The sequence below is a fragment of the Salipiger bermudensis HTCC2601 genome (genome assembly GCF_000153725.1).
Classification (GTDB): domain Bacteria; phylum Pseudomonadota; class Alphaproteobacteria; order Rhodobacterales; family Rhodobacteraceae; genus Salipiger; species Salipiger bermudensis.
This window is the reverse complement of record NZ_DS022278.1, coordinates 39,798-218,565: the sequence shown is the minus strand read 5'-3', so window position 1 is coordinate 218,565 and position 178,768 is coordinate 39,798. Positions and strand designations below refer to the sequence as shown.

Annotated in this window: 179 protein-coding genes and 9 pseudogenes; 92 read left to right on the top strand and 96 right to left on the bottom strand. The window is 61.1% G+C overall.

What is annotated here, in order from left to right; all coding sequences use genetic code 11:
- From tnpB (R2601_RS23685) to R2601_RS23675, 3 genes are all read left to right on the top strand, one after another.
- Positions 1-383 (top strand): IS66 family insertion sequence element accessory protein TnpB (tnpB, locus tag R2601_RS23685; protein WP_217626411.1); only part of this gene is annotated, 383 nt, incomplete at its 5' end.
- Between the two features lie 54 nt (positions 384-437).
- Complete coding sequence (gene tnpC / locus R2601_RS23680; protein ID WP_007803484.1) at positions 438-1,988, top strand: IS66 family transposase; 1,551 nt, start codon at positions 438-440, stop codon at positions 1,986-1,988.
- Between the two features lie 187 nt (positions 1,989-2,175).
- Positions 2,176-3,378: an IS256-like element ISPebe1 family transposase gene (locus R2601_RS23675; RefSeq protein ID WP_007792467.1), complete on the top strand. Its 1,203-nt coding sequence runs from the start codon at positions 2,176-2,178 to the stop codon at positions 3,376-3,378.
- A gap of 64 nt (positions 3,379-3,442) precedes the next feature.
- Here the strand turns inward: R2601_RS23675 and R2601_RS23670 are convergent.
- Positions 3,443-3,703 (bottom strand): annotated as a pseudogene (locus tag R2601_RS23670) (transposase); the annotation flags it as partial.
- A 161-nt stretch (positions 3,704-3,864) separates the two neighbouring features.
- Here R2601_RS23670 and R2601_RS23665 point away from each other — a divergent pair.
- Positions 3,865-4,707, top strand: a complete 843-nt coding sequence (locus R2601_RS23665; RefSeq protein WP_007803482.1) for a hypothetical protein — start codon at positions 3,865-3,867, stop codon at positions 4,705-4,707.
- Positions 4,708-5,037: 330 nt separating this feature from the next.
- On the opposite strand, the gene R2601_RS23660 is transcribed toward R2601_RS23665, so the two are convergent.
- From R2601_RS23660 to R2601_RS23640, 5 genes are all read right to left on the bottom strand, one after another.
- Positions 5,038-5,349, bottom strand: a complete 312-nt coding sequence (locus tag R2601_RS23660) for a SpoIIAA family protein (RefSeq protein ID WP_007803481.1) — start codon at positions 5,347-5,349, stop codon at positions 5,038-5,040.
- Positions 5,321-6,286: a cation diffusion facilitator family transporter gene (locus tag R2601_RS23655; RefSeq protein WP_007803480.1), complete on the bottom strand. Its 966-nt coding sequence runs from the start codon at positions 6,284-6,286 to the stop codon at positions 5,321-5,323. Before R2601_RS23655 ends, R2601_RS23660 begins: the two co-directional genes overlap by 29 nt.
- Positions 6,276-6,839 carry a transglutaminase-like domain-containing protein gene (locus R2601_RS23650; RefSeq protein WP_007803479.1) on the bottom strand — a complete coding sequence of 188 codons (564 nt, stop codon included), beginning with the start codon at positions 6,837-6,839 and terminating at the stop codon, positions 6,276-6,278. Before R2601_RS23650 ends, R2601_RS23655 begins: the two co-directional genes overlap by 11 nt.
- A 69-nt stretch (positions 6,840-6,908) precedes the next feature.
- Positions 6,909-7,529 carry a cation efflux transmembrane domain-containing protein gene (locus tag R2601_RS23645; RefSeq protein ID WP_008327361.1) on the bottom strand — a complete coding sequence of 207 codons (621 nt, stop codon included), beginning with the start codon at positions 7,527-7,529 and terminating at the stop codon, positions 6,909-6,911.
- Positions 7,530-7,611: 82 nt separating this feature from the next.
- A complete protein-coding gene (locus tag R2601_RS23640) occupies positions 7,612-8,040 on the bottom strand; it encodes a MerR family transcriptional regulator (protein WP_007803476.1) in 429 nt (142 codons plus the stop codon).
- 213 nt (positions 8,041-8,253) lie between these two features.
- On the opposite strand from R2601_RS23640, the gene R2601_RS23635 reads away from it, so the two are divergent.
- Genes R2601_RS23635 through lnt form a run of 10 tightly spaced genes read left to right on the top strand, consistent with a single transcriptional unit; the run spans position 8,254 to position 15,706 of the window.
- Positions 8,254-8,820, top strand: coding sequence for an SCO family protein (locus tag R2601_RS23635; RefSeq protein WP_007803475.1), 567 nt, complete (start codon positions 8,254-8,256; stop codon positions 8,818-8,820).
- Positions 8,821-8,825: 5 nt separating this feature from the next.
- Positions 8,826-9,248: a disulfide bond formation protein B gene (locus tag R2601_RS23630; protein ID WP_007803474.1), complete on the top strand. Its 423-nt coding sequence runs from the start codon at positions 8,826-8,828 to the stop codon at positions 9,246-9,248.
- On the top strand, positions 9,245-9,904 hold the full coding sequence (locus R2601_RS23625; RefSeq protein WP_007803472.1) for a DsbA family protein: 660 nt from the start codon (positions 9,245-9,247) through the stop codon (positions 9,902-9,904). Before R2601_RS23630 ends, R2601_RS23625 begins: the two co-directional genes overlap by 4 nt.
- Before the next feature lie 22 nt (positions 9,905-9,926).
- The gene (locus R2601_RS23620) at positions 9,927-10,397 is read left to right on the top strand and encodes a copper chaperone PCu(A)C (RefSeq protein WP_008327335.1); all 471 of its coding nucleotides are present in this window, start codon (positions 9,927-9,929) and stop codon (positions 10,395-10,397) included.
- A complete protein-coding gene (locus R2601_RS23615) occupies positions 10,397-11,023 on the top strand; it encodes an SCO family protein (protein WP_007803468.1) in 627 nt (208 codons plus the stop codon). The genes R2601_RS23620 and R2601_RS23615 overlap by 1 nt, the downstream gene beginning before the upstream one ends.
- On the top strand, positions 11,020-12,393 hold the full coding sequence (locus tag R2601_RS23610) for a M23 family metallopeptidase (RefSeq protein WP_007803467.1): 1,374 nt from the start codon (positions 11,020-11,022) through the stop codon (positions 12,391-12,393). Before R2601_RS23615 ends, R2601_RS23610 begins: the two co-directional genes overlap by 4 nt.
- 3 nt (positions 12,394-12,396) lie before the next feature.
- Positions 12,397-12,855, top strand: coding sequence for a DUF411 domain-containing protein (locus R2601_RS23605; RefSeq protein WP_007803465.1), 459 nt, complete (start codon positions 12,397-12,399; stop codon positions 12,853-12,855).
- 22 nt (positions 12,856-12,877) lie between these two features.
- Positions 12,878-13,660, top strand: a complete 783-nt coding sequence (locus R2601_RS23600; RefSeq protein WP_007803463.1) for a ZIP family metal transporter — start codon at positions 12,878-12,880, stop codon at positions 13,658-13,660.
- Positions 13,661-13,664: 4 nt separating this feature from the next.
- Positions 13,665-14,138, top strand: coding sequence for a signal peptidase II (lspA, locus tag R2601_RS23595; protein WP_007803461.1), 474 nt, complete (start codon positions 13,665-13,667; stop codon positions 14,136-14,138).
- On the top strand, positions 14,135-15,706 hold the full coding sequence (gene lnt, locus R2601_RS23590) for an apolipoprotein N-acyltransferase (RefSeq protein ID WP_007803458.1): 1,572 nt from the start codon (positions 14,135-14,137) through the stop codon (positions 15,704-15,706). Before lspA ends, lnt begins: the two co-directional genes overlap by 4 nt.
- Positions 15,707-15,967: 261 nt before the next feature.
- Here lnt and mntR read toward each other — a convergent pair whose 3' ends face one another.
- Complete coding sequence (gene mntR, locus R2601_RS23580; RefSeq protein WP_008327326.1) at positions 15,968-16,426, bottom strand: manganese-binding transcriptional regulator MntR; 459 nt, start codon at positions 16,424-16,426, stop codon at positions 15,968-15,970.
- A gap of 97 nt (positions 16,427-16,523) precedes the next feature.
- Between mntR and R2601_RS23575 the strand changes: the two genes are divergently transcribed.
- Positions 16,524-16,799, top strand: a complete 276-nt coding sequence (locus R2601_RS23575; RefSeq protein WP_012187175.1) for a hypothetical protein — start codon at positions 16,524-16,526, stop codon at positions 16,797-16,799.
- Here R2601_RS23575 and R2601_RS23570 read toward each other — a convergent pair.
- On the bottom strand, positions 16,793-19,147 hold the full coding sequence (locus R2601_RS23570) for a heavy metal translocating P-type ATPase (RefSeq protein WP_207287124.1): 2,355 nt from the start codon (positions 19,145-19,147) through the stop codon (positions 16,793-16,795). The two genes, R2601_RS23575 and R2601_RS23570, sit on opposite strands and share 7 nt — an antisense overlap.
- 177 nt (positions 19,148-19,324) lie before the next feature.
- On the opposite strand from R2601_RS23570, the gene R2601_RS26325 reads away from it, so the two are divergent.
- Complete coding sequence (locus R2601_RS26325; RefSeq protein ID WP_369817429.1) at positions 19,325-19,612, top strand: hypothetical protein; 288 nt, start codon at positions 19,325-19,327, stop codon at positions 19,610-19,612.
- 47 nt (positions 19,613-19,659) lie between these two features.
- Here R2601_RS26325 and R2601_RS23565 read toward each other — a convergent pair whose 3' ends face one another.
- From R2601_RS23565 to R2601_RS26560, 3 genes and pseudogenes are all read right to left on the bottom strand, one after another.
- Positions 19,660-20,325, bottom strand: a complete 666-nt coding sequence (locus tag R2601_RS23565) for a L,D-transpeptidase (RefSeq protein WP_007803448.1) — start codon at positions 20,323-20,325, stop codon at positions 19,660-19,662.
- A 193-nt stretch (positions 20,326-20,518) separates the two neighbouring features.
- Positions 20,519-21,241, bottom strand: a complete 723-nt coding sequence (locus R2601_RS23560) for a cytochrome c biogenesis CcdA family protein (RefSeq protein ID WP_007803446.1) — start codon at positions 21,239-21,241, stop codon at positions 20,519-20,521.
- Positions 21,229-21,348, bottom strand: a pseudogene (locus R2601_RS26560) (IS5/IS1182 family transposase); the annotation flags it as partial. The gene R2601_RS23560 and the pseudogene R2601_RS26560, both read right to left, overlap by 13 nt.
- A 109-nt stretch (positions 21,349-21,457) precedes the next feature.
- On the opposite strand from R2601_RS26560, the gene R2601_RS23555 reads away from it, so the two are divergent.
- Complete coding sequence (locus R2601_RS23555; RefSeq protein WP_007803445.1) at positions 21,458-22,102, top strand: hypothetical protein; 645 nt, start codon at positions 21,458-21,460, stop codon at positions 22,100-22,102.
- A 7-nt stretch (positions 22,103-22,109) separates the two neighbouring features.
- Here R2601_RS23555 and R2601_RS23550 read toward each other — a convergent pair whose 3' ends face one another.
- The 5 genes from R2601_RS23550 to R2601_RS23530 all read right to left on the bottom strand — a co-directional run bounded on the left by R2601_RS23550 (position 22,110) and on the right by R2601_RS23530 (position 28,081).
- Complete coding sequence (locus tag R2601_RS23550; protein WP_007803442.1) at positions 22,110-23,447, bottom strand: APC family permease; 1,338 nt, start codon at positions 23,445-23,447, stop codon at positions 22,110-22,112.
- Positions 23,448-23,495: 48 nt separating this feature from the next.
- Complete coding sequence (locus R2601_RS23545; protein ID WP_012187177.1) at positions 23,496-25,841, bottom strand: copper-transporting P-type ATPase; 2,346 nt, start codon at positions 25,839-25,841, stop codon at positions 23,496-23,498.
- Positions 25,842-25,919: 78 nt separating this feature from the next.
- Positions 25,920-26,840 carry a prolipoprotein diacylglyceryl transferase gene (lgt, locus tag R2601_RS23540; RefSeq protein ID WP_007803438.1) on the bottom strand — a complete coding sequence of 307 codons (921 nt, stop codon included), beginning with the start codon at positions 26,838-26,840 and terminating at the stop codon, positions 25,920-25,922.
- 105 nt (positions 26,841-26,945) lie between these two features.
- The gene (locus tag R2601_RS23535; RefSeq protein ID WP_007803435.1) at positions 26,946-27,332 is read right to left on the bottom strand and encodes a DUF302 domain-containing protein; all 387 of its coding nucleotides are present in this window, start codon (positions 27,330-27,332) and stop codon (positions 26,946-26,948) included.
- A 140-nt stretch (positions 27,333-27,472) separates the two neighbouring features.
- Positions 27,473-28,081 carry an EF-hand domain-containing protein gene (locus R2601_RS23530; RefSeq protein WP_012187178.1) on the bottom strand — a complete coding sequence of 203 codons (609 nt, stop codon included), beginning with the start codon at positions 28,079-28,081 and terminating at the stop codon, positions 27,473-27,475.
- A 397-nt stretch (positions 28,082-28,478) separates the two neighbouring features.
- Between R2601_RS23530 and R2601_RS27745 the strand changes: the two genes are divergently transcribed.
- Entirely contained in the window at positions 28,479-29,036 is a 558-nt protein-coding gene (locus tag R2601_RS27745; protein WP_012187179.1) for a hypothetical protein, read from the top strand.
- 76 nt (positions 29,037-29,112) lie between these two features.
- On the opposite strand, the gene R2601_RS23520 is transcribed toward R2601_RS27745, so the two are convergent.
- The 4 genes from R2601_RS23520 to R2601_RS27625 all read right to left on the bottom strand — a co-directional run bounded on the left by R2601_RS23520 (position 29,113) and on the right by R2601_RS27625 (position 32,416).
- Entirely contained in the window at positions 29,113-29,778 is a 666-nt protein-coding gene (locus R2601_RS23520; protein WP_012187180.1) for a L,D-transpeptidase, read from the bottom strand.
- A gap of 42 nt (positions 29,779-29,820) precedes the next feature.
- Positions 29,821-30,333: a disulfide bond formation protein B gene (locus tag R2601_RS23515; RefSeq protein ID WP_012187181.1), complete on the bottom strand. Its 513-nt coding sequence runs from the start codon at positions 30,331-30,333 to the stop codon at positions 29,821-29,823.
- 113 nt (positions 30,334-30,446) lie between these two features.
- On the bottom strand, positions 30,447-31,709 hold the full coding sequence (locus R2601_RS23510) for a multicopper oxidase family protein (RefSeq protein ID WP_007803424.1): 1,263 nt from the start codon (positions 31,707-31,709) through the stop codon (positions 30,447-30,449).
- 125 nt (positions 31,710-31,834) lie between these two features.
- The gene (locus tag R2601_RS27625) at positions 31,835-32,416 is read right to left on the bottom strand and encodes a L,D-transpeptidase (RefSeq protein WP_012187183.1); all 582 of its coding nucleotides are present in this window, start codon (positions 32,414-32,416) and stop codon (positions 31,835-31,837) included.
- 179 nt (positions 32,417-32,595) lie between these two features.
- Here R2601_RS27625 and R2601_RS23500 point away from each other — a divergent pair, with 179 nt between their 5' ends.
- Both R2601_RS23500 and R2601_RS23495 read left to right on the top strand, forming a co-directional pair.
- The gene (locus R2601_RS23500) at positions 32,596-33,432 is read left to right on the top strand and encodes a DUF305 domain-containing protein (RefSeq protein ID WP_012187184.1); all 837 of its coding nucleotides are present in this window, start codon (positions 32,596-32,598) and stop codon (positions 33,430-33,432) included.
- A 12-nt stretch (positions 33,433-33,444) separates the two neighbouring features.
- Positions 33,445-34,209: a MauE/DoxX family redox-associated membrane protein gene (locus tag R2601_RS23495; RefSeq protein WP_012187037.1), complete on the top strand. Its 765-nt coding sequence runs from the start codon at positions 33,445-33,447 to the stop codon at positions 34,207-34,209.
- A 21-nt stretch (positions 34,210-34,230) separates the two neighbouring features.
- Here R2601_RS23495 and cueR read toward each other — a convergent pair whose 3' ends face one another.
- Both cueR and R2601_RS23485 read right to left on the bottom strand, forming a co-directional pair.
- Positions 34,231-34,629, bottom strand: a complete 399-nt coding sequence (cueR, locus tag R2601_RS23490; protein WP_007803416.1) for a Cu(I)-responsive transcriptional regulator — start codon at positions 34,627-34,629, stop codon at positions 34,231-34,233.
- Positions 34,630-34,641: 12 nt separating this feature from the next.
- Complete coding sequence (locus R2601_RS23485) at positions 34,642-37,152, bottom strand: heavy metal translocating P-type ATPase (RefSeq protein ID WP_007803414.1); 2,511 nt, start codon at positions 37,150-37,152, stop codon at positions 34,642-34,644.
- Between the two features lie 152 nt (positions 37,153-37,304).
- On the opposite strand from R2601_RS23485, the gene R2601_RS26320 reads away from it, so the two are divergent.
- On the top strand, positions 37,305-37,505 hold the full coding sequence (locus R2601_RS26320) for a heavy-metal-associated domain-containing protein (protein ID WP_007803412.1): 201 nt from the start codon (positions 37,305-37,307) through the stop codon (positions 37,503-37,505).
- A 42-nt stretch (positions 37,506-37,547) separates the two neighbouring features.
- Here R2601_RS26320 and R2601_RS23480 read toward each other — a convergent pair whose 3' ends face one another.
- From R2601_RS23480 to R2601_RS23450, 7 genes are all read right to left on the bottom strand, one after another.
- Positions 37,548-38,279 carry a DsbA family protein gene (locus tag R2601_RS23480; protein WP_009807488.1) on the bottom strand — a complete coding sequence of 244 codons (732 nt, stop codon included), beginning with the start codon at positions 38,277-38,279 and terminating at the stop codon, positions 37,548-37,550.
- 1 nt (position 38,280) lies between these two features.
- Positions 38,281-38,763, bottom strand: a complete 483-nt coding sequence (locus tag R2601_RS23475; RefSeq protein WP_007803408.1) for a c-type cytochrome — start codon at positions 38,761-38,763, stop codon at positions 38,281-38,283.
- A complete protein-coding gene (locus tag R2601_RS23470) occupies positions 38,760-40,154 on the bottom strand; it encodes a multicopper oxidase family protein (protein ID WP_007803406.1) in 1,395 nt (464 codons plus the stop codon). The genes R2601_RS23475 and R2601_RS23470 overlap by 4 nt, the downstream gene beginning before the upstream one ends.
- A gap of 43 nt (positions 40,155-40,197) precedes the next feature.
- On the bottom strand, positions 40,198-41,115 hold the full coding sequence (locus R2601_RS23465) for a c-type cytochrome (protein WP_007803405.1): 918 nt from the start codon (positions 41,113-41,115) through the stop codon (positions 40,198-40,200).
- A 2-nt stretch (positions 41,116-41,117) separates the two neighbouring features.
- The gene (locus R2601_RS23460) at positions 41,118-41,711 is read right to left on the bottom strand and encodes a c-type cytochrome (RefSeq protein ID WP_007803403.1); all 594 of its coding nucleotides are present in this window, start codon (positions 41,709-41,711) and stop codon (positions 41,118-41,120) included.
- Positions 41,712-42,080: 369 nt separating this feature from the next.
- Positions 42,081-42,539: a c-type cytochrome gene (locus R2601_RS23455; RefSeq protein ID WP_007803401.1), complete on the bottom strand. Its 459-nt coding sequence runs from the start codon at positions 42,537-42,539 to the stop codon at positions 42,081-42,083.
- Between the two features lie 28 nt (positions 42,540-42,567).
- Positions 42,568-43,089: a L,D-transpeptidase gene (locus tag R2601_RS23450; RefSeq protein WP_229673415.1), complete on the bottom strand. Its 522-nt coding sequence runs from the start codon at positions 43,087-43,089 to the stop codon at positions 42,568-42,570.
- A 194-nt stretch (positions 43,090-43,283) separates the two neighbouring features.
- On the opposite strand from R2601_RS23450, the gene R2601_RS23445 reads away from it, so the two are divergent.
- A complete protein-coding gene (locus R2601_RS23445) occupies positions 43,284-43,586 on the top strand; it encodes a DUF2933 domain-containing protein (RefSeq protein ID WP_007803398.1) in 303 nt (100 codons plus the stop codon).
- Between the two features lie 283 nt (positions 43,587-43,869).
- The gene (locus tag R2601_RS23440; RefSeq protein ID WP_007803395.1) at positions 43,870-45,999 is read left to right on the top strand and encodes a protein-disulfide reductase DsbD family protein; all 2,130 of its coding nucleotides are present in this window, start codon (positions 43,870-43,872) and stop codon (positions 45,997-45,999) included.
- 28 nt (positions 46,000-46,027) lie between these two features.
- Here the strand turns inward: R2601_RS23440 and ccmI are convergent, their stop codons facing one another.
- From ccmI to R2601_RS23405, 7 genes are all read right to left on the bottom strand, one after another.
- Positions 46,028-47,179, bottom strand: coding sequence for a c-type cytochrome biogenesis protein CcmI (ccmI, locus tag R2601_RS23435; RefSeq protein ID WP_007803393.1), 1,152 nt, complete (start codon positions 47,177-47,179; stop codon positions 46,028-46,030).
- Complete coding sequence (locus R2601_RS23430; protein ID WP_007803391.1) at positions 47,176-47,649, bottom strand: cytochrome c-type biogenesis protein; 474 nt, start codon at positions 47,647-47,649, stop codon at positions 47,176-47,178. The genes ccmI and R2601_RS23430 overlap by 4 nt, the downstream gene beginning before the upstream one ends.
- Positions 47,646-48,212 (bottom strand): DsbE family thiol:disulfide interchange protein, encoded by a 567-nt coding sequence (locus tag R2601_RS23425; protein ID WP_007803389.1) that lies wholly within the window; start codon positions 48,210-48,212, stop codon positions 47,646-47,648. Before R2601_RS23425 ends, R2601_RS23430 begins: the two co-directional genes overlap by 4 nt.
- An 8-nt stretch (positions 48,213-48,220) precedes the next feature.
- Entirely contained in the window at positions 48,221-50,221 is a 2,001-nt protein-coding gene (locus R2601_RS23420) for a heme lyase CcmF/NrfE family subunit (RefSeq protein WP_007803387.1), read from the bottom strand.
- 65 nt (positions 50,222-50,286) lie between these two features.
- Positions 50,287-50,592 carry an SHOCT domain-containing protein gene (locus tag R2601_RS27495; protein ID WP_224888728.1) on the bottom strand — a complete coding sequence of 102 codons (306 nt, stop codon included), beginning with the start codon at positions 50,590-50,592 and terminating at the stop codon, positions 50,287-50,289.
- A complete protein-coding gene (locus tag R2601_RS23410; protein WP_007803383.1) occupies positions 50,528-51,994 on the bottom strand; it encodes an ATP-binding protein in 1,467 nt (488 codons plus the stop codon). The genes R2601_RS27495 and R2601_RS23410 overlap by 65 nt, the downstream gene beginning before the upstream one ends.
- Positions 51,994-52,716 carry a response regulator gene (locus R2601_RS23405; RefSeq protein ID WP_007803380.1) on the bottom strand — a complete coding sequence of 241 codons (723 nt, stop codon included), beginning with the start codon at positions 52,714-52,716 and terminating at the stop codon, positions 51,994-51,996. The genes R2601_RS23410 and R2601_RS23405 overlap by 1 nt, the downstream gene beginning before the upstream one ends.
- Before the next feature lie 326 nt (positions 52,717-53,042).
- On the opposite strand from R2601_RS23405, the gene tnpA reads away from it, so the two are divergent.
- The 9 genes and pseudogenes from tnpA to R2601_RS23370 all read left to right on the top strand — a co-directional run bounded on the left by tnpA (position 53,043) and on the right by R2601_RS23370 (position 59,252).
- Complete coding sequence (tnpA, locus tag R2601_RS23400; protein ID WP_007803373.1) at positions 53,043-53,411, top strand: IS66-like element accessory protein TnpA; 369 nt, start codon at positions 53,043-53,045, stop codon at positions 53,409-53,411.
- A complete protein-coding gene (gene tnpB, locus R2601_RS23395) occupies positions 53,408-53,755 on the top strand; it encodes an IS66 family insertion sequence element accessory protein TnpB (protein WP_040545958.1) in 348 nt (115 codons plus the stop codon). The genes tnpA and tnpB (R2601_RS23395) overlap by 4 nt, the downstream gene beginning before the upstream one ends.
- A 60-nt stretch (positions 53,756-53,815) precedes the next feature.
- Positions 53,816-55,442: pseudogene (tnpC, locus tag R2601_RS23390) on the top strand (IS66 family transposase).
- A 130-nt stretch (positions 55,443-55,572) separates the two neighbouring features.
- Entirely contained in the window at positions 55,573-56,328 is a 756-nt protein-coding gene (locus R2601_RS27200) for an IS4/Tn5 family transposase DNA-binding protein (RefSeq protein WP_007803365.1), read from the top strand.
- Positions 56,261-56,983: an IS4 family transposase gene (locus R2601_RS27195; protein ID WP_254656111.1), complete on the top strand. Its 723-nt coding sequence runs from the start codon at positions 56,261-56,263 to the stop codon at positions 56,981-56,983. Before R2601_RS27200 ends, R2601_RS27195 begins: the two co-directional genes overlap by 68 nt.
- A gap of 37 nt (positions 56,984-57,020) precedes the next feature.
- Positions 57,021-57,449 (top strand): rhodanese-like domain-containing protein, encoded by a 429-nt coding sequence (locus tag R2601_RS26315; RefSeq protein ID WP_083794021.1) that lies wholly within the window; start codon positions 57,021-57,023, stop codon positions 57,447-57,449.
- 88 nt (positions 57,450-57,537) lie between these two features.
- On the top strand, positions 57,538-57,975 hold the full coding sequence (locus R2601_RS23380) for an ion channel (RefSeq protein WP_012187040.1): 438 nt from the start codon (positions 57,538-57,540) through the stop codon (positions 57,973-57,975).
- Positions 57,976-58,136: 161 nt separating this feature from the next.
- Positions 58,137-58,586: a DUF6010 family protein gene (locus R2601_RS23375; protein WP_007803357.1), complete on the top strand. Its 450-nt coding sequence runs from the start codon at positions 58,137-58,139 to the stop codon at positions 58,584-58,586.
- Positions 58,587-58,589: 3 nt separating this feature from the next.
- A complete protein-coding gene (locus tag R2601_RS23370) occupies positions 58,590-59,252 on the top strand; it encodes a TVP38/TMEM64 family protein (protein ID WP_007803355.1) in 663 nt (220 codons plus the stop codon).
- Between the two features lie 135 nt (positions 59,253-59,387).
- Here R2601_RS23370 and istB read toward each other — a convergent pair whose 3' ends face one another.
- The 4 genes from istB to R2601_RS27125 all read right to left on the bottom strand — a co-directional run bounded on the left by istB (position 59,388) and on the right by R2601_RS27125 (position 63,651).
- Positions 59,388-60,116 carry an IS21-like element ISPkr1 family helper ATPase IstB gene (gene istB, locus R2601_RS23365; protein WP_040545955.1) on the bottom strand — a complete coding sequence of 243 codons (729 nt, stop codon included), beginning with the start codon at positions 60,114-60,116 and terminating at the stop codon, positions 59,388-59,390.
- Positions 60,046-61,614, bottom strand: a complete 1,569-nt coding sequence (istA, locus tag R2601_RS23360) for an IS21 family transposase (RefSeq protein ID WP_007803351.1) — start codon at positions 61,612-61,614, stop codon at positions 60,046-60,048. Before istA ends, istB begins: the two co-directional genes overlap by 71 nt.
- 339 nt (positions 61,615-61,953) lie before the next feature.
- The gene (locus tag R2601_RS23355; protein ID WP_007803349.1) at positions 61,954-62,655 is read right to left on the bottom strand and encodes an IS6 family transposase; all 702 of its coding nucleotides are present in this window, start codon (positions 62,653-62,655) and stop codon (positions 61,954-61,956) included.
- A gap of 813 nt (positions 62,656-63,468) precedes the next feature.
- Positions 63,469-63,651, bottom strand: coding sequence for a hypothetical protein (locus R2601_RS27125; protein ID WP_007803348.1), 183 nt, complete (start codon positions 63,649-63,651; stop codon positions 63,469-63,471).
- Positions 63,652-64,015: 364 nt separating this feature from the next.
- On the opposite strand from R2601_RS27125, the gene repA (R2601_RS23345) reads away from it, so the two are divergent.
- The 7 genes and pseudogenes from repA (R2601_RS23345) (at position 64,016) to tnpC (R2601_RS23310) (ending at position 71,366) form a co-directional block, all read left to right on the top strand.
- Positions 64,016-65,224, top strand: coding sequence for a plasmid partitioning protein RepA (gene repA, locus R2601_RS23345; RefSeq protein WP_007803347.1), 1,209 nt, complete (start codon positions 64,016-64,018; stop codon positions 65,222-65,224).
- The gene (gene repB, locus R2601_RS23340) at positions 65,221-66,207 is read left to right on the top strand and encodes a plasmid partitioning protein RepB (RefSeq protein ID WP_040545954.1); all 987 of its coding nucleotides are present in this window, start codon (positions 65,221-65,223) and stop codon (positions 66,205-66,207) included. Before repA (R2601_RS23345) ends, repB begins: the two co-directional genes overlap by 4 nt.
- A gap of 182 nt (positions 66,208-66,389) precedes the next feature.
- Positions 66,390-67,604, top strand: a complete 1,215-nt coding sequence (repC, locus tag R2601_RS23335; RefSeq protein WP_007803345.1) for a plasmid replication protein RepC — start codon at positions 66,390-66,392, stop codon at positions 67,602-67,604.
- A 1,114-nt stretch (positions 67,605-68,718) separates the two neighbouring features.
- A pseudogene (repC, locus tag R2601_RS26305) lies at positions 68,719-68,922 on the top strand (replication initiation protein RepC); the annotation flags it as partial.
- A gap of 81 nt (positions 68,923-69,003) precedes the next feature.
- The gene (locus tag R2601_RS23320; protein ID WP_007803342.1) at positions 69,004-69,414 is read left to right on the top strand and encodes a transposase; all 411 of its coding nucleotides are present in this window, start codon (positions 69,004-69,006) and stop codon (positions 69,412-69,414) included.
- Positions 69,408-69,761, top strand: a complete 354-nt coding sequence (gene tnpB / locus R2601_RS23315; RefSeq protein ID WP_007803341.1) for an IS66 family insertion sequence element accessory protein TnpB — start codon at positions 69,408-69,410, stop codon at positions 69,759-69,761. The genes R2601_RS23320 and tnpB (R2601_RS23315) overlap by 7 nt, the downstream gene beginning before the upstream one ends.
- A gap of 54 nt (positions 69,762-69,815) precedes the next feature.
- Positions 69,816-71,366 (top strand): IS66 family transposase, encoded by a 1,551-nt coding sequence (tnpC, locus tag R2601_RS23310; protein ID WP_007803340.1) that lies wholly within the window; start codon positions 69,816-69,818, stop codon positions 71,364-71,366.
- A gap of 113 nt (positions 71,367-71,479) precedes the next feature.
- Here the strand turns inward: tnpC (R2601_RS23310) and R2601_RS23305 are convergent, their stop codons facing one another.
- On the bottom strand, positions 71,480-72,595 hold the full coding sequence (locus tag R2601_RS23305) for a tyrosine-type recombinase/integrase (protein WP_040545952.1): 1,116 nt from the start codon (positions 72,593-72,595) through the stop codon (positions 71,480-71,482).
- Between the two features lie 156 nt (positions 72,596-72,751).
- Here R2601_RS23305 and R2601_RS23300 point away from each other — a divergent pair, with 156 nt between their 5' ends.
- Both R2601_RS23300 and scpB read left to right on the top strand, forming a co-directional pair.
- Positions 72,752-73,636 (top strand): DUF1403 family protein, encoded by an 885-nt coding sequence (locus R2601_RS23300; protein ID WP_040545950.1) that lies wholly within the window; start codon positions 72,752-72,754, stop codon positions 73,634-73,636.
- A gap of 3 nt (positions 73,637-73,639) precedes the next feature.
- Positions 73,640-74,236 (top strand): SMC-Scp complex subunit ScpB, encoded by a 597-nt coding sequence (scpB, locus tag R2601_RS23295; protein WP_007803336.1) that lies wholly within the window; start codon positions 73,640-73,642, stop codon positions 74,234-74,236.
- A gap of 79 nt (positions 74,237-74,315) precedes the next feature.
- On the opposite strand, the gene R2601_RS23290 is transcribed toward scpB, so the two are convergent.
- The 4 genes from R2601_RS23290 to R2601_RS23275 form a co-directional block, all read right to left on the bottom strand.
- Entirely contained in the window at positions 74,316-75,233 is a 918-nt protein-coding gene (locus R2601_RS23290) for a nucleotidyl transferase AbiEii/AbiGii toxin family protein (protein WP_007803334.1), read from the bottom strand.
- Positions 75,223-76,053: a type IV toxin-antitoxin system AbiEi family antitoxin domain-containing protein gene (locus R2601_RS23285; protein WP_040546007.1), complete on the bottom strand. Its 831-nt coding sequence runs from the start codon at positions 76,051-76,053 to the stop codon at positions 75,223-75,225. Before R2601_RS23285 ends, R2601_RS23290 begins: the two co-directional genes overlap by 11 nt.
- A gap of 126 nt (positions 76,054-76,179) precedes the next feature.
- Entirely contained in the window at positions 76,180-76,371 is a 192-nt protein-coding gene (locus R2601_RS26725; protein ID WP_144266944.1) for a hypothetical protein, read from the bottom strand.
- A gap of 833 nt (positions 76,372-77,204) precedes the next feature.
- A complete protein-coding gene (locus R2601_RS23275) occupies positions 77,205-77,555 on the bottom strand; it encodes an ArsR/SmtB family transcription factor (protein WP_007803330.1) in 351 nt (116 codons plus the stop codon).
- A gap of 63 nt (positions 77,556-77,618) precedes the next feature.
- Here R2601_RS23275 and R2601_RS23270 point away from each other — a divergent pair, with 63 nt between their 5' ends.
- Complete coding sequence (locus R2601_RS23270; RefSeq protein ID WP_007803328.1) at positions 77,619-78,470, top strand: cation diffusion facilitator family transporter; 852 nt, start codon at positions 77,619-77,621, stop codon at positions 78,468-78,470.
- Between the two features lie 120 nt (positions 78,471-78,590).
- Here R2601_RS23270 and R2601_RS23265 read toward each other — a convergent pair whose 3' ends face one another.
- Genes R2601_RS23265 through mobC form a run of 3 tightly spaced genes read right to left on the bottom strand, consistent with a single transcriptional unit; the run spans position 78,591 to position 83,461 of the window.
- On the bottom strand, positions 78,591-80,546 hold the full coding sequence (locus R2601_RS23265) for a type IV secretory system conjugative DNA transfer family protein (protein ID WP_040545947.1): 1,956 nt from the start codon (positions 80,544-80,546) through the stop codon (positions 78,591-78,593).
- Positions 80,539-82,887: a relaxase/mobilization nuclease domain-containing protein gene (locus R2601_RS23260; protein ID WP_007803321.1), complete on the bottom strand. Its 2,349-nt coding sequence runs from the start codon at positions 82,885-82,887 to the stop codon at positions 80,539-80,541. Before R2601_RS23260 ends, R2601_RS23265 begins: the two co-directional genes overlap by 8 nt.
- Entirely contained in the window at positions 82,874-83,461 is a 588-nt protein-coding gene (gene mobC / locus R2601_RS23255) for a plasmid mobilization relaxosome protein MobC (RefSeq protein WP_028095094.1), read from the bottom strand. Before mobC ends, R2601_RS23260 begins: the two co-directional genes overlap by 14 nt.
- A gap of 552 nt (positions 83,462-84,013) precedes the next feature.
- Between mobC and R2601_RS23250 the strand changes: the two genes are divergently transcribed.
- The 9 genes from R2601_RS23250 (at position 84,014) to R2601_RS23215 (ending at position 91,799) form a co-directional block, all read left to right on the top strand.
- A complete protein-coding gene (locus tag R2601_RS23250) occupies positions 84,014-84,733 on the top strand; it encodes a ParA family protein (RefSeq protein WP_007803318.1) in 720 nt (239 codons plus the stop codon).
- A 10-nt stretch (positions 84,734-84,743) separates the two neighbouring features.
- Positions 84,744-85,385 carry a hypothetical protein gene (locus R2601_RS23245; protein WP_040545943.1) on the top strand — a complete coding sequence of 214 codons (642 nt, stop codon included), beginning with the start codon at positions 84,744-84,746 and terminating at the stop codon, positions 85,383-85,385.
- A 379-nt stretch (positions 85,386-85,764) separates the two neighbouring features.
- Positions 85,765-86,784, top strand: a complete 1,020-nt coding sequence (locus R2601_RS23240) for an IS110 family RNA-guided transposase (RefSeq protein WP_007794398.1) — start codon at positions 85,765-85,767, stop codon at positions 86,782-86,784.
- Between the two features lie 468 nt (positions 86,785-87,252).
- Positions 87,253-88,365, top strand: coding sequence for a Fic family protein (locus tag R2601_RS23235; protein ID WP_007803314.1), 1,113 nt, complete (start codon positions 87,253-87,255; stop codon positions 88,363-88,365).
- Positions 88,366-88,652: 287 nt separating this feature from the next.
- A complete protein-coding gene (locus R2601_RS23230) occupies positions 88,653-88,979 on the top strand; it encodes a hypothetical protein (protein WP_007803312.1) in 327 nt (108 codons plus the stop codon).
- Positions 88,976-89,350: a helix-turn-helix domain-containing protein gene (locus R2601_RS23225; protein ID WP_007803310.1), complete on the top strand. Its 375-nt coding sequence runs from the start codon at positions 88,976-88,978 to the stop codon at positions 89,348-89,350. The genes R2601_RS23230 and R2601_RS23225 overlap by 4 nt, the downstream gene beginning before the upstream one ends.
- A 3-nt stretch (positions 89,351-89,353) precedes the next feature.
- Positions 89,354-90,367 carry an ImmA/IrrE family metallo-endopeptidase gene (locus tag R2601_RS23220; RefSeq protein WP_195903889.1) on the top strand — a complete coding sequence of 338 codons (1,014 nt, stop codon included), beginning with the start codon at positions 89,354-89,356 and terminating at the stop codon, positions 90,365-90,367.
- A complete protein-coding gene (locus tag R2601_RS26295) occupies positions 90,368-91,051 on the top strand; it encodes a C1 family peptidase (RefSeq protein WP_217626410.1) in 684 nt (227 codons plus the stop codon).
- A complete protein-coding gene (locus tag R2601_RS23215) occupies positions 91,023-91,799 on the top strand; it encodes a hypothetical protein (RefSeq protein ID WP_234168053.1) in 777 nt (258 codons plus the stop codon). The genes R2601_RS26295 and R2601_RS23215 overlap by 29 nt, the downstream gene beginning before the upstream one ends.
- Here the strand turns inward: R2601_RS23215 and R2601_RS26290 are convergent.
- The 11 genes and pseudogenes from R2601_RS26290 to R2601_RS23170 all read right to left on the bottom strand — a co-directional run.
- On the bottom strand, positions 91,796-92,482 hold the full coding sequence (locus R2601_RS26290; protein WP_072704026.1) for a uracil-DNA glycosylase: 687 nt from the start codon (positions 92,480-92,482) through the stop codon (positions 91,796-91,798). The genes R2601_RS23215 and R2601_RS26290 overlap by 4 nt on opposite strands.
- Complete coding sequence (locus tag R2601_RS23210; protein WP_007803306.1) at positions 92,479-93,654, bottom strand: nucleoside triphosphate pyrophosphohydrolase family protein; 1,176 nt, start codon at positions 93,652-93,654, stop codon at positions 92,479-92,481. The genes R2601_RS26290 and R2601_RS23210 overlap by 4 nt, the downstream gene beginning before the upstream one ends.
- A gap of 187 nt (positions 93,655-93,841) precedes the next feature.
- Positions 93,842-94,114, bottom strand: a complete 273-nt coding sequence (locus R2601_RS23205; protein WP_007803304.1) for a WGR domain-containing protein — start codon at positions 94,112-94,114, stop codon at positions 93,842-93,844.
- An 84-nt stretch (positions 94,115-94,198) separates the two neighbouring features.
- Positions 94,199-95,131 carry a DUF2493 domain-containing protein gene (locus tag R2601_RS23200; protein ID WP_007803302.1) on the bottom strand — a complete coding sequence of 311 codons (933 nt, stop codon included), beginning with the start codon at positions 95,129-95,131 and terminating at the stop codon, positions 94,199-94,201.
- Positions 95,132-95,497: 366 nt separating this feature from the next.
- Positions 95,498-96,529: a DUF7146 domain-containing protein gene (locus tag R2601_RS23195; RefSeq protein WP_007803300.1), complete on the bottom strand. Its 1,032-nt coding sequence runs from the start codon at positions 96,527-96,529 to the stop codon at positions 95,498-95,500.
- Positions 96,530-96,532: 3 nt separating this feature from the next.
- Positions 96,533-98,653 (bottom strand): annotated as a pseudogene (locus tag R2601_RS23190) (strawberry notch C-terminal domain-containing protein); the annotation flags it as partial.
- Positions 98,654-98,753: 100 nt separating this feature from the next.
- Positions 98,754-99,758 carry a tyrosine-type recombinase/integrase gene (locus R2601_RS23185; protein WP_007803296.1) on the bottom strand — a complete coding sequence of 335 codons (1,005 nt, stop codon included), beginning with the start codon at positions 99,756-99,758 and terminating at the stop codon, positions 98,754-98,756.
- Positions 99,755-101,110: a tyrosine-type recombinase/integrase gene (locus R2601_RS23180; protein ID WP_007803294.1), complete on the bottom strand. Its 1,356-nt coding sequence runs from the start codon at positions 101,108-101,110 to the stop codon at positions 99,755-99,757. The genes R2601_RS23185 and R2601_RS23180 overlap by 4 nt, the downstream gene beginning before the upstream one ends.
- A complete protein-coding gene (locus tag R2601_RS27490; protein ID WP_254656107.1) occupies positions 101,107-101,706 on the bottom strand; it encodes a site-specific integrase in 600 nt (199 codons plus the stop codon). The genes R2601_RS23180 and R2601_RS27490 overlap by 4 nt, the downstream gene beginning before the upstream one ends.
- Complete coding sequence (locus R2601_RS27485; RefSeq protein WP_007803290.1) at positions 101,643-102,335, bottom strand: site-specific integrase; 693 nt, start codon at positions 102,333-102,335, stop codon at positions 101,643-101,645. Before R2601_RS27485 ends, R2601_RS27490 begins: the two co-directional genes overlap by 64 nt.
- Positions 102,336-102,498: 163 nt before the next feature.
- A pseudogene (locus R2601_RS23170) lies at positions 102,499-104,781 on the bottom strand (strawberry notch-like NTP hydrolase domain-containing protein); the annotation flags it as partial.
- 178 nt (positions 104,782-104,959) lie between these two features.
- On the opposite strand from R2601_RS23170, the gene R2601_RS23165 reads away from it, so the two are divergent.
- The 3 genes from R2601_RS23165 to R2601_RS23155 all read left to right on the top strand — a co-directional run bounded on the left by R2601_RS23165 (position 104,960) and on the right by R2601_RS23155 (position 107,341).
- Complete coding sequence (locus tag R2601_RS23165) at positions 104,960-105,256, top strand: hypothetical protein (RefSeq protein ID WP_007803287.1); 297 nt, start codon at positions 104,960-104,962, stop codon at positions 105,254-105,256.
- 365 nt (positions 105,257-105,621) lie between these two features.
- A complete protein-coding gene (locus tag R2601_RS23160) occupies positions 105,622-106,434 on the top strand; it encodes a type IV toxin-antitoxin system AbiEi family antitoxin domain-containing protein (RefSeq protein ID WP_007803286.1) in 813 nt (270 codons plus the stop codon).
- The gene (locus R2601_RS23155; RefSeq protein ID WP_007803284.1) at positions 106,424-107,341 is read left to right on the top strand and encodes a nucleotidyl transferase AbiEii/AbiGii toxin family protein; all 918 of its coding nucleotides are present in this window, start codon (positions 106,424-106,426) and stop codon (positions 107,339-107,341) included. The genes R2601_RS23160 and R2601_RS23155 overlap by 11 nt, the downstream gene beginning before the upstream one ends.
- 82 nt (positions 107,342-107,423) lie before the next feature.
- Here R2601_RS23155 and R2601_RS26555 read toward each other — a convergent pair whose 3' ends face one another.
- The 12 genes from R2601_RS26555 to R2601_RS23105 form a co-directional block, all read right to left on the bottom strand.
- Positions 107,424-107,600, bottom strand: coding sequence for a DUF1778 domain-containing protein (locus tag R2601_RS26555; RefSeq protein ID WP_110740141.1), 177 nt, complete (start codon positions 107,598-107,600; stop codon positions 107,424-107,426).
- Positions 107,601-107,636: 36 nt separating this feature from the next.
- Complete coding sequence (locus R2601_RS23150; protein WP_007803282.1) at positions 107,637-108,338, bottom strand: RES family NAD+ phosphorylase; 702 nt, start codon at positions 108,336-108,338, stop codon at positions 107,637-107,639.
- Entirely contained in the window at positions 108,335-108,736 is a 402-nt protein-coding gene (locus R2601_RS23145; protein ID WP_007803280.1) for an MbcA/ParS/Xre antitoxin family protein, read from the bottom strand. The genes R2601_RS23150 and R2601_RS23145 overlap by 4 nt, the downstream gene beginning before the upstream one ends.
- A gap of 65 nt (positions 108,737-108,801) precedes the next feature.
- A complete protein-coding gene (locus R2601_RS23140; RefSeq protein WP_007803278.1) occupies positions 108,802-109,446 on the bottom strand; it encodes a DUF8835 domain-containing pootine in 645 nt (214 codons plus the stop codon).
- A complete protein-coding gene (locus R2601_RS23135) occupies positions 109,439-109,858 on the bottom strand; it encodes a hypothetical protein (RefSeq protein WP_007803276.1) in 420 nt (139 codons plus the stop codon). Before R2601_RS23135 ends, R2601_RS23140 begins: the two co-directional genes overlap by 8 nt.
- A 75-nt stretch (positions 109,859-109,933) precedes the next feature.
- Positions 109,934-110,131 (bottom strand): hypothetical protein, encoded by a 198-nt coding sequence (locus R2601_RS26285; RefSeq protein WP_083794017.1) that lies wholly within the window; start codon positions 110,129-110,131, stop codon positions 109,934-109,936.
- A gap of 1 nt (position 110,132) precedes the next feature.
- Positions 110,133-110,510, bottom strand: a complete 378-nt coding sequence (locus R2601_RS23130) for a DUF6915 family protein (RefSeq protein ID WP_007803274.1) — start codon at positions 110,508-110,510, stop codon at positions 110,133-110,135.
- A 10-nt stretch (positions 110,511-110,520) separates the two neighbouring features.
- Complete coding sequence (locus R2601_RS23125; protein WP_007803272.1) at positions 110,521-111,012, bottom strand: DUF6878 family protein; 492 nt, start codon at positions 111,010-111,012, stop codon at positions 110,521-110,523.
- A 95-nt stretch (positions 111,013-111,107) separates the two neighbouring features.
- Positions 111,108-111,626 carry a hypothetical protein gene (locus R2601_RS23120; protein ID WP_040546002.1) on the bottom strand — a complete coding sequence of 173 codons (519 nt, stop codon included), beginning with the start codon at positions 111,624-111,626 and terminating at the stop codon, positions 111,108-111,110.
- A gap of 96 nt (positions 111,627-111,722) precedes the next feature.
- Entirely contained in the window at positions 111,723-112,223 is a 501-nt protein-coding gene (locus tag R2601_RS23115) for a hypothetical protein (RefSeq protein WP_007803268.1), read from the bottom strand.
- Between the two features lie 93 nt (positions 112,224-112,316).
- Positions 112,317-113,516 carry a hypothetical protein gene (locus tag R2601_RS23110; RefSeq protein WP_040545939.1) on the bottom strand — a complete coding sequence of 400 codons (1,200 nt, stop codon included), beginning with the start codon at positions 113,514-113,516 and terminating at the stop codon, positions 112,317-112,319.
- Positions 113,517-113,653: 137 nt separating this feature from the next.
- Positions 113,654-114,559 carry a hypothetical protein gene (locus tag R2601_RS23105; protein ID WP_007803263.1) on the bottom strand — a complete coding sequence of 302 codons (906 nt, stop codon included), beginning with the start codon at positions 114,557-114,559 and terminating at the stop codon, positions 113,654-113,656.
- 39 nt (positions 114,560-114,598) lie between these two features.
- Here R2601_RS23105 and R2601_RS23100 point away from each other — a divergent pair, with 39 nt between their 5' ends.
- Complete coding sequence (locus R2601_RS23100; RefSeq protein ID WP_007803261.1) at positions 114,599-115,195, top strand: hypothetical protein; 597 nt, start codon at positions 114,599-114,601, stop codon at positions 115,193-115,195.
- Positions 115,196-115,252: 57 nt separating this feature from the next.
- Here the strand turns inward: R2601_RS23100 and R2601_RS23095 are convergent, their stop codons facing one another.
- The 9 genes from R2601_RS23095 to R2601_RS23055 all read right to left on the bottom strand — a co-directional run bounded on the left by R2601_RS23095 (position 115,253) and on the right by R2601_RS23055 (position 124,736).
- Positions 115,253-115,657 carry a single-stranded DNA-binding protein gene (locus tag R2601_RS23095; RefSeq protein ID WP_007803259.1) on the bottom strand — a complete coding sequence of 135 codons (405 nt, stop codon included), beginning with the start codon at positions 115,655-115,657 and terminating at the stop codon, positions 115,253-115,255.
- A 576-nt stretch (positions 115,658-116,233) separates the two neighbouring features.
- Positions 116,234-116,935, bottom strand: coding sequence for a VIT1/CCC1 transporter family protein (locus R2601_RS23090; RefSeq protein ID WP_007803257.1), 702 nt, complete (start codon positions 116,933-116,935; stop codon positions 116,234-116,236).
- Positions 116,932-118,839: a heavy metal translocating P-type ATPase gene (locus tag R2601_RS23085; RefSeq protein ID WP_007803255.1), complete on the bottom strand. Its 1,908-nt coding sequence runs from the start codon at positions 118,837-118,839 to the stop codon at positions 116,932-116,934. Before R2601_RS23085 ends, R2601_RS23090 begins: the two co-directional genes overlap by 4 nt.
- A gap of 5 nt (positions 118,840-118,844) precedes the next feature.
- On the bottom strand, positions 118,845-119,825 hold the full coding sequence (locus R2601_RS23080) for an FAD:protein FMN transferase (protein WP_007803253.1): 981 nt from the start codon (positions 119,823-119,825) through the stop codon (positions 118,845-118,847).
- Positions 119,806-122,013, bottom strand: a complete 2,208-nt coding sequence (locus R2601_RS23075) for a PepSY domain-containing protein (protein ID WP_007803252.1) — start codon at positions 122,011-122,013, stop codon at positions 119,806-119,808. Before R2601_RS23075 ends, R2601_RS23080 begins: the two co-directional genes overlap by 20 nt.
- 11 nt (positions 122,014-122,024) lie before the next feature.
- Positions 122,025-122,495, bottom strand: a complete 471-nt coding sequence (locus R2601_RS23070; protein ID WP_007803251.1) for a DUF2271 domain-containing protein — start codon at positions 122,493-122,495, stop codon at positions 122,025-122,027.
- A 35-nt stretch (positions 122,496-122,530) separates the two neighbouring features.
- Positions 122,531-122,893, bottom strand: a complete 363-nt coding sequence (locus R2601_RS23065; protein WP_007803249.1) for a hypothetical protein — start codon at positions 122,891-122,893, stop codon at positions 122,531-122,533.
- A gap of 183 nt (positions 122,894-123,076) precedes the next feature.
- Complete coding sequence (locus R2601_RS23060) at positions 123,077-124,462, bottom strand: ferredoxin reductase family protein (protein WP_007803247.1); 1,386 nt, start codon at positions 124,460-124,462, stop codon at positions 123,077-123,079.
- Positions 124,419-124,736, bottom strand: coding sequence for a PepSY domain-containing protein (locus R2601_RS23055; protein WP_007803245.1), 318 nt, complete (start codon positions 124,734-124,736; stop codon positions 124,419-124,421). The genes R2601_RS23060 and R2601_RS23055 overlap by 44 nt, the downstream gene beginning before the upstream one ends.
- Positions 124,737-124,881: 145 nt before the next feature.
- On the opposite strand from R2601_RS23055, the gene R2601_RS23050 reads away from it, so the two are divergent.
- Complete coding sequence (locus R2601_RS23050) at positions 124,882-125,541, top strand: response regulator transcription factor (protein ID WP_007803243.1); 660 nt, start codon at positions 124,882-124,884, stop codon at positions 125,539-125,541.
- Complete coding sequence (locus tag R2601_RS23045; protein WP_007803242.1) at positions 125,538-126,875, top strand: ATP-binding protein; 1,338 nt, start codon at positions 125,538-125,540, stop codon at positions 126,873-126,875. Before R2601_RS23050 ends, R2601_RS23045 begins: the two co-directional genes overlap by 4 nt.
- A 356-nt stretch (positions 126,876-127,231) precedes the next feature.
- On the opposite strand, the gene R2601_RS27120 is transcribed toward R2601_RS23045, so the two are convergent.
- The 7 genes from R2601_RS27120 to R2601_RS23015 form a co-directional block, all read right to left on the bottom strand.
- Positions 127,232-127,396, bottom strand: a complete 165-nt coding sequence (locus tag R2601_RS27120) for a hypothetical protein (RefSeq protein ID WP_007803240.1) — start codon at positions 127,394-127,396, stop codon at positions 127,232-127,234.
- Between the two features lie 389 nt (positions 127,397-127,785).
- Positions 127,786-128,259 carry a UCP036055 family protein gene (locus tag R2601_RS23040; protein WP_007803238.1) on the bottom strand — a complete coding sequence of 158 codons (474 nt, stop codon included), beginning with the start codon at positions 128,257-128,259 and terminating at the stop codon, positions 127,786-127,788.
- Between the two features lie 99 nt (positions 128,260-128,358).
- Positions 128,359-130,530, bottom strand: coding sequence for a ParB/RepB/Spo0J family partition protein (locus tag R2601_RS23035; RefSeq protein WP_007803235.1), 2,172 nt, complete (start codon positions 130,528-130,530; stop codon positions 128,359-128,361).
- 127 nt (positions 130,531-130,657) lie between these two features.
- Positions 130,658-131,770, bottom strand: coding sequence for a helix-turn-helix domain-containing protein (locus R2601_RS26275; protein WP_040545938.1), 1,113 nt, complete (start codon positions 131,768-131,770; stop codon positions 130,658-130,660).
- Positions 131,771-131,973: 203 nt separating this feature from the next.
- The gene (locus R2601_RS25700; RefSeq protein WP_007803229.1) at positions 131,974-132,903 is read right to left on the bottom strand and encodes a ParB/RepB/Spo0J family partition protein; all 930 of its coding nucleotides are present in this window, start codon (positions 132,901-132,903) and stop codon (positions 131,974-131,976) included.
- Positions 132,893-134,038, bottom strand: a complete 1,146-nt coding sequence (repA, locus tag R2601_RS23020; RefSeq protein WP_007803227.1) for a plasmid partitioning protein RepA — start codon at positions 134,036-134,038, stop codon at positions 132,893-132,895. The genes R2601_RS25700 and repA (R2601_RS23020) overlap by 11 nt, the downstream gene beginning before the upstream one ends.
- Before the next feature lie 292 nt (positions 134,039-134,330).
- Entirely contained in the window at positions 134,331-135,215 is an 885-nt protein-coding gene (locus tag R2601_RS23015; RefSeq protein ID WP_007803225.1) for a recombinase family protein, read from the bottom strand.
- A gap of 226 nt (positions 135,216-135,441) precedes the next feature.
- Between R2601_RS23015 and R2601_RS23010 the strand changes: the two genes are divergently transcribed.
- The 3 genes from R2601_RS23010 (at position 135,442) to R2601_RS23000 (ending at position 137,689) form a co-directional block, all read left to right on the top strand.
- Positions 135,442-136,509 (top strand): helix-turn-helix domain-containing protein, encoded by a 1,068-nt coding sequence (locus R2601_RS23010; RefSeq protein ID WP_007803223.1) that lies wholly within the window; start codon positions 135,442-135,444, stop codon positions 136,507-136,509.
- 149 nt (positions 136,510-136,658) lie between these two features.
- Positions 136,659-137,123, top strand: coding sequence for an excisionase family DNA-binding protein (locus R2601_RS23005; RefSeq protein WP_007803221.1), 465 nt, complete (start codon positions 136,659-136,661; stop codon positions 137,121-137,123).
- The gene (locus R2601_RS23000; protein ID WP_007803220.1) at positions 137,120-137,689 is read left to right on the top strand and encodes a PIN domain-containing protein; all 570 of its coding nucleotides are present in this window, start codon (positions 137,120-137,122) and stop codon (positions 137,687-137,689) included. Before R2601_RS23005 ends, R2601_RS23000 begins: the two co-directional genes overlap by 4 nt.
- 58 nt (positions 137,690-137,747) lie before the next feature.
- On the opposite strand, the gene R2601_RS22995 is transcribed toward R2601_RS23000, so the two are convergent.
- Positions 137,748-138,590 carry a hypothetical protein gene (locus tag R2601_RS22995; RefSeq protein WP_007803218.1) on the bottom strand — a complete coding sequence of 281 codons (843 nt, stop codon included), beginning with the start codon at positions 138,588-138,590 and terminating at the stop codon, positions 137,748-137,750.
- 251 nt (positions 138,591-138,841) lie between these two features.
- Between R2601_RS22995 and R2601_RS22990 the strand changes: the two genes are divergently transcribed.
- The 4 genes and pseudogenes from R2601_RS22990 to R2601_RS22975 form a co-directional block, all read left to right on the top strand.
- Positions 138,842-139,774, top strand: a complete 933-nt coding sequence (locus R2601_RS22990; RefSeq protein ID WP_007803217.1) for an IS5-like element ISRhba5 family transposase — start codon at positions 138,842-138,844, stop codon at positions 139,772-139,774.
- A 90-nt stretch (positions 139,775-139,864) separates the two neighbouring features.
- The gene (locus R2601_RS22985) at positions 139,865-140,743 is read left to right on the top strand and encodes a TniB family NTP-binding protein (RefSeq protein ID WP_007803215.1); all 879 of its coding nucleotides are present in this window, start codon (positions 139,865-139,867) and stop codon (positions 140,741-140,743) included.
- Positions 140,680-141,531 (top strand): TniQ family protein, encoded by an 852-nt coding sequence (locus tag R2601_RS22980; RefSeq protein ID WP_081731462.1) that lies wholly within the window; start codon positions 140,680-140,682, stop codon positions 141,529-141,531. The genes R2601_RS22985 and R2601_RS22980 overlap by 64 nt, the downstream gene beginning before the upstream one ends.
- A 59-nt stretch (positions 141,532-141,590) precedes the next feature.
- Positions 141,591-142,115 (top strand): annotated as a pseudogene (locus R2601_RS22975) (IS110 family RNA-guided transposase); the annotation flags it as partial.
- A gap of 346 nt (positions 142,116-142,461) precedes the next feature.
- Here the strand turns inward: R2601_RS22975 and R2601_RS22970 are convergent.
- The 3 genes and pseudogenes from R2601_RS22970 to R2601_RS26550 form a co-directional block, all read right to left on the bottom strand.
- A complete protein-coding gene (locus tag R2601_RS22970; RefSeq protein WP_024099412.1) occupies positions 142,462-143,901 on the bottom strand; it encodes a hypothetical protein in 1,440 nt (479 codons plus the stop codon).
- A gap of 149 nt (positions 143,902-144,050) precedes the next feature.
- Positions 144,051-144,982: pseudogene (locus R2601_RS26270) on the bottom strand (IS5 family transposase).
- A gap of 312 nt (positions 144,983-145,294) precedes the next feature.
- Positions 145,295-145,459 (bottom strand): annotated as a pseudogene (locus R2601_RS26550) (IS110 family transposase); the annotation flags it as partial.
- A 145-nt stretch (positions 145,460-145,604) separates the two neighbouring features.
- Between R2601_RS26550 and R2601_RS22955 the strand changes: the two are divergent.
- The 6 genes from R2601_RS22955 to R2601_RS22930 all read left to right on the top strand — a co-directional run bounded on the left by R2601_RS22955 (position 145,605) and on the right by R2601_RS22930 (position 150,822).
- Positions 145,605-147,239 carry a TnsB C-terminal domain-containing protein gene (locus tag R2601_RS22955; RefSeq protein WP_024099411.1) on the top strand — a complete coding sequence of 545 codons (1,635 nt, stop codon included), beginning with the start codon at positions 145,605-145,607 and terminating at the stop codon, positions 147,237-147,239.
- A 1-nt stretch (position 147,240) separates the two neighbouring features.
- Complete coding sequence (locus tag R2601_RS22950; protein WP_024099410.1) at positions 147,241-148,122, top strand: TniB family NTP-binding protein; 882 nt, start codon at positions 147,241-147,243, stop codon at positions 148,120-148,122.
- The gene (locus R2601_RS22945; RefSeq protein WP_008335465.1) at positions 148,119-148,910 is read left to right on the top strand and encodes a TniQ family protein; all 792 of its coding nucleotides are present in this window, start codon (positions 148,119-148,121) and stop codon (positions 148,908-148,910) included. Before R2601_RS22950 ends, R2601_RS22945 begins: the two co-directional genes overlap by 4 nt.
- A 106-nt stretch (positions 148,911-149,016) precedes the next feature.
- On the top strand, positions 149,017-149,541 hold the full coding sequence (locus R2601_RS22940; RefSeq protein ID WP_007803198.1) for a TniB family NTP-binding protein: 525 nt from the start codon (positions 149,017-149,019) through the stop codon (positions 149,539-149,541).
- A complete protein-coding gene (locus R2601_RS22935) occupies positions 149,538-150,329 on the top strand; it encodes a TniQ family protein (protein WP_007803196.1) in 792 nt (263 codons plus the stop codon). Before R2601_RS22940 ends, R2601_RS22935 begins: the two co-directional genes overlap by 4 nt.
- Entirely contained in the window at positions 150,322-150,822 is a 501-nt protein-coding gene (locus R2601_RS22930) for a LysR substrate-binding domain-containing protein (RefSeq protein ID WP_311135730.1), read from the top strand. Before R2601_RS22935 ends, R2601_RS22930 begins: the two co-directional genes overlap by 8 nt.
- Positions 150,823-150,827: 5 nt before the next feature.
- Here the strand turns inward: R2601_RS22930 and pcaF are convergent, their stop codons facing one another.
- From pcaF to R2601_RS22915, 3 genes are read right to left on the bottom strand one after another with little or no spacing between them, the layout of a single operon-like run.
- Complete coding sequence (pcaF, locus tag R2601_RS22925) at positions 150,828-152,027, bottom strand: 3-oxoadipyl-CoA thiolase (protein ID WP_007803192.1); 1,200 nt, start codon at positions 152,025-152,027, stop codon at positions 150,828-150,830.
- Positions 152,024-152,701, bottom strand: a complete 678-nt coding sequence (locus R2601_RS22920) for a 3-oxoacid CoA-transferase subunit B (RefSeq protein ID WP_008335453.1) — start codon at positions 152,699-152,701, stop codon at positions 152,024-152,026. Before R2601_RS22920 ends, pcaF begins: the two co-directional genes overlap by 4 nt.
- A gap of 17 nt (positions 152,702-152,718) precedes the next feature.
- Positions 152,719-153,438 (bottom strand): 3-oxoacid CoA-transferase subunit A, encoded by a 720-nt coding sequence (locus R2601_RS22915; RefSeq protein WP_007803187.1) that lies wholly within the window; start codon positions 153,436-153,438, stop codon positions 152,719-152,721.
- Positions 153,439-153,543: 105 nt separating this feature from the next.
- Between R2601_RS22915 and R2601_RS22910 the strand changes: the two genes are divergently transcribed.
- From R2601_RS22910 to R2601_RS22835, 16 genes are all read left to right on the top strand, one after another.
- On the top strand, positions 153,544-154,302 hold the full coding sequence (locus R2601_RS22910; RefSeq protein WP_008335451.1) for an IclR family transcriptional regulator domain-containing protein: 759 nt from the start codon (positions 153,544-153,546) through the stop codon (positions 154,300-154,302).
- Positions 154,303-154,358: 56 nt separating this feature from the next.
- Positions 154,359-155,837 (top strand): aldehyde dehydrogenase family protein, encoded by a 1,479-nt coding sequence (locus tag R2601_RS22905; protein ID WP_007803185.1) that lies wholly within the window; start codon positions 154,359-154,361, stop codon positions 155,835-155,837.
- A 126-nt stretch (positions 155,838-155,963) separates the two neighbouring features.
- Positions 155,964-156,815 carry a carboxylating nicotinate-nucleotide diphosphorylase gene (gene nadC / locus R2601_RS22900; RefSeq protein WP_007803184.1) on the top strand — a complete coding sequence of 284 codons (852 nt, stop codon included), beginning with the start codon at positions 155,964-155,966 and terminating at the stop codon, positions 156,813-156,815.
- A gap of 132 nt (positions 156,816-156,947) precedes the next feature.
- Entirely contained in the window at positions 156,948-158,717 is a 1,770-nt protein-coding gene (locus tag R2601_RS22895) for a thiamine pyrophosphate-binding protein (RefSeq protein WP_040545931.1), read from the top strand.
- Positions 158,717-159,751 (top strand): 2-hydroxyacid dehydrogenase, encoded by a 1,035-nt coding sequence (locus tag R2601_RS22890; protein ID WP_007803182.1) that lies wholly within the window; start codon positions 158,717-158,719, stop codon positions 159,749-159,751. Before R2601_RS22895 ends, R2601_RS22890 begins: the two co-directional genes overlap by 1 nt.
- Positions 159,752-160,137: 386 nt before the next feature.
- On the top strand, positions 160,138-160,665 hold the full coding sequence (locus R2601_RS26265) for a MarR family winged helix-turn-helix transcriptional regulator (RefSeq protein ID WP_229678654.1): 528 nt from the start codon (positions 160,138-160,140) through the stop codon (positions 160,663-160,665).
- 310 nt (positions 160,666-160,975) lie between these two features.
- A complete protein-coding gene (locus R2601_RS22880; RefSeq protein ID WP_040545928.1) occupies positions 160,976-161,965 on the top strand; it encodes a TAXI family TRAP transporter solute-binding subunit in 990 nt (329 codons plus the stop codon).
- Positions 161,966-162,185: 220 nt separating this feature from the next.
- Positions 162,186-164,036 (top strand): TRAP transporter permease, encoded by a 1,851-nt coding sequence (locus R2601_RS22875; RefSeq protein ID WP_007803178.1) that lies wholly within the window; start codon positions 162,186-162,188, stop codon positions 164,034-164,036.
- 200 nt (positions 164,037-164,236) lie between these two features.
- Positions 164,237-164,812 (top strand): putative antibiotic biosynthesis monooxygenase, encoded by a 576-nt coding sequence (locus tag R2601_RS22870; RefSeq protein WP_040545926.1) that lies wholly within the window; start codon positions 164,237-164,239, stop codon positions 164,810-164,812.
- A gap of 311 nt (positions 164,813-165,123) precedes the next feature.
- Complete coding sequence (locus R2601_RS22865) at positions 165,124-166,404, top strand: Rieske 2Fe-2S domain-containing protein (protein ID WP_040545925.1); 1,281 nt, start codon at positions 165,124-165,126, stop codon at positions 166,402-166,404.
- 127 nt (positions 166,405-166,531) lie between these two features.
- Positions 166,532-167,674 carry an alpha-hydroxy acid oxidase gene (locus R2601_RS22860; RefSeq protein WP_007803174.1) on the top strand — a complete coding sequence of 381 codons (1,143 nt, stop codon included), beginning with the start codon at positions 166,532-166,534 and terminating at the stop codon, positions 167,672-167,674.
- 129 nt (positions 167,675-167,803) lie between these two features.
- Positions 167,804-168,742, top strand: coding sequence for a PDR/VanB family oxidoreductase (locus R2601_RS22855; RefSeq protein ID WP_007803173.1), 939 nt, complete (start codon positions 167,804-167,806; stop codon positions 168,740-168,742).
- Positions 168,699-169,919, top strand: a complete 1,221-nt coding sequence (locus R2601_RS22850; protein ID WP_256359826.1) for a Gfo/Idh/MocA family protein — start codon at positions 168,699-168,701, stop codon at positions 169,917-169,919. The genes R2601_RS22855 and R2601_RS22850 overlap by 44 nt, the downstream gene beginning before the upstream one ends.
- Positions 169,916-170,908, top strand: a complete 993-nt coding sequence (locus tag R2601_RS22845) for an ABC transporter substrate-binding protein (RefSeq protein ID WP_179949503.1) — start codon at positions 169,916-169,918, stop codon at positions 170,906-170,908. Before R2601_RS22850 ends, R2601_RS22845 begins: the two co-directional genes overlap by 4 nt.
- 13 nt (positions 170,909-170,921) lie before the next feature.
- Entirely contained in the window at positions 170,922-171,365 is a 444-nt protein-coding gene (locus R2601_RS22840) for a hypothetical protein (RefSeq protein ID WP_007803168.1), read from the top strand.
- A gap of 27 nt (positions 171,366-171,392) precedes the next feature.
- On the top strand, positions 171,393-172,328 hold the full coding sequence (locus R2601_RS22835) for an EamA family transporter (RefSeq protein WP_007803166.1): 936 nt from the start codon (positions 171,393-171,395) through the stop codon (positions 172,326-172,328).
- On the opposite strand, the gene R2601_RS22830 is transcribed toward R2601_RS22835, so the two are convergent.
- On the bottom strand, positions 172,325-172,777 hold the full coding sequence (locus R2601_RS22830) for a MarR family winged helix-turn-helix transcriptional regulator (protein WP_229678653.1): 453 nt from the start codon (positions 172,775-172,777) through the stop codon (positions 172,325-172,327). The genes R2601_RS22835 and R2601_RS22830 overlap by 4 nt on opposite strands.
- Before the next feature lie 115 nt (positions 172,778-172,892).
- On the opposite strand from R2601_RS22830, the gene R2601_RS22825 reads away from it, so the two are divergent.
- The 4 genes from R2601_RS22825 to R2601_RS27475 all read left to right on the top strand — a co-directional run bounded on the left by R2601_RS22825 (position 172,893) and on the right by R2601_RS27475 (position 175,843).
- On the top strand, positions 172,893-173,258 hold the full coding sequence (locus tag R2601_RS22825; protein WP_076626060.1) for a Rieske (2Fe-2S) protein: 366 nt from the start codon (positions 172,893-172,895) through the stop codon (positions 173,256-173,258).
- Positions 173,245-173,544, top strand: a complete 300-nt coding sequence (locus tag R2601_RS22820) for a hypothetical protein (protein ID WP_007803160.1) — start codon at positions 173,245-173,247, stop codon at positions 173,542-173,544. The genes R2601_RS22825 and R2601_RS22820 overlap by 14 nt, the downstream gene beginning before the upstream one ends.
- 20 nt (positions 173,545-173,564) lie before the next feature.
- Entirely contained in the window at positions 173,565-174,803 is a 1,239-nt protein-coding gene (locus R2601_RS22815; RefSeq protein ID WP_007803158.1) for an amidohydrolase family protein, read from the top strand.
- Between the two features lie 215 nt (positions 174,804-175,018).
- Entirely contained in the window at positions 175,019-175,843 is an 825-nt protein-coding gene (locus tag R2601_RS27475; protein WP_229678652.1) for a universal stress protein, read from the top strand.
- Between the two features lie 79 nt (positions 175,844-175,922).
- Here R2601_RS27475 and R2601_RS22805 read toward each other — a convergent pair whose 3' ends face one another.
- A complete protein-coding gene (locus R2601_RS22805) occupies positions 175,923-176,912 on the bottom strand; it encodes a LysR family transcriptional regulator (RefSeq protein ID WP_008335700.1) in 990 nt (329 codons plus the stop codon).
- 277 nt (positions 176,913-177,189) lie between these two features.
- On the opposite strand from R2601_RS22805, the gene R2601_RS22800 reads away from it, so the two are divergent.
- Positions 177,190-177,852, top strand: a complete 663-nt coding sequence (locus R2601_RS22800; RefSeq protein ID WP_007803148.1) for a 3-hydroxyacyl-CoA dehydrogenase family protein — start codon at positions 177,190-177,192, stop codon at positions 177,850-177,852.
- Positions 177,853-177,981: 129 nt separating this feature from the next.
- Positions 177,982-178,743 (top strand): TnsB C-terminal domain-containing protein, encoded by a 762-nt coding sequence (locus R2601_RS26720; RefSeq protein WP_254656105.1) that lies wholly within the window; start codon positions 177,982-177,984, stop codon positions 178,741-178,743.
- Positions 178,744-178,768: the final 25 nt, after the last annotated feature.

The window sequence follows — 178,768 nt, the reverse complement described above, 5'->3', positions numbered from 1 at the left end:
TTCCGCTTCCCCCAAAATCACCACCTGCGATGTCGCGCTGTTTCACCAGCGGTGTCGCTGCACAGGCGACGAAGCCGGTCGACTTCCGCAAGGGACATGATGGCCTCGCGGCGCTGGTGCAGTCGATGTTGGCCGAGGACCCGTTCACTGGCACGGTCTTTGTCTTCCGTTCGAAGCGCGCCGACCGCTTGAAGATCCTGTTCTGGGACGGCAGTGGTTTGGTCATGGCCTACAAGCGGCTTGAGGAAAGCACTTTCACCTGGCCTGCGATCAGGGATGGGGCCATGACGCTGAACCGGGCACAGTTCGAGGCCCTGTTTGCCGGCCTGGACTGGCGCCGTGTGCGATCTCTGGAGGTGCGCAGACCAGCTGTGGCAGAGTGACTCGCCCCAGGGAATGATAGGGCATCGACGCATTTGGCGCGGTATAATCTGCGCATGTCCAACGCCCCGCCCATCGACCTGTCCGCGATCCCCGAGAGCCAGCGCGCCGCCGTTCTTGCGCTGCTGCAGGAGAATGGTGCGCTGAAGGACGCAAACCGGCGCCTCGAGCATCTCGTCGCCGAGTTGAACCATGTCGTGCATGGCAAACGGTCCGAGAAGCTGAGCGAAGACGACCGGCAGCTGGCCTTCGAAGACCTGGAAACCGCCGTCGCCGAGGTCGAGACCCGCAAGGAGCAGGCTGCGCCATCCACCACGACGCCGCGCCGGAGACGGCAGCGCAATCTCGGCCATCTGCCCGCTGATCTGCCGCGCATCGAACGTGTCATCGAACCGGCGAGCCTTGAGTGCCCGTGTGGGTGCGGCCGCATGCACCGGATCGGCGAGGATCGGACCGAGCGGCTGGACATCGTGCCCGCGCAGCTTCGGGTGCTGGTCGACATCCGGCCGAAGTATGCCTGCGGCATCTGCTCGGATGGGGTCATTCAGGCTGTCGCCGCACCCCGGCTGATCGAAGGTGGGCTGCCGACCGAAGGGGCCATCGCACATGTCCTGGTGTCCAAGTTTGCGGACCACCTGCCGTTTTACAGACAGAGCCAGACCCTTGCCCGCTCCGGCATCCAGATCGATCGCAGCACCTTGGCGGACTGGGCCGGCACTGCGGCTTTCCACCTCGGCCCCGTGGTCGACAGGCTGACCGAGCACCTCAAGTCCTCCGGCAAGCTGTTCATGGACGAGACGACCGCCCCGGTGTTGGACCCGGGCCGTGGCCGAACCAAGACCGGCTACCTCTGGGCGCTTGCCCGGGATGATCGTGGATGGGGCGGCGATGACCCGCCCGGCGTGGTCTTCACCTATCGCCCAAGCCGTGCTGGCGCCCATGCCGAGCAGATCCTGCAGGGCTTCGACGGCATCCTGCAACTGGATGGCTATACCGGTTACGATCGACTGACGCGCCCCTCCCGCAAGGGCGGCGCGCCGATCACGGTGGCCCACTGCTGGGCGCATGCGCGGCGCAAGCTGAAGGAGGTCTTCGATCGCGACGGCTCGGAAATCGCCGCCGAGGGCCTGCGCCGGATCGCTGAGCTCTACCGTATCGAGGTCGAGATCCGGGGCATGGGCCCGGGCCAACGTCTGTCGGCCCGTCAGGCCCGCAGCGCGCCCCTCGTGGCCGAGTTCGGCGACTGGCTGCAGGCACAGCGTCTGCGTATCTCGGTTAAGTCACGCCTCGGCGAGAAGCTGACCTACATCCACCGCCAGTGGGGCGGCCTGCAGACCTTCCTCCACGACGGCCGCGTCGAGATGGACTCCAACGCCGTCGAAAACCTGATCCGCCCGATCGCCCTGACAAGAAAGAACGCACTCTTCGCCGGCCACGACGAGGGCGGCCGCACCTGGGCCCGCATCGCCTCCCTGATCGCCACCGCGAAGATCAACGGCGTGGAGCCCTTCGCCTACCTCAAGGCGACCCTCGAAGCGATCGCCGCCGGTCACCCGGCCAGCAGGATCGACGAGCTTCTGCCCTGGAGCTTCACCACGTCAAGCTGATCCCGCGTGGGGCGTAGACAGCGCTTACCGCGAACCACAGTGCTGTCGATCATTTGCAAGGCGTGTGGCAGCGCGCCGCTTTCGTTCAGGGGGTGAGGTCCCAGGTCGTGGTGTAGCTTTCGGTGGCCATCGGGTTTCTCGGTAGGGTCGGGTTGCTGACACCAACCTGAACCGAGGGATGCCCCCGATGACCAAACCCATGATGGACCTGCGTGCGCTGGTAGAGAAGAGCGCCGATGCCGACCTGCTTCGCGAGATGATCGGCTTTGCTGCCGAACGGCTGATGGAGTTGGAGGTCGGCGCCAAGACCGGTGCTGACTATGGTGAGAAGACCAGCGAGCGCCTGGCGCAGCGCAACGGGTATCGCGATCGGGACTGGCAGACCCGGGCCGGCAGCGTCGAACTGCGCATCCCGCGCCTGCGCACCGGCTCCTATTTCCCCTCGTTCCTCGAGCCGCGGCGCTCTGTTGAGAAGGCCCTGACGGCCGTGATCCAGGAGGCCTATGTCCACGGCGTCTCAACGCGATCGATGGACGACCTGGTGCAGGCCATGGGTGGCACCGGGGTGTCGAAGAGCCAGGTCAGCCGACTGTGCGAGGAGATCGACGAGCGCGTGGATGCCTTTCTGACACGGCCGATCGAGGGCGAATGGCCCTACCTCTGGATCGATGCCACCTATCTCAAGGTGCGCCAGGGCGGCCGGATCGTATCGGTTGCGGTCACGCTCGCGGTGGGCGTCAACACCGACGGCAGGCGCGAAGTGCTGGGCATGGCGATCGGGGCCTCCGAGGCCGAACCCTTTTGGACCGAGTTCCTGCGTGATCTCGTCCGCCGTGGCCTCAGCGGCGTGAAGCTTGTGATCAGCGATGCGCATGAGGGCATCAAGGCCGCCACCGCCCGGGTCCTGTCCACGACCTGGCAGCGCTGCCGCGTCCACTTCCAGCGCAATGCGCTCGCCCATGCCGGCAAGAACAGCCGCCGGGTGGTCTCGGCATTCATCGCCACGGCCTTTGCCCAGCCCGACCACGCGGCGGCGAAGGCCCAGTGGCGTCTCGTGGCGGACCAGATGCGCGGCAAGCTCCCCAAGCTGGCCACGCTCATGGACACGGCCGAGGAGGACGTCCTGGCCTATATGACCTTCCCGGCCCAGCATCGCACCAAGCTGCACAGCACCAATCCGATCGAGCGGCTGAACGGCGAGATCAAGCGACGCACGGACGTCGTCGGCATCTTTCCGAACGAGGCTTCGATCCGGCGCCTCGTCGGCGCGATCCTCATGGAGCAGACCGAGGAATGGACAGTCCAGCGCGCCAGATACATGACGCTGGAAACGCTCGCGCCCGTCTGCGATGATCTCGGTGTCAGTCTGCCTGCAGCGCAGAGCGACTGACCAGCTCGGCCCGCTCGAAAGCGCGAGGCCCATGAGGAGCTACACCACTTCCCGGGACATCATCGTTCAGGGCGTCCATGATCTGCTCCCAGAGCCCCGCCAGTGTCCAACGCCGAAACTGCCGATAGACGCTCGACCATTTTCCAAACTCCTCAGGCAGGTCGCGCCAAGGCGCGCCGGTCCGAGCGATCCAGAAAATCCCATCAAGAACAAGGCGGTGATTGGTAGGTTTACGCCCGTTCGGGGCGCGGATTGCAAGGATGAACCGCTCAAAGAACGCCCATTCCTCGTCCGACATCAGGTCTCGTGCCAAGCTGGTCTCCATCGCAGATACCAGCTTGAATCATGCCTAACGGCAACTGTGAATCCCTTTTGTCAACACGGCCTAGCGCACCGCCAAAACACCTGCAACCAGCAAAGTTGTTTTGCTGGCAAGAATGTTGTTGTCTCACGACATGGCGTCGGATCTCCAAGGAGACCTCGACCATGGAACCTACGACCGGCCTGATCCTGCGACGGATCACGCAGACAAATCTCTCTGTTGCAGCGCACAAGCTTGCCACCCTCATCCTCGATGCCATCGCCTGGAAGGATGGCTACAACGGTTTGTCGCGCGGAACGGCAGCCTTCACCCTCTCTGCCCTGGCAGAGAGGATGGGTGTCTCACGACAATATCTTTCGGTTCTTTTGAGCGAACTTGAGACGTCGGAGTTGCAGCTCGAGCGGGCGAAGCCGAATGGCAAGTTCGCGCCCTGGATCTTTCGGTTTTCCGCCTTCGACGAGGAGAGTGAAACCCATGATCTCGTGTCAGGTGAAGGTGACACATCACTATCTAGAGATAATAATAACAAAACTATCTTCGCAGGACTGATCGACATCACAGCGAGTTCGAATGTTTTTCAGACCAGTTGGGCAGAGCTCATCAAAGCAGCGAAGGCCACGTTGCCCTGCTGGAACGTCGACACCCAGGTCATTTGGGACCGCTTCCTCGCCTTCAATCGGTCCCGAGGCAACGGCAGGGTGCCGGCCGGCTTCCTGCTTGGCTTCATGCGCCGATGGCGGAATTCGTCGGGGACTCGGCCTCGTCCCGAGGTGAAACCATCGCAGAAGCGGGTAGCAGACCCCAAAGAGCGCGAATTGCTGAGACAGATGCAAGCCGCCCCGACTGCGAACCGCCAGTTCCACGCGTCCGACCTGTGTCGTTTGATCGGTCACGCTGCCTACGAAGCGCGCGTACTGGATGTAATCCGCAAGTTTGGGTGCCAGAGGTTTTCAGCAACCTTGGCGGTGCACGGACGAGCGGTGTTAGCAGGGGAAATTTCCAGGTAGGTTCGCTTGCCAAGCTTTGGAGCCGAGAAACACGGCGCGATTCAATATCCGATAGTGAAGTTTATGTTAACCAACTGGCGCCCTGAGCCGCTAAAACATTACGATTTGATAATGCCCCGGCAAGGGCAGTGCCACCGTACCAAAGTTACTCCTTTGCGAAAGGAGCGACCATGTTCAGAACTTTCGGATTGCTCTTGGGTCTCGCAACTGCTGTAGTTCTTTTGTTTATGGTTTCGAACAGATGCTGTCTTCTGCGAAGGCATCTGATTGAAAGCTACTCTACCTTTCACTTGCCCAGGCGATTGCCGCCTTCATTTCCGCCGGGTCGAACTAACGGAGTTCTGCCGTGGTCAGCACGTCGGCGAACCTGGTTCCCCACTCCAACAAAGCCCCTTCGCCCACCACAGCGACGCGGCGGAAGTCATTCCTATGGGCTGTGTCGATTTTCAGATCTTCGAGCAGAGCGGACGGCCCATCGTAGCCTTCGAACCTCGTGAGATCGAGAACCAGGCCGGGCTTACTTGTCTCTTGCAGGCGCTCATGAAGCAGGGCGTGCATCCGTTTCAGGTCGCTTTCGCTGAGCTTGCCCTCGCAGGCGAGGCCAATCGTGTCGTCATGAGCTGTCAGTGTCTCGGTGAACATGGTTTTCCTCCTCTTTTTCCGGTTTGCCGTGACCGTAAAGGTCAGCGTTTTCGTGTGCGCGGTCTTCGTGCTCAAATTCCAGACTCGAATGACCGATGCTGAAATCGTCCTTCAGCCGGTCCTTGATCGCGGCCTTGATCTTTTCGATTTGACCCCAGCCGTCCGCTGTCAGCACGACGTGGCAGTCCAGAGCCGCCTCGTGCTCCTGCATCTGCCACAGATGCACGTGATGAACGTCCGCGACACCATCCACACCCCGCATCGCCTGAACGACGGTTTCATTATCGATGTCCGGTGGACTGCCGAGCATCAGCGTCCGAATCGGACCGCCGATCTCGGTAAATGCGAGGTAGAGGATGTAGAGAGCGATGCCGATGGTGATCGCCGGGTCGACCCACCGCATGTTGTAGAGGAGGATGAGCGAGCCGCCGATGATGACCGCCACGGAGGCCAAAGCGTCCGATAGGTTGTGCAGGAAGAGCGCACGGATGTTCACGCTGCCTTTCTGCATCGAATAGGTGAGCAGCGCCGTCAACGTGTCGACGACCAGTGCCACACCGCCCAGGATCACCACCGTCCAGCCCTGTACCTCTGGTGGGTCGATCATGCGCATGCCACCCTCGTAGATCAGGTAGAAGCCGATCAGGATAAGTGTCGTGTAGTTGATGAGCGCTGCGACGATTTCTACCCGCCCATAGCCGAAGGTCATGCGCTTGTCCGCCGGGCGGCGAGCGATCTTACGCGCGAAGAAGGCGATCACCAGCGACGCCATGTCCGAGAAATTGTGGAGGGCATCCGCGATCAGCGCGAGGCTGCCGGAAAGGATCCCGCCGACGATCTGCGCGACCGTCAGGAGGCCGTTGGCCCAGATGGCGATGGAGACGCGACGATCACCGGATTGAGGATCGATGTGGGCGTGGCCGTGATCATGCGGCACGGTTCGTCTCCTCATGGCGGTGGTTCGGCCGATCGAATCCGGGGACCGGCGGCAAGATTCCGCGGCGGATGCGGCGAACCCTGGCATTCATCCAGTGACGGATGACGTGGCGATAGAGCAAGTCGCGCACAAATCCGAAGTTCTGGCGGTGATTGACCCATCCGTCGCCCAAGTCCACCTCTACCCAGGAGTGGAGGATTTCGGACGGCGCGAGGGGATAGACGAGTTCCGGAACGACGCCTCTCTGAAGCGCCTTGTGGATTGTGAACCCGTGCAGTCGGCAGCGAACTCCCACGCCACGCAGCAGGGCCATGAGGAGCGTGCCCTTGGTGTTGCACTGCCCGTGGCCATCTGCGAGGACCTCGGACGCCGGAATGTCGTCGGCGCGGTTGTAGCCGAAGGTAATCTCGTTCCTGACGAAATCGTAGATGGCCCCAATTCGGTCGTCGCTGGGAAGGTCTGCCCAGCCGCGCTCCTCGATCAGTTTTGCAATTGAGGTCGCGTCAAAATCCAGCAGCCGGGTTTTGGCCAAATGAGGGTCGGCGGGGTTCACGGGATACCTCCTCGAATCGTTCACGAGAATATGTAGTTGCTACAGTCACTGTAGCTTCAAGCCCCGATTTCAGGCCGAGTCCTTGGTTACCTGATCGTCATTGTGCACCGCCTTGTGGTGTTCACCATGCGCGTCTCTCAGGATTCCGACGCCACCCCAGGCCGCGATGCCGGCGACAATCACGCCCACGACAAGGTCCGGCCAATTCGTTCCGAGCCAGGCTACGAGCCCGCCTGCGACGACGATTCCGAGATTGGCCGCGAAGTCGTTCCAGCTGAACGTATTCGCCGCTCGGATGTTTACGTCTGGATCGCGAAGCCGTGCCAGCAGCCAGACGCAAAGTGCGTTGATGGCCGCCGCTACCAGCGCCATGACAATCATGATCGTGCCAAGAGGATCCGATCCGCCGACGTAGCGGCGCCACGCGTCATACAGGATTCCAAGGGCGAAGAGGATCAGCAGGCCGCCCGAAACGTTCGCCGCTCCGCGCTTCCACTTGGCGGAGCGGGACAGCGCGAAGAGGCTGATCGCGTAGACGAAACTGTCCGACAGATTGTCGAGGCCATTGGCGATAAGCGCGCTTGACTCGCCGAATGCGCCCGAGGCGAAGAAAGCGACTGCCAGCCCGATGTTGAGACCCAGCACGATCCAGAGTGTGCGTCTTTCCGTTGCGTTTCTCTGCTCCGCCATGCCGGGTATCCAAATTAGTGAATTGCCAATGAGTAACTAACACCGGGCTTTTTGCGTTCCGATCAAAGGTCGTCGAAATTGCTCAGGCGCCGATCTCTTCATGGTCGGTCAGGCATTCGGAATGGTCGCGCAGTACCTCGAGCACACGGCAATCAGAAGTCTGTCCGCCGCTGCACTCATGCACCATCCGCTTCAATTCCGTCCGCAGCGCCTCGAGCCGCGCCAATCGTTGCTCGACCTGTTTGAGTTGCCGACGGGCTATTGCATCCGCCTCAGCGCAGGACTTTCCCGGATGATCGCTGAGATCGAGGAGCTCACGGATCGCGTCCAACGAGAACCCCAGTTGCCGTGCGTGCCGGACGAATGACAAGCGGTCGAGTTCGGCGTCGCCATAGCGTCGTTGGCCCCCCTCGGTCCTGCCGGGCTCAGGCATAAGTCCGATCTGCTCGTAATACCGGATGGTCTGCACCTTTGTTCCGGTCTTCTTCGCCAGCGTCCCAATCGTCAGCATTTCCGCTCCCCACATTACCTACAGTGGGTGTAGCTTTATGCGGTGCGCATCACAAGCTTCACCCGAGTTTCACAGATCGGTGATTGTTGGCCGATCGATGACAATCACGCTTGAACCTACAGTAGCTAGAGGATGTAAACGCACACAAAATATAGAATCAGGTTCGGGCGGAGCGGCGTGAGGCTTTCAGGTCTTCAGAAGGTATTGTGGGTGTTGGCGGGCGCGGCGGCGTTCGTTTTCATCTGGCTGTTGCTATGGTCCGACTACCGTGCCGATCTTGCCCGCACCGAGAGTGAACCACCGTTTCTTGCTGATTTCGAACTGACCGATCATCGCGGCATGGTCCAAACGGACGAAGATTTCGCAGGGCGCTGGATGCTGGTCTTCTTTGGCTTCACCAATTGCCCCGACGTCTGTCCGACAACACTGTCCGAAGTCGCGGCCGTGATGGAGGGCCTGGGCGATGAGGCAGCAATGGTTCAGCCGATTTTCATAACGATTGATCCGGAGCGGGATACGCCGACTGCACTTGCCGAGTATGTGCCCCTGTTCGACGCAGGGATCATCGGGCTGACCGGTACACCGGAGCAGATCGCCGCGACATCCGAAACCTTTCCGATATTCTTTGAGCGGATCGAGCAGGCGACTGCGCCGGGCGGATACACGATGGGTCACACGTCGCATCTTTTCCTTTTCGACACGCAAGCAGGCTTCGCGGACTCCTGGCCCTACGGCACGCCCGCCGAAGAGATCCTCGCCGATCTGAGACAGAGGATCTGATCGTCATGACCCGACTTTCCGGAGAGACGGCCCTTGGCCTGGCCTGGATCATCGCGCTCACCGCGTCGCTTGCCGTGCTCTTCATCGGCGAGGTTCTGGGGCAGACACCTTGCGTGCTCTGCTGGTTCCAGCGTGCCTTCATGTTCCCCTTGGCCATCATCCTCGGGCTTGGGCTGTGGTGGCAGGATCGGCGCGTGGGTCGCTACGGGATCGCGCTGGCTTTGGGCGGTGCCGCCGTCGCGCTTTGGCACTTGGGCCTCTATGTCGGCGTTATCCCCGAGCGTATCCAGCCCTGCACGGCGACCGGCCCATCCTGTACCGACGACAATCAACTGGTCTTCGGCATTCCGATTCCTTTGATGGCGCTCGTCGCCTTCGCGATGATCGGTCTGCTGTCGGCTCTCTCACTGAAGGAAACACAAAAATGAAACGACGCGGCCTCATCCTGTCCGTTCTCGCGCTCGGGGTCGCCGGTTTCGGCGGTGCCGCCTGGTATGCCACCCGCCCCGACCCGATTGCCGCGTCCGATCCCATCGACCCTGAAATGGCCGACGCGCTGATCCGACCCTATTCCCCGATCCTCGGGCCCGAGGATGCGCCCGTAACCATCGTTGAATTCTTCGACCCGGCCTGCGAGGCATGCCGCGCTTTCTATCCGGTCGTCGAGGATATCATGGCGGAGCACGGAGACGCGGTGCGCGTTGTAATCCGCTATACGCCTTTTCACGGCGAGGCGTCGGTAGAAGCGATCCGTGTGCTCGAGGCGGCGCGCATGCAGGACGTGTTTGAACCTGTGCTCGAGGCAGTCTTGCGAGAGCAGCCCAGATGGGCGTCTCACGGGACCCCGGCACCCGGATTGATCCTTGAGATTGCAGCAAGCGGAGGTCTGGATGTCGAAGCTGCCCGGACACAGATGCTGGCCCCCGGTGTTGTGGCGGTGCTCAACCAGGACCGCGCCGATGTCGAGACAGTCGGGGTCCGCCAAACGCCCACGTTCTTCGTGAACGGCAAGCCTCTCGATCCGTTCGGTGAGGCCGAATTGCAGAGGCTGGTGGCAGTGGAAGTTGCGGCAAGCCAAAGCTGATTTGCGGAGGCAGGAGAAACGAGTGGTGAAGAAGTTGAGATATACCAATGCATTGGCCGTGCTTTTGACGGTTGCAGGGCTGTCGGCCCCCGCACTGGCCGGTTCGGAGGATGTCGTGGTCGAGAATGCGTGGTCCCGCGCCTCGATCGGCGTCAACAGGCCAGGTGCCGCCTATATGACCGTGCGCAACACGGGTGAAGACGCCGTTACGCTGACCGGACTTGCGACACCGCTGGCAATGATGCCCGAGATCCATGAGTCGAAAACCAACTCCGATGGCGTCAGTTCCATGGCGCCTGCAGGCGAGATCACGATTGAGCCCGGCCAAAGCGTGGCATTGGAGCCGGGCGGGTTGCACGCCATGCTCATGAAGCTGCAAGAGCCGATGACCGAAGGCGAGAATTTCCCGCTGACACTGACCTTCTCGGATGGCGGCAAGGTGACGGTCGAGGTCCCAATCCTCGGAATCGCCGCGCGTGGACCGGAGGGCTGATGCAACGTCGGCAGCTCCTTCTATACGGCGCAGCCGGTGCCGGCGTTCTTGGCCTGACGCTCTTCGTGGGCTGGTGGCGGGTGGACGGGCCCGGTGCGCCTGAACCAAAAGGGCAGCGGCCCCTGCCCCTATCGGCGATGGAGTTCCGGCTGACCGACCACGAGGAAAATGAGGTAGGGCCTGGCAACCTGATCGGTCGTCCCACAATGGTGTTTTTCGGGTTCACCTACTGCCCGGACGTCTGCCCGACGACCCTATCGGATATTTCCGGCTGGCTTGAGGAACTGGGCGACGAAGCATCAGAGATGAACGTGGTCTTCATCACGGTCGACCCGGAGCGGGACACGGTCGAGGCCATGGCCGAATATGTCGGCTATTTTCATCCGGTCATTCGTGGCTGGACGGGGCCGGAAGACCAAATTGCCCGCGCTGCAGAAGGGTTTCGTGCCTCATTTGAGCGCGTCCCGACTGAGGGCGGCGGCTATACGATGAACCATACGGCAAGCGTATTCCTGTTCGATGCCGAGGGTGAGCTCGTCACCATGATCGACTATCACGAGCAAAGAGAATTCGCGGTGCCGAAGATCCAGCGCGCACTGACAGAAGACGTAGAGGGGGCAACATGAAGATAAGAACTGTCTTGGCGGCCGTTGCGGTCGCAGGCGCATTTTCGGTGACCGCCATCGCCATCTCTGGCGTTCTGTCCAAAGAACCGGTGCCCCCTGCGATTGCTGAAGCGACCCTCTGGACTCCCAATCCGCTTGCGCCGCCTCGGATTACCGAAACCAATTCGGTCCGCCCTACACTCGCCCAGGCGGATATCGCATTCGAGTTCAGACCCCGGCCGCTCCTGACCGTTTCCCCCGCTGATACCTCCTTGCCATCTATCGAGCCCCCGCTGGTCACCTGGTCGCGGGAGATTGCGTCCGGCGAGACGCTTGATGCGGTCCTTTCCGATGCGGGGCTGGATGCTTCGGATCGCGCCGAAATCGCCTTGGCGATTGGCACGGAATACGATCTGCGCCGTCTGCGTCCGGGTCACATCATTACGGTGGTTTCCACAACGGACGACAACCCGCGTCGTGTAGAGCTCGCCGTCGAAGACGGTGTCCGGATAGAGGCGGTCTTCGGCGAACAGCTTGCCGCCCGCGTGTTGGACCCGGATCCCGAATTGGTGACTTTCGCCGGCGAGGCGGTGATCGAGAGCTCGATTTTCGCCGCCCTGAACACGGCAGACATCCCCGCCCGTTTTGCGGTGGACCTGGCGCAGATGCTGGGCGGCACCGTGGATTTCCGTCGTGATCTTGCGGGTGGCGAGACGATGCGCCTCCTTTGGCGCGAGGCCCGAGACGGGAACAAGAGGATTGGTCAGCCCGAGCTTGCCTTTGCCGCACTGGATATCGATGGCTCGGTCTATGAAATCGTCTGGCCGAACGACGGCAGCGGCCAAGCGACGATCTATGTCGACGGAGAAGTCCTGCGCGTGTTTGCGCAACCGGTCGAAGGTGCACGGCTGAGTTCTGTGTTCGGGCGCCGCACCCATCCGGTCTACGGCAATGTACGGATGCACACAGGAGTCGACTTCGCGGCGGCGCGCGGCACGCCGGTACAGGCGACGGCGCCGGGCCGCGTTAGCTTCATCGGCCGACGCGGTGGGTATGGCCGGGTCGTCGAGATCGCTCATGGCTCCGACACCCTGACGCGCTATGCGCATCTGAGCGCCGTACCGGACGGGCTCACACAAGGGCAACGCGTGATGGCCGGAGATATGATCGGGCGGGTCGGTGCGACGGGTACCGCGACAGGCCCCAACCTACATTACGAAGTGCTGGTGGACGGTCGCCCAACCGACCCTCTCTCTGACGACCGATTGGCAGAGGCGGCCGAGCGTGAAGCGGACGACACGGCCGCGCTTGAGCGACTGCGTGAGGCGCGTTCACTTCTTGCTGAGAGGCTCGCCAGCGAATTTGCACAGACGACAACCGAAAGGCTTTGATCCATGAAACGATTTACTCCCGCCCTTGCCATCGCATTTGCCTTGCTTCCTGCGGCGCAGGCCGTCGCAGAGGCGATTCAGATCGACGTCCGGAAGACAAACGGCTGCGGCTGTTGCCTGTCCTGGATGAAGCACCTCGAGGAGAATGGCTTCGCGCCGATGGGCGAGGACATGTTCGGAGGATCTCTTGTGCGCTTCAAACTCGACAATGGCGTGCCGCAGCGCATGGTCTCCTGCCATACGGCTTTGGTCGACGGCTATGTGATCGAGGGCCACGTGCCGGCGGCTGACATCCAACGCCTGCTGGAGGACCGGCCAGACGCGGTAGGCCTGGCGGTGCCGGGAATGCCCTACGGGTCGCCCGGCATGGGACCGGAGGACGACCGGGAGGCTTACGATGTCTTCCTGATCCACGAAGACGGATCGACCGAGGTCTACACCAGCTACTCGGCTCCTGACTGAACTCGCGGCAGAACCTTAACAATTGGAACCCCTCTCCCCCATAGCGCTTGGCTTTCTTGGAAGCCTGGCCGCCGGATCGCTGACCGCGGTCGGGGCGGTCCCCGTTCTTTTTGGGCGCATCCCGTCCCGGGCCACGCGCGATCTGCTGCTTGGCTTCGCGGCGGGTGTCATGCTCGCGGCTTCGTTCTTCTCGCTGATCATCCCGGCTCTCGACGCAGCTGAAGGACAGTTCGACAACGGTGCTCTCCCGGCGGCCATCGTATGTGTTGCGATCCTGCTTGGCATGGGCGCGATCGCTCTGATGAACGAACGGCTACCGCATGAACATTTCAAGACGGGGCGGGAAGGTCCCGACGCCGCATCGCTGCGGCGCGTCTGGCTTTTCATCATCGCGATCACTATCCACAATTTTCCCGAAGGGCTTGCCGTCGGCGTCGGGTTCGGGGCTGACGGTTTGTCGGGCGGGTTGCCACTTGCGATCGGTATTGGATTACAGAATGCCCCCGAAGGTCTGGCGGTGGCGGTTTCGTTGCTCGGCGAGGGCTATTCCAGGCTTCGCGCCTGGGGCATCGCCGCTCTGACCGGTCTCGTCGAGCCCGTCGGTGGACTTCTCGGCGCAGGGATTATCAGTCTTTCGCAACCGCTGCTGCCCTGGGGTCTCGCCTTCGCAGCAGGTGCGATGCTCTACGTCATCAGCCACGAGATCATTCCGGAAACCCACCGATCCGGCCATCAGAACAGGGCGACGCTCGGCCTCGCCGTTGGTCTTGTGATCATGTTGTTCCTCGACGTCTGGCTGGGATAAGCTGATGAGAACTTGCCTCTTCGTCGGTCTGCTTGCTGCGCTGATCGCCTTTCTTGTCGATCAGGCAACGAAGGCAATCGTTGTGTCCAATGCGACTGTTCTTAGTTCCGGCGTATCGGTCTTTCCCGGCTTCAATCTCATCTACCTGCGCAATGACGGAGTGACCTTCGGGCTTCTCGGCGGCGCGCCGTGGTGGAGCCTTGTCTTACTGGCGCTTGGCATCTGCGTCTGGCTGGCGTTCATGCTGGTCCGTACCAGCAGCCGGGTCGAGGCCATTGCCTATGGTGCGATCATCGGCGGTGCACTCGGCAATATTCTGGACCGCCTGCGCTATCGTGCGGTGACGGATTTCCTCGATTTCTACATCGGGACGGCGCACTGGCCTGCCTTCAACATGGCCGATGTTTTTGTGGTTGGCGGCGTGATGCTGCTGCTCATTGCGCCGTGGGTTGGCGCTCGACTTCAGACCGATTCATGAAGCCGGGATTGCCGCAGTTCGTTAGTGAGGACCTGAACCTGTTCCAGCGCATGGGTCTTGCCCTTGCTGCCGGCGGATTGACGGTTTTGACTCTTCCGCCGTTTTCTTGGCTCATCGCGGTCCCTGTCGCCTTCTCCGTGCTCTTTATCGTTCTCCGGAACATCTCAACCTCGCGCGCTTTCCTTGTCGGTTGGGCTTTCGGACTGGGCCAATTCGGGATTGGAATTTCCTGGATCGCCGAGAGCTTTTACGTCGATGCCGAACGTTTCGGCGCACTGGCGATTCCGGCGGTCGCGGGTCTGTCCGCCGGACTTGCCATCTTCCCGGGCATGGCGGCGATGCTTTTTGCCGCCATCATGCAGCGCCGAGCTGTCGGCGGCATTGCGGCGGGCCTGCTGTTTGCAACCTGCTGGGTGGCCACGGAATGGCTGCGGGGTCATGTCCTGACAGGGTTTCCCTGGAACCTTGCCGCTTATGCCCTTGTCGACTATGCCGCCCTGCGCCAACCCGCCGCCTGGGTCGGAAGCTACGGTTTGGGCTTTCTCACGGTCTTCATCGGCATATTGCCAGGTGTGTTGACTGTGGCGGCGCCAAAGAGACGCGCGCCTGTTCTCGTGCTCTTCGCCGTTGCTGTGGCGGGTTTCTGGGTTGGCGGTGCGCTTCGGTCAGGGCAGGACATGCCGCCGACAGACGTTGCTTTGCGCATCGTCCAAGGCAATGTGCCACAAGTCGAGAAGTGGGTACCGGGCAGCCGCCAGCGAACCTTGGAAAAATACCTGGGCTTGTCCGCGCAACCCGGACGTTTCGATTTGCTGCTTTGGCCGGAAACGGCCTTCCCCGGCTTTCTGGACGAAGATGCTGCGGCACGCGCGCGGATATCTGCAGCTTTGCCAGACGGCAGGATCCTACTGACAGGTGCGCCTGACCGAGTGGAGGGCGATGGGGGAACCAGATATTTCAACACGGTTCAGGCCTATGACGGCAGCGGCGAGGTTCTGACGGGGTATGCAAAACATCATCTTGTTCCGTTCGGGGAATATGTGCCCCTGAAAGGCTGGCTGCCCATCGAGCGGCTGACCGAAGGGTTGGGCGATTTCACGCCGGGACCAGGGCCGCGCACGCTGGCGATCCCTGGCGCGCCTCTGGTCGCGGTGGCGATCTGTTACGAGATCATCTTTCCGGGCCACGTGGTCGATGACCTTTTCCGCCCCGACTGGATATTCAACGCCACAAATGATGCCTGGTTCGGAACCAGCATCGGACCCGAGCAGCACCTCGCCTCCGCGCGGATGCGCGCGGTCGAGGAGGGACTTCCCGTGGTCCGGGCGGCCAACACTGGGATATCCGCGATCATCGACGCCAATGGAAATGTCGTCGCGCGTCTTGATACCGGGGAAACAGGCACCATTGATGCCGGCCTGCCGGGCGCGCGTACTCCAACGCCCTATGCGCGGTTCGGCGACTGGACCTTGTTGGTTCTTGTTTTTGGGTGCTGGGTCTTCGGCTGGCTGGCCAGTTTGCTCGGACGAGATCCCGATGCGCGGCATTTTGGAACGGAGGTATCCTGATGCTTGTGATCGTGAGCGCTATCGGAGGCGCGATCTGGGGTGGCTATCTGGCACGACGGAGGAGGGGGAATCACCTGGATATCCTCCAATATGCGGTAGCGTCTGCGATCGCCTTCGGACTTGTCGCCCTGTTTGCAACCATCGTGCTGTCGCGGGTTCTCGGCTAGCGAGCTTCGAAATTGCGCAAACGTGTCAGCGGCTTGAAGACCTGATAGCTCGAGGTCCCGATAGAGAATCGCGCGAATGTGCATCTAGGCGAGCTCATTTCTGATTGAGCCGTCGCTCGAACGCCTCCAATGTCGTCCCGCTGACGTGATGCTCGATCCCTTCCGCATCGCGTTCCGCGGTCTCTTCGTCGATTCCCAGGCTCAGAAGAAAGGCGACGACGACCCTGTGGCGGCGTCGACAGATCTCCGCGAGGTCCTGCCCGGCATCGGTGAGGAATATCGCGCGGTATGGCTCCCGCCGGACCAGACCAGCAGCCTTGAGCCGCGAGATGTTCTTGGTCACGGTCGGCGGCTTCACGCCAAGCCGCTCGGCGATCTCGACCGGTCTGGCCTCCCCGCGCGTCTCGATCAGTTCCGCGATCAGTTCGACGTAATCCTCCGCCATCTCGCTTTCATGTGCCTGACGCACGGTCGCAAAGCCATCGGCCTGCGCCTCGGGAGCCCGGTCGACCGCTTCGAATGGCTCACGCCCTTGTGATTGTAGCTTTGTCATACTCGGGACTTTGCAGCGAAACAGCGGGATTGACAACTTGTTTGCTTCGGGTAGATAAGTTAGCCATGTCTAACTTTTTACTTTGGAGGCCGTGGTGATGCGAAATATTATGAGAGTGCTGCTCGCCACACTCGCAAGTGCGCTCCTCCTGTCCGGACCTGTCGCCGCGACGCCGGCCAAGGAGGCGCCTTGGCTTCCCGAGGCAGCGGCCTACCGTCTGACGCTCTTTCTTGGAAATCTCGAGCCTCTGCCCTGGGACGACATCGAGACCGCCTGGACGGAACCCTACCGGGGTTCGGAATTCTCTGTCGGGGCGCTGGCGTGGCTGGACCGCAAAAGCGATATCGAGCTACCGAAACCGCCGGATCAATGACCGTGCGCCAGTGCTCCTTTCGCCATCTGCTCGCCCACCGGTTCTCCGCCTGAAGGCCCGGCCTCAACCTGATGGCCGTTCAGGAGCCGAAGTGCGTTGGCGACCACCAGCAGAGACACGCCTACATCCGCAGCAATGGCGCCCCACATTGAGGCCATACCGAACGCGGTCAGCCCGACGAACAGCGCCTTGGTCGCCAGCGATATGCCGATATTCTGGTGGATGATCGTCATGGCACGGCGCGAATGGCCGATAAGCCAGGGTACCTTGCCGATGTCGTCGGTCATCAGCGCGATGTCGGCCGTCTCGATCGCGGCATCCGATCCGACAGCGCCCATGGCGATGGCATAATGCGCCCGCGCCATGGCCGGTGCGTCATTCACACCGTCGCCGATCATCGCCACCATGTCGTGGCTTTCGACGAGTTCCTCAATGGCCGTCACCTTGTCTTCTGGCAAAAGTTCGGCGCGCACCTCGTCGATGCCGACTTCGGCTGCCACCGCGCGCGCGGTGCGTTCGTTGTCGCCCGTCAACATCACGATGGTCTTCACACCCTGCGCATGCAGACGCGCAACGATCCCCTTTGCATCTGGGCGGATGCGGTCGCGAAGCTCCAGTACGCCGGTCACGCCGGTCTCGTCACCCACGGCAACGAGGGTGCTCCCTGCCCCTTCGATCCGATCCCGCAGATCCGCCGGAATGGCATTGCCGAACCCCTTCTCTTCGGCGAAGCGATCCGAGCCGAGCCAGATAGCGCGCCCGTCGGCGCGTCCTTCCAGACCGCGCCCGGGCACGGTACGGGTGTCCTCTGCGGCAGACACGGAAACACCATCGGCTTCGGCGCGCGAGAGGATGGCGCGTGCCAGCGGGTGTGAAGACCGCGCCTCCAGGCTTGCTGCCAGCGCCATGAGATCGCGTGCGGAAACGCCGACCAGTGGGTGAACCGCCGCCACCTCAGGCTCGCCCATGGTGATCGTCCCGGTCTTGTCCATCGCCAGTGCCGTGGTCCGCCCCGGCGCCTCGACATAGGCGCCGCCCTTGATGAGCACCCCCGCCCGTGCCGACGCGGTCAGCGCTGCCACGATGGAGACCGGCGTAGAAATGACCAGCGCGCAAGGACATGCGATGACCAGAAGGACCAGAGCATTGTAGAACCAGTAGTCCCAGGCGCCGCCGAGCAGCAGTGGCGGCACCAGCGCGATGGCGATCGCCAAAGCCATCACGATGGGTGTGTAGATGCGCGCGAACTTGGCCACCCACTGTTCGACCGGCGCGCGGCGGGCATGGGCATCGCCCACCATGCGAATGATTTTCGCGAGCACCGTGTCCGAGGCGGCCTTCGTCGCCCGCACCGTCAGTGTGCCCTCGCCGTTGATCGTGCCGGCATAGACCTCGTCGCCTGGTTCCTTGGGCACTAGCGCGCTTTCCCCAGTAATTGGGGCCTGATCGACGGCCCCTGCCCCGTCCACGACCTCACCGTCGAGGGGGATCCGGTCGCCGCCGCGCACGATAAACCTTGCATTGACTGCCACGGCCGCGGCCGGAACGTCGGATTCAGATCCATCGTCGTAAAGAACCCGCGCCGTTGGCGGCGCCAGATCGAGGAGCGCGGAAACCGCATTACGCGCCCGCCCCACGCTCCAGCTCTCAAGATAAAGCGAAAGCGAGAAGAAGAAGGCGACCGTCGCGGCCTCAAAAAACTCGCCGAGGCCGATGGCGCCCGCGACGGCCACCACCATGAGCAGGTTCATGTCGGGGCTAAGCCTCCGCGCCGAAGACCAGGCCTTGGGCGCGACAAGCCAGACGCCAAAAAGAATCGCGACGGCGAAGATCCCTGCTTCCACCATAGGCATAGGCACCTCGCCATGGCCCGCAAAGAGCCCGAGCGCGCCGCCCATGCCGGTCTCGACAATGTGAAAAAGGAATCCCGCCGCCCAGAAGCCGCCGCTCAACGAGGTAAAGCGCTTCTGACGTGCCAGATGCGCCGCCTGGTCCTCTGCTGCGTTGTCGGCATCCCATGGCTTGGCGCTCATGCCGGTCGTTGCGACCAACTGCGTGACTTCGTCGTCTGGTATCCTCTCGGCGCTATCGAGGATGGTCATTCGCCCGTTGATCACGTCGAATGCCAGGTGTTCGGTTCCGCCCACTTTCGGCCCGACAACCCGGTTCAGGATCGCCACCTCTTCGGCGCAATCGAGCCCGGAGACCTGAAAGCTCCTTCCGCCAGACGGCGCTGGCGCCGTGGACGCGACGTCCTTGCTGGCGTCGCAACAGGAGTTGCCTCTTGGGTCAGAATGCTCTTGATCACCCGGATGGCCGTGATCGTTGCGGTTGCCGTCGGAAGACATGGATTGACCTCAGGATTCATTGATTCCACATTGACATAGCCCCTACAGTAACTAGAGCTTCAAGGGCAACAAGTGGATATTCGTCCAGCAAGAAAGGCGCCCTGCGGAGGCTTGAAGCTAGCCGCCCCCTTGAAACGACGCGGTTGGAGCAACGCTTGCCGGTACGAAGCGATCAGAATGAGTGAGGTAGACATGCAGAAACGAAACGCGCCGATTATCGCAGCGACATTGGTGCTTGCTGGCTGCGCGGTGCCAACGCTGGACGACGGCGGCGCTCGCAACGAAGTGGGAAGTGTTCCCGAGGCCGTCATTGCCCTTGCTGCGCCTGGTCAGGATCTCACCACGGCGCGGCTTCGTCCCGAGGATGGCTGTTATTGGTATGAACACAGCGGTCCGGTGGAAAACACCTTGGTTCCGCTACGCTCGGCAGGTGGCAACCCCATCTGCACTTCGCGCCAGTCCTGATCAGCCCATAGATGCGTCAAGCCCACGCGTAACACATGATGCGCCAGTCAACTTCTCGGGGTGACGCTGTCTTCCGCCGAGTACAGGAATGCCGTCGAGCCAATCTCGACGTTGGGATAGAGATCATTGATGTGTGCCATGACCATTCGGACGCAGCCGGAACTCGCACGGCCGCCAATGCTTCTTGGATACGGTGTCCCGTGAATCCTTAGATAGGTGTCTCGGTCGCCGACGAAGAGATAGAGGGCTCGCGATCCGAGCGCGTTTTCAGGTCCGGGTTCCATACCGTCAGCGATATCGGCGTAAAGCTCTGGGTCGCGGTCGATCATGTTTTGTGTCGGCTGCCAATGCGGCCACCTGACCTTGCGCTTGATCGTATAGGTGCCCGGTTCGTAAAGTTTACCGCGCGCGATCGCCACGCCATAGCGCATCGCCGTGCCGCCTTCTTCGATGTGGTAGAGATAGCGCGCAACAGCATCGACATGGATATCACCGGGTACAAGTCCGTCCTTCGCGAGGACCCGCTGTGGCAGGAAGCGAGGGTGAAGGCCCCAAGGGTTGGACGTGGCCGGGTCGTAGCCGGGAGGTGTAACCTGTGCGTCCCAAGCTGCCTTCTGCGCATCGGTAGGCCACGTGTCTGCAAGGAGCGGGCTGGATATCGATGCCGAAAACAGCGCGGTGGTCGTCTGGATGAAATGTCGTCTTGTCAGCATATAGATTGCTCCGTTCACGCATTGGACGGCAAACCGAACCTTACCCCGAACGCAGTGTTGTTCGCCCGGGAAGGAGTGAGGCGTTATTGGCAACTTGCTCCATGGTGCCGTTCTTTGTCGGTGGCTTAACTCCTAAAGCTACTAGAGGTTCAAGAAAATTTTCTGTTATCAATAGACGCTGCTACTAATGGAGCTATCCGATCCGTCCCAGAACCGGAAATACGTCGAGCATCCAGTATGACAGCGCGCTCAACTGCCCTGTCATCATCGCCAGCCCCATCAAGATCATCACTATGCCCGCAAGCTGGTGGAGGCGGCGGCCAACCCGGCCGATGGCCCGCAACCGTCCCGCGATCTGGTCGGTGAATCCGGCCACGATCAGAAACGGTATTCCAAGGCCGGCGGAATAGACGGCAAGCAGCATGATACCTTCGCCCATCGTGGCACTCGCCGCACTGGCTGTCAGGATCGCGCCGAGGATCGGGCCGATGCACGGAGTCCAGCCGAAACCGAAGGCAAGACCGAGGACATAGGACGCAGCGGGTTGGCCCCCGGGGATGTTGAGATTGAATCGGAAGTCGCGTTCCATGACCGAAACACGCGCGGCTCCTATCATGAAGAGCCCGAAGAAAATGATGATGCCGCCCCCAACGAGGTTGAGTTCATACCGCCACCGAAGCAGGGCCTGACCCATTGCAGTCGCGGATGCGCCAAGTCCCATGAAGATGGTGGAGAAGCCGAGGACAAAACACAGGCTCAGCCAGACCGCGCGCGACGGCGAAGCGCCGACCACCCCGCCCTCAGCGGCTGTGCGCCCGGTTACGTAGGAGACATAACCTGGCACAAGAGGTAGCACGCAGGGGGACAGAAATGATATCGTGCCGGCTAGGAGGGCGGCGGTGAGGGCGCGCGCCAAGTGATGTCTTCGTCGACCCAGATCAGCAGGGACCCCCGCTTGCGCAGCGATGCGTTGTAGCTGGACCAGTTGGTCGTACGATAGCGGGCGGGAGATGGGTTGCTCATGGAATGCGGCTAACAGCATGGGTTCGCGAAGGGAATCCTGAGGCGTCAGACTTGTGCAACAACGCCCCGTATCATCGACCTAGTGGTGCCCACATGGCAGGCTATTTCAATGGATAGATTTTTCTCTATCAGTATGCCCGCGGCTCAGTTTGTTAGAAATGTCCTGCTGTTCAGCTTCGCTGCATTACTGCCGGTCCTGTTGTTCTACGTCTTACTGGCTCCGGGCTTTGCTCCGGCTCTTGCTGCCGGCGGACCGGCACTCATGCGCTTACTAAGGCAGGTTGCGACCAACGGTTTGCCCGTGGTTTTTGCCGTCAACTATGTCAGTTTTTTCCTTTTCGCTATGACAAAGCAACCAAAGGCGGGCTCAAGAGACACGGCGTTTTTCGTGCTGGTCGATGTCTTGCTCAGAGCCCTTCTCTTTCCAGGTCTCCACGTGCTGATATACGTTCTATCTGCCGACTGGTTCGGGTCATTCGGCGGCAATCGTTCAACCGCTTTGGCGGTTGTATCCCCGACTCTTGCGCGTTCGGCGTTTTTCGAGAACATCTCCGGCGTTTACCTCTATGCGACTATGATAAGCGCGTTGCCGCTCTACGTCTCGGCTTTCGGGCGGTCGGAATTTCTTGGACCGGTTGTACGTCGCTTGCCCATGAACACGGGCGTGATGCTGCTTGCCCTGGCTGCGTTTGCCTTGTCGGTCGGGCTGATCACGATCGGCGCACAAGGCATCGCATCTCTTCAGGCCAGGTGATGGCAGGCTAATCACCGTGGGCGTGGGCGGGGGCGGGGGCGACTTGCGGTGCCACCCATTGCGACAAGTAAACGCGCTCGAAGGCGAACACAGCGATCATCCCGACAGCGGCGTAGAGAACGATCATCGGGTCGCTTTGAAGCTTCATCACGGTGAAAGCTGCCAGTACTATCGCATCGAGCGCCAGGGCAGTCAAAAGCACGATACCGAAGGCGCCGACGTCTGCTCGACGATAGCGGAACACGCCCCAATGTATGATCATGTCCATGACGAGGTAAAAGAAAGCACCGAGGGATGCGATCCGGCCTAAATCAAAGAGCACGGCCAACGTCGCGGCGATGACGACAGTATAGACCAGGGTGTGGCGTTGGATGGGACCTGGCATACCGAAGTGGCTGTGCGGGATCATTTCCATGTCGGTCAGCATCGCCAGCATACGCGACACCGCGAAGACGCTGGCCAGAACGCCGGACGCCGTTGCGACAGCGGCCAGGATCACCGTGAGTATGAAGCCGGTTTGTCCAAGGGCGGGCTGCGCCGCTTGTGCCAGCGAATAGTCACGCGCTGAGATGATCTCCTCGATCGTGAGACTCGAACCGACCCCGTAGGCGACCAACAGGTAGACGACGACGCAGATTCCGATAGAGAACATGATCGCTCGGCCAACATTGCGATTTGGTTCAGTGATCTCGGCTCCGCTGTTGGTGATCGTGGTGAATCCCTTGAACGCAAGGATGGCCAGCGCCGTAGAGGCGATGAACCCCGTGAGCCCGTAGGATTGTGAGGTCTCGGACGCCGCGGCGAACGCAAAACCACTGGACCACAGGGCCGCGATGCCAAACAGAGCTATGCCTCCGATCTTGATCGCGGCCATGATCAACGAGAACAGCCCGACCGAGCGGTTTCCGGCCATGTTCACCAAAAAGGCGAAAACGATCACGGCCACAGCCAGAGCGGGGACCAATGGGCCACCTTCGATATCGAAAGGGCGCAGGACATAGGTGGCGAAGGTTCGCGCGACGAGGCTTTCCGCGATCACCATGCTGAGCGCCATCAGCAGTGCGGCCCCGCCCGCGATGGCTCCGGGGCCATAGCATTTCTGCAGGATCATGGCGATGCCACCCGAGGACGGCCATTTGTTCGACATCCTGATGTAGCTGTAGGCGCTGAAGCTTGTGACGACCGCGCCGGCGATGAATGCAAGCGGGAAAAGCGGGCCGGCGAGCTGCGCGATTTGCCCCGTCAACGCAAAGATTCCAGCGCCGATCATCACGCCTGTCCCCATCGCAACGGCTCCGCCCAGACTGATGGAATTTTCGCGGTACGTTTCTTTTTCGCTCTGCATAAATGGCCCCCTTTTAATTTTGGTTCATCCGAACGCTGTTGCGCGCTTCTAGATACGAACGCCGCGAAGGCGCAGCGAATTGAGCACCACCGAGATTGACGACGCGCTCATGGCGAAGGCAGCAAACATCGGACTGATGAGGATGCCAAAGAAGGGAAACAGAACTCCCGCCGCGACCGGCACGCCGGAGGCGTTGTAGATCAGCGCGAAGAACAGGTTCTGGCGGATGTTGCGCATCGTGGCCCGGGCGAGCCGCCGCGCACGCACGATACCATCAAGGTTGCCCTTGACCAGCGTGACGCCCGCGCTTTCGATGGCCACATCGGCGCCGGTGCCCATGGCGATGCCGACATCGGCCTGCGCGAGCGCGGGGGCGTCGTTGACGCCATCCCCGGCCATGGCGACCTTGTGGCCCGCCTCTTGCAACTCAAGGATGATCCGCGCCTTGTCCTCCGGCAGCACGTCGGCCCGGATCTCATCGATTCCGAGCCGCGTGCCGATGGCCTTGGCCGTGCGTTCGTTGTCGCCGGTCGCCATGATGACGCGGAACCCCAGTTCATGCAGATCCTCGATGGCTTCTGGCGTGGTCTCCTTCACTGGGTCGGCGACAGCAACTAGACCGGCGATCTCGCCATCCAGCACAACGAACATGACCGTCTCGCCTTCGTCGCGGCGGGCATTGGCCTTGGCGGTCAACGCGCCCGCCTCGAGCCCCAATTCGCGGATCATCGCCAAATTGCCGAGCGCGACCGCTTTGCCGTCAACGACCCCCTTGACGCCCTTGCCAGTGACCGCCTCGAAGTCCCGTGCCTCGTCCATTTTGACATCTCGCTCCTCCGCACCCCTGACGATCGCTTCGGCCAAGGGGTGCTCCGATCCGCGCTCAAGCGATGCGGCGAGACGCAAGACCTCGGCTTCGTCGTGGCCGGGTTGCGGGAGTACGTCGACAAGCCGCGGCTTGCCTTCGGTCAACGTGCCGGTCTTGTCGACGATCAGGGTATCGACTTTCTCGAACCGCTCCAGCGCCTCGGCGTTCTTGATCAGCACCCCTGCCTGAGCGCCCCGTCCTGTCGCTGTCATGATCGACATCGGTGTCGCCAGGCCAAGCGCACAAGGACAGGCGATGATCAGAACCGCCACCGCCGAAATCAATGCGTAGGAAAGCGCAGGCGCGGGCCCCCAGATCGCCCAGGCGATGAAGGACAGGACCGCGATACCGATGACGGCCGGAACGAAATATCCCGCCACCTTGTCGGCGTATTTCTGGATCGGGGCGCGCGAGCGCTGCGCGTTCGACACCATCTCGACAATTTGAGCCAGCATCGTGTCGGACCCGACACGCGTCGCCTCCATCACCAGACTGCCGGTGCCATTGATCGTCGCGCCGGTCAGCGGGTCGCCCTCGGTCTTCTCGACCGGCACGGGTTCACCGGAGATCATGCTTTCGTCGACCGAGGACCGGCCGTCCAGAACCACGCCATCGACCGGCACCTTGTCACCGGGCCGCACGCGCAGCCGGTCCCCGACTTGCACGTCCTCCAGCGGGATTTCCTCCTCGGATCCGTCGTCCCGGATGACCCGCGCGGTCTTTGCCGCCATGTCGAGAAGCGCGCGGATCGCCTTGCCGGTCCCCTCGCGGGCGCGTAGTTCCATCACCTGGCCGAGCAGCACCAGCGTCACGATCACCGCCGCCGCCTCGAAATAGACGCCGACATGGCCTTCGGAGTCTCGGAACCCATCAGGGAATATGTCCGGTGCGAGAACGGCAACGACGCTGAAGAGCCAGGCGGCAAGAACGCCCATGCCGATCAGGGAGAACATGTTGAGGTTCAATGTGCGGAACGAAATCCATCCGCGTTCCAGAAACGGCCAGCCGCACCACAAGACCACTGGCGTTGCCAGGATCAATTCGATCCATTGTGTGGTGCTTTCGCCAAAAAAAGTCCGGACTGCGGGGAAACCGACGAATGGCCCCATCGTGAGGACAAGGAGCGGGATCGTCAGGACTGTGCCGACCCAGAACCGCCGTGTGAAATCCACCAGTTCGGGGTTTGGACCTTCATCGCCCGGCACACCGGATTCCAGTTCCAATCCCATACCACAGATCGGACACGCGCCCGGATCAGGCTGCCGCACCTGAGGGTGCATCGGGCAGGTGAAAATGGGACCATCATGTCCTGTAGGAACCAGATCATATCGGCCATCGGCCGGCGTGGCACCCGCGTGGTGTTCGTGATGATCATGTGCTGAATGGACCTCGAGCTCCGATTCCGGCACGAGGTGCATCCCGCATTTCGGACAATTGCCGGGCTCGTCCTGCCGCACCTCAGGGTGCATGGGGCAAACGAATACCGAAGAAGCTGCTGTGGTTTCAGAACTGTCGGGAGTGCTCATTTTGCGGTCCTTTCCGAGAATGCTTCTCTTGCCTAGGGCTTCCATCCGCGGGAGGGTCAAGAGAGATCAGTACGGCGATTACATTGCGGCTCTGCGGGGTGGCGCTGTCCGGCCCCGTTCCCGCCGGGCGAACACGATCAACGCCAGCCCGACCAGCGCCATTGGCATGGAGAGCAACTGGCCCATGGTCAAACCCCACTCACCAAAATGAAGCGCATGGCCGATCGGGTTGTCCGCCGTCACAAATTGTTGGTCCGGTTGCCGGAACATCTCGACGAAACTTCGGGCAAGACCATAGCCGGTCAGAAACACGCCAGCCAAGGCACCGGGCATTTTCAGCCAGCCCCGGCCCCAAGCGAGATAAATGAGCAGTATTCCAAGAATGAGCCCCTCCAATACCGCCTCGTACAGCTGGGACGGGTGTCGGGCGCAGAGGCCGCTAACCCCTGGGCAGGCCTGCGCGACTTCGCCGGGAAAGATCACCGCCCAGGGAACGTCCGTTGGACGCCCCCACAACTCATTGTTGGTGAAGTTCGCCAGCCTTCCAAGAAACAAGCCTGGTGGTGTTGCCAAAGCCAGCAAGTCGCCAGTGCTGAGCAATGACGCGTTCTGTCTAAGGCAGAACAGCAAGGCCGCGATGACAACTCCCGCGAACCCCCCGTGGAAAGACATGCCGCCTTGCCAGACCATCAGAATTTCCAAGGGATTGGCGAGATAATATGCGGGCTGGTAGAACAGTACAAAGCCCAGGCGACCACCAGCAATCACGCCGATGATGATCCACGTCAGAAGATCTTCGATCTGCGTTCGGTCAAGCGGCGGTCCAGCTGACGTCCAGAGCGCGGGACGGCTTATGGCACTCGAACAAATGCGCCAGCCAATCAGGATACCGAAGATATAGGCTAGCGCGTACCAGCGGAGTGCGAATGTGACCCCCCCGATGTCGAAGGAGAAGAGGTCGGTTCCAATATCCGGAAATGGCAATCCCGCTGGCAGCACTGGGTGAGTTCCTCATCAGGAATTTACGTGGGGATTAGATGGCATTGATCGAGCACCGCTAAAGGCGCTCGATCTGCGACAGGGCATCCAACGCCCATCCCGCCATCACGCGGTGTCGAGGGCGTCCCGAAGGAGATCGCGGACTTCGCCGGCGACCGCGTCCAGGTCTTGGTTCTGCACCGCCTGCATCGAAGCGACAGGATCGACCGCGCTGACCTCGGTGTCGCCGTCCAGTTGCCGCAGGATAACATTGCAGGGAAGCATCGCACCGATGCGAGGCTCGATCTCGATGGCTTTGTGCGCCATGCCCGGATTACAGGCCCCCAAGATGCGGTAAGGCGGCATGTCCGCATCAAGTTTCTTTTTCATCGTCGCTTTGACGTCAATCTCAGTCAGAACGCCGAAGCCCTTGTCTGCCAAAGCATCCCGAACACGCATCTCTGCGTCATCGATTTTGGTGTCTTTCAGGACGCGATCATAGGTATAGGCCATGGGAATTTTCCTTTCCGTGTCTCTATTTGTTGGCATACCGAGGCTAAACGGTTCAGGTCGCGGTTCGGTTCAATGTCCCGACCGCGAATGGTTTTGGGGTTGTGAGGACGGGTGCCGGAAAAAAACCGGCACCCATTGGCTCAGTTGTCCTGCATCATGGAGCCGTTGCCCATGCCCTGACCGTTGCCAGGCCGCGCAGGCGCATCTGCCATATTCGACCGCATCATCTGCATCCGCTCCATCCTATCGGCAGGAGCGGCCATCTCTTCCGGCGTCACCGCGCCGTCGCCATCGGCATCGAGGTGTTGGAAGCGATCCACCATCATTTCGCGGATCATCGCGCTGTGGAGAGCTTCAAACTCGGTAATCGAGAGGCTTCCATCCCCGTCGCTGTCAAACTCGGAAAGCTTGGCCTGCAGCTGCGTGCGCATTTCTTCCGGCGTCGTTGTGCCGTCTCCATCAGTGTCGAACATTTGCATCATGCCGCCAGCCATGCCTGGGCTCATCATACCACTGCCCATGCCTGCGCCCATCATGCCTGCGCCCATCATGTTTCCGTGCATGCGCTTCATCATGTCCATCATTCCGCCCATGTTCCCCATCATACCGGGACCACCGTTCTGCATCATGCCTGGTCCGCTCTGGGCGCCAAATTGTCCCCCACGCCCGTGGTTGGCGTCCGCGAATGCGGCACCGCCAAGGGCGGTTGCAGCCAGGGTCATTGCAGCGAGTAAAGTGTTGCGTTTCATTTCGATCACCTCGTGTCAGTGTTGCGATACCCAGCATATGGGGGGCACCTGCAGATGCGGAATGCCACGCGAGCCGGTGTTTTGTATCGCGAGGTCACAAAGGCGGGGTCTGTTACAAATTGCGACAAATCAATTCGGGGCGAACGCTCCTCTTCATCTGAAACATGCGATATCCAGAAAAAAAGGTGTCGAGGATCCGTATACCAACCGAAACCGAACCCATGTTTCGGTAGAGGTGAAATCCGGAAGAGTTGATGTCGAGATTGCTAGAGGCCCTGAATATCCCGAAAATTCAATCATTCAACCCATGGCAGGAGGCTGCAGGGTGCTCTTTTTGAACCGCATTTTCTCAGTTCTAACCTTGGTAATTTTGGCGGGGTGCGGTGCAGGAAACGACATGCGCCCGGATGCTTCAGCCGAAGTCATCAGTAGCGCATCCTACCGTCACGATGGACCGGCCGCGCTGACGTTGTACACCATGATCAACAACAGGTCCGGGGCGGGTGCGCATAGCAGCGTCATGATTAATGGGTCGCAGCGTGTTATCTTCGATCCGGCAGGAACGGTCCGGCTGAGCGCTGTACCGGAACGGGGAGATGTGCTTTATGGCATTACTCCACAAGTGGCCGATTTTTATGCGCGGGCTCATGCTCGCGAGACCTACCATGTCGTCATACAAGAGATCGATGTGTCTCCCGAAGTCGCGGAGCAGGCTTTGCGCCTTGCAATTGCCAGCGGCCCAGCCGCTTCCGGTTTTTGTAGTGCCAGTACCTCCGCGGTACTCAGACAATTACCAGGATTTGAATCCATCGGACGCACATTTTTTCCAAAGCGCCTGATGGCGGATTTTGGCAAGTTGCCGGGCGTGCGAACCACAAAGCTGTTCGAGAACGATGAGGACGACAAATCCGTAGCGATCGCACAGTTCGAAAGTTCACTTGCGACACAGCCGTGAGTGTTCGTCCAACAATTCATTGGAAGATGTCCCTGCACGACGCAGTCCTCGGCGTGTGAGCCAAAGATGCAATAGGTTAGCTTCGAGCGGTAACGCTGTCTTCGGCCGAGTAAAGGAACGCCGTCGATCCGACAGCGACATTCGGATAGAGATCATTGATGTGGGCCATCACCATGCGCACGCATCCCGAACTGGCCCGGCCGCCAATGCTGCGAGGGCTCGGCGTTCCGTGAATTCGAAGGTACGTATCCCGATCTCCGACGAATAGATACAAAGCCCTGCTGCCCAAGGCATTGTTGGGGCCGGGCTCCATACCGTCGGCAAACCGCTCGTAAGCCTCCGGATCGCGTTCGATCATTGACTGCGTTGGCGTCCAGTGCGGCCATTCGACCTTTCGGCGGATCGTATAGGTGCCGGGTTCATAGAGATCGCCCTTGGCAATCGCCACCCCGTATCGCATCGCGGTGCCACCTTCCTCGATATGGTACAGATAGCGCGCGATCGCATCGACGTGAATGTCACCCGGGCGCAAACCGTCATTCGCCAAAACGCGTTGCGGCAGCAGCCTGGGATGCAGCCCCCATGGGTTGGTTGTTGCCGGGTCATAGTTGGCGGGCGTGATCTGCGCATCCCAAGCTGCTTTTTCGGCTGTTGACGGCCAGGTCTTAGCGAATGCTGGCGAACTCAGAGACGCTGAAAACAGCGAGCCGGAAAGTGCAAGGAAGTGTCGTCTTGTAACCATGAAGCGAAGCCCTTTGTTTGTTTTCGATGAATGCGGGACGATTCAAGAAACGTCCGCGACCCCATGCCACCGAACCTTTTGATGTCTTGCGATCGCGACCAACCAGAGGCAAGCAAGGACACCGCTTAGGATCGCGTTCCAACTGGCCATGGACAACGTCAGAAATTCCCAGACAACCTCACTGCACAGAACAAGATTGGACGTATTTGAACTGGCAGAGGGCAGCAATTCCGATACCGACATTTGGGAAACATCGAGGCCGGATCCCGTGCAAGAAGTCGGTCCCTCCCACCAGCCGCGCTCGACACCGGTATGAAACACTCCCAACGCGGATGTGCTGAGTACCGACAGGGCACCGATTATCAGGATTGGCAAAATCGGCAGAGCAAAGAGCAACAGAGCGCCCATTCCAATGGCGATTGCGTGTGGGTAGCGTTGCCAGATGCACATTGCGCACGGCGCGTACCCAAGAGCCTGGAAAACGAAGGCCCCCAACAGCAAGGCGGCTGATCCTGCCGCCGCAGTCATGCCGAGAGATTTTGGTGTCAGGGTCAATGAACGCTCCCATTGGCAGTCGATGGACCTGTTTCTCGCTTGTCAGGTTACGTAGACGGCGAAAGGCCTGTTATCATTCAGAGATTTGTAACGGTATGTATCCGTCTCGACCCTCAGCCGACTCTGATCCACGTTGCCATACCGTCGGCTTGGTGGCTCAACATGTGGCAATGCAGCATCCACGATCCCGGATTGTCCAGGACGACGAGAATATCCCGCGTCTCGCCGGTATCCAGATAGGTCGAGTCCCGGTATGGACCGGCTTCACCCGCCGCATCGAGTTCCCAGAAATGGTGGCCATGCAGATGCATGACGTGTGGGAACCCGGTTTCGTTGCGGATCGAAATGCGCGCGGTCGTCCCCTGCGCGGCGGATAGGAAAGGCCTTCGAGGCAGGCCGGATACGTCATTGAGCGCCCATGTCCCTGTGCCGTTGTGGGACGCGCTTCCCGCACCTCCCTGGAGCACCAGCTCCGCGGTTTGGCCGGGGTCTTTCGGGGCGGGCATTCGGTTGGCGGGCAATGCGGTGATGGGCGCTTTCGCGGGCTCACGGGAACCGGAAACAGCGATTTCGCCAAGGCTCAACGTCTGTTCTCCAAAGCTGTCGTCGAATCTAATAGGCCCGGTCGCATCACCAATCACATCGCATCTTTGCCCCGGAGCGAGAAGGATCGGTTCGAGCGTCCGAGGATGCGCCAGAGGCATGCCATCCAGTGCAACGATCTTGCCTATCAAACCATCCAGGCCGACACGGTACACCCTGTCGATAGAGGGATTTATGAGACGCAGTCGCAGACGGTCGCCTCGTTTCACAGTCTTGCCGGTTCCATTGAAAACAAGTGCCGTGACCGTATTGCCGATACGGCCCTCGGTTGCGAAGTGGGCCGGGTTGAACGCTTCGTCGTACTGCCCGGACTGATCCAGCAAGACATCGAAGAACTGAACAACGATGTCATGGTCGACAGCCGGCGCATTTTGCTCCTCGACGATGAAGGCGCCGAAAAGACCGCGGCTGACCTGATCGTAAGACAGGTAATGCGAGTGATACCAATACGTGCCGGCATCCGGGACGCCGAATTGATAACGATACGAGTCGCCCGGAATGACCACATCCTGAGTGAGGACGTTGACACCATCCATCCGATTTGGAACCCGCAACCCATGCCAGTGAACGAGAGCGCCCTCCTCCAATCGGTTATCGAGGGTAATGCGGGCGGTTTGTCCTTGTCGCATTCTGACTTCTGGGCCCGGCAGACCACCGTTGAAGCCCAACATCGACACGTCGTACCCAGCAAGGTGCGCCTTGATCGATTGGGGCGCGAGGATCAACTCGTGTGTCGCTGCTGGCAAGCGGGTACCAGCCAGCGCAACGGTCATCCCGCCAAGGAAAGACCTCCGGCTCAAAGACAATTCCGTCACCTCATGAATGATAGACTGGCTTTCGCCAACTGCCGCACTTGTGCCATTTCCGGAAGAGGAACTTCAAGGCGACAGAACACTCCTCACGCCGTTGTCACTTTGGGATACAGGAAGACGCGGGCGCCGATTTCAACGCGTTCGTACAGATCCTTCACATGTTCATTCGTCAACCGCGCGCATCCATTCGACACGGCAGACCCAATTGTCTCCGGGGCGTTCGTTCCATGAATGCGAAGATAGGTATCGCGTCCCTCGGCATCGTAGAGATAGAGCGCGCGGGCCCCGAGCGGGTTGTTTGGCCCGCCTTTCAGTCCATCCTTGTACTTTGCGTATTTGCGTGGCTCGCGCCGGATCATGGCGTTCGTTGGCCGCCACCATGGCCATTTGGCCTTGCGCGCTACCGTGAACTCTCCGGGTTCGTACAAACCTTTGCGCCCTACCCCGACCCCGTAGCGGATCGCCATCCCGTCCTCGAGCATGAAATAAAGGAAAAAATCGTCGGGAACGACGTGGACATCGCCTTTAACCCAGTCACCACGACGGGTGTTTACCAATTGTGGTTCGAACCGTTCGGGCAATTTGACTTTGTGGGCCCAGGCAGTTGTGGGCAGAAAGCAACCCATCGCTCCGGCACAAATCAATTCTCGTCTCGTGAAATTCTGCATGGCGCGATCTCCTCGGACCCATGAAAATTCAGTGCGCGTCAGGGGCAAAGAAAAGAAGCCGTGAACCGGGGCAAACGACGCGCCTTTGTTGCCTTGAAACTACGAAAATTCGTGCTTTTGGAACTCTCCAGCGCTGGAATGTTGTTGTTTTACAGAGAACTGCAAGGAGGTGACTGGAAATGCACTACTCACGATTCTTTATGATGATCGGAACATCGACCGTGGTCATGTTCGTTCTGATGTACCTGAACACCTATCTTTGGGGCCATATCTTCTTTTCGGAGACACGCCTTTACATGGCCATCCTGATGGGGGCGACCATGGCCGTGATCATGTTGGCGTACATGTTGTCCATGTATCAGAACACCAAAGCCAACATCGCGATTTTCGTTGGCGCAATAGTCCTTTTCGCGGCGAGCCTCTGGCTGGTTCGCGGGCAATTCACGGTGCAGGACAGGTCCTACATGCGCGCCATGATCCCGCACCACTCGATCGCCATCATGACGTCGACTCGTGCCGAGATCACCGACCCGCGCGTCCGGGGGCTCGCAGACGACATTATCTATGCGCAGGACAAGGAAATCGCCGAAATGCGCTACCTTATTGCTGACATTGGAGCAAACGGCGAAGCATCGGCCACGCGAAGCGAAACGCCGGCGCAGGTTGTGGATGCGCAACAGGCGCTTCAAACGGAGGTCGTGTCGAAGGTCGATCCTGAGTTTCTGACGGAAGACGAAATCGCTGCGGTGTTCCCGAATGGCGGAAATTGCCGCTTTGCTTACACCTCGGACAGTCCGGCTGTACTGGTGACTGGTGAAACCGGCGAAGGGTCTGCCGCCGCAATGAAGATCAGCGGTGATCTGGTGCGCCTGAATGCGCAGGGCGAAAATGCATTTTCTGAAGGCCCGCTGTCGGCCGAGATCGCAGAGACGAACGGTGACCTGACCGATCTGATCGTCAGCGCGGGAACCGACTACGAAGCCGGGTTCCGTGGTCAACTTACGTGCAGCGGATAAGGAGGAAAGGACATGCCCCGCGACACAGACAGTAAATCCGCGCAGCTTTATCGCATGGTCATGCCGGGCCATGTCTGCCCCTACGGTCTGAAATCGAAAGACCTGCTGGAGCGGCAAGGCTTCGAGGTGGAAGACCATCCGCTTGACACCCGTGAAGACACCGATGCTTTCATGGAGAAGCACGGGGTCGAGACGACGCCGCAGACTTTCATCGGGGACGAACGGATCGGCGGTTACGACGATCTCAGGGTGTTTTTCGACATTGACCCACCCGAGGAAGAGCAAAGCGACACGACCTACCAGCCGGTCATCGCGATCTTTTCCGTTGCCGCGCTGTTGGCATTGGGCCTGTCTTGGCACCAGTACGGGTCGGTCCTTACCTTGCGGGGGTTCGAATGGTTCATTTCGCTGTCCATGACCATTCTCGCGATCCAGAAATTGCAGGATGTCGAAGGGTTTTCGACGATGTTCCTCAACTACGATCTGCTGGCGCGCAAATGGGTGCGATACGGCAAGGTCTACCCGTTCGGCGAAGCGTTGGCAGGTGTCCTGATGACTGCCGGCGCGCTGCTGTGGCTCTCGGCGCCTGTCGCCCTGTTTATCGGCACGGTCGGCGCTGTCAGCGTGTTCAAGGCTGTTTATATCGACAAGAGAGAGCTGAAATGCGCCTGCGTCGGCGGTGACAGTTCCGTCCCGCTGGGGTTCATTTCGCTGACGGAAAACCTGATGATGATCTTCATGGGTATCTGGATGCCGGTCCGCGCGATCTGGTTCTGAGGTACAGCCCCTTCTTGCCTGTCACTTGGCCAACCGCTCCGGCGACAGATCCTCGATGATGGGGCAGTCGGGCCGGTGATCCCCGGCACATTTTTCCACCAGTTCGGCGAGCGTCGCGCGCATGGATTGCAGTTTCGCGATCTTTTCCTCGATCTGGCGCAGATGGTCTTCCGCAACCGCCTTCACTTGCATGCTTTCGCGGTTTTCATCCTCGTAGAGCGACAGGAGCGTCCTGCAATCTTCGATGGTGAACCCCAAGGCCCGTGCGCGACCCAGAAACGCCAGCTTGTGAATGTGGCTCTCGGTGAACGCGCGGTAGCCGTTCTCGCTACGGTTCGGGCGGATCAGCCCGATGTCCTCGTAGTAGCGGATTGTTTTTGGGGGCACACCCGATTGTCGGGCAACGTCTCCGATGTTCATGTCGAACCTCCGTTATTCTGCTGGAGCAGGAGTGGCGGCTGCCAGCTCTGCCGGGATTGCGCGCTGCTCGTCCATCGCAGGCGCGATGCGCCGCAGCCGCAGGGCATTGGTCAGGACAAACACCGAGGACAACGCCATCGCACCCGCCGCAAGGATTGGTGACAGGAGCAACCCAAAGGCGGGATAAAGCACCCCGGCAGCGACCGGAATAAGTGCCACGTTGTAGGCAAAGGCCCAGAACAGGTTCTGCCGGATGTTGCGCATGGTCCGCCGCGATACTTCGAAGGCGTTCACCACGCCGCGCAAATCGCCCGACATCAGGACGACATCCGCAGATTCGATGGCCACATCGGTGCCGGTTCCAATGGCGATGCCCACATCGGCATGCGCCAGCGCCGGGGCGTCGTTGATCCCGTCGCCGACAAAGGCGATGCGCTTGTTCCCTTGGCGCAAACTGTCGAGCGCCGCAACCTTGCCGTCCGGCAGGACGCCGGCGATGACGTGGTCGATACCGGTTTCGCGGGCGATGGCTTCGGCGGTTTCGCGTTTGTCGCCGGTGATCATCGCAACCGCAAGACCCTTTTCGTGCAGCGCTGCGATGGCTGCGCGGCTTGCCGGTTTGACCGGATCGGCCACGCCGATCACGGCGGCGACACGCCCATCTATGGCAGCGTAAAGCGCCGTGCGACCCTTGCTTGCGATCTTCGTTTCCTCTGGAGCCAATGCCGAGACGTCAATGCCTTCGCGCGCCATGTAGCGGTCGGCCCCAACCAACACCTCCACGTCTTCGACCACGGCGCGCACGCCGTAACCTGTGACCGATTGAAAGCCTTCGGCCGCCACAAGAGGTGCGCCCTCGGCCCGCGCGGCCCGCACGATGGCGTCCGCGACAGGATGCTCGGAGAGCGACTCCACGGCAGCGATCTTCGAGAGCGTTGTTGGGCGATCGAACCCTTCCGCCAGCACAAGGTCAGTCAGTGCGGGTCGCCCCTCGGTCACCGTGCCTGTTTTGTCGAGGGCGACCACATCAACGGAATCAAGTTGCTGCAAGGCGTCACCTTTACGGAACAGGACACCCATTTCCGCAGCACGTCCCGTCCCGACCATGATCGAGGTCGGCGTCGCAAGCCCCATCGCGCAGGGGCACGCGATGATGAGCACCGACACACCGGCGACCAGCGCCATCGTCAGGGCCGGATCAGGCCCGAAAAACAGCCAGACCAGCACGGTCGCCGCCGCGATCGCCATCACGGCAGGCACGAACCACAAGGTGATCCGGTCGACCAATCCCTGGATCGGCAGTTTGGCGCCCTGGGCCTCTTCGACCATGCGAATAATCTGCGCCAGGGTCGTGTCGGCGCCGACCCGCGTGGCGAGGAACTGTAGGCTTCCGGCGCCGTTGACCGTCCCGCCGGTCACCGTATCTCCGGCACCTTTTTCAGCGGGGATCGGCTCGCCTGTCAGCATGCTTTCGTCGACGCGGCTGGTCCCCTCGATGACCTCGCCATCGACCGCGATGCGTTCACCAGGGCGCACGATGACGATGTCACCCTGAACCAGCGCATCGATCTCGATCTCGACGCTTTCTCCGTCCCGCATCACGCGTGCAGTCCGCGCCTGAAGCCCTAATAGCTTCTGGATGGCCGCGCCCGTTCTCCCCTTGGCGCGCGCTTCAAGAAACCGCCCCAGAAGGATCAGAACGACGATGACCGCTGCCGCCTCGAAATAGACGGTGCGCAGCGTGTCAGGCAGGACCGACGGTACGAATGTCGCAACCACGGAATAAAGGTAAGCCGCCCCGGTGCCGACCGCGACGAGGCTGTTCATGTCGGGGGCACCCCGGAACAAGGCCGGGAAACCCTTGGTGTAAAACGTCCGGCCCGGGCCGAAGAGAACGATTGTCGTCAGCACGAACTGAAGAAGCCAACTCGTCTGCTGGCCAATCGTGGTCTCGATCAGCATATGAACGGCCGGAATGACGTGGCCACCCATTTCGATCAGGAAGACCGGCAAGGCGAGGATGGCCGCAAAGGTGACCCGTTTGGCAAGCGCCTGAGCCTCTTCCTCCTTGCGCGCAACTCTGTCGTCACCGGCCTGGGCCGTTGCCACGGTTGCTGGATACCCTGCCGCGCCGCTTGATTCGATCAGATCGGATGTCGTGACAAGACCTTCGACGTAAATGACCGTCGCCGTCTCTGAGGCGAGGTTGACGTTCACCTCGACCACCCCGGGCACCGCGGCAAGCGCCTTATCGACCCGCCCGACGCAAGAGGCACAGGACATCGCTGCAATCGTGAGTTCGGCCCTGGCCTTCCGCGCGGGGTAGCCCAGCTCGCGAAGGGATTCGATGATGTCGGGAATGCGCTTGAGCGCGTCCACGCTCATGCGAGCAGTTTCCGAGGCAAGGTTCACCGACACATCCTCTACGCCGTCGATTGCATTCAATGCGCGATCGACCCTGCCAACGCAGGACGCGCATGACATGCCTTCGATCGGCAGGCTGATCTGTTTGGGTTCGGGCATATGTGTCACCTGTTTTTCCATTCGAAGTGGAATATGAGGCTTCCAGTTACTGGAGGGTCAATGGGAGGGCGCCAAATAAATTTCTTCACTTGACCTTCCAGCGGGGGGAAGCCCCATGTCACCGATAGAAATCAGATCAAGGAGTGGTTCCGATGAAGTTCAGCGTTCCGGACATGAGCTGTGGGCATTGCACCGCAGCAATCGAAAGCGCGGTGAAGAGCGCAGATCCGAATGCAGGCGTAGAATGTGACCTTTCTGCCCGACAGGTGCATGTCGACAGCGTGTTACCAGCCGATCAGGTCCAAGCGATCATTCGGGATGCGGGCTACAACGTGGAACCTGCGGCCGCTTGATGCAGTGCCTGGACCACCCAAGGGTGGTCCGGGCACAGAATTTCAGTCTTCGACTTTGCGGGCTTCCTCGACCAAGTCGGCAAGCTGCGCCTTTTCGACGAAGCCCGGGACCAGCGCATCCCCGATCACGAAAGACGGCGTGCCGTTAAAGCCCAGAGCTTGGGTCAGTTGCATGGAGGTCGCAATGTGCTCTTCGACCTCGGGGGCCTCCATGTCCTTGCGCAACTGCGCGATATCCAGGCCGATCTCCTCGGCCACGCGCAGCACGGAGGCCTCTTCCGCGCGGCCTTCCAGCCCCATCATTGCCCAGTGAAACTCTTCGTATTTGTCCTGCTTGCGCGCTGCCAAGGCCGCTTTCGCGGCAAACACCGATCCGTCTCCGAGAATGGGCCATTCACGATAGACGAGGCGAATGTTGGGATCGTCTTCGATCAAAGCCCGCACCTCGGGTTTGACCCGCCGACAATAGGGACAGTTGTAGTCGAAAAATTCCACAACAGTGACGTCCCCTTCCAGGTTGCCGAGAACCGGCGCATTCGGATCGTTCTCGATCAGATCGCGCTGGTCATTCAGAACTTGGGCCTGACTGAGCTCCTGCGCTTGCGCCTGCCTTTGTTCGAGGATCGCCACGGCCTCCATGACAATCTCCGGGTTCTCGCGGATTGCCTCGAGCACAAGTTCCTTGACCCGGGACTCTGACAGTTCGTCCGCGAGTGCCGGTATCGGAAGCAAGGCAGCTATCGCGACCGTCGTGAAGGCTTGTCTGAAACGCATTTTAGTTCTCTCCCCGTTGTTCGTCGGCTTCTGTCCGCGCGGCCTGGACTTCGCGGATGCGGTCTGGCCAGGTGGACCGGATGAAGGCCAGGATGTTGTGAATTTGCTGGTCGGTCAGCACGTCTGCGAAACCGGGCATGCCACTGTCGAATTCGACGCCCTGACGCGCCAGAAGCGCCGCCCCCCCCAGTTTTGTGTAATCGAAGAGCAGGCTGTCAGGATGATGCCAGGTGTGACCCGTCTCATCATGTGGTGGTGCTGGCAGGCGCCCATCCGCGCCGGGCGTTCGCCATTCCGGCTGGCCTTCCAGACCCGCGCCATGACAAGACGCACAGTTTTCTGCGTAGAGCAACGCGCCTTCTTCGATGTCGTAGCTCTCCGCCCTGGACGCGCTGCCGACATCCGAGGATGCACTGGTCGAGAGCCAATACGTGAAGGCGGCTGCTGCGACAGTGATCGGAAGGGACCAAACGAGATATCTCATGTGACCCGTATCCAGGTTGTCATGCCAGATGCGGCGTGGCTGAGCATGTGGCAATGGAACAGCCACTTGCCGGGATTGTCTGCCGTAAAGGCGATCTCCCGGGACTCGTTGCCGGCCAACAGGATCGTGTCCCGCATCGGCCCGAACGCGCCGTCGGGGCGCAGCTCGCGGAAATGCATCCCGTGCAGGTGCATCGCATGTGGGAAAACGGTCTGGTTCTCGATCTTCAGGCGCACCGGCTCGTTCAGGGATAGATCGGCCAGTGGCGTGTAGGTCATTTCGGCGACATCATTCAGGGCCCAGAATTTGCCCGCTTGGGCAAGCTGACGGAATCCAAGACGTTCCCCGCCAAGCAATGCGGACTGCATTCGCCCCATTGCCCCGCCGGACATGACCAGTCGCAAATCACGCGCATCGGCAAGGTCCGGGGCGTGTGCCGCGGGGTTCGGCGGCAACGGCAGTGGCTTGCCTCTTGGTACTGAACTGGCTGTGCCGTTGACCAGAAAACTCACCAACGGGGTCAGTTGATCATCATCGCCGATGCGAAGCAATTGGGCGGTGCCGCCTTCGTCTTCGGTCACATCCACAATTAAGTCGACGCGCTGTGCCGGGCCGAGGATCAACTCGCCGTCAACCGACTGGGGTTGGCCGGTTGGCATTCCATCCACGGCCACCGTCCAGCCACTGAATCCAGAGAGCCTCAGCGGGAAAATTCGAGCGCTTGCTGCGTTGATGATCCGCAAGCGAATGCGCTCGTTGCGCTGCGCGGGCAAGGTCAGGTCATAGCGCCCGTTGGTCGTGATAAAGTTGCCGGTACGTCCACCGTGGCTCATCATCATGGGCTGTTCGAAATTGTCGAACAGCTGCCCGCTTTCGGGATCGAGCAACCAGTCCTCCAGAACGATGACTTCCTCGCGGTCGATGTCCGGTCCATCGACCTCTTCGACGATCAAGGCACCGCGCAGACCACGCGCGACTTGCTCGTATGAGCGATTATGCGCGTGATACCAATAGGTGCCCGCGTCCGGTACGACGAAGTCGTAGTCAAAGGTTCCACCCGGCGCTACGGCCTCTTGGGTCAGCCCTGAAACGCCATCCATCGCGTTGTCGATCCGGATTCCGTGCCAGTGAACCGAACTGGGATCGGGTACCTCGTTGCGAAACCTGCGACGCACCCGATCGCCTTGTGTGACCCTGATTTCCGGGGCCGGAACGAGGCCGTCATAGCCCCAGATCTCTGTTTCCGGGTAGGTGTCCGGAAGAAGCTGTCGACGTGCAACCTTGGCAATCAGGTCCTCGAACGGGGTCGCGGCAAAAGCCGACTGCGGGATGGCCGCCGCGCAGGCCGCCAGTGTTGCATGGCGCAAGAAATCCCGACGTGTTTGTCTCATTTCGATCCTCGAGAAAGCGGGGGCGTGTTGCCCCCGCGTGGTGTTAGTTCGACGCGGGGTTCTCCGCCTCGACCGTGTCCTTGTTCAGCAGGAAAAGCGCCATCGCTTCGCGATCGGCAGGTGTCAGAAACCGAGTTCCCTCGCGAACCACTTCCGCCATGCTGCCGCCGAAAGCATCGCCCGAAGGGGTGATGCCGGTCTGGAGCGCATAAGCGAGGTTTGAAACCGTCCAGTCATTTTTGACCAGGTCTTTTGGCCGTATCGCGGGGGCCTTGCTGCCACCGGGAAGCTGGGCGTTGCCTGCAAAGGAAGCACCGATATCGCGGCCTCCCGCAAGATTGCGCGGCGTATGGCAGGCTCCGCAATGTGCCGCACCGCGCACCAATTCCCGTCCTCGATTCCATGCGTCGCTTCGCCCTTCAATCGGTTCGGTATCCGGATCGTAGAAGAACGCCGCTCGCCAGAGCTTCAGCCCCCATCGTTGGTCGAATGGGAAGCTGACATCATTTTCTGGTGCAGGCTCGTCCACGGGCGGCACGGTTTGAAACGCCGCCCAGAGGTCAGCGATATCCTGATCAGAAAAATCCGCATAGAAGGTGTACGGGAAAGACGGATAGTACGGCGTTCCATCGGGGCCGATGCCTTGCCGCACGGCTTTTGCGAACTGTTCTGCCGTCCATTCGCCCATGCCATGTTCCGGGTCTGTCGTCAGGTTGGGCGGGTAGAACGTTCCGAACGGGGTTTCGAGCGGCGCCCCTCCGGCAAGTGGTGCGCCGCCCGCTTCAAAATTGGTATGACAGGCAATGCACCCACTGGCGCGCGCCAGATATGCGCCCCGGTCGACATTGCCCTCTATTGCAATCGGAGTCACTGCACTGCCGACAGGCCATGCAATCACGACGCCGAGGCTGGCCGCGCCGAGCACGGCGGCCCCGCTGACGAGTGTCAAGAACCGGCGCATGGTCAGTCTTCTTCCGCCCGGAAGCGTTCATGGCATGCGGAACAGACCTGGGTCGTCATCGCGAATGCTGCGTCGGCGGGCATTTCGGCAATGGCGGCCGCATCCATCATGTCGCCTCGGCCCATCATCGTGCTCCCGCCCATCATGGTTGTATCGCCTCCCATCATTGACCCGCCGCCCATCATCGAGGCGCCATCCATGGAGGTATTGCCGCTCATGCCGCCCAATCCATTGTCGGCTGCGCGTTCCAGGCCCTCAGAGTATTCTTCCAGCTGACTTGCCAATGCCGCGAAGCGCTCCCAGTCGGTCCACACCTCGTCCTTGGCTTCCGAGGGCATGCCCCCTGTGCCCTCTGGGAACAGCTTTGTCATGCTCTCACCGGCGTGCTGCTGGAACAGGCGCGCGGCATCGCGCACTGTTTCTGCGTCATAGGCCGTTTCGCCCCGCATCATCGGGGCCACGGTCTTGACCGCCTTCCCCATTGCAAGCATGGCATCCATGCGCTCTTTCACGATGCCGGTGGCACCGCTATGCGCGAATGCCGTGACCGCAGTACCTGCAATCAACACTGCCGCTACGATAGTCGTCTTTTTCATGTCTTCGATCCTTCTTTGGGTCTGCTTTTCGAGCGATGTGAAATCAGACCCACCGTCGGGGCGGTGGAGGATCGCTGATCGGGCGCAATTCGGTTCGTTGGATCGCGCCGTCTTGCATGACGGCTTTCAGAAAAGAAGGCTCGTACGCCATGTTCGGCTGAAGCAATAACGCTGCCGGGACAGAACAATCGAGGCCTGGATGGCAGTGGCCAGAGGCCTCGGTCGATGGCCCTGCGTCTTCGTGACCATGGTATTCCTGCCCCAACGACGTTTCACCATGATATACCGGCGCCTCTGGCACCCCGAGTACTACAAGGAAAAGGCCGAAAACGGCCGACAGAATCCATCGGTTCGTCTTCGACCAACGCATCAGTTGATCCCGTTGGCCCGCTGCAATTCGCGGACATAGGCGGCCACCATCTTGACGTCTCCTTGGGTCAATCCCTCGATCTTAGGCATATTACCGAAATTCCAGTGATGTGCACGGACGCCGTTTTGAGCTGCCAGAACAAAAGCCATGTCCGAATGGTGGCTCGGTTCGTAGATCTTGTGCACGAGAGGCGGCGCAACACCGTTGCGACCGGCGGCATTTTCGCCGTGACACTCGGAACATTTTGCCTCGAATATGTTCTTCCCAAGCGCCGCCTGCTGCGAGAGTGCGTCAGGCAGCTGGACCTGGACGATCGGATCGCCTTCGGCAATCTCGCTTGTGTCAGGTGGCGTCATGGAGTGGCCAACCGCTAAATCTTCGGCTCCAACGAACTGCCAAACGGCAAAACCCCCGCCGATAACAAAAACGGCACCAATCAGCGCAGTTAATTTGTCCATGCCTGTATCTTCCGCCTTGCCCGTTGGGTCAGATGAGTTTGACTTGAGTGCCGACAGGCGCTCGCTCGTAGACTTCCTCGATCTGTTCGTTGAACAAACCGATGCAGCCGTTTGACGACCGGCGGCCGATCTTGCGCGTGTCCTGTGTCCCGTGAATACGGTAGTACTGCCACGACAGGTACAGTGCGCGAGTACCCAAGGGGTTGTCCGGATCACCCCCCTCGATACGTGCCGGCCATTCCGGATTGCGTTCCCGCATGGAGGGCGTCGGCGCCCAACTGGGGTTTTTGCGTTTTTCCACCACTTCAGTGTAACCGCGTTTGGTGAGTTCGTCGGTCAGCGGAACGGATGTCGGGTAAATCCGCATCTCGCCGTCCGCTGTCCAGTGCTGTAGCGCCATCGTCACGGTGTCTGAGATGATGATCCCTTTGCCGAGCGTGTCGAAATGGTCTTGCCAGTCATGAACTCGGAAAGAAGAAATGTTGCGGCGAATGGTTTCGGCTCGAACCACGCTTGGTGCAACCAAAGCGACAGCCGCATACCCCAACAGGCTTCATCGATTGATCTTGTTGTTTCGCGATGTCGTCATGACACACTCCTAGCCTACGGTTTGTACATGTCTTTTACGGGAGACCCGGCATCAGGCAACCTGACAAGGCCGCGAGAAGTGTATCCATTTGTATCCTTGACCTTACCCTGCTGGAGGGTCGCAAATGACGCCAGGAACGAGACAAAGAGGGTGTCATGGACGACGAAAATCCCAAGAATAAGCCGATTACAGACAAGCTCATGCATTACGGAATGATGGCGTGTTGCATTGTGATGCTGTTGCCCGTGATCGGTTTTTTTCTCGCTGGCGGAACGCTTGCGGGTATGTGGGGCAATGCATCGGCTTTCGCCCCGCTCCTGTTGTGCGTTGGAGCGCATCTTGTGATGCATAGATTCATGGGGAAATCGTGCCATTCCGACAAGGCAAACGATACTATCGAGGAAGCGCCCGAGCCCATAAGTTCCGTGATTCCTAGCGTCGCCCGCAACAGGCAGTGATGTGCGAGGGAAAGCAAAGGTATTCGTATTGCTGTTGATGGTTACATTACTTGGAGGTTGCGCGGGAAGCCTTGCAGACTGCCTAGATCTGAAGGCTATCGTGTCCACGAAGCAAGCGTCAGACCTTCTGCCGGATGGGTGTCGAACCCTTTCATCTTCTGCGACTGGCGTTGCGCGAATTGTCTGTGCGGACGGTCGTCAGGGTTTTGCCACAGGTGGACTTTGACGCAATTTCCGCCGTCCTGGCGAAATCTGCGGAAAATATGGGAAGGAAGCAGGTATCTTGATCGATTGCCTTTTGATCCTGCGACGGGTTTTGCTTATTCCCTTCGTGCTCCTGGCCGTTGTCTCTGGAAGTGTCGCGGCAGCAACCTCTGCTGAATACCAGAGCGCGCCACTCACCGCGCATCTCATTAGTGTACAGGACGGCGTTCCCGAGAACACACAGACTCTGTCAGCCGGGCTTCACCTTCAACTGAACGAAAACTGGAAGACCTATTGGCGGTCGGCGGGCGAGGTGGGAATACCGCCTTCGGTCGAATGGAGCGGTTCCGAAAACGTCGCAGATGTCGAATTCATGTGGCCCGCCCCGACGCGCTTCACCGCCTTCGGCATCGAAAATTTTGGTTATGCGGGTGAAGTCGTCTTTCCGCTGCGCATAACGCTCGAAGATCCCGGCGCACCTGTGACTCTTTCCGCGCAGGTCAAACTGCTGGTGTGCTCCAATGTCTGTGTCCCGGAAGAGTTTGACCTGTCACTTCGCCTCGGACGGGGCAACGTCATCGACAGCACTTCGGCTGGGCTGATCGGTACGTTTTCCGAGCGCGTCCCCGAAGGGGCCAAGACGAGCGGCGTCAGCGAGGCAAATGCCTTCATCGACGAAGACCTCACGGAGTTGATCGTCAGCCTTCGCGTCGATGAACCACTCCAGTCGCCGGATGTGTTTCCCGAACTGGGTATGGGTGTTGCGCTTGGCAAACCCGATATCCGTTTGGGAGAAGAGGATCGTTTGCTTTGGGCGCGCTTGCCGATCCTCTCGTCGAATACGGATGTGACAGTGGCTCCGTCGATTACCGTCACCGACGGCGAGAACCGGGCCTTCACGATCATCGCGGATCGCGTGGCGCAAGGAATAGCACCACCCTTTGAGCTGGCCGCCACGACACCGGACATGATGGAACTGATCTGGATTGCCGCGATCGCGCTGCTGGGCGGATTGATCCTGAATGTGATGCCCTGCGTGCTGCCGGTGCTGTCCATCAAGGTGTCGTCTGTGCTCAAACACACCGATCACGACACAACCCGTGTCCGGTTCGGTTTCGTCGCTGCCAGCGCCGGCATCATGACGTTCATGTGGGGTCTGGCGCTCGTCCTCTGGGCGCTCCAGACGGCAGGCCTCAGCGTCGGGTGGGGTCTGCAGTTTCAAAGCCCGCTGTTTCTTGCGGTGATGATCGCTGTTCTGCTCGTCTTTTCGGCAAATCTGTTCGGAGCGTTCGAGTTCGCCCTTCCACACGGCATTCAAACGCGGCTTGCAGGGGCCGGTGGACGCAACGGGTATTCCGCCGACTTTTTCACTGGCATGTTCGGTGCCGTCATGGCGACGCCTTGTTCGGCACCGTTCCTCGGCACCGCTGTGGCCTTTGCTTTGGCCGGGCGTGGCTTGGACATCCTCATAGTCTTTTCGAGCCTCGGGTTCGGCCTCGCCCTGCCCTATCTCGTCATCGCCGCGTTCCCGCGTCTGGTCGCATTCATGCCTAAGCCTGGTCGATGGATGCTGATCATCAAAAGCGTCATGGGGGTCTTGTTGCTTGCAACCGCCGTGTGGCTGTTCTGGGTGCTCGACGGTGTCGCCGGGCTTGTGTCTGTCATCGCGGTCGCGGCGTTGTCCGGTCTCGCCGTTCTGACACTATCTCTCCCGAATGTGCAGTCCCAGTTCAGGTGGTCTATTGCCATAGCCAGCCTTGTCCTGGCCATTGCCGCAGGTCCTCTCTTGCAGCAATCAGCACCTGCGCGTTCGACGCCGCAGTTGGCAATGGCTTGGATCGCATTTGATCGTTCGGACATAGCGAAACGCGTGTCCGCAGGAGAGGTCGTTTTTGTCGATGTGACCGCTGACTGGTGCCTGACTTGCAAAGCGAACAAGACACTTGTCATCGACCGGGAGCCAGTCCGGAGCGCGCTTGAAGCGCCTGGAGTCACGGCGATGCAGGCAGATTGGACACGCCCGGACACGCGCATTTCCCGCTACCTTGAGAGTTTCGGCAGATACGGCATCCCCTTCAATGCCGTCTACGGACCATCGGCACCGAACGGCATTGTGCTGTCCGAATTGCTAACAACCGAAGACGTGATGGACGCCTTGGCGCAAGCCAGCGGTCGGGATGTTTCCGCAAAGGTTGCCGGACAGGAGTGACCTGCCCGGGCGGGACACCGACCAGCAGTCAGCCGCCGAGCCGCTCAAGCGCGGCACGGACCGCCGCACGCCGAGGATCACTGGCGGGCTGCTGCTCCAACAGCGCTTCAGCCTTGCGGTAGGCCTCAACGGCGCGATCGGGCTCCTCAAGGACCGTATAGGCGTTTGCCAGCCGCATCCAACCATCCAGATCGTCCGGTTCATCCTCAAGACGCTCGGCCAGCCGCGAGACCATCGATCGGATGAACTCCGCGCGGTCCGCGTCATTCATCTCCGACGCCGTCGCAACATCTGCCGCACTCGGGCCGGGTGGGGATGTCGGCCCGCTGGGTAGATTGACGACCGGGAGGTCAGCTGCCGCTGCAATCCGGTTGATTTGCAAAACGTATGTTTCCATCCAGGGCACGAACGTCTTTTCCTGGTTCAGCCGGGAAACGAGCAGATCGTAGGCCTTACGCGTCTCTTCTTTTTGAAGATGGTAGAGAGACTCGAAATAGGTTGCCGCAGGATTGGATGGGTCAAGTTCCAAAGCGCGATCAATGGCCAATTTCGCCCGTGGAATAACAACGCCATCATTGGCAACCGCGACAGCCTCCGCCAGCATGGAGAATGTCGCGGAGGTGGCATCCTCCCGTTTGGCGACAACTTCGAATGCTTCGACAGCATCAACTGTTCTGCCCATGCGCTGATAGGTCTGGCCCAACAGCATCCACCCTTCGCTAGGGCCGCCGGTCGGATCGGATACAAGCCTTTCGCGAAGTTGTATTGCCAGCGCCGTCACTTCATCAGTCTGTGCCCGCTCCTCTGCACGGGCAGCGAAGGCCATTGAAGGAACCTCCGGCGATCCCATCGTCAGATAGTAGCCCGCGGCAATAACCGGCGCGAGGACCGCCGCGACAACGAGAGTGACTCTGCCACCATTACGGGATGATCCGGCTTTTTCTTCCGAATTGCGGGTCGTCGCGAGGATCCGTTTCTTGATCTCGAGTCTGGCCGCTTGAGCTTCCTGTTCAGAAATCAAACCGCGGTCCATGTCTCGTTGGATTTCCCGCATCTGATCGGCGAGGATCGCCGGTACCGCATCCCCTCTGGTGAGAGTGTTCGATTTGGACAGCAGCAGCGGGTAGAGGACAATTCCGATTGCGACCAGCGTCAAAAGAACGAAAATACCCCAGATCATGACGCATCCCCCGCTTCGTTTTGCCTGAGAATTTCGGACACGGTGTTCTCATCCTCCGAGCCCAAGTCTTCAAATGCCTCTTGCTTTCGCCGACTCATCAGTAGCCCGCCACCAACGAAAACCCCGATCAGAACGAAAGCGATCGGAGCGAACCAAAGCGCGTAGGTCGCAGGCTCCAGAGGCGGTTTGAGCAGCACGTAATCCCCGTACCGCGCCCGAATGTATTCGATCACCTCCGCGTCGCTGTCTCCGGTGACCAGTCGCTCGCGTACGAGCAGACGCAAGTCCCGCGCCACACCCGCGTTCGAACTGTCGATGTCCTGGTTTTGACAGACGACGCATCGCAGATCCTTGGAAATCTCCCGCGCACGCTGTTCCAATACCGGGTCGGTCAGCATTTCGTCTGGTTCGACCGCATTGGCGGCAAAGGGAAAGAGCCCGATGCAAAACGCGAAAATCAACTGTCTCATGATGCTGCTCCCTTTGGCAGTGCGCCTGCCTGCTTCAGGGCTTGCGTGAACCGTTCGACGGCGTCCGGACCCACGACCGGCCCGACATAGCGAAACAGAACAGTACCATCGCCATCGACGATGAAGGTTTCCGGCACGCCTGAAAGGCCCCATTCGATCCCTGTCCGGCCTGAAAGGTCGGACCCGATCCGTTCGTAGGGATTGCCGAGGTCATTGAGCCACTTCACGGCATCTTCTGGTTTGTCTTTGTAGTTGATGCCGAACAACCGCATGCCCTCGCGTTCGACAAAGCGTGTCAACACGGCATGTTCCGCGCGGCAGGGCACGCACCAGGACGCAAAGACATTGACCACGACCGGTCGTTCGTTGCCTACAAGATCGCTTCGGGCCAGGCCGGGTGTCTCCAACCCCGGCACGGGATCGAGGTCGAACGCCGGGGCCGGTTGCGAGATCAGGACGGAAGGGATCTCGTTGGGATCCCGGTCGGGATTGAGCCCCCAGAGAAAAAAACCCCCGAATATGACCGCCGCAATAAACGGCAGCCCGGCAATGAGACGTTTCATCTTCTCTCCTACTCGGCAGGAACAGCATCGCTGGCTGGCTGTTTGGCGCGGCGCGGCGCCCCGACCCTCAAACGGCGATCCGACAAGGACAAACAGCCACCGATCACCAGCAGGATCGAGCCGATCCAGATCAGGTTGACGAGCGGTTCATAGAGGATCCGAAGGGTCCATGCTCCGGCGTTGTTCACTTGATCGGAGGCTGGCGTTGCAATCGACGTATAGAGATCACCCGCCAATGTAGAGCGGATGGCCGACTCCGTCGTCTGGCTTTCCGCGACCGGGTAATACCGGCGTTCTGGGAAAAGCGTCGTGACCAGCTCGCCATCCCGACGGACCACAAGGGTGCCGCGATCCGCGATGTAGTTCGGCCCTTGAACCTGTGTGGCCCCTTCGAAGGTGATGTCGAACCCCGCGATCGTGACTTCGGTCCCGGGGGCGGCAAAGACGATCTCCTCACTCTTCCATCCGGTCGAGCCGATCATCCCCATCATCAACACAGCGACGCCGGCATGGGCGAGTGTCATACCGTGAGAGGCGCGTGGCAGGTTGCGCGCGCGTCTCGCGCTCTCTGCAAGGGGAACCTCGAACAGGCGGATGCGTAGCGCCCATTCCCGTAGGGTTGCAAAAAGCAGCCACGCTGCGCCAAGGATGGCAAGATAGGCCATGATCGGCCCACCGTTCAGAAGATACCATGCGGCCAAAGCTGCGATGAACGCCAGAACGACCACGAACCGAATGCGATCGAGCAACCCGGCGATATCAGCCCGCTTCCACGACAGGAATGGACCAAGACCCATGAACACGACCAGCGCCAGCATCATCGGAATGAAAGCCGCATTGAAGAAAGGTGGACCCACCGAGATCTTGTCCCCCGTGATAGCCTCGAGGATCAGCGGATAAAGCGTCCCGAACAGAACGGTTCCCGTAGCGGCGGCCAGAATGAGGTTGTTCACGAGCAGCCCGGCTTCGCGGCTGATCGGGCGAAACAAACCACCCGGCTCCATTTCGGGCGCCCGCCAAGCGTAGAGCGCCAGCGACCCACCGATGGACACCGCGAGTAAACCCAGAATGTAAACTCCGCGCTCTGGATCGACGGCGAACGCGTGTACGGATGTAAGCAGGCCTGACCGGACGATGAACGTCCCGAGAAGTGAAAGCGAGAAAGTCAGGATGGCAAGCAGGATGGTCCAGCTTTTGAACGCATCGCGCTTTTCCGTGACGATGGCCGAATGCAACAGCGCTGTGCCCAGAAGCCAAGGCATGAAGCTTACATTCTCGACCGGATCCCAGAACCACCAGCCGCCCCAGCCCAGTTCATAATAGGCCCACCACGATCCAAGAGCGATACCTGCCGTAAGGCTGACCCACGCGGCCAATGTCCACGGGCGGACCCATCTGGCCCAGGCCGGATCGACGCGCCCTTCCAGAAGAGCCGCAACGGCGAAGGAAAACACGATGGAGAAGCCGACATACCCGAAATACAAGAGCGGCGGGTGCATGGCGAGACCCATGTCCTGAAGCAACGGGTTCAGGTCATTGCCGTCGAGCGGCGGCGGAAACACCCGCTCGAAGGGGTTCGACGTCAGCAGCAGGAAGGACAGGAAGCCGACACTGATCCACGCCTGCACCGACAAGGTGCGCGCCTTGGTCTCGGCGGGGATGTTCGATCCGAACCAGGCGACGCCCGCGCCGAACACCGCGAGGATCAGAATCCAGAGCAGCAGCGAACCCTCATGGCTGCCCCAGGTCCCGGCCACCTTGTAGAGCATCGGCTTGAGCGAATGGGAATTCTCGACGACGTTCCTGACGGTGAAGTCGCTGACGATGAAGGCCTGCATCAGCGCTGCGAAGGCTATGGCCACAAACAGCACTTGTCCTATTGCCGTCGCCTGGGCGGATTTCATCCAGACGGCGTTTCCACGCGACGCACCTGCAATCGGCAGAACGCTTTGAACAAGCGCAAGCGCAAGCGCGAGGGCCAGTGCGAAGTGACCAATTTCCGGGACCATGGCGTTCTTTCCTATCCAGTGTCGGTGGGCGTCGCGTCGGACGGCTTTGGCGTCCGCGGCGGGGTCTATTCGTCGAGCGTTGCTTTGCGGCGACGGAACTCTTCTTCGTCGATTTCCCCATTCGCAAAGCGGCGCCGGAGCGCTTCCTGCGCGTCCGAGTCCGAGGGACGGGTGCCATTGTCCCGCAGCCTGAGCACCAGAAACACGATCAATGCGATCACGGCGCCCCAGAAGGCGAGCATCATGAAGCCGCCCATAAAGCCATAGCCTCCGCCCCACATGTGACCTGTCCAGGAGCCTGGACCATCAGCTCGCGCCATGCTGGCGGGCAAGCTGGCCAGCAACGTTGGAATGAGCGTTTTCAGTTTCATCTGTTTCTCCTTCGATTAGTTCGCTTTCATCCAGTGGGATGGTGACAACAGCGCGCAAACCCGCGCTGTTATGGTTGACCAGCTGGATATCGCCGCCATGGGATTGGACGATTGTCCTCGCGATCGAGAGCCCAAGCCCATAACCGCCCGTTTCCAGAGACCTCGATTGCTCGAGGCGATAGAAGGGATCGAAGACCTTTTCCAACTGGTCGACGGGAATGCCGGGCCCATTGTCATCGATGTTGAGTACGAGGTTCGAACCGTGGGTCGCCCAGCTGACTTTTGCGGCACCACCGTAGCGAACGGCGTTCTCAAGCAGGTTCCTCAGCGCCCTTCGGAACGCGTTGGGTCGAAGCCGCACGGCAACATCATCACTCGGGGCAAAGGTGCAGTGTGCCGCCATATCGCTGCACAAGCTGTCCAGAAAATTGCGCAGATCGACCACTTCGGCACCTTCGGATCCGGTAAGGCCCCGTGCAAAGGTGAGCGTCGCTTCGACCATGCTCTGCATCTCTTCGACCGATGCGATGAGGCTGTCCCGCGTCTCTTCTTCGTCAACCAGCTCCGCGCGGACACGCATAGCAGTCAACGGCGAGCGCAAATCGTGACCAAGCGCTGCGAGCATCCGTGTCCGATCGCTGACAAACCGGGTCAGCCGTCGTTGCATGCGGTTGAAGGCGACGGTCAGATCCTTGACCTCGGTCGGCCCCGCGACGGTCAATTCACCCACATCCTCGCCCCGGCCAAGATGGTCCGCGGCCTTGGAGAGGTGCCGCAAAGGACGCGTCAGGCGCGTCATGACAAACCAGAAGATCGCCACCAGGAGCAGTCCGGCGGAAATTCCAAAGGTCAGCATCGAATAGAAAGGCCATTGGATTGGCGGACGCTCGAACCGCGTTCCGACATTCAGCCAACGCGCTCCCTTGATGGCGATCGACAGGTTCATCTCAACCGCCGTCAACTCTCCGCGCATCATCGCGAGATGCATTTCCGTCATCTCGTCCGAGAGATTGGGAAGGGGCCGCAACGCGCCCTCGACCTCGTGCAGTTCAACGCGAATATCCCGGCTGTAGCTATCGCCCAGAAGCGCGCGTATGCGTCCTTCCACGATGCCGCCATACGAATGACCGGTGTGTTCCACGCTCGGAACGTCCGACAGATCAAACCGGATCAATGGCGAATTCGCCGCGCGGAGGATCGAGTCCTGCAACTCCGGCGGGGCCTCCTCGATCAACCGCGCGACATTTGCTGCGCGACCGGCGGCCTCGAACCCCAATGCGGCACGAATCGCAAGGGTGCGCTCGTCAGCGAACAGGAACAGGCTGATCGCCTGGGCCACGACAAGTGCCGCGACCACAAGCAGGATCAACTGGCCGCTCAGAGACCTCATCGCACGGCGCATCACGGCGCATCCTCGACATCGGCAGCCAGACAGTATCCGCCGTTCCGCACCGTTTTGATGACACTGGGCCTAAGTACATCCGGCTCGATTTTGCGGCGGAGACGGCTGATCTGATTGTCGATGGTTCGATCCATCGGGCCTGCCGTCCGCCCAGCGGTCAGGTCAAGCAACTGGTCACGGCTGAGCACCATCCTCGCGCGTTCCAGCAGGACCGCCAGCAATTTGAACTCGGAGGTCGTCAATGGGGTCTCGGTGGTGGACTCGTCAATCAGCACCTGCCGGTCGGTATCCAGTATCCAGTGCGCAAAAGAGACTTTCCTCCCAGCGAGGCTTCCGGCCACAGGTTCGTCGCGGTTGCTTCTCCGAAGAACCGACTTGATGCGGGCGAGCAGTTCTCGTGGATTGAACGGCTTGGCGAGATAATCGTCCGCACCGATTTCCAGACCCACGATCCGATCCGTTTCCTCACCAAGCGCCGTCAGCATGATGATCGGAAGATCACCCTCTGGCGCAAGTCTGCGGCAAACCGACAAACCGTCCTCGCCCGGCATCATGACATCGAGCACGAGGAGGTCGAAGTGACCGGTGGCCAGCTTGGCATCCATCTCCACGGCATCCCTGGCGACGGTCGTGCGCATTCCGTTCTTCTCCAGGAAGCGCGCGACGCTTTCGCGTATCTGAGCGTGGTCGTCCACGATAAGGATATGAGGTGGCGGTCCCATGGCGTCCTTCCTAGATCATCGTTGCATTCTGTTTCATGGGCAGAATTGTAGCCGTTTGTATCAGGTCAGTCCCTTGCTACAGATGGATACAAATCTGTGCCTGCACCGTGTCGTGCTCCCGGGTAGCGTCGCGCGTATGTTATGTGACCTTTGGGATCGCAACCGATCAAAGGATGAGGTTTTCGAATATGGCTCTTGATTTGAACCGGCGCCGTTTCGTTCTGGGTGGTAACCGCCCGATTGAGGCCGCCTGCCTGACAGCGGGGTTCCGAGCTAAGACACGTGCATAACGACGTCCTTAACGACGTGTCTTATTTGGAGGGGCCATGCTGGGCGAGGTTCTGGGCGTTGAGCGGCGCCGGCGGTGGAGCGAAGACGAGAAGCTCGAGATCCTGTCGGAGGTCGATGTCGGCGGTGCGTCGGTGACGCAGGTGGCGCAGCGGCACGAGATCACGCGCTCCCAGATCTACGGCTGGCGGCGTGATCTGAAGAAGAAGGGCCTGTGGTCGCCGGATCGCGGGGCTGTTTTCCTGCCGGTGGATTTCAGCGCGGCGCCGACGGCAGCGAGCGTCCCCGCGCCAGCGCGATCCGTCATGGTCGAGCTGCGGCTGAGCAACGGGCGCTGCCTGAGGTTCGACAGCGGCATGGATGGAGAGACGCTGACCCGATTGATCCGGGCTGTGGAGGCGGCATGATCGGACCGGGAACGGGTGTTCGGGTCTACTTGGCCTGCGGAACCACCGACATGCGCAAGGGGATCGCCGGTTTGGCCGCGCTTGCCCAGGACGTCCTGCGCCAAAACCCAGCGAGCGGCGCGGTCTTCGCGTTCCGTGGACGCCGGGGAGATCGGCTGAAGCTTCTCTACTGGGACGGCCAGGGCTTCTGCCTCTACTACAAGGTCCTGGAACGGGGGCGCTTCCCGTGGCCCGTCGCCGGCGACGGCGCCGCAAGGCTGACCTCGGCGCAGCTGGCGATGCTCTGGGAAGGCATCGACTGGCGCCGCCCGGACTGGGGTGCGCCTCCCGCTCGGGTGAGCTGATACTTCTCTCAAACCCCTTGTTTTACTGGTTATGGACCGCACGGGATGGTAAGGTTCCGCATGTCCGAAGCCTCCTCCCTTCCGCCTGACGATCCTGCCAAGTTGCGCGCGATGATCGCCGCACTCGAGGCCGAGAACGCGGCCATGCGGGCCGAGACAACAAGGCTCACGGCCGTCTTGAAGGCACACGAAGCCCTCGTTCAGGCGCTCCAGATCCGGATCGCCAAGCTCCAGCGTCAGAAGTTCGGCGCGAGCTCGGAGAAAATCGAGCGCGAGATCGAACAACTGGAACTGGCCCTCGAGGCGCTGGAGGTCGCGGCTTCCGCCGCCCGGGAGCCCGAGGAGGAGCCGGAAGCAGAGCCCGCTGTCGCGGAACCTGCTCCCATGCGGCGCAAGCCGAAGGTCTCGGAGGCAACGCCCCGCGAGCGCATTGTGCTCGATCCCGGCGATGCCTGTCCCGCTTGCGGGGGCGAGCTGCGGCTCGTCGGTGAAGACATGAGCGAGATCCTCGAACTGATCAGCGCACGGCTGAAGGTGATCGAGACGGCGCGCCCGAAGAAGTCCTGCCGGAGATGCGAGAAGATCACCCAGACCCCGGCGCCTGCCCGCCCGATCCCGCGCAGCATGGCGGGACCGGGCCTTCTGGCGCACATCCTCGTCTCCAAGTTCGACGATCATCTTCCCTTGTATAGACAGAACGAGATCTTCGCCCGCATGGGCGCGGATATCCCGGCCTCGACGCTCGTCGACTGGTGCGGCCAGGGTGTGCGGGTGCTCTCTCCGCTCGTGGCGCGGATCAGGGCTGACGTGATGACCGCCGATCGCCTCCCATGCCGATGACACCCCGGTGCGAGTGCTCGACCGCTCCAAGCGGCTCGAGGGACTGGGAAAGGGCGTGAAGGAGGGCCGGATCTGGACCTACCTCCGGGATGACCGGCCATGGGGCGGGACAGCGCCGCCCGGTGTCGCCTACTTCTTCTCACCGGATCGGAAGAGTGCGCATCCGCACCGCCATTTGGCCGAGTTCAGCGGCATCCTCCAGGCGGACGCCTATACCGGCTTCAAGGCGCTCTATGAGCCCGATGCCACCGGCGTGGTGCGCATCCGGGAGGCCGCCTGCTGGGCACACCTGCGCCGGGACTTCCACGATGTCTGGATCGGCACCAAGTCGGAGATCGCCCGGGAGGCGCTGGACCGTATCGGCGCGCTCTACGACATTGAACGCGAGATCACCGGCTGCTCCGCCGAAGAGCGGCGGCGCGTTAGGCAGACCCGCACGCGCCCTCTGGCGGAGGACTTCAAGGCGTGGTCGGAGGCCCAGCTCGGCCGGGTCTCCGGCAAGAGCGCACTGGCCAAAGCCTTCCGCTACGCGCTCCACCGCTGGCCCTCCTTCACGCTCTTCCTGGAGAACGGCCGCGTGGCCATCGACAACAACCCGGCCGAGCGTGCGATCAAGCCCGTGGTGATTGGTCGGAAGAATTGGCTCTTCGCCGGGGCCGATGCCGGGGGTGAAACTCTCGCGGAAGCCATGACGATCATCGAAAGCGCGAAGCTCAGCGGCCACGACCCCGAAGCCTATATGGCAGACATCCTGGCCCGCATCGGCGACCACAAGATCAACCGCCTCGACGAGCTGCTGCCGTGGAACTGGGTGCCGCAATCCAAAGAGGCGAAGGCCGTCGCTTGAGCTGTGGTCCTTACCGGCTTGAAGTTACCCACAAGTCGTGCGGCGAATTGATTCACCCACGACACTTGGTCTTGCTCGCAGCGACCTCATCATGATTCGTCATGTAGCACCGAATGATTGAGGTGCGGGCATGGGGCAGAATTGGGTGGAAACGGAAACCGCCGGTTGCGATCTGGGGGACGTCCGGCTGAACCGGCGGCTTGGGGCATTGCTCGAAGCTCTCGGGGAGCGGCCAGGGAAATCGCTGCCCACGGCGTTCCAGGACTGGTCGAACACCAAGGCGGCTTACCGGTTCTTCTCCAACGGGAGTATCAGCGAAGACAAAATTCTCGAGGGGCATTTCGCTGCCTCCGCCCTGCGCATCCGGGCCACCGATGGTCCCGTGCTGATCCTGCAGGACACTACGGAATTCAACTTCAAACGCGCCACGCCGGAAAAGATCGGGTTCACCAAGGTGTCGACCGGGCGCAAGCTGAAGGAAGGCCGCTACCAGAAGCATGCGATCTGCGGGCTCCTGATGCACGCCAGCCTGGCGATCACGCCGGACGGTTTGCCCCTCGGAATGACAGCCGCCAAGTTTTGGTCGCGCTCCAAGTTCAAGGGGGCCGCGGCGCTCAAGCGCAAGATCAATCCGACCCGCGTGCCCATCGAGCAGAAGGAGAGCATGCGCTGGCTCGATACCTGCGCCTGTCCACCGAACTGGCAGGCGCGCCGGAGCGCTGCGTGCATGTCGGCGACCGCGAGAGCGACATCTACGAACTCTACTGCCTGCCGAGGAACTCGGGACCAACTTCCTCGTTCGGAGCTGCGTCGACCGCCTGGCGGAGGATGGCGGCACGACCATCGCCAAAGTTATGGCGCAGGTGCAGTCCAGCGGCACCCATGAGGTGCGGTTCCGGGACTCGCAAGGCAATGACCATTGCGCGGTGCTGTCGGTCCGGCATGCCACCATGATCGTCCGGCCGCCTATCGGAAAGCAGCGAAAATACCGGCATCAGGAGCTCCAGATCATCCATGCCGAGGAACTCGACCCGCCGGAGGGCCGGACGCCCGTCATCTGGAAGCTGATCACGAACCTGCCAGTGGCGAGCCACGCAGACGCTGTACACAAGCTCGAATGGTACGCACTGCGCTGGAAGATCGAGACCTTCTTCCGGACTCTGAAGACCGGCTGCCGGATCGAGGAACTGCGTCTCGCGACTGCCGAGCGCCTGGCCAACTGCATCGCGTTGTGCTGCGTCGTGGCCTGGCGCGTGTCATGGCTGGCAATGCTCAGCCGAGATGCACCGGCGGCGGACCCTGCCGCCGTTTTCACGGAGGACGAGCGCCACCTGCTCGACCAGGCGACGCCTGACAGAAAGCGCCAGGTGCCGCGCGACCTCCAATTCTATGTCAGGGCCGTCGCGCGTCTCGGAGGCTACCTCGACCGCGCTTCCGACGCACCACCGGGGACGACGGTAATCTGGCGTGGCTTCTCCCGTCTCGCCGACCTAGTTGAAGGCGCCCGTCTCGCCACACCGCCGCCGGACAGTTGTGGGTAATTGCAAGCCTTACCGGCCGGTTACTCTGGGTGCTCATATGACGGTGCTGACCGTCGCGGCGTCACCGCTGTTGGCGCAGAGCCGATCTGTCTGGTCGGCAGAGAATGCCTTTGACGCGCTTCTATCGGATACGGCGCGGATCATCGATGTCAGAACGCACAAAGAGTGGCAAGAAACCGGCGTAGGTGCTGGTGTATGGCCGATAAGCATGCACGCGTCCGGTTTTCCGGACCGATTGTTCAGGGCCAAGGAACTGAGCGGTGATCGCACTGTTGGACTGATCTGCGCCACTGGCGGACGCTCCGCATCGCTGCTTCGAGCGTTGAGACAAGCTGGTTATTCGGGCTACGCCGATATCTCGGAAGGGATGTTGGGATCAGGCGAAGGGCCTGGCTGGATCGCATCGAACTTGCCGACCGTTCCGGTGGATGTCGCCCTGAACGGGTTGCCCCCCGCGTTGGCCTGACCAGTGAAGAATCAATTGGTCCCGTTGTGCTAAAAGCCTGATGTATGGTCAAATTGACCTGTTTGAACAGGAAGACGGGTTTGGGTGTATGACCGAGTTGATGGCTATGTTTGTCGGAATATGCGCGGCGATCGTGATGGGAATTGTCCATCATTATGCGTTGTCGGGCATTCTGAAGTTTTCCCCGCAGCGGTCGGATGGCTCCGGCTTTCGGATCATCCTGACGTTTTCCGCGTTGCTGTTGCTGCACGTATTGGAACTTGTGACGCTCGCCGTGTTCAACACGATGGTGGTGGCAAGCGTTCTGCCGCAATCGTTCAGCAACAGCCCGCCGATGTTTCAGGATGTTCTCTATGTTACGGGCATCTCGTTCTCGACCCTTGGCTATTCGTCCATAGAGGTGGTCGGGCCCTTTCGACTGTTGCTGATGCTGCAATCGCTTTTGGGCTTCATGTTGCTGACCTGGTCAGCGACGTTTCTTTACTCAGCCTGCCAGCAAGTCTGGCAGAAGGCGAAAGATGACTGAAAATCGCCACGCGCGTCGGACATGAGCTTGGCGTCAGCGTCAAATACGTCCTGATATCGGTCCTTTGACCTCACCGTGGAACGGTTGAGTGAGCGCTGCGTTGCGCGCGTGGATGAATAGCCCTTGACCTTCCAGTTGCTGGAATCCCTAGGTACAAAGCCATGGCACAGATTTTCGAAAAGACAGGCGATCACGTATCGCACCATCGACACGGGGATATCTTGAGATCTCCCGTATGGGTTGGTGTGTTGTTTGTCTTGCTCACAATGCCGGCTCACCTGTTTTTGGATGAAAAGAGCTCGATAGCTCTTGCTTCGATCACGCTTGCTTTGATTGGCGGTGCCTATATCGGCTTTGGCGCCGCGGACGGCAGAGCGCGCGTGTTCTGGGCAGAGCTCGCCGTCGCCCTTTTGTTCGGCTCGGCAGCCTTTTTGGGGCTGATATGGCATTGGGCTTTCCTTCCCTTGGGCTTGGCCCTGCACGCCCTTTGGGACATGTCACACCACAATTCTTATCGTCTCGCCCGGATTCCGAACTGGTATATTCCATTCTGCGTGGCCTTTGACCTTTTGGCAGCGACGTTCTTCGTTCTGCTCTATGCCGTGTTTTGATCCATGATGATGCGCATCCTTCTTATTGCGGTGTTCCTGATGGGAGTCGTCGCATTGGCCTTCCCGGACGTCCTTGGCGTTGACATTCGCCTGCCTGATCGCGCGGAAATTGACCGCTGGATCGAGGCGGCAGGTCTTGCCGGACCAATTGTTATCGTGGCGCTTATGACAATCGCTATCGTCGCAAGCCCCCTGCCCTCGGCGCCGATCGCACTCGCCGCCGGAGCGGCTTATGGGCACACGTTCGGGACACTCTTTGTCGTTCTTGGCGCGGAACTCGGTGCGCTTGCCGCTTTTGGTCTGGCCCGCGGTCTCGGTCGTCCCTTCGTTGAGCGTCATCTCGGTCAGAAGATTAACACAGGCCTGTTCGGATCGCAGAACACTCTGACCTTCTTGGTCTTCGGCAGTCGCCTGCTGCCGTTTCTGTCCTTCGATATGATCAGTTACGCCGCAGGTCTGAGCAAGCTGCATCTTTGGAGGTTCGCGCTGGCCACGATGGCCGGGATTATTCCAGCGAGTTTTTTGCTCGCTCACATGGGCAGCCAGGCGATGAACGGAGATGCCCGCACTGCCACATGGACCGCGCTTGCGCTCGGTGGCTTTACCGGCCTGTCGGTTCTCTTCGCCGCGACGCGAAAGACCGGTACACAACGGGAGGAGAGCTGATATGGTGTCAATCGGCAAGCAATCTTGACCCCCTATCGGCATCCAAAAATGACCCCCTTTGGAGAGCTCCGGTAGCTGGCCCGATGCGGTGTAGCACTCACACAGCGCAGCCGTATCGGGCCAGCGGGGTCTTGGTCATTCACGGGTCTTGAAGCGCCAGCTCTCGTTGCCGGTCTCGACGATGTCGCAATGGTGGGTCAGGCGGTCGATCAGCGCAGTGGTCATCTTCGCGTCGCCGAAGACCGAAGGCCATTCCCCGAAGTCGAGATTGGTCGTCACGATGATCGAGGTGCGCTCGTAGAGGCGGCTGATGAGATGGAACAGCAGCTGGCCGCCGGTCTGCGCGAAGGGGAGATAGCCGAGCTCATCGAGGATCAGGAAGTCGAGGCGACACAAAAGATCCGCAGTGCGCCCCTGTCGGTCGGCACGGGCTTCGGCATCGAGCTTGTTCACCAAGTCCACGACATTGAAGAAGCGCCCCCGTTTGCCGCGCCGGATGCAGGCCCGGGCAATGCTCACGGCAAGGTGGGATTTACCGGTCCCGGTGCCACCGATGAGCACGACATTGCGCTGATGTTCAAGGAACTCCCCGGCGGCCAGATCGCGCACCAGCGTCTCGTTGACCGGCGTTTCTTCAAAGCTGAACTCGTCGACCTCTTTCGCCAGCGGCAGCTTGGCGATCGTCATCTGGTATTTGATCGAGCGCGCCTGCTTCTCGCTGATCTCGGCATTCAGCAGGTCGCCGACGATCTGTTGCGGCTCGTGTTGGCGCTTCACCGCCGTGGTGATGATCTCATCGTAGGCGGCCTTCATGCCGTAAAGCTTCAGCTGGCTCATCGCGTCCAGCACCTGTGATCTTTCCATGGTTGGGTCTCCTGAGGCTGTCGTAGCGTTTGCAGTCGGCCACGGGTTCGCAGGTCAGTCGCAACGCGGCCGGCGTATCGATGGTCAGCGGCGGTGGCGGCTCCCGATGCCGGGCAAGGATATTGATGACGACCGAGGCCGCGGGGACCCCCTCGCTCAGGGCCTCGGCACAGGCAGCATCCACCGCATCCAGCCCATCGATCGGGATCATGCTGAGGATCTGGACCATCTGCCGGTCGCCGTTCGGCACCTTGCCAAGCTTGCGCTGCACGCGCCTGATCGCCGGCGGCAGGTCCCAGTCCTTGAAGGGGGCGCCATTCCGGAGAGCACCGGGCTTGCGAGCCAGAACTGGAATGTAGTGCAACGGGTCGTAGATGGCCTTGTCACGGCCGAAGGCTCGGGCGTGCTGCCCCATGATCTTGCCGTCCTGCCAGAACTCGACCCGTTCGGCATAGGCACGGATCTCGACCGGGCGGCCGACGGCCCGGCCATCCACGGAGTAGCGGTTCTTGTCGAACCGGACGAGGCAGGTCTTCGAGACCGAGGCAGGCAGCGCGTGGAAGCCATTGAAGGGGCCGACATACGGCACCATGCTGGCGCGTTCTTGCTCGAACACCTCCCAAGTTGTCCGATCCCTGAGCTCGGGGTGCGGGTTGGATTTGGCCCAGGCAACGCACTGGTCTTCAAGCCAAGCGTTGAGTTCGGCATAGCTCTTGAACTTCGGTCGCGGCACGAAGAACCGCCGTCGGACAACGCCGACCTGGTTCTCGACCTGTCCCTTCTCCCAGCCGGATGCCGGGGTGCAAGCGACGGGATCGACCAGATAGTGCCCGCACATTTGCTGGAAGCGCCGGTTGTAGGCACGGTCGCGGCCGACGAAGATCGTGTCGACCGCGGTCTTCATGTTGTCGTAGATGCCCCGCGTGCAGGTGCCCCTGAAGAAGGCGAAGGCCTTGTCATGGGCGTCAAAGACCATCTCCTGCGTCTCGCGGGGATAGGCACGCACGAAGAGCATACGGCTGTGACACAGGCGGACATGTGCCACCTTCACCGTGGTCGTCGCGCCGTCGATAACCACGATCTCGTGGCTCCAGTCGAACTGATAGGCCTCGCCTGGATCGAAGGTTAGTGGGACATAGGCGGCCGCAGACGCCTCCCGTTCCTCTCTGTTCCACGTCGCTGCATATCGTCGAACCGCATCATAACCGCCGTCGTATCCGCGGGCCCGCAGCTCCTCGAAGATCCGGATAAGGGTCAGCCTCTCACGCTTCGCCTTCCGAGCATTTGCCGCCAGAATGTCATTGAGCTCACCCGTCCAAGGGCCGATCTTCGGCAGCGGCTGGATCGTGCGCTCGTAGGTCAGTTCGGTCGCCCCGGACCGGATTACCTTGCGCACCGTGTTCCGCGAAACCCGTAGTTCGCGGCAGATCTGCTTGATCGACTTCTTATCCTGAAAATACGCCCGTCGGATCTTCGCTATCGTCTCCACAACCAACATCCCACACTGTGCTCCCCGTTGACCTCGGGGGCATCATCCACATCAGTGTAAGGGGGTCATTTTTGGACGCCGATCACCCCGCTACGGGGTCAAAATTGCATGCCTGTTCACATGGATGGGCCTGCACCGGGGAAGGCTGGAAGATCCGGCACGAGCTGAACTACGCCTGGATTGTCGAGCCGCAGGAGATCGCCGACACGCTCGGCCAGCGCGGGAACCGGCAATGAGCGACACGCCAACCCAATTTACCGGACTCTGGATCACCGATGACGGCCATGTCCGCCACGGGGCTTGTCACATTAACTCGCCCAGTCTGCGAGATTGGGTACCGATGGTACATCAAGCGACGTTTGCCGCGGATTTCCACGCCTCGAAAGCTTCGAGGCGATGGTAGCGGACGGTGAGAGCGGAACGACGCCGGGCTGGGACTGAGAAACGATTGCGGGTTGCCGATTGCATAGATACAAAACGCTGCAACCCACCCGGCGATCGGAAACCTTGCATTACCCGCTCTCGTTTTCGCAAGGGTAGGTGGCTGTTTTCGGCGCGGTTATTGTGTCCCTTGTGTGACCAATGATCAAGGCTAGGCGCGACCTCGCGCTTGGCGGCTGCGTAGGAGCGCAGTTTGTCCGTAATGATCCGCTTGGGCACGAAGCCCCAGCGCTTCATCAGCTTGACCAAAAGCCGCTTCGCGGCGCGCTTGTCTCGTCTCAATTGAAGGATTTCCTCAAGAACAACGCCGTGTTGGTCGACAGCGCGCCAGAGCCAGTATGACCGGCCCGCGATCTTCACAACGACTTCGTCCAGATGCCAGACATCGCCAGGACAAGGCTGCCGTCGCCGTAGAACGTGAGCGATCAAGGGACCGAACTTGACGGTCCAGCGCCGGATCGTCTCGTACGAAACTTCCACGCCACGTTCCATCATCATCTCCTCGACCTCGCGCAGGCTCAAGTTGAACCGGGCGTAGAGCCAGACAACATGAGCAATGATCTGGGGCGGAAACCGGTGGCGTTTGTAGCTGATCTTCTGTGACTGCATCGAAACCGCCTAAGACCAGATCAATGAACCGGCAACCTCAGGCCCGTTAACGTGACAACACCCTACCGGGATATCCCGATCCAGCCGACAGGCTACGGTCAATCAATGGCGTTGCTTTGCTTGGTTGAGGCACTCAATCACGCTCCAGAGTAACACAGCCAAGTTTCGGCCCCAAAAGCGTCGTATAGCCTCATTGTCTGCTATGACGCTTCTGCTCCACCAAAGTGAGACAGCCGGACAATGCAATTTCGCAGCAGCTTTCACGCTATCGGGCTGGTGTTGCCATCGCGATGACGGTCTTGCATTGTTCCGGCCTGAGGCCTGACTGCTTTTAATACCTCTGACGTCAGACCAAGCGGACGGTCTCGGCTGTGCCGAGGGCGGCAGAAAACCAATACGTCCCGAGCCTAAAGCGCCGCGACCTCGCAGCCGGAGGCCGACGCCATTTGTACGACATCTGCGGGGAGATCGCCCCCGGCGTCAACATATGGGCATGACGGAAGGCACTGAGCTACGGCACGGTGATCTGCGGTCACGAAGTCATCGATCTGCTGCCCGACCGGGAGCGCGACACTGTGGAAGCGTGGCTCCGTGCGCGACTCGGGATCGAGGTCGTTGCCCGTGATCGCAATGGTGGCCACGGCGGTGACACTGCACGTGCGCTACCGGACGAGGTTCAACTCTGAGTCAGAGCCAAGATTGCACGCCTGTTCCCACCCCTTTCAACAGAGCGCCCTGCCCCACTACTTCGATGCTTCCACGAGCTCGTTACGTGTGCGGCCTCCTGCGATGTCCGGCTTCCAGAGCCGGACCTCAGGGAGGGGCAAAATGATCGCTGCTGGTCCACGGTCCGGCTAGGGAGTGCAGCAAATCGGCCCAGAACGTTTCTGCTTCGGATGGACCGGTGCTGACGCCGAGAACCTTGCGCAATAGATCACCATCGGCCTGCTTCTCAACCGGCTCAATCAGCGCGATTCTGTCGTCGACCACCGGCATCTCCGTTCTCGGTTCAAGGTCTCCCAGCCCGAATCTTCGCGAAGACCGGCGGTGGCCGGCAGCGTTACACCCGGCCACGCACTGCGCCGGGGCTCCGCGCTCAGCCCCTTTCCACCAAGCTTGGGACACCACCTTGATCGGCGGCATGTCGATCTGGTCAGCACGGAAAGCATGTCTCTCTCATCTTTACATCCCTTTAGGGAAAACCCTTGCGCGACTCCCCCAAGTTAGACAATAGTCACGGAAAAGAGCACACCCACGCCCTTTTCCGTGAACACGATCTGAGGGCCGGACCGCAAATGCGCCCGTGGGACACAGAACAACAATGAGGCAACGCGTACAAGACGCGGGACAGAGCGGACAGATGGATCAGAGCTTTGAACAGGACGACCTGAATGCGGTCATCCGCGAGCACTCGGAATTGCTCGCCAACCAACTGCATGCGCAGGGCGAGAGCCTGTTCCCCCCGGATGCCGCCAAGACCATGCGGACATTCACCTCGGGCGAGGCCGCGGCTCTGCTCGGCGTCAACGACAGCTACCTGCGCAAACTTCACCTCGAGGGACGTGGCCCCTCTCCCCAGCTGACACCGGGCAATCGCCGGCATTATTCCGTGCACGACTTGAACGCGCTTCGGGTGATGCTGGAGAAGACCGCCCGCAAGCCCGGCGACTACCTGCCGGGCCGACGCCCTGCCCCGGATGCCGGCGCCTCGCCCGACCGGATGCAGGTTATAGGCGTGATGAACTTCAAGGGCGGCTCCGGCAAGACCACCACTTCGGCGCATCTCGCGCAGAGGCTGGCACTGCTCGGCTACCGGGTGCTGGCCATCGATCTCGATCCGCAGGCCTCGCTCACCGCGCTGCACGGAGTGCAGCCGGAATACGACCTCAACGACGGCGGCACGCTCTACGACGCGATCCGCTACGACGATCCCGAGCCAATCTCCAAGGTCATTCGCAAAACCTACATTCCCGGCCTCGATCTCGTGCCCGGCAACCTCGAGCTGATGGAGTTCGAACACGAGACCCCGCGCGCGCTGGCGCAGGGAAACGCCGGGCTGTTCTTCTTTCGGGTGAAAGAGGCGCTGGCCCAGGTCGACGCGGATTACGATGTGGTCGTGATCGACTGCCCGCCGCAGCTTGGCTTCCTGACCATGTCGGCGCTGTCCGCCGCGACCGGGGTGCTGGTGACCATCCACCCCGAGATGCTCGACGTGATGTCGATGTCGCAATTCCTGCGCATGACCGCGGACCTGATGGACGTCATCGCAGAATCGGGCGCCGACATGAAGCACGACTGGATGCGATACCTGCTAACAAGGTATGAACCCACCGACGCCCCGCAGAACCGGATCGTAGCATTTCTGCGCACGATGTATGGCGAAAAGGTGCTCAACGCGCCGATGCTCAAATCGACGGCCATCTCCGACGCAGGGCTCACCAAGCAGACCCTCTATGAGGTCGAACGCTCGGCCTTCACCCGCGCCACCTACGACCGCGCAGTCGAGAGCCTCAACGCGGTGAACGACGAGATCGCGGAACTGATCCAGAAGACCTGGGGACGCACATGACCGATACACGCAAAAAACGCCTCTCCATGCTCGACAGCCTCGCGGCCGCCGGCAGCGGCGGTGCGGCGCCGTCGATGATGTCCTCGAACCGGGCGCTGCGCTCGGCCCGCAACGCGGTCGACGGGCACCACATATGGGAGCTCGACCCCGACAGTATCGAGGACGACCGGATGCGGGATCGGCTCGATCCGGCGGATGTGGTCGACCTGCAGCACGCCATCGAGCAGAACGGCCAGACTGTGCCGATCCTGGTGCGCCGCCATCCGACCGAGGAAGACCGCTACCTGCTGGTTTACGGCCGTCGCCGGCTCGAGGCGATCCGCCAGTCAGACAGCGTTGACAAAGTACGCGCGCTGGTCGCCACCCTGAACGACGCCGACGCGGTGCAGGCGCAGATTTCCGAGAACATGGCGCGGCGTGACCTCTCGTATATCGAGAAAGCCCTTTTTGCTCAGGAGCTTGTGGAAACAGGCTTCGGAACACAGGCCCGCGTTGCCGAAGTGTTAACGGTGACTAAGTCATCGATTTCCATGGCCATCGGCGTCGCCGGAAGCATCGGGCGTGACCTGATCGAGGCGATCGGGGCCGCCCATGGCATCGGCCGACCCCGGTGGGAAGCGCTGTCTCGCGCCATGGAGGAAACCGGCGCCGACCGACAACGGCTGATCGAGATCGCCGAGCAGACCCATGCCAAGGCCGCCGTTGCGGTGGTGCGCGACGAGCAGGTCCCGGATGATGCCTCGGTCGCCGCTTTCGAGGCGGTGATGCAGGCGATTGGTCGCCCCCCTGCCCCGCGCAAGGCCGAAACCGGTGGCGGCGCCAAGCGGTCGCTCAAGATCGATGGCGTGCGCGCCGGCGCGATCCGTCGGACGGCCCGTGGCGTGGCGCTGGACCTCGAAGAGCCCGGCTTCGCCGACTGGCTGGACGCCCGGGCCGAAGATGTGATCGCAGAGCTTCACGCGCGCTGGAAAGAGCGCGTGTAAGACTGAGGAAGAGCAGAAACCGGAACAAGGAGGCACGGTCAGGCGAAAGAAAAGGTCCCGCAAAGACGGCGCTTCACGAGACCCAGACTTGTTTTTCGCACTCTCAAGCTAGTGGTCCCCGACGCTCACCGCAAGTCGAAATCGATTCGCGGAACGGTTTTTCTTTGTCTTCGTGAAAAAACATGGACTACGATCCCATCACGCCTTTCGGGCGATCGCTTCGTGATGCCCGGTCGCTCGCGGCCACGCCGCAGGCGACGCAAGCGCCCTGCCCCACCGTCGACAAGTGGCAAGCGCTTCGTGCGCTTTCAACCTGTCGGGGCGACTACGCGCTGTCCGACCGCGATCTCGCGGTGCTCCAGGCGCTCATCAGCTTTCACCCGCGGACCGACTTGGCGCTCGACGACGGCCCACTTGTGGTGCATCCGTCGAACGCCTCGATCTGCGAGCGGCTGAACGGCATGCCTTCCTCGACCATGCGGCGCCATCTCGGTCGGCTGGTCGACGCCGGCATCATCACCCGCCGTGACAGTCCCAACGGCAAGCGCTATGCTCGACGCTTCGGCGGAACCAAGGTTGCCTACGGCTTTGACCTCGCCCCGCTCGCGCGCCGGTTCGCCGAGTTCGAGGACGCCGCACAGGCGCAGCGTGACCGGGATCTGCGCATCCGTCATCTCCGCGATGTCGTGAGCCTCATGCGCCGCGACCTCGAGGCCCTCACCGAGATTGGCCGCACCGAGGCCCCCTCCGACCCCTCCTGGGATGCCTACGAAGACCTCGCCCGGCTCTCGGCACGGACCCTGCGCAGGAAGCTTACCGAGCACCAGCTCAGCGAGCTCCGCGACACTCTCGCGTCTGCCGTCGAGGCTGCCAAGGCCATGGTTATTCCTGCCGAAACGGTCGAACTGAGCACCTCTGACGTCAGAAATGAGCAGCACCATCAGAGTTCAAAGAAAGACTCTATTGAATCTGAACAGGGCAGGACAGAAAGCGTACTCGATACGGCATTTCCCCGTCCGCAACTTGTGCGTTCGCCGAGAGCTTCCGAACACGCAATCAGCACCGCGCGACCGTCTAACCTTCCATTAGCCTTTGTTCTGGCAAGCTGTCCCGAGTTCTGCAGCTTCCAACCCGATCCAATCCGAAACTGGTCGCAATTCTTCGACGCCGCTGATAGGATCGCTCCGATGCTGGGAATACAGTCAACGACATGGCAGGATGTGAAACGGGATATGGGCCGAGATCAGGCTGCCGTGGTGATCGCGGCGATGCTTGAACGTCTTTCAGAGATCCGGTCTCCGGGCGCCTACCTGCGTGATCTCGGAAAGCGTGCCGCCGCCGGAACTTTCAGCTGCGCGCCAATGGTAGTGGCACTTTCGCGGCGCTCGGCTGCATAGGGTTCACAGCTGTGAATTCCGGCAACGTTCACAGCTGTGAACCAGTGTCTGAGTCCGCAGTAAACCTCGAACGAGACAGTCAGACCCAAAGCAAGGAAACCCGTGAGTGACAACACACGGTCAAGCAGGGGAAAGTCTACGACTTGGCCTACTCGAACTCCACCGCTTGGGAAGCTGATGAAGCCACTGATCGCCTCGGAAAAGCAGAGACTGGCAGGTTTTGAGACGCAGCAGAAACACACCACGCTCGCAGCTCGCGAGGTGGAATACGAGCTCCTACCGACAGCTCATTAGCCATACGAGAGTGATCCGAACCGCTTCGATCTACGTACACGGAGGCAATGTCGCTAAAACATCGACGATATTCCAAAGCCGCTCATACTTGTAGATCGGCGAAACGGTGCAGCCACGCGCCTCCCAACTGTCCGGGGCGACCGGCATTCGCGGGAGTGCCCCCGACAAGAGCTCGGCGGCGAGCGGGTTCCAGACCGTCAGCCCTACGCTCTGGTCGTCAGCGCGTAGGCCCATCGCCCATCAGTCGCCGGCAGCGTTTACGCCCGACGCAGTAGCCTTGGTTGGGCACGCGCTTGCCATCTGACGGCCGCCGTAGAACTGGATTTCCATGAACCGCCGACTGACCAACGTCTTCAACGCCAGGTTTAGTAATGTCTCGGTCTTGCCCGGGCCATAGCAATCCGATCGGCTAACTTAGGTCAGTGGGCATCGCTGGAGGAACGGCAGCAAAGAATGTTCTGGATCGATCATTTCTCGCCTCCGAGCCACGCTCACGGTCTGGAGACTTTCGGTAAAAAACCATCCCTCCATGAGCTGCCGATCTTGGCGTGCAACTTCTCGGTCTCGCTGGCCTTCGCCTCCGCCTTGCCGGAGAAGATTTCGGACATACTCTCGAGGGCTTTCCGCTTCCAGATGTTAACTAGGGACTGCCGCACGCCGTGCTTGACCACCAGATCGAGACTGTCAGCCCGCCACCAATGGCCTCAAGCGCCACCTTCTCCCTGACCTCGTTGCCGTAAATCTTTCGTTTGCCAGACGCGCTGTTCTTCCTCGTCATCGGAAGCGGCAAGCTTCTCAGGCTGTCTGGTGTTGTGGGACCACTTCAAATTGGAACGACCTGCATTGGGTCGCGTGTCTTTTGGCGCTGATGATCGCAGTCTCAGAGCATGGCCAGAACACAGCGCAGGGCCCTCCGGGCAAGCAGGTGGCGACAGCAGCACTGGCCATTGTCTTCGAGGAACATTGCGCGGGTGAGGTCGCCTTGCTGGGCGGCTATCTCCGCACCATGGTCGAAAAAGCGTAAGCGGTGTCGCCGCCCCACATTGCCGACGGGATCAGCCATTGCGAGTTGATACGCATCCGAAGAGAAGGAGTGCGTTTCGCAATGTTCGCAAAGAGTTCGTTCCTCACGGCGCTTGGTGTTGAAGTCTTCGCCTCGGGGCAGAGGCGTTGGCCGGATCATGTGAAGGCGCAGGCGGTGGCCGAGACCCTGGAGCTTGGGGTGACGGTGTCAGGTGTCGCCGCGCGCTACGAGATCATGCCGAGCCAGCTGACGGCGTGGCGGCGGCTGGCCAAGGATGGCAAGCTCGTGCTGCCTGCGGTCGAGACCGATGAGCCGGTTTTCGCACCTCTGATCGTCCGGGATGAGACCACGACGGCCCCCGAGCCCGAGCGGCCCCGCGCCGAGGCGCCAGTTAGGGTTGTCCGGGGTTCGGTCATCATCGAGCTCGCACAGGATGCGCCCGCGGCCCGGATTGCCGAGATAGTCCACGCGCTGGAGGCGCATCCATGCTGATGCCCTCGCAGGGCGTGCGGATCCTGGTGGCGACACAGCCGGTGGACTTCCGGAAAGGCCATGACGGTCTCGCAGCGCTGGTCCAGTCGACGCTGGCTGAGGACCCATTTACCGGCACCGTCTTTGTCTTCCGCTCGAAGCGGGCCGACCGGTTGAAGATCCTGTTCTGGGACGGCAGCGGTTTGGTCATGGCTTACAAGCGGTTGGAGGAAAGCAGCTTCACCTGGCCCGCGGTCCGCGACGGGGCGATGACGTTGAACAGGGCACAGTTCGAGGCCCTGTTCGCCGGGCTGGACTGGCGCCGGGTGCGGTCACTGGAGGTCCGCCGACCGGCTGTGGCAGAGTGACTCGCCCCCGGGAATGCCCGGGCATCGACGCATTTGGCGCGGTATAATCTGCGCATGTCCAACGCTCCGCCCATCGACCTGTCCGCGATCCCCGAGAGCCAGCGCGCCGCCGTTCTGGCGCTGCTGCAGGAGAATGGTGCGTTGAAGGACGCAAACCGGCGCCTCGAGCATCTCGTGGCCGAGTTGAACCATGTCGTGCATGGCAAGCGGTCCGAGAAGCTGAGCGATGATGATCGGCAGCTGGCCTTCGAAGACCTGGAAACCGCCGTCGCCGAGGTCGAGACCCGCAAGGAACAGGCTGCGCCATCCACCACGACGCCGCGCCGGGCACGGCAGCGCAACCTCGGCCATCTACCTGCGGACCTGCCGCGCATCGAGCGTGTCATCGAACCCACCAGTCTCGATTGCCCATGTGGCTGCGGCCAGATGCACCGGATCGGCGAGGACCGCACCGAGCGCCTCGACATCATCCCGGCACAGCTTCGTGTGCTGGTCGACATCCGGCCGAAGTATGCCTGCCGCATCTGCTCGGATGGGGTCACCCAAGCGCCCGCCGCACCTTGGCTGATCGAAGGCGGGATGCCGACCGAGGGAGCCATCGCACACGCGCTGGTGTCCAAGTTCGCGGACCACCTGCCGTTCTACCGCCAAAGCCAGATCCTGGCGCGCTCCGGCATCCAGCTCGACCGCAGCACCTTGGCGGACTGGGCTGGCACGGCGGCCTTCCACCTCGGCCCCGTGGTCGATCGGCTGACCGAGCATCTGAAGGGATCGACCAAGCTCTTCATGGACGAGACGACCGCCCCGGCGTTGGATCCGGGCCGTGGCCGAACCAAGACCGGCTACCTCTGGGCGCTTGCCCGGGATGATCGTGGATGGGGCGGCGATGACCCGCCCGGCGTGGTCTTCACCTATCGCCCAAGCCGTGCTGGCGCCCATGCCGAGCAGATCCTGCAGGGCTTCGACGGTATCCTGCAACTGGATGGCTATACCGGTTACGATCGACTGACGCGCCCCTCCCGCAAGGGCGGCGCGCCGATCACGGTTGCCCGTTGTTGGGCCCATGCGCGTCGCAAGCTGAAGGAGGTCTTTGACCGCGACGGCTCGGAAATCGCCGCCGAGGGTCTGCGCCAGATTGCCGAGCTCTACCGCATCGAGGCCGAGATCCGTGGCATGGGCCCGGGCCAACGCCTGTCGGCCCGTCAGGCCCGCAGCGCACCCCTCGTGGTCGAGTTCGGTGATTGGCTGCACGCACAGCGCCTGCGTGTCTCAGCCAAGTCGCGCCTGGGCGAGAAGCTGACCTACATCCACCGACAGTGGGGCGGCCTGCAGACCTTCCTTCGCGACGGCCGCGTCGAGATGGACTCCAATTCCATCGAGAACCTGATCCGCCCGATCGCCCTGACACGGAAGAACGCACTCTTCGCCGGCCACGACGAGGGCGGCCGCACATGGGCTCGCATCGCCTCCCTGATCGCCACCGCGAAGATCAACGGCGTCGAGCCTTTCGCCTACCTGAAGGCGACCCTCGAGGCCATCGCCGCCGGTCACCCGGCCAGCAGGACCGACGAGCTCCTGCCCTGGAACTTCAACCCGTCAAGCTGAACACGAGTGAGGCGCAGACAGCGCTTACGAAAAAGCCGGGGCAGGGGAGTGAGATCTTGAGCGCAGGTTCTATCGCAGACTAAGCGGTCAGGCGGCGTGATGGGGTAAGGTGGTCAGAGACCGGCGGCCTTGGTCAGGTTCACCCGGAACCTGTCGCGTCTGCGCTGATAGCGGCGGGTCATTTCAGCCGAGGCGTGCCCCAGTTGTTTCTGGACGTAGCGCTCGTCGACTTCCGCTGAACTGGCGAGCCCGGCGCGCAAGCTGTGACCAGAGAACAGCGCCAGGCGCTCCTGTTCCGGCAGCTCGGCTCGGATGCCGGCGTCCAGCACCGTGCGCTTGATCAGCCGCGCCACATGCTTGTCGTTGAGGCGAGTGCCCGAAATGCGCTTGCCATCCCTTGACGTGCCGACGAAGACGGGCCCGAAGTCGATCTTTGCGAAGTGCAGCCATTGTTCGAGCGCGTGGACTGGGCAGGTCTGATCCTTCGAACCGCGGCCGATCTCCACCTCCCGCCAGCCGGTCTTTGCATTGAGCGTCAAAAGGGCGCCTTTGTCGAGGATGTCGATCCAGCCGCCGGAATCCGGCGTGTCGTCCTTGTGTACGTCCAAGCTGACGATCTCCGAACGGCGCAGACCGCCGGCATATCCGAGCAGCAGGACGGCCCGATCCCTAAGCCCGCGCAGATCATAGGGCAGGGTGGCGACCATCGCGAGGATGTCATCGGCCAGGATAGCGGCCTTCTGCACTGGTGGGCGCGCGTGCTTGCGCCTGATCCCGGCCAGAACCGTGGCGATGTGCCGGTTCTTTCGATCGAGGGGGAAGCCGCGCTGCGCGTAATTCCACGCGAGACCCGACAGGCGGCGTTCGATGGTGCCGACGGATAGGGGCCGGAACGCCGACTGCGAAGGGGAGGGGCCCGACCCGGATGCCAGATCCGCGAGGTAGAGTCCGATCATCGCCGGTGACGGCGGTAGCGGTTCCGTGCCCTTCATCCGGCACCAGCGTGTGAAGTGCGCCCAATCCTTCGCATAGGCCTTCAGCGTGTTGTCCGAGGCTGCGGCACGGGCATACTCGCGGGCGGTGTCCACCAATCGGTCCAACGTGCCGGAGCCCGCGACGTAAGAGGGCAAGGCGATGCCAGCGTTTTCCCCCTGATCTCTGTCGTCAGCCCGCGCAGCCTCATGCTCACCGGAGAGCATCGACGTCGGTTTATCGGTCTCTGGGGGCAACTTTGACTGAATCCGGCAATGAAATTGAACTGCTTCCGAGCATATCTCTGTGTGTCCGATAATATAAACTTATTGGACATGATAGCGTCCGGCAAGCCGGGGCGTTTAGCGCGCTATTCTCTGGTAAAAAGCGCCGCGCATCTGTAGGCTTCGGCCATGACATTTGCCCGCCCGGATCCCCTCAGCGCCCTTGGCACCCCGTCCGGGACACCCTCCTGGATTTCTTCCGCGCGCGCGGAAACCCTTGAAGATGCTACGTTCTTTTCGGGCGCGGCGCTAAGTCATCTCCATCTTGTATTGGCATGCGAAGAGGCGCCGCACGCCCTGCTGCGAGACAGGCTGGCGTTGCGCGCGGCCGAGGCCTGTGTCGCGTTTTCCGGGCGTCCGGAGCGGGCGGCGGAGCTACGCGACGCGATCCACCTTCTGCGCCCCGGCGACCTGCCCGGACCGGCCGGGGAAACCTGCCTTGAATGGCGCCGGGCTGCGGAGCGGCCCCTCTCGGTCAAGGCGCTGGCCCGCACGCTGCCGGGCGCCGCGCCGGGCCAGATCGCCACATGGCTCGACGCTGGACGCGGACCGCCGGTGACCCGCGCGGCGATGGTGCTGGAGGCGGTGCTGTCCGAGGCCCCGCGCGCGACGACACCGGCGCTGGTGCTGGCCGATGCCGCCCTCGCGCAGGCGCTTGGCTGGCCTCATCTGGTCCCGCTGCTGGCCGCGGGCGTGACGCGTGCCGACTTGCGCAAGCAGGGCGATGATCTTCGACTAGCCGGTCATCGCGCCCTTCTCGCATCGGCGGTCGAGGCGCTGCGCCTCTCTGCCGACCTCACCCGCCGGGCGGCGCATCTGACGGCGGTCACGCCGAAGCTGCGAGCCAAGGGCGCGGGCGCCGCCGTCGAGATCTTCCTGACCCGCGATGCCGTGGCGCCCTCGGCCCTGCCGTTGCCCGATCGCGCCGCGCGGCGGCTCTGCGACCGTCTGGTCGATCTCGGGGCGGTGCGCGAGTTGACGGGCCGCGACACCTTCCGGCTCTACGGGGTCTGAACGATGCCCAGGGATCGACGCGACGCAGACATCGATCGCGAGCTGGCGGACCTGCCGCCGGAGTTGCGCTGGCGCGAATGGATGCGCCGGATCGAGGCGGTGCTCTTTGCCTCTGCCTCGCCGGTTCCGCGCGAGGATCTGGCGCGGGTCGTGGGGCAGGGGGCCTCGGTCGACCTGCTGGTCGGGGACCTCGCCGCCGATCTCGAGGGCCGGGCTTTCGAACTCGCCCGGGTGGCCGGCGGCTGGATCTTCCGCACGCGCGCGGCCTATGCGCCCGCGATCCGTGCAGCGGCGGATGTCGGCGACCAGCTGCAGGACCTGAGCGCCTTTGACGTCGCGGTGCTGGCTGCCATCGCTTACCACCAGCCGATCACGCGCGACGGGCTGAAGGACATCTTCGGCAAGGAGATCAGCCGCGACCTGATCGGGCGGCTGCATGCACGAGAGCTGATCGGGACCGGGCCAAGGGCGCCTCAGCGTGGCGCGCCCTATACCTTCGTCACCACCACGCAGTTCCTGGTCGCGTTTGGGCTGGAGACGCTCGCGGACCTGCCGGAGCAGGAGCAGTTGGTAGATGCGGGGCTTGAAGGCGGTTCGTAGGAACTGGCGGCGCGCGCATCGAGGGACCTTGGGCTTAAGGCCTGAGCTCTTCGAGCAGTTTGTTCCCCAAGCCCCTTGTTCAGCCGAGGAGCTTCTCCAGCTCCTCCCCTTGGGTGGCATGCTTCTTGGGATCGTTTGCTTTCAACTTGTGCACGTTGATGAGCTTCCATCTGACGGCTGGAAGCTCGGCCGCTTGAGGGCGATCGATCGCGTCGAAGTCGGGGGCGCCGTCATGCAGGGTTCTCAGGAACCTCTTCGCGCCCTCATTCATCCGAGATTGGATGTCCCCGATCAGGCGGTCGCGCGTTGCGATCAATTCCCCCAGGTCGACGGCTTCCTTCGTCATGCCCTCGAATTCCCGCGCGTAGGGCTGGTCCAGATCGATCAGGTTCGGGTTCAACAGTTCGTGCGGCGGGCGTGGTGAACTCGCGACGTAGACCAGAAAGGTGCGGAACAACGCGTCGGTAAAGCCTTCGTTCTCGTAGAGCAGATTGACGTCGTAGAGGTCTCGAGGGTGCTGGCGATCAAGGGCCGCATGTAGCTTGCCGCCGAACAAATCCTCGAAGGAGACGATGTTCATCTCCGCATATCCGAACGCATCCTCGACGGCTTCGGAGACGTCGCGGTGTTCCGGATCATGCACGACGCCGCGGGTGACGGGGGAGGTTTCGATCTTGATTTCGGCCCGGCCGAGGCGGGCGAGTACGCGTGTAGCGCCACCGCCACCGCCGGCAATGCGCTGTGCTTTGGCGCCGGCGATGCCGCCTTCGATGGCGGCGGCAATCCGGTCCATCGCGTCGTTGATCTCGGCGAGGCTTTCGGCGCGGTCTTTGACAGGCAGATAGGTCAGATCGATATCGACCGAGAGGCGCGGAAGGTCGCGATAGAAGAGGTTGATGGCCGTGCCCCCCTTGAGTGCAAATACCTCTTCCCTAGCGACATGCGGGAGTATCCGGACGAGTAGCGCCACCTGGGCGGCATAGTCTTCACGCGCCATGACCACGTTCCTTTCTTGCAAACTCGTCGGGCACCATGATCCTGTAGCGCGGGTGTATCTTGCCGCCTTTGACCAAGGCGCGATCCCCGCTGCCGAGGTCGAAGTCTTTTGGATCGAGACGCTTGCGCCAGGCATGATCGTGGCGGTCGGCGAAGACGAAGAACAGGCGCTTGACCTTGATCTTCTTGCAACTGCTGAGCAGTGCCGAGAGGGTTCTCGGGCGCAACGTCGTCAGGCTTTCAAACGTCATGTCGAGGGTGTGAAAGCTCTCCTGATCCGGCAACTCGTCCAGCGCCTCGAAGACCGCGCGTTCCGGCGAGGACATGACCAGCTTCCAGTCCCATGGCAGGGTTGATGCCGTCTCGTCGGGATTACGTCGTGCGTCATCGACACCCAGCTCGGGATCGGAGAACAGCGATACGTTGCGGGTGCGCAGGTCGGCGTTGAGCGGCAGTTTCTCGAGCCAGTTGGGGATCTTCGCGCCGTAGAGCCAGACCGTGCTCTTGTCGCCGAGTGAGAGATAGTGCGCATAGCCTTGCAGGCCCAATGCCGTCGCCCCGCCGATATGGACAGGGTAGTGCATGATGTGCTGGAGCGAGAGCAGGCAGGTCTTCCAGTCGAGTGTGTTCGTGGTGGCTCTGCCTGGTGCGGGGCGCCGGAAGACGCCGCGGTCAAGGCGTTCCAGCCAACCGCGTTGGACATAGGCGTAGGATGAGCGCCGGCCTACCCCATGGTGTTCAAGCCAGGGGGAGTCTACGAGGAACCCTGCGGGGACAGCCTCAAGAAGGTTCTTTAGCTTTTCGTGCTCTTGTCCACTCATGCGCGACATAATTATGCATTTTTAAAGAGATCACCACTCGCTTCTTTAGGAATTTGTGAGATGGTCCATCAAGGATGGACAAAAATGAATCTCTCAAGGGGCTTGGGGGTGGCGCGGGGACCCGCTCTAGTTCGGCACGACGCGCCGTCGGACCGCAGCGACTACCGACACTTCCTTTTGTCCAAACGCTTCGTCTGAAGTGTAGCTACCATTGCCGCCGAAGCCTTGCTGCGCCGGCAGTCGAACGGCGGGTTCCGGGAGTGCGGCCTCTCCGAGCAGCTCGATGCCGAGCAGCGGCGTCGGGACGGAAATGGTCATCCGGTGCACGTGGCACGAAGCAACAGGTCAGGGCCGAGGCCGCAATGACGGCGGCATCACCCCAAGACGAGGTCCTTCATCCAGACTCAGATCCATTTCGGCCCCATTGCGGACTTACGTCGCTTGGTCAGTCGCTGCAGTGCAACTCCCCAAAGCCAGCCAATCACTGGCTATCGGATTGAAAGCCAATATGCGTCAGATCGCTATCTCTCAAACCGCCCCTTTGATTTACCTAGACGAGACGGCAGGGGCCGCAGCTTGTCCATGGTTTTTGGTTTCGGCCGCTTCTGCTGAAAGCCTGCGAGCTCGTGTCGGCCGAGCTCCGTGATGCGATATCCAAGGGTCCCGAACCACTTGTTGGTGCCAGCCTCAATCAACCTCCAACCCTCAAGATCCGAAAGCGTTTTGTCACCGATCCCGGGCGACAGCTTGTTGCGAAGTACAAATACTAGCTCGCCGCCACATCTAGAATCCTCATAGTCGCATTCCTCGCGTAGCTTTCGCAGGGCGTCGACGTGCCGCTTGGTAAGTTCGTGGTTCATGTCCAAAATCGGCACCCTTCAAGGTTGAGCATCATGATACTGACAGTAATGGTGTGAATACCTGATGAAAACTCGCTCAAGGGGCAAAGACGCTAAGCCGGCCCAGACCTGCAGTTCAATCGCTTGCCGATCGCCGCGGTGCAGCTTTATTAGACCGGCCATTTGTCCATCGCGCAGCATTTTCAGAGGAAAAAGGTTGGCAATGCGGACAAAGGGTGCATTCGCTGCGGATGCGCAGATGGCTGCTTCAGGTTTGGCGCACCGATAGGACATTGCAGCAGGTCGCGCCGGTTAGTCCGTATAGCTTTGGCAGGCATCAACTCCGTTGGCTGTCGAGGCAAGTAGCTGATCTGCATCACGGATGAGATCGGCGACCCGCCTGTCCGCCAGACGATACCGAACGAAGCGGCCTTTGCTGCGGCGACTGACCAGCCCGCATTCCAGCAGACAGCGCAGATGGTTCGAGACGTTGGGCTGACCCAAACCCGTATGCCCGACGATTTCCTGCACGTTGCGTTCGTCCGACACCAGCGCATCGAGGATCGTCAGACGGCTGGGATCGCTTAGGCCCCGGAAGAGCTTTGCCCGCAGTTCCAGTGTATCGGGTGCCGAAAGATCGTCTTGAATGTTTTGCGCTGTCATATCATTATCCACTGATACGTTAGCAGCGTACCTTTTCGCCCGCCACCACAAAAAGGATCGCACATGAGCCAGCCCGATAACAGCAAGTTGGCGACAGCCTCCTCCCCGATCCGAATGCGGGTGCAAGGCATGGACTGCGCGAAAGATGCCGCCGAGATCGAGCGCGCGGCCCGGTCTGCGGGCGTGGCCGAAGGCGACGTGAAAGTGTCCGCCGCCACCCACATCATGACATTGCGGATCGCGGACGGCGATCTGCCGAAAGTGCGGCCCGCGCTCGACGCGACCGGCTACGGTTTCGAGAAGATCGAGGACGGCGATACATCGTCCGATCCGGCCTACAAGGACCCGAGCTATCGCCGCGCGCTCTGGATCGTGGTCGCGCTCAATCTCGGATACGGCGTGGTCGAAATGTTCGGCGGGTTCTTGTCCGGTTCGCAGGCGCTGAAGGCAGACGCGCTCGATTTTCTGGGCGATGGTGCGATCACGTTTCTGGGCCTGCTCGCCATCGGCTGGAGCCTGACATGGCGGGCGCGGTCGGCGATGATCCAAGGCGTGTTTCTGGGCCTTCTGGGCCTTGGCGTTGTCGGCAGCACGCTCTGGCGTGTCCTCAACCAGACCACGCCAGAAGCCGGGTTGATGGGAGCCTTCGCGGTAGGTGCGCTGATCGTAAACATCCTCGCGGTGCTGCCGCTGCTAAAGCACCGCAAGGGTGATGCCAATATGCGAGCCGTCTGGCTGTTCTCTCGCAACGACGCCATCGGCAACCTCGCCGTGGTCATCGCCGCCGGGCTGGTCGCGTGGCTTGGCAGTGCATGGCCCGACCTGATCGTCGCGTTCGCGATCGCGGGGCTTTTCCTGCATTCGTCGTGGATGATCATCCGCGATGCCCGGAGTGACTTGGTGGAAGCTGACTAACTCCATCATGGTGCGACGCGCCGGACGAAAGCCGACATTCGCGCGCCCCGCAGCATCGGTGAGTCTGGGCTCTTCAGTTACATTCGCCGCGAGGAGAATGAACGTCAACTCCTGCGAAACTCATCCGTGCTCCGCGATGATAGCTCTCGTTGTCTGAACTGCCGAAGCAAGCGTTGTCCGGTCTGTGTTCGTGATACCTAGGCCCTCAACATCAAGCGACAGTTGACCTTGGCCACCTCCGCTTGCAGCAGCACGAGCCGCGCGGCCGCGGGCCTTCGCTGCGCTGACAGGGTCAGTTTTCGATGCGTTAGGCACATTGTGGCCGACTTCCCGCGGTCCCGCAGCCGCCCGCACTTCCTGCAGTTCTTGCTTCAACCTCTCCACCGTTTCCCGGGTCTCAGACATCTGCCGATCCCGCCGCAGGCCGTCCTCGTCCGGATATGGGAAGCTTCCCGATTGACAGGCGTGCAGAACCTTCAACGCCGGGTCCTCGAAATACTTCACCCTTCTTGCCCGGATCGGCATCTGCGCGTCGATCACGAGGATGACCTCGTCGAGGTCCATGCGTCGGGCCTCATCCTCGGTCAGGAGCGGGGTATCTTCTGTCCTCTCCGAGACGCTGCGCCCTTCGAATGGATTGCGTCCAACAGCACGGGAGCGGGTCACCACACGCTTGGTGGTCTTGCCGACAGCCTGGCTCAATTCCTCGATGGTCTTCTGCTCGGACGGGGTGAGGTAGAGCTTTACCCCGGCGCCGCCCTGCAGCGACCTGCGGGTGTTTTCACCATAGATCTCGTCCAGCGCCGGGATCGTCTGGGTCACGATGGCGAGGTTGCCGCCGAAGGAGCGCAGCGTCTTTATGCTTTCGGCGACGATTGGCATTTTCCCGAGCCGGTCAAACTCGTCGAGCATGATCATCACCGGCCAGGGCTCGTCATCGCCGGGTTCCTGTGCTTGCAGCGAGGCGATCAGGTCCGAGAAGAAGAGGCGGATCAGCGGGGCAAGCGGGCGGATCATCTCGGATTCGACCGCAAGATAGATCGCATGTGGGCGACGGCGGATATCCCGGAAGGAAAAGTCAGAGGTCGCGGTGGCCGCGTCGATCGCGCGGTTGTCCCAGGTGTCGAGACCCGATGTCATGAGAAGCGAGAGGTAGGAGGTGAGGGTGTCGTTGTTGGTCGAGGCCATACGCTCGAAGATCAGTTTGGCCGAGGTGTTCTTCACCTCCTGCGAACGCTTCAGATATTCCTTCTGCTTGTCGCCCCCCGAGGCGGTGATGCGGTAGATCTCGCCGATGGTCGGCACGCCGCGCTCGAAGGCCAGAAGACCGGCCGCCACGAACAAGTCGATACCGCCTGCGAGAAGGCCGCTCAGCTTTTCGTTGTCGGTCTGCAGGAAGAGCTTCGCGGTGAGTTTAAGCTCCATCTGCTGCCGGTCGGGGTTGGTCATGGCAGCAATGCGCGCCAGCGGATTATAGCGATGTGTTGGTCGGTCCCAGTCGGTCGGCGCGAAGCGGAAAACCTTGTCCCCCATGCTGGCGCGGAAGCGCGAGGTCTCGCGGAAGTTCTCGCCTTTCACGTCGAGCACCACGGCGGAGCCCTTGTAGGTCAGCAGGTTCGGGATCACGAACCCCACGCCCTTGCCCCGGCCTGTAGGCGCCACGATCAGCGCGTGGGGGAAGGTTTTTGAGACTAGGAACGGGCGCTTGGATTTCGGGGAGCCGAGCTTGCCCAGAAGGAAGCCACCGTCGGGCTTGGCAAAGAAACCGTTCCTGTTCATCTCGCTGCGGGTCTGCCAATGCGTCGTCCCGAAGCGGGTCAATGCATCCCCCAGAAGCGTGACGCTCAGCATCAGCGATGCCAGGCCGAAGCTGCCAAGGATGAGGTTCACCCAGAGGAAGTCTTTCGGTGCAGACTGAGACAGACCCCGATATTCGCGGGCAAGCAGGGTGACGTCGAAACGGGTGGGAGAAAGCCCATAGCGGAACATGACAAAGCCGGTCGCCACGACATAGCCCATGGCGAGACCGACCAGCACGAGGCTCAACACTCCTAAGGCAATCTTGCCTTTATCCATGGGTGATCCCCTTCTCGCCATCTGCCGCAGCGTGGCGTGCGCGCTGCGCCTCTATCTGTTCTTCCGCCAATGCATCGAGAACGCGCTCCATCGCCGGGCCGTGCGCAGTGACCTCGCTGCTCTGGAGATAGGTCTTGGCGAGTTCCAGCTGGCGCAGCGGATCCTCGGTGAATGTGTCCAGGACGTCCGCGTTACCGGCCCGCAGCGCGTCGATTGCGTCGTGGCTTAGTCGCTCGTTTATCTGCCGGACGATGTCCTGCTGCTCTGACTCGGAGAGCGGGCCCTCGACGTCGGCGTTTCGCACAAAGGCCATGACGGTTGGCGCTGTCTCTTCCAGATACCGGCGCTCGGCGTAGTCTTGTCGCGCCTGGTCCTCGATCTCGAAACTGCGCTCGCTGATATAGGCACGCGACGCGCCTAGCGAACGAAGGTGATTGATTTCGTCCTGGACGGCCTTCCCGAATTCATCATCCGGCATCTCCGTGCGATAGCGGGCGAGGGTGCGGAGCTCTTCGGCAATCGGACCGAGATGATCCGAAGGATCCCGCAAGGCGAGGTCCATGTCGCCAGCATGAAGCGTGCGGTCCTGCTCGGATACCGCATATTGCGGCGGCATTCGACTGTCGGTGATCTGTTCCCAGGCCATTGAGGCCAGTTCGGCATGTTGCGGCGATTTCTGCGCGTAGACGTCGAACGCGGCGCGGGCCTCTTCAACCTCCACGGCACCTGCCCGCCGGACGGACGGGTCGTCGAAGAACGGATGATCGAAATCCGTCCGGCGGAACTGCGCCACCAGCGCTCTGAACGCCTGCCGCTCCGATGGGGCAAAGATGTCGGACCCATCTTGCGCGAGATCACTCCCAGGTGTCGTCAACCGTTCACCAAGCGCTGCCTCAGCGTCATCCACCTCGTCGACCTCGGTTGGCGCGCGCAGGACGCGTACATCGGTCAAAACATCGCCCAGCCGAACATGCACGGCTTCCAGCCGGTCGAGCGCGTCTTCCCGGTCCGCAGATTTCTCCAGATCGAGGTCGCTTGCTTTGGCAATCCCCTGCAGATCCTGTGCCAGCCACTGGCGCTCCAATGCGGCATTGCCTGCCCCCTCCCGCAGGCGCGCGGCCACAGCCTCGGCATCGATGCCCGTGCCTTGCAACGCTTCGGCCAGCTTTGGTGCCACCTCTCCATCGTCAAGACGCGCGAGGTGATCTTCACTGGCGTTTGGCCTTGCATAGATGCCGTCCCGGGACGGAGCATCGACCAGGGCGGCGGAGCGATCCCCGAGCGGGTTCAAATGCGCGACCGAGGCCAGAACGTCGGTCAGCTTGCGCTCGATCACCGGCCTCTCGGCCGCCGGCGCCCTGTCGATCGCCGCCTCGATCTGGCGAATGTTCTGAGAAAACTCGGTGATCAGCGTGTCGAACGCTGCTTCGTCTTGGGACATGTAGATGGCTCCGTCAGCTTGCATCTGACCGCCACTGGCAAGGATGGTGCTGGCCCGCTCGAGCGCTTCGGCCACGTCGTCGAAATTCGAACGTGACGCCTCCGCCGCGAGCCCACGGTAGATCAACGCCTTGTGCCTGACGGTTTCCAGAGCGGCCCCCAGGTCCGCGCCGGTTCTCTGGCGCTCAACTGGGGGACGACCTTCGTCGCGAGCCTTGTAGATTTCATCGATCTCGGCGCGGTAGGTCGTGACGCCGCGATCCAGACGACGCGTCGCCTCAAGGCGGATCCCATGAACCCGGGCCGCCTCGACCATCGCCTCGCGAAAGGCGTCGTAGTTGAAGTGATGATCCTTCCCGAGAAAGAACATTTCGCCATCCTTGCTGCGGCGGTTCAGAACAATATGCGCATGTGGATGCGCGCGATCTTGGTGTATTGCAGCAATATAGTCGAATTGCGACCCCTCACCTTGAAAGAACTTCTCGCAGACCGCCTGGGTGATATCGCGCACCTCTTCACCCCTGGTCCCAACCGGGAATGCCATCAGCAGATGCGACGTATGGCCAAGCTTGGGGCTGTAGCGCTCGTTCCACTGGTTCTCGAACCGCCGCGCCACTCGGTTGATCTCGGCTTCCGAGAGCTGCTTCTTCCCGTCATGGGTGCCGCGACTGTCGAGGATATGGGTCGACTTTGTTGTGAGATATGTGAGCTGAGCCCGTAGCTGCGCCCCGGTGTGACAGCCCCCTTTCGAGATAGCCTTGAAGATCGCTGGCGAATAGCCGCGCGCGGCCCGAACCATCTGCGCGCCCCTGGAAAGCCCCTGCCAGGATCCCGAAACTCGGCTCCAGCCGCGGTCAAATAGCGCCGGGTCGATGCCACGGACCCGGTCACTCCGCGCCATTCTCATTCCTCTCGGCGAGGCCCGCCAGGGCAGAGCTGATCTCAAGGTCCAGCACGCTGCGCCGCGCACGCGACATCTCCTGGACCTGGTCGGCCAGATCGAAGACCAGACCCGCAAGGGCGCGGACGTCACGGTGACTTGAGGCCGGGTAGGACAGTCTCTCGCCCCGCACCTTGGCCTCGTTCAGACGTCGCGCGATCTGGTTCACGTTGTTGCCGACCCGGTTGAGCGCGGCGCCGAGGTTGCGCAACTCGTCACACATCTCGTCGTCGGGCAGGAAAACACCTTCGGCCGCCAGCATCAGGCGGCGCATGGCATCCGAGCGGTGCGCAATCCCGCGCCGCGACAGCGCCGCGTCGAACCGGCGCAGGTCGTCGTCCGAGACCCGGATCCCCACAACCCGCGATCGGCTGCCGTTCGCTGTCTGACGCTCATCCCAGTGGTTCACCACGTTGTAGATCGTCTTCAGGCTGACATCGTAGCGGGCTGCCAACGACACCGCGGAGACGCCGTTCCGGCGCTCTTGGGAGATGGTCGATCGTTCGATCACTGACAGTCTGCGGCGGCGGGGCATTTTGAAGTTAACGTTCCTATTTCTTGCCAACTTCGTACAAGCCCGCCGACTCCCAACGCAAGTGGAGTCGACCATAAGGGCTTGTACTCAATGTAGAAAATCGCCCTGCAGGGGCGATTTTCCGTCCTTTGTCAAATGGATCGCGCGTCGCGCTCATTGCACCACGCGATGCGGTCTCCGCATCGCGCATCGCGTCTTTCGCGCCCCGTCTCTTGCACCCCGCAAGACGGGTTTTGCTGCGTGCTAACCGGCTCGCGTCACCCGCAGAACGACATACGCGAGACTGCCTCCCGTCGTCTGGAGCGCGCTAACCGTCACCTGCATTCTGTCCGAAGCGCATCGCCAAGCGTATCCCGACACTTGGAGGGTGTGTGATGCCCCGCGGCGAATGCTGATGGCGCCACGGCAGACGTCGCACGGTCATCGCACAACGCCGCCCGCTGCATGCCAAACGCGGGTCGCATCCCGACTTCTGCTTGACCCCTCCGCCTCATGCGTTTAGCGACATTTGGGTATTATCGTTGCGATTCACTATTTTTGCGGAGGATCAGAATGCCGAACGAAAATCTTGTGGTGATCGCAGCGATGGCCCGGAAAGGGGGCAGTGGAAAAACGACGCTTTCGCGCGCCTTGATCAGCGCCGCGATCGCCGCCGGACGCAGAGTGATGTTGATCGACACGGACAGCACGAGAGTACTCGGTGCCTGGCATGCTCGGGCGGAAACCGGTGGGCTGAGTTCGCCGCTTCTCTGCTCGGTCACCGTCGAAAGCGTGGCGGGTGTCGAGGATCAGATCAATCAGGTCTACATGGCAGGCACGGCAGACTTCATCTTCATCGATACCGCAGGGGTCGGTGCCGAATGGTCAGACGGCATTGCGGTGCTTGCGGACCACATCGTGACGCCCGTCATGCTGTCGACGTCTGATTTCGATGTCGGAGCGCAGACTTCTGATTGGTTTGAGAAACTGAAATCCCGTGTTGACGACCCCTCCAGCCTTCCGCGCCACCACGTCGTCCTCAACATGGTCGACCCGAAAACGACCCGTGCTGACGCCGCCCTGATTGAAGAAGCGCTCACCCGTTTTCCGGTGATTGAGACCGTCATGATGCGACGAAACACTTACAAGGAGATGGATCAGAAGGGGCTTCTCCACGCCTTGGCGCTGGAAAAGCAATCCGATCCGAACCCCCTTATGCGTCCACATGTACGTCATGTCGTCGAGGCGCTTGAGGAGGCGACGGACATTCTCAACAACATTCTTGCTGCGTGAGGACAGTCGATTGCGCAAGAAGATCCCGACCATCACTAGGCCCGACCCAGCCTACGCCGCCACCCTGCAACAGGGTGACCGCGAGGTTCCCGAGAAGGAGGAAGAGGTACAGGTCACAGCAACAAAGACAGGCACCCCAGTCGCTGACGTTGGCGCTGATCGGCACGAGTCAGAGCGTGCGCCGAAAAGTGCCGTGGCGCCGCACCAAGTCACCGCGGAAAGCTCTGACCCGCATACCAGCCTGAGAGCTCCCGTTTCGGCACGAGCTTTGAGCCCGACCCGGAAGATCGACATCAGGGTCAACGCACTCGAACGACAGGAAGCAGCGCTGGAAACTTGTGGTGTTGAGCCGGCACATGTGGTGCGTGCCGCCCTGCGCCGTGCAGTCAAAGGCTGGCAACTGTCGCCGGTCTTCGCGCCAATTGCTGAGGAGCGGCGCACTCGAAACACGCAGTGGCAGGCCCGGACATCACTGGCAGTCGATGCGGCCAGCCTGGGTATGCTCCTTCGGGACCACGACCCCCTCGACGTCTTGAGTAAATGGGCTCTGATCCGCGGCCAAGTGGAACCACGCATATGGGGCGAGATCGACAAAATCTTGGAAGAAATTGCCGTTCGCGCTGCATCGCCGCATGAGCAGCACACACCGTAAGAGATCTATCTGAAAAGATAACTTGCATTTCGCCGGTGGATTTTCGCCCAACGGCAGAAGCTCGCCTTGCAGTTGCGGAAAACGTGGCGCTATTGAGCGTCATATAGATTTTCAGACCTCAGTGGTGACGAGTTACGAGGTCCATTTAGGAGGAACGCATTATGAACACGAAGCCCCGCCTGACTGGCGAACCGATCATGCGCATCCTCTGCAAGACATCTGAAAATCTGGTTGGCTACCTGTACCAATGGAACAATGGCGACGTGCAGCCTGCCTGGTTCGACGGCGCCATGGCAGATGGGGTGGATGGCTCCCGCTCCCGGCGTCGCAACACGCCATACTGCAGGTGTCAGAATCTGCGATCGAAAGGAGCCACCCCATGCAAGTTACCACCGTCGGCCTCGACCTGGCCAAGAACATCTTTCAAGTCCACGGAGTGACCGGGACCGGAGAGGTTGCCTTCAACCGACCGTTGAGACGGGCGCAGGTGCTGGCGTTCTTCGAGCGACTGTCGCCCTGCCTCATCGGCATCGAAGCCTGCGCATCGAGCCACCATTGGGCGCGGGAGCTTTCGCAACTCGGCCATACCGTCCGACTGATGCCGCCAATGTACGTCAAACCCTACGTGAAGCGTGGCAAGTCCGATGCGGTCGACGCCGAAGCGATCTGCGAAGCCGTGACAAGGCCCACGATGCGCTTCGTCGAGATCAAGTCCGAGGAGCAGCAGGCACTCTTGTCCTTGCACCGCGCGCGTGACTTCATCGTGCGCCAGAGGACGCAGCTGATCAACATGGTCCGGAGCCTTGCAGCGGAGTTCGGGATCACCATCGCTCGGGGCGTCGCGCGCGCCATCGAGTTCGCCAGGTCCATCATCGACGGCAAGCAGCCGGAACTGCCCGATCTGGCCCAGGACGTTCTGCGCGTCCTCAGCCGACAGTTGGTCGATCTGCACAATCGCCTCGGCTGGTACGAGATCACGATGCGTATTCAGGCCCGTCTCAGCCGCCAAGCTCAACTCCTGCAGACCATTCCCGGCGTCGGGCCCGTCACTGCCTCGGCCGTGGCCGCTACGATTGGGTCGGGCCGCCAATTCCGGAGCGGTCGAGAGTTTGCGGCGTGGCTTGGCCTGACACCACGCAATCATTCCAGCGGTGGTAAAGAGCGGTTGGGAAAGATCACCAAGATGGGTGACCGATACCTACGCCAGCTTATCGTTGTCGGTATGACATCGCGCATCCGGCAAGTTGCGACCCGCCCCGAGCGCGCCGACCCCTGGCTGACGAAGCTGCTGCAGAGAAAGCCAGCGCGGCTTGCGACTGTCGCCATGGCGAACAAGACGGCCCGGATCATGTGGGCTGTATTGACCAGAGACGAGCCCTACAAGCCGCACGCCGTATGAGACGGCGCGCGCCAACGAGATAGCAAGACCAACGATGTGATGGTGTACCGTTCAGCCGCAACGATCAGGACGCTCCGACGAATGTCCCGGGCGCCATTGCCCGCAAAGCAGATAGGAACCTGATCTGCGGATCCCATCAGGGCCAGCGGCGATGACCGCATCAACAGGCCGGACACAAGACCGCTTCTGAAAAGGTACACGCAATCTCATTTAAGCCTTGCTATGCGGGGGCCATCCACACAGGACGTTCGCTATGAACCATTCATTCAAGCGACGGAACAGAACCCAGTCGATCCGAAGACCCCCAGACCGCGTCAGCAAGATCTGACGCACCTTGAAAAGGCCTAGCTCAAGGCCTCGCGTCGGTTTGTGGGTCATCCCATCCCGCAGGTCCTTTGAGCGATAGAGTTGACTTCTATGCCTCAAAAGTGATCTATCTGTGAGTTATAGAAAGGATATCTATAACTCATGGCTTGGAACTGGACGCTGCCTGATTGGCCGGATTTCCGGTATGACGCCTCCGCGCTGGAGCCGTTTGAGCAGACGTTCCTGCTGTCGTCCGGAGAAATCCTCGGCGCGGTCCATCATGTCAGCCAGCCGGAGCGCGAGCAACTCCGCATCGAACTGCTCAGCGAGGAAGCAATGCAGACGAGCGCCATCGAGGGTGAAATCCTCGACCGGCTCAGTGTCCAGTCTTCGTTGCGCCGCCATCTGGGCCTCGATCCGGACAGCTACCCTGCCAAACCGCGCGAACAGGGCGTCGCGGAAATGATGGTCGACGTCTATTCCAGTTTTGCAGAGCCGCTGACCCATGAGACGCTGTACCGCTGGCATCGAATGCTCCTGTCCCATGACAGTCGGTTGGAAACCATCGGGGCCTACCGACAACACGCCGAGGCGATGCAAATCGTTTCCGGCCGCCTTGACCGGCCCACGATCCATTTCGAAGCGCCGCCCTCGGAGCGGGTCATGCCTGAGATGGAGCGATACGCGGATTGGTACAACAAGACCGGGCCGGGGGGAGCAGAGCCGCTTCCAGCGCTGACGCGCGCAGGGCTAAGCCACCTCTATTTCGAGAGCATCCACCCATTCGAAGACGGCAACGGACGCTTGGGTCGCGCCCTCGCTGAAAAGTCGCTGGCGCAGAATATTGGCCAGCCGACCCTCATCTCGCTCGCCTTCACCATCGAGAAGCAGCGCAAGGCATACTACGACCAGCTCGAGCAGCATCAAAAAACGCTCGATGTGACCGATTGGCTCGTCTGGTTCGCGGAAGTTGTCTTGAAAGCCCAACAGGCAACACTCGACCGCGTCGGCTTCTTCATCAGCAAGGCACACTTCTACGATCGTCACAGAGACCACTTGAACGAACGCCAGGCCAAGGCCATCGCTCGAATGTTGCGGGAAGGCCCTGGCGGTTTCAAAGGCGGCCTCAGCGCCGACAACTACCTCAAGATCACCGGAACCTCACGCGCGACCGCGACCCGCGATCTGCAGGATCTGGTCGAGAAGGGCGTGCTCGCTCGAACCGGCGAGCGGAGGCACACGCGATACTGGTTGAAACTCGACTGGAGTGAATAAAAATTGCATGAAAACAACAATTTATAAAAAATCCGATAATTCGTTTTATGTAACATGATCCGAGACTTGAGCTCACGTTGGTGGGCTTGGGAACGCGCCCGACACACTTCGTCACAACCGGTGCTTGTCCGGCAAATCTTTGTTTCCGCAGCACAGATACCCCTTTGGTCGCATCCCGGAAAAGCTCGGGATGACTCAAGCCTGCCCGAAAGCGAATGGTGAACGGTCTTGCGTGTTGGATTTTCCGACATTATATTGAGAGCAAGACAGCTATTCGGACATGGACGATGCAAACGACCACCAAGACGAAACTGTTTCCGAAGCAGGATCTGGAACTTGTGCTTCGTGACGAGCTCATGCTCGCGGCGGAGGCTGAAGCCAGCATGCACGGAATTGTACTGCCCGCATCATCTGGGGTGGCGGCAGTCGCACCTGTACCGATGGACTCTCTTGTAGTTGTGGAGCTCTTGTGCGCGGTCGAACCAGTGCTTGGCTTTACGCCGGCGGATGCGACGGTACGCACTGGCGGATACAACTCGGTGCAAGACGCATTGGATCACTTAATCCCGCGGCTGGAACAGCAGTGGAAGAAGAAGAATGGAGTGTCAGCATGAGCGTCGCCAAGCGGACCAACGACGATGACCAAGAAGCTCGGCAGGAGATGGGGGAGCGGCTGCGGGAAGCACGTCGGTATTTGGGTCTAAAGCAAGACGAGGTGGCCCAGTACCTCAAGATCCAGAGAACCGCGTTGTCTGAGATCGAGGCCGGAAACCGCCGTGTCGAGGCTCTGGAGTTGAACCGGCTCGCGAAGCTGTATCGACAACCGGTCGCGTATTTCATCGGAGAAGACGATGCAGCTGGGAGTTTGCCGGTAGATGTAGCGCACCTTGCACGACAAGCCGCAGACTTGTCTCGGCAAGACCGGGATGAACTGGGGCGTTTTGCCGAGTACTTGCGCGCCCGCTCGGCCGCAACCCAGGAGTAACCAGTGGTTTCCAATTATTCGCAGGCAGTTCGCGGCGGAGCAGCTGCGGCGGCTCGAGCACACCGGCAACTAGGCGTGCGAGAGCGGCTCGAAACGTCAGGCGGTTCAGTCAACGTTTTTGCTCTCATCAATGAACTTGACGTGCCTTTGCTTCTACGGCCGCTCGACGGCTTGCTCGGAGCATATCTTAATGCCCCATCGCAAGGGATTCTCGTCACCACTCAGCGCCCCATGAGTATCCAGCGATTTACGGCCGCACATGAGCTCGGCCATTGTCTTCTGAACCATCAACCCAGCCTCGACGATGAAGCAAGTATCCTCCGTCGAATGCCAGCCAATTTCGATCCGGGCCACGACTATCAAGAAGTCGAAGCCGACGCTTTCGCAGTCGCGTTTCTCATGCCCAAATGGCTGCTCGCCCTACATATGAGGCGGCAGAATTGGACTGTGCCAGACTTTCGACGCGCAAACGTGATTTACCAGTTCAGTCTGCGACTTGGGGTGAGCTACGAGGCGTTGTGCTGGACCCTGGTTCGGTACAGGATGATTGCTGCGAAGCAGGCCCGCGAGCTTTTGCAGACAAAGCCAAAGGCGTTGAAAGAAGCTCTTCTCGCTGATCATCGACCGACAAACTACCGGGGCGATGTATGGCTACTTACCGAACGCGACGCTGGAGCGCTGATTGATGGCAGTCGTAACGATCTATTCGTCCTCAAGCTCACCGAGCACAGCAATGGAGGATACCTCTGGAACATCCATCAATTGCAGGAGAGCGGATTCGCCATCGTCAGTAATGAAATCGAAGCGATCGAAACAGACAGCGTCGGTGATCCTGGAATACGACGCGTCACGGCAATGCCTCCGGAAGAGTACCGAGGTCGCCTTGTGTTGGATGAAACACGACCCTGGGATCACAATCAGAGCTTCTCCAGGCTCGAGTTGGACCTCGACCTGACAGGCCCCGAAGGTGAAGGCCTTTCACGTGCTGAGCGGCGAAGACTCCTGGAGGCCGCTTGAGTGACAGTGACGATAAACGTAGATTTACGGGCGAAATTTGGGCCCGTCAGGGATCAAGGTGCGCGACCAACTTGCTTGGCGTTTGCCGCCAGCGACGCCCATGCTGCATTGCGCAGCGGCTGGGATCCTCTGTCATGTGAGTTCGCCTTCTACCATGCACAAAAACGTACCGGGCGCTCTCCAAATAAGGGAGCATTTCTCGACGACATGTTGGCCACGCTTCGCGATACCGGCCAGCCATCGGAAAGTGGATGGCCGTACATTCCGCGTTTGCCCACGGACCTGAGGCACTATCGCCCCCCATCATCCGTCGGAAATTTATTTGGGCGCGAAGGTCAGAAGACCAGTCACGAAGTCGATCGAGTTTGCGATGCGTTGGATTCCAACGTCCCTGCTATTGTTCTTTCAGTCCTGACGAGAAGTTTCTTTAATCCGCCATCGGATGGAGTCATCGACCAAATCACCGGTGACGAAGTTTTTCCGGCGCCGCGACATGCCGTTATCGCGGTCGGCTATGGGGAAGCGGCGACGAAACGTGTCATTCTGGTGCGAAATAGCTGGGGACCAACCTGGGGTTTGAGCGGGTATGCTTGGCTAACTGAGGATTTTCTGGCTAAGCACATGTATGCCTTGGCAATATTGACGGACGAATGCGATGTATCTGGCCATTCCGCCACAGCCTGATTGTGTAAGAACTTGGCGCGAAGCGGTTCGTTGCGTTGATAGCGAACCCGGACATGAGGCGCACAACGTCCTGATGTCTGTTGATGACCCGACCGCCGGGGCAAAGTTGAGCGACGCGAGCGTCAATGCCGTCAATGAATTCTTGCTACGGCACGACAAATCCGTCCGAACCATCGCCAACACGATCTTTCCGGAGGCGCTCTATCACAGATATGGTGCCCCGGAATTCTTCGACCGGTTTCGCGACCGAGTTCTGCCCACGGTACGACGCAACGAAAGATGGTCAGGATATTATTTCGAGCGGATGGTCGATTGGCCCGGCGCCCCGGCCGGCAATCCGCTTTGGGACATCGTCACGCGTATGAGGGACCCGACGGTCAGGGCAAGGAACAAATTTGAGCTTGCTCTTTTCGATCCTGCTCGCGACGTTGATCGTTCCCCTTACGGCGGACAGTGCCTCAGTTTTCTCAGCTTCAAACTGTTGGCAGGGAATCCGGAGACGCTCACACTCACAGCGATCTACCGGAACCACTACTATGTCGAAAAGCTACTCGGAAACTTGGTTGGTCTCGGCCAGTTGATGTCGTTTGTGGCCACTGAAGCTGGACTCAATATTGGATCCCTGACCGTGCTGTCGTCACATGCGACAATCGACCTGCCACGATCAACCTGCGGGGGGACTACAACACGCGGCGAGCTTCGAGCACTCCTTGACGAGATTGATGGTCTGTCTGCAGCCAATACCTAGGCAAACTCAGCGAAAGGCAGAGTTGCCGTTTCCGGTCGCCGGGCCGAACTTGAGAGATTGTATATTGCCTCGATGCCCGCAATGAACTCACTTTGCCCACCATAGCTCGGATGGCGGACCTGAGATACAGGAAGGTCCAAATCTGCTAGAGCTTCTCCCGCATCACGCCCAATTGCCACCAAGCGTTTAGGTTGAAGCATCTCCAGGAGTGCCAACAGAAATGGCCAGGTTGCCGAACGCTCCGTTTTGCGATGTGAGCGGTTGGTCATGGGATCATCTGGCGCGTGCGGGTGAAGCGGAAACACATTCCACAGCATTACTGGCCTGCCAATTGACGAAAGAAGCTGCCAAGTGACTGTCGCCGTACGTTCGGCAAGTGCCGGTCCTGTCGTGGCCCGAGCAAGGGTTATTCCGCCAAACAGATGTTCAGCTTCCGTGAGATGTGCTTCGTCGGTCAAGGGTACTCCGGTACGCCGTCCCCCCCGGTACCCGAGGTCCCTTGCTATCCAGATAGTATCAGCACGGGCATTCATCGCGGCCTCAAGACACCGCTTCAGGTTCTCGCGTCGAGCGCGCGCAGCATCGACGGTATCGTGAATGGGGCAGATGTCGCTGTACGGATTAAAGGTGTTCACCAAATCGACAGCGGCAAGTTCTTCGACAAAGGATTCTGGAGTGTTCATGTCAACGGCTCGATGTTTAGCCGCCGCTCTACGGCATCTAGGATAACAGTTCCACGGCGATGTTCACGCAGATAGCGAAATGCTGCGTATCCTTGCAGGATGGCCTCTTCCCACAGCCAGGTCGGACAGTTCTCGGCTTCGTAGCCGCGAACGAACTGTCTGACCTGCTTCAATAGGTCGAACGGCAACTCCCCGGCCTTCAGGTCTTGAAAGAAATCCATCTCCATGGCCTGTCCGAAAATCCAAGTCGCGATCCCCTCCTCGATCAATGCGGCGCGGGCTCCGTCTTGGGCCTCGTCGATCTTTGGCCGACTCTTACGTTTCAACCGAAAAAGGGAACGAGTGACCGGCGACCAGCCAAGGATAGCGACGTAGGCATAGTGGAAGACATCATGGAACCTGTAGTCATCCGGTGTCATAGCGTTGTCCGTCAGTCGATCCCCGATGTTGAGGCCGTTGCAGGTCTGGAAGACGTAGCGTTTGCCACCAACCTCCCGTTCAAAGATGTTGATCTTGAGGTTTCTGGGCAGCTGTTCTTCCGGGGGCAAGTCCGCATCGAAGAAGGGCGGGTATGCCTTCTGGATGGGCCATCGGTCTGTCGTCTTTGCTCGATTCTTGATGGCCGCAGCTTCCAGCGTGACGCCCGCTTCATTGGCCGCGCGAATGAGTATCTCGAGAATCGCGACAAGTCGGGGTCCGAGACGTCGGCGATCCCTTTGGAGCTCGTTGTTCGATTGATCGGCCATAAGAAGCCCGGTTGCAGCCGCCAACTCGATGAGGGTTGCTTCGAAAGCCGGTGACGGTGACTGTCCAGCGGTCAGTACAGACGGCTGCAAAGCCTCAAAGGTGAGCGGCACACCCGTTGCGGATAGCCAGTTCTCGCTATCGCTGGCAAGGTTGGTGACAATATCGGCGAACGAGATTTCTGCCCTAGCAGCAACTAGGTTGAAGTACCAAAGTACGTCGCCGAGTTCCTCTGTAACCGCAGCCGCGTAGGCGCGATAGGAGATCGGGTCTCTCTGCTTCTTCTTCACTTCAGAGAGAAGGCTCCCGACCTCTCCAAAGAGGCCAAGCAAAGGGAAGTTGAGGGAATCCGCGTCCCGCCGAAGGTCCGTCGCAAGCGCATCCGTTGAGAAATCCTGAACTGACAATGGAATGAAATCGTCTGACATCTGTCCTCCAAATGTGTGATAGCTGAATGCGAGGCCACCTATATCTTGTATCTGTCATTTGAATCGATTGCGGTCAGTCCGGCAAGAAAAAGTGACTTTGCGCTCATCAGACTTTCCAAGAACCGAAGCTAGGCACACCGAACGGCAAGGGCTGGAGCAATCAGAAAGCGGTCTTCTGGTGCGCGGATCACATCTTGGATGACGACTGGTACCCACGCCGCTTCTTCGTCGCCGACAGCTTCATCAGGGCGTTGACCGCCCTGCCCTCGTCATCGTGTTGCTCGATCAGCATCTGGCCACGGTAACCGATCCGACCCCATTCCCGCACCAGGCTCACGCCGCCAAACAGGTCTTGCTGAACGCTCATTCGATAGAAACGCCGCATGTTGAGAGACGGGTCGATCCGCTTGAGATCGACTGTCGTCGGGAACACCTCCATTTGCTGCGCTTCATCGAACATTTTGCGGTCACCTCGTCTGCGACAACGATACCAAGTGTATGTCCGTGTTTCCACAATGTTCTCTCCCGAACAGGGAAAGGGGGCTCACGCCCCCTTCTCGAACTTCATGACCGGGATGCCGAGCTTCTTGGCCTTGTCGGCGAGGTTTTCCTGGATACCGGTTCCGGGGAAGACAAGGACCCCGACCGGGAGCACATCCAGCATCGCGTCGTTGCGCTTGAAGGGCGCGGCCTTGGCGTGCTTGGTCCAGTCGGGCTTGAAGGCCACCTGCGTCACGCCCCGGGCTTCGGCCCATTTGGCGGCGATGAGCTCTGCGCCCTTCGGGCTGCCACCGTGCAGGAGGACCATGTCGGGATACTTAGTCCGGACCTGGTCGAGCTTGCCCCAGATCAGGCGGTGATCGTTGAAATCGGTCCCGCCGGTGAGGGCGACCTTGGGGCCTGCGGGCAGCATTACCTCGGTCTCGGCGCGGCGCTTGGCGGCCAGGAAATCGCGGCTGTCGATGAGCGCTGCGGTCATGTGCTGGCGGTTCACCATCGATCCGGTGCGGGGTCGCCAGGTCGATCCCGTGTGATGGACGAACTCGGTGGCGGCGTGATCGCGCATCATGTCCATGCAGTTGCGCCGTTCGACGAGGGTCAGGCCTTCGGCCGTCAGGCGCTCGAGTTCGACGGATTTCACCTCGGAGCCGTCCTGCTCGCGTTGAAGGCGGCGCTGCGCCTGTTCGTTCTCATCGAGCGACCGCTCGATCCGGGCGGTGGCGCGGTGGAAGAGGTTGACCTGGCCCCAGAGCACTTCTTCGAGGTCGGGTTCCATGCGGGTGTCTTCCAGGGTCGCGACGAGGGCGTCGAAGATGTCGGCGACGGCGACCGCGAGGCGCTGCCCTTCGGGCATCGGGCGCGGATCGGGCTCGTCAAAGGGGCGATAGCCGTAGAGCTGCAGCTCGTCGAGCGCATGGGCGGTCTGGGATGCGCTATGGGCGGGTTCAAACGCGTCGTCGTGGGTGTGGATCGTCATCGGTTTCTTGCCTCCGGGCCTGTTTAGTCCGCGCGTCATCCCGCGCGGCCTTCATGGGCAGACCCGAGCCGTCGGGGCGGTTGCCCCTTCACCCCGGCTTCACCGGGGCCGGAACATCGTGGAGGAGGTCGGCAGGGAAGCTATTTGTCTCGCGATGCAAAGGCGGCTCTGCCGCCGGCGGAAATAGGTTCCCTGCCGACCTTGCAGGGGCAACCGCTTTGACGGCCTGCCCATCTCTTGAAGGCCGCGCAGGGCTGACGGGTGGATGCGCAAGGCCCGGGATGGGGTGAGGACGACGATCCAGAGCCACGACTGGGATGCTGCCCCCTGCCTCGCACTCCCAGACATCCCCCTGCGCGATTCAGCTCAGCCCAATAGGCGATGCCGATCCTCTGGCCCGATCTGACCTGCCAGATGCTGGCGCAGTGCGTCCTTGCCGTTCGCCCGAAGATCATCGTTGAAATCCCCGAGCCGCGGTTCCAGCACATGGCAACCGATCCCGACCTCGGAGGCTCTGGCGCTCAACTTCTCTGCCGCGCGCTGCCCGGCCGGATCGCGATCGATCGCGATGTAGAGGCGCTTCAGCCCATCTGGCAGCAGGACCGCCCCGAGGTGACCCGAAGAGAGCGCCGCCCAGACGGGCAGACCTGGGATTGCCTCGGACAGGGACAGCATGGTCTCGATGCCTTCGCCGATGACGAGGATGTCATCCTGCGGGGTCAGCCTGACAGCATTGCCGAGGAGGTGACCCATAGCCCGACGCTCTGGATTCACTGCCGCCTTCCCCTGCCCGTCAGCTGCCAACCAGGTGCGCTGCACGCCCTGCACGGCCCCTGCCCCATCGGTAACCGCCGCGATCATCGCCGGTCTGGGGATGCTCCGGGTCTGCCCCTCTTCCCGATGCCAGCACTTCGGGTGGAAGCGTAAGGCGCCGTTCGCCCCGAATTGGGTGATGCCTCGGGAACGGAGGTAGGTCTCAGCAAGCGTGCCTGTGATCGGGTTCGAGGCAGCAAACAAGCGCGCCGCTGCCGCGGGAGTGCCACCGGGCGCCTTGGCCTTCCTCGGCTCTTGCCTATCCGGGACGACCGGCTGCGGACGGCCAAGATGCGCTCGGGCCTCGGCGAGAAGGTCGGGGAAGCGCGTGATCCCCGTCCGGGCGCGGATGATGTCCAGGAGATCGCCATGCTCGCCTGTGGCCCCATCCGTAAACTTGCCCGCTGCCCCTGGTCCCGACGCAGGGCCCGTCAACCGCACGAAGAGCGACCGGCCGGGGTTGTTCTGCAGATCGCCGACGATCCAGTAGGATCCTTCCCGCCGTCCGGCGGGAAGGTAGGCACGACAGACGCCTTCGGCATTTTCTGCCAGATCGCGCACGAGGTCTTCGGTCTCGGAATACATGGGTCAACAACCTCCGCGATCATGTAGCCTTGCGACAGGACAACGTGCAAGCAGACGATCCAGTATCGCGACGCCATCGGCGTCGGTCGGGCAGAACAGCCGAAGCTTCCAACTGATGATCTCCGAGAAGAAGCCATCGGCCTTGAGCCGATCCTTGGCTGCCTCCGAGAAGCCCGACAGTTCGATCCGGTTCGCGCCCATGACGCGCGAGCGGTGCAATTCCATCCCTTCCGACAGGCGCACCACGGTCTTGCCCTCCAGAACGAGGGCATGGACCTGCGCGGCCGAGAGCTTGGGCGCATCGGCGGCCAGCGTGGTCGCGACCCAGGCAGGCGAGACGCGGCGGCCGATGATGCGCTGCCCGTCATCGGTCTGCAGGCGGTAGACGCGGGTTTCATCCTGGGGAAGCTGCTTCCAGATCGGCAGCAGCAGACCTGCCACGATGTGCAGCGTGGAGTCCGAAAACTCCGGCACCTCGGCCAGTTCCGCAGTCCACGCCGCAGTGAAGGCCGCGCGGTCGGCCTCGAGCCAGTGGGTGTCCTCCATGACCTTGGCCGGGACCGTGCTGGCATCAAGCGGGCGGATCAGGCGCAGGCGCGGCTCGATGGTCCCATCGTCCAGCATGTGACTGGTGGCGGGAACCTGCACGGCAGCCCGGCCCGAGCGGCTGTTAATGAGAAGACGCGCCTTCGGATCATCCAGCCAGTCGAGCGCATCAACCAGCGACAGCGGCGTGTTGCGGCGCTTTTCCGCGATGGTGAGAAGCTGGGTTTCGGCGCCGGAGCCAGGATGGGTGTAGATGACGCGTGCGTCGGCCACCCGGAAGCTCTCGGCACGCAGGGTCTCGAGCCCAAGATCATAGACCCCAGCGGCGATGGCGCCCTCAATTCTCTGATCGAGCAGCTCCTCGAAACCCGCGAACAGCACGGCCTGCATGTCGATCGTCAGCGCCAGCAGGCGATTGAGGAAGGTCGTGATCGGCGGCAGGTCATCCTTCAGCCCGTTGTCATCGGTCAGGCTGAGCCCGGTCGCATCCTCGAAAGCCCCGAGCGAACATCCGGCCAGATCGCCGCGATAGATGCGGCGGTAAAGCTGGCGCAGGGCGTCGCGGGCGTAGGGCGACTCGAGGTTATCCTCGGGGCGGAACAACCCCTGGCCTCCGGTCTGGCGCTGGCCGCGCGTGATCGCGCCAAGTGTGTCGAGGCGGCGCGCAATGGTCGACAGAAACCGCTTCTCCGCCTTCACATCGGTGGCCACCGGTCGGAAGAGCGGCGGTTGCGCCTGATTGGTGCGGTTGGTGCGCCCGAGGCCCTGGATCGCCGCATCTGCCTTCCAGCCGGGCTCCAAGAGGTAATGGACCCGCAAGCGCTGGTTCTTCGCCCCGAGATCGGCGTGATAGCTGCGCCCGGTGCCGCCGGCATCCGAGAAGATCAGGATACGTTTTTCGTCATCCATGAAGGCTTGGGTTTCCGCGAGGTTCGCGGCTCCAGCCCGGTTCTCCACCACGAGCCGTGCCGAATGCGCTTCGCCCTTGCGCACGATGCGCCGCGAGCGCCCCGTGACCTCGGCCACGAGATCGGTGCCGAAGCGCTGGACGATCTGGTCGAGCGCACCCGGCACTGGCGGCAGCGAAGCCAGCTTTTCGATCAGCGCGTCTCGACGGCGGACGGCCTCGCGGCATTCGACCGGCTGGCCATCGCGCACCACGGGACGGGAGGAAAGATTGCCCTCGCTGTCGGTGAAAGGCTCGTAGAGCTGCACCGGGAAGGAATGGGCGAGGTAATCGAGGACGTATTCCCTGGGCGTGATATCACAGCGGATATCGTTCCACTCCTCGGTCGGGATCTCCGACAGGCGGCGTTCCATCAGTGCCTCACCCGTCGAGACGATCTGGATGACGGCCGCATGACCCGCAGCCAGATCGGCATCGATGGATGCGATCAGCGTGGGGGTCTTCATCGAGGTGAGCAAATGGCCGAAGAAGCGCTGTTTGGCGCTTTCGAAGGCTGACCGCGCAGCGGATTTCGCCTGACGGTTCAGTGTGCCCGACCCGCTCGGCCCGTCGGCCGCGCCGGAAATGTTCGCCGCCTCCAGCGCCGCGGTCAGGTTGTTGTGGATGATCGCTAATCGCGAGGACGCGATAATGCGAAGGAACGCGGCACCATCGCTATTTTTCGGGGATATCGGGGCTGCGTCCTTCACATTATTTCTCCTTCGGTTGGGGTCAGAGGGTATCGAGCCAGGCGAGCAGGTCCGCGTCACGTTTCCATCGCGCGGGTCGATTTCCTTCTGCCGGAACGCCGACCTGTTCGAGCGCCTTTCGCTTGGTTTCGAGATTGGCCTGAGCGTAGTGGTTGGTCGTGTCGAGGCTGACATGCCCCAGCCAGCTGCGGATGACGGTGATGTCGACGCCCGCCGCGACGAGGTGGACGGCCGTCGCGTGCCGGAAGCTGTGCGGCGTCACATGTTTCAAACGCAGCGAGGGCGTCGTTTTCGCCGCGGCCGCGACGTAGGCCGCCAGCTTGAACCGCACGCCCGAAGCTCCCAGTGGCTCGCCGTAGCGATTGACGAAGATGCGCTCATCCGGCGCGCGTGGCTGCCGCTCCAGCAGCTTCTTCATCAAAGCCACGGTTTCCGGCCAGAGCGGGCAGATGCGTTCCTTTCGCCCCTTGCCGTAAAGACGCACATAATACGGTGCTTCAAAACGGATCGCGCCGGGACACAGATCGAGCGCCTCCTGGATGCGCGCACCGCTATTATAGAGCAGCGACAGCAGCACATGGTCTCGCATCCCTTCAATGGTCGACCGGTCGGGCTGCGCGAGAATGGCCTCGACCTCCCCTGGCTCAAGGTAGCAGGGCGCGGCGGTAGGTTTTCGCTTGAGCGGGATCGTGAGGACCTCGGCGCATTGGGCGATATATTCAGGGTCCTTGTCCGCCACGAAGCTGAAGAAGCTGCGGATCGCGGCAAGCCGACAATTGCGCGTGCCGATCGTGCCCTTGCGACCATGCTCGGCATGGGTAAGGAACGCGCGCACCTCGCTGGCGGAGACGTCGGCCAGCGTGATCCGTGCGACACCGCCGCCGTTTCGCTCCGCGACGAACCGGAGCAACATCCGCCAGGTGTCCCGATAGGACTTGATGGTATGGATCGAGGCGCTACGCTGTTCCGCCAGCCATTCCTGGAAGAAGGCCCGCAACAGTTCGGGGAAGGGATTTGTGGCTTTCATGACAGCGCCTCCCCGTTGAGACAGGGGGCGCCGACGGCGCGGAACCGCTCGCTGGCTTCCTGCAGAAGATCCTGCGTGACGGTGATGTAGACCAGCGTCGAGTTGATGTCCCGGTGACCCAGATAGGTCGAGAGGAAGTGCAGGCGGTCCTGCGGGTTGATGCCGATCCGGTACCATTGAAGGATCCGGTTCACGACCATCGAATGCCGCAGGTCATGCACACGTGGCCCCGTCCGTCCGGAGGGTGGCTTGAATCCGGCGCGGCGCATGACGTTGGTGATCATCGTGGTGACCGTCTCCGGAGTATGGTGGCCCTTGAAGTGGCCCTGCCAAAACAACCCCGATTGCTTGTCTTGTGGAGCACCTGCGCGCCGCCTCGCATCGAGATAGGCACGTAGTTCGGTCATGACGCTGTCCGACTGAGGCAGGATCCTGGTCTTGTAGAACTTCGTTTCCCGGACCGTGATCGTGCCGGATTGAAGGTCGACGTCGCCCAGATCGAGCCGCGCAATCTCACTACGTCGAAGCCCGGCGCAATAGGCAAGCAGGATCATGGTGTAGAGGGTCCACGGCCGCAGCGGGGCATGCGGCGACGGATAGGAACGGGCAACTTCGAGCATGTGCCGGATGTCAGCCGGGCTGAAGATATGCGGTTGCCGGTGCTCCCGAGCCACCTCTCGTTCCGGTCGCGGGTTGAAGCGTTTCGGCGGAATGTTCGGATCGAGCCGGTGCCGCGCCTTGGTCAGGATGCGCCCCAGCTTCTGGCATTCCGCCGCGTGATTGCGGGTGGACTTGGCCGCTGCCCAATGGGACAGCATCGTCTCGAGCGGCTCGTCCGCCAGTTCCGGATGAGCCTGCAGGAACCGGTCAAACCGCAGCAACCAGTGAGCCTGCGTCTCATACTGGTATCCCCGGTTTCGCATCAGCGCGACATGGTCACGCATGAAGTCGCCCAGAACGCTGCCGTAGGGCGCAGGCTGGCACAACGCGGCAAGTGCCTCGTCGGGATTGGGGGAGGCAAGAGCCCGCCAGATCGGCTTGTTCTGCTTGATATTGTGCTGCCTGCGAAGCTCGGCGACGGGATTGCCGGGGATCAACTCGTTCTGGACCAGATAGTCGAGGAAGCGGTCAACGATGCAGACCTGGTTCAACAGCGTCGACAATTTCCACCGCGTTGCCATGTCCCCCAGCCAGTCCTCGAGCATCTGGCGATCCACTGCTGAGTGCCGGCGCGCAACATCCTCGAAGCTGCGAAGGATCCACCGGTAAGTGTAACTGCTTCTCTGTCCGAACCGGGAGATGCGGAGAAAGTCCTCGACGGCAAGCAAATCGGGATCGTGCCAGGCGCTCATGACAGCACCTCCGATCCGGGCACGTCGAGCGCTACAGCCCGCAAATCTTCGGTGGCAAGTTTGAGATAGGCGTTGGTGGACTCGGTTGATCGGTGCCCCAGCACGTCGCCGATGATTTTTTGCGGAACCGACGCCCGCAGCAGTTCAACCGCACGCGCGTGGCGGAAGACATGTGGGCCACGCTTTCCCACCGGCACAACGCCTGCGGCCGCCAGGCGCCCGTCGACCATGCCATAGAGGTTCTTCATCCTGGTATAGGGTGCGAGGGAGCGGATGAAGACCTCCCGGCTTTCGACCTGCGGGCGCCCGAGGCGCAGATAGTCGAGCACCGCATCGCCGACCGGCGTCAGCAGCGGCATGTAGGAACAGGCATTGGTCTTGGTGTGACGGATGCGCAGCGAGTCCGCGTGCCAGTCGATGTCTTCGAGCCGGAGACTGCAGATCTCGCCTTCTCGCAGTCCGTAGATGGCGAGCATCAGCAAAATAGCATGGTCGCGCAGCCCCCTCGGCGATCTGTCCCTGGCGGTGGCCTTCAGAACCATGTCGATCTGGCTGCGGTCCAGGATCGAAGGAACATCCTCATAGGCATAGAGCATCGGGCCGATGACTGCGGGCTCAAATCGGTCGGAACCCGCCCCGACAGGTGGAGATAGCGCAGCAGGGACCGAAGCCACGCAGCAGATGCCGCGAGCGATATCCGTCGCAGTCCGACCGCGCGCATGTCCATGTAGCGATCGATGTCCCGTACGGCCAAGCTTCGGAGACCGTCGGCACCACTGCGGCCGAAATACCAGTCCAGAAAGCGCCGCGCCTCCCGGAGCCGCGCGTCGATAGTTTCATCTGCCAGCCCGCGCTCGTCGCGCATCCAAGTTTCGTAATCATGGCAAATGGCGTGCCGGAGCATCTTAACGGGTTCGATTTCAGCCTCTGGCGGCCATGTGCCTTGGGCCAGCCGGAGCAACCTGCCGATCGCCGTATTTGGTAGCCTGTGCCAGCGCGAGCTGGGCGGCCGACCGTAGCGATCATGAAAGCAATGGACTGCGTGGAGAAAATACTGATCGACCTGCGCTGGCGTCACCATCGCCACCGGCATGTCGCGCTCGGCCAGGTAGTCCAGGAACCGACGGGCGTAGAGCCGATGGTTCGTCACGACCACCGGATTGTAGTTCTGCTCCGTGAGCGATTTCGCGAGCTCGGCGATCAGCTCGTCGTGCAACTTCAACATGAGTGTCTCCTCAGACGGTTGGAAAGCCGCCGAGGTTTGCAATCAAAATAATGCGCAGCAAAGGCCGCGCCGATATCCAGAAGCCAAGGAAAACACAAATGAATCCTGGACACCTTCGCATTATCGCGTCCTCGCGATTACGGACATTATGCGCAGCTGCGCATAATGTCTGGAAGGCCCCGGCATAGGCATCGTAGATACCGCGCTGCTCGGGGCTAAGCGCGTGTTCCAGCATCTCGTATTCGACACCGTCATAGGACAGCGACCGCGCCGTGTAGAGGCCGAGCGCCCGGAGGTCGCGGGCCAGAACCTCCATCGCCGCGACACCGCCGGCCTCGATGGCTTCCACGAATTCTGACCGGGTCTGAAAGGGAAAATCCTCCCCGCCCCACAAACCTAGCCGCTGTGCATAGGCGAGGTTGTGGACCGTCGTCGCGCCCGTGGCCGAGACATAGACCACGCGGGCATTCGGCAGCTTGTGCTGCAGGCGCAGACCCGCCCTGCCCTGCTGCGAGGCCATGGTATCGCCCCGCTCGCCCTTGGACCCGGCGGCATTCGCCATGGCATGGCTTTCATCGAAGAGGATCACCCCGTCGAAATCCGCCCCGAGCCAGTCGACGATCTGGTCGACGCGGGATTTCTTGGCCCCGCGCTCTTCAGAGCGCAGCGTGGCATAGGTGGTGAAGAGGATGCCCTCGGTCAGAGGGATGTCGCGGCCTTGTGCGAAACGCGAGAGCGGCGTCACCAGCAGACGCTCCTGCCCGAGCGCGGACCAGTCGCGCTGTGCGTCCTCGAGGAGCTTGTCGCTTTTCGATATCCAGAGCGCCTTGCGGCGGCCTTGGCACCAGTTGTCGAGCAGGATCCCGGCCGACTGGCGGCCCTTGCCCGCTCCGGTGCCATCGCCAAGGAAGAAACCCCGGCGGAAGCCGATAGCGTCAGCGGCGTCCTCCGGTGCTGCGGATACCACGTCTCCGGTCTCATCGACGGTCCAAGACCCCGCGAGACGCGCGCCATGCGCCTCCCCCGCGTAGATAACGGTCTCGAGCTGCGCGTCGGACAGCAGGCCGTCGCGCAGGACGGCCGGGGGCAGCTTGGGGCGGTACGTGGGTTTAGGGGGCGCGACTGAGGCCATGGCGGCCGACTGCACGAGCTTGGTTGGGTGCGGGGCCGCGCCGGGGATGTCGATCGCCTGCAGGCGGAAGGTCTCGTAGATCGCGTCGGAAAGGCGCGCGGCGCCGTGGCCGTCCGCTGTCTCGCGCGGGATGTAGCCGAGGTCTTCGGCATCCGGCGTGGTGACATGCACATCCATCTTGGTCGCTGCCGTCGAACGCAAGGGTCGAGCGGCAGGGCCGGACGCACGGTGAGGAAGTCCCCGGAAAGGGGAAGCTGGCTGCGATTGAGCGACATCACCCGCATCCAACGTGAGGCGCGGAGGGACCTCGGCCACGATCCGGGCGAGGAGTTGCGCCACATCCGGCGAGATGGAGCGTGCCAGATCAGCGGTAATGCCACCCCGCTCGCCGCAACGGCACTTGTCGAAGACCGAGATCCGGGTCTCGAAGCTGGTGCCATGCTTTGCGAAGGCTGCCCCCGACACAGCTCCGGTGAAGACGAGATGGGCGGTCTCGGTCAGACGGCCGAAGGTCTCGGCCCAGGCAGGCGCAACCGGCGCGAAACCGGCTCCGGTGATGGCGACGAGCCGTCCGCCGGGGGCCAGACGCGCGAGGGCCGAGCGCAGATGCCGGGCCGTCGCCTCGGTCGACCGACCATCGACATTGGCTTGGGCCGAGAAGGGCGGGTTCATCATGATGACGCTCGGACTTGAGGAGACATCGAGATGATCGTCGATCTGCGCGGCATCAAAGGTGGTAACGGGGCGCCCCGGAAAGAGGAGGCGCAGAAGGTCGGCGCGGGTGTCGGCCAACTCGTTCAGAGCCAGAGTGCCGCCGGCGATCTCGGCGAGGATCGCCAGAAGCCCGGTCCCGGCAGACGGCTCTAGGACAAGATCACGGGGCGTGATCTGTGCTGCCGCCACAGCCGCGAGCCCCATGGGCAGCGGCGTCGAGAATTGCTGAAAGCGCTCCATCTCTTCCGACCGCCGGGTGTGCGTGGGCAAGAGGCCTGCCACCTTGGCGAGGATCGGCAAGAGCGCCGCAGGCGAGCCGGCACGCGCAAGCAGCGCCCGACCGAACTTTCGCAGAAAGAGGATCAGCGCCACCTCGCCCGCCTCATAGGCGAGCTTCCAGTCCCAAGCACCGGTCGCATCGGAACCGCCAAAGGCATGTTCCATCTCGCGGCGCAGGCGCAGCGCGTCGATCTGAAGCCCTTGCGCCAGATCGGGCTGCAGCGCTTCGGCAACAGCAACGATCGCAGGGGCAGGATTTGCTGCCAACGGGACAATGGGCGCAGGCAAGGACGCCTGCGCAACAGGGGCAAGATGGGTCATCGGGAAACTCCGGAATGAAGGACAGGATCAGGCCCGTACACCCTCTCTCGGGCAGCCTCGGACCTGATCTTTCCCGGCCCCTCTCTCCCTCTCGAATCCGACGCGTCCCGGAAGCTCGGCTTGATTTTGTTCTTGTTATGTTCTATATTCTGAGCCAAGCCAGAAAGGGGGTTCCACCATGGAAAGCACCACCCGCGCCCTGCCCGTAACACCCAAGCAGATTGCCTATGCGCGGTCGCTCGCCCTGCGCAACCGGACGCTCCTGCCCTGGGAGGTTCAGCAAGACCGGCGATCTTTGAGCACGTGGATCGAGGCTCAGGCCCGGCTGAAGCCGGTATCGGACATGGACGGGCTGCCCACCTCCAGGCAGGTGGCCTTCGCTGAGAAACTCGCCCGGATTAAACGACGCGCCGTTCCGGACGAATGTTTTCGCGACAGGGGGCTCATGTCGAAGTGGATCGACGGGAACAGGTGAGAACGGCACCGGCTGGCTCCGACCTGCCGGAGATTCTGCCATACCGCGGTTTGGCAAACCGAGCGCAGCTGCCAAGCTGTAGGTTGGCAGACTGGACCTTCGGGACATCAGCCTCGGTCAAGCTCCTGTCCGAAGGACCAAGGTCTGGTTCCGGCGGCACGCCGGGAGGTGCACCGCTGCGACCTTCGGTAACCACCGCAAGTCGTAGCCGTCTCTCAACCCAGCGTCTTCAGATCTCCCTCCCCTTGGGGCTAGTCCCTCAGTTCTTTGGAAATGGTGAGATAGGAGCGTCCATAACGCTGGAAAAGCATTCTCATCAAAGAAACCTGTAGATGTCTCTTTGAAAATCTGTCACTTTAAGTATCATGGACACCGCAAGGTCACAGAATCTGAAGAAAGTGCTCGATGCCGTACCCGCCGGGTATCTGGTCGACGCGGCATGGCTCGTCTCGCAGGGCATCGCCTATGAGAGCTTCCGTGACTATGTGAAACGCGGCTGGCTGGAGCGCATCGCACGCGGTGTCTTCCGCCGACCAGTCCCGAATATGCAGGCGTCCAACAGCATCGACTGGAAGACCTGCATCCTTTCGATGCAACATATCATGGGTCATGATCTGCATGTCGGGAGCACAACGGCACTCGGTGAACAAGGACATGCCCATTACCTCCGCCTGGGGGAAAGCGCTCCAGTCTGGGTCTATGGGGACAAGGTCCCGAACTGGCTGATCAAACTGCCGACGGATGCCCCTTTCAGTATCCGCCCCCGTTCCTTGTTCACCGATCCGAAGCTGGGCGTGATCGAGGGCAAGAATTCTGGCCTGCCATGGGACTGGGGTCTGACGATGTCGACGCCGGAGCGCGCAATCCTGGAAGCCATGGACGAGTTGCCCCACCATGAGAGTTTCCACACGCTCGACATGGTCTTCGAGAGCCTGACAACCCTGCGCCCAAGGCTGATTTCCGACCTCCTGCAAGCGTGCCAGAAAATCAAGGTCAAGCGCCTGTTCTTCGTCTTCGCGGACCGCCACGATCATTCCTGGCGCAAACGGATCGACCCGCAGGCATTCGACCTCGGCAGCGGCGACCGAGCCTTGATCCAGGGCGGCAAGATCCACCCGCGCTATCGGATCATGGTGCCAGAAGAATTCGTGAAACCGGAGGCCGAAAATGGCGCGTGAGACCTATGAAGCCCAGGTTGCGCTCCTGGTGCGCGTCCTGCCCAATGTCGCGGGCGAAAGCGTCTTCGCGCTCAAGGGCGGGACGGCCATCAACCTCTTCCACCGCGACCTGCCTCGGCTGTCGGTCGACATCGACCTGACCTACCTGCCAATCAAGGAACGCGCCGAGAGCCTGGACGAGATCAACGCCGCGATGGATCGCATCGCGGCTTCCATCGAGACCGGAATCCGAGGCGCGAAATCGCAGCGCATCCAAGGGGGCGGCGGCGGAGCCACCCGGCTCCTGGCGCGCCTCGGGAATGCCGAGATCAAGATCGAAACCTCGCCCGTGACCCGGGGCGTAGTCCACGACCCGGAAGTCCGGACCGTATCTGCCGCCGTGGAGGATGCCTATGGCTATGCCGAAATGCAGATCGTCTCGTTCGAGGACCTGTTCGCGGGAAAGCTGCACGCCGCCCTGGACAGGCAGCATCCCCGGGATCTCTACGACGTCACACTCCTCTACGAAAACGAGAGCCTGACGCAGGACCTGTTCCACACCTTCCTGATCTATGTCGCCAGTTCGCCGCGACCGGCGCATGAGCTGCTCGATCCGAACCTGATCGATCTCGAGCAACCCTACGCGCGGGAATTCGAAGGCATGACCAGAACACCCGTCCCGCTCGCTACGCTTTTGGCGACGCGCCTCAAGTTGGTCGCCGATCTGCAATCGAGGCTCGATGACAAGGCGAGGCAGTTCCTCCTGACGCTTCAGGACGGCGAGCCTGACTTTGCGGCGATCAACCGCTCGCAAGCCGCTGAGCTACCGGCCGTGAAGTGGAAAGTCCTCAACCTGAACAAACTGAAGCGCGACAACCCCGAAAAACATGCCACGCATCGCGACGCCTTGTTGAAGCTCCTGGGCTGAGCCACGCCCAGCACCGTCGCGAGGGGCGCTTTGCGTTGGCCATCCTCATCGCGTCGATGGAAGGCGCCGAAGACGGGTGAACTCAGTCGGCGCTTCCAAGCCCTGCGTTTCGCTGAAATGACCGCGTTTTCGCCCGATGAAAGGCAGAGCGCAGGGCTTCGGTCGGCAAAGGCGGCGAGTCTATCGCTTCAAAGAAGCGCTCATGGTCGATCTGCTTGAGATCGGTGCGGTCTGGGCTTTCGATATCAGGCGTTGCCATCTTTATAGGCCTCCTGGCCAAGTACGGTTTTGCGGATCAGCCGACGGCCGCAATCGAGTAGTGCGGTGTCCCATCCCACACAAGATCCCAAGACGCGCCCGGACGAACGTTCTGAATTGCGTGGGGCTCAAAGCAGACCAGGCAATTCCCGCCCGGTGCACGAGCCCGGACCGAAGGGTAAATCAGGCCCTTGGATCCGCCCCGACGCAGATGCTGTGCCAGGCTTTGGCCCTCGGGATACCCGACAGCCGGATCCGGATGCAGCGCCGGATGACCTGCCTCATCGGTCATGTCGTCGAAGACGCCGATGAAGTCGGCCAGCAATTCCACATAGCGGGCGCTATCGTGGAAGCTGCCGGTAAAGCCGAGTTCGCGTGTGCGGTGCCAAGCCACTTCGCTGACAGAAACCATCACATCCCATGCGCAGTACCACGCGCCGCGCTCCTCGGCGTTGAAGCGGTTTCCGCCGGCGCGGGCGTAAGTGAAGGCTGCGTTGACGTGACTGTCCCCATAGATGCGCAGATCGCGGCTGCGGCGTTGCCAAGCGAGTTCGCGCGGGTCCAGATGCGGGTTGCGCCCGCGTTCGGCCTGTAGACGTCCACTGGTCAGGCCCTCGATCTCTGCCAAGATCTCCATCTCGTCATCGGTATCGACGAGACCGCGCAGCGATGGTGGCTTGTGGTAGGTGGCGGGCAGGAGACGAACGAGACCGCGATCGGAAATCTCGGTCTGCTTCATGCCCCACCACGCAACGCATCAAGATAGGTCCGAACCGCGAGGATCTGCGGCAAGCCCCCGTCGATGGCGGTGTCGACTGGTCGGCCGCCACCAAAGAGCGGACCGGTGTTCGGCCGGGTGAACCAGCTTCTTGCCAAAGGCTCCGAGAAGTAGAGTTCGAGCGACTTGAAGATGCCAATTACAGCGCTGAGCCGCAGCAGTTGGTCCTTGGTGAGCTCTCCGGCGAAATCCGGCTTCTTGGCGCGCTTCCACGTGCTCTCTGACATGTCGGCAAGGCCAGCCGCTTCCTTGAGACTGAGACCCCAAGCATCGGCCACGCGTGCATAAGCTTTCAACGCGACGGCGTTGATCTGTGCGGGTTCCCGGATTTTCTCTGCAACGTACATGGCGTCCTCCATTGGCTTCAATATAGTCCATATGGACTTACTGTAAAGATCAAATGAACCTTGCGCTTTGATCACTGTTACCCGAACCGCCGCCCTCCTTCCGTGAACGTATACGCGTTGACGATGATTCCCTCCTCGATGGCCTGGTCCGAGGCGAGGTGGTCGTATTCGGCTTCAAGCTGACGGTAGAGCCAGCGGGCCAGATCACGCAGCGTCTCGGTCACGACTTTTTCCGCGTCCTCGGTCGGCGGCTGCCAGGTCGGGCTGTCGCGCGTGACGTCCACGGCCATGCAGTATTCGTGATAGTAGCGGCCACGGTGGCTGGCCGCGGCGGCGAGCTGGTAGAAGTTCCGCCGCTGGATGGCCTGCAGCCGGTCGGCGATGCCGTGCAACGTCACATCCGTCGGGGCATAGTCCCGAATGCGCGCGGCGGCGCCCTTGACGTGGGACCAGTAGCCTTCGAACGAAGCTCCATCACCCTGGCTCCAGAAGCCGGAGAACCAGATGCAGGGCTTGGCCCGTGTCCCGCCACTCATCAGGCGGACGGAGGTGGTTTTCAGGCGGATGCCGAGGATCTCACAGACCCGCTCGAAATCCTCATAGACCGCGTCCCACCAGTCGTCGTGGGGTCCGAGGTCGCGATACCAGTTGCGGGCTTTCTCCTTGGCGGCGTCCGAGAGTTCGGGGAACAGGTAGACGGTAGTGCAGATGAGCTCAGGCATCGACGTCCTCCCCATTCAGTGCTGAGGCCAACCATTCCTGGCTGCTGGACCAGCCGATGGATTTGCGCCCGCCGAGATCGAGGGCATGCGCGCCGCCACCAAAGGCGTCGAGCCGCGGCCGGGAGCAGGTCAGAGCATACTGAAATCCCCAAAGGCCGGTGAGGTCGAGGACTTCGGCGAGGCGCAGCACGAAGCGGATGACGGCCTCGACATCGCCGTGTTCGTCATCATGGATCCAGAGGCTGCTGCCCTCGGGGGCATCCTGGTGCACGAGATCGAAGCCAGCGACATCTGGGTCGTCGGCGTCGTGATCCGCAGCGCGCAGATCGTGAAACAGCGCGAGTGCTCGGGCCGCCTTTTCGGGAGTGCCGACGTCGAGCAGGCATGAGAAATGGGTGAAGTAATCCGCCATGGGAGTCTCCTGAATGGGGAAGACCCGGCCAAGAGGCCGGGTACTGAATCGGGATGAAGGGTCGGCCGGGAGCGATCAGCCGATCGACGTGTCGTCTGCCGCCTGTCGTGCGGCATGCGCGCAGAGCATTTGCCGGTAGAAGCGCTTACGCGCCGTCCGGAGGCCGCAAACAGCGCGTGTGTCGGGGTGCAGCGCCCGGACCGCCGCGCGAACCACTGCCAGTGGCGAAGCGGTCGGCGGCAAGCCAAGACTTAGATAAGTGGGATCGGTCATGTCACATGACCTCGACCACGGGCGAAGCGAGATGCGGATCGACCTGTGCCTCGATCCGTTCGGTCCGACCCATCCAAGGCTCGGGCCGAATGGCCTTCACCCAATCGGCGAAGCTCGGGATGAAGCCGAGGTCCTCCTTCACATGCTGCTCGCCGACCCAGCGGGTCGGGATGACGCGCTCGGTCGAGAGCGTGAGGGTCGGGCCGAAAATCGTCTCGGCCATGAAGATGCCCTCGGCATGGTGGCGCAACGCCCGGTGCCGAAAGTCGGCTGTGATCTCCTTGCTCTGGTCGAACCAGGAATGCACGGCGAGGTAGTCGTCGACCGTGCCGCCCCATTTCTTCACCGAGGACAGGGCGTGGTGGTACGGATGTGCCATCGCCGCCCCCTCAGAAATCGTGTGTGTAGAGTTCGGACGAGGTGAAGCGCTCGTTGAACTCGAGGTGGATGGTGCGAGCGCTAGCGTCGAAGCAGAATTCGCCGTAGGCCCCGTCGTTGTTTTCCCAACCGCCGTGGGTGTCAGACAGCAAGTCGTACGCCAGTTGCTCCACGACATCTTCGAGCGAAAGCGCCCGCATCTCGACCTCCGGGTCGTCCCAGGTCAATGCGGCATAGGCGATCTGGGTCTTGGGGAAAGTGACTTCGGCGTCGCCAGCGTAGGCTTCGATGCTTTCAACCTGGCCGCTATCGCCATAGCCGTCAAAGCTCACGGTCACATGGGTGATGCCCGCGGCAGTCAGGCCATCGAAGAGGCGCTCCTTGTTGGCCGGACGCAAAGCTGCGATCCGCGCGTCACGCTCGGACTGCCGAGCCAGCACGGCGGCGAAATCAATCCTGGACGGCGCCATCGGCGCGGCCAGGGTGGGTTCGATCTTGGACATTGGAAACTCCGAAATGAGGGAAAGGATCTGAACCCCGAGGCTCTCTCGTCCTCCTAGGCTCACATCCTCCCCTGCCCTTCTCTGGCTCTCGGGCGTCACGCCGCGATCTGCAGGGCGCGAGACGCGAAGACACGCCAGAGTGGATCGACAAGACGGGCATCGAGAACGTCGGCGTGGTGCCGCAGCCGTCGCGCAAGGCCATGTTCATGCCACTCGGCCGCCCGCATGGCCTGCGCGCGGGCCTGGCTGGCCTCGGACACGACGGCGCGGGCTTCGGCGGCATCCGAGACCGGGTGGCACCATGCAACCCCGCCACCATGGACAGCCCCGGCCAGAACGAGGCGGCCCTCTCGATCGAGGATCGCCAGGATGCGCGGCGCGTCTTCAGGGGTGACATTTTCGGCATGAACGATTGCCCCCTGCATGGCTTCGGCCAGCGTGGCAAACCGCTCCAGTACCTTGGGGTGCGCCTGCCCGGACATTAGAGCCGCCGACGCGTGGCAAGCCGTCGTGAGCGCAAACGGCAAGTCTTGATCTGCAAGAACGGTCAGGAAGCTCGGCGGCAAACCTGTCTTCTGTGTTTCCGGCTGAGTTTGGAGAGGAAGGTCGAACATGGGCATATCTCCGACGGTGCGGAGAGCCTCTCTCCCCGCTTCAAACCGTCAAAGACCAAACCGCCCCCTCGGACTCTCTGTCGCTGATCGGGCCGATCATTTCGGCGTTGGTAAATCGCCCCATCGAACCCGCAAGTAGCGCCCTTCGCGCTTTGGAAGATCTTTTCGGTCGATCATCCGACCCGAGACCTGAAAATCCTCGTTGATCTTTACAACCAAGAGCTTGTTGAAATGCCCATTGGTATCGACCACAACCACATCCTTTGTCTTGAATGGCGTAATGGTTTTGACCTCGACATGATCATTGCCAAGTCTTCCGTCAGCACCCTGGGCATAGGTCTTGTTCAGCTTGATACCGTACGTGATAGCACCAAACAGCTCACCGATATCGCCGTAGACAGAGAGGTGGAGGCCGGTCTCAAGGTGATAGCTTTCCGCGAGGGACAGGAGATCCTCAAAATATGGGATCATAGACCGGATCGCGTTCGGGTATTTAGCGCCCCACTCCTTGTAGCGAAGCTGCTCGTCGATTTCCGACCAGGTAACCCATTCGCCGTCATCATAAAATGCACGATCTGACCAATCGATTTCTTCCATGCGCGTACTTCCAATACCTAAACATGTCGGGCACGGTAGCAGATCGATGAAACAGGGACGAGACCGGAGGCGATATCGCCTCCGGTCGCCACCTCAACCAACGCGGTCGAGAAGCTTCTTGGCGCGCCCCTCCATATCAAGGCGCGCATCCTGCTGGGTCTTGTCGCGCGCAAGCCGCGTGATCCCCTGTACGAAATCGAAGATGCTCTCGGGCGGGCGGCCCTCTTCCATCAGTACCTTCTCGATGATCTTGCCGGATTCGGCCTTCGAGAAACCGCGCTTGCGCAGGAAATCCGCACGATCTTCGTCGCTGCGCGCCACGATCTGCTGCCGCGCCGCTTTGATGCCGTTCACGAACCCCTGGGGCGAGGAATTGGCGAAGCGCGTCAACGCGGGCGCCGCCTCATGTGCAAAGCGCGAGGCGGCGTATTTCGAGTGACGGATCTTGATCTCCTGGAAATCCTCGACGCCCCAGAGGTTGCGGTTCTGGCACACCGCCCGCAGATAGAAGCTCGCCATGCCGAGGGTCTTGGCGCCCACCTCCGAATTCCAGCAGTAAAAGCCCCGGAAGTAGAGGTCGGGAGAGCCGTCCGGAAGCTTGCCCGCCTCGATCGGGTTGCGATCATCGACAAGAAACAGGAAGACATCGCGGTCCGAGGCATAGAGCGTGGTCGTGTCGCGGCTGATCTCGACATCGGGGTTATAGACCCCGGTCGACCAATCCAGCACGCCCGGCACCTTCCAGCGCGTGTCGCCGGTGCCATTGCCCGCGATGCGCTGAACCGCTTCAACCAGCTCGAAATCGTGGATACGGCCATAGTCGGGGCCGGTCACGGCGCGCAGTTCCGTGCGGCCGTCTTCCGTCTCGAAAGTCTTCAACTGCTCGGCACGGTGGTTGGTCAGACCATATTGCAGATTGATCCCCGCCAGCGGCGCTGGCAATTGCCGCAGATAGGAGGCCGGGGCGCCGACGATGCTGGCAAGCTGGCCGAACGCCCAATGCGTGGGCCCGACAGGCGCCTCGGCTTTCGGCAGCATCAGGTGCAACCGCTCGGGGTTGTCGCGCGCGGCCTCGACGCGGATATCCGCTGTTTGCACCACGCGGCTGCGGCTGCGCTCGGAGCGACCCTTCACCGAGGCCCATAGATCATCGAGCGACAGATACCGCTCGTCATCGGGCCGGTTGAACCATTCGGACGACACCCGCCCGTTCCGCTCACCTCGGCTCACATCCACTTTCCAGCCACCAGCCCGCGTCGGCTGTACCGGATCCAGAACTTCTACAACGCCCATCGGCTATCTCCCGTGACAGGCGCCGGGAGCCACTCTCCCAACCCTCAACCCGTCACCGGGAAACCGGCACTCCTCTCACTCTTGGGTTCACAATGGCGAATTAGAGCAAAGCGGCAGTGTGCGAGGCTTGCGGGTAGTCATCGGTTTTGGCTGTACTGGACGTCGCCCAAGACCCGCACGACGAGCAGGCTGGCCTTGTGGGCAGCGTAGGCCTGCTGGCGTGTGGAAGGCATCTTCGGGTCGTTGTACCGAACCGAAGCGTCACACTGGATGTCTGCAATTAGGTGGCGAAGGTCGAGGCCTCGGATTGATTTGGCAAGGACGTCATGCGGCTCTTTCAGCTTGTGCCCCCATGGAACCTCGTAATCCCCGATGATGGCAATCAAGCCCTTCATGAACTTCTCGGTCATCTGTAGCGAGGACCACCGGGCCTGCCCCCAGTTCGGGGATTGGTTGGTCATATGCGCGACTGCTGCGAACCAATCCTGTTCGGCGGCGGCGAACATCGGGTCGGACTTGCGGAACCGCTTGAAAGCATCACGAACATCTAGCCCGACCACGAACAGCCCGTAGACCTCGTTCAGGTCGTCGTCGGAAAAGTGCTTCAGGCGGGCCTCGGTGATGCCCGTCAGCGAGACGCATGCGTTGACGTTGAGAACCTGTGTCCCGACTCTGTTCCATGTGTCGCTGGGCAGATCGCGTTTGGCCTCGATGACCACTGTCCCGTAGATCAGTGGAATCCGCATCTCCCAGATGTCCCCATCCGCGAGGACCGCGACCTTGGCCTTCTCAGAGAAATCGGTCTTGATCAGGTCGCCATAGACCTCTTCGTACCAGCGGTGAATGCGGTCGGTGTATACGCTGGTCGCGACCAGTTCTGCCGGTGCACCGGGCGGGAGCTTCGCAATCGGAAGACTGATGCGGAACCTATTTCCGAACTCGAGCACCGCCATTATGGGGCGTGAGTGCGGCGGTATTGCCTTTTCCTTGAGCGACTGGTCGATCTCGCGCAGGATGGGTGTGATGTCGTCAGGTATTTGCATAGTGCGATGCTACCCACGGTGGCGGGAAAGGGATACAGGATGCTGCCATTTTTCCGTCGAAAGGCCGAATCGCAACCGACCGGTGACTGGTGGACGGACACGTTCACGCCGGAGGAACACGCGACCATAGAAGGGGTCTTCGCGCCACTCGGCGGAGGCACGGCGGAAAGCCTTGCGCGGTCGACCAATCCGAACAGCCTCGGCGCACTGGCTGAATACCTGAAGAAGGAGCACCTGCGCCATCTGGGGTACAAGCTGCTAGATCGGGCGGACACGCTGGTGAACGAGAACGTCCCGGTTCTTGACCTGCACTTCTACTTTGCGGTCAGGGGTGGGTTCTATTACCGGTGGCGCGATCACGATCCATTCGCCTTGGACGAAGCAGTGAAGAGTTTCGAGCGCCAGATCGGCCTCGGGGCTAATGTCGCCCGGTTCTTCCGCGAGGACAAGAACTGGGGCTTCATCCCTGCCCACGCGGGCTACCGGCAGCTTCGCATCATCGAAGAGAAGCGCGGCAACTGGACCTTGGCGAGGGCGCTCTGCGAGCAAGCGAAAGCCGAGGGCTGGGCAGATGACTGGGACCACCACATCGGTAGGATCGACAAGAAGCTGGCGGCGATGAAGACGCAAGACTGAAGTTTAACAGACCCGGCGGCTTTCCCCGCCGGGCCCGAGGGGGAGACCCCGTTCCTTTCAGAACGGGATCTCGTCGTCGCGGTCGACCAGCTCGGGGTTTTCACTCTCGGCCGACTTCGGGCGGCTCAGGAAGTCGACCTTCTCGGCGATGATCTCGCAGCCGTAGCGGTCGTTCCCCATGCTGTCGATCCACTTGCTGTAGTGGATGCGGCCGTGAACGAGGACCTTCATGCCCTTTTCGCAGTGCTCGGCGACCGTCTTGCCGAGACCGTTGAAGCAGGTGATGCGGTGCCATTCGGTGTCCATGACCCGGTAGCCGTTCTCGTCGCGCAGGACGCGACCTTCCGAGAGGCGGGGGCGCGAGGTGGCGAGGCTGAAGTTGGTGATGTTAGTGCCGCCCTGGGTGGTGCGGGTTTCGGGTTTCTGACCGATGTTGCCGGCGAGGATGACGATGTTCTGCATGGTAAGCTCCTATGTGTCCTGTCTTCGGGACCGTCCCTTCGACAAGACCCGGAAAAAGCCCGTCGGGTGACGCGTGCACGGTGGACGGAACGGACGCCGGAAACCCCCAGAGGACCGGGGTGGAGCGGGCAGGACGCCATAGGCGGCCAACTCGGCCCGGGCTGACGCGGGGTTGCGCGCGAGAGCCCGAACGGGATTAGGGGATTGTCAGTCGAAGGGACGGCCCAGAAGACAGAGAGATACGGGGAGCCCATGCCAGACCATGTCTCCTTGCCAATCGGGACTGTTTGACCCAAAGCCCAGCACACCGCTAGCGGCCTAAGTGGCTATCACCAGCTCTCACCCCTGCCCGCGCCTGCCGAGAAATCCAGGGCCCTACCGCGATGGGTTATCGATACCGGGAAATCCAGGACACGGACCGCACCAACGGCTGCTTTCGATCTCGACGTACTGTCGCTCAGCGAGCTGAAGAAAATGCAGAATGACGTCGCCAAAGCGCTTGCCACATTCGAGGATCGGCACAAGGTGGAAGCCCGCGCCAAGGTGGAAGCTTTCGCCCGGGAACTCGGCTACTCCCTAGCCTACGGCGACCCCGAACAGCGCACCGACTCCAGCGGTCGCCGCCATGGCGAGTGCACCCCAGAGCGTGACCCTTGCAGCACCTCGAATAACACCAGCACCGCCAGCAGAAGCGCCTAATCCACCAAGAACCGCGAGGCCGAGGATCGTCGACACGGCGACCAAGAAAACGATCCGTGCATCCGGGACGACCAGTGCGACGATCAAGGGCAGCACCGCACCCACGGCGAAGGTCAGCGCCGACACCAAGGCGGCCTGGATCGGGCGGGCTGTCACGGTCTCGGAGATGCCAAGCTCGTCGCGGGCATGCGATCCGAGCGCGTCACGTTCGGTCAGTTGCACGGCCACCTTTTCGGCAAGGTCTCGGTCCAGCCCTCGCTCGACATAGATTTGGGTAAGTTCTTCGAGTTCGGCCTCGGGTGTTTCCGCCAGTTCGCGGGTCTCGCGCGCAAGGTCAGCGTTTTCCGCGTCAGTCTGAGAACTGACTGAGACGTACTCGCCTGCCGCCATGGACATCGCGCCGGCCACGAGGCCAGCCAGCCCCGCTATAAGGACCTCCGGCTTTCCCGATCCTGCTGCGGCGACGCCGACCACGAGGCTTGCCGTCGACACCAGCCCGTCGTTCGCGCCGAGAACGGCGGCCCGCAGCCAGCCGATGCGATGCACCATGTGGATTTCGGAATGCGAGAGGCGGCTCATGGCGTGGCTCCTTGCGCGATGTCATCCTGCCCGGAGGAGACAGCCTTTGGTTTCGGAATAGTGGGTTCATGGGGCGCGATGCGCAGCGCGCGGAGGGCGTTCAGGATCACTGCAACGTCGATGACCTCCTGCAGGAGCGCCCCCTGCACCGGAGTGAGATAGCCGAAAGCCGCCGCGATCATGCCCATGACCGAAAGGCCGATCCCGGCGACAACGCTTTCGACAGCGATGCGGCGCGCGCCGCGCGCGATCTCGATCCCTGGCCCGAGGCGGTCGATACGGTCGACAAGCAGCACGACATCCGCCGCCTCCGCCGAGGCCGCCGCGCCCCGTGCGCCCATGGCGACGCCCACGTCTGCCGCTGCGAGCGCGGGCGCGTCGTTGACCCCGTCGCCCACCATCATCACCGGGCCGTTCTTGCGCTCGGTGAGAACGAGCAACACTTTCTGGTCCGGTGTCAGCCCGGCCCGCAGACCGTCGAGCCCAAGCCCTTCGGTGACACGCTCGGCCACGTCAGCGCGGTCTCCGGTCGCGAGCAGGATACGCGCGATCCCCTCGCGCCGCAGCCCGTCCAGCATCTGGCCCGCGCCGTCGCGCAGGGGATCGGACATGACGAGATGCCCTACCATGTGCCCGTCGACCGCGACAGCAACGAGGACCGAACCAGCGGCGATGGCGGAATGATCGCCGGGCCGCCGTCCGACGCGGGATGCGACGAAGGCATCCCCGCCGACGATGATCTTCCGGCCTTCGACATAGCCGACGACGCCTTCGCCCGGAATCTCCGCCACGTCTGACGGAACGGGTAGAGAGAAGCCCCGCTCCTTTGCGGCGGCGACGATGGCCTGAGCCACGGGGTGCTTGGACGCTTGGTCGAGCGCGGCAGCCAAGCGCAGTATGTCCTCCTCTGCCATGCCGTCGTGGCTGTCGATTGCAACGATCTGCGGCCGTCCGTCCGTCAGCGTGCCGGTCTTGTCGAGGATCAGCGTGCGGATGCGCGCCATCGTCTCGAGCGGCCCCGCTCCCTTGATCAGCACCCCGAAATGCGCCGCGCGCGACAGGCCTGCGACCAGCGCGACCGGCACGGCCAGGATCAGGGGACATGGCGTTGCGACGACAAGCACGGCGACGGCCCGGATCGGATCGCCGGTGAACCACCATGCCGCGAAGGCGATGCTGACCGTGACGGCCAGAAACCCCAGCGACCAACGGTCGGCCAGTCGCGACATGGGCGCCTTGGAGGCCTGCGCCTCTTCCACCAGCCGGACGATCCCGGCATAGGTGCTGTCCTTGGCCTCGTGAGTTGCGATCAGGTCGAAGGCTTCGCCCGCATTGGTCGATCCGCTCATGGCCTCGGCGCAGTAACGGAGCCGGACGGGCAGGGATTCCCCCGTCAGCGCCGAGGTGTCGACGAAGGCCGTCTCTGAGCTCAAGGTGCCATCCACCGGCACCACGTCGCCCTGCCGGATCAGAAGGCGGTCGCCGGGCGCAATTTCGTTCAGCGGCACTTCCTCCAGCCCGCCATTCCGGTGTCTTGTCGCGGTCCGGGGCACACGGGACAGCAGGTCGTGCATTTCACGGCGGGCACGCCCTTCCGCGAAGGCTTCGAGGAAGGTGCCGCCGGAATACATTACGGCGACCACCGCCGCGGCGAGGGTCTCGCCGAAGACGAGCGCCGCCGACATGGAGAGCGCGGCGACAATATCGAGGCCCACTTCGCCGGAACGCAGGCTGCGCAGGATCTCGACCACGAGCGCGGCGAGCGCGGGAACGACGCCCGCGATCCAGACCGCGTTCGCGACGTCGGGTTCGCCGGAAAAGTAGAAGGCAAGTCCCGCAATCAGGCCGGTCGCGGCAATGAGCAGGATAGCGGTCTTGAAGCGGTCGGTCCGTGTCGTTTCCATGCGGCTCATCTCCCCTCGGCTGAGGCGATTGCCGCTGGCTCTTCGGAAAATAGTCGTCCGACTCCCACGCCCCTTACGTTGACAACATCATCGCGCAAGAGGAACAGGGCGTCGAGGCCGCTTTGTTTTGCGAGCGTCGCGCCTTTGACCGGCCCAAGCACCATGAGGGCCGTCGCCCAGGCATCTGCCTCTGCACAGCTGCGGGCCACGACCGTGATGGAGGCCGGCGACGCGATCAGCGGCGCTCCCCGCCTCGGGTCCATCGTGTGCGACAGGCGGCGCCCCTGCACCTCGACCCAGTGACGGTAGTCGCCCGAGGTCGCGACGGCGGCATCCTGAAGCGCGAGGATCGAATGCGGCGTCCGGCGCTCGGCGTCCGGCGCCTCGACCGCGATGGTCCAGGCTTCACCGTCCGGCCTGAGGCCCATTGCACGCATCTCGCCATCGATCCCGACGAGTCCGTCGGATATGCCTTGATTGCGGAGGATTTCGGCCAGTCGATCCACGCCGTAGCCCTTGGCGATGCCATTCAGGTCCAGCGCGATGGGTGCGGCCTTGCGCACGTGTTCGCCGTTGATCTCGAGCACGTCATGCGCCGGGCGGCGCGAGGCGGCCATCGCGGTGCGGATGCCATCCGGCGCGGCGGCCTCCGGTCCGAAGCCCCAGGCCATCACCGCGTCGCCCATGCCGATGTCGAAGGCTCCACCAGAGGCGCGGCCAATTTCCAGGCCGAGGCGTAGCACCTCGAGCAATCGTGCAGGAACAGCGATCCATTCACCGATCGGTGCCGCGTTGAGCCGCATAAGGTCGCTGTCCGGCTTCCAGGTCGACATCTGTCCGTCCACCTCATCCACGGCCGCCTGCAATGCCGAGCGGACCGGCCCCGGGTCGAAACCGGGGTCCGCGAATAACAGCGCCGACCACCTCGTGCCCATCGTCGGCCCGTTCAGCGCGATGCGCGCCCGCTCAGTAGACATCTTCGACATACCGCCCCTCCGCCTTCAGGACTGCTGGTGTCAGCCCGGCCGGCGCGAGGATCTCGGCCAGCGCCTCGGCCACGCCGGCGGCCATGTCTCGTCCGCCGCAGACCATCACGCGCGCCCCATTGCGGATGAGCTCCGCGACCTGAGTGGCCTCGCTGCGCAGCGCGTCCTGGACGTAATGGGGACGCGCCCCGCGCGAGACGGCCGTGACCAGCCGGCTTACACGCCCTTCGTCCTGCCATCCGGGGAACTCCTCGCCGTAGAAGAAATCGCTGTCGGGATGGCGCATGCCGAAGAACAGGTGGATCGGCCTGCGGCGCGTATTGCCGCGCACAAAGCCCGCTAGCGGCCCGATGCCGGTCCCCGCGCCGATCAGGATCAGGGGCGCCCGGCTTCGGCCCGGACGGAAGCCGGGGTTGGGGCGCAGGAAGGCGCTCACCGTGTCGCCAGGTTCCAGCGCTGTGAGCTGACCCGAGCAGAGCCCGCCGGGATGCTTCTTGACCACGATCTCGATGAAGCCGTCGCGGCGCCCAGAGGCGAGCGAATAGAGCCGCGGGACGGTCCCGCCTTCGGGCAGAATGCCGATCAGGTCACCCGTCTGGAACCGTGCGAACCCGCCCCCGAGCAACCGTTGCCAGAGCGCAACGCGGGGAAGCGCGAAGCGGAGGATCGCCGTCGGGGCCTGCACCTCGGCGCCGTAGTCGCGCCGCGAGACGAGGGTCAGCGTGGTCGTTTGCGGCTGGACAGGCCGGTGCGACAGTTCGAGTTCGATCCCGAGAGCGTCTCCGAGCGCCCGGCCCCAGCGCGCGAAATCCTGCGGCGACTGGCGGTCGATTGTGTCGAAAGCCAGCAGTTCGGGCCAGCCCTTCGCCTCTGCCGCAGTTGCGACGGACTCCGCGTAGGCGCAATAGGCCGGAAAGCTTCTATCGCCGAAGCCGAGCACCGCAATAGGGATGTCCGCCGCCCGGTCGCACGCGTTGAGCCGGTCGAGAAAGCCCTTGGCCGAGGCAGGCGCGGCCCCGTCGCCATAGGTCGCGGCGAGCAGGATGATCCGCTGGGCGTTGGCGTAGCTTTCGGGGGCGAAGCCCGACATCGGGCCGACATGGACGCTCTGCCCGGCTTGCGTCAGGGCGGCGTGAAGCGTCGCGGCGAAGCCCCATGTGCTGCCGCCCTCGCTGCCGACGAGCAGGATCGTCTCGGCGCGCCCCGCGGGCTGGTTGCCCCGGATCCGCGGCCGACCGCGCAGGCCGGCGAGCCAGACCAGCACGCCGGTCGCGCCCATCGCCGGCACGCCGAGCGCCATGAGCCCGAGCACAAGGCCGAGCGTCGCCGCCCCCTGTCCGGTGTGCAGCATGTAGATGGTTTCCGAAACGCGTTCCCACCCGGTCAGGTCGGCCCAGGCCAGCAGCGCCCCGGTGCCCTGATCGAGATAGCCTGTCCCGCGGTCGGTCTTGAGCGTGAAGACATCGGTCGCATCGCCGGGATAGGGAAAGCTCAATTCCCGCAACTCGGCGATGGGCGTCTGCCGCAGCGTGGCCATCTGGCCCGGAGCGAACCCCGTCGCTCCACTGACCTCGGTCGGCATTGCCGGGATGGCGCCCCCGTCCGGCAGAAGATCGAAGGTGGAGGCCGTCATCCAGAGGGCGGTCGTGGAGGACAGGACAAGGCCGACGACGGCAATCCGCGCGATCTCGACGTGCAGCCGCCCGGCGAGCGGTCCGCGCAGGCGCGCGAACCAGTGCCGCCAGCCGCCCGTCCGCCGAGCGACCAGCGCCGCACCGGAGAGCGAGAGGACCAGCATCGCGGCAGCCCCTGCCGCCATGGCGATGCGCCCGCCGTCCCCGAGGAACAGCGAGCGGTGCAGGTTGGTGAGCCAACGTTCGGCCTGGTTCGGGTCGGCCGAGGCCACGCCCTCACCCGTCGCCGGGTCGATCACGGCGGCACCCGGCGCGCCCTGATCGAACCAGTAGGCAGTGATCCGGCCCGAGGGTGATCGGCGGATCTGCTCGACGCCCGGATAGACTGTCTGGATGCGGTCCGCGAGTCCGGCAACCGTGAGCCCGGTCTCCGGCTGCGGCGCGGCGATGCGCTCGGCCGCGGGGAAGACCGACAGTGCCGCGCCACTCAACGCGAGGATCGTGACGAGCGCGAGGGCCAGAAGACCCGGCCAGCGATGGAGTGCACGGATCATGGCCCTGCCCCTCACATGTCGTAGGCGAAGCTGGCGACGTACCGGCGCCCGCGCACCGGCGTGCCCGCGCCGTCGGTCGTGAGCGGCACCGCCACCTCGTTCGGACTGTCGCGCATGTCCTCGACGGCCGCGTCGATGTGGAGCGTGTAGCCCGCATCGAACAGCGCATCAGCCAGATCAAGCGTGATCTCAAGACTGCGGCCCGCGCCGACGCTGGCCCCGGTAATGCCGTTGACCTGCGCAGTATCGCCGCCCGTGGCACGGTACCAGTCGCTCAGATGCTCGTAGTATTTGGACTTGCCACCAGCCATCCAGAGACTGCCGACATAGGCGCCCGAGGCGTCGGTGACGTAAAGTGCAAGATAGGCTCCGTCACCGCCATAATTGTTGAGGGTGGTGGTCAGCGTCACCGGCCGCGCCATGGCGAGGCCGGGAAGCGTCAGCGCCGTGGTAAGCGCGAGCGTTGCGAGAAGTGATTTCATGGGAATGATCCTTGTTCAGGGTGCTTCGGAGCTGTTCAGTTCACCTGAACCTGCGGAGGGGCGCCATTTCCGAAGAGGCCGTTCTGAGGAGGAGCGACCGTTCCAGCGGGCGCGGGATTGCGGGCGCCGCCCCGACAATCGTCGTCGTCATCATCGTCGTCGCAGTCATCATCATCATCGTCTTCGTCATCGTCGTGTCCGCGACGCGAACCGTCCCGCCAGCGGTCGTCATCGTCGCTTGCGAGAATGAGAGGCATGTCTTGTGAGGCGTCGTCAAAGAGCGCGGCCACGGGCCGAAGCATGCTGTCGGCCGGGGCCTGCATCGCGCTCCAGGCAGGAACGCCGATGGCGGCGGTCAGCGCCGTTGTCGCTGCGAGAAGGGTCAGGGTCTTTTTCATGGCAAGGTCTCCTTTCGTCTGATGAGACCAATCTGGCGCGTCGACCTGAGGGCTTCCTGACGCCCCAGCGATTCCTGCTTCAGCTTGCCGTCAGGAAAAAAATGGCCCCGCCGATGATGGCGGGGCCAAAAAGATGCGAGCGCAGGCTACAGGGCTGGCATGGCTATGCGCCCTGCCCCGCGGTCAGGCGAATTCGAACTGCTCGAAGCGGACACGGCGAGGCGTTTGGCCTTGTGCTTTCAAGCCCTTGAGAATCCCGTCCTTCAGACCGGTTGGGCCGCAGAACCACAAATCGGCTTGCCGGATCGCGAAAGGGACCGCGCCGATCAGGCGCTCGGCCGTGAGCCTGCCATCGCGCGCCGTGACGACCACCTCGAAACTGAAACTCGGATTGCGGGCGGCCGCAGCGCGCAGCGTCTCCAACCCGATCGCCTCGTCTTGCGTTCGAACACAGTGGACGAGGTGAATGTCGCGCCTTTCCGCCTCCGTCAGGCTTTCCGCCCAGGCGAGGAACGGCGTGATACCTATGCCGCCGGCCAGCCAGATCTGGCGCGCACCGCCCTTGCGAAAATCGAACCGCCCATAGGGGCCTTCGACCTGCACGCGCGTTCCGGTCCGCAACGTCGCCGGAAGGCTCCGTGTCCACCCACCCAGAGCCCGGATGGAGAACGTCAGGGAGCCATCAGGGCGCGGGGCACTGGCGATCGTGAACGGGTGCGGCTCGGACAGTCCAGCTTCCGGCGCTCGAACGAAAGCGAATTGCCCGGGCCGCCACCGCATGGCACGGCCTTTGGGAGTGAGCATCAAGGTGGTCGTGTCACCGGTCTGGCTGATCTGGCTGACAGTGAAGTCTCTACGCCGTAGGTGCGGAGCGAGCAACTCGGTGAAGATCCAGGCGACAACTCCGGCAATGCCGAAGGAATTCAGCACCAACATGAATGTCGGGTCCACCCCAGCAGGCACATCGACAAAGAACTGGTGAAACACCACGATAGCAAAAAGAGCTCCCATGAAACGATGGCTAAACCGCCAGAGCTGATAGGGAATCTCGAGCCCGATGAAGGGCAATCTCCTGAACCAGCTGACAGCAACCAGGGCGAGAAGCGCGTTGAAGGCGAGTTCGCCTGCCTCTTCACCCAGTTCCCCTAGGGAGGTTTCACGCACCAAACGCTCGAAATCCGGCTCTATCTGTTGGTGCAGGATCATGAGGACCATTGCGGAAATGCCGAGCCATTTGTGCACCCGGTACATGCGATCGAGACCGCCGAACAATTGTTCCACCAGTGGGGGCCGTGCGGCGAGGATCAAGGTCTGCGCCATCGCGACAACCGCCGCGGCCCCGACGGCAATACCAAATGCTGCGTCCGCACCATAAGGCGCATAGGTGTTCAACCCGAGCAGAGCCGCCAGCAGGCATGGCAGCGCCACCAGCACCGGGCCCGTCAGAGCCAGAGTAGAGTTGAGGGAAAGCCGAAGGAGTGGGGGAAAGCCCGGCGCGGAGACATTACCATCACGATGCGCCGTATCAGTCATCGTCGTGTCTCTCGTGATCGCGGTCGCGACGATCATCATCGTCGTCCTCAAACTCGAACTCGATTACTTCCAGCGTGGCCGGGTGGACCGTCACCTCGATCGCACGCCCCTGGGCATCCCGGCCGTCAATTTCGTAGCAGCCATCGTCGATCTTGATGCGGCGAACCGCCCAGCCATTTTCCTCGGCAAGACGGGCAACCGCATCGCGCGGCTGCCAATCAGCCATCGGGACGAAGCAGTCGTCGTCAGCCAGCGCCGCGCCGGCCGGGAAGACCGCGAGAAAGCCGATAATTGTCAATGTCTTCTTCATGGGGCACACTCCTAGTGGCTCGCCTCTTGATGCACTTCATGCGCTGCGAAGCTGACGGCAGCCTGAACGGGCGCGACCCACAGGCTTCAGCTTCGTGTCAGCCAGACGGATCATGGAGGGACATTAGACAAGGACGGGTACGACCATGCGCATATTGCTGATCGAAGATGACACGACTCTCGGCGCTGCCGTCCGCGACCAGATCGCAGCCGATGGCCAGTCAGTGGATTGGGTTACGCGGTTGGATGCGGCGCGCGATGCCATGGCTGCTACGTCCTACGACTTGATCCTGCTCGACCTGATGCTGCCGGACGGGCGCGGTATAGGGTTTCTCAAGGGCTTGCGCACGCGGGGCGACGTGACTCCGGTCATCATTCTTACCGCACTCGACCAGGTGTCCGATCGGATCGACGGGCTTAATGCAGGCGCTGACGACTATCTTGTGAAGCCTTTCGACCTGTCGGAACTGTCGGCGCGGATCGGATCGGTCGCGCGGCGCTACAGCGGAAACCCCAACCCGATCCTGACCCACGGACCGCTCGACATCGACCTTGCCGCGCGCAGCGTCCATCGGGATGGCAGACATGTGCCGCTGACAGCGCGGGAATGGGCGCTCTTCGAAGCGTTCCTCGCGCGTCCCGGGCAGCTCCTGTCCAAGGCGCAGTTGGAGGAGAAGCTCTACGCCTTCGACGCCGAGGTCGAGAGCAACACCATCGAGGTCCATGTCAGCCGCCTGCGGAAGAAACTGGGGAGCGCAACCATCGAAACCGAGCGCGGCATGGGCTACCGCCTGGGCAGGCCATGAAGTGGCCCGCCAGCCTTCAGGCGCGGCTCGGCCTATCCGTGGGCCTGGTGCTGACGGTGCTGTGGCTTCTCGCAGCGACGGTGACGGCTGTCATCGTCCGGGCCGAAATGGACGAGGTCTTCGACAGCGCGCTCCGTGAGACTGCGGAGCGAATCCTGCCGCTGGCAGTAACCGACATCGTCGGGCGGGAAGATCAGGGTGTGACCCAGCGGCTCGCCCCGATCCGTGAGCATGACGAGTTCTTCACCTATCTCGTACGGGATGCCGAAGGCCGCGTCCTGCTGCAATCGCATGCGGCGGACCCGACCGTATTCCCCTCCTATGACGGGCCCGGGTTTCGCCAGACCGCGACGCACCGTCTCTACAGCGATGCGGCGCTTCAGGGCACGATCCGCATCACCGTGGCCGAGCCGCTGGCCCATCGCATGTCGGTGGCTCGCGAAATACAGATGGGTCTCGGCCTGCCCTTGCTGATCGTGCTTCCAGTGGCCTTGATCGCGATCATTCTGGCAGTTCGCTTCAGCCTTGATCCTCTGCGCCGGTTCCGCGCGCGGCTGGAAGCACGTGGCGCTCGCGACCTTTCACAGGTTCCTCACGAGGGGCTTCCAACCGAAATCGGCCCGCTGGCTGATACGCTGAACAGCCTGCTGGCCAGATTGCGCGAGGCGTTCGAGGCCGAGCGAAGCTTCGCCGCGAATGCCGCTCACGAGTTACGCACACCACTCGCAGGAGCGATCGCGCAGGCGCAGAGGCTCAGGTCGGAAACCAAGGACCGAGCGGCTGCACAACGTGCGACCGACATCGAGGAGACGCTGAAAAGGCTGACGCGACGCACAGAACGCATGATGCAACTTGCACGGGCAGAAGGTGGGCGATTGAGGATGGACAAAAGCTCGGATCTGAGGGGCGTTGCGAGGATTGTGGTGGATGATATTGGCCGCACGGGCACGCCAGACCGTATCAGGCTGAACCTCCCCGACAAGGCTGTCATGTCAGATCTTGATCCCGACGCCTTCGCCATCCTGTGCCGGAACTTAGTGGAAAACGCTCTTCGTCATGGGGGACAGAGTAGCCCGGCCGAAGTCACTCTGACCGCATCTGGCCAGTTCACCGTGGCAAATGACGGCCCTGTCGTGCCGGGCGAAACGCTCGACCGGCTGACAGCGCGTTTCGAGCGGGCAACTGCCAACGCCGACGGCAGCGGCCTTGGTCTTGCCATCGTCGCGGCAATAACAGAGCGGATCGGTAGCCACCTTGTCCTTCAATCGCCGCGGCCGGGCCGGACCACAGGTTTTCAAGTATCGCTCAGGTTGCCGATAGACGACCGCGAGTGACAGTGACATCCCTTTTGGTTGCCAAAGGGCCAAATGCAGCCTTGGGATCAAGATCATCAGGGCCTGGCTTGGCGCGTCGGTTACCGTGCTATGCAGCGTCATGCTCGGAAGGGCAGCGCACAACGCCAGCAGCCTGTTCGGGATAGACGATCGCCATGTAGCCAGCGCTCACCATGGGGGGGTGATCGCTGTTTCCAGCATATGGGGATGGTCGACGAAAAGGCTTCCCGAACCTAGTAGAAGCAGACTGTCCGAAGCGACTTTTAGCCGACTGACTATCCCCGGTCACGGGGGCGCTAGTAGGCCCGGAGGCGCACCTGCGCCGTGCCGGACCCTCGGGAAGTGAGGCCGAAGCCTCACCCGAAGGGATCGTATTCCGAGACGATCACGACCTCGTCTCCGTCGATTTCATCGGCGGGGACAGCGCCGAAGGTTCCATCCCCTGCTTGGAAGACAACGATCGAGACCATGAGCGTGGCGGCGAGGGAGGCTGCGAAGGCGTGTGCATCTTTGCGGGACATCTGTTTGGCTCCTGTCTTGGAGGCGGAGGACCATCCCCCGCGCGACAGGACCCCGCAGGCCCGAAGACTGGCTGACATCACCGGGTGCGTTCGGCTCGTCCGAATCCACCCGGCGGCACGGCCTTGCCCGTAGTCCGACCCCTCGCGGGTTGATCTCGAAGACGGGATTCGGGGCAAGGAAGGGAATGGCGAGCGGGGGATGGTGCCCCATCGTCAGGAGCCGGTTGTCCCGCCGATGCCTGGAACGCCGCCAGCCTCCCGAGCAGGCTCTTGGTTGAAGACCTCCGTCTTTGGGGATGGATCCTCTGGCGCCCCGCGATATCGCGGGACGAGGTTCTTGGTCGGTGAGAGGCCCACCCTTCGGCAGGCCCCACACGCATTGTCAGGGCTCAGGCGGCCAGGTCCGCGCCCCCTGCCCTATCGCTGTCCTCGGCACCGACGATTTCCAGCCGCGCGTTGCGATAGCCCTCCCGCGCAATCCATAGCTCGGCCGCGGTGACGGACTCGGCCAGATGCAGCAGCTCGGTATTGCCCCCGAAGTCGAGGAGCACACGCACCTGCCCGGCCTTCGGTGCCTCGGCCACCTCGAAGATCAGACGGCTGTCCGCCGAATGGCTGCGCATGATCGTGACAAGGATCACCCCGTCGGAGGAGAAGTTGCCCTCATGGAGCGTGAAGGAGGCCGGAGCGGTCCAGGTCGAATACACCCGGGTAGGCTCCTTCTTCACGAGACGGCCGACGCCGTTCGAGCGCTCCCAGGCCGCAAGCTTCTTGGTGAAACGTGCCGGCGGCTTGGGACTACCGTCGGTATAGCGGATCAGCGCCCCCAGAGGGGCTGAGTCGATGATGGTTGTTGCAGACATGATTCCTCATCTCGAATGCGAGCGTTCGCATTCAACATATTGATATTGCAGTATTTTGTGGGAGTGAGGGCGGGTTTCCCCGCCCCCGGATGGCTCAAATCACTCTGCGGCCAGCATCGACGCGGCGGTCTCCGGCAGATCGGCCGTCAGGAAAGCCGGAAGATCGACATCCTCGGGCTGGCCCGCGTGCTCCTCCTGCCCTTCTGCAATCTCTTCGCCGTCGTCCACCGCCAGATCAGCGCGACGCAGGACCTCGGGCAACCAACCGCTGCCCTTGAGAAGCCGCTCGGCCTCCGTGGCCATCTCGCCCTTCTTGAGGTGATCGAGAAGCTGCGCAGTCCCCTCCCCCTTCGCCTCGCGCACAGCCTCGAGGATCCGAGCCTTGGGCACGCGGTTGAGATAGCTATCGACCGTCGGCTCCCAGCCTGCCTCGACCATGTCGAGATCGACCGCCCTCGCCACCAGATCGGCATGGGCCATGCGGCGGGTCAGGCCGCTGGCGGAGATACCCGCACCATAGGGGTTCACCTTCTCATGAAGTGCATTGACGCCAAAGCTGAGGCAATGCGCCAGCAGAGCCAGACGGCTGCCCTGATCGAGAAGGGTCAGATAGTCCCAGAGGGCGGTATCATCGCCGAGGGGCAGATCAGCCTCCCAGGCCGCGTGACGCTCATCGACCAGCTTCGCCACGACGCTGTCCTTTAGGTCCGGTGCCTGCGCCGACATGTAGACGTGACGCACCGAAGCCTCGAGACAGCTTCCCGAGGCCGAGGAGGTGCGGAAGGTATCCGTCACCAGCTTCAGGAGGAGGAGCGTCAGCGCGACGTCCGGCGAACGCCCGATGGCCTCACGCAGTGCGAGGGTCCTGTGGGCGGTCAGTTCCATGACAAGCCGCTCAGGCAACGGCTTCAGCGCCTCGTCGTCTTCCTCCTCGGACGCATCCGTGCCGATCGGTTGCCCGCCTGAGGAGATCACAGTGCCCCCGGCGGAGGTTGCCGACGGTTTCCAGCTGGAACCGCAGGCATCACCCCCCTGCCCCATGGCATCTGCACCATCACCATCCTGGACCGCGGTCTCCTCGCGCGGCTCATCCTCGGGCCGGACATAGCCGCGATCGACAGACAAGTTGCCATCCCGATCCAGTGTGACGAAGACGCCGGCCCGGGCAACCTCGGCCGGGTCGTAGATCACAGGCCGCTGTTCGAGTGCCTCCATCGCCATCTCGAGTTGACCCAGCCGGGCATCGATCTCCTCGGGGTATTCGTCTTGGCCGGAGTATTCTTCCTCCAGCGCGCGATATTCGGCGAGGAGCGTCGCATGGGCCGCGCTTTCCTCGTCGGTCATCGGTGCGGTATCACCTGCCAGACGCCGCAGACCATGACTGTAGCCATAGGGCAGGTCGGTCGCCACCTCGATCCATTTCCAGCCCTCGGACGCCAGCACCTCGGCTTCGGCCTGGAGCTTCTCGGAGACCAGCTGGTCGAGCAGGGCAGGGTCCTCCAGCCAGCCACCGTCGTCGCCCTGGAAGAGATCACGCAGGAGGGCACCGCCCGCCGCCTCATAGGTATCGACACCCACGAAGACCGCACGACGATCGGAAGCTCGGACCGAGGTCTCAGTGAGCATGCGCCGGATGGCATAGGGCTCCTTGTTCCAGGAGTTTTTCACCGCATCCCAGACCTGTTCCTGACGCGCGTGATCCGGGTTCACGGTGAAGGCCATCAGCTGTTCCAGCGTCATGCCATCCTCGGCATAGACCTCAAGCAGGGCAGGGGCCACGGACGCGAGTTTCAGGCGCTGCTTAACGATCTGCGGCGTCACGAAGAAGGCCGCGGCGATCGCTTCTTCACTCTGACCCTTCTCGCGCAAGGCCACGAAGGCGCGGAATTGGTCCAGCGGGTGCAGAGCGACGCGCTGCATGTTCTCTGCCAGCGAGTCGTCCTCGGCCAGGATCTCCGACGCAGCATCCCGCACGATGCAGGGGATCGGTGCGGTCTTCGCCAGCCTCTTCTGCTTCACCAGGAGCGACAGCGCCTGGAAGCGTCGACCACCGGCCGGGATCTCGAACGTGCCGGTCTCGACCCCATCGGCATCAAGCACGGGCCGCACATTCAGGCTCTGCAGCAGGCCGCGCCGCGCGATGTCCTCGGCCAGTTCCTCGACCGAAACGCCGGCCTTGATGCGCCGCACGTTGGACTGGCTCAGCACCAGCTTGTTGAAGGGGATGTCCCGCGACGGGGACAGGGTGATGTTCTGGGCCGCTTTCGCCATCAGATCTTCTCCACGACGGGCGTCGGAAGCCACTCTCCCAATCTCACTTCCCGTCACTCCTCAAACCCCCAGCCTTTCCCTCTCGCCGTCGGTCTTGACCGCGGTCAAGACGTGTAACCTGCATACTCTATGCGCGCAGGATCGTGTCAAAGTATGCCTCGGGCTGCCTGATCGCTTCGCCCTTTCCCAACAGGTAGTCCAAGATCAGCAAAAGCCGTCCAGCCCCAGCTTTTTGGAGACCACGCATCAGTTTTTCTTGGCGTATTCTAAGCAATCGACCGATATCGAAGAGAACGCGGTTCAGGGCCTCGCCTGTTCGTGGCGGGTCTGGGAAGAAGTCCGCGACATGTGAAAAGTCCGTCCATGCCATTTTTGCCGGGTCCCGGTTCATGGTCGGTGCTCCAACGCTTTGGGAAGCGTTGGTCTGGTTCACGTGCGTGTCTTTCTTAATATGTTCTTTTTTTACAGACTCTATCTGCCGGTCATTTTGTCCGTTCCTGGCGGACATTTCGCTCGCGCAGTCACGGCCGAGGGTTTGGTCTTGCGATTCCTCTCGGTCCGCATGGGTGTTTGACTCGTGGCACTCTCCGTAGCTCGGCTTGGCGTTGGCTCCGAGCTCGCGGAGACCAGCGATGATTTGCAAGACTGTGTCGGCAGTCAGGGTTGCTCGACGAAGCAGGTTTCGGATCGTTTCCAGTGAAGCCCGCCGTGCGTCATGGAGCTGTTCGTCCTGTAGGAGGGACGCGCGCAGCGCCAGGGCTTCTGCCTTGAGGGAGCGCAGGCGTTCACGCTCTTCCGTGACCTTCGATGCTCTGGCCGCAAGAGCGTCGTGGCTCTGCATTAGCGGACCCAAGTCGATCCCAAACGCATCCCTGATGATCCCACCGTAGCGGAGAGGGAAGCGTTTCCCGTTCGCTGAACTCTTTCGCTGGATGAGTCCCGCAGCATCAAGGCGCCCCAGGCAGCGGCGAAGCGTTCTTTCGTCAATGCCGTTTGCGCGCTCTGATAAGGAGGCGTTGGAAGGAAACACAATGGTCAGCTTGCACTGTGTTTCACCAGAGTTTGGGCTCTGATCGCGCGGAAGAAAGCTGATGAGCGCTGTCAGTACGGTGACGTCGTTGCTCGTGAGGTTCAGGTCTTTCCGAAGAACCCGCACCGGCCCCAGAAGCTCGTAGGGGTTAGGGCAGGCAATAGCTGGTTGTTCCGCCAAGGCGGTTCGTGCTTGAGTGACATGTCTCATGGTGTTTCGGAAGAAAAAGCTTCCCCGGTCACCGCGAGCGGTGTTGAACTCGATTCGTTTTGGGGGTATCAATCAGGTGTCGAGACTGATTGAGGCCCTTCGGAAGCACCGCTTTCGGGGGGTCTTTCCTTTTCTAACCGTTCCTCCTTTCGTTTTCTGCTCGTTGCTCTTGATGTCTTGACCGCGGTCAAGACACGGGGTCGTCACTTTGGGCCGTCTTGACCGCGGTCAAGAAGCTCTCCGATCAGCTTTCGGACGGCCTCTTCGACGCGTGGGGCAAGATCAGCGTCCACATCGATAGTGATGCGATTGCCTTTGCGGCCGATCTTCACGCGCTCACCTGGCTCAGCCTTGGGCGGAGTTGTCTTGGTGGCCGTGAGCAGCGTAACCGCTGCGTCAAGCCGCTCTGGGCCAGGCAAGCTACGGGGGATTTCGCGGGCGACTTCCTTGGCTCTCGAGACGTCCTTCTCGCACAGCCTGAAAAGCTTCTCCCAGACCCGCCGACCAACGCCATGTGCTGGTCCGATGGCCTGGATCAGCTCCATCGGAATGCCCGTCGCGATACGGTTCATCCGAGAGACGAGAGACTCATCGATCTGGAGTGCCCGATAGGCGATGGTCTGGGCGTTCTTGCGCGTCTCGTCTGTTTTCCCAAGTTCTCGAATGATGCCGGCGACGAACAAAGCCCTCTCGATAAACGAGGGGTCTTGGCGGGCATTGTTCTCCACGCCCTGGGCGATCAGTGCTTCCTCTTCGGTCATTTCCATGACCGTGGCGCGCACCTTCTGACCAAGCTCACGACATGCGAGAAGCCTGCGGCGCCCATAGACGATCTCAAGTGCGCCATCCTGGGTTCGGCGGACGAGAATGGGAACCTTTTGCCCATGCTCCCGGATCGAGGACACGAGTTCCTCGAGGCCATCGCTCGGATCGATACGGTCCATGACCGCGGACATCCGCACGGCGCTCGGGTCGATCAGGCGCGTGGCGTGCTTGTCTTCTTCCAACACCGATGCTTGCGCTCGAGCGACAGTTGGGCTCGTGCGCTTCAGATCGAGATCCGCATCCTCATCCGACCTTGACGCTTTACCCATCGCGTTCTTGAGTGAGTCCCCGAAGACCTTACGCGCCATGGCTGCGCCCCCATGCCTTTAGGATTTCGCGTTCGACTTCGTCGGTAACGCGCGAAACGGACTCGATTGCACGCTCGTAGGTTCTGCGGTTCACGTCGCGAGGTTCGACCTCAAAGATGCTCTGCTGCGTATTGGCGGCATCACCTACCGCTGTCGACTTCAGGAACTCGGCCGGGAGGACCGCATCGCCAAGGACCGTCCGAAGCAGAGACGAGATCTGGACCTGTGGACCGTCGGTATTCTCGTAGCGGGTGATCAGCACCCGCACGAAGTTCAGACCGTGTTCGGGAGCATGCGCCTCGACGACGCCCATCAGGTTGCTTGCCATACCGAGGAAGCTTGCGAGGGACATGACATCAAGCATGGACGCATTGAGCGGGATCAGGACCCCGGTGGAAGCAAAGAGGGCAGAGATCACCGAGAAGTTCAGCTGCGGCGGGGTGTCGAAGATCACCACGTCATATCTGTCCAAGACAGGCTCAAGTGCTTCGCGGATCCGGCTGTGGAACGTGGTGGCTCCGTGCCTGAAGCTCAAAGCGACCTCAAATTCGTACTCCATGATGTCCATGGAGGCGGGGATAAGGTCGACCGTCGGAAAGTTCGTTTTGCGAATGATTTCGGGGGCGGGCAGGGGACCTTCCGACCGGATCAGATCGTAGGAGGTCGGCATGTCCGGATCGAGTTCAGGAGTCACCCCAAACAGGTTTGTCAGACTTGCCTGGCTGTCGAGGTCGATAAGCAGGACCCGATAGCCGCGAAGACCCAGAAGCTGACCAACATGAGCTACGGTCGACGTTTTTGCGGACCCGCCCTTCAGGTTGAAGATTGTCACGACCTGGCACGGTTCGCCGGCTCTTCTGTGAGGGTGCTCATCGGGCTTAATCCTGCCCGTCTCAAGAAGGACGCGTTGGGCCTCGACCATTTCCTCAGCAGAGAAACTGCGGCGGTTGCCACCCTCGAGTATACCTTCGGGAAAGCCTTCGAGGTTTGACACATGGTGGCGGAAGGTGTTCTGGTTGAGCCGTAGGAGATCTGCCGCTTCCCGCATCGCGAAGCGGCGGAGACCCTTCTGGGCATCCGGTGGAAAAGTCTCCTGAGCATGTTCTCGCAACCGGCTACCAAGCCGCTTGGACATGACATCGAATCTTTGAGAGGCTCGTATCCCGCTCATCACTGCCCTCAAGTCTTTATTGTTTTGTAGACCTTAACAGTTTTGGTGAGTAAATCCAGCCCAAACCGTTGAACGGCGTATGCGCGTTGAAGGGGCTGATTTCTGACGAGAGAAAACCGTTAAGTATCAGTGCGTTGGGTGGCCTTGTTCGCAGCGCACCTCAACAGCTCGTGGGTCGTGGCGTCGTGGCCACAACATGTATTGTGGACGCCTACGGACTGCAGATCATAAGAATCGCATGGCGATTCCCGCGACTTCAATCAAGCAGCCCCAGCCTCTCGGCTCGCTCCAACAGCATCTTCACGGATGACGGCTGCCAGCTGGTCCGCCCACGCGGCGTCCGCTCCCGCATTTTCTCGAGCCGGTTGCAGATTTCTTGCAGCGTAATCTCCGGGTTTGCGCCCTTGATGCCGGCAACGATGGCCGGCAAACGGTCGTCGGTGTCGCGGCGACCGGCACGGCCCAACACGGCTTCGGCCAAGAACCCATCCCGCACATACGCGTTCACAGCGCGGAGCAATCGGCTTTGTGTCCACTGACGTTCATGGGGCAGGGGAGCGTTGATGATGCGCAGCACGTCCTCCCAGGCCATGTCGGGCCGCAGGCGACGAACGTGCGGTACCCAGTCCTGTGCCGTCTCGTTCAGGCGATCCATGTAACCGTCTTGCCTCGCCAGCCGCACTTTGCGAAGCGCCGCGGGATCGCGGGCGCGCAGTCCCGGGTTGCCGCCGATCCGACCCTTGCTGCGCGCCGAGGCCAGCCCCGCTTTGGTGCGTTCGCGGATCAGGGCGCGCTCGAACTCGGCCGCGGCGCCGAGAACTTGCAGGGTGAACTTGCCCTGCGGCGAGGACGTGTCGATCGGATCGGTCAGCGAGCGAAAAAAGGCACCTTTCGCCTCCAGCCGCTCGATGACCTCGAGCAGATGCGATAGCGATCGCGCCAGACGATCAATGCGCACGACGACCAGCGTATCGCCCTTGCCAATCCGCTCGAGCACGCGGGCCAGCACGGGCCGCGCACGGTTGCCGCCCGAGGCCTGCTCTTCGTGGATCTCGACGCAGCCCGCGGATTTCAGGGCCTGCGACTGGGGCAGGGGGGTCTGATCTTCGGTCGAGACGCGCGCATAGCCGATCAGGGGCATCAAAACAGGCCGTTTGCAGTTTAAGGTATCATAAATAAACGACCGTTTGTAAATGAATGCAAGGGCGCGCTCTGTGGCGCTGTTCATCAGAAAGCCCTTGGTTTCCATACGCAGAGCGCGATCAGGGAGGTCTCGCGGACCATCGCGCGCGCGTGCTATGTAAGGTGTACAAACGCACTCTGATAAAACCCTTGGGTAAAGCTCAAAATAGCTGTATTTTGCGCATATGAGGCCTGGAACCCCCGCATTGTATGATGAATCCGACGCGCTCGGCATTTATGCTGAGGAGGTCGAACAGGCGTCTGAGGACGACCTGTGGTTTCTGCCCGGTCCGATGGACGACGAGCCGGACTATTTGCCGCCGGGACCACGGGCCGAACCGCGTGAAACCGAGGTCCTCGACGAATGGCGGAAGGCAGAGGGCGGGCAGGCCGCGCGTCTTGCCCGTGTGGCCGGTCGCGTCGGCGCGCTGGACGACCGGTTGAAGCGCGGACCGGAAGGATGGCGGCATCGGCTTGCGCTGATGGAGGCCGCAGATTTGAGCTGGCACACCGGTGACCGCATCAGCCAAGACCGGCTGGCGCTCTGGATCTCGCTGCGCCTGTCCGGTGTCCAGGACGACACGGCGGCGCTGGCGCGAGTCGGATGGGCGATTCGGCGACTGACGGGTGGACCGGGACCGGAGCAGGACCTTTCCGCCTTCCTCGACCGTCGCGACCCCGAGAACATCAGTGATGAGACCGAGCCGTTCGTGGATCGCGCGAGCGGTTGGCTGGATCTGATGGGGCAGGCCACGGACCTGCACCCGATCACTCGCGCTTGCGCGGGCTTTCACCTCTGGCGCCTCGCGGGGCTCGGGCAGCACGACGACCGTATGGAAGCGGCTGTCGCAGCTGCGCGGATCGCGGCCAGCGATGGAAGAGGCGCAGTCTTCACGCCTCTGGCCATGGGCGGGGCAGGGGGACTACGAGCCGGTGGTTCACCGTTCGAACGTCTGGAACGCTGGCTATACGGGATGGAAGCCGCGTGCCTGACCGCGGTGCGGCACCTTGACGATATCGAGGCATGGTCGGCGCGGGCGGAAGCCGAAATGACATTGCTCTCGGGCAGGACGCCGCCGGCCTTGCGCGCAGTGCTGACCGAATGGCCGCTCGTCTCTGCGCCAATGGCCCAGGCCCTGACGAGTGCCAGTCGCGCCGCTGTTCAGCGCAACCTTGCATGGATGCAAGAGCGGGGTCTGATCCGCGAGGTGACAGGACAGGGGCGGTTCAGGATGTGGAAGGCGACAAACTGAAGGTTAGCGTGGGTCTCACCCGCTCACTCGACAGCAGCGATAACCGCGAGCACGCGGCAGGGCGCGCAGAAACTCACCAACACTTAATGCATTTGTTGCACTTATTTCATATATGGTGGTAGAGAACAGAAACCGGAGAGGAGACCACCATGAACATGCTGGCACACCGACATCTTCCGCCCACGCCGCAGGACGCAGCGATTGCGCGCGTCTCTGGCCAGGCATTGTCACGCTTCGCCCAGGCGCGCGCGCCGTTGAAACTTCGTGTGACGGACTCCGAGCAGATGGAGCCGATCGAGCTTCCTGCGGGCGCCGTATCGCTGCTCATGGAGATCCTCGAGGCGATGGCAGCGGGGCGGGGGGTCACCATCATCCCCGAGAACGCCGAACTCTCGACCGTACAGGCCGCTGAGGTTCTGAACGTCTCGCGTCCGTTCCTGATCAAGCTGCTCGAGGATGGTGCCATACCGCATCGGAAGGTCGGCAAGCATCGCCGCGTCCGCATGGAAGACGTGATGTCCTACAAGGCCGCGATCGATACCGAGCGTGAAGCTGCGCTCGATCAACTGGCCGCCGACGCTCAAGAGCAGGACATGGGCTACCGCTCGAAATGAGCCAGTACACGGTCCTGTTCGATGCGAACGTCCTTTATCCCGCGCCGATGCGCGATGCACTGATGCAGTTGGCGGTCACAGACCTTTTCAAGGCCAAGTGGACGGCCGATATCCATCGGGAGTGGATTGATGCGCTTCTGCGCAATGAACCTCATCGGGAGCGCGCCGCGCTGGAACGAACTCGCGACTTGATGGACAGGGCCACACGCGACTGTCTGGTCACCGGCTACGAGGCATTGGTGCCGGCCCTAACACTGCCGGACCCTGACGATCGGCACGTTCTGGCGGCGGCAATCGTTGGGCGCTGTGACGCGATCGTCACGCAGAACCTGAAGGACTTCCCACCAGCGGCACTTGCGCCCTTTGGCATCGAGACCCAACACCCTGACGACTTTTTCCGGAACCAACTGTCTCTCGCGCCCGGTCTGGTCTGTTCCGCGCTGCGGAAAGTTCGCGCGCGCCTCAAGAATCCGCTCAAAAGCGTCGACGAGTATCTCGCGATCCTGACACAGCAGGGGTTGGTCGCCACGGTTGCCGACCTGGAGCAATTCGCCGACCTGCTTTGATCCCAGAACTGCCCTGACTGAATACGTTCTGGCCAGAGTTGTGGCACCCGATCCATCATCACCGCGAGATTTCGCCCGCCAGGACTGCACGCCCGTGGACTGCAAGCGTAGCAGTGAACCTCGGGCAACCGAACTGCCGGATCACGGCGACAATGCGCGCATCGTACGCCGCTTGCCCTATGACGCGACACAGGTCTGACGCGTGAAACTGGCGGTTCGAGCTTGGCGCAGCCTTGATCTGTTCGTGCAGCTCGCGCTCTCGTGGCTCTTGAACCGGCTGTGGTGCGGGGAGAGCCGGTGGGCGCGTCGCTTCTCCAAGCGAGGTGCGCCACCGGCGCATGAAGCCGAGCAGGAAACCGGCCGGAACCTTGCTGTTCCCACGGGCCCGGTTGAAGGCAAGGAAGCGTTCCCAGATCACTTGCGTATCGACGTTCCAGCAGGGTAGGGCGCTCTTCGCGGCCTTGATCAGCTCGGCCCAGCATGTTCGGAACACGTTCGAGCAACCGTCAATGTTGATCTGTCCTGTGAATATAGTTTTGTTAGATTCTTCTCTAGATAGTGATGTGTCGTCTCCGTCTGACACGAGATCGTGGGTCTGTTCGCCGTCGTCAAAGGCCGCGAAGCGGAAGAGCCAGGGGGCGAACTTGCCGTTCGACTTCTCGCGCTCAAGCTTCAGTTCAGAAGTTTCAAGCTCACTCAGCAGAACGCTCAGGTACTGGCGCGAGACGCCCATCTTCGCTGCCAGAGAGGACAGGGTGAAGGCAGCCGTGCCGCGGGGCAGGCCGTTATACCCGTCCTTCCACGCAATTCCGTCGAGGATGAGCGTGGCCAGTTTGTGCGCCGAAACAGAGAGGTCTGTCTGCGTGATCCGCCTTAGGATCAGGCCAGTCGTTGGTTCCATGGTCGTATCTCCTGAGAGAGACGATGCCATGTCGAGAGCAAACAACATTCTTGCCAGCAAAAACACTTTGCTGGTTGCAGGGGTTCGGACACTGCGCTAGAAGAACCGTGTTCAGGGGTTTTTTTCTAGCGCGGCGTCAGGCTTCTCGGTCTGGCGTCGTTTCCCTTTTTTTGGGTGATGCACTGGGCGTTGTTGCAGAACTCAGTCGGTGAAGGATTCACATCGGGAATCCATGCGGTTAGACGATCTGCATGAGCAAGCCCAAGCCCGCCCGCTACCGCACGACGAACTGGTCCAGCTACAACGATGCGCTCAGGAAGCGCGGATCGCTGCTGATCTGGCTGGACAAGGAGATGACCTGGCACGCGCCGCATGAGGGACGCCCAGGGCGCCCGCCGGTCTTTTCGAATGCCGCGATCCAGTTTTGCCTGTCGCTCAAGGTTCTGTTCAAGCTACCGCTCAGGCAGACAGCCGGAATGGTCGCGAGCCTCCTGCGCCTGGCAGGGCTAGACTGGCCCGTTCCGGACTACTCGACGCTGTGCCGCAGACAGAAGACCCTCAAGGTGCAGATCCCCTATCGCCGTGCCGAAGGGCCGCTGAATCTTCTGGTGGACAGCACCGGCATCAAGTTTCTTGGCGACGGCGAATGGCAGGCCCGCAAGCATGGCGTTCAGGGCCGCCGCCAATGGCGCAAGGTGCATCTGGCGATGGATATCGCCACCTCGGATATCCGGGCCGTCGAGTTCACCCCTAGCCGGGAAGGCGACAGCCCAGTCCTGCCGGACCTGTTGGGCCAGATCCCCGAGGACGAGGACATCGGCACCGTGACCGCGGATGGTGCCTACGATACCCGCCGCTGCCACGGCGCCGTCATCGCACGCGGTGGCACGGCAATCATACCGACCCGAAGGAACGGTCGAGCTTGGAAAGAGGACTGCCCGGCTGCCAAGGCGCGCAACGAAACCCTGCGCGCCACGCGTCACTACGGTCGGGCATTCTGGAAGCGGTGGACCGGATACCACGCCCGTAGCCGAGTGGAGGCCAAGATGCGATGCCTGAAGGCCTTCGGTGAGCGCATCGCCGCGCGGGATCCAGATCGCCAAACCGCCGAAATCCACATCCGGGTCGCCCTTGTCAATCGCTTCAACGCGCTCGGCACCGCCCACGTCGTCCGCGTGGCATGAAACTGAATGGGAAAGGGGCACTCACAACTCAGGCCGACTTTCTGCAACAACGCCCATCGCGCCCCATGTTCAAGGTGGAGCGCTGGTGAATTGAGGGCAGAAACTGAAGACGACGGCCGCATCGCCCTCATTCAATCGGACATCTGGATCGGCTTTCCCCGAGCGGAGCAAGTGCTGGACCGGCTGCATGGTCTGATTGAGATGTCGCGGCAGACCCGCATGCCTGGCCTTCTGGTGCATGGGGCGTCCGGCATCGGCAAAACAATGATCGCCCGCAACCTGTCGCGACGCTATGCGCCGGAGTATGATCCGGAGTCGGGCGTCACCCACACCCCGTTACTTCTGTTGCAGGCGCCACCCGCTCCTGATGAGCGGCGGTTCTATATGCACATCCTCGCAGCCGTCGGAGCCCCGTCGTCGACGCTGAGCCTGAAGGCGCAGAGTGTTGCCTCGCTGGAAGTTCGGGTCGTGGGCCTTTTGCGCGACCTCGGGCTGCGGATGATCATGATCGACGAAGTCCACAACCTTCTTGCGGGCACGCATAGGGAACAGCGCCGGTTCCTCAATGTCTTGAGGTATCTCAGCAACGAGCTGGAGGCATCTTTGGTCTGCTACGGTGTCAGCGAAGCCGTCGATGCCATTCGCGGCGATGTCCAACTGGCCCGTCGGCTTGATGAACACCACCTGCCGAATTGGCGCGATGATGCCGAGTTTTCGGATATGATCCAGACATTGATCGCGGCCATGCCGCTGGAGAAGAAATCCAATCTGCAAGTGCGGTCGCTCAAGCAGATCCTCGCATTAACTGGCGGGGTGACGTCCCGCATCTTTGCCTTGGTCAAGGATCTGTCCATCGACGCGATCATCAGCGGTGACGAGTGCGTCACTGATGATGCCATCGCAAAATGGACACCGGTCTGGTCGCGCCATGCAAACGCTCAGCGACGGCTCGAGAAATCTGGGGCGTGACGTGTATCCCGCTGCCGATATCGGTGACGCCAGTGCCGGACGAGTTGCTTTCTGGTTGGTTATCGCGACTGGCCGCTTCCAATCATTGCGAGGTAGCAGACCTGCTCGCCCATATCGGGATCGACGCAAAATATGCTGCAGCCCTTGATTTTGATCTCGACATGCTGGCCGCGGATAGGATTTCCGTTGCGGCGCGCTTCGATCCAGCGTTCGTGTCGTCGATGACTTTCGCGGCGATGCCGGAAGCAGAGATGCGGTTGACCGCACAGGTGCCGTTCCAGGCTTGCACAAGCTGCGCTGATGGCGGCCTTGAGCTCAGGCACTGGCGTAGGGCCTGGGCGTTCGACTGCCAGATTTGTGGTGCCCGGCTTCTTCCAAAGGCCGACAGGCAAAATGGCGCAGCGGTCTCCGAAAAGCTGGTTGATCGTGCCCGCCGGGGGGCACGGATCCTGGAGCGTGTCGCGGTGTCGGGCAGCGCGCGTCAACTACGCCGAGCCATGCGGGCGGTCACCTTCGCGATGGGACTCAAAGCTTTATGTGGAGACCCTTTCTTCGCGCTTCAAAGCCCCCGCCCGAACATAAGGCTCTTCTGCCTTGCCGCCATTGCCTCCGCCCAATCACGTCCACTGGTAAAGGCTGCGTTGTGCAGCATGGACATCGACGTCTACGCACGAGTTGCCCTGCTTCGCGCCTACGATAAGGAGCCCCGACTGCTTGCAACCGTCGACCAGATTGCTCAGCGGATGCGACTACGCGTCGGCGGTTCAGCCACCTCATCTCAAATTTAAGGGCAAGAAAGGCCGGAAAACGCGCCGTGTCTCGGATTTAAGGGCAAGGCGACACCCACTTCCGAGAGAACCAGGAACGGTTGCCTGACCATGCTGCGGCTGCCATCCATGCGTTGATCTGCCAAGCGGAGGCGATTGCCGATCAGGCTGAGGCCCTGGAGAAACGGATCCTCGAGTGGCACCGGACGCACGAGACGAGCCGGCGACTGGCGACCATTCCCGGTATCGGACCGATCACCGCCAGCGCAATTGCTGCAAATGTTCCGGATCCGAGCCTGTTCCGCTCGGCACGACAGTTCGCGGCCTGGCTAGGCCTGACGCCACGGGCGAACTCAAGCAGTGGCAAGGATCGACAGACCGGGATCAGCAAGCAGGGTGATGGATATATCCGGCGACTGCTCGTTTCCGGCGCGACTGCGGTGCTTCGCTTTGCAAGGCAGGGCGATGCCGGCAAGGCTTGGATGCTTGGGCTTAAAGCACGCAAGCGACCGAAAGTCGTTGCGGTCGCGCTCGCCAACAAGACTGCCCGGATCGCTTGGGCGCTCCTGCGCCGCAACGAGATCTACGCGGCCCCTGTCTCCTGAGCGCGGAACCGCTGACGGAATGCGTGAAGCTGAGAAGAGATGACAAACCGGTCGAACCGGGGATCGGGACACCCCAGGGGGTCAAGGCGCAGAAAGCGCGCAATTTTGATTGGGACCCGATCCGCGGACTTCATCTGGGCCAGCGGCTAGACCGCACCACAAAGGCCGTAGACATGACTGCTTTCGGCATAGGCGCGTCAATTCCCAGCTTGCGCAGCAGGGGTCGTCCAGACATGGGAACACTTGCCCTCGCCAGAGATGCCCACTGCGCGTTGGCGACGGTCCACCAATGACTTGCGCCACCGGACCTGTGGGGGAACCGGCGCAGCGCCAGTTCCCCATCGGCTCATTCTGCCGGAACCCAGGGCCGGTTATAGGCTGCCACGCGCCAATCACCGTGTTCGATGAACCGGGGGGCGCTCCCGGTTTCCAGCGCCTCGGCTGCGGCGTTCAGCGCCTCGGGCGATGTCTCGGGCCAGGCGCCCGTTTCGATCCGTTCGACCAGGGTCTCGACGATGGCCGTGCTTTCGGCAGCCGTGAACTCGCAATGGCCCGTGCCCTGGACCAGCGACTGCCGATACAGATCGCCGGTACCCTGCTCCTGCACCAGCGCGCCGTAGCCTTCCATCAGCGTGTAGGGAATGGCCCAGTCGCCCAGCATGTGGATGCGGATCGCCGGAACCTGCAGATCGCCGGTCGTCGTGCGCCCGTCTGCGGCCCAGAAATCGCGCGCATAATCCGAGGCCGCGATGCGGGGGGCGGCGTCGATCCTGGCAATGTCGGCCTGAAGGTCCAAACCGGCCTGTTCGTAGAGCGCCTCAACCGTCCGCGCCATCGCGGGTGCGGCATTCTGGTAGAAGGCGGCATAGTCGACCCCCTCGTTCCCGGAAAGTTGCTGCCCCGATGCGGCGTTTTCGAACAGAAGCCGCGAGGACCCGCCAACATTACCGCCGATGCGCAGCGCCGAGGCCACGATCATGTCGGCCATGGCGCCGGCATCCGCGGTGTCGGGTAGTTCGGTCCCCTCGACCATCCACGGCGACCACTGTCCGATGGCGAAGGCAAGCGCCAGCCGCGCGCGGCCCTCCGGGCTTTCGCCCGCCGTTTCGATGGCGGCCATCCAGGACGCACGGATCGCGTCAAGGCTGCGCTCGCCACCCGCTCCGGCATTGGGCAGGCCGACGATGGCGAGATCGCTGGCCGGACCGTGCCCAGCGGCCTCATAGCTTTCGCCCAGCAGGGTCTGCATGGCGAACCAGCCATCCAGGAAACTGCTCATGATCCAGACCGGCGTATGGGCGGCAAGCACGGCGGCACCGTCGATCCTGTCCGGGTAATCCTCGGCCGAAGCGAGGCTGTCGAGCCCTCCGCCAGAACAGCCGTATTGCAGCACCATGTCAGGAGCGCGCTCCAGGTCCGTGAAAATGTCCTGAACAGCTTGTAGATTCAGGATTTCACGCTGCGGATCGTATTGCCACAGGCGCAGCGGGTGCCGGGCGAGCCCGGCGAAGGCATAGCCACGACCGAGCAGGTCGTCATACCGCTGGACCGCTGACGCGACCGAAACGTTGCTGGCGAAATCCAGATCCCTGAGTAGTCGACCATTCCAGTTCTCGGGCACGCGGATCAGCCATGCCGTCCCGTCCGGCAGGGTTCCCGCATGTTCGTTGAAGGCGGGCTGCTCCTGCGCCGACGCGAGCGGGGCGAAGCCCGCGGTCAGAGCGAGGCAAAGCACCACCATTCCGGTCCGCGAACGCGGGCCGGCCAAATTGGCTGTCCGTGACATGAATTTCCTCCAGTTTGATGCAGCGATGAAATCCGGCTCCTCTTCCGGGGAACCATCGCCGGGAAAAACATAGATAGCTAATTATTAGTGTCAAGGGCTCTGATGCACAAATCGGCTTAAGGCCGAGGTTCCCCTTTCCCCGGACGGACTTATCCCACAGCTTCCGTGACGGGTATTCCGAGCGCGGTGTAGCCGTTCAGGACGGCGATGCGGACCTGGAGTTCGGCGACCTGTCGATCGAAGTCCCGTGCCATGAGCCGCTGGCCCAGCAACTTGATACAATGCATCTTTGTCTCGACGCGGCTTCGGCGGTGGTATCCACTCCATCGTCGCCAGAGCGCGCGGCCCAGGTATTTCGCCGCGCGCAGGGCCTCATTTCGCGCCACGGCTCCGGCGGTGATCGTCTTCCAGGGCTTCGCGTTCTTGCGGGGCGGGATGACGGCATGGGCACCGCGATCTGCAATCGCATCGTGGCATTTGCGCGTGTCGTAGGCGCCATCAGCCGTAACGCTACCGATTTCCTGGTCCTGCGGGATTTGGTCGAGAAGGTGGGTAGGATGGGCGCATCACCGATGTGGCTCCCGGTGACTTCGACGGCCCGGATCTCCAACGTTTCTTCATCGATCCCAAGGTGGAGCTTGCGCCAGACGCGCCGTTTCGGGCCGCCATGCTTGCGTGCGTGCCACTCGCCTTCACCTTCGACCTTGATCCCGGTGCTGTCGATCAGCAGGTGCAACGGCCCCTTGGAGCCGCGGTAGGGGATGTTCACGGCCAAGGTCTTCTGGCGGCGAGATAGCGTGCTGAAGTCGGGCACCGTCCAGTTCAGGCCGACCAGCCGTAGCAGGCTCTCGACGAACCCGGTCGTCTGCCGGAGCGCCATGCCGAACAGCACTTTCATCGAGAGGCACGTCTGGATAGCGGCATCGCTGTAGGTCTGCTGGCGGCCACGCCTGCCTGTCGGCGCGGCATCCCAGCTCATCTCGGGGTCAAACCAGATCGTCAGCGAGCCCCGGCGCTTGACTGCTTCATTGTAGGCTGGCCAGTTCCTGGTCTTGTAGGTCGGGGGTATGGGTCTGCTCATGCAGCCTGACTAACAGACTGGATTCGCAAGGTGAAACCTTCACAGCATTTGCGCAACATGTATAACCGCCCCTTGCGCAAGAGGGTTTCTGGATCAGTTTCGCGCGGTGTCGGGTGCTGACATGTATCCGGCCTCTGTTGCGGCCATCATCACGCCGCGGGCCCGTATGGTGTTCGCAGGTCGGGTCCAGATCAAAGCCGCGTGCTCGATGGCACTCTGTTGCGCTCTGGTTCTCCCGATCCCGTCTCACGACCGTGCGCCAAACGTCTCCTTGCCCTCTTCCGCTCCGACGTCCTCGCGACCAGTGACGGCTTACGCCGCAGCGGTCGGAGACTGGTAGGCGCCGCCTCGGGCCATCAGCGCCCAGACGATCCGCGCCATTTTGTTCGCCAGCGCGACCCGCACCAGCATCGGCGGCTTGCGCGTCAGCATCTCGCCAAGCCATGTGCCCGGCCGGGCAGCGGCATGAACATGCCTGTCGCGTAGCCCTTAATTGTGAGATGAGAAATCCAACGAAATCAACGGCCTTGCTTTGCCCTTAAATATGATATTTTGCCTTTAAATCCGATATTTTTGCCCTTAAACCTGAGACAGGGTTCGCAGCTTCGTGTGGCAAATATTGATGGATGATGATCGCGAAGACTTCGTTGCCGCTGGTGCTGAGGAGGCGCGCAGGGCGGCCGTTCTGCGTCCGCTTGTTCAGGCATATCTCAAAGGAACTGGCAGTCTGGAAAGTGGCATCAATGACGCCGTTTGGGAGCTTGGTGTCAGCAGGGCGACTGTCTGGCGCTGGATAAAGCGTCTGGCCGAAGAGGGTGGGCGCACCAGCGCGCTGGCTTCTCGGAAACGGGGCCGCCCGACTGGTACAACCTTGATATCCGGCAAGGTGGAAGCGGTGATCGAAGAACATCTTCGCCGTTATTTCTTACGGCGGGAACGCCCAAGCCTGTCGCGCATCGTGACAGAAATCCGAAGCGCGTGCTGGCAGCAGGGCTTGCAACCGCCGACACGTCGGACGGTTCAGCGCAGGCTGGATGCAATGGATGCCCGTGAAATTGCCAAGGCACGCGAAGGCGCAAAGGCGGCCCGCCAGAAATTTGCGCCGGTCGTAGGCGACAACAAGGCAAACCGGCCACTGGAGGTCGTGCAAATCGACCATACGCCTGCGGACATCATTCTCGTCGACAGTTTTGAACGCAAACCAATTGGGCGGCCTTGGGTCACGCTGGCGATCGACGTCGCAACGCGGATGGTGACCGGATATTACACCTCTCTCGAGGCACCTTCGCGTCTGTCGGTGGCGCTTTGCCTGACACAGGCTGTGGCCCCCAAGGCGGAACTTCTGGCGGAATTGGTGCGCAATGTTCCTTGGCCCGCGCAGGGTAAACCGCATAGCATCCACGTCGATAACGGGCGCGATTTCCGGTCGCATGCCTTTCGGTCGGCATGTGCAGAATGGGGGATCGATCTGGTCTATCGGCCGCCAGGCAGTCCTCATTTCGGAGGGCACATCGAACGATTGATCGGCACGATGATGGGGGCCGTGCACCTGTTGCCTGGAACAACGCAATCCTCGGTCGTGGCCAAGGGCGACTATGACGCCGAGGGCATGGCCACGATGACCTTAAGCGACTTCGATCGCTGGTTTGCTCTGGAAATCTGCCGCTACAACAACAGCATTCATTCAAGTCTTGGCTGCACGCCCGTTGCCAAATGGGAGGCGCTCTCAGAGCAAATGATGGGCGATATCCCCTTCGAGATTGAAGCCTTTCGGGTGAGCTTTCTGCCAAGTGAACTGCGCAAGGTCAGGCGTGACGGCATCCATCTGTTCCAGATACGGTACTGGTCCGATGCGCTTGCAGGCCACATCGGGCGCGGGGATGGAAAGGTGGTCGTCCGCTACGACCCTCGCGACCTCTCGGTGATCTGGGTCGAACTGGATAATGACCGATACGTCGAAGCTCGGTACCGAAACCTGGAAATTCCGCCTGTGTCGCTCTGGGAATATCGCGAAGCCATGAGGAATGCCCGTGCCCTTGGCAAGTCCGGGTCCAATGAGCTGGTCCTGGCTGAGCTGATCCGACAGCAACGCCAAATCGAGTCTGAAAGCCGGAGCCTGACGAGGGCCGAACGCCGATCCCGTGAAAGAAAAGGGACATTGGAGGGCGCCAACTCGGCCGTCTCAACAACCGAAGGGCTGCGCGCGATCGATACGGGTGATACATCGCGCCCATTGTTCAAGGTGGAGAGATGGTGAATTGAGGGCAGGAAAAACAGAGGAAGACGGTCGGATCACCCTCATTCAATCGGATATCTGGATTGGCTTTCCGCGGGCCGAACAAGTTCTGGACCGTTTGCAGTGTATGATCGAAGCGCCAAGGCAAACCCGTATGCCTGGCCTTCTTGTGCATGGCGCGTCCGGGATCGGAAAGACGATGATCGCCCGCAATCTTTCGCGCAGATATGCACCGGAATATGACCCAGCATCGGGAATTACGCGAACGCCGCTGTTACTGTTACAAGCACCACCAGCTCCCGACGAACGACGGTTCTATCTGCACATCCTGGCGACCGTCGGGGCACCGGCCACGGCACTGAGCGCGCGCGCTCAAAATGTGGCCTCCCTCGAAGTCCGTGTCGTCGCGCTCTTGCGCGACCTTGGCCTGCGGATGATCATGATCGACGAAGTCCACAACCTCTTGGCCGGGACCCACCGCGAACAGCGCCGCTTTCTCAATGTTCTGCGGTATCTCAGCAATGAACTCGAAGTGTCGCTGGTCTGCCTGGGGGTCAGCGAGGCCGTCGATGCCATCCGTGGTGATATCCAGCTTGCCAGGCGGCTGGACGAACATCACCTTCCAAACTGGCGCGACGACGCCGAGTTCTCGGACATGATCCAGACACTCATCGCGGCAATGCCCCTCGAGAAGAAATCCAATCTGAAGGTCAAGTCACTAAAGCAGATACTTGCGCTGACCGGCGGGGTGACCTCGCGCATCTTCGCCCTGATCAAGGATCTTTCCATCGACGCCATTGTCACAGGTGATGAATGCATCACCGATGACGCAATCGCAAAATGGACGCCGGTTTGGTCGCGCCATGCGAACCCCCATCGGCGGCTCGAGAAGTCCGGGGTGTGAAGCCGCACCCGCTGCCCAAGACTGTCGCGCCGCTGCCCGACGAGTTGTTGTCAGGTTGGTTGTCTAGGCTGGCGGCGGCCAACTACTGTGATGATGCGGAACTACTGGCTCATCTCAGAATCGATACCGCGCATGGCACCGCCTTGAACTTCAACGTCGACGCGGCTGCGGCGGCGAAGATTGCCAACGCCGCACGGATTGACCCAGATGTTGTGCGATCTTTGACCTTCCCAGCAATGACGACACGAGAAGCCTCGCTGACGGCCCAGATACCATTCCAGCATTGCCTGCAATGTTCCAGAGAGGGCCTTTCGCTCAAGCATTGGAGGCGAGCCTGGGCATTCGACTGCCAGGTTTGTGGGACGAGACTTGTGCCGACGCTCGGCAAGGCCAGTGGCGAACAGATGCCCGAAAAGCTGATAAATCGTGCGCGCAACGGCGCCGCGCGGCTTGAATACGCCGCGCGATTACGCAGCTCCAAGCAATTTCGGCGCGCAATGCGCGCGGTCACCTTTGCCATATCATTAAAGGCCTTCCGCGGAGATCCGTTATACGCTCTTCAGGGCCACAGGCTGGAAGTAAGGCTGTTTGGCCTTGCTGCAATTGATGCAGCCCAATCCCGTCCACTGGTCAAAGCGGCCATCTCAAGCTCCGGCATCGACGACTATGCAAGGGTTGCTCTATTGCGCGCCTTCGATAAGGAGCCACGTCTGCTTGCCGCGGTTGTTTACATCGCCCGGCAGCGCGCGAAAAGCATAGGCGCGATGGCAGTGGAATCTCATAATTAAGGGCAAAAAATATCCCCGAACGCGTCGTGTCTCAGATTTAAGGGCAACGCGACACCTGGCGACCGTCGGGGCACCGGCCACGGCACTGAGCGCGCGCGCTCAAAATGTGGCCTCCCTCGAAGTCCGTGTCGTCGCGCTCTTGCGCGACCTTGGCCTGCGGATGATCATGATCGACGAAGTCCACAACCTCTTGGCCGGGACCCACCGCGAACAGCGCCGCTTTCTCAATGTTCTGCGGTATCTCAGCAATGAACTCGAAGTGTCGCTGGTCTGCCTGGGGGTCAGCGAGGCCGTCGATGCCATCCGTGGTGATATCCAGCTTGCCAGGCGGCTGGACGAACATCACCTTCCAAACTGGCGCGACGACGCCGAGTTCTCGGACATGATCCAGACACTCATCGCGGCAATGCCCCTCGAGAAGAAATCCAATCTGAAGGTCAAGTCACTAAAGCAGATACTTGCGCTGACCGGCGGGGTGACCTCGCGCATCTTCGCCCTGATCAAGGATCTTTCCATCGACGCCATTGTCACAGGTGATGAATGCATCACCGATGACGCAATCGCAAAATGGACGCCGGTTTGGTCGCGCCATGCGAACCCCCATCGGCGGCTCGAGAAGTCCGGGGTGTGAAGCCGCACCCGCTGCCCAAGACTGTCGCGCCGCTGCCCGACGAGTTGTTGTCAGGTTGGTTGTCTAGGCTGGCGGCGGCCAACTACTGTGATGATGCGGAACTACTGGCTCATCTCAGAATCGATACCGCGCATGGCACCGCCTTGAACTTCAACGTCGACGCGGCTGCGGCGGCGAAGATTGCCAACGCCGCACGGATTGACCCAGATGTTGTGCGATCTTTGACCTTCCCAGCAATGACGACACGAGAAGCCTCGCTGACGGCCCAGATACCATTCCAGCATTGCCTGCAATGTTCCAGAGAGGGCCTTTCGCTCAAGCATTGGAGGCGAGCCTGGGCATTCGACTGCCAGGTTTGTGGGACGAGACTTGTGCCGACGCTCGGCAAGGCCAGTGGCGAACAGATGCCCGAAAAGCTGATAAATCGTGCGCGCAACGGCGCCGCGCGGCTTGAATACGCCGCGCGATTACGCAGCTCCAAGCAATTTCGGCGCGCAATGCGCGCGGTCACCTTTGCCATATCATTAAAGGCCTTCCGCGGAGATCCGTTATACGCTCTTCAGGGCCACAGGCTGGAAGTAAGGCTGTTTTGCCTTGCTGCAATTGATGCAGCCCAATCCCGTCCACTGGTCAAAGCGGCCATCTCAAGCTCCGGCATCGACGACTATGCAAGGGTTGCTCTATTGCGCGCCTTCGATAAGGAGCCACGTCTGCTTGCCGCGGTCGATTACATCGCCCGGCAGCGCGCGAAAAGCATAGGCGCGATGGCAGTGGAATCTCATAATTAAGGGCAAAAAATATCCCCGAACGCGTCGTGTCTCAGATTTAAGGGCAACGCGACACCTGTCTTTCGAGTATCTCTATGACGAGCCGATCTTGCTGGTGGCGCGCGCCGGACATCCAGCGCTGGATCTGCCGGTGACCGACGCTCTGCTACGCTATCCCCTCATCCTGCCCAACCCTGGCGCGATCATCCGTCAGAGCGTGGATCAATACCTTGCCGCGATGGGGTTATCCGATCTCACACCGGTGTTCGAGACGGTGGCCCTGCCGGCGGCGCAAACGCTTCTCGAAGGTTCTGAGATGCTCTGGTTCATCTCGCGCGGCGTCGTGGCGCGGGAAATTGCGCGCGGCAGCCTTGCTGCGCTCGATCTAAAGTCGGATTACATGGCCGGGGCGGTAGGTCTGACACGCAAGTTCACGTTCGACGAAGACAGCCATGCCGATCTGCTGGCGCGGCTTCTACACCGGCGGGTTGAAGAGGATTGCGCCCGTCGTTGAGCCAGTCAGACGGCTTCTAGCGCAATAGCAATACCCTGTCCTACACCGATACACATGGTGGATAGCGATTTCTCACCAGGCTTGAGGTCAAGCATCGCGGTGCCAGTAATCCGCGCACCCGACATGCCCAGCGGATGACCCAACGCGATTGCCCCGCCATTGGGGTTCACACGCACGTCATCATCAGCAATCCCAAGATTACGCAACGTGGCGAGGCCCTGCGAGGCGAAAGCTTCGTTAAGCTCAATCACTGCGAACTCCTCTTGGCGCAGGCCAAGACGCGCCAGAAGCTTTCTCGAGGCCGGAACCGGGCCGAAGCCCATGATGCGCGGCGCCACGCCGGCGGTCGCCCCGCCGAGCACTCTGGCGATCGGCTTAAGCCCATGCTTTTCGGCAGCTTCTTTCGTCGAAAGGATCAAAGCGGCAGACCCGTCATTCACGCCAGAGGCGTTGCCCGCTGTCACAGTGCCATCGGCTTTCACGAAGGGCCGAAGCTTTTTCAGGCCTTCGTATGTAGTCGTGGAACGCGGATGCTCGTCGGTGTCGATGACCAGAGGATCACCTTTGCGCTGCGGGATCGTAACCGGCACGATCTCCTGGGCCAAACGGCCATTGACTTGGGCTTTGGCCGCTTTCTGCTGCGAGCGCAAGGCGAAGGCATCCTGATCGGGGCGCGAGATGCCAAAATCTTCGGCCACATTCTCTGCCGTCTCGGGCATGCTGTCGACGCCATATTTTTCCTTCATCAGCTTGTTAACGAAACGCCAGCCGATAGTGGTGTCGTGGACCTCATTGGCCCGCGAGAAGGCGGAGGTGGCCTTGGGCATCACGAATGGCGCGCGCGACATGCTCTCTACCCCTCCGGCGACAAGCAGCTCGGCCTCGCCGGATTTGATCGCCCGAGCTGCAGTGATGACCGCATCCATACCCGAGCCGCAAAGTCGGTTCATCGTCGTACCCGGCACCGTCTCGGGATAGCCTGCGAGAAGCAGCGCCATGCGGGCGACGTTGCGGTTGTCTTCGCCAGCCTGATTGGCGCAGCCGAAGATCACCTCGTCGATCGCGGCAAGGTCGAGGCCCGGATTGCGCGCGGCAATGGCCCGAAGCGGAATCGCGGCAAGGTCGTCAGCGCGGACGGAGGAAAGCGCACCGCCAAAGCGGCCGATTGGTGTGCGGATGTAGTCGCATATGTATACGTCAGTCATGAGATTCCCTCGGGAACATTGAGTTCGGCAACTTCGCCAACAATGTGCAACGTCGCGCCAGTCACCGCCTGCAAGGCGTCCAAAGTGATGCCCGGCAGTTTTTCACGAAGCACGAATTTGCTATCTTCGATGTCAATCACGGCCAGAGAGGTGTAGACGCGGGTCACGCACCCGACGCCTGTCAGCGGGAAAGTACAGGCCTCGACCAGTTTCGGGCCGCCATCCTTGGTTACATGGTCAGTTACAACCGCCACACGCTTGGCCCCATGCACAAGGTCCATTGCTCCACCCACGGCCGGCACGCCTTTGGTGCCTACGCGCCAGTTCGCCAGATCGCCGTTCTGGGCGACCTGATACGCGCCAAGAACGGCCAGATCGAGGTGGCCACCGCGCACCATCGAAAAGCTGTCGGCATGATGGAAAAAGGATGCACCGGGCTTCAATGTAATCGCCTTTTTGCCCGCATTAATAAGATCCCAGTCTTCCTGTCCCTCCGCAGGGGCTTTTCCGAATCCCAGCACGCCGTTCTCGGTATGATAGGTTACATCGCGGCCATCGGGCTGGAACTTGGCGATCATCTCGGGAAATCCGATACCGAGGTTCACATAGGAACCATCTTCGATATCCTGAGCGGCACGCCACGCGATCTGCGCGTTCGTCAGTTTGTCTTCCATTAAATTGAAACCGGACATCAGTAGACCACCCCCCTACGCACGAGTACTTCTTCTTGTTGAGGCGCGGGAACCTCGACAATCTTGTCGACGAAGATTCCGGGGGTAACTACCGCCTCAGGATCGATGGAGCCGGGTGCGCGGAGGTTGGAGACCTGCGCAATCGTGCGATCGGCAGCCATCGCCATCAACGGATTGAAGTTCCGGCCAGCCAAACGATAGGTAAGGTTGCCGGTCTCGTCACCATCATGGCCTTTGATCAGGGCGAAGTCGGCCTTCAACCACAACTCTTGCACGTACATCTTGCCGTCGAACGTCTCTGTCGGCTTGCCTTCGGCAAGCTCGGTACCAAAAGAAGTTGGCGTATAAAAAGCGGGAATGCCTGCTCCGCGCGCGCGAATGCGTTCGGCCAATGTACCCTGCGGGATCAACTCGAGCTCGATTTCGCTTGCCAGGTATTTTTCGTTGAATGCCTCGGCGTTGGAGCTGCGCGGGAAAGAGCAGATCATCTTCCTGACCATCCCCGCTTTGATCATCGCGGCGATTCCGATCGCGCCGTTTCCCGCGTTATTGTTTATCACGGTAAGATTCTTGGGGCTGCCGGTGGCACGAAAGCGGTCGATTAAAGCGTGGATCAGTTCGATCGGGGCTCCGGAGCCTCCAAAGCCACCGATCATAACCTGTACGCCATCGGGGATATCCGCAACCGCGTCAGCGAGGCTGGGCGATGTTTTGTTCATCAGGATCCTCCTTACATTCACTTCGAAATATCCCTAGATTACCGCCGTAGCGAGTAAAATGTTCATATATTGATCTTTTTTCAACATGTGTATATCAACGTTCGCATGTTGAACAATCCCACCGACTACATCGCCTCGCTCGCCAAGGGGCTGAAAGTGATCGAAGCCTTCGGACCCACATCCCCGCGTCTTTCGATATCCGAAGCTGCCGTCGCCAGTGGCTTGGATCGCGCTGCTACGCGACGCGTACTGTTGACGCTCCACCGCGAAGGTTACGCCGACTATGACGGTAAGTTTTTTACTCTTACCCCGCGCATCCTACGGCTCGGAGTGGCCGCACTTGCTTCCCTACCGCTCTCGCAGATTGTCCAACCTTGGCTTGACCAACTCTCCGAGCAAATTGGTCAAAGCTGTTCCGTGGCACTGCTCGATGAGACCGAGATCGTGTATATCGCGCGCGCGGCGCAGAAACGTGTGATGTCCATCGGGCTCATGCCTGGGTCACGACTCCCCGCCCATTGCACCTCGATGGGAAGGGTTCTGTTGGCTGCGCTGCCTCGCGAAGAGGCTGACCTGCTTGTCAGACGCTCGGACCTTACCCCGCGGACCAAGTTCTCAATACTCGACCCAGTTCAGACCTTGTGCCGGATCGATGCTGCGAGAGAGGACGGATATGCGTTTGTGGACCAGGAAGTGGAAACGGGTTTACGGTCAATCGCTGTTCCGCTGAATGATCGCAAGGGTTTGACCGTCGCTGCTCTCAATATCGGTTTGTCGTCTGCCGGCTGGACACCGAAGCAGACGATTGAAACATACTTGCCGCACTTGCTTGGCGTCCAATCGGCCCTCGGGCGGGTTCTCTGATTGACATTATTTAGAAGTCTAAGTTATTAGGGCCTCAAGCCGGGAGGATACCTTAGATGGAAAATCTGAAACTAGACGCGAAGCTCTCTCTTCAAGAACCAGCCCATCTCTACTACGGCGGCGCATGGGTGCCGCCACTAGAGGGAAAGTACGAAGACACTTTCAACCCAGGAACCGGCGAGCGGATCGGGTCGGTTGCGACGGCAAGTCGCGCCGATGTCGATGCGGCGGTTGCGGCAGCGAAAGAAGGGTTCGAGGTATGGCGGGATGTTGTGCCGCTGGAACGCGCACGTATCCTGAAGGAAATCGCAAATCTCTTGCGAAAGCATGGCGATGAACTGGCGATGATGGACGCTGCAAACTGTGGCAACCCCTATACTGAAATGCGCGGCGACGCCGCGATTGCGGCAGCGCAGATGGAGTTTTTCGCCGGTCTTGTGACCGAAATGAAGGGTGATACGATCCCTATGGGACCAGAGCGCATCAACATGACCCTACGCCAGCCGATGGGCGTGGTTGCAAGGATTCTTGCCTTTAATCATCCGTTCATGTTCTGCGGCGGAAAGATGGCAGCGCCTCTGGCCGCAGGCAATGCCGTCATCATCAAGCCGCCGGTTCAGGCTCCGTTGTCTTCGCTGCGGCTGGCGGAGCTCATCGATGGCCTGCTGCCTAAAGGCACGTTCAATGTTCTGCCGGGCGGCGTCGAGGCAGGAGCTGGGCTGGCCGAACATCCCGACGTCGCCAAGGTCACACTCATCGGCTCCGTACCCGCGGGCCGGGCGGTGATGCGCAGCGCGAGCGACACCGTCAAACCAGTGCTGCTCGAACTCGGCGGCAAGAACGCGCTGATCGCCTATCCGGACAGCGATCCGAAGAAGATCGCCGATGCGATCGTCGGCGGCATGAATTTCGGCTGGTGCGGGCAATCTTGCGGATCGACGAGCCGCGCTTTCTTGCATGTAGACATCCACGATGCGGTCATCTCACATCTCAAAGCGGCTGTCGAACGGTACAAGCCAGGCATTCCGACAGAGCCGGAGACCACGATGGGGGCGATCGTCAGCCGGACACAGTTCGATCGGATCATGGACTTCATCGAATCCGCCATGAGCGAAGGCGCGCGTGCCGTAACCGGCGGCCATGCGGTGACCGAAGGTGCGCTGGCACAGGGAAGCTTCATCGCGCCGACGATTTTTGCGGATGTAACGCCGCAGATGCGTATCGCTCGCGAAGAGATTTTCGGGCCAGTTCTGGCGGTCCGCAAATGGTCGGACGAAGATTCCATGCTGAACGAGGTCAACGCACTTGAGCTGGGGCTGACCTGCGCAATTTGGACTCGGGACTTGGTTACGGCTCATCGCACGGCTGCTCGTGTCGAGGCCGGGTTTGTTTGGGTTAACGAAGTTGGCCGGCATTTCCTTGGTGCCCCGTTCGGTGGGGTCAAACAATCGGGTATCGGGCGCGAAGAAGGTATTGGCGAGCTGATTTCCTTCACCCATGAAAAGAATGTGCATATCAATCTGTCGGGTCAGTAACCCGGTGCAGAGGTAATGTGCGAACGGGGTCTGGGATCCAAAAGCTTTTTCTTTATTGATTGCTTTGGCCGGGATGAGACCATCCCTTCCTACCCTTTCTGCAAACCGACAAGGATCTGAAAAATAATGAGCAATGTTGCGAACGTCCCCGATATCATCCTCGAACCTATGGTTCGGAACGCCATTGTGGAGGACCTGGGTGCAGCAGGCGACGTGACAACCCGTTCCGTTCTGCCTGAAGGCACGCGCTACAAGGCGCAAATGCGTGCACGGCAGGACGCGGTTGTTTCTGGGATGCAGGTGGCCTCTCTGGCGTTTCGGCTGATTGATCCCGATCTTATTGTCGAGACTGTTGTCGCGGATGGTACGGCCTGCAAAACGGGCGATACCTTGATGCGTATAGAGGGATCGGCGGCGTCGATCCTTGCCGCAGAGCGTGTTGCCCTGAACTTTGCCGGGCGGTTGTCCGGGACGGCAACTTTGACAGCGTCCTATGTGCAGGAACTTGCGGGTACCAAGACACGTATCACCTGTACACGCAAAACCACACCGGGGCTGAAGCTTGTCGAGAAACTCGCGATTTTGCATGGCGGCGGCCACAATCACCGGTTTTCCCTGTCCGATGCAATCCTGATCAAGGACAACCATATCGCAGCGGCTGGTGGCATCAAACAGGTGTTGGAAGCCGTTCAGCGAAATGTGGGTCACATGGTCGTGGTCGAGATCGAGATCGACGGTTTGCATCAGTTGGACGAGGTGCTTCAGACCGGGGGCGCAGATGTCATCATGTTTGACAATATGTCGACCGAAGACATGGCCGAAGCCGTAAAGCGCATTGACGGGCGGGCGAAGACAGAAGCCAGCGGGAATGTGACCCTTGGCCGTTTGCGCGAAATCGCATCGGCAAATGTGGATTATATTTCCTCCGGTGCTTTGACCCATTCGGCGGGGACCGTCGATTTCGGTTTGGATTTCTGATCCTCTGAACCGCTCCAGACCGTCTGAAATGCAAAATGCCCGCCCTTTCGGCGGGCAATAAATACCTATTGCGTACGCCTTTCAAAATGGGGCGCTGCTGCATCAACACTTCATAAGGAAAGGCCAAAACACATGACAGAGCACAGGCTGTATCAGGTTGAGCGCCCAGTATCGTCGGATAGTTTGGGAGTTTGGGGTAGCGATGTATTTGCGGATATGTTGCGAGGTTTGGGGGTGAAGTATGTTGCGCTGAACCCTGGGTCGAGCTTTCGGGGTTTGCATGACAGCCTTGTGAACCACCTTGGTAATGAAGATCCGCAGATGCTGTTGTGTCTGCACGAAGAGCATGCGGTTGCGATTGCACATGGCTATGCGAAGGTGACGGGGGAGCCATTGGCGGTGATTCTGCACAGCAACGTGGGTCTGATGCATGGGACGATGGCGATCTTCAACGCATGGTGTGATCGGGTTCCTGTGCTGATCTATGGTGCGACGGGGCCGGTTGATGCGGCGCTGCGGCGTCCTTGGATTGACTGGCTCCATACCTGCCGTGACCAGGCGTCGATGATCCGGAATTATGTGAAATGGGACGATCAGCCTGGCTCGATGGAGGCGGCGCTGGAATCGATGTTGCGTGCGGATGTGATCGCGCGGAGCGAGCCGAAAGGGCCGACCTATGTGAACTTTGATGTGTCGATCCAGGAAAAGCAGCACGCGCAGGCCCCGGCGCTGCCGGATTTTGCGCGTTACCAGCCGCCTTTGCCTGCGGCTCCTTCGGCCGAAGGCGTGGCACGTGCGGCGGACCTGCTGAAGAACGCCAAGGCGCCTGTGGTGCTGGCGGGGCGGGTGTCGCGCGATCCGGCGGATTGGGCGCGGCGTGTGGCCTTTGTCGAGGGGCTGGGGGCGAAGGTTCTGACGGATATCCGGATCGGGGCGTCTTTCCCGACGGATCACCCGCGGCATCGGGGTAAACCAGCCTTCTTCATCGACGACGCGGCGGGCGCGGTGCTGCGCGAGGCCGATGTGATCCTGAGTCTGGACTGGCTGGATGTCGCGGGTACGCTGAAACTGGCGGGCGAAGTGACGGCGCAGGTGATCCAGGCGTCGCTGGATTATCAGCTGCACAATGGCTGGGGGATGGAGCATCAGGCGCTGCCTGCGCTGGATCTGCACCTGGCCTGTGGCCCGGATGTTGCGATGCATGCGATTGCCGATGCCCTGGGTGTAGGGGCGGGCGAGATGCCCGGTGATTTGCCGGTCAAACCCGCGCTGAACGCCCCCGATGCAGATGTTGAGCTTGATATCATGACGCTGGCCGGGGCGCTTGGCGAAGGTTTGGAAGGTGTCTGTGCCAGCTTTGTGCGTTGGCCGTTGGGTTGGGCGGGCGAGGCGTGGCACTTCCGTCATCCGCTGGACTTCCTGGGTTCGGATGGCGGCGCGGGGATCGGCTCGGGTCCTGGGATGCTGATCGGGGCGGCGCTGGCGCTGAAAGACAGCGACCGGCTGCCTGTTGCGGTTCTTGGGGACGGCGACTTCATGATGGCGGCCTCGGCATTTTGGACGGCGGCGCATTATGGCACTCCGTTCCTGGCGGTGGTGTCGAACAATCGCTCGTTCTACAATGACGAGGTGCACCAGGAACGCGTGGCAGTGGCCCGCAACCGCCCGGTCGAGAACAAGTGGATCGGCCAGCGTATCGGTGATCCGGATATCGACATTGCCGGAGTTGCGCGGGCGCAGGGCTGCGAAGGGATCGGCCCGGTCTTTACCGCGGGCGAGCTGGTCGAGGCGATCAAACAGGGCGTCGAGATGGTGCGCGCGGGCAAGAGCGTAGTGATCGATGCACGTGTCCAGCCGGGGTATAACCCCAACATGGTCGCTGGCCTGACGCGGAGCGACTGATGATGACCCCGAAGATCTATATTGCGCAGGATCCTGTGCTGGAAGAGGTGTTGGACACCGCAACGGATCGGCTGCGGGCCGAAGGCTGGGAGGTCGTTCGCGGCCCCCAGATCACCCCGGGTGTTCCGCTGCGGCTGACGGAAGAGCAACGGCAGGCGCTGCTGTCGGACGTTGATATCATCGTGGCCAGCTCGCGGTCGCGGCTGAGCGAGGCGGATCTGGATGCCTCACCACGGCTGCGGGCGCTGGTCTTTCCGACGATCGGGGTGGATGCGGTCGATCTGGAGGCCTGTGCCGCGCGTGGTCTGATCGTGGCCAATGGTGCAACGCCCGAGAACTTTCTGGCGATGTCAGAGGCGACAGTGATGCTGATGCTGGTGCTGCTGTACCGGCTGCATGAATCCGAACGCCTGCTACGCGAAAATGCGGGCCGGCCGCAGCAGATGTATGCGCGGATGGTGCGGGGCCGGACGATCGGCCTGATCGGGTCTGGCCGGATTGGGGCCGGGGTGATCGAGCGACTGCTGGCGTTCGAGCCGGCACAGATCCTGGTGCACGATCCGTTCCTGACACCTGACACCGCACCCGCGGGCGTACGGTTGGTGGAGCGCGACGCGCTGCTGACCACGTCCGATGTGGTCAGCCTGCATGTGCCGCTCAACGCGCAGACGCGAGGCATGATTGCCGAGGCGGAACTGCGCGCGATGAAGACAAATGCGGTTCTGATCAACACCTCGCGCGGGGGTCTCATTGACGAGGATGCGCTGGTGCGGGTGATGACAGCAGGACACCTGGCCGGTGCGGGGCTGGACGTGACGGAAACCGAACCGCTGCCCGCCGACCACCCGCTGCGCGGCCTCGACCGGGTGATCCTCACCCCGCATATCCTGGGCCACACCATTGATCTCTACACGGTCATGCCCGACGTCCTCGTCGAAAACGCAACACGCATCATGAAAGGTGATCTGCCGACATATGTCAGGAACCCCGATGTGGTGGAACGCTGGCGACAAAAGTTGAACGATCTGAACTGACCAACCCCTCCGCGCGAACGGTGTGCACAGCCGAACTGCAGAGCCTATGTTCCTTGCACCTATTGAATGGCCGTGAACCGCGCCGGGTTTGCCGGAGGCGTTACACAACGGTTGCCCGGCGCTGTGCGGCACAGTGGTGCAAGGCAGGTGTCGGCGCATGATGGTCGCGTACTGGAAAGCAACCGGCGCACAATCCCGACACAGGGGCAAAACCACCCCGGAAGAAAGTCCATACTCGGGCCCAACGATAGGCACCCCGGCTTCCATGTCTTGACTTTGTACCAAGGCTCGGCACCTATGTTGCGCGCGCCACAACTCTGGAGTTCTTAGCTATCAAGTCCGGGCGGGCGCGCTGTTTGGATAAAAACCATGTGTGGAGACAGGCCGTGAGCGATGCGATGAAAGAAAAGCAATCAAGCCACGTACCTGTCCAACCCGACGAGCGCATGGCCCGGCTGGTACGACTGGCGGCCCGCGGGTTCAACCGGGCGCTTCAACTTCGACTGCAAACGGAAAATGTTACGTTCGGTCAGTGGATTTTCCTGCGCATCCTCTGGCAGGAAGACGGGTTGTCGCAACGCGAACTGAGCGACCGGGCGCATCTCACCGAACCCACCGCCCACACCGCGCTCATCAAAATGGAAGAATTGGGTTTCATAGAGCGACGCAACGTCGAGGGCAACAAACGGCGCCAGCACGCGTTTCTGACGCGGAAGGGCTTGGAGCTGCGCGACGTTCTCGAACCTCTGGCGCTCGAAGTGAACGATGCAGCGATGGCGGGACTGTCCAAGAAAGCTCAGGAAGACTTGCGACACGCACTTGCCGTGATGATCCGGAACCTCGAAAATGACGAACAGGATGCGGCCGCCAGAGGGGTCCGTGTTCCCCCGACCAAGGGCAACACAGCAAACTGAATCGCGAGCCATGCGTGCCGAGTGTCCGGCGCGGGCCATTCAATGGCGGTTGCGGACATAGAGAGCCTATGGGGGCGGGGGTTTGAGGCCTGCTGCTCCGGGGCTCCACGGGTTGATAGTGCGTCACGACAAAGCACCTACGCCGGACACACGGCTTCGGCGTGTTCCGCGTCAGGAACTATGACTTGAGTGGCTTTCGCTGAACAATAGTCTCGACTTCAATCAGGGTTGACGGGTGCGAGTGGATAGACTACTAGCATTAAAGATAGATATCTAATATTAGATGTCTACTGAAAACAGGGAGGAAGACATGAAATTTCCAATCAAAGCCGTTGCCGCATCGATCGGCCTCGCGGTTCTTGCGAGCGCTGCTTCCGCAGAAAGCGTTAATGTGACCCTTTCAGGCGGCAATCCCTCGGGGCTTTGGTCGCTTCTGGGCGCTGGTATTGACCGTGCCGTCAAGGCGGATGACCCGAGCGGCGTGGTGACTTATCAGGCCACCGGTGGTGGCTTTGCGAACATCGGCCTTCTGGGCCGTGAACGGACCGACCTGGGGATGGCACATGATGCCGAGATCAAGCTGGCCCTCGCAGGGGACGAACCGTTTGACGCGCCGATCGAGAACCTTCAAGCCATCGGCTACATGTACAACTGGGCGCCGATGCACTTCTTCATCAAGAAGTCTCTTGCCGAAGAATATGGCATCGACAGCATTGACGACCTCGCGACGTCCGGCGCGGCGATCCGTGTTGCGAACAACAATGCCGGGAACATCGTCGCCAACATCGCGACCTTCATGCTCGAAGAGGCGGGCTACGACGAAGCCACGATCGAGTCCAATGGCGGCGTGCTTGTCCGTGGTGGTTCGTCACAGCAAGCAGATCTGATTGCAGACGGCCGCACCGATATGGTGATCAACGGCATTTTCATCGGACATTCGTCGTTCCGTAAAGTTGACGAGGGCAATCACGTCGTGTTGCTCAGCGTTCCCGAAAACATCATCGCTGCGACCAACGAGCGTTTCGGAACCGGCACGTTCACAATTCCAGCCGACAGCTACAAGAACCAGACCGAAGATGTCGTCACGCTCGCACTGGGTGCGATGGTAATCACTTCCGATGTACTGCCGGAAGAAACTGGCTACATGCTCGCAAAGAGCATCGCGTCCAATATCGACGAGATCCGCGGCGTGCATAAGGCGATGCAGGCGCTCACACCGGAACTTCTGACGTCGCAGACCACGCTGCCGTTCCATCCTGGTGCGGAGCGTGCCTACAAAGAACTGGGTCTGCTCAATTAAGGTCGATCCCGCGATCCGGCCGGCGCGCGCTGCAACGACACGCGCCGGCCCACTCATCGACTGCACAGAGCAATGCCCCGCGGTGGCTACGTGAGATGTCACGTCATGTCATCGCGCGGCCCATACATCGCGGTTCTTTCTCTTCTCTGCCTTATACGGGGTCTACATGAATTTTCCTTCGCTTACAGAAACCGGTCGTCGTAGAAATTTAGGCTCGCCGATGAGAACCATCGTCATGGTTCTGGCGGCGGCATTCGCGGTTTGGGTAATCCACTCGAACCTCTTCATCATCTCCGATCCGCTCATTCAGGGCATTCTGTTCGTATCGGGCATTTTCACGATTCTCTTCCTCGCGATCGGCGCGACCTCGCGCGCGCCGGACAGCATTCCGATCTATGATTGGGTTCTCTCTGCGCTGAGCCTGGCCACAGGGGTGTATTTCTACGTGACCTCGGGAGCGATTGCGGACCGGATCAGTCTACTCGACGAATTCACAACCGATCAGTTTTTCTTTGGCTCAGCCTTGTTGTTTCTGACCATCGAAGCGACCCGCCGGACCACCGGCCTAGGCCTGACCGGCGTTGTCGCCCTCTTCCTGATTTATAATCTGTTTGGCTCTCTTCTGCCGCCGCCATTCGGGCATCGCGTCAGCGAGTTCAGCTATCTCTTGGATATTCTGGTTTTCACCACCGATGGACTTTTTGGCGTGCCGCTTCAGGTCGTTGCTAGCTATGTTTTCCTGTTCGTGATGTTTGGAACATTCCTGGCCAAGGCCGGGGGAGGGGACTTCTTTTTCAACCTTGCAGCGCTTGTGACCGGCAATGCGCGCGGCGGCCCCGCCAAAATCGCGATCATTTCGTCGGGCCTGTACGGCACGATGTCCGGGAGCCCAACATCCGATGTTGTTGCAACGGGGTCGATCACGATCCCTGTCATGAAGCGACTCGGCTATCGGGCACGGTTCGCGGGGGCGGTGGAAGTCGCGGCGTCGTCTGGCGGAAGCGCGATGCCTCCGATCATGGGGTCAGCAGCCTTCATCATGGCCGAGTATTCCGGCATTTCCTACAACGCCATCGTGCTCGCCGCTCTGGTGCCGGCGCTTCTATACTACACGGGTGTCTTCGCTCAGGTTCACTTCCGGTCAGTCAAGCACAACCTTCGACCCTCTGCAGACGAAATACCTTCAGCAAAGGAAACATTCAGGACCGGATGGGTTTTCCTGCTGCCGATCATCGGCATCATCGTCGCCCTCATTCTGGGGTATTCCCCGACCTTCACAGCCGGTGTCGGAGTTCTAGTAACCATCCTGTCCGCGATGATGCTGAAAGACACACGGCTGTCACTGTGGCAGTTGGTGGAAGGGCTGGGGGCGACTACGCTCCAGATTCTGCCAGTCGCCGGCGCTTGTGCCGCGGCCGGTCTTGTGATTGGCGGCTTGTCGATGACCGGCCTTGGAATGAAATCCGCGAACGTCATTTTGACTGTCAGCAACATGCAACCACTGCTGACACTCGTTATCGCCGCGGTCGTCACGATTGTTCTCGGTCTCGGGATGCCAACGCCCAGTGCGTATATCCTGGCAGCCGTGCTGGTCGGACCGGCGCTGGCAAAGCTCGGTTTCCCGACGTTGCCGAGCCAGATGTTTCTGCTCTACTATGCGATTCTCTCGGCACTTACGCCACCGATCGCCGTGGCAGCAATCGCGGCCTCAGCGATCGCCGACGAAGACCCCTTCAAGATCGCTTTCTCCGCAGTCCGGCTGGCCATCGTCGGCTTCCTTCTGCCCTTCGCCTTCGTGTGGAACCCAGGCATCCTCCTAGAGCTCGGTCCTCTGGCAAACACTTTGGCCGTAGTGGGCGCCTTTGCCGGAGCACTCGCGGTCGCAGCCTCTCTGGAAGGCTTGGTCAAGACGCAACTCAGTGCAGTCGAACGGGGCGTACTGCCAATCGCTGCGATTGGCGCCGTAAGCCCTTACTTGGCGGTATCCGCGATCTGTATTTTAGTGATTGTCGCAATGCTATTCCGGCAGATCGCATTCACGACAGAAAACGCCCGCGTGGACAGTGCCTAGCTGTGGCGCCTCAGCAGGTTGACCCGATTGAAGCGCAGTCTGGTCATCGAGGGATTCAACCCAGAGACGGCATGTGGCCTGGGCCAATTTTTAAGGTTGGTCCGGGCCGGTCGGCCTATGACGCGGAACACAGGCGGCTACTTCCATAGGTGGGAGCTGATCACTTCGCAACCGGCGCAAAGTATTTCGAGGTTCAGGAAATGAATGAAACACCGGGGCCGGAAGAACTTGGGCCAAAACAGCTTAGTATTGGCACCGACGCGATCCCCGAGCTGTCGGTTTCCATCAGAGCACCCCTTGCACAGGCCGCGGTCGTCGCGAAGGCGATAAACGATGCCGCTCTGTATCACCTAGATTGGAACCGATTTGACGCTCGCATGTCCCTACAGAATCAGACTGGCATTGACCAGATCATCTTTTCGGTGACCTTGCTTGGGGAAGAAGCATCCGTTTCGCTCCGAGACGGAATGGCCGCCTTGGCCCATGATCTCGAAGAGAGGCTGAGCTTCGCTTCGGTGACTGTAGGGCACCAGGTGCCGGCCAACGGTACTGACCCGAAACCGCCAGCCGCGCCGCGCTATTGGAAGGCCTGGGTCACCAGCATGCTGGGTGTCTATCCCCTGCTGATCCTTATCTACTACGCGCTGCAACCGCTCACGCAAAACCTTCCAGGTCCCGTGTCTCTGTTTCTTGTTGCGCTGGTGCTCACCGGAGTGAACGGTGTCTACGTTGCGCCGTTTCTGGGCAAGAGATTGCGTCCATGGCTCACACGGTGAAGCGAGATGGTTCGCTTGCCGCGACTTATGCACAGGCTGGCTGCCATGACACCTCAGAGACGGGCCCGGCAAGCCGCTGTCGGGGAGGTTCCGGACCACAATTGCGCGAAAGTATCTCGGTTTTGCGATCTCGTCAGCTTGATCTAGTTCAGAACCCGCTATTTCGGACAACAAGTTAGGTCGATACCTACAACGCGGGAAAAAAAAGTGGCAGGTTACGTTGACAGATAAAACTTAGAGAGCTAAGAATAGTTGAGAGGTCGAAAACCACTCATCCACTGAAAGAGTCGGATGCCATTGGAGGAGCCCAGATGCTTACACCCGAAGAGAATGAACTGCTTACACGCGTAACGGGGGATGCCCCGATGGCGCGACTTATGCGTCAGCATTGGACGCCTGTATGCCTGATCGAAGAGGTTGAAGAGTCGGACGGCAAACCGCTTCGAGTCGAAGTTCTCGGCGAAAGCTATGTCGCGTTCCGGGATACCAAGGGTCGTCTGGGAATGCTGGATGAGCTTTGCCCCCACAGAAAGGCCTCTCTGGTCTATGGCCGTAACGAGGAATGTGGGCTGCGCTGCCTCTATCACGGCTGGAAGATGGATGTTGAAGGCAATGTCGTCGCAATGTCTTCAGAGCCGGAAGGCAGTCCATTGATGGACAAGGTCAAACATCGTTCCTACCCCGTGCGGGAGTGGGGCGGCTTCGTCTGGGCTTGGCTCGGCGAGAAAGATGATATGCCCGAGTTCCAGCCGCCGGCCTTTGCGCCAACCGAAGACACCCCAGTTTCGATCCTGAAGATTCGCGTGCCCGCCAACTGGGCGCAGATTCACGAGGGCCAGATCGATAGCGCGCATTCATCATCGCTCCATTCCTCGAATATGGTTCCGGCACGGGTCGAGGGCGCCGCGGCGGACGACAAATCATGGTACCGCCCATCGACAGACAAATCTCCGCGTATGCAGACTGAAACCACGAGCTACGGTTTCCATTACGCGGCGATCCGTAAGCCGATCAAAAACGCTCAGACGCACAACTATCTCCGGATCACCGAATTTATCGCGCCCTATTATTCGCTGATTCCGCCGAACAACAACTACCGGGTCGCCAGCGTCATCGTGCCGATCAATGACGATGAGACAGCGTTTCACTTCATAGCCTTCGACGGACCGAACGTTCCCTCCACTGAAGAGTGGCGCAAGTTTGCCCATGCCGTACCGGGTGAGGACGTGGACCACAAATGGCGCTCTCTCCGGACGTTGGAGAACGACTTCAAGCAGGACCGAGAAAGGATGAAAGAGGGCCACTTTACCGGCGTGGACGGCATTCCGAACGAAGATATTGTGATGTGGGTTTCGATGGGTAGCCGCGTACAGCGTCACACGGACATTCTTGGGGCCTCCGACCTGGCGATTGTCGAGTTCCGCCGCCTCATGGCCGATGCGGCAAAGAAAGTCGCCGAAGGTGGCCAGGCAATCGGCACCGAGTCGAAGATTCCGCAAAGGGTAATCGCCTCTCACGAGGGAGTGTATCCTAAGGACGTCGATTGGCGAACACTGGTGGACACGTCGAGCAAGACGGAAGCGGCGGAATAACTTGCGCACATGTTTCCTCCCTGAACCGTCCAAGGCCTCAAGGGGTTTTGGGCGGCTCTTTTTTCGTGGTGCCGTCGGACTTTCATAGCTTCCCTCGACGGATTCTGCTCGGCGGGCGACAGGCGTTATGACGACAGCAATCAATATCGAAGACTTGCGGGCGCAGGCACGGCGTCGCCTGCCACGGGTGGTGTTCGATTATTTGGATGGGGGCGCGGAATCGGAGGTGACGCTGCGGCACAATCGCAGTTCCTTCACGAATATCGTTCTCACGCCGCGAATCCTCAAAGGGGGGAGCGTCGATCTCACCTTGGAGCTGTTCGGGGAAACATACTCGAAGCCGTTTTTCATAGGGCCGACAGGGCTGAACGGCCTCTACTGGCCCCAGGGAGATCTGCACCTCGCCGCTGCGGCCGAACGAGCCGGGGTCGGGTTCACGGTTTCGACCGCCTCGAACACGACGCTGGAAGAGATCGCGCGGAGGAGCAAGGGTCCCCTCTGGTTCCAGCTTTATCCGTGGGGGAAGGGCGCATTCGCTGATGCGCTGATCGACCGGGCACAGGCGGCCGGTTACTCGGCTCTGGTACTGACTGTCGATTCACTCGTGGGCGGCAAGCGCGAACGTGATCTGCGGCACGGCTTCGCCCACGAAATCCGCATTGGCCCTCGGACTGTTCTCGATGGGCTTCTGCATCCTGCTTGGCTGACCTCCGTATGGCTCGGGCCGCACCGTCCCAGACTTGAGAACCTCTTGGACTTTGTCGGAAACAGCGCGAGCGACAGAGAACTGGCCGAGTTTACCCGATCTCAGCGGAACCCGGAGTTTTCTTGGGGAGATGTTCGCCGCATTCGGGAGAAATGGAAAGGCCCGCTGCTGATCAAGGGTATCATGTGCCCAGAAGATGCGATTGACGCGCAACGCGCCGGTGTGGATGGAATCGTCGTCTCGAACCATGGTGGCCGTCAGCTTGATGGCGCTCCTGCCACCATCGACGTACTCGCAGATATCATCGCGGCTCTTGATCGGAAGTTTCCGGTTCTGCTGGACGGCGGCATTCGTCGCGGCAGTGACATCGTGAAAGCCCTCGCCTTGGGTGCGAAGGGCATTCTGCTGGGTCGCGCGCCGCTCTATGGCTTGGCGGCGCAAGGCGAGGCGGGCGTGTCACGGGCGCTTTCGATCCTTGAAGAGGAGATGACGAGGACCATGACCTTTGTGGGCGCAAGATCCGTGTCTGCGGTCTCTGATTTCAACGTCGAAATTCGACGGTAATAAATGGTTCCTCCGCCAGTAGCGCTTGCACGATCAACGTTTTGGATGACTGCGTAGTTCAAGGTCGGTTGACACACATAACTTAGCTATCTAAACAAATTCACAATCACGACCATATGGGAGGACCTCATGGAGAATATCAAGATGCGCGTCGAGAAACGGCGTGACTTGACCCCGAGCATCGCCGAATTCACCCTGGTGCCGGTTGGGGCCGATGTGCTCCCTAGTTTCGATCCTGGTGCTCACATCACCTTGGAAACTCCGTCCGGAGCGATGCGTCGCTATTCACTGATCAACGATGGCAGCGACCCAAAGGAATTTGTTGTCGCGATCAAAAGAGAACCGAATTCGCGTGGGGGCTCCGCGTCGATGCACGAACAGGCGACCGTCGGGTCCGAGTTGACAGTCGAATTCCCGGAAAACGATTTCCCGCTAACCGATGTTCAGAAGTACCTGCTCATCGCCGGCGGTATCGGGATCACGCCGATTCTGTCGATGGCACGGTATCTCGACAAGAAGGGCAAGATGCTCAGAATCATCTACGTCAGCCGCAGTCCGGAGGAATCGGCCTATCTGGATGAACTGATGAGAGATTTCGATGGCCGGATCATTGTGCACCATGACGGCGGCGCTCCGGATGCAGTCTACGATTTCTGGGACGATCTCGTCACGCCCCGTGCCACTCACGTCTTCTGTTGTGGTCCGAAACCGCTGATGGATGAAATCAAGGCCGTTTCCGGGCACTGGCCGGAGGGGCGAGTTCACTTCGAGGATTTCAAGCCCGTCGATGTGGTGCGCCAAGACGATGTCTCTTTCGAAGTGGAGCTGAAAAAAAGTAGCGAAACCGTCACGGTGCCCGAAGATCGTTCGATCTTGGAGGCATTGCGTGACGCCGGATTCGCAACGTCCAGCTCCTGTGAAAGTGGCACATGCGGCACCTGCAAGATCCGCCTCCTCGAAGGGGAAGCTGACCATCGCGACATGGTGCTTATGGAAGAGGAAAAAAGCGACCATATAATGATTTGTGTATCGCGCGCGCTATCGGGGAGGCTGGTTCTTGACCTCTGATCCCGTCCGCCTCGGAGTTGCGGGATTGGGGCGGGCTTTCATGCTGATGGTCCCCACCTTTGATGCCGACGCACGCGTCAAGCTCACGGCCGCGGCCGCGCCGAGGGCGGAAAGCCGGGCCGCATTCGAAGAGCAATACGGCGGTGTCGCCTATCCGACTGTCGAGGAACTATGCGCCGATCCATCTGTGGAAGCGATCTACATCGCCACCCCGCACCAAATGCATGTAGATCACGTTCTGGCCGCGGCGCGCGCTGGAAAGCACATTCTCGTGGAAAAGCCGCTCGCGATCTCGATGGAAGACGCCGAGACCATGGTCGCCGCCGCGAACGAGGCGGGGGTTCACCTGATCGTTGGGCCCAGCCACAGTTTCGATCCGCCGGTCGAGCTGGCCGCGCAGTTGATCGCGAGCGGCAAGTTCGGCCAGCTGAGAATGATCCAGGCCCTTAACTACACTGACTTCCTGTATCGTCCCCGACGCCCGGAGGAGCTGCGCACCGAAGAAGGAGGAGGGGTGCTGTTCAGCCAGGCCATCCACCAGATCGACGTGGTCCGACGGCTTGCGGGCGGCATGGGAGAGAAGATTTATGCCATGACCGGGGCATGGGATCCAAAGCGTCCAACAGAAGGCGCCTTTACGGCGCTGATGAACTTTGAGGGTGGATGCGTCGCCAATCTCACCTATTCGGGCTATGCCCATTTCGATAGCGACATTTGGATGAACGACGTCGGAGAGCTGGGGCAGCGAAAACTCGCCGGCGCCTATGGCGATGCAAGGCGGGCGCTGATGGACCTCGATCCCGATGACGAGGCGCGCCTCAAGACGACGCGCACATTCGGCAGCGGTAAGACGGTCGACGCAAAGCACAACGAGCATTTTGGCCCAGTCATCGCGCTTTGCGACCGTGCCGACCTAAAGCTGACTCCGGACGGAGTTGAAGTATTTGGTGACACCGAGCGTGGCTTCATCGAAGTGACATTCGGGCCCGCGCCACGTAGAACCGTGAACGATGCACTGGTAGCCGCTGTCCGCCAGAACAAGGCCCCCGTCCAGACGGGCGCGTGGGGTCTGGCAAGCCTGGAGGTTTGCCATGCGATCCTGCAGTCCGCCTCGACCGGCCAACCTGTCGACCTGCGGCAACAATGCAAAACAAATGAGGAGGAACAAACTGGATGAGCAATCTCAAACTATCCCTTGCCATGGGAAATTATGACCGGACGCGTGCCATTGTGGATGGAAGAGTGCAGATAGACGGTGTCGATCCCGTGCCCATGCTACTGTCCCCAGAGGAAATGTTCTTCCGGGCGTTCCGCCACGAAGCTTTCGATATCAGCGAAATTTCGTTGTCCTCCTATTCGATCTCGGTCGCCCGCGGAAATCCGCACTATGTCGCGATCCCGGTCTTTCTGAGCCGGGCGTTCCGTCACACTTCTGTCTACATTCGAACCGACAAAGGAATCGAAACGCCTCAGGATCTGAGGGGCAAGCGCATTGGGATCGCCGAATACCAGCTGTCCGCCAATGTCTGGGTGCGCGGCATTCTCGAAGAGGAATACGGTGTCAAACCCTCCGACATCATCTGGGTGCGCGGCGGTATGGATACGCCGGGCCGGCCCGAAAAGATCAAGGTTCAGTTACCCGGCGATATCCGCATGGAAGAGGCGCCGGTCGGCAGCACGTTGAATGGCATGCTCGAAGCCGGTGAGATCGACGGCTTCGTCGGCCCGCGTTGGCCGCGTTGTTTCGCCGAGCGGCATCCGCACGTAGGTCGGCTTTTTGCAGACAGCATCGCTACGGCCGAAGCCTATTTCGAAAAGACCCGGATCTTTCCGATCATGCATGTTCTTGGGGTGCGCCGCAGCCTCGCCGAGGAATACCCGTTCCTACCCGCCGCCCTGCTCAAGGCGTTCACGCAATCGAAGCTAATAGCAGAAGAGGCCCTGTCGGACACCTCTGCAACGAAAGTAACGATGCCCTTCGTCGAGGATAATCTCAACCGCGTGCATGCGCTAATGGGTGACGACCCCTGGAGCTATGGCGTCGGCGGCAACGCCCATGTCCTGAACAAGTTTTTGGATTACCACGCGAGTCAGGGACTGTCGCCGCGCCGGGTGGAGATCGAAGAACTGTTCCATCCCTCGACCCTAGAAGCCTACAGCCTTTAAGAGGAGCGCCACAATGGAAAAGTACGCACCCGGAGATATCGTCGAGGTCGAAACAACGAAGGGGCTGGCTTACGTACAGCTCACACATACCCACCCGAGCTATCCTCCCGTGGTCAAGTTCCTCCCGGGGTCTTACGAACACCGGCCCGACAATGTGACTGTATTGGCCGAAAAACCCGCACCGATAGCCATGGTCCCCCTAACGGGGGTATTGAATCGGTTAGGGTTGAAGCACGCGCTTGCCGGAAGGTCGGACATTCCGCATTCGGAAAGAAGCTTCCCGATTTTCCGGATGCCGATTCGCGACAAGCAAGGCAAGATCATCTATTGGTGGTTCTGGGACGGCCAAGGGTTGACCTATTCTACCGAGCTGATGGAGCAGCAGGAGACGCTGCCAATGCGCGAGGTTATGTCTTCAGGCCACTTCCTGGATCAGTTGCTGGCCCATGACGAGTAGCAGGAACAATCCGCGCCGACAGGCGCGATGACCGCGGGGTTCGGTGGCCTCTTGGCCGCGTTCGGAGCGTTCTGCTACGCCTTGAGTTCGGTTTCCATTGCCAAGAGCTCCCAATCGGTTCAGGGCCGCGGCAACGACGTTCTTATCTCTGTGCTGATGACCGCCGTTGTCTCCGGGGCGCTTTGGCTGCTCCTGGGTCCAACGATGCCGGAACTTGGACGCGGTGTACTCATTGGTGTGGCCTATTTCGTTGCAGCCGGGGTGCTTGGCAACGTTGTCGGCCGTCTTACGCTGTTTCGCTCCGTAGAGCTTGCCGGAGCCATCGAGACCGGTTTCATCCGACGCCTGATACCGGTGTTTGCGGCGCTGTTGGCGTTCTTTCTGCTGGGTGAGGTCATCACCACACCTGTGGTCATCGCCTTCTTTCTGGTTACCAGCGGCGTGGTGGTCATGATGTCACGCGCTTCTGTCAAATCGGCTTCTGACTTAGCGGTCGGAGAGCCCGACCCTCTAGAGAGGAACAAGGGCCGCGCGATGGCCGTAGCGTCGGCCGCCGGATATGGTGGCTCTTTCGTCTCCCGAAAACTCGCGATGCAGACTTTGCCAGACCCTCTGGCCGGCGTGTTCATCGGTGCGATGACGGGTCTAATGTGGTTCGCGGTCTCCTGGGTGTTCCGGTTCAAATCGCGCAACGCGCTGTCCTGGCGAATTCAGCGGCCGAGCGGGTGGCAACTTCTGGCTGGCGGTTCGATGACCGTTGGACAAGTGGCGCTGTTCTTTTCGCTTATATTTACTGATGTGACCGTCGTCGCGATCATGTCATCGATCGAGATGTTCTTTGCCGCCTGGCTCGCAGGCCATATCTTCAAAACCGAACGGCGCCCAGGTCCCAGATTCTACCTGGCGTCTGCACTGGCCGCGACCGGTGTGACACTTCTCGCCCTTGCGCCAAGGTTTGGTTAGCGGGACTGGCAACACACGCTTGCGAGATTATCCAGAAGCTTGTCCATCGCAGCGAAAAGGCGACCCAACTCGTCGGGTTCAAATCCCGCCGAGGCGTGATCTGCCGCGAGACGCGCAGATTTCATTGCGCCATCGATCCTTCGAAGGCCTGTGTCAGTCAGGTCGACATGAACCACGCGCCGGTCGGACTGGCTGCGGTTACGCGTGATAAGATCTCGCTTTTCGAGCTCGTCCAGTACGCGTGTAGATGACGCCTTTTCGATGCCCAGCAACCCGGAAAGCTCGGATTGTTTTAGTTTGCCTTCCTCTCTCAGGCACCGGAGATGAATGTACTGCGCCATGCTGAGCCCGGTTTCGCGCAACTGCTCCTGCAGCAGCTTACCATAAAGATGATGCGCCAGGCGGAGCGACGCCCCAAGACCACGTTTCCTAGAAGGTGATTGCGGCACGATTTGCGCCCCCCTAATTTAGATGTCTTATTTCTTGACAATTCTAAAGCCACTCTTATAGTAAGGCAATCTTACTAACTTGAAGCAAGACTGGGCAACAGACGGAGGAGCTAAGATGCCAGAAAGATTGCTATGTGCGGTGTCGGACTTGAGCGACAAGACGGCAAAGATTTGCGAGGTCGACGGGGTCGAGATCGGGGTCATTCGGCACAAAGGAGACATCGTTGCATATAAGAACGTGTGTCCGCACCAAGGTGGCCCGGTATGCGAAGGCCTAAAGATGCCGCAGGTCTGCGTCGAACTCGACGACCAGCAGCGCGCGCTCCGGCAGACCTTCAACGAAGACGAACTGCATTTCGTTTGCCCGTGGCATGGCTGGGAATTCAAGATTGCGACGGGCGAAGCCGTTGGCGATCCAAAGTACAAAATGAAACGTTACAACGTGGTGGAAAGAGGAGGTGAGGTCTATGTCGAAGTTTGACCAGATAGCCGCTGAAGCTCCTGCTCTGGAGGCATCGGTCGATGCTGTCCTGAATGCACTGCGCAACCCCGAAAGCAGTGGCCTGCGCGCCGAGCAACTTCAGGCGCTGCTTTCACACGCTGTGACCGCATATGCGAAACTTCGCGAAACCAATGACGGCTTGCCCGCATTCCCACGAGACAACGATGTCTCGGCGACAGCTGTCGCCATCGCCGCGACCGGCATTCTCGATGCCGCCGATATGGCGGTGTTCGAGTTGGGCATGTGGCAGACGCTGAATCCGTAACACGAGGGGAGAGAGATAAAATGTCTTTGACGGGCAACACGATGAACTACAGCTCGGATAACGATCCGGCGATACAGGAATTTAACACCAGCAAGCTGCTGAAGAACGCACGTAAGCAAGCGGAAGACCGTAATTACAAAGACTTCTTCATTTGCGATGTGGACAGCCACCACTATGAGACTGAGGCCTTGCCGGAAATCCTGCAATACATGGACGACCCGGTGATGCGCCATCTTGGCTTGTCAGCCGGTAACGTTGGCCGCGCCGGCCTTATTCCGCAGGCGATCGGTTCGCAGGACATGGCTGGGCGCGTGACGCGCTATGCGGGTCGGAACAAGGAAATTGTCCCCGAAGAACCACACCGCGACATCACTTTGGCACGGCGCTGGATGGACGCGATGGGTACGGATATGGCGTGCCTTTTCCCAACCCCAATGCTGTTGTTGGCAACGCACCCCCAAGTCGAGGTCGAGGTGGCAATGGCCCGCGCCTATAACCGTTGGCTGAGCGAGCGCATTCTTGAAGAAGACAATCGCCTCGTATCCATGGTCTATCTGCCCATGAACGAGCCGCACGAAGCCGAGAAGATGATTGACGAGTTCGCCGAAAAGAAAGGCGTCGTTGGGTTCCTTTCGACTGGGTATCTCAAGCGGCCAGTGCATGACAGCGCAAACATGCGTATTTATGCCAAACTGGAAGAGCATGGAATGCCTCTTGGCTTCCACGCGGCTTATCACTGGGCCGACACCTCGTTGGCACAGCTGAACAAGTTTATCTCAGTTCACGCGCTTGGTTTCAGCTTCTGTAACATCATCCACATGACCAACTGGGTTATGAACGGCATGCCCGAGCGTTTTCCAAAGCTGAAAACCATGTGGATCGAAAGTGGTCTGGCTTGGGTTCCTTTCCTGATGCAACGGCTGGACAACGAGTACATGATGCGTACGTCCGATGCTCCGCTCTTGAAGAAAAAACCCAGCGATTACATGCGTGAGATGTACTACTCTACGCAGCCGATGGAGCTGGTGGACAACCGCGAAGCCTTGGAAGTCACCTTCAAGATGATAAACGCAGAATCGCAGTTGCTCTATTCGTCCGACTATCCGCATTGGGATATGGATCTTCCGAGCACGATCTATGACCTTCCGTTCTTGGACGAGAAGGCCAAGCGGAGCATTCTAGGTGGAAACGCGCAGAAACTGTTCAATCTTGACCCAGTTATGTCCGAGTGGAAACTGGAGGCAAACGCCAAAGGTTGACGCCGTTCTCGTCGTCCGTCTTCAACAGGACACGCATATACGGATCACTGCGAGGCTGCCCGGAGAACATCCGGGTGGCCTCTTTCATGCTTGAACGGCACGCAGTATGTCTGGCGGTTATCGCGACCTAGCTATCTCTTGAAGCGCGGCAAAAAACATAGACATCTAAGTAGTCAAATGATAGCATGTCTTAGCGTTCGATCAGTGAGGCGAAGATGAGCATCAAGAATATCCTTATTACGCATTCCGGGAGTGCTGGATTCCCGAGTGGCGTAGGTCATGCGACAAAAATTGCGGCCAAGCACGATGCATGGCTGACGGCGGTTTATGGCAGCACTTCTTCCTACTTCGAACATGTTCTCGGCCTGACCGAGGAACTTCTCGACAAGCTCGGAAATGTGCGAAATGAGAAAATCGAAGCTGCTCGAGCCTTTTTTGAGGAGCAAGCTTCTTCGGCAGGAGTGGCCGAACGGTCGCGTTTTGTTATGCCAAGCGAGATCGGAAAGTTAAGTTTGCCCGAAATCGCACGTAATTTTGATTTTGTGGTGACAGGCTACCAATCGAACCTTCCTACCGATGAATTTCGCGCTGTGAACCCAGATCTTATGGCACTACAAAGCGGCCGCCCAGTCCTTGTTGTACCCAATGGATACTCTACTGACAAACTCGGTTCACATGCTCTCGTCGCCTGGGACGGAAAGCGCTCGGCAGCCCGAGCGCTCAACGACGCAATGACGATCTTGGAGGAGAGACCGCGCAAGGTCACGATCTTGAGCGTTGGCGCGAGCCTGCCGAAAATGCCCGAAGGAACAGACATTGTCACCCACCTCCAACGCCATGGTGTTGACGTGGAACAGGTCGAGCGCCCCAAAGGCAAGAACGGCATAGCCGACGTTATTCAACGGACCGCTGCCGAGTTGGGGGCAAAGTTGATCGTGATGGGGGCTTACGAACACAGCAAATTCTCACAAGACCTGTTCGGTGGCGTTACCCACGAAGTCATCAGGAACAGCCAAGTGCCGGTGTTCATGTCCCACTGACCGCATCGTCGCGCCTTTCGGAGGGCGTCCTTTGCGTGGCTAGCAGTGTCGTCCCCCGCGCGGAGCCTTCTGTCCATGATCATGCAGGCTCGGCGAAGGATTGACGGATTCGGTCCATGAGCTGAATTTGCGGCGCGGAGAACACCGTCTTCTTGTCGTAGACCAGGAACAGCGGCATCGCAATTTCCAGCTCTGGTGTATGCACAAGGCGAAGCCCTGACACCTCTGGGTCCCTCGGCAATGCGCTCTTGAAGACGAAACCGGCCCCGACATCGGCGCGGATCGCATTTAAGATCGGCTCGGGATGCCCGAAGGCCAGTACGCTGTTGGTTCTCACGACCCCAGCGGCGCGCAGCACCTCATCGATGAGTTCTCGAGCCATTTGCCCCTTCGGCGGGGTGATCAGCGGCAATGTCCCTAGCTCATCGATGTAAGCGACATCGCCGACCAGTCGGCTCTCTATCGCGGCCACCAGATAAAGCGGCTCGCGCCAGAGCAATTCGATTTCCAACCGTGAGGTGTCGCGATTGTGATCAACCAAAGTGATACCGAAGTCGCAATCCCCAAGCAGAACTGATTCCGTGGCCAGGTAGGGGCTGGCCATCGACACCGAAATCCTGGCCGATGGGAATTCCTTTTTGAACGCAATTATAGTTTCAGACAACTTGTAGGTGCCGGCCACCATCGACGAGGCGATCCGCGTTCGGCCAATCAGACCTTTCTTGATGTCTGCGAGGTCAAGAAACATATCTGAGCTGCGCTGAATAGTTTCCTTCGCCCAGGCAAGAGTGCGACGCCCGGCATGTGTCAGTTCGATGTTGCGCCCGGCCTTGCGCACCAACTTGACACCAAGGCTCTTCTCAAGACTGCGCAGGTGGGCGGTTACTGCGGGTTGCGCAATATTCAAATACTCCGCCGCGCGGGTTACACTGTTGAATTTGGCGATCGTGCAAAAGACGTGCAGCTTGTGCAGCGTGAGATTGCGCGACCGAAGCAAGTCTTTCGACGGCGTGTCGTTCGGTTCTTCTGGCCGATCTTTGCGCAATTCCTGTTCTCCCGTGTCAGGCATCCGGTTTGATGGCTCGGAAGCATACCAAAACCACAATAAATCAGTCGGGCAAGTTCAGGAATCAACTCTATTGATTGAGTGCCCGGCATTAAATCATAACCATAGCCATATATATTGTCGACGTTTGCGTATTGGACCCGAGACCGCTCGGCATCGCACAATCGGAACATTCCTGATCCTTGCGCGGCTATCGCAGCGGCTCGAGTGATACAGTCGGCTAGAAGCCTGTCGTCCAGAAGAGTCGAAGGTTCATACCATTTGAAGGGAGGAGGAAAGTTTGAAGGAATTTGCGTTCGGTACGGAGCCGCCCGGGTCCGGTAGGATTTGCGTCGTCGGGGCCGGATTCATGGGATGTGTCATCGCGACACTCTATGCGCATCACGGCTATGATGCGGTGATCTGCGACAGCAATCAGACCATGCTTGACACTTACGTAGAGCGGGCCCGCCCGATCGCGGCAGGACTGGTCGAGGATTCGGATGCATCGGAGGCCATGCTAGCCGGAGTGACACTTGAGCCGGATCTTGCGAGCGCGATCGAAGGGGTCTTCCTCGTGCATGAAGCAGTGCAGGAATCCCTGGAAGTCAAACAGGCCCTGTTCGCGGAACTCGAAAGGATCTGTCCGGAAAACGTGGTGCTGGCGACCAATACCTCGTCCTTCCTAATCTCCGACATCGCCGCTCAAATGACACGCAAAGAGCGGATGATGGGCATTCACTATGTTACTCCGGGTCATATCGTTCCCGTAATCGAGTTGATCCATGCGGCCGATACGCCAGCGGAGTTGGTGGCATGGAGCCGCATGCTGGTGCAGAACATCGAACATGTCGGTGTCGCGATCCTCGAACGTCCAGGCTTTCTTGTGAACCGGATCCAGTTCGCCATGCTGACCGAGATCTATCGTCTGATGGACGAAGGCCTGGTGTCGCGTAGCCCTTAATTGTGAGATGAGAAATCCAACGAAATCAACGGCCTTGCTTTGCCCTTAAATATGATATTTTGCCTTTAAATCCGATATTTTTGCCCTTAAACCTGAGACAGGGTTCGCAGCTTCGTGTGGCAAATATTGATGGATGATGATCGCGAAGACTTCGTTGCCGCTGGTGCTGAGGAGGCGCGCAGGGCGGCCGTTCTGCGTCCGCTTGTTCAGGCATATCTCAAAGGAACTGGCAGTCTGGAAAGTGGCATCAATGACGCCGTTTGGGAGCTTGGTGTCAGCAGGGCGACTGTCTGGCGCTGGATAAAGCGTCTGGCCGAAGAGGGTGGGCGCACCAGCGCGCTGGCTTCTCGGAAACGGGGCCGCCCGACTGGTACAACCTTGATATCCGGCAAGGTGGAAGCGGTGATCGAAGAACATCTTCGCCGTTATTTCTTACGGCGGGAACGCCCAAGCCTGTCGCGCATCGTGACAGAAATCCGAAGCGCGTGCTGGCAGCAGGGCTTGCAACCGCCGACACGTCGGACGGTTCAGCGCAGGCTGGATGCAATGGATGCCCGTGAAATTGCCAAGGCACGCGAAGGCGCAAAGGCGGCCCGCCAGAAATTTGCGCCGGTCGTAGGCGACAACAAGGCAAACCGGCCACTGGAGGTCGTGCAAATCGACCATACGCCTGCGGACATCATTCTCGTCGACAGTTTTGAACGCAAACCAATTGGGCGGCCTTGGGTCACGCTGGCGATCGACGTCGCAACGCGGATGGTGACCGGATATTACACCTCTCTCGAGGCACCTTCGCGTCTGTCGGTGGCGCTTTGCCTGACACAGGCTGTGGCCCCCAAGGCGGAACTTCTGGCGGATTGGTGCGCAATGTTCCTTGGCCCGCGCAGGTAAACCGCATAGCATCCACGTCGATAAC

What these genes read in the sequence shown, in the direction of transcription:
- R2601_RS23430 (WP_007803391.1), bottom strand. Translation starts at nt 47,649, where the DNA reads ATGAGACAGTTGATTTTCGCGTTTTGCATCGGGCTCTTTCCCTTTGCC.
- R2601_RS23615 (WP_007803468.1), top strand. Translation starts at nt 10,397, where the DNA reads ATGCAACGTCGGCAGCTCCTTCTATACGGCGCAGCCGGTGCCGGCGTT.
- R2601_RS22815 (WP_007803158.1), top strand. Translation starts at nt 173,565, where the DNA reads ATGTCTTTGACGGGCAACACGATGAACTACAGCTCGGATAACGATCCG.
- R2601_RS23480 (WP_009807488.1), bottom strand. Translation starts at nt 38,279, where the DNA reads ATGCGTTTCAGACAAGCCTTCACGACGGTCGCGATAGCTGCCTTGCTT.
- R2601_RS22955 (WP_024099411.1), top strand. Translation starts at nt 145,605, where the DNA reads ATGGATGATGATCGCGAAGACTTCGTTGCCGCTGGTGCTGAGGAGGCG.
- R2601_RS22820 (WP_007803160.1), top strand. Translation starts at nt 173,245, where the DNA reads ATGTCGAAGTTTGACCAGATAGCCGCTGAAGCTCCTGCTCTGGAGGCA.
- R2601_RS26725 (WP_144266944.1), bottom strand. Translation starts at nt 76,371, where the DNA reads ATGACCATTTCCGTCCCGACGCCGCTGCTCGGCATCGAGCTGCTCGGA.
- R2601_RS22970 (WP_024099412.1), bottom strand. Translation starts at nt 143,901, where the DNA reads ATGTCACGGACAGCCAATTTGGCCGGCCCGCGTTCGCGGACCGGAATG.
- ccmI (WP_007803393.1), bottom strand. Translation starts at nt 47,179, where the DNA reads ATGATCTGGGGTATTTTCGTTCTTTTGACGCTGGTCGCAATCGGAATT.
- R2601_RS23090 (WP_007803257.1), bottom strand. Translation starts at nt 116,935, where the DNA reads ATGAGCCGCCTCTCGCATTCCGAAATCCACATGGTGCATCGCATCGGC.
- istB (WP_040545955.1), bottom strand. Translation starts at nt 60,116, where the DNA reads ATGGAAAGATCACAGGTGCTGGACGCGATGAGCCAGCTGAAGCTTTAC.
- R2601_RS27490 (WP_254656107.1), bottom strand. Translation starts at nt 101,706, where the DNA reads ATGCTCTATGCCTATGAGGATGTTCCTTCGATCCTGGACCGCAGCCAG.
- R2601_RS23425 (WP_007803389.1), bottom strand. Translation starts at nt 48,212, where the DNA reads ATGAAACGTCTCATTGCCGGGCTGCCGTTTATTGCGGCGGTCATATTC.
- R2601_RS26290 (WP_072704026.1), bottom strand. Translation starts at nt 92,482, where the DNA reads ATGAACACTCCAGAATCCTTTGTCGAAGAACTTGCCGCTGTCGATTTG.
- R2601_RS23230 (WP_007803312.1), top strand. Translation starts at nt 88,653, where the DNA reads ATGCAAACGACCACCAAGACGAAACTGTTTCCGAAGCAGGATCTGGAA.
- R2601_RS23470 (WP_007803406.1), bottom strand. Translation starts at nt 40,154, where the DNA reads ATGAGACAAACACGTCGGGATTTCTTGCGCCATGCAACACTGGCGGCC.
- R2601_RS23610 (WP_007803467.1), top strand. Translation starts at nt 11,020, where the DNA reads ATGAAGATAAGAACTGTCTTGGCGGCCGTTGCGGTCGCAGGCGCATTT.
- R2601_RS23040 (WP_007803238.1), bottom strand. Translation starts at nt 128,259, where the DNA reads ATGTCTGCAACAACCATCATCGACTCAGCCCCTCTGGGGGCGCTGATC.
- R2601_RS23550 (WP_007803442.1), bottom strand. Translation starts at nt 23,447, where the DNA reads ATGCAGAGCGAAAAAGAAACGTACCGCGAAAATTCCATCAGTCTGGGC.
- R2601_RS23205 (WP_007803304.1), bottom strand. Translation starts at nt 94,114, where the DNA reads ATGTTCGATGAAGCGCAGCAAATGGAGGTGTTCCCGACGACAGTCGAT.
- R2601_RS23495 (WP_012187037.1), top strand. Translation starts at nt 33,445, where the DNA reads ATGCCCCGCGACACAGACAGTAAATCCGCGCAGCTTTATCGCATGGTC.
- R2601_RS22870 (WP_040545926.1), top strand. Translation starts at nt 164,237, where the DNA reads ATGAATGAAACACCGGGGCCGGAAGAACTTGGGCCAAAACAGCTTAGT.
- R2601_RS23130 (WP_007803274.1), bottom strand. Translation starts at nt 110,510, where the DNA reads ATGGCACATCCGTACCACCACGCCCTGTCCTCGGTGAAGAAATGGGGC.
- R2601_RS27485 (WP_007803290.1), bottom strand. Translation starts at nt 102,335, where the DNA reads ATGTTGAAGTTGCACGACGAGCTGATCGCCGAGCTCGCGAAATCGCTC.
- R2601_RS23575 (WP_012187175.1), top strand. Translation starts at nt 16,524, where the DNA reads ATGCGAAATATTATGAGAGTGCTGCTCGCCACACTCGCAAGTGCGCTC.
- R2601_RS22875 (WP_007803178.1), top strand. Translation starts at nt 162,186, where the DNA reads ATGAGAACCATCGTCATGGTTCTGGCGGCGGCATTCGCGGTTTGGGTA.
- R2601_RS22895 (WP_040545931.1), top strand. Translation starts at nt 156,948, where the DNA reads ATGACAGAGCACAGGCTGTATCAGGTTGAGCGCCCAGTATCGTCGGAT.
- tnpA (WP_007803373.1), top strand. Translation starts at nt 53,043, where the DNA reads ATGCTGGGCGAGGTTCTGGGCGTTGAGCGGCGCCGGCGGTGGAGCGAA.
- R2601_RS23605 (WP_007803465.1), top strand. Translation starts at nt 12,397, where the DNA reads ATGAAACGATTTACTCCCGCCCTTGCCATCGCATTTGCCTTGCTTCCT.
- R2601_RS23500 (WP_012187184.1), top strand. Translation starts at nt 32,596, where the DNA reads ATGCACTACTCACGATTCTTTATGATGATCGGAACATCGACCGTGGTC.
- lnt (WP_007803458.1), top strand. Translation starts at nt 14,135, where the DNA reads ATGAAGCCGGGATTGCCGCAGTTCGTTAGTGAGGACCTGAACCTGTTC.
- R2601_RS23565 (WP_007803448.1), bottom strand. Translation starts at nt 20,325, where the DNA reads ATGCTGACAAGACGACATTTCATCCAGACGACCACCGCGCTGTTTTCG.
- R2601_RS26275 (WP_040545938.1), bottom strand. Translation starts at nt 131,770, where the DNA reads ATGAGACATGTCACTCAAGCACGAACCGCCTTGGCGGAACAACCAGCT.
- tnpC (WP_007803340.1), top strand. Translation starts at nt 69,816, where the DNA reads ATGTCCAACGCTCCGCCCATCGACCTGTCCGCGATCCCCGAGAGCCAG.
- R2601_RS23120 (WP_040546002.1), bottom strand. Translation starts at nt 111,626, where the DNA reads ATGTTCGACCTTCCTCTCCAAACTCAGCCGGAAACACAGAAGACAGGT.
- repA (WP_007803347.1), top strand. Translation starts at nt 64,016, where the DNA reads ATGGATCAGAGCTTTGAACAGGACGACCTGAATGCGGTCATCCGCGAG.
- mntR (WP_008327326.1), bottom strand. Translation starts at nt 16,426, where the DNA reads ATGACAAAGCTACAATCACAAGGGCGTGAGCCATTCGAAGCGGTCGAC.
- R2601_RS22835 (WP_007803166.1), top strand. Translation starts at nt 171,393, where the DNA reads ATGACCGCGGGGTTCGGTGGCCTCTTGGCCGCGTTCGGAGCGTTCTGC.
- R2601_RS23075 (WP_007803252.1), bottom strand. Translation starts at nt 122,013, where the DNA reads ATGATCCGTGCACTCCATCGCTGGCCGGGTCTTCTGGCCCTCGCGCTC.
- R2601_RS23555 (WP_007803445.1), top strand. Translation starts at nt 21,458, where the DNA reads ATGGATAGATTTTTCTCTATCAGTATGCCCGCGGCTCAGTTTGTTAGA.
- R2601_RS26285 (WP_083794017.1), bottom strand. Translation starts at nt 110,131, where the DNA reads ATGACCGATCCCACTTATCTAAGTCTTGGCTTGCCGCCGACCGCTTCG.
- R2601_RS23380 (WP_012187040.1), top strand. Translation starts at nt 57,538, where the DNA reads ATGACCGAGTTGATGGCTATGTTTGTCGGAATATGCGCGGCGATCGTG.
- istA (WP_007803351.1), bottom strand. Translation starts at nt 61,614, where the DNA reads ATGTTGGTTGTGGAGACGATAGCGAAGATCCGACGGGCGTATTTTCAG.
- R2601_RS23485 (WP_007803414.1), bottom strand. Translation starts at nt 37,152, where the DNA reads ATGCCCGAACCCAAACAGATCAGCCTGCCGATCGAAGGCATGTCATGC.
- R2601_RS23460 (WP_007803403.1), bottom strand. Translation starts at nt 41,711, where the DNA reads ATGAAAAAGACGACTATCGTAGCGGCAGTGTTGATTGCAGGTACTGCG.
- R2601_RS23085 (WP_007803255.1), bottom strand. Translation starts at nt 118,839, where the DNA reads ATGGAAACGACACGGACCGACCGCTTCAAGACCGCTATCCTGCTCATT.
- cueR (WP_007803416.1), bottom strand. Translation starts at nt 34,629, where the DNA reads ATGAACATCGGAGACGTTGCCCGACAATCGGGTGTGCCCCCAAAAACA.
- R2601_RS23465 (WP_007803405.1), bottom strand. Translation starts at nt 41,115, where the DNA reads ATGCGCCGGTTCTTGACACTCGTCAGCGGGGCCGCCGTGCTCGGCGCG.
- R2601_RS23055 (WP_007803245.1), bottom strand. Translation starts at nt 124,736, where the DNA reads ATGAAGAAGACATTGACAATTATCGGCTTTCTCGCGGTCTTCCCGGCC.
- R2601_RS23010 (WP_007803223.1), top strand. Translation starts at nt 135,442, where the DNA reads ATGAGGCCTGGAACCCCCGCATTGTATGATGAATCCGACGCGCTCGGC.
- R2601_RS22980 (WP_081731462.1), top strand. Translation starts at nt 140,680, where the DNA reads ATGGACACCGGTCTGGTCGCGCCATGCAAACGCTCAGCGACGGCTCGA.
- R2601_RS27475 (WP_229678652.1), top strand. Translation starts at nt 175,019, where the DNA reads ATGAGCATCAAGAATATCCTTATTACGCATTCCGGGAGTGCTGGATTC.
- R2601_RS22905 (WP_007803185.1), top strand. Translation starts at nt 154,359, where the DNA reads ATGGAAAATCTGAAACTAGACGCGAAGCTCTCTCTTCAAGAACCAGCC.
- R2601_RS23510 (WP_007803424.1), bottom strand. Translation starts at nt 31,709, where the DNA reads ATGACCGTTGCGCTGGCTGGTACCCGCTTGCCAGCAGCGACACACGAG.
- tnpC (WP_007803484.1), top strand. Translation starts at nt 438, where the DNA reads ATGTCCAACGCCCCGCCCATCGACCTGTCCGCGATCCCCGAGAGCCAG.
- R2601_RS23015 (WP_007803225.1), bottom strand. Translation starts at nt 135,215, where the DNA reads ATGCCCCTGATCGGCTATGCGCGCGTCTCGACCGAAGATCAGACCCCC.
- R2601_RS23165 (WP_007803287.1), top strand. Translation starts at nt 104,960, where the DNA reads ATGGAAAGCACCACCCGCGCCCTGCCCGTAACACCCAAGCAGATTGCC.
- R2601_RS22910 (WP_008335451.1), top strand. Translation starts at nt 153,544, where the DNA reads ATGTTGAACAATCCCACCGACTACATCGCCTCGCTCGCCAAGGGGCTG.
- R2601_RS23300 (WP_040545950.1), top strand. Translation starts at nt 72,752, where the DNA reads ATGACATTTGCCCGCCCGGATCCCCTCAGCGCCCTTGGCACCCCGTCC.
- R2601_RS22990 (WP_007803217.1), top strand. Translation starts at nt 138,842, where the DNA reads ATGAGCAAGCCCAAGCCCGCCCGCTACCGCACGACGAACTGGTCCAGC.
- R2601_RS23235 (WP_007803314.1), top strand. Translation starts at nt 87,253, where the DNA reads ATGGCTTGGAACTGGACGCTGCCTGATTGGCCGGATTTCCGGTATGAC.
- R2601_RS23045 (WP_007803242.1), top strand. Translation starts at nt 125,538, where the DNA reads ATGAAGTGGCCCGCCAGCCTTCAGGCGCGGCTCGGCCTATCCGTGGGC.
- mobC (WP_028095094.1), bottom strand. Translation starts at nt 83,461, where the DNA reads ATGCCCCGCCGCCGCAGACTGTCAGTGATCGAACGATCGACCATCTCC.
- R2601_RS23420 (WP_007803387.1), bottom strand. Translation starts at nt 50,221, where the DNA reads ATGGTCCCGGAAATTGGTCACTTCGCACTGGCCCTCGCGCTTGCGCTT.
- R2601_RS23105 (WP_007803263.1), bottom strand. Translation starts at nt 114,559, where the DNA reads ATGCAAATACCTGACGACATCACACCCATCCTGCGCGAGATCGACCAG.
- R2601_RS23475 (WP_007803408.1), bottom strand. Translation starts at nt 38,763, where the DNA reads ATGAGATATCTCGTTTGGTCCCTTCCGATCACTGTCGCAGCAGCCGCC.
- R2601_RS23180 (WP_007803294.1), bottom strand. Translation starts at nt 101,110, where the DNA reads ATGAGCGCCTGGCACGATCCCGATTTGCTTGCCGTCGAGGACTTTCTC.
- R2601_RS23050 (WP_007803243.1), top strand. Translation starts at nt 124,882, where the DNA reads ATGCGCATATTGCTGATCGAAGATGACACGACTCTCGGCGCTGCCGTC.
- R2601_RS23125 (WP_007803272.1), bottom strand. Translation starts at nt 111,012, where the DNA reads ATGTCCAAGATCGAACCCACCCTGGCCGCGCCGATGGCGCCGTCCAGG.
- R2601_RS23005 (WP_007803221.1), top strand. Translation starts at nt 136,659, where the DNA reads ATGAACATGCTGGCACACCGACATCTTCCGCCCACGCCGCAGGACGCA.
- R2601_RS27625 (WP_012187183.1), bottom strand. Translation starts at nt 32,416, where the DNA reads ATGCAGAATTTCACGAGACGAGAATTGATTTGTGCCGGAGCGATGGGT.
- R2601_RS23185 (WP_007803296.1), bottom strand. Translation starts at nt 99,758, where the DNA reads ATGAAAGCCACAAATCCCTTCCCCGAACTGTTGCGGGCCTTCTTCCAG.
- R2601_RS23215 (WP_234168053.1), top strand. Translation starts at nt 91,023, where the DNA reads ATGTATCTGGCCATTCCGCCACAGCCTGATTGTGTAAGAACTTGGCGC.
- R2601_RS23145 (WP_007803280.1), bottom strand. Translation starts at nt 108,736, where the DNA reads ATGGAGGACGCCATGTACGTTGCAGAGAAAATCCGGGAACCCGCACAG.
- R2601_RS23200 (WP_007803302.1), bottom strand. Translation starts at nt 95,131, where the DNA reads ATGACGATCCACACCCACGACGACGCGTTTGAACCCGCCCATAGCGCA.
- R2601_RS23210 (WP_007803306.1), bottom strand. Translation starts at nt 93,654, where the DNA reads ATGTCAGACGATTTCATTCCATTGTCAGTTCAGGATTTCTCAACGGAT.
- R2601_RS23065 (WP_007803249.1), bottom strand. Translation starts at nt 122,893, where the DNA reads ATGAAAAAGACCCTGACCCTTCTCGCAGCGACAACGGCGCTGACCGCC.
- R2601_RS23225 (WP_007803310.1), top strand. Translation starts at nt 88,976, where the DNA reads ATGAGCGTCGCCAAGCGGACCAACGACGATGACCAAGAAGCTCGGCAG.
- R2601_RS23355 (WP_007803349.1), bottom strand. Translation starts at nt 62,655, where the DNA reads ATGCAGTCACAGAAGATCAGCTACAAACGCCACCGGTTTCCGCCCCAG.
- R2601_RS23370 (WP_007803355.1), top strand. Translation starts at nt 58,590, where the DNA reads ATGATGATGCGCATCCTTCTTATTGCGGTGTTCCTGATGGGAGTCGTC.
- R2601_RS23405 (WP_007803380.1), bottom strand. Translation starts at nt 52,716, where the DNA reads ATGGGACCGCCACCTCATATCCTTATCGTGGACGACCACGCTCAGATA.
- R2601_RS26320 (WP_007803412.1), top strand. Translation starts at nt 37,305, where the DNA reads ATGAAGTTCAGCGTTCCGGACATGAGCTGTGGGCATTGCACCGCAGCA.
- R2601_RS23660 (WP_007803481.1), bottom strand. Translation starts at nt 5,349, where the DNA reads ATGTTCACCGAGACACTGACAGCTCATGACGACACGATTGGCCTCGCC.
- R2601_RS22890 (WP_007803182.1), top strand. Translation starts at nt 158,717, where the DNA reads ATGATGACCCCGAAGATCTATATTGCGCAGGATCCTGTGCTGGAAGAG.
- R2601_RS23375 (WP_007803357.1), top strand. Translation starts at nt 58,137, where the DNA reads ATGGCACAGATTTTCGAAAAGACAGGCGATCACGTATCGCACCATCGA.
- R2601_RS22855 (WP_007803173.1), top strand. Translation starts at nt 167,804, where the DNA reads ATGGAGAATATCAAGATGCGCGTCGAGAAACGGCGTGACTTGACCCCG.
- R2601_RS23265 (WP_040545947.1), bottom strand. Translation starts at nt 80,546, where the DNA reads ATGGATAAAGGCAAGATTGCCTTAGGAGTGTTGAGCCTCGTGCTGGTC.
- R2601_RS23625 (WP_007803472.1), top strand. Translation starts at nt 9,245, where the DNA reads ATGAAACGACGCGGCCTCATCCTGTCCGTTCTCGCGCTCGGGGTCGCC.
- R2601_RS23160 (WP_007803286.1), top strand. Translation starts at nt 105,622, where the DNA reads ATGGACACCGCAAGGTCACAGAATCTGAAGAAAGTGCTCGATGCCGTA.
- R2601_RS27495 (WP_224888728.1), bottom strand. Translation starts at nt 50,592, where the DNA reads ATGAAACTGAAAACGCTCATTCCAACGTTGCTGGCCAGCTTGCCCGCC.
- R2601_RS23100 (WP_007803261.1), top strand. Translation starts at nt 114,599, where the DNA reads ATGCTGCCATTTTTCCGTCGAAAGGCCGAATCGCAACCGACCGGTGAC.
- scpB (WP_007803336.1), top strand. Translation starts at nt 73,640, where the DNA reads ATGCCCAGGGATCGACGCGACGCAGACATCGATCGCGAGCTGGCGGAC.
- R2601_RS23240 (WP_007794398.1), top strand. Translation starts at nt 85,765, where the DNA reads ATGCAAGTTACCACCGTCGGCCTCGACCTGGCCAAGAACATCTTTCAA.
- R2601_RS23110 (WP_040545939.1), bottom strand. Translation starts at nt 113,516, where the DNA reads ATGGGCGTTGTAGAAGTTCTGGATCCGGTACAGCCGACGCGGGCTGGT.
- R2601_RS23095 (WP_007803259.1), bottom strand. Translation starts at nt 115,657, where the DNA reads ATGCAGAACATCGTCATCCTCGCCGGCAACATCGGTCAGAAACCCGAA.
- repC (WP_007803345.1), top strand. Translation starts at nt 66,390, where the DNA reads ATGGACTACGATCCCATCACGCCTTTCGGGCGATCGCTTCGTGATGCC.
- R2601_RS23675 (WP_007792467.1), top strand. Translation starts at nt 2,176, where the DNA reads ATGACCAAACCCATGATGGACCTGCGTGCGCTGGTAGAGAAGAGCGCC.
- repA (WP_007803227.1), bottom strand. Translation starts at nt 134,038, where the DNA reads ATGTCCAAGCGGCTTGGTAGCCGGTTGCGAGAACATGCTCAGGAGACT.
- R2601_RS23320 (WP_007803342.1), top strand. Translation starts at nt 69,004, where the DNA reads ATGTTCGCAAAGAGTTCGTTCCTCACGGCGCTTGGTGTTGAAGTCTTC.
- R2601_RS23445 (WP_007803398.1), top strand. Translation starts at nt 43,284, where the DNA reads ATGGACGACGAAAATCCCAAGAATAAGCCGATTACAGACAAGCTCATG.
- R2601_RS22920 (WP_008335453.1), bottom strand. Translation starts at nt 152,701, where the DNA reads ATGGAAGACAAACTGACGAACGCGCAGATCGCGTGGCGTGCCGCTCAG.
- R2601_RS23665 (WP_007803482.1), top strand. Translation starts at nt 3,865, where the DNA reads ATGGAACCTACGACCGGCCTGATCCTGCGACGGATCACGCAGACAAAT.
- R2601_RS23035 (WP_007803235.1), bottom strand. Translation starts at nt 130,530, where the DNA reads ATGGCGAAAGCGGCCCAGAACATCACCCTGTCCCCGTCGCGGGACATC.
- R2601_RS22860 (WP_007803174.1), top strand. Translation starts at nt 166,532, where the DNA reads ATGACGACAGCAATCAATATCGAAGACTTGCGGGCGCAGGCACGGCGT.
- R2601_RS23000 (WP_007803220.1), top strand. Translation starts at nt 137,120, where the DNA reads ATGAGCCAGTACACGGTCCTGTTCGATGCGAACGTCCTTTATCCCGCG.
- R2601_RS22845 (WP_179949503.1), top strand. Translation starts at nt 169,916, where the DNA reads ATGAGCAATCTCAAACTATCCCTTGCCATGGGAAATTATGACCGGACG.
- R2601_RS23270 (WP_007803328.1), top strand. Translation starts at nt 77,619, where the DNA reads ATGAGCCAGCCCGATAACAGCAAGTTGGCGACAGCCTCCTCCCCGATC.
- lspA (WP_007803461.1), top strand. Translation starts at nt 13,665, where the DNA reads ATGAGAACTTGCCTCTTCGTCGGTCTGCTTGCTGCGCTGATCGCCTTT.
- R2601_RS23155 (WP_007803284.1), top strand. Translation starts at nt 106,424, where the DNA reads ATGGCGCGTGAGACCTATGAAGCCCAGGTTGCGCTCCTGGTGCGCGTC.
- R2601_RS23570 (WP_207287124.1), bottom strand. Translation starts at nt 19,147, where the DNA reads ATGTCTTCCGACGGCAACCGCAACGATCACGGCCATCCGGGTGATCAA.
- R2601_RS22995 (WP_007803218.1), bottom strand. Translation starts at nt 138,590, where the DNA reads ATGGAACCAACGACTGGCCTGATCCTAAGGCGGATCACGCAGACAGAC.
- R2601_RS23535 (WP_007803435.1), bottom strand. Translation starts at nt 27,332, where the DNA reads ATGGCCTATACCTATGATCGCGTCCTGAAAGACACCAAAATCGATGAC.
- R2601_RS23410 (WP_007803383.1), bottom strand. Translation starts at nt 51,994, where the DNA reads ATGCGCCGTGCGATGAGGTCTCTGAGCGGCCAGTTGATCCTGCTTGTG.
- R2601_RS22805 (WP_008335700.1), bottom strand. Translation starts at nt 176,912, where the DNA reads ATGCCTGACACGGGAGAACAGGAATTGCGCAAAGATCGGCCAGAAGAA.
- R2601_RS23070 (WP_007803251.1), bottom strand. Translation starts at nt 122,495, where the DNA reads ATGAAATCACTTCTCGCAACGCTCGCGCTTACCACGGCGCTGACGCTT.
- R2601_RS23115 (WP_007803268.1), bottom strand. Translation starts at nt 112,223, where the DNA reads ATGGAAGAAATCGATTGGTCAGATCGTGCATTTTATGATGACGGCGAA.
- repB (WP_040545954.1), top strand. Translation starts at nt 65,221, where the DNA reads ATGACCGATACACGCAAAAAACGCCTCTCCATGCTCGACAGCCTCGCG.
- R2601_RS23290 (WP_007803334.1), bottom strand. Translation starts at nt 75,233, where the DNA reads ATGGCGCGTGAAGACTATGCCGCCCAGGTGGCGCTACTCGTCCGGATA.
- R2601_RS22915 (WP_007803187.1), bottom strand. Translation starts at nt 153,438, where the DNA reads ATGAACAAAACATCGCCCAGCCTCGCTGACGCGGTTGCGGATATCCCC.
- R2601_RS22880 (WP_040545928.1), top strand. Translation starts at nt 160,976, where the DNA reads ATGAAATTTCCAATCAAAGCCGTTGCCGCATCGATCGGCCTCGCGGTT.
- R2601_RS25700 (WP_007803229.1), bottom strand. Translation starts at nt 132,903, where the DNA reads ATGGCGCGTAAGGTCTTCGGGGACTCACTCAAGAACGCGATGGGTAAA.
- R2601_RS26315 (WP_083794021.1), top strand. Translation starts at nt 57,021, where the DNA reads ATGACGGTGCTGACCGTCGCGGCGTCACCGCTGTTGGCGCAGAGCCGA.
- tnpB (WP_007803341.1), top strand. Translation starts at nt 69,408, where the DNA reads ATGCTGATGCCCTCGCAGGGCGTGCGGATCCTGGTGGCGACACAGCCG.
- R2601_RS22840 (WP_007803168.1), top strand. Translation starts at nt 170,922, where the DNA reads ATGGAAAAGTACGCACCCGGAGATATCGTCGAGGTCGAAACAACGAAG.
- R2601_RS23150 (WP_007803282.1), bottom strand. Translation starts at nt 108,338, where the DNA reads ATGAAGCAGACCGAGATTTCCGATCGCGGTCTCGTTCGTCTCCTGCCC.
- R2601_RS23195 (WP_007803300.1), bottom strand. Translation starts at nt 96,529, where the DNA reads ATGTATTCCGAGACCGAAGACCTCGTGCGCGATCTGGCAGAAAATGCC.
- R2601_RS23260 (WP_007803321.1), bottom strand. Translation starts at nt 82,887, where the DNA reads ATGGCGCGGAGTGACCGGGTCCGTGGCATCGACCCGGCGCTATTTGAC.
- R2601_RS23530 (WP_012187178.1), bottom strand. Translation starts at nt 28,081, where the DNA reads ATGAAACGCAACACTTTACTCGCTGCAATGACCCTGGCTGCAACCGCC.
- R2601_RS26720 (WP_254656105.1), top strand. Translation starts at nt 177,982, where the DNA reads ATGGATGATGATCGCGAAGACTTCGTTGCCGCTGGTGCTGAGGAGGCG.
- R2601_RS26325 (WP_369817429.1), top strand. Translation starts at nt 19,325, where the DNA reads ATGAGTGAGGTAGACATGCAGAAACGAAACGCGCCGATTATCGCAGCG.
- R2601_RS23060 (WP_007803247.1), bottom strand. Translation starts at nt 124,462, where the DNA reads ATGATCGTCGCGACCGCGATCACGAGAGACACGACGATGACTGATACG.
- R2601_RS23630 (WP_007803474.1), top strand. Translation starts at nt 8,826, where the DNA reads ATGACCCGACTTTCCGGAGAGACGGCCCTTGGCCTGGCCTGGATCATC.
- R2601_RS23285 (WP_040546007.1), bottom strand. Translation starts at nt 76,053, where the DNA reads ATGAGTGGACAAGAGCACGAAAAGCTAAAGAACCTTCTTGAGGCTGTC.
- R2601_RS26555 (WP_110740141.1), bottom strand. Translation starts at nt 107,600, where the DNA reads ATGGCAACGCCTGATATCGAAAGCCCAGACCGCACCGATCTCAAGCAG.
- R2601_RS27745 (WP_012187179.1), top strand. Translation starts at nt 28,479, where the DNA reads ATGCGCCCGGATGCTTCAGCCGAAGTCATCAGTAGCGCATCCTACCGT.
- R2601_RS23645 (WP_008327361.1), bottom strand. Translation starts at nt 7,529, where the DNA reads ATGGCGGAGCAGAGAAACGCAACGGAAAGACGCACACTCTGGATCGTG.
- R2601_RS23135 (WP_007803276.1), bottom strand. Translation starts at nt 109,858, where the DNA reads ATGGCGGATTACTTCACCCATTTCTCATGCCTGCTCGACGTCGGCACT.
- pcaF (WP_007803192.1), bottom strand. Translation starts at nt 152,027, where the DNA reads ATGACTGACGTATACATATGCGACTACATCCGCACACCAATCGGCCGC.
- R2601_RS23545 (WP_012187177.1), bottom strand. Translation starts at nt 25,841, where the DNA reads ATGAGCACTCCCGACAGTTCTGAAACCACAGCAGCTTCTTCGGTATTC.
- tnpB (WP_040545958.1), top strand. Translation starts at nt 53,408, where the DNA reads ATGATCGGACCGGGAACGGGTGTTCGGGTCTACTTGGCCTGCGGAACC.
- R2601_RS23520 (WP_012187180.1), bottom strand. Translation starts at nt 29,778, where the DNA reads ATGGTTACAAGACGACACTTCCTTGCACTTTCCGGCTCGCTGTTTTCA.
- R2601_RS27120 (WP_007803240.1), bottom strand. Translation starts at nt 127,396, where the DNA reads ATGTCCCGCAAAGATGCACACGCCTTCGCAGCCTCCCTCGCCGCCACG.
- R2601_RS23140 (WP_007803278.1), bottom strand. Translation starts at nt 109,446, where the DNA reads ATGCCTGAGCTCATCTGCACTACCGTCTACCTGTTCCCCGAACTCTCG.
- R2601_RS23275 (WP_007803330.1), bottom strand. Translation starts at nt 77,555, where the DNA reads ATGACAGCGCAAAACATTCAAGACGATCTTTCGGCACCCGATACACTG.
- R2601_RS23640 (WP_007803476.1), bottom strand. Translation starts at nt 8,040, where the DNA reads ATGCTGACGATTGGGACGCTGGCGAAGAAGACCGGAACAAAGGTGCAG.
- R2601_RS22865 (WP_040545925.1), top strand. Translation starts at nt 165,124, where the DNA reads ATGCTTACACCCGAAGAGAATGAACTGCTTACACGCGTAACGGGGGAT.
- R2601_RS27200 (WP_007803365.1), top strand. Translation starts at nt 55,573, where the DNA reads ATGGGGCAGAATTGGGTGGAAACGGAAACCGCCGGTTGCGATCTGGGG.
- R2601_RS22825 (WP_076626060.1), top strand. Translation starts at nt 172,893, where the DNA reads ATGCCAGAAAGATTGCTATGTGCGGTGTCGGACTTGAGCGACAAGACG.
- R2601_RS23080 (WP_007803253.1), bottom strand. Translation starts at nt 119,825, where the DNA reads ATGTCGAAGATGTCTACTGAGCGGGCGCGCATCGCGCTGAACGGGCCG.
- R2601_RS27125 (WP_007803348.1), bottom strand. Translation starts at nt 63,651, where the DNA reads ATGCCGGTGGTCGACGACAGAATCGCGCTGATTGAGCCGGTTGAGAAG.
- nadC (WP_007803184.1), top strand. Translation starts at nt 155,964, where the DNA reads ATGAGCAATGTTGCGAACGTCCCCGATATCATCCTCGAACCTATGGTT.
- R2601_RS23455 (WP_007803401.1), bottom strand. Translation starts at nt 42,539, where the DNA reads ATGGACAAATTAACTGCGCTGATTGGTGCCGTTTTTGTTATCGGCGGG.
- R2601_RS23250 (WP_007803318.1), top strand. Translation starts at nt 84,014, where the DNA reads ATGCCGAACGAAAATCTTGTGGTGATCGCAGCGATGGCCCGGAAAGGG.